Source organism: Rhodoferax sp. RT5P35 (genome assembly GCF_056521385.1).
In genome coordinates this window covers 114,001-341,905 of sequence record NZ_JBWMAX010000003.1, presented here as the reverse complement: position 1 = coordinate 341,905, position 227,905 = coordinate 114,001, and the positions used below count along the sequence as shown (strand labels likewise).

Sequence of the window (227,905 nt, the reverse complement as noted above, 5' to 3'; positions counted from 1 at the left end):
TTGTGCACACGCAGCGCACGGCAATGAGGGTCTACGGCGGTGACCGCATGGCGCTTTTCAGCTTCAGCCTCAGCCCTAGGATGCCCCATGCTTTGTGCCACCAACCCCCATGGCGGGGAAAGTGATATTGCCAGCGCCCGCCCAGCCCCTGGCCCTGGCACGCCCGATGAGCTGGCGGGTTTGCTGTACCAAACCGCTGGCGGCTGCCAGCACGCGTTTGAGCTGCTGTACCGGCGCAGCCGAGGCCGCCTGTTCGGCGTGATTCTGCGCATCAACCAAGACCCTGGCGAGGCGGAAGAAGTGCTGCAGGAAACCTACCTCAAGGTGTGGCACCAATGCCGGTGGTTTGAGGCCAGCCGGGGGCATGCCAACGGCTGGCTGGCCAGCATTGCCCGCAACAGCGCCATCGACAGCCTGAAGCGGCGCGCCTGCCGACCCCAAAGGGCGGTGCTGGCGGCGGATGCGGACGACGGCGATTACGCCTGGTGCAATTCCCCTGACAACGGACCGCTGGAGTGCCTGGTGTTGCGCCGCCAATCTGCTGCCGTGCAACGCTGCCTACGTGCCTTGCCTGTGGGGCAGCGCAACAGCCTGGTGCTGGCCTATTACGGCGGCTTGCGGTTTGAGGACATTGCTGTCCAGTTGGGTTGCCCGCTGGGTACGGTGAAGACTTGGGTACGCCGCGCGCTGCAGAGTTTGCGCCGCACGCTGGATGCCGAGCAGTGAAGCTGTTGTATTTCTTGTTAAAAATTTTCAAATATAAAAGTGTCCTCTAGCGCAAGTGCTGTTTGTGCAGGTAGCTATCAAAGGCGTAGCAAATGTTCTGAGGCGGGTGAAGTATTTTGAGAAATAGTTCACGCATGTGAATCCAGGGTAAAGCCCGCTGCGTATCCATGAAGCCAATGGTTTTTCATTGGCACACCAATGGACATGACCCCCAGGAGATCACCATGCAATTCAAAACCGGCCCCGTTACTGCAGCCTGCCTGCTGCTCGCTTTAGGCAGCGCGGCATTTGCCTCCAGCCACCGAGAGGCACCGTTCATCACCACCAGCCCGAAGGTGGACGGTACCGACTTCTACATGTTTCGAAGTTACGAGGGTGTGGCCAGCAACGGCAGCGGTGGCCGCTCCGACTACGTGACCATGATCGCCAACTACCAGCCCCTGCAGGCTCCGTACGGCGGCCCCAATTACTTTGCGATGGACCCGAACGCGCTGTACGAGATACACATCGACAACGTAGGTGATGGCAAGGAACACCTCACCTTCCAGTTCAAGTTCAACAACAAACTCAATAGCGTGGCCTTGCCCATCGGTACGTCCAGCGTGGCGATTCCGCTGATCCAGGCCGGTGCCGTGGCCAACGTCAACGATGCCAACCTGAACGTCAACGAGACCTACACCGTGAACGTGGTGCGTGGCGACCGGCGCAAGGGCACGGTAGCGGCTGTTACCAAGGCCAGTGGCGGCGCCACCTTTGAAAAGCCAGTGGACTACATCGGCGTGAAGACGCTGGGCAATGCCGCAGCCTACGAAACCTATGCCCAAAAGCACATTTTCAACATCAAGGTGCCTGGCTGCCCTGCCGGTATGGACGATGGCAAGGTCTTCGTGGGCCAGCGCCAGGACGGCTTTGCAGTGAACTTGGGACCGGTGTTTGACTTGGTCAACGCCCCCACCGCTTTCCTGCTCGATCCGGCCAACAAGGATGCGGTCGGCATGGGCGGCCAGGCACCCGTGCAGAAAACCAATATCACCACCATCGCACTGGAAGTCAACAAAGGCTGTCTGACCGCGGGTGCCGAGCCCGTCATTGGCGGCTGGACTACGGCCAGCCTGCGCCAGGCGCGGTTGCTCAACGGCAAGCCACCGTCTGGCCATCAGACTAGCGAAAAGGCGGGCGGCGCCTGGGTGCAGGTCTCGCGTCTGGGCAATCCGCTGGTGAATGAGCTGGTGATTGGCCTGCCCGACAAAGATAAGTTCAATGCCTCTAAGCCCCAGGACGATGGCCAGTTCCTGACCTACGTGACCAACCCCACGCTGCCTGCGCTGCTGGGCGTGGTACTGGCCGGTAGCGCCACTGCCGTGGCACCCACCAACCTGCCACGTACCGATCTGGCCACCGTGTTCCTGACCGGCATCACCGGAGTGAACAAGCCTGCCACCGTCTCCCCGTCCGAAGAGCTGCGGCTGAACACCGCCATCTCCCCGGTACCGTTTGCCACGCAAAACCGCCTCGGTGTGGCCGGTGAAGTGCTGCGTGTGGGCGGTACGGCCAACCTGGCCCAAGCGGTCGATCTGGCCGGCTTCCCCAACGGCCGTCGCCCCAAAGACGACGTGGTGGACATCGCCCTGGTGGCCATGGTGGGCGGCCTGTGCGTCATCAACGGCGACAACAACAGCCTGGGCCTGAACGGTGTGCCCGGCGTGCCCAGCCTGACTTCGTCCTGCAAGGCCGCCAGCGTGCCACTGGGTGCCCAGTCGGCCAACATCCACGACGCAGTGGACCAGGCCACGGTGCCTTTCCTGACGCGCTTCCCCTACCTTAACACGCCAAATTCTGGCTCCAACTGACCAAAGGACAACACCATGTTGCACTTCAAATGGATAGCACCCGCCGCCGTGGCGATGGGTTTGCTCGTGGCCTGTGGAGGGGATGATGGCAGCCCATCGGCGCAATACGTGGCGGGCACCGGCGTGCCGGTGGGCGCGGTCACCAATGTGGACGACGTGATCGCCTTCGCCAAGGCCGAAATCGCCAACACCAACGACAGCCGTGACCCGGTGGTGCTGGGCGATGCCACCGTGCTGGCGACCAGCGACTCTGCCGAACCTGCGGATATCTAGCGCACCCCCAGGCTGCACCGGCTCTGCATCTCTCCCTCCCCCGCCGGGGGAGGGCCGAGGTGGGGGACGGGTGCTCTGCCTTGCTCCCTCTCCCGCTGGCGGGAGAGGGCTGGGGTAAGGGTTGGATATAAAAAAGCCCCCTTGCGCATACTTTGCCTACACTATTAGCTATTTATTCAATAGCATACCCATTCCACCCACCATGCGCATTCGTCTCTCCTTGTGGCTCTCCGGCCTGCTGCTGTGCAGCGCGGCCCACGCCACCACCGCGCTGCACCCCAGCCGGGGCGACGAGGTGATTGAACGCCTGCCCACCATCACCCGCGTGCGGCCCGCCGCTGTGACCCCCGCCATCGCCGACCCTGTTGCCGCGGCCACCCAGGCCCGCGCCCACATCGCCACCGCCCGCCAGACCGGCGACACCCGCTACTGGGGCCGCGCCCAGGCCGTGTTGGCCCCGTGGTGGGACAAGCCTGACGCGCCGGTGGATCTGGCGATATTGCAAGCCACCGTGCAGCAGGGCCGCCACGACTTCAAGGCCTCGCGCCTCGTCTTGCAAGCCGCCTTGCGCCGCGCCCCCAACCACGCCCAAGGCTGGCTGAACCTGGCCGCGCTGGAGCGGCTGTCGGGCCAGTACGCCGCCTCCCTGCAGGCCTGTGAGGCCGTGGCTCGCGCAGGGCAAAACCTTTACGCCCTGGCTTGCCAGCTGGAAAACCAGTCCCTGCAAGGCCAGACTGCCGCCGCCCGCAAAGGCTTCACCCAACTGCTGGCCGCCACCCAAGACCCGGCGCAGATTAGCTGGCTACAGTCTCTGCTGGCCGAAAGCGAAGAGCGCGCAGGCCAGGATGCCGCCGCACGCACCGCCTACCAACGCAGCCTGCAAGCCGAGCCCGACCTCTACACCAGCATTGCATTGAGCGACCTGCTGCTGCGCACCGGCCAAACCGCCCAGGCCCTGGTCGTGCTGCAGCCGCTGCCGCCCACCGATGCCGTGCTGCTGCGCCAGGCCACCGCCATGCGCCGCCTGAACAACCCCGACTGGAAAACCCTGCGCGCCACCTTGCGCGAGTGGAACGCCGAACTGGCCCGCCGCGGCGACGACCTGACCCTGCATGGCCGTGAGCAAGCCCTGGTGGCCCTGTGGCTGGACGACGACGCGCCCGCTGCCCTGCAAATCGCCCGCCGCAACCTCGACCTGCAGCGCGAACCCATCGACTGGTGGGTGGCTTTGCAAAGCGCCCGCCAGGCTAAAGACATTTTGGTCCTGCAGCAATTGCAAAAAGACATGCAACAGACCGGCATAGTCGATGCGCGGAGCCGTCCATGAGCCGCCTGTTGGCCATTCTGTGTGCGGCTTTCTTGTGCGCCCCGGCCTGGGCCCACAAAGGCAGCGATGCTTACCTGGACGTGCGCCAGCAGGGCAGTGCACTCACCCTGCAGCTCTCTGTGGCACTGAAGGACCTGGACCTGCTCATCCCGGTCGATGCCAATGCCGATGGCCTGGTCACCTGGGCCGAAGTCCAGGCCGCCACCCCCGCCGCGCTGGCCCTGCTGCAAAGCCACACCGGGCTGGACAGCGGCAATACCGGCTGCACGCTGCACTGGACCTATGACGGCCTGGAGGCCCGCAGCGACGGTGCCTACCTGCGCGCCACCAGCCCGGCGGCCTGCCCACCCGGCACCGCCCTGGGCCTGCGCTACACCCTGTTCAAATTAGAGGACAGCAACCACCGCCTGATCGTCACCGGCCACATCGACGACCGCGACCTGCTGGCCACCGCCGCGCCCCAGCAAGCCGTGCCGCTGGTGCTGCGCCAGGCCGTGGCCGCCCCGCCGCGGGGCATTGCCGCCACGGTGTGGGACTACTTGCAACTGGGCATGCACCACCTGCTGCAGGGCTACGACCACATGGCCTTTCTGCTGGCGTTGGTGCTGCCGCTGCAACTGCGCCTGGGCCGCGCGGCAGGACGGGTAGAAGGCCGCAGCCCCTGGTGGTCGCTGCTGCGCACCATCACCGCCTTCACCGTGGGCCATTCCATCACCCTGGCGCTGGCCACCTTCGGCTGGACCGAGGCCTCGCCCAAATGGGTCGAGCCCGCCATCGCCGCGTCCATTGCCTTCACCGCGCTGCTCAACATCTACCCTGTACGGCTGTTGCGTCCCGAACGCCTGGCCCTGGTCTTCGGCCTGGTCCACGGCTACGGCTTCGCCGGCCTGCTGATCGAAGCCGCCGCCCCCGCCGGCCTGCTGCCCTGGGCGCTGGCCGGGTTCAATCTGGGCGTGGAAGCCGGGCAGCTGACCGCTGTGACCGCCTGGGTCTTGCTGTCGCAAGTGGTGGTGCGCCAGCCCTGGTATGGCCAGGTGGTGGTGCGCGGCGGCTCGTGGCTGCTGGTGGCGCTGGCGGGGTACTGGTTTTGGCTGCGGGTGGTGTAAGCGCCTGTGGTTGATGGCCGATAGCCGATAGCCGATAGCTGCTACCAGACCATCAGCGAAGTTTCGCTGGTGATTTCCGCGTAAAACAGGCGAACCCCTATCTGGTAGGTACGGCCTGCACTCAGGCGCATTTTGAGCAGGGCGTTGCGGTCTGCGCCGCTGTCGTCATCGCCGCCCATCTGTACATTGCCGTTGGGCGTCACCTCAAACAGCACCACCACGGTATCGGAGTCGCCAAACGTGCCGATGCGGTAGGTGCGGGTGCGCGGCGGCTGGAAGCTGAACACCCTTGTTTGCCCGGCTTGCAGGTCCAATTTGAGCGACATGGCCACCTGGAGCTGGGGGATGTTGGTGACGGCCGCTGCGGGGTAGGAGGTTTGCATCCAGGTTTTGTCAAAAACCGACAATCCACCGACCGGCTTGAGCCCGTTGCGGTAGCCGGCCGGTTCCTGGATCAGCCCTGCGCAAAACTGGTACTCCATCACCGAATCGGGGTCCCACTTGGTGCCTTTGACCGTGGTGGCATCGATTTTGTCCAGTATGTTGTGGTTGATGGCATCGTCCAGCCAAAAGTTGGGCCCACCCCGGAAATAGCTGCGCACCGCCGCTTCGTTCCAAACGATGCCCGAGAACGGGTTTTGGTGCTCGTGCTCCAGCCCCAGCGTGTGGCCGATTTCATGCAGCGCGGTGTCACCGCCGTAGGGGGTGGTCAGCGGCCAGCCAAAATTCATGGTGCGCTCCATCGGGTCGTGCATATTGCCCACATCGCGGCCCACATACGACCAAGACCCGTCTGTGGGCTCAAAGCCGATGCGCACCTGCGCGTCTTCAGGCCGTGCCACGCGCAGAAAAGAGATGGCAATGTGCAAGTCAAACCATTTGCCAAAGGCCGCATCTACCGCGGCCCTGTCGGCTGCCGAGCCTTGCCAGGCGGCGGGAGCGGCATCGCCCGCTTGGAAGCAGTAGTAGGTCAACTGCGTCCCGGCGGACCATTTTTTGTCGGAGTCCATGATGGCACCCGCACGGCCAGCCGAAACATCGGGTGCGAATACGCGGGGCCGTTGCTTTGGCTGTGCGCAGTAACGCAGTCCAGCGGTAGCAGGAACAGGGGTTGCGGTTGCGGTTGCGGTGGCGGTGGCGGTGGCGGGCATACAAACCTTTCAGGTGACGGGTCACAAAGGGAGGGCAGGCTGCGCTGTAGGTGGGGCTTTTAGCGCCTGCTGACTCTAGGTCGCAATGTGTGATTGCACATCCTTACTTTGGTGGATATGCCGAAACCTGGGTCGCCATGTTTTTATATGAAATAGGCCGTTGGCGTAGTTTCTATCTGCGCAATACGCTATTTATTTAATAGCAATTATGGCTAGCAGTCCGCAGCGTAAATTAGTAACCCAGGTTATCATTTACCCCCATGCCCGAAAGCTTTGCCCCGTTTGAATCGGCCATCCAGGCCATTGCCACCCAAATCCCGGGGGCGCAGCCGCGCGAGGCAATTTTGACGCGGCTGCTGCTGCACGTCGGCACCCGCCTGGGCGAGGTGGTCGATGCCACGCTGCGCGAACTGGGGCTGAACTACACCACCTGGACCGCGCTGGTGGTGCTGTACAGCCATCCGGGCCACCGCATGCTGCCGTCGGAGCTGAGCACCTTTATCCACACCTCGCGCACCCACTGTTCGCGCATTGCCGACGACCTGGCCAAGAAAGGCTGGGTGGAGCGCGTGGCCAGCGAGGTGGACCGGCGCGAGGTCTACATGCAGCTGACCGACGCGGGCCAGGCCCTGGTCGAAACGGTACAGCCCCAGCGCCGCCAGCAGTACCGCGCGCTGTGGGCCGGGTTTAGCGCCGAAGAGATGGACCAGTTCGACCTGCTGCTGCGCAAGCTGCTGCGCTTTGTGGACGGCTGACAGCAGGCCCTTTTTTTAAGCATATGGTGACGTAGGTCACTATCACCCAAGTCACCATTTCGTTGCCCAGCGGACATATCCATGGCCTCCACCGACACCGAAGCTCCGTCCGACTCTGCCCAACACCGCAAGCTGGTCACCGTGGCGATCATGCTGGCCACCATCATGCAGACGCTGGACAGCACCATCGCCAACGTGGCGCTGCCGCACATGGCGGGCGCGCTGTCGGCATCGCAGGACCAGGCATCCTGGGTGCTCACCTCGTATATCGTGGCGGCGGCCATCACCACGCCGCTGACCGGCTGGCTGACCGAGCGCTTTGGCCGCAAACGGATTTTTTTGATTTCCGTGGTGGGCTTTACCGTGGCATCGGCTTTGTGCGGCCTGTCCCAATCGCTCACCGAAATCGTGCTGGCGCGGCTGCTGCAAGGGGTGTTTGGTGCGGCGCTGGTGCCCTTGTCCCAAGCCACCATGCTGGACACCAACCCCAAGGAAAAGCACGCCCAGGCCATGGCCATCTGGGGTATGGGCGTGATGCTGGGCCCCATCCTCGGCCCCACGCTGGGCGGCTGGCTGACCGACAACTTCAGCTGGCGCTGGGTGTTTTTTGTGAATATTCCGGTGGGTATCGTGTCGTTCATCGGCATCCAGCTGTACATCCGCGAAACCGTGGTGCAGACCAGGCTGCGCTTCGATGTCTACGGCTGCGTGGCCCTGAGCCTGGCGATTGGCCTGCTGCAGATGTTGCTGGACCGGGGCGAGCTGCTGGATTGGTTCAGCTCGCTAGAGATCCAGCTGGAGGCGGCGGGCGCGCTGGTCAGCTTCGCCTTCTTCATCGTGCTCACGGCCACTGCAAAGGAGGTGTCATTCTTCAATGTGCAGTTGCTCAAAGACCGCAACTTTGTCACCGGCCTGGCGCTGTACTTCATGGTCGGGCTGCTGCTGTACGCCACCCGCGCCCTGCTGCCGCCGATGCTGCAAACGCTGATGGGGTACCCGGTGGTGACGGCGGGGCTGGTGATTGGGCCCAGCGGCATCGGCACCATGCTGTCCATGATGCTGGCCGGGCGCTACGCCGCGCGGGTGGATGCGCGCCGCCTGATCGGCCTGGGTTTTGCGCTGACCGCGTTCTCGCTATGGCAAATGGCGGGCTTCAGCTTTGACACCCAGCCCAGCGACATGGTCTGGTCGGGCTTCATCCAGGGCCTGGGCCTGGGCTTTGTATCGGTGCCGTTGACCACCATGGCGTTTTCGACGCTCAACCCGCTGTACCGGCCCGACGGCACCTCTATCTACAGCCTGTCGCGCAACATCGGCAGCAGCATCGGCATCTCGGTAATGCAGACCCTGCTGACCCGCAATACCGCCTTGTTCCATGCGCAAATGGTCGAGCACGTGAACCTGGCCAGCCCCGCCGTGCAGGCCGGCCTGCCCGCCGTCTACAACCTGGCCACCCCGCAGGGCCTGGCCGCGCTGAACAACGAGGTGACGCGCCAGGCGAGCTTTCTGGCCTACATCAATGATTTCAAAATCATGATGGCCGTGACGCTAATTGCCATGCCCTTGCTGCTGCTGATGCGCCGGCAGCGCCAAGTGCTGGCACCGCCAGTCGAAGCGCATGCGATGGAAGCGTAATCGTCTCGCAGTTGTGTTCAACCTGGGTGCTGCGACAGCACCAGCGCTGTGTAGGGGCCAATGCGCAGTGGTGCGTGGGCGGGCAGGTCGTCGCGGGCTTCGGGCACTGCATCGAACGAGGCGGCGCCGTGTTGCTGGAAGTCGGGGCTGTAAAAGCGTGAATCGGTGTTCACCCGCACCCACCAGGTGCCAGCTTCGGGCAGGCCCAGCAGGTAGTCGTCACGCGCTTCGGCCGAGAAGTTCAGCACCACCACCACGTCATCGCCCGCGCCATGTTCACGCCAGCGGTGGAAGGCGATGACGTTCATCTCGTCGTTGGCGTGGAACACGTGGCAGCCCTGGCCGGTCAGGCCGCGCGTCAGCCCATCGCGGTTCAGGCGCACGCGTACCAGGTCGTGGTATAGGCGCACGATGCCGCTGAAGCTCTCGCTCTGGTGCCAGTCCAGCGGCACGTCGTCGCGGAACCATTCGCCCTGTAAAAACTCCTGGCCCTGGAACAGCATGGGGATGCCGGGCGAAGTGAACACCAAGGCCGCGGCCAGGGTGGAGCGCTTCTGCGCGTACCAGCCTTCGGTATCATCGGGGTTCACCTCCTGCGGCACGCGTGCCTTGCCGTTGGCCACCTCGTCGTGCGATTCGCTGTAGACCACACGCCGGAAGGCATCGTCGTTGTAGCGGTAAGCGATGGCGTCGCGCACCGCAGCCATGGAGCGGTCGGCATCGTTGGGCGTGATCACGCTTTGCCGCACGGGGTGCACAAAACACGCGTCCCACTGCGCATGAAAGCCGGCGCCGCCTTGGTCCACCTGGGCGGTCATGCCCTGGTGTTCACGCAGGTCTTCGGCGATGCTGATGGCGTGCGGGTGGCTGGCGCGGATGTCGTCGGTGATCCACTGCATCAGGCTCCAGGCATCGGGCAGGTCATCGTTGCCTTCGCCGCGGATGGTGCGCATGTACAGCGTCATGTCAAAGCGCAGGCCGTCCACGCGGTATTCGTTCAGCCACATCAGTGCGTTGTCACGGATGAACTGGCGCACCTCGCTGCGGCCGTAGTCGGGCCGGGTCTCGCCCCAGGGCGTGCTGGAGCGCTCGTCGTTGTAGAAGTAGATGCCGCCCTTGTCGTTTTCGCTCCAGCCGTCGAAGCGCCACAGGTCCAGGTCGCTGGGGCCGAAATGGTTGTAGACCACGTCGAGGATGACACCGATGCCCCGGCTGTGCGCTTCGCGTACAAAGGTCTTGAACGCGTCCGGGCCGCCGTAGGCACTCTCCACCGCAAACAGGTGTGCCGGGTTGTAGCCCCATGAAAAGTCGCCGGCGAACTCGGCCACCGGCATGACCTGCACCGCATTCACGCCCAGGCGCTGCAGGTGGTCCAGCTGCGCCGTGGCCGACACAAAGTTGCCCGGTGTACCGCTTTCCTCGGCATGGAAAGAGCCGATGTGCAACTCGTAAATGACCAGCGCATCGTGCGTGGCCAGCGTGAAGCTATCGCCTTGCCAGTCAAAGGCCGTGGCGTCGTACACCACCCCCGTGCCAACCGAATTGGTGACCTGTCTCGCCTGCGGATCGATGCGGTCCAGCGTGCTGCCGTCGGCCAAAGTCAGGCAAAACTTGTATTCCTCACCGGCCTGCAGCCCCGGCACATCCAGGGCCCAATGGCCGTTGTCTTCGGCCTGCATCGGGTGCGCGGTGTCAGACCAGCCGTTGAAGCCACCCTTTACGCTGACCTGCTGCGCGGCTGGCGCCCAGACGCGGAACGTCACCCCCCCGTCGTGCGGAACCGCGCCCATGCCAGGGGTGGGGGCGGATGTGGCGGAGGCGTCGGTGGTTGGGGGCATGGAGAACCTTTGTGTGGTGTGGGGTTTGGACGGCAATTGAGCCCACGCACATCATAGGAAAACCGCTGCGGTTTGGCATGTGGCGCTTGGCGCGTACGGGGGTAGGCGGGATCCTACGTCGCCGGACTTCGCCAACAGCCACGGGCAGCCGTTTCGCAGCCAGATGGCCTTGGCTGCGGGCACGTCTGGCATGCTGGCTGTGCGATGCCCGCGCCGGCAAGCGACCGTTATGGGCGGGCATGTCGCCAGCCCCGGTCTCTGATTCAAGAAGACGTTGTGCTCTGGGCCCGGCAGATGGCCAAATGCCCGTTCAGCGCACGCCCGGCGGCCAGGGTGACCTGCGTTACATCGGCCAGCAACAGACCTGCATCGCGCCCGGCCTGCACGGCTTCTGAACCATCGGGCGCGGCTACGCAACTCAGGCCGCCGTAGGCCAGGCCCGCTTCGCTGCCGCAGAAGTTGGCATACGCCACAAACACCTGGTTCTCGTAAGCCCGCGTGGGCACCAGGTGCTGGGCCACGAAGTCAAAGCCCTCCATATTTGCGGTGGGCACCACGATGAGGTCGGCACCTTGCAGGGCCAGGCGGCGGGTGTTTTCGGGGAATTCCACGTCATAGCAAATCAGCAGGCCGAGTTGCCAGCCGTGGAGCTTGAACAGCGGCTCGTCGCCAGGGCCGGGGCTGAACATGCCGCGGTCCAGGTCGCCAAAAAGATGGGTTTTGCGGTAGCGGGCAAGGGGCTGGCCCTGGGCATTGATGCACTGGGCGGTGTTGAAGATATGGCCAGCTTCGTCGTGTTCGGGATGGCCGAAGACGATGGCGATCTGGTGTTGCCGGGCGATGGCGGCCACGGCCTGGGCGCGGGGGCCGTCTGGGCGCTCGGCCAGCACGGCAGCAGCGGGGTTGCCGATGTTGTAGCCAGTCAAAAACATCTCGGGCGTGACCAGCAGATGCGCCCCGGCGGCGGCGGCCTGGGCGGCGAATGCGTCCAGCCGCGCCAGGTTGGCGGGTACGTCCAGCGGTAGCGATGGGCACTGCAGCAGCGCCAAACGTAGATTGTTCGGTAGGTCGCTCATTCCGGCAGCTCCATCGGGCCAATGTCTTTGAACACGTCGCCGGGGCCGGGGTTCTCGGCGTGTGTTTTGCCGCCGAAGTGGTGCAGGATGCCCCACACCGCGTTCAGCGAGGTCTGCACCGCGCCCTCCACCCAGGCGGGGGTCCAGGACACGTCGTCGCCCGCGATGAAGATGCCGCGCTCGCTGGCGGGTTTGTCGTCTTGCATGAAGTGGGCAAACATGCGCTGGTTGTAGCGGTAGTGGCCGGGCAATGCGCCTTTGAATGCGCCCAGGAAGTGCGGGTCGGCCTCCCACGAGACGGTGATCGGATCGCCAATGATGTGGCTGGCAATGTCTACCTTGGGGTAGATTTTTTTCAGAGCATCCAGGGCCAGCTTGACGCGTTTTTCAGGCGGCTGGGGCAGCATCTTCAGCGCGTCGCCCATCCATGCGTACGACAGGCAGATCACGCCCGGTTTGCCGGGGCCGTTGTCGAACAAATAGGTGCCGCGGGTGAGGCGGTCGGTCAGCGTCATGCTCAGGGTGTCGCGGCCGGTGACGGGGTCTTTGTCTTTCCAGAACGGGCGGTCCACCATGACGAAGGTTTTGCTGGACTGCATGTAGCGGGTGCGGTCCAGCGCCATCCACATTTTTTGCGAAAACAGCGATTCGTCACAGTCGATCTGGGTGGTCAGCAGCCAGCTTTGGCAGGTGGTGAGCACGGCCGCAAAACTGCGCGTGCCGCCCCAGCGGTCGGTCACGGCAATGCGGCCATCGTCTTGCCGCTGGATGGCCGCCACGCCCGCGCGCGGTGCGCCGCCGTGCAGGCTGGCAAGGGTGGTGCCTGCGGGCCAGTGCGTCATCTTGTCGGGTGCGTGCTGCCACAGGCCCAGCGGCACCTGGTCGGCGCCGCCGACGATCAGGCGCTGGGTGTCGTCGCAGTTGGTCATCACCACGCGCAATATTTCGAGCATGGAGTTGGGGAAGTCCGAATCCCAGCCACCCGTACCAAAACCCACCTGGCCAAACACTTCGCGGTGCTGGAAGGACAGCCCGGCAAAGGCCTTGGACGTAGCCACAAAGTCGTAGAAGGTGCGGTCGTCCCATAGCGGCACCAACTTGTTCCACAGCGCCTTGAGGGCGGGCACGTCGCGGCTGCGGATGGCGTTTTGCACCGCCTCGAACTGGGCACCGTCTTCCAGCGCGCGGGCCCAGGCATCGGCCACTTCTTTGAACATGGGCGGCAGGTCGGCCAGCTTTTCGGCGTAGTAGGTCTGGCCTTCCAGATCGACCACGGTGCTGCCGCTGGCCGGCGTCAGCGGGTTGGGGAAGGGCTGGCTCTGCAGACCCAGGGCGTTGACGTAGTGGTAGAACGCGGTGCTTGACACCGGGAAGCGCATGCCGCCCAGCTCGGCGATCACGCCCTGGCCGCCCTCGAACGGTTGCGAGCGCAGACGGCCACCCATTTTGGAGGCCTCGTACACCACGGGTTTGAAGCCCAGCTTCATCAGCTCATAGGCTGCCACCATGCCGGCCATGCCCGCGCCGACGATGGCCACCTCGGCCCCATGGTGCTGGGCGGGCAGGCTGCCCAGCCCGGCGGGGTGGGAAATCCAGTCGTCGAACGGGAACGGAAAATCGGGGCCGAAAATGGTGACGGGCGCTTTATCGGCGGCGGTGGGAGCGTGGTCTAGTGGCATGGAAACTTCGCAAGTGATCGGTATAGGTGTATATTTTGCTCAAAATATTGAGCGTTTGGGGAAATTATTCATGCTGGATGATCCGTTTGATGTGGGGAGCCGTTTGCGCCAGGTGCGCATGGTGGCGGGCTGGTCGCAGCGGCAGCTGGCCGAGCGGGCGGGCGTGCCGTCCAGCCAGATTTCGACCATCGAGCAGAACAAAAGCAGCCCCTCGGTGGCCTCGCTGCGCAAAATCCTGGGTGGTGTGCCGCTGACCATGGCGGAGTTTTTCGAGCCCGACCAGCCCCAGGCCGACGCCGTGTTCCACAGCCCGGCCGACCTGGTGGATTTGACATCCCGCCTGACCCGCCACGCCCCCGGTGCCACCGGCGACCGCACGCTGACGCTGCGCCAGGTGGGCAATGCCCGTGCCCACAACCTGCAAATCCTGCAAGAACGCTATGCCCCCGGGGCCGATACCGGCGTGGACATGCTGGAGCACGACGCGCACGAGGGCGGCATTGTGCTCAGCGGCGAGATCGAGCTGACCGTGGGCGAGCAGGTGCGGGTGCTGAAGGCGGGCGATGCCTATTTGTTCAACAGCAGCCTGCCGCACCGCTTTCGCAACATCGGCGAAAGCGTGGCCGAGATCGTCTCGGCCTGCACGCCGCCGTATTTGTAGTTTGCTATTGAAATAATAGCTACTAGTGCAGGTTCTATAAGCGCTAGAGGCCTAAAAAGCTTGAGGTTTTTCTGCGGGGCGAATATGCGTGGGTCCGGCGCTGCGTTCGATTTCGGCCTGCAGGCTTTTGCCCCAGCCCAGCGCAAACAAGGCCTCGCCGGTGACGAACATCGGGCCGACCAGCAGGCCCACCAGGTCGTCCACAAAAGCCGGTTTGCGGCCCTCAAAGTAGTGGCCGATGAACTGCAGCACCCAGCCCACCGCAAAGCTGCCGATGCCCCAGCCCAGCCAGTGGGCCACGCTGCCGCCCGCGACCTGGTGGGCTAGCGCGATCAGCACGCCGTTGGCCAGGCTGACGGCCCCGCCCAGCACGGCGTTGCCCCGGCTGAGGTACCACAGCGTGCTGAGTATCCAGAGCAGCCAGGCGGCGGTGAGTGGGCCGTCTCCCAGCTGCCAACGCGCCAGCAGCACGCCGATGCCGAATACGATCAGCGGTATGCCGACGCAGTGGGTGGCGATGTTGCGCCGGTCGCGGTGGTAGTGCGCGTACTGGACCATTAGCGTGGTGGCCGGGCGGAACAGGGATGCCATGGGGTCTCCTTCTTTGGGGGTGGCGGCCATGCTAGTGGCTGCGCGCTGTCCAAGGCTGTCAAGTGCAGCACACCTAGGGTTTACATGGCCTTGAACAGGTGGGCGTAGAGGCGGCTGACGACCAGCTTTTCGGGGCGGTTGCGCAGGGTGATCTGGAGCTTGCCGGTGTCGTCGCGCACCACGCTGGCGATGGCCTGGGCCCGCACCAAGGTGCCGCGGTGGATTTGCCAGAGACGCTGCGGGTCCAGTTGGGGCAGCAGCTCTTTGAGCGGGGTGCGGATCACGTATTCCTGCTCGGCGGTGAGCGCGCGCAGGTATTTGTCGGCGGCTTCAAAATACAGCACGGTGTCGATCGGCACCAGGTGGATGCGGCTGCCGATGCTGGCTTGCAGCAGCTGGAGCGGTGGGGAGACGGGGGCTGGAGCAGGCAGCAGCCCGCCGCACCGCTTTCGCCATATTGGCGACAGCGTGGTCGAGATCGTCTCGGCCTGCACGCCGCCGTATTTGTAGTTTGCTATTAATATAATAGCAATATGCGTAGGTCTAATAAGGGCTTTTGGCTTTTTTACCTTCAGCGGGTGAAATACTCTTCTTTGCCTGACACTTTGTCTTGGGCCAGCCTGGAAGTTTCATGTTGGTTGTAGCTACGTTGTAAAAACACGCACATCAACCAGGAAAGGACGAGAGTGCTCGTCAACAGCATCGAATACTTTAGTTCCACGGGCAAGGAGTTCAGCGCTGACTTGGCAATGGCGAAATGGATGACCTGAAGAAATATGCGGTGCATCACAAAGCTGGTCAAGGCGAACTTGCCAATCAGTGCCAAGGGTGAAATGAGCCGCTCGTGCCCTGTCCGTGCCAGTATGCCAGCGCATAAAAACACCCAGGCAAATTTGCCTGCCGGTCCCAGCGATTGCCTAAAAACCGTCCAGCACCACTCTGGCGGCGCAAACGTAGATGCATACACGCCAAGTTGAAGCAATAAAAGCAGGACAATGATGTACAGCCACGCCGACTCGTTTATGTGGCGGTAAATGCCGAGCCAGCAACCAATGCAGCCGTTCAGAACGAAGGGCAGGACCGGAAATCCGCCCAGTCCTTCCAGTAAAAAGAAGCGAACCGCCCAGCAGTCGGCGTAGGCCGAGGTGTCCACCATCCGCGTGGCAAAGGTTACTGCAATCAGTGCCACCAGGGTCGGCCAGGGGCTGTGACGGCACAGTTGGACCATGGCTGGAGCGCACAGCAAGACCAGCGCGGTCGGCAGCAGTACGCCAGAAATGGACCAGGGCGTTGCAAGGGTGATGAACCCGAGCCACCAGTCCAGGGTGAGTGCGAACGAAAGCTCGCCCAGCAGGGCCAGTTTGAAGAGCGCAAAAACGCTGTTGGAGACCAGCATCACAACCAAAATTCGGACACTCCTTCGGCGCAATAAGGGTCTGTGCAAGATGTCTGGATGGCGAGCCGAGAAAACCCAGCCGATACCGTAACCCGACAGCACAACGTACACCACCGTGGCCCATCCGTTGGGTAGCCAGAGGTCGCTCATCAGCCAGTGCGAACTTGCCACTCCCAGCAGCGAGATGGCATGGGTGTTGGCCATCAGTACAAACAGCGACCCCCGAAACACGTCCAGTGTCTTGGACCTCTTAACGGCCATACTTATTCTCGTTTGTGCATTTTTTGACCATTTACCGCTGCTTTTATGTCCCTTACAGGATGCTTTGAACTTGTGCAGCCGCTCCGGTTGGTCTACGAAGTGCCAAATGTTTAGCCGATGAAGTTTAAGTGGTTCTGCTCGGGTTGGGCTGGTATTGGTATTGTGCGATGTTGAACGGCTATGTGCGGAATGAAAAAAACGGGGATTTTGGCTGCGCGACAATACCCATTGATCTACTTTTCGATGCAAATATGCAACCCACTGCCCTCCAACTCGCTGCCGCCGTCCTTTTCGGGCTGGCGCTGCTGCACACTTTTGCGGCCAAGTGGTTTGAAACCCTGGCCCACCGGCACCCGCGCCACGCCGGGCTGTTCCATATCCTGGGCGAGGTCGAGGTGGTGTTTGGCCTGTGGGCCTTTGTGCTGATCGTGGTGATGGCCGTGCTGGGTACAGGGGCCGATGCGCTGGCCTATGCCGAGTCGCGCCAGTACACCGAGCCGCTGTTCGTGTTTGTGGTGATGGTGGTGGCCGCCTCGCGCCCCGTGCTGGAGCTGGTGCGGCAGTTGTTGGGTGGCCTGGCCCGCGTGCTGCCCCTGCCCACCCCGTTGGCCACGGCTTGGTTGGGCCTGGCCTTGGTGCCGCTGCTGGGCTCGTTGATCACCGAACCGGCAGCCATGACGCTGGCCGCGCTGATCCTGGCGCCGCTGGTGTTTCGCCCTGGCCTGCCCGAGTGGCTAAAGTACGCGGCCCTGGGCGTGCTGTTTGTCAATGTGTCGGTGGGCGGCACGTTAACCTCTTACGCCGCCCCACCGGTGCTGATGGTGGCATCGGTGTGGGGCTGGGACAGCGCCTTCATGGCCCGCACCTTTGGCTGGCGTGCGTGCATCGCGGTGTTGGTCAACGCGAGTGTGATGGTTTTTTTGCTGCGCGCGCATCTCAAGACCACGGCTGCCGCCAAGCCTATGGCGACCCGGCCGGTGCCGGTGTTGGTGAGTCTGATTCACCTGGCCTTTCTGGCTGGAGTGGTGGTGTTCGCCCACCATCCAGTGGTGTTTATTGGCCTGTTTTTGTTCTTCATCGGCTACACCCAGGCCTACGAGCGGCACCAAAGTCCGCTGATTTTGAAAGAGGGTTTGCTGGTGGGCTTCTTTCTGGCGGGTCTGGTGGTGCTGGGGGGCATGCAGCAATGGTGGCTGCAGCCTATCGTTTCCAGCCTGGGCCCTACAGCGCTGTTTTTTGGTGCGCTGGGCCTGACGGCGCTGACCGACAACGCGGCGCTAACGTATCTGGGTTCATTGATCGAGGGTATCAGCGACCCCGCCAAGTACATGCTGGTGGCCGGTGCGGTGGCCGGCGGCGGCTTGACTGTGATCGCCAATGCGCCGAATCCGGCAGGGGTGGCGCTGCTGCGCAAGGGATTCAACGGCGAGTCGATTGGCGCTTTGGGTTTGCTGGCCGGGGCAGCGCTGCCGACGGTAGTCGCCGGGGCGATGTTTTTGGTGTGAGCACGCGTGCGCATCAAGGTGGCGGTGTGGCTGCCTCGGACAAGGCTATGCCATTGACCGTCAAGCCTTGCGCAGAAAATTTGGCTGCGGTGGCTAGCTTCATGCCGGGTACACGGGCCATCAAATCAGCCCAGTTTTTGTACTTGCCATTCTCGCGTTCCAGCAAGATTTTGCGGGACATGCTGGGGCCAATACCCCGGATACTGTCCAGCGCTGCCACCTCGGCTTGGTTCACATCCACATCGGCCCAGGCCAGACGGGTACCCAGTGCAACCGCCACTAGACATATCTTTCGCAGCATAGGTGTACTTTCCGTGTAGTTACCGCACCATACATGCCATGCTACACGGCAGCCCAGTTAAGATCGACTTTTCATTGCAATCGTAGAAGGACCGTCTCATGAAGATTTTGGTGACAGGGGCTGCAGGCTTCATTGGCATGACGGCTTCGTTAAAGCTGTTGGCGCGCGGTGATGAGGTTGTAGGGCTGGACAATTTGAACGACTACTACGATGTCAACTTGAAGCACAACCGCCTCAAGCGGTTAACTGCCCACACGAATTTTCGGTTTGTGCCATTGGATGTAGGCGATCGCCCTGGGATGGCTGAACTGTTTGCTAATGAAAAGTTTGATCGGGTGATCCACTTGGCTGCCCAGGCAGGGGTCCGGTATTCTCTACAAAATCCCCATGCCTACATGGATAGCAATTTAATCGGTTTTGTGAATGTTTTGGAGGGTTGCCGCCATAGCAAGGTGCAACACCTGGTGTACGCATCCAGCTCCAGTGTGTATGGCGGCAACACCAAAATGCCGTTTTCGGAACATGACAGCGTAGACCACCCCGTGAGCCTGTACGCCGCCACCAAAAAAGCCAATGAGCTGATGGCACACACCTACAGCCATTTGTACAACTTGCCCACCACCGGCCTGCGTTTCTTTACGGTCTATGGCCCATGGGGACGGCCTGACATGGCCTTGTTCCTGTTCACCAAAGCCATCATGGAAGGCCGTCCGATTGACGTGTACAACTACGGCAATATGCAGCGTGACTTTACCTACGTAGACGATATCGTCGAGGGTGTCATCCGCGTGCTGGACCGGGTTGCCGCACCTGACCCCGCTTACGATGCCGCGCTAGCGGATCCAGCTACCAGCAATGCGCCGTACCGTGTTTTCAATATCGGTAACAACAACCCAGTGCCGTTGCTTGACTTCATTGCCTGCATCGAAGATGCCTTGGGTAAAAAAGCCGAAAAACGCCTACTGCCACTGCAGGATGGCGATGTACCTGCCACCTATGCCAATACCGACGCTTTGCGCGACTGGGTAGGTTTCGTGCCAGGTACCAGCATACAAACCGGGATTGGAAATTTTGTGGACTGGTACCGCGGCTATTACAAAGTCTGAGAGTACGTTTCGAGCCATTTTTCGACTATCTTGGTAGCCGGAAAATGCGTCAAGCCAAGCTTTTGATAAGCCTGCGTGCACCCAACTCACACAAGTCCAGCACCCGTTCAAAACCTAGCAAATTGCCATAGTACGGGTCTGGAACTTCCTCAGTGTCTGCTTCTGCATCGTCTAAAAACAGTCTAATTTTGTGAAGATACTGTGGCGGGCAAAGTCGCTGTAATTCGGCTAAGTTGCTTCGATCCATCGCCAAAATCCAATCGAAGCGTTGAAAGTCTTTGTCCTGTACGCGCCGCGAACGGCTCTTCTCAAGCACGTATCCGCGTTTTTCTAGTACCGTCTTGGCCCGCGGGTCAGGCTTCTCGCCAATGTGCTGTGCATGTGTACCTGCCGAATCGAAGCTAATCTGCTTTCCTACTCCGATCGTATCGGCCCAATGTGTGGCTACCACTTTGGCCATAGGCGACCGGCAAATATTACCCATACAAACCATCAGTACCTGGGTCATGTGTGAAATGTAAAAAAATGGTTTCAGAAGTACAAAAGGATGGCTCGCCGAACAGCACCATTTTAGAGGTCTAAGTGAACTGTAACTTCTTACTTGGCGGCAACTTTACGGCGACGCTGTGCCAAACTGAAACTTGCCAAGCCCAGGCCGATCTACGTCAAAGTACCTGACCAGGGAAATGCGCTAGTGAAAACGGTGCTCACTTTGCCCACCGCACCAGTAGTGCCGGGCTCGACTGAAATGTCATCGAAATCACCGGTGAGAAACGCAAGCTTGTAGAAAGAATTGCTATTGGTTGTGAAAAATTTTGAACCAGCTGCAGCCAACGTGAAACTGTCAAGATCAAAGTCGAAAACTGCTAAGTTCGACGTGATGCTGATTGTGAAAAAAATTCATTTTAATGTCATCTCTGTTGTTGGTTGTAAAAACAGATATTGGAATACCTATGGCATTTTTCGTGTCCTAGCCAGGGTCAATCCACAAAGCAATATTTTCTATTGCATCCAAAAACTGTATACATTTTTTAATAAGCAAAAGTTCAAAAATCTGTATGCATGCTGTAACTATCAAGAACATTCAACTGAGTTGGACAAATGACATTTTTGTCATCATATTTGAAAAAATCTGCAAAATTTGCATGCCTAGCGCAGGTAAAAACTAAACCTGTAAGACCCACACTAGGCGTTTTAGTTTTTTCAGTGTTAGCAGCAACTAACTTCTCTTCACTAAAACTGTTGGCTGCGTTACCAACTATGCTGCCTTAGGCAGCGGTAAAGTCAGCGGATACAGTGGCATAGAACGCGCCTATACCGGTTAAGCCGAGGTCTGATAAGAGAACCAAAGATAAGAGTAATTTTTCACAAGTACTCCTTGAAAAAATAAGAAGACAAAAATGAGGTAGACCTTAGGTGCAGCGTAGACAAGATGCGATAGGATAATTTCTTTATAAATCAATAACTTATGAGATTTGCAACTTGAACGAAATGTTGTTTTGTAAGAAATTCCGACACTTTGCCAATGCACCGGCCTGCGTAAAGACAGAGTGTCACAGACCAAAAAACTACTGATAAACAAGAATCGTAGCTATCTCTTGTAGATAAGGCGTGATCACTAGTCAGATCATGCAGGCTCATGCAACAATACACAAAATGTAACGACTGAGGTGGTGCAGACCATGAATCCGGCATTTAACTTCAATTACGAACGAGCTTTTGCAAGCAACATTTGTGGGCTCATCCGATGGGAACAAACGCTCCTACCTAGCGCTCGCACTGGACTTGCTGGATTGGCTGGATTGGCTGGAGATGCTGGAGATGCTGGAGATGCTGGAGCATACTTGCTAGCATTAGCATGGTTAGGGACCAGCAAATTTAATACTTCTGATTGTGAAGATTTTGATGCAACTAATCTAAATAGCCAGCATACAGCTTCGGTTCCGTTTATGGGGCAACTCAAATTACAAATTATTGCCAAATAATTTTCAATGTAAATCCTGAGATTAATTTGCTATTTCCCCCTAGTTGCTTACAAACAAAAAATGTAGACGATTATATACATAGACCAAAATTTTAATTTCTTACGCACCATATGGTATTCGCAATATCCCATAAAATAGGCATAGCTATATTGGCAGTCGTACCGTTAGAAATGCCAATTGTATTTCTTTACTTTGGTCTCATGGGACAAGCTTTGAAGACTACTTCAAAATAGAAAGGTATGTACAACAACAGTATGCTGGTTTCATAGCGAAACTTTCTTTTGCAATAGTCAGATGCAACTATTTGGTTTGTGCTGACTCCGCGCACTTTTAAGAAAATGTGGCTAATTACCAAAATAGCACGAAAATTTATCGCAAGTATTATAAAATATTTATAATAAAATCACTACTTTGAAAGATTTCACAGGGACATCAAAACGAAATAAATGCTTTGATGGTTACATCAGAAAATCAAAAAAATGTTATATTTATTTAACAATCAGCTAACTCTAAGGAAAATTTTGAAAAATACCTATAATTTTTTGATTAAGTTTGCGAAATTCTTGACATTTAGCATGATGTCTATGTTGATTGCATCCTGTTCAATTTTTGGTACGTCTTTGCCACCAGCCCCCACCAATGTAGCAACTGCAGACTACGACTATATTATAGGACCTGGTGATTCACTAAATATAATTGTTTGGCGAAATCCTGAATTGTCAATGTCAGTCCCTGTGCGTCCTGACGGAAAAATGACAACACCATTAGTTGATGAATTGATAGTACAGGGAAAAACCTCTATACAAGTCGCCCGTGATATCGAGGTACTGCTGGCAAAATTTGTACGGGATCCTGTAGTTACTGTAATCGTTACTAGTTTTGTGGGCCCCTACAGCGAACAAATTCGCGTAGTGGGTGAGGCTACCAAACCTCAAACATTACCATATAAAAGTAAAATGACAATTCTAGATGTCATGATTGCAGTTGGTGGATTGACAGATTTTGCTGATGGAAATAATGCGACTATATTACGCACTTCGGAGGGTGATAAGCGGTATTCTGTACGACTAAACGACTTAATAAAGCGGGGAGATTATTCTCGTAATGTGGAAATGAAACCTGGTGATATATTAATTATTCCTCAAGGTTGGTTTTGATTAAACTAAAAATGTAAGCGTGTAAAATCTAATGGACGAGTTAATAAGTCAATTACTGACATTCGCTAAAGGTTCGTGGAAACATCGCTGGTTGGGTGTACTTATTGCCTGGCTTGTTGGTGTGATTGGTGCGGGAGTTGTACTCAGGGTACCTGATAAGTATGAGGCATCCGCACGTATATACGTAGATACACAATCGATTTTAAAGCCATTAATGTCGGGCTTAGCCATTCAACCAAATGTGGATCAACAAGTAGGTATGCTGAGCCGGACCTTAATTACTCGCCCAAATGTTGAAAAATTGATTCGAATGGCTGATCTTGATTTAGGTAGTTTATCAAAAGGGTCTCAAGAAGGTTTAACTGAGCGGTTGATGAATACATTACAAATAAAAAGTACAGCACGCGATAACTTATACACGCTTTCTTTCCAAGACTCAAATCCCGAGAAAGCGAAGAAGGTAGTGCAATCGCTTGTTTCAATATTCGTTGAATCTAGCTTAGGAGACAGTCGAAAAGATACGGATGCCGCTAAGAAATTTATTTCTGAACAAATAAAAACTTATGAATCCAAACTCGAGTCTGCCGAAGCACGGTTGAAAGAATTTAAACTCAGAAATATAGATGTGCAAACCGCTAACGGGGGCACTGACATAGCTGGAAAGTTGAGCGAAATAAGTGCACAACTCAATCAAGCAAAATTAGATTTACGGGAAGCAGAAAATGCACGTGATGCATCTAAAACTCAACTATTAAATGAAAAATCACAAAATTCTAATATTGCATCGAAGAGTTTAATGCAAGAGTCAGCGCAATCATTTGCAACTCCCGAAATTGATTCACGCATTGATACTCAAAAAAGAAATCTTGACAGTTTATTGCAACGATTTACAGAGCAACATCCAGATGTAGTTGGGGCTCGCAGATTAGTTAAAGAACTTGAAGATCAGAAAAGAAAAGAAGTTCTTGAATTGAAAAAAACGGCAATGACAAACCCATTGTCTGTGAATAATAACTCTTTGGCCTCACAGGAACTGAGTCGTATGTTGGCAGCATCCGAAGTACAAGTTGCCTCTTTGCGTGCAAGAGTTTCAGAATATACATCGCGATATGAAAAGGCTCGTGAATTTATGAAAACTGCCCCACAAACTGAGGCCGAATTTGCCCAGTTAAATCGCGATTACACAATCAATAAGAAAAACTATGAAGATTTGGTAAGTAGACGCGAATCGGCGTCTCTTTCGGGGGATCTAGAGTCCGCAGCGGGTGTGGCCGACTTCCGTTTAATTGATCCTCCGAGAGTTTCACCAAAGCCAGTTGCACCCAACCGCTTGCTTCTGCTATTACTAGCTTTAGTCGTATCTCTGGGTGCAGGTGGATTTACTGCATTTGCAGCTAGCCAGTTAAGACCGGTATTTCATGATGCTCGCACATTGCGCAATTTAATTGATCTTCCGCTATTAGGAGTTGTTACACTGGTACTAAGTGATACTGCTAGACGAAAAGAACGGTCCGATGTTCACAGATTTTTTATCGCTCTGGGTGGATTAATTGTAGGATATATGATATTGATTTCTGGCCTAGCATTTATTTCTGGACAGGTAGGGTAACTAAATGAGTAGCTTAATCGAGCAAGCAACTCGTCGCCTTGAGCAACTTCGGCAGGCTGGAGTAGTTTTGAAATCAGAGGATAAAGACCAAATTAAAGTTGAGTTGTCATCTGAAGAAATTAATCCTAATAAAACAATTTTCTCGAGTCAATCGCTTGAAAAGCAAAAAACTTATTCCAGACGAGTTGATTTGGACTTAGATGCATTGGCTGCTGCAGGGATAGTGAGTCCGAATGCACCCCGCTCTCAAATAGCAGACCAATATCGGGTTATTAAACGGCCACTGATCAGCAATGCTATGGGTAAAAGCGCATCCGCTATTGAAAATGGCAATTTAATTATGGTGACAAGCGCTCTTGCAGGAGAAGGAAAAAGCTTTTCTGCAATTAATTTGGCAATGAGTATTGCTACTGAGCTAGATAACACTGTGATGCTTGTTGACGCTGATGTGGCTCGTCCATCCGTACTCCGAATGCTGGGTCTTCCAGCAAGTCCAGGATTGCTTGATTTATTAGTTGGCGATGTTGATGATTTATCAAGTGTTTTATTAAAAACAAATATTGATAAGTTAACACTTTTACCAAGCGGTACACCGCATTTACGTGCTACCGAATTGTTGGCAAGTGAGGCAATGACTCAATTAATTAGAAGTATTGCTAATAGATATTCTGATCGAATAATTATTTTCGATTCTCCACCTCTACTACTAACAACTGAATCTAGAGTTTTGGCGACCCACATGGGGCAAATTGTAATGGTTGTGCATGCTGAGAAAACTCTTCAAGCAGATGTTCAGCACGCCTTAGCTTCAATTGAAGCTTGTCCAGTCAAGATGATGGTTTTAAATCAAGCTAAAAGCGGTCTGCAGGGTGGATATGGGTATGGATACGGATACGGCTACAGTCAATAATTTTTACGTATATAAATGATATCTATCCATAAAATCCCCCGTATTTTTTTGGTGGGAAATGTATTTTATGCCGCAACATTATCTATCGCACAGGCTTTACCTGAGTCAGATTCAAAAAAAACCTTTTATATTTCCCCTCGCATCTCTGCCACAGAAACTTGGACTAATAATATAAGCTCTCAGGGAGCCAATTCAAGTTCAGGTTGGATTAGTGAGTTGAGTCCAGGTGTAAGTATAAGAAGTGCTTCTGGAAGGGTTAAAGGATATTTGGACTATTCACTGAACGAGATTCGTTATGGAGGAAACCAGCGTAAAAGTCTTACCCAAAATTCTCTAAATTCATCCGCTACAGTGGAGTTGATATCTGAACATGCATTTATTGATGTTAGTGGGATTATTTCTCAACAAACCATTTCTGCTTTTGGAGTTCAAACACCTTTAAGTGAAAGTTTGAGTGCTAATAAAGATGAGGTGTCAACTTTTAAAATTGCTCCTTTTTTCCGTGGAAAAATAATCAAAACAATTGACTATGAAGTTAGATACGATTTGACGACTACTAATGCAAAATCTTCTAAAAACTTTTCTTCAAATAATCAACTTACATCTATCCATCTGAACGATGTTGATTTCTATGGAAAATTATCTTGGAACATAGATGCACATCATCAACGCGTGTTACGCGAATCAGCAGCCGATGTTAATATTGATGGATTTAATTTTGGACTTAGTTATCCAATAACTTCCAATTTTTTATTATCAATAACTACAGGTCGTGAAACACAAAATTATTACTCTAACACAACTGAAAGTTCTTCGACTTATGGTTTAGGATTAAATTGGTCATTATCAGATATGACTAGATTTAAAGGCAGTCTAGAAAATAATTCTCTGGGAAAGATGCACAGTTTTGTTTTTGAGCATAGGACACCTAGGACAAATTGGCGACTAAGTGATATTAAAAGTGTTTCCTTATCAAATAGTAAGGTAAGTAATAGTTTGGGTAGCAATTATGATTTATTATATAGTCAGTACGCATTTATAAAAGATCCAAATGAGCGTGCACAGTTTGTTAATAGTTTTTTGCAGTCGAATGGTATAAGTAGAAATTCAATACCTGTAAACGGATTCTTGTCATCCGGAACATCCCTGCAGCGTGCACAAAATGTATCTTTTATAATTTTAGGCATAAGAGACACTTTAACATTTACGGCAACGCGTAGTTCGGGTGAATTATTAGGAGCAAATAGTTTTGCAACAGATGATTTTAGTCAATCAAATAACATTAAGCAAAATGGCTTAATTTTTTCTTACGCTCACAAATTGACGCAAGATTCTTCAATTAATTTAGACTTATCGCTTCAAAAAATACGCGGAAATATTGAGACGCAAGATTCAAAGCTAAGTTCTATTAGTGTAAGTGCATCAAAGAGAGTGGGCGTTAAAACTTATTTAACGTTGGGTAGTCGCCACACGGTATCTTCGAATATCAATATTCCTTATAAAGAAAATTCCGTAACCGGCAGTTTAACTGTGCAGTTTTAATATATGTATGAAGATTTTTATGGATTGACCACTAAGCCATTTCAGTTGAATCCTGACCCGTTATTTTATTTCGCTAGTAAACAACATAGAAGAGCAAAGGCTTATCTGGAATATGGAATTCTTCGTAACGAAGGGTTTATTGTTATTACTGGAGAAATAGGGGCTGGGAAGACAACTATTGTCAGAGGATTACTGGACAGCTTAGATATTGAAAAGGTGGTTGCGGGAAATCTCGTTAGTACCCAACTTGATGCAGAAGATACTCTAAGAATGGTTGGCGCCGCATTTGGAGTAAGAACAAAGGATAGTTCTAAAGCTGACTTATTAATGGCATTAGAGGCATTTCTAATAAGTCAGACGGCTTTAGGAAAACGTTGTTTATTAATTATTGATGAAGCTCAAAATCTTACTCCACGTGCAGTCGAAGAGTTACGAATGTTATCAAATTTCCAATTTGGAAAACAAGCTCTATTACAAAGTTTTTTAGTTGGGCAACCAGAGTTCCGAGATATTCTTCAGCATCCAGCTATGCAACAGCTAAGGCAGCGAGTAATTGCCGCATGTCATATCGGTCCTATGGATTTAGAGGAAACGCAGGGTTATATTGAGCATCGTCTAAAGTGTGCGGGATGGTCAGGACGTCCACATTTTAGTATTGCCGCTTTTGAAGCGATTTTTAATGTCAGTGGAGGTATTCCCAGGCGTATAAATTCTATTTGTGATAGATTATTACTGTTGGGATTTCTTGAAAATAAAGACAATCTCGAGGAAAATGATGTTAATGAAATTTCACGCGAAATAGTTGAAGAATCTGGTGGAGTTATTACTTCACTAAGAAAAAAAATTGAAAATGATGAAGAGTTGCTAGAAGTAGCTGAAGAAAAAAATTCTGAAATTAATGATAATTCAATTGAAAATATTGATTTAAATATTAAATCAGTTAGTATGCTGCAACTTAATGGGCGTATAGAGAGAATTGAAAAAAGTATGTTGCGCTTGGATAAAAGCAATTCCGAAGTATTGATTATATTAAAAAATATTCTTTTCCATATAAAAAATATTAAAGAAAAAATTAAAAATGAGTAATAAAGATTACGCTAATATTAAGCCCATAATATGTGTCGTTGGCGCTAGACCAAACTTTATGAAGATGGCTCCAATATTACGTGCCTTTTCTAGTTTAATACCTTCGCTTAAAGTATTACTTGTTCATACCGGTCAGCATTACGATGAAGAAATGAGTGATCGTCTTTTTAAAGATTTGCAACTACCAAGACCAGATATCAATCTTGAAGTAGGTTCTGCAACACATGCGGTTCAAACAGCGGAAGTCATGCGTCGTTTCGAACCCATATTAGACTCTACCCAACCTTCTTGTGTCATAGTCGTTGGTGATGTTAACTCAACACTTGCTTGTACTTTAGTGGCCGTAAAAAAAGGTATTCCTGTTGCTCATGTCGAAGCTGGTTTGCGTAGCTACGATAAAGCTATGCCGGAAGAAATAAATAGGATATTAACTGATCAAATCGCTGATCGGCTTTATATAACTGAGCGTTCTGCTGAAGACAATTTAAAAAAAGAAGGTATAACAGCTAGTAGGATTTGCTTTGTCGGCAATGTAATGATTGATTCATTAGTATATGCTGGAAAATATGCGCCAAGTATTTTGCAAACTTTATCGACTTCTAGTGTAAATTTATCAAATTTAGATGAATTTAAGTCTTATGGATTAATAACATTGCATCGGCCATCCAACGTTGATCAGATAGATGTTTTACGTGGACTCCTTGAGACATTAAATGATATAGCTGTTAAGTTGCCGTTAATATTCGCACTACACCCACGAACACGAAATAATATTGAAAAATATGGACTCTTTCATATAATTAATTTATCTAGAATAATTCTATTGCCTCCGCAAGGGTATTTGGAAATGGTTAGTTTGTTATCCAATGCCAAATTGATTTTGACAGATTCAGGTGGCTTACAAGAAGAGTCCACTGCTCTAGGTATTCCATGTCTCACTTTAAGGGAAAATACTGAACGTCCAATTACAGTAGAACAAGGAACCAATACGATAGTTGGAAGAGATAGAGAAAAAATAATTTCTTGTGTAAATGAAATTTTAGACGGAAATGGAAAGTCTGGATGTATTCCTGAATTTTGGGATGGACATGCAGCTGAACGAATAGTTTCTGACATCAGGAATTGGTTAAATATTGACGGTGTCGAAAATGCATGAAAAAGATATAATAAATGCTTTTACTGTTGATGTTGAAGATTATTTTCAAGTTTCAGCATTCGCACCATATATTAAAAGATCTGACTGGGACTTGAAGGAGTGCCGCATTGAAGGAAATATAAATAAAATAATTGAAATACTTGATCGTCACAATACCAAGGCTACTTTTTTTACATTAGGATGGATTGCTGAGCGATATCCATTATTAGTTAAAAGAATTGTGCAACAAGGGCATGAAATCGCTAGCCATGGTTATGGACATGAACGTGCCAGTGACTTATCAGAAGACAACTTCTTTGATGATGTGCAATCCTCTAAACATATTTTAGAAGACATATCCGGTGTAGAAGTTATTGGATATAGAGCACCTAGTTTTTCAATTGGGTCTAAAAATCTTTGGGCATATGATTGTCTATCTCGTGCTGGTTACAGATATAGCTCTAGTGTGTATCCTATTAAGCATGACCATTATGGTATGCCAGATTTCCCCAGATTTCCTGTTTCAGTACGCGATGGCTTGATTGAAATTCCGATAACTACACTACGACTATTCAATAAAAACTTTCCAGCCAGCGGAGGAGGATATTTTAGATTATTCCCTTATTTTTTGTCTAAACTGATGATCAATCAGTTGCATTATAGAGATGTTAGAGCCTCAATTTTTTATTTTCATCCATGGGAAATAGATGTGGGGCAGCCTCGTATTGATGATGCAGATTTGAAAACAAAATTCAGACACTATGTAAATATAAAATTAATGCAGAAGAAGATAGATTTATTATTATTTGATTTTAAATGGGGTAGGGTTGATAAGGTTTTTTCTGAAGTTATTTTAAATGGTGTTGAACGTGTCTAATGCTCTAAAGCCACTAAAAGCCCGACGTCTATTACCACATTCTATTGAAGAGAAGTTATGGGACGATTTTGTACTGTCTTCTCCTGATGCAACTTTTTTTCATCTTTCAAATTGGCAAAATATAATCAAAGGCATATTTGGTCATAATACTTACTTTTTATATGTCGAAATAGATGGACTAGTTAAAGGTGTTCTTCCTTTAGCCCATGTTAATAGCTTTTTTTTTGGTAACGCTTTAGTTGGATTACCATTTGCAGTTTACGGTGGCATTGTTGCTACCAGTGATGAAGTTCTTGAAGTACTTGAAAGAGCGGCTCAAGAATTGGCGATAAGTCTTGATGTTGATCATCTTGAATTACGTAACTTTGAAAAAAGACATGCTGATTGGCCAGCGCAAGATATTTACGTCACGTTCCGTAAAGTTATATTAGATACTGAGGAAGCTAATCTTTTGGATATTCCGCGCAAACAACGTGCGATGGTTCGGAAGGGCATAAAGAATGGGCTAGTGAGTGAAATAGATAACAGCGTGGATAGATTTTTTAACTTATATGCTAATAATATGCGCCGACATGGAACACCGGCTATGCCAAAAAAATATTTTGCGGCATTAAAAAAAGAGTTTGGTAAGAATTGTGAGATATTAACTATCCTCTCTCCTGCAGGCGCTCCGTTGAGTAGTGTCATAAGTTTTTACTTTCGCGATGAAGTTTTACCCTATTATGCTGGGGATGACTTATCGGCGAGGGATTTGGCAGCAAATGATTTTAAGTATTGGGAGTTATTGCGACTTGCATGCCAAAGAAAAATAAAGATATTCGATTACGGTCGCAGTAAGGTAAATACCGGTTCTTTTTCGTTCAAGAAAAACTGGGGATTCGAACCTAAGCCATTGAGTTATGAATATTGTTTATATAAAAAATTGTCTATACCTCAAAATAACCCATCTAATAAAAAATTCAAATTTTTTATTGCCGCTTGGAGGCTTTTGCCAATCGCAGTGGCTAATAAATTAGGCCCTCACATTGTTAAGAACTTAGGTTAATTTTTTGAGTAATATACTTTTTCTTGTACATAGATTGCCATATCCGCCTAATAAAGGGGATAAAGTTAGATCCTATAATTTATTAAAACACCTTTCAATAAATAACAGTGTATTTTTAGGGTCCTTTTTAGATGACCCAGATGATGAAGAATACATTTCCACAGTAAGTAATTATTGTAAAAGTATTTATGTCGCAAAAATCAACAAAAATATATCAAAATTTTATAGTTTATTTGGTTTTTTGAATAATTCTGCATTGACTTTAGGTTTTTATAAGCATAATGGTTTGCGAGCTTGGGTAAAAAATACTATTAAAGAAAATAATATTAAAACTATAGTTGTTTTCTCTTCTGCCATGGCTCAATATGTTGATAGTTTTTTAAGTTCAAAAGTTCTTATTGATTTTGTAGATGTTGATTCTGCTAAATGGGATGAATATTCGAAAAAAACTCGCTGGCCTTTATCGTGGTTGTATAAACGAGAGGCGCGGCTTCTTCTTGCATATGAGAAATTAATTGCCGGTCAAGCAAGTCATTCTTTTTTTGTTACAGAAAAAGAAAAAAATCTTTTTGCATTTCTCGCACCAGAGTGTGATCTGAAAATAAGTTCCCTTAATAATGGTGTGGATTCTGAATACTTTTCACCAAATGAAAAGATACCTTCACCTTTCGTATTAGATGAAAAAGGTAATAGTTCAGTATCAATAGTTTTTACAGGTGCAATGGATTATTGGCCCAATATTGATGCTGTAGTTTGGTTTTCTGAGACGGTGTTTCAACCTTTAGTGAGTAAATATCCATTACTTAATTTTTTTATAGTTGGAAGAAATCCTACACAGTTAGTTCTGAATTTGCAATCGAATAATATCCACGTTACGGGTACGGTTGCTGACGTTCGACCATATTTACAACATGCAGCAATAGTAATTGCTCCATTAAGAGTTGCGCGGGGAATTCAAAATAAGATATTGGAGGCCATGTCGATGGCACGTCCCGTAGTCGCATCTATTGCTTGCGTTGAGGCAATTGATGCTATTGATGGAGAAGAGATTATCTCAGCTGATAGTCCAGATGATTTTATTCAAAAAATAACCGTTTTTTTGAACGATTTAGAAAAATCTAAATCTGTAGGTCGTGCAGGTCGTGAAAATGTTTTGAACAAATATAGCTGGTCTTCTCATTTAAAAAAAATAGACTTTTATTTGAATGCTGATGAAAATATATGAATTCTGAACAAGATTGTAATCGACTGAAGATTTGGTATCAGGCTTTGATATTGCTTGGATCACTTATATTGCTTATATTATGCTTGTTTTACACAACATTTTTAGGCATGGTTTCCATTTGGGCGCGTTCTGAGACATTTACGCATGGATTTCTTGTTTTACCCATAGTATGTTGGTTAATTTGGAGAGAACGAAGTGAGCTTGCAATTAGGTTGCCCAAATCAAATTTGATATTTGTAGTGCCGCTTTTTTTTGCTTCGATGTTGTGGCTTCTTGGGGACTTGGTTTCAGTAAATTCAGTAACCCAGTTTGCAGTTGTACTAATGCTTGTACTTGTCACTTTTTTGGTCCTTGGAAGTTCTGTCGCATTTACTATTATATTTCCACTAAGTTTTTTATTTTTTTCAGTTCCTCTCGGTGAATTTCTCTTACCGCAGTTGATGAATTGGACTGCGAAATTCACTGTGCTGGCAATCCGATTTAGTGGTGTTCCTGTTTATCAGGAAGGATTGCAATTTGTCATATCTTCTGGCCGATGGTCAGTTGTTGAAGCATGTAGCGGAGTGCGTTATTTGATATCGTCATTTATGATCGGTACTCTTTTCGCTTACCTTAACTATCGAACTTTTAAAAAGAGATTTATATTCATATGCATTTCAATTGTTGTTCCGATTTTGGCAAATTGGATTCGTGCATATTTTATCGTTATGCTTGGTCATTTTTCAAACAATTCACTTGCAGTTGGATTTGATCATATTATTTACGGGTGGTTATTTTTTGGGCTGGTAATAATGCTCATGTTTTTTATTGGTGGGTATTGGTCTGAGCAAGATATTTTAAGAGATAAGCCTGGTATTAATAGTATTTCTTCTGTGGGTAATGGTTGTCGATATAAATATGTTATGGTATTAATTATTTCTACTTTTATTTTTTTGGGTACATACATTTGGAGGGGTTATGTAGAAGGTGATAAAAATTTTGGTAATGTAGTCATAACCTCGCCTGATGTTTTGAGTGCTTCTTGGACTAAAACATCTGAAAAATATTTAAATTGGAATCCTGAGTTTAATAAATTTTCTTCTAAATTAAATGAAGTATATTCAAAAAATGATATAAAAGTTGGGATTTTTATTGCTTACTATAGAAATCAGAGTTACGAAATGAAATTAATTAGTTCTGATAATTCCCTTGTTTCTTCTAAGAGTCCGGATTGGTTGTTAATTGATTCAGAACATCGCGATGTTAATGGGCTTCTTGATAAATTTTCTGTACAGACTTCAGATCTGCAAGGTACGGGTTTGCATGGTTACTCGAATAATGCACGCTTAAAAATATGGAAATTTTATTGGGTAGATAATTTATTTGTTGGAGAGGATTATCGTGCTAAGTTTTACGGTGCAATTCAGCGATTATTTGGCAAAGGAGATGATTCCGCTGCAATTTTTTTGTACACAGTTAATGATTTGAATGATCATGCCGATGTTGTGATGGAGAGGTTTTTGCAAGATAATTATATTGAAATCAATAAATTGCTTGAAAAAACTAAGGTGCTTAACTAGTTTTCAATTTTACTAAATTTCTCTAGAGGTTAATATGAATGTTGTGGCTGTAATTGGTTTGGGTTACGTTGGCCTTCCACTAGTTATTGAGTTTGGTAAACATTTTAAAACTATTGGTTTTGATATTTCTGTATCAAAAGTCGAGTCTTGTATGAACGGCATTGATCCTTCTCGGGAACTTTCGGATGAGGATATGCTTTCTGCGCCCTTGGCGATGTACACATCTGATCCATTAATGCTGGCTGATGCCGATATCATCGTCGTTGCTGTCCCTACGCCCGTTGATGATGCGCACATTCCAGATTTTCGTCCATTGATTGGTGCGAGTACTAGCGTTGGTCGCAATATGAAGGCCGGAGCAATTATTGTCTACGAGTCAACTGTTTACCCTGGTGCAACTGAAGAGGTATGCATTCCTGTTTTGGAGAAAGAGTCGGGGATGAAATGGAAGCAGGATTTTTTCATCGGTTATTCGCCTGAGCGTATTAATCCAGGTGATAAAGAACATACGCTTACTAAAATATTGAAAGTTGTATCAGGTGACACGCCTGATACCTTGGAAAAGGTCGCGCAGTTGTATGAAAAAATCATTGTTCCGGGTGTTCACCGTGCTTCTTCAATCAAGGCTGCCGAGGCTGCCAAAGTAATTGAAAACACACAAAGAGATTTGAATATTGCGTTGATGAACGAGCTGGCAATTATTTTTGACAAAATTGGTATTGATACTACTGAAGTGCTAGAGGCTGCTGGAACAAAATGGAATTTCTTGAAATTTAAACCTGGACTTGTTGGTGGGCACTGTATTGGTGTTGACCCTTATTATTTGACCCATAAGGCCGCTATGTTGGGTTACCAACCCGAGGTCATACTGGCTGGACGACGTATCAATGACAGTATGGGTAAGTTTATTGCGGAACAAACTATCAAGCATATGATTGCTTCGGGTAGTTATATTAAAGGCGCCCGTGTCAATATGTTGGGTCTTACCTTTAAAGAAAACTGTGGCGATCTGCGCAACTCTAAGGTGATTGACATCATTAAAGAGCTCAAATCATATGGTGTGGAAGTTTTTGTTACTGACCCGCAAGCGGAAGCCGAAGAAGCTATGCATGAATATGGTGTGCGCTTGCTGACATGGGATGAACTCCCTCGCGCTGATGCTATTGTTGCTGCTGTCGCGCATGATGAATATGCTGCGTTATCGGTGGAGGATTTTGGTAAAAAACTAGTGAAAGGTGGGGCCTTTATCGACGTTAAGTCTTCATTTGATCGTGCGGCGATTGAAGCTGCTGGTTACAAGCTGTGGAGACTCTAGTCGATAAACGGCCTTTAGTGGTGCATGTTGTGTACCGCTTTGATATGGGAGGGCTGGAGAATGGTGTGGTTAATATTATTAATAATATGGCTGCAGATAGGTATCGCCACGCGGTAATTTCATTGACAGATGTTACCGATTTTCGCAACCGGATACTGCGTGAAGACGTGTTGTTTTATGCTTTGAATAAGCAGCCTGGGCACGCACTTTGGCTATATCCCCAGCTCTTTCGGTTATTTAAGAAATTACGTCCAGCGATTGTTCACACCAGAAATCTTGCGGCCCTAGAGGTTTTGGTTCCTGCATGGGCGGCTGGTGTTTCTGTCCGCATCCACGGTGAGCATGGTCGTGATGTTGGTGACTTCGATGGAAATAGTAAGAAATATCAATGGTTGCGTAGGGTATATGCGCCATTTGTGAGCCACTATGTAGCGTTGTCGCGTGATTTAGCCGTGTATTTGACCGAGAAAGTGCACGTGACGCTCAGGCAGGTGACGCAAATTTATAACGGGGTCGACACGACGCGTTTCTCATCTGCGAAGATTGCGGGTCACGCGCAAATCCAGGATTGTCCATTCGTGGACGCGCATCTGTGGGTGGTAGGGACCGTAGGGCGTATGCAGATCGTCAAAGACCAGCTCACATTAACGCGCGCTTTTATACGCTTATTAGAAATAGCGCCGGACCTTAACTTGCACGTACGTCTTGTCATGGTGGGTGATGGACCGTTACGACAGCAGTGCCTAAAACTGCTGGAAACCGCCGGTATAGCCCATCTAGCGTGGTTGCCAGGCGAACGTAACGATGTACCTCACATCATGCGAGGGCTTGATTGCTTCGTATTGCCATCATTGGCCGAGGGTATTTCCAATACGATATTGGAGGCCATGGCCTGTGGTTTGCCAGTCATTGCAACTGATGTGGGTGGGAACGCCGATTTGGTAGTGCATGGCACTACAGGGCAGATCGTCCCTGCCGGCGATGTTGATGCAATGGCTTGCGGTTTGCTGAAGTTGGTGACTTCGCCAGAGTTAGCTCTGAAGATGGGACGCGCTGGTCGGCAACGTATCCTTGAGAAATTTAGCCTCAATGCGATGGTCGATACCTACCAAGGTCTGTACGATCGACTTTTAGGCATAGGCGAAAGTACTGTGCATCCATGTCCCACCAACAAATAACCAACAGATAAATACCATGTGTGGAATTGTCGGCATTTTTGATACCCGGAGCGGGCGCGATATTGACCGCGCTGTACTGCACCGCATGAACGAATCGCAACGCCATCGGGGGCCTGTGGAGGGTGGTTTGTACCTAGAGCCTGGCGTGGGTTTTGGGCACCGGCGTCTTTCCATCATTGACCTGGCGACTGGACAACAACCGTTGTTCAATGAAGACGGTTCTGTGGTGGTGGTATTCAACGGTGAAATTTACAACTACCAGCAGCTGATTCCTGAGCTGCAGGCCCTAGGGCATGTTTTCCACACGCGCAGTGACACCGAGGTGATCGTCCATGCGTGGGAAGCCTGGGGAAAGGACTGTGTGAAGCGGTTTCGCGGGATGTTTGCTTTCGCACTGTGGGACCGTAACCAGCAAACTTTTTTTATGGCGCGCGACCGCTTGGCCGTCAAACCCATGTACTACGCTGTGCTGGACGATGGCATGTTGGTGTTTGGTTCGGAGCTAAAGTCGCTCTTGGCCCATGGAAGCTTGAAGCGCGACATGGACCCGCTGGCGGTGGAAGAGTATTTTGCGCTGGGCTATGTGGCCGAGCCGCGTACCATTTTCCGTCAGGCCAAAAAGTTATCCCCGGCACATACCTTGACCATCCGCCGTGGCCAGCCGCTGTCGGAGCCCGAGCAGTACTGGGATGTGCGCTTTACGCTGGACAGCAAGATCGGTGTAGACGAGGCGTGCGCCCAACTGGATGAAAAGCTTAAGGAGTCGGTGCGGTTGCGCATGATTGCCGAAGTGCCGTTAGGTGCATTCTTGTCGGGTGGCGTGGACTCCAGCGCGGTCGTGGCCGAAATGGCCGAAATTTCGCCGGAGCCTGTGAATACTTGCTCCATCGCTTTTGACGACCCGGCTTTCAACGAGGCCGCGTTTGCACAAACCGTGGCCGACCGCTACCAGACCAACCACCACGTGGAGATGGTCAAGAGTGACGACTTCGACCTGATCGACACCCTGGCCCGTTTGTACGACGAGCCCTATGCCGACAGCTCGGCCATTCCCACCTATCGGGTGTGCGAGTTGGCGCGTAAGCATGTGACCGTGGCGTTATCAGGCGATGGTGGCGACGAAACCTTTGGCGGCTACCGGCGCTACCGCATGCATTTGATGGAAGAAAAGATGCGCTCGTCCATGCCTGCGGCGCTGCGCCAGCCTTTGTTCAAGACGCTGGGCCGCATCTACCCCAAGGCCGACTGGGCTCCGCGCATGTTCCGCGCCAAGACTACGTTCGAGGGCATGGCCCGCAATTCGGTGGAAGCTTATTTCCACTCGGTGTCGATTCTTCGTGGCCCCATGCGCGACCAGTTGTTCAGTCCACGTTTCAAGACCGAGCTGGCCGGATACAACGCCCAAGAGGTGTTCAATTACCACGCCAGCCAGGCCAATACCGACGACCCTTTGGCCCTGATCCAGTACCTGGATCTGAAGACCTACCTGGTTGGCGACATAAATACCAAGGTAGACCGCGCCAGCATGGCCCATTCGCTGGAAGTGCGCGAGCCCTTGATGGACCACGAGTTGGTCGAATGGATGGCGACTTTGCCGTCTTCGCTCAAGATCCAAGGCCAAGAGGGCAAATACCTGCTCAAGAAATCCATGGAGCCGCGTCTGCCGCACGATATTTTGTACCGCCCCAAAATGGGCTTCTCAGTGCCTTTGGCGCGCTGGTTCCGCGGCCCCTTGCGCCAGCGCGTGCGCGATGCGGTGCTGGGCTCGCGCCTCGCGGAAACCGGCTGGTTCAACCGCCAGTACCTGGAGCATCTGGTGGATGCGCATGATTCCGGTGCCCGCGATTACAGCGCCCCCTTGTGGACCCTGTTGATGTTCGAGGCATTTTTGCGCAACGTGATGCAGCCTGAAGTGCACATGCCCACACCTGCCGAGGCCATGCCTGTATGACGCGCATCCTGCATGTGCTCGACCATTCCATTCCCCTGCACAGTGGTTACACCTTTCGCACCCTGTCCATCTTGCGCGAACAGCGCAAGCTGGGCTGGGAGACCTTCCACCTCACCACCCCCAAGCACACCCACGGCGATGCGCTGGAAGAGGACGTAGACGGCTGGCATTTCTACCGTACGCCGGCCGTGGCAGGGCAGGGCAGCGCGCTACCCGGGCTGGATGAATGGGCACTGATGCGGCAGGTCGAGCGTCGGCTGCAAGAAGTGGCCGAACGGGTCCGCCCCGATATCCTGCACGCCCACTCCCCGGTGCTCAACGCCATGCCCGCCCTGCGTGTGGGCAAGCGCCTGGGCATACCCGTGGTGTACGAAGTGCGGGCGTTTTGGGAGGATGCGGCGGTAGACCTCGGCACCACGGCCGAGGGTAGCCTGCGCTATCGGCTCACGCGCCGCCTGGAAACCCGGGCCTTCAATCGGGCCAGCCATATCTTTACCATCTGCGAAGGCCTGCGCTCCGACATCGTGGCACGGGGCATCCCCGAAGCCAAGGTCACGGTGATTCCCAATGCGGTGGATGTCGATTCGTTCGATGTTGGCGGCGTGCCCGACATGGCGCTCAAGGGCCGCCTGGGCCTTTCCGACTGCAAGGTGGTCGGCTTCATTGGCTCCTTCTATGCCTACGAAGGACTGGATCTGCTGCTGGCCGCTATGCCCCAAATGTTGGCGACAGAACCCCAGGTGCGGCTGTTGTTGGTGGGCGGTGGCCCCCAGGACGCAGCCCTCAAAGCCCAGGCCCTGGCTTTGGGCATTCAGGACAAAGTAGTTTTCACCGGCCGCGTGCCGCACGCTGAAGTGCAGCGCTATTACGATCTGGTGGACGTGCTGGCCTACCCTCGCCACTCCATGCGCCTGACCGAGCTGGTCACTCCGCTCAAGCCCCTGGAAGCTATGGCGCAAGGCCGGGTGCTGGTGGCTTCCGATGTGGGTGGCCACAAGGAACTCATTCGCCATGGGGAAACTGGCATATTGTTCAAAGCGGGCAGTGCGCCTGCGCTGGCCCAGGCCGTTGTGGATTTATTGGCCACTCCCGAGCGCTGGCCGCTGTTGCGCGCGGCGGGCCGCCAGTTCGTCGAATCAGAGCGCAACTGGACGGCCAGTATCGAACACTACCGCAGTCCTTACGCTGCCCTCACCACCGCCCGCACCGGCAGCGTGGCCTGATGGCATTTGCGGGTATCCGGGTGGGCTTGGTCGGCCCCTTGCCACCGCCAGCAGGCGGCATGGCCAACCAGACGCGGCAATTGGCGGAACTTCTCCAGTCCGCCCAAGCCCAGGTCACCCTGGTACAAACCAATGCGCCCTACCGTCCTCTGTGGTCCGGGCGGGTGCCAGGCTTGCGGGCGGTGTTTCGTTTGCTGCCTTACCTTTGCGCGCTATGGCGTGCCGCAGGCCGCAGTGATGTGCTGCACATCATGGCCAACTCGGGCTGGTCCTGGCATTTGTTTGCCGCGCCCGCCATCTGGATAGCGCGCTTGCGCAGAGTGCCTGTGGTGGTGAACTACCGGGGCGGCGAGGCGGCGCAATTCCTGCAGGGCGCGCAGGCCGTGGTGCGCAGGTCTATGTCCGCTAGCGCCGGTTTACTGGTGCCATCGGCTTTTTTGCAGGAAGTGTTTGGCCGCTTCGGCATGCACGCGGCCATCGTGCCCAACATCATCGACCTGGCCCGCTTCCATCCGCGTGGCGGTAAAGCCGCCCAGTCAGCACACATCGTGGTAGCGCGCAATCTGGAGCCGCTGTACGACAACAGCACCGCCATCCGTGCCTTCCAGACGGTGCAGGCGCAATGGCCCCAGGCACGGCTCACCATCGCTGGCAGCGGCCCGCAAGAAGCCGTGTTGCGCCAACTGGTCACCGACCTGGGTTTGCAGGCTTGCGTGCATTTCACCGGACGGCTGGACCGCGATGCCATGGCCGCGCTGTACCGCCAGGCAGACATCATGCTCAACCCCAGTCTGGCCGACAACATGCCCAACTCATTGCTGGAATCCATGGCCAGCGGCGTGCCCGTGGTTAGTACCGATGTGGGAGGTGTACCCTACATGGTGCAAGACGGCGTAACCGCATTGCTGGTGCCACCGGCCAAGCCAGAGGCCATGGCCGCAGCCTGCCTGCGGCTGCTGAACGATGCGGGCCTGTGGACCCGCCTGCAGCAGGCGGGCCTGGCCGAGGTGCAGCGCTACACCTGGGGTCAAGTCGCTCCACTGCTGGTGGCGCACTACCGCCAAGCAATTCAAACAAAATAGCCCTCTAGCGCATATTTCGCCTACACAAGCAGCTATACATTTTGTAGTATTGATATGTACACATCCCTGGTCTCCGGTTTGCTATTTCCGCTGCACGAGCGGCTCAAGAGCCACAGCACGGTGGCCACGCGCCGCCATATGGAAACCGCGCAGTGGTGGCCCCCGGCGCAGATTGCGGCCTACCAGTTGCAGCAGTTGCGCGCCTTGCTGGTGGACGTGGGCCAGCACGTGCCGTACTACCGCGACCTGTTCGCCCGCACCGGCTTCAACCCCGCGCAGGTGCAATCGGTGGCCGACCTGGCCCGCCTGCCGTTCCTCACCAAATCGGTCATCAAAACCCACACCGAGGCGCTGCGCCACGCCCACGCCCAGGGCCTGGCCCGCTTCAATACCGGTGGCTCCTCGGGGGAACCGCTGGTGTTTTTTATCGGCAAAAAGCGCGTCAGCCACGATGTGGCTGCCAAGTGGCGGGCCACCCGCTGGTGGGGCGTGGACATTGGCGACCCGGAAATCGTAGTTTGGGGTTCACCCATTGAGCTGGGCGGGCAAGACCGCATCAAGCACCTGCGCGACCAGATGCTGCGCACCCAGTTGCTGCCCGCGTTCGAGATGTCCGAGGCCAAGCTGGACGGCTTCATCGCCACCATCCGCAGCACCCGCCCGAAAATGCTGTTTGGCTACCCCTCGGCACTGACGCACATCGCCCAGCATGCGCAAAAGCGTGGCGTGGTAATGGACGACCTAGGCATCAAGGTGGCCTTTGTCACCTCCGAGCGCCTCTACGACAACCAGCGCGCCACCATCGGCACAACGTTTGGCTGCCCAGTGGCCAATGGCTACGGCGGGCGCGACGCGGGCTTCATTGCCCACGAATGCCCAGCAGGCAGCATGCACATCACCGCCGACGACCTGGTGGTGGAAATCGTCAATGAAGCCGGGGAGGTGCAGCCGCCCGGTGTGGCGGGCGAAATCGTCGTCACCCACCTGGCGACTAACGACTTCCCGTTTATCCGCTACCGCACTGGCGACATCGGCGTGCAAGGCAGCGCGCCCTGCAGCTGTGGCCGCGGCCTGCCGGTGTTGAAGGAGATCCAGGGCCGCAGTACCGACTTTGTGATCGCCGCCGACGGCACCGTAATGCACGGCTTGTCGCTGATCTACATCTTGCGCGACCTGGCCGGGGTGCAGTCTTTCAAGGTGGTGCAAGAGTCCCGCGAAAAAACCCGTGTGCTGCTGGTGGCGGGGCCAGAATTCCAGCCGCCCATGGTGGGCCAGATCATCAGTGGATTCCAGCGCCGCCTGGGTGCCAGCGTCGAGGTACAGGTAGAACTTGTGGAATCCATCGCCGCGGAGAAGTCGGGTAAATTCCGCTACATCATCAGCCATGCCATTTAACCTGTGTAGTCCTCACCATGCGTGACATTCTGATCATTGCGATCGTCCTTGCCGGTGCGGTGGCTGCATTGCGCCACGCTTGGATCGGCGTGATTTTGTGGACCTGGCTGAGCATCATGAATCCGCACCGTTACTCCTACGGTATTGCGTACGACGCACCTTTGGCTGCGATTGCTTTTGGTGCTACCGTTTTAGGCCTGCTGGCATCGAAAGACCGTACTTCGCCTTTTAAAAGCGGGGCAGTGGCAGTGATGGTGATGTTTATGGTGTGGATGTCACTGTCTGCGGGTTTTGGAATTGACCCCGCAGAGGACTATTGGCAGTGGAACAAGGTCATGAAAGTAGACCTCATGATCCTGGTCGCTTTAATGCTGCTGCACACCAAGAAGCACATCTTGGCCTTGACCTGGGTATCGGCGGGATCGCTGGCCTTGCTGGGCGCGAAAGGCGGGTTATTTACCTTGATGACAGGCGGAAACTACCGGGTCTGGGGTCCACCTGGATCGTTTATCGAGGACAACAATGAGTTTGCGCTGTCCTTGGTGATGGCTATTCCACTGCTTCGTTTTTTGCAGCTACAGCTCACCAACCGCTGGGGCCGCCATGCCATGAGTGCCACCATGCTGCTGTGTGCAGTGGCATCCCTGGGGAGTTATTCGCGGGGTGCATTGCTGGCGATCAGTGCCATGACGTTCTTTTTGTGGTGGAACGGCAAGAACAAACTTGTGGTGGGCATGGTGCTGCTGTTGGCGGTGCCCCTTTTGGTGGCATTCATGCCGGATGCATGGATGGGGCGCATGTCCAGCATTGGTGAGTACCAGGAAGACGAGTCTTCCATGGGGCGTATTTCCGCTTGGTGGAATGCCTGGAACATCGCTTTCCACTACCCTTTGGGGGTGGGGTTCGATGCCGCCCGGCCCGAGCTGTTTGCCAAATATTCACCTTATCCCGAAATGGTGCATGCCGCGCACAGTATTTACTTTCAGGTGCTGGGCAACCATGGCTTTATCGGTTTGTTTCTGTTTTTATCGATCTGGTTTATCACCTGGCGGTCTGCGGGCTGGTTGCGCGTTCAAGGGGCCAAAATTCCAGAGGCTGCATGGTGCGCCGATCTGGGGGCGATGTGCCAAGTTTGCCTGTTGGGCTATGCCGTAGGCGGTACGTTCTTGAGCTTGGCCTATTTCGATTTGCCTTACAACGTGATGGTGATGGTGGTTGCCACCCGCGTATGGGTGCAGACCAAGGGGTGGTTAAAAGAACCCGCCTATGTGCCTAGTTGGAAAAATATCCCCGGCTTGGCGCGTACCACCCCGTCGCCGGTAGCCATTCCGTTAAAACGCCATGTTTAAAACGCTATTGAAGCCACTGTCTCCGGCGGGTGCACGGGGCCGCCTGTCGGTCTTGATCTTCCACCGCGTACTGCCCCAGCCCGACCCCATCTTCCCAGGCGAGGTGGATGCCCACACCTTCTATGCCATTTGCCAGTGGATGAAATCCTGGTGCAATGTGTTGCCACTCGACCTGGCCGCCCGGCAACTGCAGGACCGCACCTTGCCCGAGCGTGCCGTGGCCATCACCTTCGACGACGGCTACGCCGACAACCGCACCCAGGCCCAGCCCATCCTGGCGCGCCACGGCCTACCCGCTACCTTTTTCATTGCCACCGACTTTCTGGACGGTGGCCGCATGTGGAACGATACCGTGATCGAATCGGTACGCGGGTGCCGTGCGGCCCAGTTGGACCTGCGCAGCATCGCCAAGCCCGGTGGCAACGGGGGCAGCAGCGGTGACCTGGGCTTGCACACCATCGCCAGCCCCGCAGACAAACGCAGCGCCATCTCGGCCATCATCGGCCAGATCAAATACTTGCCCGTGGCCCAGCGCCACACCCTGACCGTGCAGATTGCCGACTGCGCCGAGGTGCAGCCGCCCACCGACCTGATGATGAGCTCGCAGCAGGTGCGCGAAATGCGCCAGGCGGGCATGCAGATCGGTGCCCACACCCGAACCCATCCCATCCTGGCCACACTCAGCGCCGATGCCGCACGGGCCGAGATCGCCGAGAGCCGTTTGCGCCTGGAGCAACTGCTGGGCGAGCGGGTAGGCCTGTTCGCCTACCCCAACGGCAAACCCGGCACCGACTACTCGCCCGAGAGCGTGCAGATCGTGCGCGACCTGGGCTTTGACGCGGCCGTGTCTACCACCTGGGGCGCGGCACGTTCTACCACCGACCCCTTCCAGATTCCCCGCTTTACCCCTTGGGACCGTAGCAAACTGCGCTTCGGTGCACGTTTTGCCGACAACCTATGGCGTACCTGAGCCTCTTATTTCCATGCGCACCTTCTACCCACGTTTGCGGCAAATCGTAGACACCAATTACGGCACCCTGCGCGGTGTGTTGCGGGTGCTGCTCGGCCAAGTCGAGTATGTACTGGGCCGCACCGAGCCCTACCTGCACCCCCGCTTGCAAGACACACACCGGCTGGTTTTCGTCTGTCTGGGCAACATCAACCGCAGTGCATTTTCAGAAGCCGTGGCGCGCGGGCAGGGGGTGCATACGTGTTCGATTGGCCTGTCCACCACCACCGGCCACCCGGCTTTCCATAAAGCCATTGCCACGGCCCAGCCCTTGGGTTTGGATCTGACATCCCACACTGCCACCGATCTGAGCGACTACCAGTTTCGCCCCACAGACCTGCTCTTGGTCATGGAAATACGCCATGCACACAAGCTGCGGGCCGCTGGTTACCCTGCTGCCTCCATCGCCTTGCTCGGCCACTGGGCCGCACCGCACCGCATCCATCTGCATGACCCGCATGTACTGTCCGATGCCTACTTTCGTACTTGCTTCGGCTTGCTCCAGTCGGCTGTCCATGGCCTGGTGGCCGACCTGCGTGCAGCCGGTAGCCCCTGTATCCGGTGATGCAGGTTTATCTGACATTCGACATCGAGGTCTGGTGCAACGGCTGGGACGACCTGGACCGGGTGTTTCCGGCCAGCTTTGAGCGCTATGTGTATGGCCGCTCAAGCCACGGCGACTATGCTTTGCCCAAAACCCTCGAGCTACTGAACCAGCATGGCTTGCAAGGCGTGTTCTTCGTTGAGCCCCTGTTTGCTACCCGCTTTGGCCAGCAGCACTTGGACACCATCGTCGGCCTGATCCGCCATGCCGGGCACGACGTGCAACTGCACCTACACCCCGAATGGACCGACGAAGCCCTGGAGCCGCTGATTCCTGACTGCGCCACCAAACGCCAGCATCTCAGCTATTACACGCTGGACGAGCAAACCGCCCTCATCGCCCATGGGAAAAAAATGCTGGAAGCTGCCGGCAGCGGCCCCATCAGCGCTTTTCGTTCGGGCAGCTTTGCCGCCAACCCGGACACCTTTGAGGCGCTGCGCCGCAACCACATCTTGCTGGACAGCAGCCTGAACCGTTGCCACGCTGTCAGTGCGCCAGATGTATTGCAGGGCCGTGGTCTGGAGACGGCTTTTGAGGTTTGCGGCGTCACGACCTATCCGGTCACGGTATTCCAGGACGGCTTTGGTGCCGAACGGCCCGCCCAGGTAGGGGCCTGTAGTTTTGCCGAAATGCGCGATGCCCTGTGGAGTGCGCAGCGTGCTGGCGCCGCGCATTTCGTCGTGGTGTCGCATAACTTTGAAATGCTGAAGCCGGGAGTGTCGCAGCCCGACTGGGTGGTGGTCCGGCGCTTTGCGCAGCTGTGCGCATTTTTGGGGCAGCACCGCGATAGTTTTGCGGTGGGCGTGTTGGAGCCCACCCATGCAGCGTTGGCTCCGATGGCGTTTCCGCCCCAGGCTCACCGGCTCTCCACCGGCCGAAGGTATCTGGAACAAGCTTTGCGGCGCTTAGTGTGAACCAGTCAGCCATGGGCAAAACTTTTTCCATCTATCTTGACCTGGTGCGTTTTGTGGCGGCCTGCCTGGTGTACGTACACCATTCAAATCGGCGTTTGTTGGTGAATGAAATCTTGCCTGCCAGCGAATACGGTCACAGTCTGGTGATAGTTTTCTTTGTGCTGTCCGGGTTTGTAATCGCGTTTATCACCGACACCAAAGAGAGGCATTGGGCGGCCTACGCGGCTAGCCGTATTTCGCGTATCTATTCAGTGGCACTGCCCGCGGTGTTTCTAACGATCGTGTTGGATATGGCGGGTCGCCATCTTTACCCCGACATGTATAACTCTCCTTTTGACCATTTCTTTTTACGAACGGTGGGAAGTCTGTTGTTGTTAAATGAAACCTGGTTCGTGGCTATTACCAGTTTCTCAAACGTGCCGTATTGGTCTATTTGCTATGAAATGTGGTACTACGTGGGTTTCGCTTTCCTAATGTTTTTACCACGGCGGACAGGGGTGTTTGCCCTAGCTATGCTGGCTCTTATGTTGGGGCCGAAGGTTGTGTTGTTAGGGCCTGTTTGGATGATGGGCGTGCTGCTGTACCGCTGGAAACGACCGCAGCATCTCTCTCAAGTGCAGGGCTGGTTGCTGGTCATTGGCTCGTGGGTAGGTGTTGTTGCTTTTCATCAAGCGGATGTAACTGAGATGATGGCGACACACTTGAAGGCAATCATTGGTGAGCGTTGGTACACCGAATTGAACTTTTCCAAGTTTTTTCTCAGCGACTATTTGCTGGGCACCTTGGTTTTCCTGAATTTTGCCGGTATGCGCCGGGTCAGTGACACCCTGGCACCGCTGCTGCTGCGTTTGGAGCGCCCCATTCGCTGGCTGGCAGGTTACACCCTCTCGCTCTACCTGTTGCACCAGCCCTTGTTTTTGTTTTGGGCTGCCGTGCTACGCGGTGACCCGAACGGCTATACCTATTGGGCGATGACAACCGCCTTGGTCGCAGTGTCGGTCTGGGCCGTTGGCTGGCTCACCGAAAACAAGCGCCACGTTCTCAAGCGCTGGCTGGAGCAGCGTTTTATCTGCGTACAAGCGCACTACTTTCCATCGCATGCTGCAAAAATCTGACATCCACCCGCCCTGCATTGTCCTCGGGCTGGAAACCCAGATCGGCCTGGGCCTGGTGCGCGAACTGGGCCGTGCAGGCGTGTCGGTGGTGGGGATTGCCGTGGAGCCGGATGCTATCGGCCTGTCGTCCCGCTACCTGACCCGCAAGCTGGTGATTCCGCAGCCGCGCAGCCCGGAGCTGGTGGCAGCCATCGTCGCCCTGGGGGAAGAGTTGGGGCCGTGCTGTCTGATGGCTGTATCCGAGGCGAATCTGGGCTGGCTGGCCCAGCACCAGGGCGAATTTGGCAAAGTGCGACCCATCGTACCCAGCTCTGCTACTTTAGCCATGGTGCTGGACAAACAGCGCACCCTGCAAGCCGCCCGTGAGGTGGGTGTGGCTGTACCAGAGACGGCAGAACCTGCGTCCATGGCCGAGGCCGAGGCCCTGGCAGCGCACTTTCCTTTCCCGGCGGTGCTGAAATGGAAAGACCCCAACGCTGTGGCCCGCAAGCTGGGCCCCGCCGGACTGGTGCTGCACAAGGCCGAGTACGTCTACACCCCGGCTGAGTTTCTGGCCGCGGCCGCCCGTTACCAGCCGATTGGCGAATGGCCGATGGTGCAGGCCTATTGCCCCGGCACGGGCCTGGGCCAGTTTTTCTACATGCACCAAGGCCAGGCGCTGCGCCGCTTCCAGCATCTGCGCATCGCCGAGTGGCCACCGGAAGGGGGCTTCTCCAGTGTCTGCGATGCCGTGCCACTGGAGCAGCATCGGGCGCTGCAAGAACAGTCCATTGCCCTGCTGCGCCACATCGGCTGGGAGGGCGTGGCCATGGTCGAATACCGCTGGGATGCCACCACCGACCGCGCGGTGCTGATGGAAATCAACGGCCGCTACTGGGGCAGCTACCCGCTGGCGGTGCAGTGCGGCGTGGGCTTTGGGGTGCTGTCGTACGCCCTGGAGAGTGGCTTGGCGGCGCCCGATCTGCCGCCTGTGCGCTGGGGCCAGCGTTGCCGCATGGTCAGCACCGAACTCAAACGCTTGGTGCGCATCTGCCTGCAACCTGGGCAAATTGTGGACCGTACTTTTGCGGTGCGCCCGGGCGCAGAAATTTGGCGCTTTCTGCGCGACTTCTTTCGGCCTGGTGTGGGCTATTACGTGTGGGATGCCAGCGACCCGCAGCCGTTTTATGCCGACGTCAAAAACCTGCTGCGCAAGGTGTGGAGACGTTAAGGTGAAGCAACTTTCAGGGCACGGGGCTTTGCACCCGTGCCGGTCAACGTCCGCGCCGCGCCGACACCAGAATCCCGCCGACGATCAGCCCAAACGCCAGCCCGTGGTACAGGTGCGGCCACTCGCCTAAAAAAGCGGTGGACATCAGCGTGGCAAACAGCGGCGTCAGGTTGATGAACACCCCGGCCACGTTGGGCCCCACGCGCTGCATGCCAGCACCCCAGGCGCGGTAGGCCAGTACGGCCGGGCCCACAGCCACAAACACCAGGGCAGCGGCCAGCGTCCAGCCCCACTGGACAGACGCAGCATCCAGGCTCCATTCCACCGCCGTCATGCTGCCCGACCATAGCAGTCCGAAGGTGATTTGCGCCAGCAAGAACGCCGCCCAGTCGGCACGGATGGCGGGCGGGTCTTTGGGCTGGGTCAGCAGCCAGCTGTAAAAAGCAAACGCCACCGTGGCCAGCAGCATGAAGATATCGCCCGGCACCAGGCGCAGCGCCAGCAGTTGTCGCCACTCGCCCCGGCCCAGCACCAGCAGCACCCCGGCCAGCGACAGCAGCGCGCCCAGCACCTGCTGGCGCGATACGTGGGCCCCAAAAAACAGCGCACCCACCGCCAGCATGCACATCGGCAGGCTAGCCCCCACCAGGGTCACGTTGATCGGGCTGGAGGTCTGCAGGGCCATGTATTGCAAAGCGTTGTACAGGCCCACGCCCAGCAGCCCCAGCAGCGCAAACCGCCGCCAGTGCGACCACAGCCCGCTGCCGCGTTTGAATATCCAGCCGCCCAGCGGCAGCAGAATCGCAAACGCCAGCGTCCAGCGCAGAAAGTTCAGCGTGACCGGCGGCACCAGGGTGTGCACTACCCGCCCCACCACCGCATTGCCTGCCCACATCAGCGGCCCAAAGGCCAGCAGCAGGGCGGTACGAAAAGTAAGGCGTTCTTGCATGGCGCGCACTTTACCTGCGTAACCGTGGCAGTATCCAAGTGAACTATTTTTGTAACCACTCAGCCCCAACATTCAGCCAGAACGTCCGCCCGTCAGAAACACCGCAGAACTGGCTTTGCCAGGCTGCTGGTGTTGCCCCCTGCATGTCGTATCTGTTTTTCAAACAGATACGAGGGGGGTTGGCGAAAGACGCGCAGCGCTGCAGCCTGGGGGTGAGCTTAATTTCCAGGAGATTTCTTATGCGCAGCCAAGCCATCCAGATCCACCAGCACGGTGGCCCCGAGGTGCTGACCCTCACCGAGGTCGATGTGGGCGAGCCCGGACCGGGCCAGATCCGCATCCGCCACCACGCCATCGGCCTGAACTTCATCGACGTATACCAGCGCAGCGGCCTGTACCCGCAGAACCTGCCGGTGCAGCTGGGTATGGAAGCGGCCGGGGTGGTCGAGGCGGTGGGCGAGGGCGTAACCCATCTGCAGGTAGGCGACCGCGCCGCCTATGCCAGCAACCCGCCCGGCAGCTACTGCGAGCGCCGCGTGATGCCCGCCACCTGCGTCTGCAAGCTGCCCGATGCCATCAGCTTCGAGACCGGCGCGGCCATGATGCTCAAGGGCCTGACAGCGCAGTACCTGCTGAAGAAAACCCTGCCCCAGGGCGGCTTGCTGCCCGGCGACTTTGTGCTGTTCCACGCCGCCGCCGGGGGCGTGGGCCTGATCGCCAGCCAGTGGGCCAAGGCGCTGGGCCTGCAACTCATCGGCACTGCGGGTTCTGAAGAAAAATGTGCCTTGGCGCTGGCCAATGGTGCGGCATACGCTATCAATTACGCAGCAGAAGACTTCGTCGCGCGGGTCAAGCAGATCACCGGCGGCCAAGGGGTCAAGGTGGTCTACGACTCGGTGGGCAAAGACACTTTTGAGAAGTCGCTGGACTGCCTGCGCCCGTTTGGCCTGCTGGCATCGTTTGGCAACGCGTCCGGCCCGGTGGCACCGTTTGCCCCCGGCATCCTCGGCCCCAAGGGTTCGCTGTACCTGACCCGCGCCACCCTGTTCAGCCACATCACCACCCGGGAGAGCACCCAGGCCATGGCCGACGACCTGTTTGCCGTGGTGGCCAGCGGCCAGGTGCAGATCCACATCGGCCAACGCTACGCCCTGGCCGATGTGCAACAGGCCCACCGCGACCTGGAAGCCCGCAAAACCACCGGCTGCACCATCCTCACGCTATGAGTGTGCCGTCTTGGCTGGCCCGATTGCAGGCAGACGCTAATCAGCCGCCGCTGCGGCCCCGTGCGCCGCTGTGGGCGGGCACGGTGCAGGTTGGTTCGGTAGAGCCGGAATTTATACGGAAAATAGAGCTACAGCGCATACCTTACCTGCACCGAGTGCTCTTGAAAATAGAGCAAAACGGCGTCGCAGGTTGGCAGCTGCAGGGCGACGCTACCAACAGCCTGGCGCACCTGGCCCAGATCCTGCGCGACGCGGGCCTGGCCGCCGCCTGGCGCGATGAGCAACTGGCCGTGCCCGGTGCCGACGGCCAGGTCGTCGCCACCGTGGAGCGCGCCGTGGTGCGTGCCCTGGGCATCACCACCCGCGCCGTGCACCTGGTGGGGGCCGCGCCCGATGGCCGCGTCTGGGTACAGCAGCGTGCCCTCAACAAGCCGAACGACCCCGGCCTGTGGGACACATTGGTGGGCGGCATGGTGTCGGCCGCCGACAACCCGGACACGGCCTTGGAGCGCGAAACCTGGGAAGAAGCTGGCCTGCGCCTGCCCACGCTGCACGCCCTGCGCCTGCGCGGTCAGTTGACCACCCGCCGCCCCAGCACCGACAGCGGCGGCGCAGGCTACGTGGTAGAGCACATCCACTGGTACGACTGCGTTCTGCCCGAAGGCCTGGAGCCGCAGAACCAGGATGGTGAGGTGCAAGGCTTTGCTCTGCTGGCCCGGGCGGAATTGGCTCAGCAGCTGGGGCAGGGCGCGTTTACCGATGACGCGGCGCTGATATTGGCGGACTACCTGGGGCTGGGTTGTTAGTTGCAAATAAAATAGGTCTCTACCGCACACTCAACCTGCGCCTGCAGCTACATAAAAAGTAGCAATCAGGCTTCCATACCCATGCAACGACCGCGCTTTCTTCCCGACAACTTCACCCTGGCCCTGCTGGCCACCGTCACCCTGGCCAGCCTGTGGCCTGCGCAGGGCGTTACGGCGCAGTTTTTTGAGGGGCTGACCACGGCGGCGATTGCGCTGCTGTTCTTTTTGCACGGGGCGAAACTGTCGCGGGCGGCGGTGGTAGCGGGCCTGGGCCACTGGCGGCTGCACCTGCTGGTGCTGGCTTGCACGTTTGTGTTGTTTCCCATTTTGGGCCTGGTGCTAAAGCCGCTGTTTTCTGCGGTGCTCACCCCTGATCTGGCGGTGGGCATGCTGTTTTTATGCACTTTGCCCGCGACGGTGCAGTCGGCCATTGCGTTCACCGCCATGGCGCGCGGCAATGTGTCGGCGGCCGTGTGCAGCGCCTCGGCCTCCAGCCTGATCGGGGTGTTCATCACGCCGCTGCTGGTGGGCTGGCTGGTGGTGCCGGGTGGGGTGTCGGGCTCGGGCGAGTTGGAGGCGGTGGGCCGCATCATGCTGCAGCTGATGCTGCCGTTTGCCGCCGGGCAACTGTTGCAGCCCTGGATTGGCGGCTTTGTAAAAAAGCACGCCGCTGGGCTGAAGTTTGTGGACCAGGGCTCCATCCTGCTGGTGGTCTACACCGCGTTCAGCGCGGCCGTGATCGAAGGGCTGTGGAAGCAGGTGCCGCTGCCGATTCTGCTGGGCCTGGTAGCCGCCTGCTGCCTGTTGCTGGCCCTGGCGCTGACCATGACCACCTGGGGCAGCCGTTTGTTCGGATTTTCCAAGGAGGACGAGGTCACCATCGTCTTCTGCGGCTCCAAAAAGAGCCTGGCCAGCGGCGTGCCCATGGCCAAGGTGCTGTTTGCCGCGCACACCGTGGGCGTGATGCTGCTGCCCTTGATGATCTTCCACCAGATCCAGTTGATGGTCTGCGCCGTGCTGGCGCAGCGTTACGCCAAAAGACCACTTTAAGCGCCCCATGAGAAACCCTTTAGACACCCTCCGCCCCGATGTTCGGGCCATGCAATCCTACGTGGTGCAGGATGCCACCGGCATGGTCAAGCTGGACGCGATGGAGAACCCGCACCGGCTGTCGCCCGCCCTGCAGGCCGAGCTTGGCCAACGCCTGGGCGAAGTCGCGCTGAACCGCTACCCCGATGGCCGGGTAGATTTTTTGCGCCAAGTGCTGGCCGCCCACAACGGCCTGCCCGCAGGCTACGGCCTGATTTTGGGCAACGGCTCGGACGAAATCATCAACCTGCTGGCCATCGCCTGCAACCGCCCCGGTGCCACTGTGCTGGCTCCGGTGCCGGGCTTTGTGATGTATGGCATGGCCGCGCAGCTGCTGGGCCTGAACTTCGTGGGCGTGCCGCTGACTGCCGACTTCGAGCTGGACACGCCCGCCATGCTGGCCGCCATAGCCCAGCACCAGCCCGCCATCGTCTACCTGGCCTACCCGAATAACCCCACGGCGAATCTGTGGGATGACGCGGCCATTGAGCAGATCATCCAAGCCGCCCCCGGCCTGGTGGTGATCGACGAGGCCTACCAGCCGTTTTCCAGCAAAACCTACCTGGACAGATTGACGCGCCACCCCCACGTGCTGCTGATGCGCACGCTGAGCAAGTTTGGCCTGGCCGGTGTGCGCCTGGGCTATTTGATCGGCCCGCAGGCGTTGGTGGCCGAGATCGACAAGGTGCGCCCGCCTTACAACGTCAGTGTGCTGAACTGCGAGTGTGCGCTGTTCGCCTTGGCGCATTTAGAGGTGTTTGCGGCTCAGGCCCAGGAGATACTTACGCAGCGTGCTATTGTTTCCGTAGCGTTGGGGGTTTTGCCGGGCGTGAAAGTCTGGCCCAGTGACGCGAATATGCTGCTGGTGCGGGTGCCTGATGCCGCCAAAACCTTCGACGGCATGAAGGCCCAGGGCGTGCTGGTCAAGAACGTTTCTAAAATGCATTCCTTGCTGGCAAATTGCGTACGTATCACCATCGGTACTGCCGAAGAGAACGAACGCATGCTGGCCGCCTTCCAAAACTCCATATGACTACCCCCACCGCTCCTGTTCTGCAACGCACCGCCGAAGTCAGCCGCAACACGGCCGAAACCAAAATCACCGTCAAGCTCAACCTGGACGGCACGGGCAAGTCCACGTTGCACACCGGCATCGGCTTTTTCGACCACATGCTGGACCAGATCGCCCGCCACGGCCTGATCGACCTGGACATCCATTGCCTGGGCGACCTGCACATCGACGGTCACCACACCGTGGAAGACGTGGGCATCACCTTAGGCCAGGCGGTGCATAAGGCGGTGGGCGACAAAAAAGGCATTCGCCGCTACGGCCATGCCTACGTGCCGCTGGACGAGGCGCTGAGCCGCGTGGTGATCGACTTTTCGGGCCGTCCCGGCCTGGAAATGCACGTGCCCTTCACCAGCGGCATGATCGGCGGCTTCGACAGCCAGCTGACCTACGAATTTTTCCAGGGCTTTGCCAACCATGCGTTTGTGACCCTGCACATCGACAACCTGAAGGGCGTGAACGCCCACCACCAGGCCGAAACCGTGTTCAAAGCCTTTGCCCGCGCCCTGCGCTCGGCGCTGGAGCTGGACCCGCGCTCGGTGGGCATGATCCCATCGACCAAAGGCAGTTTGTAAGTAAAATCAGCTTTTAGCGTATATTCCTCCTGCACAAGCAGCAATCAAATTGATAGCAAATAAAACGGTCGCCGTGGTGGACTACGGCATGGGCAATCTGTTCTCGGTATCCCAAGCCGTGATGCACGTGGCGGCTGCCAGCGGCTATACCGTGGTGGTCACCTCCCGCCCCGAAGACGTGTTCGCCGCCGAGCGCGTGGTGCTGCCCGGCCAGGGTGCGATGCGCGACTGCATGCGCGAGTTGCATGACTCGGGCCTCAAAGAAGCTGTGCTGGATGCCGCCCGCAACAAGCCGCTGATGGGCGTGTGCGTGGGCATGCAGATGCTGCTGGACCACAGCGAAGAGCAAGACACCCCCGGCCTGGGCCTGATCCCCGGCACCGTACGCCGCTTCGATCTGGCAGGCCGGCTGCAGGCCGACGGCAGCCGCTTCAAGGTGCCGCAAATGGGCTGGAACCAGGTGCGCCAGCAAATCCACGGCGGCCAGCGCCACCCGGTGTGGGGCGAGGTGCCCGACAACAGCTACTTCTACTTCGTGCACAGCTTTTACGCCGATCCGTCGGATGCACGCCACAGCGCGGGCTTGACGGAGTACGGCGCAGCGTTTAGCGCGGCCATTGCACGCGATAATATTTTTGCGACACAATTCCACCCAGAGAAGAGCGCCGAACACGGTTTATCCCTGTACCGCAACTTCCTCCACTGGTCCCCTTGATTCCACTTTCGGAATATTTTTTTTACCAACCCGCTGTTCACGGCACCATGCTTCTCATTCCTGCGATAGATCTGAAAGACGGCCACTGCGTACGCCTCAAACAAGGCGACATGGACCAATCCACCACCTTCGGCGAAGATCCCGCCGCCATGGCCCGCAGCTGGGTGGACAAGGGTGCGCGGCGGCTGCATCTGGTGGACCTGAACGGCGCGTTTGCGGGCAAGCCCAAGAACGAAATGGCCATTCGCAAGATCCTCAAAGAGGTGGGCGGCGAGATCGACGTGCAGCTGGGCGGCGGCATCCGCGACCTGGACACCATCGAGCGCTATCTGGATGCGGGCCTGCGCTACGTCATCATCGGTACTGCAGCGGTCAAGAACCCCGGCTTTTTGCAGGATGCTTGCACCGCCTTTGGCGGCCACATCATCGTCGGCCTGGATGCCAAGGACGGCAAGGTCGCCACCGATGGCTGGAGCAAGCTCACCGGCCACGAAGTGGTCGATCTGGCCAAGAAGTTCCAGGACTACGGCGTGGAATCCTTTATCTACACCGACATCGGCCGCGACGGCATGCTGTCGGGCATCAACATCGAAGCCACCGTCAAGCTGGCCCAGGCCCTGCACACTCCCGTCATCGCCTCGGGCGGCCTGAGCAACATCGCCGACATCGAGCGCCTGCTGGATGTGGAAGACGAAGGCATTGAAGGCGTGATCTGCGGCCGTGCCATCTACACCGGTGACCTTGATTTCACCTCGGCCCAGGAACGCGCCGACAACTACGGCGATGTCTGAGTTGCAGGCCCGCCCCGAACTCTTCCAGAACCAACCCTGCCTGCGCCTGAGCCACCCCTGTGGCGATTCGGTGCTGGTCGCGTTGCACGGCGCGCACATCCTGTCGTGGACCAGCGGCGGGCAAGAGCGCCTGTACCTCAGTCCCAAAGCCGTTTTTGACGGCCACACCGCACTGCGCGGTGGCGTGCCGCTGTGCTTTCCGCAGTTCAACCTGCGCGGCAGCCTGCCCAAGCACGGTTTTGCCCGCACGTCTGCGTGGACGCAAGTGCCTGCTGTCGAGGGACAGGATGCGCTGGAACTGCAGCTCTGCAGCAGCCCGGCCACGCTGGCCCTCTGGCCGCACGCCTTCACCGCCACGCTGCGCGTCGAGATGGCACCTGGCACGCTGCAGTTTGCCTTTACCGTCGACAACACCGGCCCCGAGCTGCTGGACTTTGCGCTGGCGCTGCACACCTATTTCCGCGTCCACGACCTGCCCGCGCTGCAACTGCAGGGCCTGGCCGCCCAGCCCTACTGGGACGACGTGGCCCAAACGAATCGGCTGGAGCCAGGCACGGTAAGCTTTGAAGGCGAAGTCGATCGCGTCTACCAGGCCGCGCCCGAGCCGCTCACCCTGGTCGATGGCGAAGTGCAACTGCGCATAGTGCAAAGCGACACCCTGGCCGACACCGTGGTCTGGAACCCCGGTGCCGCCAAATGCGCCGCCATGGCCGACATGCCCGATGCGGGCTACCAGCAGATGGTCTGCGTCGAGGCCGCGCAGGTCAACACGCCCATTACCCTGGCGCCCGGCGCGCAGTGGACCGGCTGGCAGCGCATCAGCGTTCTTTAATTTTTGGAAACCCCCATGCTGGCCAAACGCATCATCCCCTGCCTGGACGTGACCGGCGGCCGGGTTGTCAAAGGCATCAACTTTGTCGAACTGCGCGACGCGGGCGACCCGGTGGAAATCGCCGCCCGCTACAACGACCAGGGCGCGGACGAACTCACCTTTCTGGACATCACCGCCACCAGCGATGGCCGCGACCTGATCCTGCACATCATCGAAGCTGTGGCTTCGCAGGTCTTCATCCCGCTCACCGTAGGCGGGGGCGTGCGTACCGTGGAAGACGTGCGGCGCTTACTCAATTCGGGGGCCGACAAGGTCAGCTTCAACTCTGCCGCCATCAGCAACCCGGAGGTGATCGAAGCTGCATCCGCCAAGTACGGTGCGCAGGCCATCGTGGTGGCCATCGATGCCAAGCGCCGCAGCGCGGAAGATGCGCAACGCTTAACGCCTGCGGGCGTGCCCGTTGGCCCCGGCTGGGACGTGTACAGCCACGGTGGCCGCAAGAACACCGGCCTGGATGCCGTCGCCTGGGCCACCGAGATGGCGCGGCGCGGCGCGGGTGAAATCCTGCTCACCAGCATGGACCGCGATGGCACCAAGTCCGGGTTTGATTTGGCCCTGACCCGTGCCGTGGCCGATGCCATCAGCGTCCCTGTCATCGCCTCTGGCGGTGTCGGCAACCTCGACCACCTGGCCGACGGCGTAAGCCTGGGCGGTGCCGACGCGGTGCTTGCCGCCAGCATCTTCCACTATGGCGAATACACCGTGGCCCAGGCCAAGGCACGCATGGCCGAGCGCGGCATTCCGGTGCGGATTTCTTAAGCCAAATAGGCCTTTGGCGCAGGTTTCATCTGCGCTAGCAGCTATTTTTTCAATAGCAAATTGCGGGGCGGTGCTACCGAGGCCCGCGCAACCAGTGCACAGGCCATCAGCGTCTTGGACGGGCCGTTTTGGCCGTCGAACAAGGTATCCACGCCCCAGCGGCCCATCGCGTAATGCGGCAGCGCCATGGTGGTCAGTGCCGGCCGCAGGTGCGGCGCGATGAGCTGCAGATCGTCAAACCCCACCACCGACACGTCTTCCGGAATCCGCAAGCCCAGGCTCTGCAGCGCGGCATAGGCCCCCATGGCCGTCTGGTCGTTGAAGCAAAACAGCGCGGTGGGTGCGGGGGTTTGGGCCATCAGGTGCAGCGCGCCGTCAAAACCGCCTTGCTGGTGGCAGGGCCGCTGGATGACGGCCTCGCCGCGTGGGGCGATCTGGGCCTCTTTGAGTGCGCGGTGGTAGCCCGCCAGTCGGCCTGCGGTAGCCGGAATGGGGTCAATGTTGTTGATGAACCCAATGTGGCGGTGGCCGTGTTGCACCAGATGCTGCACTGCGGTGTAGCCGCCCAGCTCTTCGTCGGGCACCACACAACGGGTGCTGGGGTCGGTGCTGAAGCAGTTCACCAGCGTTACCGGCAGGCGCGGGCCCAACACCGGCGGCAGCACAATTTCCTGGTGGTACATCATGGCGAAGATGATGCCTTCTACCTGGTGCTGCACCAGCGCGGCCACGGCCTCGGACTGCAATTGGTCTTGCCGGTTGGTGTTGACCAGCGTCAGGATGCGCCCGCCCGCCCAGGCGGCATCTTGCGCGCCGCGCACGATGTCCACGGCAAACGGGGTGCTGGCGATCTCATCCGTGACCAGCCCGAGCAGGCTGGAGCGGCCCAGCCGCAGGCTTTGCGCCACCGCGTTGGGCCGGTAGCCCAGCGCGCGGATGGCGGCCCAGATGCGCTCGCTGGTGTCCTTGGAGATTTCTTTGTCGGCTCGGCCATTGAGCACGAACGACACCGCCGTTTGCGACACCCCCGCCGCCTTGGCCACATCGCGCATGGTGGGCGCTTGCATGCGCTGGCTGCGGGTGGACGGGGGCGTGGGCATAAAAGTGGGTCACCTGTTCAGCCCAGAATCAGGCGAAGCCATTTTAAAGGCCCCATGGGGACAGGAATCAGGCGTGCATGGCTTGGGCCATGCGCAGCCGCGGCTCGGGCGCGGTGCGGGTGTAAGCCTGGTCCTGGGCATCGAAGGCATAGAGCTTATCGGGCGGGAAGTGCAGACCCACGGTGTCGCCGATCACCGCGTTGGCCGTGCCTTCTTCTTTGGCTAGCAGAATCTCGCCGGTGGCCAGCTGTACCTGCACATAGCTGCTTTCGCCCAGGTATTCGGCGTAGACCACGCGGCCTTGCACGCTGCGCTCGGCGCTGTCGGCATCGGTCAAGCGGGTGTGTTCGGGGCGGATACCGATGCCCATGTTGGCGTCTGTCGTATTGCGCGCGCCGGGGCTGACCATGGCCTGGACGGTGCGGCCCCCCGGCACGGTGATCTGGCTGGTGGTGTTGTCCACGCTTTGGCGCACGCCGGGTAGAAAGTTCATGTTGGGCGAGCCGATGAAGCCGGCCACAAAGCGGTTGCGCGGGCGGTGGTACAACTCCAGCGGAGAGCCAATCTGGGCAATGGTGCCGTATGTGTCGGTGGCGGCACCGCTGTTGAGCAGCACAATTTTGTCGGCCAGCGTCATGGCTTCGACCTGGTCGTGGGTGACGTAAACCATGCTGGCGCTGCCAAAGTCGCGGTGCAGCCGGGCGATTTCCATGCGGGTGGCCACGCGCAGCGCGGCATCCAGGTTGGACAAAGGTTCGTCAAACAAAAACACCCGCGGCTCGCGCACGATGGCCCGGCCAATCGCCACCCGCTGGCGCTGTCCGCCCGAGAGCTGCTTGGGTTGGCGGTCCAGCATCTCTTCGAGCTGCAAGATTTTAGCGGCGGCCAGCACCTTCTTTTTAATGTCTGCCTTGCTGTGCTTGGCCAGCTTGAGCGAGAAGCCCATGTTCTCGGCCACCGTCATGTGCGGGTACAGGGCGTAGCTTTGGAACACCATGGCCACGCCCCGGTCGGACGGCGGCACGTCGTTAACCAGCTGGTCCTGGATGCGGAGCTCGCCGCTGCTGATGTCTTCCAGCCCGGCCACCATGCGCAGCAGGGTGGACTTGCCGCAGCCGCTGGGGCCGACGAAGACGCAGAACTCGGCCTCACCGATCTGCAGGTTGACGTTGTTGATCACCGCACGCTGGCTACCCGCGTACACCTTGCTGATGTTCTTGAAACTGATTTCGGACATGCTGGTCTCCGGTTTTAGGTTGTTTGGCGGTCTAGGTGGATGGAACCCATCTCCCAGGCCTGTAGCGTGGCATCGGCATGGCCATCGACCGACAGGCTGCCGTGCACGCTCTCGGGCAGCGTGGGGTAGATGCGGGTGGTCAGGCACAGGCGCTCGTTGGCGTACACCTCCAGCACGCTGTGGTCTAGCAGCACGCGCAGGCGCAGCGGCTCGCCAGCGTCCAGGCACAGGTGGCCGACCACGTTCTGGTGGCTGACTTGCTGCGACAGCGCGCTGCGTGCCCGCACCACCGTCAGGCGATGCGCATCCGGCCAGTATTCGATGCGGGTGGCCTCGCTGCCATCGGGCGCGGCCAGCACGGTCAGCGCCACCTTGTGGTGGTCGTGCAGGGTGAAGCTGGCTTCGATGTCCAGGCAGCGACCGGTGAAGCGGAGCAGTTCGCCACGGGTGGCCCCGGTGGCGGTGGTGGGCACCGATGCGCCGCGCAACGCGTGCAGGGCGGCTGCCGGGCGCATCTGCAGGCGCTGCTGCGCGTCTAGCGAGAGTTCACGCGGGACGGTGAGGGCACCGCTCCAGCCATCGGCATCGACCAACAGCTGCTCGCGCTGCTCGTTGATCCAGGCCCATTGCAGGGTGCGGCCATCGGGGGTTTGCATGGCCAGGTGGGCGAATGCGCCGCTGTCACTGTCTAGCACGCCATCCGACTCGGCAACAAAGCGCTCGTCTTCAAACCGGCCCACAAAGTAGTGCGCCCCCAGGTTGGGCCACACCGATACCGTCAGCACCCATTGGCCGTCCAGCAGGAAAAAATTGGGGCATTCCCAAACTACCCCCAGCGTGGGCAAGGGCGATGTGAACAGCGGGTGGCGGTAGGTCCAATCCACTCCGTCCGCGCTGCGGTACAGCAGGCACTGGCCGCGCGCGTGGTCGGCAGAGGCGCCCACCACCATGTACCACCAGCCGCCGTGCTGGAACACATACGGGTCGCGGAAGTCCTGCGGGTGCACGCCTTCGGGCCTGTCGCGGATGGTGCGTGCGGGCTGCTTGGTCCAGCGGACCATGTCGCTGCTGGTGGCCACGCACTGCACCTGGCGCTCCAGGGTGTAGCCGGTGTAGTACAGCGTGGGCTGGCCGTCGACCAGGGCGAAGCTGCCCGAGAAGCAGCCATCGGCATCGTCCCCGGGCGTGGGCACCAGGGCGATGGGCTCGTCGCGCCACTGCACCAGGTCGGCACTGCTGGCGTGGCCCCACTGGATGCGGTCCCACCGGGGGGCATCCGGGTTGTACTGGTAGAACACGTGGTAGCGGCCCTGGTAGAAGCCGACTCCGTTGGGGTCGTTGATCCAGCCGCTGGGGGCGGTGAAGTGGTAGCTAGGTCGGTGCGGGTCGTGTGACATGTTCGATATGGAAATGGTGTGGTTCAAAAAATTACCCCTTGACGCCGCTACCAGCGACGCTCTGGATGAACCAGCGTTGAAAGACCGCGAACACCGTCAGCACCGGCAGCGTGACCATGGCCGCATAGGCCATGATTTGCCCCCAGGCCGGGGTGCGGTTGAAAAACTCTTGGATGCCGGGCATGACGGGGCGCACATCGGCGCTTTGCACCACCATGATCGGCCACAGGTACTGGTTCCACATACCCAGGAACTGCAGAATCGCCACCGTGGCAATCACCGGTTTGGACAGCGGCAGAATGATCTTGGTGAACACCTGGAAGGCCGTGGCCCCGTCCATGCGGGCGGCCTCGTCCAGCTCGCGCGGCAAGTCGCGGAAGAACTGGTAGAACAAAAAGATCGAGAACGGGCTGGCCACAAACGGCAATATCTGCACCAGATGCGTGTTGAACAGCGTGTCGGTGATGTGGATGCCGCCGCTGAAGCTGATGCCCGGCAGCGCGCTCACCAGCATCAGCAGCGGGATGGCAATCGCCTCGAACGGGATGATCAGGATCGCCACCACCAGCATCAGCACCATGCCGCGCCCGCGCCACTGCAGCCGGGCCAGCGCAAAGGCCGCCATGCCGTTGACTGCCACGCTCAAGACCACGGTGATGCCGGTGACCAGGATGGAATTGACCACGTAGCGCTGGAAGTTGCCCCGGTCTAGCACGTAGCGCACGTTGTCCAGCGTCAGCTCGCCCACCGGCAAAAACGCCCGCCACGAGCGCAGGTCGGCAAAGATTGCGTCGCTGCTTTTCAGGCTGGACACCAGCATGAAGGCAATCGGCAGCACGAACACCAGGGCCACCAGGGTCAGCAACGCGTAGTTGCCCAGCATCTTGGTATGGCGCTGCATGCGTTTGCTGGTGTGCATCATTTGTCACTCCCGGTAATCAGGCGGCGTTGCAAGAACGCAACCAGCAAAATAATGGCGAAGAAGACCACGGTGATGGTGCTGCCGTAGGCAATGTCTTGCTCACGAAAGCCGGTGCGCACCACGCTGTACATCACGGTGACGGTCGAATCCTCGGGGCCGCCCTGGGTCATCACATCGATCTGGGTAAACAGCGCAAACGCCTGCATGGTGGTGGCCGTAAGGATGAACACCGTGGTGTTGCGCAGGCCGGGCAGGGTGATGTGGCGGAACTTGTTCCACACCTTGGCACCGTCCAGGCTGGCGGCCTCGTACAGGTCGGGCGAGATGCTTTGCAGGCCCGCCAAAAAGATCACCATCTGGAACCCCATGGCCTGCCAGGCACTCATGATGACAATCGCCACCATGGCTACCGCCGGGTCCCCCAACCAGTCGATCGGTTGGATGAGGCCAAACGACAGGTTGCCCAGCAGCTGGTTCACCAGGCCAAACTGGCGGTCGTATAAAAACGTCCAGACGATGCTGATCACCACCATCGAAATCACCACCGGGCTGAAAAATATGGTGCGGTACAGCGTCATGCCCGGCAGCTTTTGGTTGATCAGCAGGGCGCAGCCCAACGCCGCGCCGCACTGCAGCGGCACCACCAGCAGCACGAAGAACGCGATGTTGAACAGGCCCCGCCAAAACAGCGGGTCTTTGGCGACCAGGGTGTAGCGGGTGCCGCCCAGGTTCCAGGCCGACACCTCACGGTAGTCCTCGTAGCCCAGGTAGGCCGGGTTGCCCCGGACCACGCTGCGCAGGCGCGGGTATTGCGGCTGGCCTTGCGCGTCCAGCACCGGCTGGCCGGTGGCGGTTTTTTCTGCCTGGATCGGCACCACGGTGACGCTGAGCAGGCGGTCGTAATTGCGCAGCCCGACAAACTCGGTCGGGTTGGGCGACAGCAGGCGCTGGTTGGTAAAACTGAACACGATGGCCAGTACAAACGGCAGCACCACGAACAGCAGCAGCGCGACCAGTGCCGGGGCCGACATCAACCAGGCCGTGCGCGACTCTAGCTTGTGCACGCGGCGCAGGCTGGGGCGCGCCGCCGGGGTTCCCGCCGCAGCGGGCAGGGGAAGGGCGGTGGACATGGCGGTGTTGCCTTAGGGCTTGAAGCCGTAGCCCTTGTTGTCCGCGATGTTGCGGCCAATGGCATCGGCGGCGTTGTCCAGCGTGGTTTGCACATTGGCCCCGGTGGCGATGTCGCGCAGGGCTTTTTCAAACGTGCTGGTCAGGAACGGGTAGCCGGGCGTGGACGGGCGGGTCAACGCGTATTTCTGCGCAAAGTCGTAGTAAAAGCGCAGCTTGCCACCTTCGCGGTAGTCGGTGGTCAGGGCCGCCGCACGCTTGGAGGCGGGCAGCAGCGAGGTGGCCTGTGCCAGCTTGGCCACGTTGGCAGGCTGTAGCATGAAGTTGATGAAGGCGGCAGCGCCCTCGGGGTTGGGGCAACTGGTGCTGATGCCGTACTGCCAGGATGCCGCGCCGATCTTGGGGCCAGTACCGAAGTCGGGCACCGGCATCACCACTGCATCGTCACCCCATTTCTTGAAAATATCGTCATGCCCCCAACTGCCCACAAAGTCCAGCGGCACCCGGCCCTGGAGGAAGGATTTGTCGTCGGCGGGCTTCTTGTTGACGTAGCCCTTTTTGAACAGGTCCTGGAACCAGTTGCCGAACGCTACGGCAGGCTTGCCGTTGAGCACGCCCTCGGCAGTGGTCATGCTCTTGCGGTCGATCAGGTCGCCGCCAAAGCTTTGCAGCCAGGGAGAAAAGCCATACGTCCACCACTCGCCGTCATAGCTGTTGTGGATGTCGATCACGTATTCAAACTCGGGCAGCTTCTTCAGCTTGGCCAGGGCGTCGTTGGTCTCGGCCAGGCTCCAGGGCTGGGCAATGGTGGCAATCCGCACACCTGCTTTGGCCAATGCCGACTTGCGGGCATACAGGGCCAGTGCCACGTCGTACTGGCCCACTGAATACAACACCCCCTTGTAGCTGCCCTTGCCGCCTTCCAGCAAATCGGCCTGGATGTCTTTGTCCAGCAGTTTGTCCAGCGGGCGCACATAGCCGGACCAGGCAAAGTTGGCCACGGTGGGCTGGTCCATGTCGATCAGGCAGGGCAGCTTTTTGGCCACGGCGGCGGCGGTGACCGACTGGGTGAACGAGCCCTTGGGCAGGTTCTCGTAGACCACTTTGTACTTTGGCTGCGACTTGTTGAAGTCTTCGATCATGGCCCGGGTCAAGGTCACCTCCAGGTCGCCACTCTCGTGCCGCCACATCGAGATGTCGATGGGGGCGGCCATGGCGGTGGAGCCCAAGGCGGACAGCAGCAATGCCGGGGTGAAGTACAGAATTTTTGTCATAGTTAACTTTTACGTATTAGTCATTAAGACTGAGACTGGCTGGGCGTTTTTTTGGGCAAACGGGGTGTACCAACTAACGGCGAGAGCGTGCTGTAGAAAGTTATTAAATCGTATTAGGTGGTGGCCAGATTATTGAATTGGTCAAATGCACTGTCAATTTAGTACTTACCCGCAGGTCAGTGGGCATGGAGCCCGGGTTCGTGGGGGTGCGCACTGGCTGCTGCCTGGCTAAAAATTTATACAAAAAGTGCCTCTAGCGCAGGTTATATAAACGCAAGCAGCTATTTTTTATATAGCAAATTGACCCTGTGCCCCAAGTTGGGGATGGATTGCACCGTGGTGAGGCGATTCCCCCTGCATGCTTCCTGGGTTCACCCGCAAATCGCGCCTATCCCTGCCCAAATTTCTGGCATGGATACTGCTTAGCACAGGTGTCCACAGGTAAAGCTGCCTGTGGAGTGAAAGACTCCCTCCGCTAATGAAGGCGGAACCCCCCACGCGACCGGCTCTGTAGGGCCGATCGCCAGGTAGTTCCAACCCACGCCCGTGGTTTCGCGGAGGGTGTGTTGCACTGGTTCGTCCACGGTTCGTGCCGTGGACCGGTGCGATATGCCTGTACCTGCGACCGTCTCGGGTTATTTGCAGGATACGCACGATGAAAATAGTTTTAGTTGGCCACGGCATGGTGGGTCACAAGTTCTTGGAGACCTTGGCCGAGACCGGCATGACCGATGTCGAGGTCACGGTGCTCTGCGAGGAGCCCCGCCCAGCCTACGACCGCGTCCACCTTTCCGAATTCTTCAGCGGCAAAACCGCAGACGACCTGTCCCTGGTCGAGCCCGGCTTTTTCGAGCGCACCGGATTCCAATTGCGTTTGGCTGCCCGCGCTGCCTCGGTTGACCGTATCGCCAAAACCGTGACCACGCTGGACGGTGATGTGCTGGCCTACGACAAGCTGGTGCTGGCCACTGGCTCCAACCCCTTTGTGCCACCGTTGCCCGGGCGCGACCGCGAACACATCCACGTCTACCGCACCATCGAAGACCTGGAGGCCATGACGGCATCCGGTAAAAAATCGAAAACCGGTGTGGTGGTGGGCGGCGGCTTGCTGGGCCTGGAATGCGCCAAAGCCCTGTGCGACATGGGTCTGGAAGCCCACGTAGTCGAATTTGCCCCCCGCCTGATGACCGTGCAGGTAGACGAAGGCGGTGGCCGCGTGCTGCGCGCCAAGATCGAAGAACTGGGCCTGCACGTACACACCGGCCGCAACACCCAGGAAATCACCGACGGTGCCACCGCCCGCCACCGCATGGTGTTTGCCGACGGCACCCATCTGGAGACCGACATGATCGTGTTCTCTGCCGGTATCCGACCGCGTGACGACCTGGCCCGCCAATGCGCTCTGGCTATCGGTCCACGTGGTGGCGTGGTGATCGACAACGCCTGCCGCACCAGTGACCACAACGTCTACGCCATCGGCGAATGCGCCGCGTGGAACGAGCAGGTATTTGGCCTGGTGGCTCCCGGCTACGACATGGCCCGCGTGGTGGCCCGCCAGATTGCCGGCGAAGCCACTGCCGCCTTTACCGGTGCCGACATGAGCACCAAGCTCAAGCTGATGGGCGTGGACGTGGCCAGCATTGGCGATGCCCAGGGCCGCACCCCCAAGAGCCGCAGCTGCCAGTACGTGGACGAGCTGCGCCAAATCTACAAGAAGATCGTCATCAGCGAAGACGGCAAGAAGCTGCTGGGCGCGGTGCTGATCGGCGACGCCACCGAGTACGGCACGCTGCTGCAAATGGCGCTGAACGGCATCACCCTGCCGACCGACCCCGAATTCTTGATCTTCCCGTCCAGCGACGGCAAGGCCAAGCCCGGCCTGGGGGTGGAGGCGCTGCCCGACGCGGCGCAAATCTGCTCGTGCAACAACGTTAGCAAGGGGGCGATCTGCGCCGCCGTGGGCGAGGGCGCTTGCACCGTGGCCGAAATCAAGGCCTGCACCAAGGCCGGTGCCACCTGCGGCGGCTGCGTGCCGCTAGTCACCCAGGTGATGAAGTTCGAGATGGGCCGCCTGGGCATGGCCGTCAACAACCACATCTGTGAGCACTTTGCGTACTCGCGCCAAGAGATCTACCACTTGGTGCGTGTGGGCAACATCAAGAGCTTCGACGAGTTGATGGCCAAGCACGGCACCGGCCTGGGCTGCGACATCTGCAAGCCGGTGGCCGCCAGTGTGCTGGCCTCCATCTGGAACGAGTTTGTGCTCAAGAAAGACCTGGCCGGTTTGCAGGACAGCAACGACTACTACCTGGGCAACATCCAGAAAGACGGCACCTACTCGGTGGTGCCGCGCATGCCGGGTGGCGAGGTCACGCCGGACGGCCTGATCGCCGTCGGCCAGGTGGCCAAGAAGTACGGCCTGTACACCAAGATCACCGGTGGCCAGCGGGTCGATTTGTTCGGCGCGCGCGTCGAGCAGCTGCCCCCCATCTGGGAAGAGTTGATCGACGCAGGCTTCGAATCGGGCCATGCCTACGGCAAGTCGCTGCGCACGGTGAAGAGCTGCGTAGGCTCCACCTGGTGCCGCTACGGCGTGGGCGACAGCGTGGGCCTGGCCGTGGAGCTGGAGCACCGCTACAAGGGCTTGCGCAGCCCGCACAAGATCAAGTTTGGCGTGTCGGGTTGCACCCGTGAATGTGCCGAAGCCCAGGGCAAGGACATCGGCATCATCGCCACCGAGAAGGGCTGGAACCTCTACATCTGCGGTAACGGCGGCATGAAGCCGCGCCACGCCGAGCTGTTTGGCTCTGACATGTCCAAGGAAGACATGGTGCGCATGATCGACCGCGTGCTGATGTTCTACGTACGCACCGCCGACCGCCTGCAGCGCACGAGTACCTGGCGCGAAAACCTCGAAGGGGGCCTGGACTACCTGAAGGACGTGCTCATCCACGACAGCCTGGGCCTGTGCGCCGAGCTGGAAGCGCAGATGCAGCACGTGGTCAACACCTACCAGTGCGAGTGGAAAACCGCTGTGTCCGACCCCGAAACCCGCAAGCGTTTCCGCAGCTTCGTCAACAGCGACAAGAAAGACGAGCATGTGATCTTCGTGGAAGAGCGCGGCCAGATCCGGCCCGCCAGCGCAGAAGAGCGCGTGTCTGCTGTTGCTATGGCTGTTGAAACCGCATAAGGATACTGTGATGACCACTACCCCAACCTGGACCGACATCTGCGCGGTCGACGACATCCTGCCCAGCACCGGTGTGTGCGCCCTGGTGGACAACCGGCACGTGGCGGTGTTCCGCCTGAACACTGTCGATGGAAGCGACCAGTTCTTCGCCATCGACAACGTGGACCCGAAATCGGGGGCCAGCGTCTTGTCGCGCGGCCTGATGGGCAACCTGGGTGAGCGCGTCGTCGTCGCCTCGCCGCTGTACAAAAACCACTTCGACCTGCGCACCGGCGAATGTGTGGAAACGCCCGAGCAGTCGGTGCGGGCGCACGGTGTGCGCGTGGATGCGGGGCGTGTCAGCGTAGCGTTGGCCTAGAGGTATGCCCGCAGCCCTGTCGGTCTCCAACCTCGTGCTGCGCGCCAAGCAGCTGGAGATCGACGCGGTGCGCCAACTGGCCAGCCGGGCCGAGCTGGTGGATGCGATTGGCCAGTTGATCCAGGGCCTGCAGCGCGAGCGCGGAGCGTCCAGCATTTACCTGGCATCCAAGGCGCAGCGCTTTGCCGATATGCGCCGCAAAATCGTGGGTGAGGTGGAGCCACTGGAAGCGCAGTTGCGTGCAGTGTTTGCCGAGCATCTGGAGCCTGCCCAGGGGGCGACCGCCAAGGCGCTGTCTCTGATGGCCTGGGCTCTGCTGGGCCTGGACGCGCTGGCGGCGCTGCGCAGCCAGATTGAGCGCCAGGCCATGGGCGCCCACGATGCGGTGGCGGCTTTCAGCCATTTGATTGCCGGGTTGGTCGAGCTGGTTTTCCACGTAGCCGATGGAGCTGGGCTGCCCAGCGTGTCGCGCCTGCTGGTGGCCTTGCTGCACCTGGTGCAGGCCCAGGAAGAGGCGGGGCAGGAGCGGGCGGTGGGCGCGCTGATGTATGCATCGGGCCTGGATAACTTGGGCAATGCGGCGCAGCAACAGCGCGTCGTGCATTTGATAGACGCGCAGGAGCGCAGCCTGCGGGTGTTTGCCGAATTCGCCGAACCGGCGCTGCGGGCACTCTGGGAGCAGCAGCAACTGGCCCCCGGTGTTGCGCAACTGGAACGTCTGCGTCGCACGCTGTGCATTGCCAAGCCCGGTGCGGCCCTGGACAGCAAGCTCAGCGAGCCGTGGTTCGAGGTGTGCACCGAGCGCATCAATGCCCTGTGGCAGTTGCAGGTAGCGCTGGTCAAACGTCTGCGCGCGGACTGCGCGGCCCGCATTCTCGAGGCCCAGCAGGACCTGCAAGACTCCAAAGGCCTGCTGCGCAGCCTGCGCGACAACCCGCCGCAGCGCACGCATGCGGTAGACCGGTTTTTTGATACCGGCACCCCACCGAGCGCTACGCCCGAACCGGCGGGCAGCCTTGCCAGCGAATCCACCGCGCTGCGCGACCTGCTACAAACGCAATCCTCCCGCATGGCCAGCATGGAAGCCGAACTGGATGCCGCCCGCCGCGCCCTGCACGAGCGCAAGGTGATCGAGCGGGCCAAGGGCCTGCTGATGGCCCGGCTGGGCATGGACGAGGAAGCCGCCTTTCGGATGCTGCAAAAAACCTCCATGGACCAAAACCGCCGTCTGCTGGAAGTGGCCGAAGCCACGCTGTCGCTACCGAACCTGGCTTTTGCGACGGCAGCACCGCGCTAGATTTTGCTCTACTTTATGTAGCTGCTTGTGCAGGCACTGTATGCGCTAGAAGCTGATTTCTTATAAATTCCAGGAAATCCCCCACCCCGACCCTCCCCCGGAAGGGGAGGAAGAAAGAAGGGACGCAACAAACACCCCGCCCCCTGACCCCTGCCCGCCCCAAGGCAAGCGCAGCGATGCCCTTTCGTGAACTGCGCAGGACTGGCTCCGCCAGACTGCTGCAGTTGCCCCCTGCAAGGGGGTGGGCGGAAAGCGCTTGTGCTGGAGCCTGGGGGTGTTCTAGTCACTCCACGTTCTGCACCTGCTCCCGCATCTGCTCGATCAGCACCTTCATGTCCACCGAGATGCGGGTCAGCTCCAGCGCGGCGGATTTGCTGCCCATGGTGTTGGCTTCGCGGTGCAGTTCCTGGATCAAGAAGTCCAGCCGCTTGCCGACTTCGCCGCCTTTTTTGAGGATGCGCTCCATCTCGTCCAGATGCGAATGCAGGCGGGTCAGCTCCTCGGCCACGTCGATGCGGATGGCGAAGGCGGTGGCCTCGGTCAGCGCGCGGTCCTGGGCGGCTTCGGGCAGGGTAGCGCCCTCGGCCAGGGCCATGGCTTCTTTCCAGCGCTCGATAAAGCGCTGGCGCTGCTGCTCCACCAACTGGGGCACCAGGGGCAGGGCTTTCTCGGCCAGGGCGCGCAATTGCTGCAGGTGCCCCACCAGCATGGTCGTCAGGCGTTCGCCTTCGCGCTGGCGGGCGGCCACCAGGGATTGCAGCACCGTGTCGGCCAGTGGCAGCACATCGTCGGCCCAGTCATTGGTGGGGGCTTGCTCGTTGGATGCCATGCGCAGGATGTCGGCCACGCCCAGCGGCGCGGCCTGGGGCAACCAGGCCTTGATGGAGTCTTGCAGCGAGTTGACGCGCTGCAGCAACTGGGGCGACGGCGCGGCCAGGCTGCCGGAGGTGGTGGTTTCAATGGCGGCGCGCACTTCCACCTTGCCACGCTTGAGCTGCGCCATGACGCGTTCGCGCAGCGCGGGTTCATGGCTGCGCAACTCGTCAGGCAGGCGAAAGCTCAGGTCCAGAAAGCGGCTGTTGACCGAGCGGATTTCGATCCCCAGGCGGCGTGCCGCCGTGCTCTTGGACTCTGTTTTAGACTCGGATTCAGGGGTGGCGGTGGCGCTGCTGTGCTGGGCACTGGCGTAGCCGGTCATGCTGTAAACTGGCATTGAGAAGGTACATATCGTTGCAATGGCCTGAGAATAACTGGCTTCTGCCGCTTCCTCGCTCCCCCTCCCTATTTATGTCCAAAAACAAACCGGCCACGCTCCCGCCCGGCACCGCTATCGGGGACTACCACATCGTGCGGCGGCTCTCGTCGGGCGGGTTCGGGGTGGTGTACCTGGCGGTGGGGGCCGATGGCGGCCAGGTGGCGATCAAGGAATACCTGCCCAGCAGCCTGGCCACCCGCGAAGTCGGCGAGCTGCTGCCGCAGGTGCAGCCCGAAAAGCTGTCGCTGTACCGGTTGGGGCTGAAGAGCTTTTTTGAAGAAGGGCGCTCGCTGGCGCAAATTTCGCACCCCTCGGTGGTCAGCGTGCTCAACTTCTTCCGCGAGAACGAAACCGTCTACATGGTGATGAACTACCTGGAGGGCGCGACCCTGCAGGACTTCATCATCACCTCGCGCGACCAGCGCAAGCAAAAGGTGTTCCGCGAGTCCACCATCCGCAGCCTGTTTGACGAAATTTTGCGTGGCTTGCGCATCGTGCACCAGCACAAGATGCTGCATTTGGACATCAAACCCGCCAACATCTTCATCACCGACGACAACAAGGCGGTGCTGATCGACTTCGGCGCGGCCCGCGAAGTGCTGAACAAGGAAGGCAACTTCATCCGCCCCATGTACACCCCCGGCTTTGCCGCCCCGGAGATGTACCGGCGCGATGCGTCCATGGGCCCCTGGACCGACATCTATGCCATCGGTGCTTGCATCTACGCCTGTATGCAGGGTTTTCCGCCCAACGAAGCGCCGCAGCGGCTGGAAAAGGACCGTATCGGTCTGGCGCTGTCGCGGCTGCGCGGCATTTATTCGGACAACCTGATCGAGGTGGTCGAATGGTGCATGTCGATCGACCCGCTGTCGCGCCCACAGTCGGTGTTTGCGCTGCAAAAAGAGCTCAGCCGCGAAGGCGAGCGCCGCTACACCAAGCTCACCGTGGCCGAGAAGCTGCGCCTGCAGTTCGACACCCTGGTGTCTGACACCAAGAAAAACGTCCGCGAAGCTACCGGGATCGGGGCTGCGCCCAAGTGAAGTTTTCCGTATTCCAGGTCAGCCGCAAGGGTGGCCGTGAAAAAAATGAAGACCGCATGGGCTACTGCTACACCAGCGGCTCAGGCCTGTTCCTGCTGGCCGACGGCATGGGCGGCCACCCGGAGGGCGAAGTTGCGGCCCAGATAGCGCTGCAAAGCCTGTCCACCCTGTACCAGAAACAGGCCCGCCCCTTGCTGCCGCATGCGGCCGGATTTCTCAGCAGTGCGCTGCTGTCGGCCCACGACCAGATCCTGCGCTACGCCGCCAAACACGGCATGCTCGACACCCCCCGCACCACCCTGGTCGCCGCCGTGGTGCAAGGCAACAGTGCCACCTGGGCGCACTGCGGCGACTCGCGCCTGTACGTGGTACGCGACGGCCTGCTGCTGGCCCGCACCCGCGACCATTCCTACGCCGAGCAGCACCGTGCCGAAGGCGGTCCGCAGCTGCCCCATACGACAAACCGCAACGTGCTCTACACCTGTCTGGGCTCACCGGTCAAACCCCAGTTTGATGTGACCGGCCCCATCGCGCTCCACCAGGGCGACAAAATCATGCTCTGCTCGGACGGCCTGTGGGACAGCCTGGACGATGCCACCATCGTGCACGGCCTGGCCAGTGCCCCGGTGTCGCAGGCCGTGCCCGACCTGGTCGAACAGGCGCTGCGCACGGCGGGTGCCCGCAGCGACAACGTCACTGTGCTGGCCATCGAATGGGAAACCCCGGACATGTTCGAGTCCACCCGGGGCATCTCCACCGACACCATCCAGGAGGGCGTGTTCGCCTCGTCCATCCAGCCCCAGGGGCCAGACAGCCTGATTGACGATCTGGACGATGCAGCCATCGAGCGGTCCATCGCTGAAATTAACGAAGCCATCCGTAGAGCTGCTGCAAAACGCGCTTGAATGTGGCTCACCCCCAGGCTGCAGTGCTTCGCATCTTTCGCCAACCCCCTTGCAGGGGGCAACACCAGCAGCCTGGCAAAGCCAGCTCTGCGGTGTTTCTGGAATGATGCTGCTCTCACCTTTGCGTTGAAGTCATTTATTTAACCTGGGTCAGCTTCTATGCTGGCTCTACCCAGAATCCACACCATGACCGAATTCATCCGTAGCGGCGGTCGTGCCGCCCAGCAACTTCGCCCGGTGCGCATCACCCGGGGCTACACCATGCACGCCGAAGGCTCGGTGCTGATCGAGTTTGGCAACACCAAAGTGCTGTGCACCGCCTCGGTGGAAGAAAAAGTACCCGGCCACAAGAAGGGCAGTGGCGAGGGCTGGGTCACCGCTGAATACGGCATGCTGCCGCGCGCCACCCACACCCGCAGCGACCGCGAGGCTGCGCGTGGCAAGCAGAGTGGCCGCACCCAGGAAATCCAACGCCTGATTGGGCGATCCCTGCGGGCCGTGTTCGACCTGAAGAAGCTCGGCGAGCGCACTATCCACCTCGATTGCGACGTGCTGCAGGCCGACGGCGGTACCCGCACCGCCGCCATCACCGGTGCGTTTGTGGCCGCGCAGGATGCCGTCAACGTGTTGCTCAAGGCGGACAAGATCGCCACCACGCCCATCCTCCAGCCCGTGGCCGCCATTTCGGTGGGCATTGTGCAGGGTACGCCGCTGCTGGACTTGGAATACACCGAAGACTCCGCCTGCGATACCGACATGAACGTGGTGATGACCGGCGCCGGCCATTTCGTGGAAGTGCAAGGCACGGCCGAGGGTGTGGCCTTCACCCGCGCCGAGATGGACGCGCTGCTGGCATTGGCCGAAAAAGGTATCGTCGAGCTGATGGACCTGCAGCAGCAGGCACTATCGAAATGAGGCACACCCCCAGGCTGTAGCGCTGCGCGTCTTTCGCCAACCCCCTTGCAGGGGGCAATACCAGCAGCCCGGCAAAGCCGGTTCTGCGGTATTTCTGGCAAGAGCCGTAGCGTCCTTTAACCCCCAGGTTGGGTAAAAATTTTGCTACTTAATTGAGAGCTGCCTACCCCTATAAAATATACGCTAGAGCCCCATTTGTTATGAAAATCGTACTCGCATCCAATAACGCGGGCAAGCTGTTCGAGCTGCAAGCCCTGTTCGCCCCGCTGGGCATGGAACTGGTGGCGCAGGGCGCTTTAGGCATCCCGGAAGCGGATGAACCCTTCCACACCTTCGTCGAAAACGCCCTGGCCAAGGCCCGGCACGCCAGCGCCCACAGCGGCTTGCCTGCCGTGGCCGACGACGCGGGCCTGTGCGTAGATGCTTTCGGCGGCCTGCCGGGCGTGCAGACCGCCTACTACGCCACCCAGTTCGGCTACCCCAAGAGCGACGACAACAACGTGCGGGCGCTGCTGGAGCAGATGGCGCACATAGACAACCGCCGTGCCGCGCTGGTCAGCACCCTGGTGGCCGTGCGCAGCCCGCAAGACCCCGAACCGCTGATCGCCGTGGGCCGGGCCGTGGGCGAAATCACCCGCGCGCCGCAGGGCGAGCACGGCTTTGGCTTTGACCCGGTGATGTTTCTCCCGCAGTTAGGCAAGACCTTTGCCGAGCTGACGGCCGAGGTGAAGAACGCCCACAGCCACCGCGGCCAGTCGTCCCGCGCCATGCTGGCCCTGATGCGCGAGCGTTGGCTGCCATGAAAGACCTGCAACACCACATGCGCCCCGGCCTGCTGCAACTGGCTGCGCTGCCGCCGTTGTCGCTGTACGTGCACCTGCCCTGGTGCCTGAAGAAATGTCCGTACTGCGACTTCAACTCGCATGAATTGCGGGCCGATGGCGCGCAGACCCTGCATCCCGCTGCGAGTCTTTCAGCTCCCACACCCACCAGCGAAGTGCCCGAGCAGCGCTACATCGACGCGCTGATGGCCGACCTGGAGGCCGCGCTGCCGCTGGTCTGGGGCCGCACGGTGCATAGCATCTTCATTGGCGGCGGCACGCCCAGCCTGTTTTCACCGCAGGCTATCGACCGCCTGATCGGCGACATCCGCGCCCGTCTGAAGCTGGAGCCGGACTGCGAAATCACGCTGGAGGCCAACCCCGGCACCTTCGAGAAGAACCGTTTCCGCGCCTACCGCAGTGCCGGGGTGACGCGCTTGTCCGTCGGGGTGCAGAGCTTCAACGACGACCACCTGAAAGCCCTGGGCCGGGTGCACGACAGCGCCCAGGCCATCGCGGCGGTGGAGGAAGCGGCCCAGTCGTTTGACACCTTCAACCTCGACATCATGTACGCGCTGCCCGGTCAAACGCTACAAAATCTAGAGCTGGATATGCAGACAGCGCTTGCGCTAGGGCCTAAACACATCAGTATTTACCAGCTGACCATCGAGCCCAACACCTATTTCGCCAAGTTTCCGCCCGTGGTGCCCGAGGAGGACCTGGGCTACGACATGCTGGACAAGATCACCGAGATGACCCTGGCTGCGGGCATGGACCGCTACGAAGTCTCGGCCTACGCGCTACCGGGCCACGCCTGCGTGCACAACCAGAATTACTGGCAGTTTGGCGACTACCTGGGCATTGGCGCAGGCGCGCACAGCAAGCTCAGCTTTGCCCACCGCATCATCCGCCAGGTACGGTACCGGGAGCCGAATCTGTACATGGTCAACGCCCTGGCAGGCAAGGCGGTGGCGCAGGACGACGACGTTGCGCGTGCCGAGCTGCCGTTTGAGTACATGCTCAACGCCCTGCGCTTGCGCGACGGCTTTGAGCTACCGAAGTTCACCGAGCGCACCGGCCTGCCGCTGACCAGTATCCAGAAAGGCCTGGCCGAGGGCGAGCGCAAAGGCCTGCTGGAGCGCGATGGCGTGCGGGTGCGGCCCACGGTGCGGGGCTTTGACTTTTTGAGCGATTTGCAAGCGCTGTTTCTGGCCGAAACCCCGGCTCCACGCTGATCTTTGGGGGCGCTGCAATGCTGCGGCGTAAAGCAATGTGAACAGGCGGTAAAACCCGGCGCGCGCGCTCTGTGGCGCACCGCGGCAGGCACACAATGGAATCGACTGGTCACGCCAGCTCGTTCCCATTCCCCCTGTTCACACTCCCCAAAAAATGACAAGCATGACCGCCTCCCCCGCGCAGTCGAAGTTTGGCACGGTGCTCCGTGTCACCAGCGGCAACTTCATGGAGATGTTCGACTTCTTCCTGTTCGGCTTTTACGCCACCTACATCGCCAAAACCTTCTTTCCCGCGGCCGACGAGTTTGCGTCGCTGATGTTCACTTTCATGACCTTTGGCGCTGGCTTTCTGATGCGTCCGCTGGGGGCGATTTTTCTGGGGGCGTATGTGGACAGGGTAGGGCGGCGGCAGGGGCTGATCGTGACCTTGGCCCTGATGGCCACTGGCACCATATTGATCGCCTGCGTACCCGGCTATGCCAGCATTGGCTACCTGGCTCCCGCGCTGGTGCTGATCGGCCGCTTGCTGCAGGGCTTCTCGGCCGGGGTGGAGCTGGGCGGTGTGTCGGTGTACCTGGCCGAAATGGCTACGCCGGGGCGCAAAGGTTTTTATGTGAGCTGGCAGTCGGCCAGCCAGCAGGTGGCCATCATCGTGGCGGCGGCGCTGGGCTACATGCTGAACATCTGGCTCACGCCGCTGGAAATCGGTGCCTGGGGCTGGCGCGTGCCCTTCTTCATCGGCTGCATGATCGTCCCGGTGCTGTTCATGCTGCGCCGCTCGCTGCAGGAAACCGAAGAATTCATGCAGCGCAAGCACCGGCCCGACACCCGGGCGATCTTCCGCTCGATGCTGGACAACTGGGGCCTGGTAGTGGCCGGGATGATGCTGGTGTCCATGACCACGGTGTCGTTTTACCTGATCACGGTCTACACCCCCACGTTTGGCAAAAGCGTGCTGCACCTGAGCACCACCGACGCGCTGGTCGTCACGCTGTGCGTGGGTATCTCTAACTTCATCTGGCTGCCGTTGATGGGCGCGCTGTCGGACCGCATTGGCCGCCGTCCGCTGCTGTTGTTCTTTACCGTGTTGACCATCCTCAGCGCCTATCCGGCCATGACCTGGCTGACCAACGCCCCCAGCTTCGAGAAGATGCTGACCGTAGAGCTATGGCTGTCCTTTTTGTACGCCAGCTATAACGGTGCGATGGTGGTGGCGCTCACCGAGGTGATGCCGGTGGAGGTGCGCACGGTGGGCTTTTCGTTGGCCTACAGCCTGGCCACAGCGATTTTTGGCGGCTTCACCCCCGCGATTGCCACTGGCCTGATTGAGGCCAGCGGCAACAAGGCGGCTCCGGCATTGTGGATGACGTTTGCGGCGCTGTGCGGGCTGGTCGCCACGCTGGTGCTGTACCGCAAGCAGGCCGTGGGGGCCCGCAAAGCCTCTATGGCAGCATAAGCCGAAGTTCAGGGTTGCTGGTTTTCCAGCCGCTGTTGTTCCAACAACTGCTGTACTTCTTGCTCCGACAACGTGGCGTCGGCGCTGGTGTTGGGCTGCCACACCAGCGGCGGCCACAGCAGTACGGCTCCCAGCACACCGGCTTGCACCAGCAAATAGGGTAGCAAGGCCTGGCCAAGGCTGCGGGTAGACAGCTTGCGCGGCAGCACGCTGCCCACCATCAAAATCGCGTAGCCAAAGGGCGGCAGCAAAAATCCCAATTGCAGCACCAGCAAGGCCAGTACGGCCACCCAGGTGGCGTTGGGCTCCAGTACCAGCAGCGGTGGCATGGCGATGGGGATCAGCACAAAAATAATCTCCAGGGCGTCCAGAATAAATGCGCTCAGCAGCAGGATTGCCAGCACCACGGCCAAGGCCATGCCACCCCCAGGCAGGCCTTGTAAGAACTGGCTAATCCACGCATCCGTGCCCCAGGCGCGCAGCACCAGTGTGTAGGTGCTGGCGGCGACCAGCAGGGCAAATAGCGCGCCGGTGGTGGCCAGGGTGTCGCGCAGAATGGCGCGGCCTACCGCCAGGGTCAGGCTGCGGCTCGCCAGGCCGAACACCCCTAGCGCCAGGCAGCCGGTAGCGGCCCCTTCTACGGCATACAGCCGCCCCAACGTGACGGAGCCCAACAGCGCCAGAATGCTGGCCACGCTGCCGATGGCAATTGCCCAGTCGCTGCGGCTGGGGGCGGGCGCGGCAGGCAGGGGTTGTGGCACCGCGCCCCGGTTGCGCCACCACGCCACCAGCATGAACAGCAGCAGCATGGCCGCCGCTGGCGGCAGCGCACCGTGGAAGATGTCTTGGGTATTGAGGATGCGCACCGCCTGGCCGGTGGCGTTGACCGCTTCGGTGTGGGCCCGCATCATGGCGTCGCCCAGCAAGATCAGCACCAATGATGGCGGCACCACCACGCCCAGGGTGCTGGCGGCGCACACCAGGGCGGCGCTGCGCTCGGGGGCTACGCCTTGGGCATCCAGCCGCTGTGCCATGGCGCGCGACAGCATCACGACGCTGGAGCCGACGGTGCCGTTCATCGGAGCCAGCAGCGCGCCCAAACCCATGCCAGCGAGGTACGGCGCGGCGGCGGTGCGGCGCAGCAGGTGCTGGGCCACGCGCAGCAAAATATCCATCAGCGGCAGGTGGTTCAGCATGGCACCCACCAGTACGTACAGCGGCAGCGCTTGCAGCAGATCGTGCTCCAGCAGCCCCAACAGGCGCAGGGGCAGGACGGAGAACAGCGGCAATGCCAAAGTGCCCAAGGCCAGCCCAGCCGCGGCAAACAGCATGGCCGTGCCGACCAGCACCAGCCACGCTGGCAGACCGCTGGTGGCCATGGCCACGGCGGTGGCCAGCAGCATCCAGAGTCCGGTGGCACCCATCAGCGTGGGCAGTCTGCGGGGCGGAGCAGGTCCACCACGGCCTGCAGCAGTGTCAACAGAGCGAGCAGCAGCACACTGAGCTTGAGCAGGCAGTAGCCGGGGTTGGACGTATCGGGAAAGCGCTCCCACTGCTGCAGCGACTGCCACACCATGGGCACGGCGGCATACACGATGAAGCCCGCCCAGGGGATGACGACGGCCAGGGTGGTGCCACGCAGCAGCCAGCGGCGCAGCCGCGGCGGGTAGTGGCGGGCCAGTACGTTGGGTGTCAGGTGCCTGTGGGTGCGTGTGGCGTAGGCCATGGCGATGCTGACGTAAAGGCCAAACACCAGTTGGGCCAGGTCATTGGCCTGGCTGGAGTAGGCGTGCAGGCCGTCGCGCAAGGGCCATTGGGCGCAGAGCAACAGGGCCAGGGGAATGGCCAGCAGGCTGGCGGCTGCGGTGCAGCGTGCCAGGCCACGGTCCAGCCAGTGGAACAGCGACAAGGCCGTTAGCTCTTGGCCCGCCGCAGCGTGCTGATGCGGTAGGCGATGCTGTCGATGTCCAGCGGGTCTTCGGCGCACAGCAGGTACTTTTCCAGGTCTTCCACGGCCTGGGCGCTGTTGCCCAGGGCGGCATGGGCCAGGCCGCGGTCGCGGTAGTCGCTCCAGGCATCGGGCTGCAGCACCAGCAGGCGGTTTAGCACCGGCAGCAGGCGCAACCAGTCGCTTTGCGAGGTGTGGATGTCTTTCAGGTTGCGCAGCATGCGGGCCACGATGTCGCGAGGTGGCGTGGCCTGCAGGTACAGGCCCAGCGGCACTTCAAAATCGTCGGACAGCGCATTGCGCCGGGTGTAGGGTTCCAACCGCTCCGACAGCTCTTCGCGGCTCAGCGACTGGCCGGTGAACGGGTCCATCACCACCTGGCCCTTGGGCAGGTTGATCTTGACCATGAAATGTCCCGGAAACGCCACGCCCCGCACCACCAGGCCAATGCCCTGGGCCAGCTCCATCCACACCACGGCCAGCGATATCGGGATGCCCCGGCGCGTGCGCAGCACGGCGTTGAGGTAGCTGTTGTCGGGGTCGTAGTAGTCGTTGACGTTGCCGCCAAAGTTCAGGTCGCGGTAGAAGAACTGGTTCAGGGCGCGCAGGCGCTGCAGCGGCACCGAATCGCGCGGCAGGCGACGCTTGAGGCGGGCCAGCAACTGGTCCACATCGCCCAGCACCTGTTCCATGTCCAGCTCGGGGTATTCGTCTTGCGCCAGACTGGTCACCGCTTCCAACAGCGGGAAGTGCTCATCGCTCTGGACCAGCGACGCAAAATATTCAAGCGGTGTGGGGGCTTGGTAAGGGATGTGCATGGTCTAGTTTCTAGTGGAGCGCCAGCGCAGCGTCAAGCTTAAATGCCGCCGGGGTGTATCACTTTACGCAACTTCATTCCCGCCGCCCATAATGCTACAAAATAAATAGCTGCTGACGCAAGCAGAACCAGCGCCAGATAGCTAACCCGTTCCAATTTTGCGCCCGCAAAGTGGGTCCAGGGCACGGCACTGTCGGCCCAGATCAAAAATACCGCCAGCAGGGCGCTGGCGGCCAGCACCTGCAGGATGAATTTCCACCAGCCGGGCACGGGCAGGTAGCTGCCGCGCCGCCGCAGGCCGATCAGCAGCCAGGTGGCATTGATCAGTGCGCCCAAGCCCACCGACAGCGTCAGCGCCGCATGCTGGAACAAGGGCACCAGGACCAGATTCAGCAATTGGGTGATGACCAGCACCGCCACGGCGATGCGCGCCGGGGTCTTCATGTTGTGGCTGGCGTAAAAGCCGGGGGCCAGCACCTTGATGGCGACCACGCCCAGCAGGCCCACGCCCCAGCCCATCAAGGCCAGCGCGGTCTGGTTCACGTCGCGCTCGGTGAATGCACCGTAGTGGAAGATCACCGCCACCAGTGGGGTGGCAAAAGTCAGCAGGGCCACCGAGCAGGGCACAGCCAGCAGTACCACCAGGCGCAGGCCCCAGTCGAGCATGGCGGAATACTGTTTGGGGTCGTTGGCGGCCTTGGCTCCCGCCAGTTGCGGCATCAGCACCACGCCCAGAGCCACGCCCAGCATGGCGGTGGGGAATTCCATCAGCCGGTCGGCCCCGCTGAGCCAGCTCACGCTGCCGGGGGCCAGGCGCGAGGCGATCTGGGTATTGATGAACAGCGAAATCTGCGCTACCCCCACCCCCAGCAGCGCCGGTACCATCAGTTTTGCTACTTTTCTAGTAGCGCCATCGGCCCACGCAGTGCGCACCAGCGACCAGGTCAGCCCTATGTTAGGAAACAGGCCCAGACGCTTTAACGCCGGAATCTGTACCGCCAGTTGCAAGATGCCACCCAGCATCACGCCGATGATCTGCGCATAAATGGGCTCGATGCCGTGGTTGCGGAACCAGGGCGTAGCCCACAGGGTGGCGGCGATCATGGCAATGTTCAGCAGCACCGGCGTGGCGGCGGGTACGGCAAAAACGCGCCAGGTGTTCAAAATACCCGAGGCCATGGACACCAGAGAAATGAACAGAATGTAGGGAAACATCCAGCGCGTCATGGTGGTGGCTGCGGCATAGGCCTGCGGTTCTTGCTGCATGCCCCCGGCCATGGCCCAGACCAGCAGTGGCGTGCCCAGCACGCCCAGTACGCAGGTCAGCATCAGCACCCAGGTCAGCAGGGTGGCCACGCGGTCGATCAGCAGCTTGGTGGCTTCCAGACCGTGTTGGGCCTTGCTGGCGGCCAGCACCGGCACAAAGGCCTGGCTGAACGCGCCTTCGCCAAACAGGCGGCGAAACAGGTTGGGAATGCGGAACGCCACGTAGAACGCGTCGGTCATGGCGTTGGCGCCAAAGGTGGCGGCAAACAACTGGTCACGGACCAGACCCGCCACGCGGGAAGCCAGGGTCAGCAGGGAAATGGTGGAAGCAGATTTGAAGAGACTCACCCGTTCAGTGTAGCCCGGCTGGGGGTGTGTAAGCGCCCAACTGCTATACTCATGGGCTTTGCTGGCATCATCCTCTAACAATCTCAAGGAAAATTATTATGGCAACCAAACCAAAGAAAAAGAATCCACGCCTTGCGTCGGGCCGTAAGCGCGTCCGCCAGGACGTCAAGATCAACGCTGCAAACACCTCGCTGCGTTCCAAATACCGTACCGCTGTCAAGAACGTTGAAAAAGCTGTTCTGACCGGCGACAAGGCCAAGGCCACCGAACTGTTTGCCAAGATGCAAGCGGTGGTGGACACGGTTGCCGACAAGGGCATCTTCCACAAGAACAAGGCAGCTCGCGATAAGAGCCGTCTGAGCACCAAGGTGAAGGCACTCGTGGCCGCACCTGTTGCTGCTTAATTAGCCGCTTAAATTTTTTAAGCAAACCGCCCGGACGGTGTCACCACTGCCCGCCGTTTTGTAGGGTGCGCTGCCAGCAAAAATGAATAACCACCTTCGGGTGGTTTTTTCATTTCTGGGGCTCAGTTAGCCAGGCGGTCCTGCTTGGGTGGACTTTGGAACCGGCTGCGGTAGGCCCGCGAAAAGTACGACGGTGACTCAAAACCGCAGGCCACGCTGACCTCGATGATGCGCATCTCGGTTTGCTGCAGCAGCTGGCGCGCCCGGTCCAGCCGCAGGCCCAGGTAGAAGTGCGAGGGCGTGTCTTTCAGGTAGGTGGCAAACAGCCGCTCCAGTTGCCGCCGGGTCACGCCTATGCTGTCGGCCAGCGCGTCGGGCGACAGCGGGTCTTCCATGTTGCGCTCCATTTCGCCCACCACCTGGATGGTTTTTTTGTTGTGAATGCCGTAACGCGCGGCAATCTGCATGCGCTGGTGGTCCGACGGGTTGCGGATGCGGCCCAGCACAAACTGCTCCGACACCTCGGTGGCCAGCGCGTGGCCATGCTTTCGGGCAATCAGTGCCAGCAGCATGTCGATAGAAGCGGTGCCGCCCGCGCTGGTGATGCGCTGGCCATCGATCTCAAATAGCTCCTGCGTCACCATCGCTGCCAGCGCCGGGTAGCGCTCCACAAACGCCGATATCGCCTCCCAGTGCAGGGTCAGCTTCTGGCACGACAGCAGCCCTGCCTCGGCCAGCACAAAGCTGCCAGTGTCGATGGCGCCCAGCACCGTGCCCGCCCGGTCCAGCCGCCGCAGCCAGCTGCCCAGCGCCGGCGTGTAGTGCTCCAGCGGGTTGAAGCCGCCCACGATGAACAGGGTGGGGGCGCTGGCGACCGTGTCCAGCGAGCCTTCGGCATTGAGTGACATGCCGTTGCTGGCCGTTACCGGGCCGCCGTCCACGCTCAGGATGTGCCAGCGGTACAGGTCCTTGCGGAAACGGTTCGCCACCCGCAGCGGTTCGACCGCCGAGACAAAGCCCAGCATCGAAAACGCGGGCAGCAGCAGAAAGTACAGATCTTCGGGGTCAGACATGGGCTGAGGTTGTAGCAGATGGGAAAACCCGCGTGGTCGCTGCTGGTCAATGACTGGTCGCAATGCGTCGTTTTTTGAGCGCACCCCCCGGTAAATTTCATCCATCGCAAGGCGATGCGCGCTGTTTGCGGTATTCATTCCAAGGAAACATGATGAAAAAATGGCTTCAAGGTGCAGGCTTGTTGGCTGCGGCGATATGCGTTTTACCAGTGGTGGCCCAGGATGCTGAAAGCTGCAAGAAAGTGCGCTTTGTAGACATCGGCTGGAGCGACATCACCGCTACAACTGCGCTGGCCACCACGGTGTTTGAAGGCCTGGGCTACACCCCCAGCACCACCATCGCCTCGGTGCCTATCTCTTTTGCGGGTCTGAAAAGCAAGCAGATCGACGTGTCGTTGGGCTACTGGAGCCCCATGCAGGACGGCATGGTCGATCCGCTGGTCAAGGCCAAAAACCTGGTCGTACTGCCCACGCCCAACCTCAGCGGTGCCAAGGCCACCCTGGCCGTGCCCGCCTATGTGGCCGAGGCGGGGCTGAAGAGCTTTGCCGACATTGCCAAGTTCCAAAAAGAGCTGGACGGCAAGATTTTCGGCATCGAAGCCGGTAGCAGCGCCAACGCCAAGGTGCAGCAGATGATCGACAAGAACGCGCTGGGCCTGGGCGGCTTCAAGCTGGTGCAGTCCAGCGAAGCCGGCATGCTGGCCGAGGTGCAGCGGGCCATTCGGCAGAAGAAGATGGTGGTGTTCCTGGGCTGGGAGCCGCACCCGATGAACATCCAGATGAAGCTGAACTACCTGACCGGCGGCGATGCCTACTTTGGCCCCAACTTTGGCGAGGCCTCGGTCAAGACCCTGGTGGCCACCGACTACCTGGAGCGCTGCCCGAACGCAGGCAAGCTGGTGTCCAACCTGGTTTTCAGCACCGACGTGGAAAACCGCCTGATGGTGCCCATCATGGCCAAGGTGCTGCCCGCCACCGCTGCCAAAGACTTCTTGAAGCAAAACCCCGAGCTGCTGACCCAATGGCTAGCGGGTGTCAAAACCTATGATGGCAAAGACGGCCTGCCCGCCGTGCGCACGTCCCTCGGTCTGTAAAGAAAGCCGCACATGAACCACGATGTCATCCTGACCTGTGCCGTGACCGGCGCGGGCGACACCGTTGGCCGCCACCCGGCCATCCCCGTCACCCCCAAGCAGATTGCCGAAGCCGCTGTAGAGGCCGCCAAAGCCGGGGCCACCGTGGTGCACTGCCATGTGCGCGACCCGGCCACCGGAAAGGGCAGCCGCGACCCGGCGCTGTACCGCGAACTGGTGGACCGCATCCGCTCCAGCGGCGTGGACATGGTGCTGAACCTGACAGCCGGCATGGGCGGCGACCTGGAGATTGGCGCGGGCGAAAACCCCATGCAGTTTGGCCCCGGCACCGATCTGGTCGGCGGGCTGGCCCGGCTGATCCACATCGAAGAGCTGCTGCCCGAAATCTGCACGCTGGACTGCGGCACGCTGAATTTTGGCGATGGCGACACCATCTACGTCTCCACCCCCGCCCAGTTGCGCGCTGGGGCCAAGCGCATTCTGGAACTGGGCGTGAAAGCCGAGCTGGAGGTGTTCGACACCGGCCACCTGTGGTTTGCCAAGCAGATGCTGAAAGAAGGTCTGCTGGGCGATGCACCGTTGTTCCAGGTCTGCCTGGGCATCCCCTGGGGCGCGCCCGCCGACACCACCACCATGAAAGCCATGGCCGACAACATGCCGCCGGGTGCCACTTGGGCGGGCTTTGGCATTGGCCGCATGCAAATGCCCATGGTGGCGCAGGCCGTGCTGCTGGGCGGCAATGTGCGCGTGGGCCTGGAAGACAACCTTTGGCTGGACAAGGGCGTGCCCGCCAGCAACGGGTCGCTGGTGGAGCGGGCCAACAGCATCATCAGCATGATGGGCGCGCGCACGCTCACCCCGGAAGAAGGCCGCAAGAAGCTGGGCCTCAAAAAGCGTGGCTGACGTAGCCAACGACCACCGCATCTGCTTCATCGGCGACTCGATGACGCAGGGCACCAGCGACCCCACCTGCCTGGGCTGGCCCGGGCGTGTCAGCGCGGCGGCCTGGGCTACAGGCTATGCCGTGACCGCCCACAACCTGGGCATCCGTGGCGACACCAGCCAGGGCGTTGCGGCGCGCTGGCAGGCCGAGTCGGCGCTGCGCTTGCAGGCGGAATGCCATAAGTACCTGGTGTTTTCATTCGGTGCCAACGACATGACCCCGCAGGGCGACGGGCTGCGGGTGGCGGTGGCGCAGAGCGTGGAGTGCTTTACCCGCGTCGTCGCCGAGGCCCAGGCGCGGCACCCCACCGTGGTGCTGGGCCCGTTCCCGGTGGGCGAGTCCGCCCAGGATGCCCGCATTCTGGACCTGTGCCCGATGTACGCCGAACGGGCCCAGGCCCTGGGCGTGCCGTATCTGCCTGTGGCCCGTTTATTGACCGACAGCGCACTTTGGCGGACCGACGTGGCTGCCAGCGACGGCTGCCATCCGGGGGCGGCGGGTTACCAACTGGTGGCCGGCCGGGTGCTGGCCTGGCCCGCCTGGTGGTTTTCCAACCCAACCATTTCTTAAATTTTCACCATGACCATCACTACCACCATCAAAACCTTCGCCGCCCTGGGCGTAGGCGTTATCGGCAGCGGCTGGGTCGCGCGCGCGCTGGCCCACGGGCTGAATGTCGTTGCCTGGGATCCGGCTGCAGGGGCCGAACAGCAACTGCGCGCCAATGTCGCCAATGCCTGGCCCGCGCTGGAGCGGCAAGGCCTGGCCGCAGGGGCCTCCATGGAGCGCCTGCGCTTTGTGGCCACCATCGCCGAATGCGTGCAGCACGCCGACTTCATCCAGGAAAGCGCCCCCGAGCGGCAAGACCTCAAGCTGTCGCTGCACGCGCAGATCAGCGCGGCGGCCCGACCCGATGCCGTCATCGCTTCGTCCACCTCGGGCCTGCTGCCCACCGACTTTTACGCCAGCGCCACCCACCCCGGGCGCTGCGTGGTCGGTCACCCGTTCAACCCGGTGTACCTGCTGCCCCTGGTAGAAGTAGTGGGTGGCGAGAGAACCTCCGCCGAAGCCATTGCCGCCGCTATCAAAATCTATAGCGCACTCGGCATGCGGCCCCTGCACGTGCGCAAGGAAATCCCCGGATTCATCGCCGACCGCCTGCTGGAAGCCGTGTGGCGCGAGGCCCTGCACCTGGTTAACGACGGCGTGGCCACCACCGGCGAGATTGACGATGCCATCCGCTACGGCGCAGGCATCCGCTGGTCCTTCATGGGCACGTTTTTGACCTACACCCTGGCAGGCGGTGATGCGGGCATGCGGCACTTCATGGCGCAGTTTGGCCCGGCCCTGGAGCTGCCCTGGACCAAGCTGGTCGCCCCCAAACTCACCGATGCGCTGATTGACAGCGTGGTGGACGGCACCACCGCCCAGCTCGGCACCCACAGCATCAAGCAACTGGAGCGATACCGCGACGATGCCATCCAGAGCGTGATGGCCGCAGTAGAGGCCGCCAAAGCCCGCCATGGCGTCTGACCCCCTGTACATCACCGTCGTGCCGCTCGAATGGGTGGACTACAACGGCCATCTGCGCGATGCCTATTACGGGCTGATCTGCAGCTACGCCACCGACGCGCTGATGGACCAGATCGGCCTGGACGCCGCGGGCCGCGCACGCACCCACGGCAGCCTGTTCACACTGGAAAGCCACATCCACTACCTGCACGAGGTGAAACTGGGGGCGCAAGTGCAGGTGCAGTTCCACTTGCTGGGCCATGATGCCAAGCGGCTGCATATTTTTCTGGAACTGGTGCTGCCAGGCAGGGCGGAGCCGGTGGCGGTGTGCGAGCAGATGCTGCTGCATGTGGACATACGCGGCCCTCGGTCTGCAGCCTTTCCCACCGACGTGCTGGTCCAGGTGCAGCGCATGGCGGCGGCACACCGCACGCTGCCCGTGCCTGCCTTGGTTGGCAAAGTGATGCAACTCCCGTTAACGCGGTCAAGTTAGACATACGCTACGATGGTGGATATACTGTATTTATGAACAGTATTTTTACGCCGCCATCGCCGGTGCTAGTTTCGGATTCACCGCTGTGGGGGATGCTGCTGGCGAACCGGGTGAGTGCAGGATTTCCGTCCCCTGCGGAAGACTTGGGAGCCCAGCGGATGGACCTGACCCAGATGCTGGTAGTGCATGCGCAAGCTACCTACTTTTTACGGGCTAGCGGCCAGTCGATGGTGGGGGTGGGTATTTTTGACAGCGACATCCTGCTGGTGGACCGGGCCATTCAACCCCGCCACAAGCACATCGTGGTGGCCATTGTGGATGGCGACTTCACCGTCAAAACCCTGCACCAGCAGGCTGGGCGTACTTGGCTGCAGGCCGCCAACCCCATCTACCCCGACATCGTGCCCTGCGACGGCCAGACCATCGAGGTCTGGGGCGTGGTGACCAGCAGCATCAAGCAGTTTGCGGTCTAGCCATGTACGCCCTGGTGGACGGTAATAATTTTTTTGTCTCGTGCGAACGGGTTTTCCGTCCTGATTTGCGTGGCCGCCCGGTGGTGGTCCTGAGCAATAACGACGGCTGTGCCATTGCCCGCAGCAACGAAGCCAAGGTGCTGGGTATCAAGATGGGGGCTCCGTGGTTCAAGATCCGGCATATGGTGGATACGCAGGGGCTGGTGGCCTTGTCAGCCAATTTCGCGCTGTACGGTGACCTGAGCGACCGCATGATGAGTCTGGCCGCCGGGCTGGGGCCGGAACAGGAGATTTACTCCATCGATGAATCGTTTATCGATCTGACAGGGGTGCGTGGCAACTTGGTGGCGCGGGCACACGCGATCCGCGCCCGTATTCTGCAATGGGTGGGTATTCCCTGCGGCATCGGCATGGGGACTACCAAAACCCTGGCCAAGCTGGCCAACCACGTGGCCAAAACGGCCGAACGCACACCTGGCAGCTATCCAGCCCACCTGGCGCAAGTGTGCAACCTGGCTGCCTTGGCACCTGTGGATCTGGCGGCTGTGCTGGGCGCAACGGCAGTGCAGGACGTGTGGGGTGTGGGGCGACGTATGGGTGCACAGTTTGAAAAAATGGGCATCATTACCGCCTTGCAACTGGCCCGACTAGACCCCGCCATGGTGCGCGCCCGCTGGTCGGTGGTTTTGGAGTCCACCGTGCGCGAACTGCAGGGAACGCCGTGCTATGGCCTGGACTCTGCGCCTGCGCGTAGCCAGCAAGTTGCCTACACGCGGTCGTTTGGGCAACCGGTATCCAGCCTGGTGGAGTTGCAAGAGGCGGTGACCGAATTTGCCAGCCGGGCCGCTGAAAAATTGCGCACCCAGCACAGCCTGGCTAGCCAGATGCTGGTCTACATCCGTACTAGCCCATTTCGCCAGGAGCCGCAATACAGCCGTTCCGCCGCCGTGCCCTTGCACCGGCCCAGCGCTGACACCACGGTGCTAGTGGGGGCGGCATTGGCGGGTTTGCAGTCCATCTACCGGCCCGGTTTCCAGCTAGCCAAGGCCGGGGTGATGCTGTTAGATCTGCAAGCTGACACGCAGCAGCAGGGCGAACTGGTGATGCAGGCCGGGGCCTTGGCCGCTGACCGCACCCGCCTCATGGCCACCCTGGACGGGCTGAACCGGCGTTATGGCCGTGGCACGGTGCTGCTGGCCAGTGCCGGCTTGGCAGGGCCACAACGGACCTGGACCATGAAACAAGAACTGCGCTCGCCGGGCTATACGACGTGCTGGGCAGATTTGCCGGTGGCAAAAGCCTGATCTCTAAGCCCTTGCTGCAGGCAGTGCCGTGCGGGCGGCAGCCCTATTTGCTGCGGCGCAGCATGCTAGCATCGTCCTCCCCTCCCACTCTGACGCCGGGCACCGCATGCGCAAGACTTCTCTGGACAAAAGCAAGATCAAGTTTCTCTTACTGGAAGGCGTGCATCCTTCGGCGCTGGAGGTGTTGCGCAGTGCGGGCTACACCCAGATCGAAAGCCTGCCCGGCGCTCTGCCCGAGGACCAGCTGAAAGAGAAGATCGCCGACGCGCATTTCATCGGCATCCGCTCGCGCACCCAGCTCACCAAAGAGGTGTTTGCCCATGCACACAAGCTGGTGGCCGTGGGCTGCTTTTGCATTGGCACCAACCAGGTCGACCTGGAAGCCGCCCGGGAGCGCGGCATTGCCGTGTTCAACGCGCCGTTTTCCAATACCCGCTCGGTGGCCGAGCTGGTGCTGGCCGAGGCGATTTTGTTGTTGCGCGGCATACCTGAGAAAAGTGCGGTGGCGCACCGCGGCGGCTGGCTCAAGTCGGCCGAAAATTCGTACGAGATCCGGGGCAAGACCCTGGGCATCGTGGGCTACGGCTCCATCGGCACGCAGTTGTCGGTGCTGGCCGAAGCCATGGGCATGCAGGTCTGCTTTTATGACGTGGTGACCAAGCTGCCGCTGGGCAATGCACGCCAGGTCGGCAAACTGCACGATTTACTGGGCCAAAGCGACATCGTCACCCTGCATGTGCCCGAAACCGCCTCCACCCAGTGGATGATCGGCGCTGCCGAGATCGCCGCCATGAAGCAGGGCGGCATTTTAATCAATGCCGCGCGCGGCACGGTGGTGGATATTGACGCGCTGGCCGCTGCCCTGCGGGCCAAAAAGCTGCTGGGTGCCGCCATCGACGTGTTCCCTGAAGAGCCGCGCAGCAACAAAGACGAGTTCCAGTCGCCCCTGCGCGGCCTGGACAACGTAATCCTGACCCCCCACGTGGGCGGCTCCACCATCGAAGCGCAGGCCAATATCGGCCTGGAAGTGGCGGAGAAGTTGGTCAAGTACAGCGATAACGGCACCTCCACCTCGTCGGTCAACTTCCCCGAGGTGGCCCTCAGCAGCCATTCTGGCAAGCACCGCCTGCTGCACATCCACCACAACGTGCCGGGCGTGCTGTCGGCGGTGAACCAGGTGTTTACCGACAACCGCATCAACATCGCCGCGCAGTTTTTGCAGACCAACGAGAAGATTGGCTATGTGGTGATTGATATTGACGCGGAATCCAGTGATTTGGCTTTGGAAAAGCTGGCAGCGGTGCCCGGCACCATCCGCAGCCGCGTTTTGTTCTGATTTAACTGTCGTTTCCCGACAACCCGCCGTCGGCGGGGTAAAAGTCCGCTGCCCTAAAATCGCTATCCGACTGTCATCCCAGGCCCATGGGCGCTGTGCCCACCCCAGGTTATTTTCCCCCCATGAATGCACCCACCGCGTTGTCCACCCTGCTGGCGCAGGCCCCTGAAGCCGTGCGCCTGCGCGAAATTCCGTACAACTACACCTCGTTTTCCGACCGCGAAATCGTCATCCGCTTGCTGGGCACGCGTGCCTGGGATGTCCTGAACGGCCTGCGCCAGGAGCGCCGCACCGGCCGATCCGCCCGCATGCTGTACGAAGTGCTGGGCGATATCTGGGTAGTGCAACGCAACCCCTATCTGCAAGACGACCTGCTGGACAACCCCAAGCGTCGCAAGCAACTGGTCGATGCCCTGCACCACCGCCTCGACGAGGTGGGCAAGCGCCGCAATCCGGATGCCAATAGCGAGCGCGATGCCCTGGTGGGCGAGTTGCTGGTGGCTGCCACGGCGGCGGTGGACCAGTTCGGCAAAACCTTCGTCCAGGTGGCCGACCTGCGCCGCAAGACCGCGCGTGTGCTGGGCAAGCTCACCGCCAAGGACAACATCAAGTTCGACGGCCTGAGCCGCGTGAGCCACGTCACCGATGCCACCGACTGGCGCGTCGAATACCCGTTCGTGGTGCTGACCCCCGACACCGAGGCGGAAATGGCCGGGCTGGTCAAGGGCTGTATCGAACTCGGCCTGACCATCATTCCGCGCGGCGGCGGCACCGGCTACACCGGTGGCGCGATTCCGCTGACCTGGAACAGCGCAGTCATCAACACCGAGAAATTGGAGGCCATGACCGAGGTGGAGATGCGCATGCTGCCCGGCGTGGACCATCCCGTGGCCACCATCTTCAGCGAAGCCGGTGTGGTGACCCAGCGGGTGGCCGATGCGGCCGAGCGCGGTGGTTACGTGTTTGCGGTCGATCCCACGTCGGCCGAGGCTTCGTGCATCGGCGGCAACATCGCCATGAATGCCGGTGGCAAGAAGGCCGTGCTCTGGGGTACGGCGCTGGACAACCTGGCCTCGTGGCGCATGGTCACGCCCGACGCGCAGTGGCTGGAAGTCACCCGGCTGAACCACAACCTGGGCAAGATCCACGACGTGGAAACGGCCAGCTTCGAGCTGCAGTATTTCGAGGCCGACGGCAAAACCAAGATTCGCACCGAGCGCCTGGACATCCCGGGCCGCACCTTCCGCAAAGAAGGCCTGGGCAAGGACGTGACCGACAAGTTCTTGAGCGGCCTGCCCGGCATCCAGAAAGAGGGCTGCGACGGCCTGATCACCAGCGGCCGCTGGGTGGTGCACCGCATGCCCGCGCACACCCGCACCGTGTGCCTGGAGTTCTTTGGCGATGCCAAGAACGCCGTGCCCAGCATCGTCGAGATCAAGGACTTCATGTTCGCTGAAGCCAAGCGCACCGGTGTGTTGCTGGCCGGGCTGGAGCATCTGGACGACCGTTACCTGAAGGCCGTGGGCTACACCACCAAGTCCAAGCGCGGCGGCCTGCCCAAGATGGCCTTGTTTGGCGACATTGCGGGCGACAACGCCGACGACGTGGCCCGTGCCACCAGCGAAGTGGTGCGCATCGCCAACTCAAGAGCGGGCGAAGGCTTCATCGCCATCAGCCCTGAGGCACGCAAGAAATTCTGGCTGGACCGCAAGAAAACCGCGGCCATCAGCCGCCACACCAACGCCTTCAAGATCAACGAAGACGTGGTGATTCCGCTGCCGCGCATGGCCGAGTACACCGACGGCATCGAGCGTATCAACATCGAACTCAGCCTGCAAAACAAGCTGGAGCTGTGTGATGCACTGCAAGAGTTCTTCAGCCGCGGCAATCTACCGCTGGGCAAGGGCGACGAAGACGGCGATGTGCCGTCGCCCGAGCTGCTAGAGGAGCGGGTTACCCAAGCCCAGGCCCTGGTGGCCGAGACCCGCGCCTTGTGGCAGGGCTGGCTGGACGGGGTGGAGGCACTGTTTCCGCAGCTGCAAGACCACACGCTGCGTGCCAGCTGGAAGACGCAAATTCGCGTGGGTTTGCAAAACATCTTCACCGGCGCGGCCTTCAAGGGCATCCTGATTGAAACCACGGCCATCCACAAAAAGGTCTTGAAGGGCCGGGTCTGGGTGGCTCTGCACATGCATGCTGGGGACGGCAATGTGCATACCAACCTGCCGGTCAACAGCGACAACTACGAGATGCTGCAAACCGCGCACGGTGCCGTCAAACGCATCATGGCGCTGGCCAGATCCCTGGACGGCGTGATCTCGGGCGAGCACGGCATCGGCATCACCAAGCTGGAGTTTCTGAGCGACGCCGAGATGCAGCCGTTCACCGACTACAAGCAGCGCATCGACCCCGAAGGCCGCTTTAACAAAGGCAAGTTGCTACGAAATTCGCAGCTGCATGCGCAGGCGGGACATGCGCTAGAGGCTGATTTGACTAATGCCTACACCCCCAGCTTCGGGCTGATGGGCCACGAGTCGCTGATCATGCAGCAGAGCGACATTGGCGCGATTGCCGACAGCATGAAGGATTGCCTGCGCTGCGGCAAATGCAAACCCGTGTGCGCCACCCACGTGCCGCGCGCCAACCTGCTGTACAGCCCGCGCAACAAGATTCTGGCCACCTCCTTGCTGGTCGAAGCCTTCTTGTACGAAGAGCAGACTCGCCGCGGCGTGAGCATCAAGCACTGGGAGCAATTTGAAGACGTGGCCGACCACTGCACCGTGTGCCACAAGTGCCTAACCCCTTGCCCGGTGAAGATCGACTTTGGCGACGTGACCATGAATATGCGCAACCTGTTGCGCAAGATGGGCAAAAAGACCTTCCGCCCCGGCAACGCCGCCGCCATGTTTTTCCTGAACGCCACCAACCCCGAAACCATCAAGCTGGCACGCGCCGCGATGGTCGGCGTGGGCTTCAAGGCCCAGCGCCTGGCCAACGACCTGCTGCGCAGCTTCGCCAAGAAGCAGACCGCCGCACCGCGCGCCACGGTGGGCACCGCGCCCATCAAGGAGCAGGTCATCCACTTCATCAACAAGAAGATGCCGGGCAACCTGCCCAAGAAGACCGCGCGCGCCCTGCTGGATATCGAAGACAGCGACTACGTGCCCATCATCCGCAACCCGGTGGCCACCACCAGCGAGTCGGAAGCGGTGTTTTACTTCCCCGGCTGCGGTTCTGAGCGCCTGTTCAGCCAGGTGGGCCTGGCCACCCAGGCCATGCTGTGGCATGCGGGCGTGCAAACCGTGTTGCCCCCCGGCTACCTGTGCTGCGGCTACCCGCAAAAGGGCAGCGGCCAATTTGACAAGGCCAACAAGATCATCACCGACAATCGTGTGCTGTTTCACCGCGTGGCCAACACGCTGAACTACCTGGACATCAAGACCGTGGTGGTGAGCTGCGGCACCTGCTATGACCAGCTGCAGGGCTACCAGTTCGACAAGATCTTCCCCGGCTGCCGCATCATCGACATCCACGAATACCTGTTGGAAAAAGGCATCACGCTCAACAACGGCGGCTCCTACCTCTACCACGACCCCTGCCACACGCCCATGAAGCTGCAGGAGCCGATGAAAACGGTCAAGGCGCTGCTGGGCGACCAGGTGCTGGAGAGCAAGCGCTGCTGCGGCGAGTCGGGCACCTTGGGTGTGACCCGGCCCGATATTTCCACACAAATCCGCTTCCGCAAGGAAGAAGAGCTGCGCAACGACGAAACCAAGCTGCGCGCCATGGGCACCCTGACCGAAAAGGACAACGTGAAAATCCTCACCAGCTGCCCCAGCTGCCTGCAGGGCCTGAGCCGCTACGGCAACGACCTGCAAAACGGCCTGTTGGAGGCCGACTACATCGTGGTCGAAATGGCCAACCAGATCCTGGGCAAGGACTGGCTGCCGACTTACGTGGCGCAAGCCAACCACGGCGGCATTGAGCGGGTTTTGGTCTGATGGCCGGCCTCAAGGCGGGCGCGCCTACCCCCAAAGACATCACCGTCCACGGCCTGTCGCGGGCGCTGGAAGTCACGTTTTCCGACGGCGCGGTGTTCCGCATCCCGTTCGAGCTGATGCGCGTGTACTCGCCGTCGGCCGAAGTGCAGGGCCACGGTCCGGGCCAGGAAACCCTGCAAACCGGCAAGCGCGAAGTCACGTTGAACGGCCTGGAGCCGGTGGGCAACTACGGCGTGCAGCCCGCGTTCTCGGATGGCCACAGCACCGGCATCTTCACCTGGGAGTACCTGTATTTTCTGGGCAGAGAGCAAGATAAGCTGTGGGCCGACTACGAAGCCCGCCTGGCCTCAGCCGGTGCCAGCCGGGATACGCCCATGCCCGGCAAAGTGGCCAAAGGATGCGGTAGCCACTAAAATCAGTTTGCTATAAAATATATAGCAGTTGACGCATATGCAACATGCGCTAGAGGCCGATTTTCTTTAAATTCCCTGTGCGGTGCAGGGTTGTCGCTGTGCTGTGCCACCTTTCTGATTTAGTATACAAACATGAGCACTACCCACTTTGGTTTCCAGTCGGTTGACGAGAGCGACAAGGCCCGCCATGTGCGCGGCGTGTTCGATTCTGTCGCCTCCAAATACGACCTGATGAACGACCTGATGTCGGCCGGCCTGCACCGCACCTGGAAGGCCTACACCGTCCTGGTGGCTGACATCCGCGAAGGCCACCAGGTGCTGGATATCGCAGGCGGCACCGGCGACCTGGCGATAGCGTTTGCCAAAAAGGTCGGCGCGACCGGCCGGGTGGTGCATACCGATATCAACGAGGCCATGCTGCGCACCGGCCGCGACCGCCTGCTGGATGCGGGCGTGGTGCTACCCACCATGGTCTGCGATGCCGAAAAACTGCCTTTCCCCGATGCCAGCTTTGACCGCGTCAGCGTGGCCTTTGGCTTGCGCAACATGACCCATAAAGACGTGGCCCTGGCCGAGATGTGCCGCGTGCTCAAGCCTGGCGGCAAGCTGCTGGTCTTGGAGTTTTCCAAGGTGGCCCAACCTCTGGAGAAGGTGTACGACTGGTATTCCTTCAAGGTATTGCCGCAACTGGGCAAGCTGGTGGCGGGCGACGATGCCAGCTACCGCTACCTGGCCGAATCCATCCGCATGCACCCCGGCCAGAAAGAACTCAAGGCCATGATGCAGGCCGCGGGCTTTGGCCACGTCGACTACCACAACCTTACCGGAGGCATGGTGGCCTTGCATGTGGGGATCAAGTGTTGAGCGTAGTCCGGTCTAATCTATAACAATAAATGGAGCTAGTATGAAAGTTTGGGCATTGGTTTTGGCCGCCACGATGGTCTTGGCCGCAGGTTTCGATGCCGAAGCTGCGCGTTTGGGTGGCGGCCGCTCGATGGGGCGGCAGTCCAGCAATGTGACGCAGCGCCAGGCAGCCCCTGCGCCCGTAGCACCCACGCAAAACGCCACCAACGTGGCCCGTCCGGCTCCCGCCGCAGTACCTGCGCCCGCAGTTGCTCCCAAGCGCCCATGGGGTGCCATGCTGGGGGGCTTGGCGGCAGGTGTCGGCCTGGCCTGGCTGGCGCATTCCATGGGCCTGGGCGCAGAAATGGGCCAGTTCCTGATGATTGGTCTGGTCGTGCTGGCGGGCATGCTGCTGTGGGGCTTTATCCGCTCGCGCAAGGCTGCCAGCAGCGCTTCGCCGGGCAGTCCGTTTGCCTTTCAGGGCGCGGCTGCGCCCAGCGCTGCCCCGGCGTATTTGCCCGAAAACGTAGGAAACGATGCCTCGGCACGGCCGTTTGAGCGCAGCAGCCATATGGCGCCTGCGGAGTCCGGCGGTTCCATGATTGGTTCGGCGCTGGCCGGTCCGCAAGGTTGGGGTGCGCCCGCTGGCTTTGATTCCGAAGGTTTTTTGCGCGCCGCCAAAAACAATTTCATTACCCTGCAATCGGCCTGGGACCGCTCCGATATTTCGTCCCTGCGCGCCATGATGACCGACACCATGTTGGGCGAAATCCAAGCCCAACTGACCGACCGCGAAACCCATACCGGTGGCCACACCAACAAAACCGACGTGGTGATGCTGGATGCCCAACTACTGGGTATCGAAGACCTGGGTAACGATTACATGGCCAGCGTCGAGTTCTCCGGCATGATCCGCGAAGAGCCGTCGGCCGGCCCCAGCCCGTTCCGCGAAGTCTGGAATATGACCAAACCGAAAAGCGGCGCCAGCGGTTGGCTGGTGGCGGGCGTACAAGCCCTGCAATAGCGATTGGTCAAGGGCGCTTGCGTTCTGGAGACAAGCAACTATCCCGGATAATGGGGGACTATGGCAACACAGTCCCCCTTTTCTTTGCTCGAAAACCTCTTCACCCGCGCCAGCGCCACGCTGCAGCCGCCCCCCTGGGTGGTGGACGAGGTGCAAAACCGCATCGTTCTGCTGCTCAACCACGTGTTGCAGCAAGAGCCCGAAGCCACCGCGCGCCTGGCCCGTCAAAAGGGCCGCGTGGTGCTGATGCAGTGGCGCAGCTTCCACATGGCTCTGGTGGCAACGCCTGCGGGCTTGCTGGACCGTGCCACGCCCGGCATGCGCGCCGACCTCACGCTTACCATTTCTGAGACCTCACCTTTGGCTTTGGCCCAGCAGGCGCTGAGCGCGGGCAAGCCTGGTGTGCGCATCGAAGGGGATGTGCAACTGGCGGCCGAGGTCAATTGGCTGGTAGACCATGTGCGCTGGGATCTGGAAGAAGACCTGTCGCGCGTCGTGGGCGACACCACGGCCCACACCGTGGGTAATGTGGTGCGCAGCGCCGCCAGCACCTTGCGCCAATTCATCGCCAAGCGCCCTGGTGCCGATAAGACCGATAAGGCCGCTGCATGAGCCGGATTTTTCGGGGGGCGTACATTGTCTGGATCGTGTTACGTTACGGTCTGGACGAGCTGGTACTGACCAGTTTCAAGAAGCCTTGGCTGCTACTGCTGGCCCGCGTGCTGTCGATTGGCCGCAACCTGGAGGCTCCGCGCGGCCAGCGCCTGCGCGAGGCGCTGGAGCGCTTGGGCCCCATCTTCGTCAAGTTTGGCCAGGTGTTGTCCACCCGCCGCGACCTGCTGCCGCCGGATATTTCGGACGAGTTGGCGCGGCTGCAAGACCGGGTACCGCCGTTTGCGTCGTCCATTGCCGTGGCGACCATCGAGCGGGCTTTTCGCAAGCCTCTGGCTGCCATTTTTGAAAGCTTTGACCACACGCCGGTGGCCAGCGCGTCCATTGCCCAAGTGCACTTCGCGGTACTGAAAGACCGCAACGGCAGGTTGCGCGACGTGGCGGTGAAGGTTTTGCGCCCCAATATGCTGCCCGCGATCGAAAAAGACCTGGGCCTGATGCGCATGATGGCGGGCTGGGTGAATGGCTTCTCGGACGATGGCAAGCGCCTCAAACCGCTGGAAGTGGTGGCCGAGTTTGATAAATACCTGCACGACGAGCTGGACTTGGTGCGCGAGGCCTCCAGTGCCGCCCAGTTGCGCCGCAATATGGAAGGCCTGGACCTGGTACTGATCCCCGAGATGTTCTGGGACCTGTGCGCCACCGAAGCCATTGTGATGGAGCGCATGGTGGGCATTCCCATCAGCCACACCGAGCGGCTGCGGGCAGCGGGCGTGGATTTCCAGAAGCTGGCCCGCGACGGCGTAACCATCTTCTTCACCCAGGTGTTTCGCGACGGCTTTTTCCATGCCGACATGCACCCGGGCAATATCCAGGTGTCGGTGGAGCCCGCCACCTTTGGCCGCTACATCTCGCTGGACTTCGGCATCGTCGGCACACTGACCGAGTTCGACAAAGAATATCTGGCGCAAAACTTCACCGCCTTTTTCCGCCGTGACTACAAACGCGTGGCCGAGCTGCACATCGAGTCTGGCTGGGTGCCCGCCACCACCCGCGTCGACGAGCTGGAAGCCGCCATCCGCGCAGTGTGCGAGCCGTACTTTGACCGGCCTTTGAAGGAAATCTCGCTGGGCATGGTGCTGATGCGCCTGTTCCAGACCTCGCGCCGCTTCCAGGTCGAAATCCAGCCGCAACTGGTACTGCTGCAAAAAACCCTGCTCAACATCGAAGGCCTGGGCCGAGACCTCGACCCAGAGCTGGACCTGTGGAACACCGCCAAGCCCTTCCTGGAAAAGTGGATGCTGGAGCAGATCGGCCCCAAAGCCTTTATCGAGCAACTAAAAAACGAAGCCCCGCGTTACGCCAAATTGTTGCCTGAGCTGCCGCGCCTGCTGGTGGACTTTTTGAAGCGAGGGGGCGGGGCCGATCGGGGTGGCGACCAGCGCAAGCTGATGGAAGAGTTGCTGGCCGAGCACAAACGCACCAACCGCCTGCTGCACGGCCTGGTTTACGGAGCCATTGGTTTTGGCCTGGGCCTGCTGGCCATGCGCATGTTGCTCGTATCCCCATTCCTGTTCTAGCCCGGGCAGGGTTTTCAGCTGCGCAAACTATAATCAAAAGCTTTGCAACTGCAAAACCACCCAACTCCCGGCTGAAGACACGACGCGTGCCCCAGAGATACCGTGGAACCGGCTTTGCCGGGCCACTGGTATTGCCCCCTGCAAGGGGGGTGGCGCAGCGCAGCGCAGCCTGGGGGTGTTCCAATAATTTCTACGTTATGCCTATCTACGCTTACAAATGCGAGTCCTGCGGGCACGCATTCGACGTATTGCAAAAAATGTCCGACGCGGTGCTGACCGATTGCCCTAGCTGCCACGCGGCAGCATTGCAAAAACAGGTCACCGCGGCCGGATTCCAGCTCAAGGGCTCTGGCTGGTACGTCACCGATTTTCGCAATGGCAGTGGCGGTGCGGCGGTGGCCCCGACCCCCAAGGCTGAAGACGGCAAGCCTGCCACCGATGCCCCGGCGGCCAAACCCGCTGAAACGGCAGCAGCCCCGGCGGCTGCGCCTGCACCCGCCCCGGCTCCGGCCCCCGCGCCGTCCGGCGGCAGCACCCCGGCGGCCTGACATCCATGATGGCTTCTATCCGCAAGTGGCTGTTGTCGGGCCTGCTGGTCATCGTGCCGCTGGCCATCACCGTCTGGGTATTGCAATGGGTGCTGGGCACGCTGGACCAAACCCTGCTGATCCTGCCCGACAGTTGGCAGCCCGACAAACTGCTGGGTTTCCATATTCCCGGCTTTGGCGTGCTGCTGGCCCTGGGCACACTGCTGGTGGTGGGGGCGGTAGCGAGCAACTTTGTGGGCAAGAAGCTGGTCGGCTGGTGGGACAACTTGCTGCACCGCATTCCTATCGTGCGCTCGATTTATTCGGGTGTGAAACAGGTGTCGGACACGCTATTTTCAGAAAGCGGCAACGCTTTTCGCAAAGCCGTGCTGATCCAGTGGCCACGCGACGGTGCCTGGACCATTGCCTTTGTGACCGGCGTGCCCGGCGGTGATGCGGCCAATTACCTGCAAGGCGAGTACCTCAGCATCTACGTGCCCACCACGCCTAACCCTACCGGCGGCTACTTCATCATGCTCAAGGCCAGCGACTGCATCGAGCTGAAAATGAGCGTGGACGAGGCTTTGAAATACATCGTCTCGATGGGCGTAGTCGTGCCCCACGGCGTGGCTCCGTCCGCACCCAAACCGATCCAGGCCCCCAAGGCCTCTTAAAACCAGCCAGTAACGCGGGCCATGGTGGCCCCGTCTTTCCTGCAACCCATGCGCCCCAAGAGGCGCGAGAAAAAAAAGCCATGCAATCTCAAATGCGCACCACCTACTGCGGTCTTGTGACCGAAGCCCTGCTGGGCCAAACCGTCACCCTGTGCGGCTGGGTGAACCGCCGCCGTGACCACGGTGGCGTGATTTTTGTCGATCTGCGCGACCGCGAAGGCTATGTGCAAATTGTCTGCGACCCGGACCGCGCCGAGATGTTTGCCGTCTCCGAATCGTTGCGCAACGAGTTTTGCGTGCAGATCAAGGGCCTGGTGCGCGCGCGCCCCGACGGCACGGTCAACGAGAACCTGAAAAGCGGCAAGATCGAGATACTGTGCCACGAGCTGGTGGTGCTGAACCCATCTGTTACCCCGCCGTTCCAGATCGACGACGAAAACCTCAGCGAGACCACCCGCCTCACGCACCGCGTGCTGGACCTGCGCCGTCCGTACATGCAAAACAACCTGATGCTGCGCTACCGCGTATCTATGGAAGTGCGCAAGTTCCTCGACGCGCACGGTTTCATCGACATCGAAACCCCGATGCTGGGCAAGTCAACCCCCGAAGGCGCGCGCGACTACCTGGTGCCTAGCCGTGTGCACGAAGGCATGTTCTTCGCGTTGCCGCAAAGCCCGCAGCTGTTCAAGCAGCTGCTGATGGTGGCCGGTTACGACCGGTATTACCAGATCACCAAGTGCTTCCGCGACGAAGACTTGCGCGCCGACCGCCAGCCTGAATTTACCCAGATCGATATCGAAACCTCGTTCCTCACCGAACAGGAAATCCGCGACATGTTCCAGGAGATGATCCTGACCGTGTTCAAGAACACTTTGGGCGTGGACCTGGGCGAGTTCCCGGTAATGACCTTCCAGGAAGCCGCCCACCGCTATGGCTCCGACAAGCCCGACCTGCGCGTCAAGCTCGAATTCACCGAGCTCACCGACGTGATGGCCGACGTGGACTTCAAGGTGTTCTCGGGTGCGGCCACCATGAAGAATGGCCGCGTGGTCGGCCTGCGCGTGCCCGGTGGCTCAGCCGAGGGCGGTGGCATCAGCCGCAGCGAAATCGATGCCTACACCGAGTTCGTCAAGATCTACGGTGCCAAGGGCCTGGCCTATATCCGTGTCAACGACCTGGCCAAGGGCCCAGGGACGCAGGCCCTTCGGTGGCCGGGCCTGCAAAGCCCGATCGTCAAGAACATCCACGACAAGGCCCTGGCAGAAGTGCTGGCCCGCACCGGCGCGCAAGACGGCGACCTGATTTTCTTTGGTGCCGACAAGGCCAAGATCGTCAACGATGCCATCGGTGCCCTGCGCATCAAGATCGGTTTGAGCGAGTTCGGCAAAAAAAATGGCCTGTTCGAAAAGGGTTGGAAACCGCTGTGGGTGGTGGACTTCCCGATGTTCGAATTCGACGAAGATGCGCAGCGCTACACCGCCACGCACCACCCCTTCACCGCCCCCAAAGACGGCCACGAGGACTGGATGGTCACGGCCCCTGAGAAATGCATCTCCAAGGGCTATGACATGGTGCTGAACGGTTGGGAGATGGGCGGTGGCTCGGTCCGTATCCACCGCGCCGATGTGCAGCAAAAGGTGTTTGATGCCCTGAAGATCACGCCTGAGGAAGCCCAAGACAAATTCGGCTTCCTGCTGGACGCACTGCAATACGGCGCGCCTCCGCACGGCGGCCTGGCATTTGGCCTGGACCGTGTGGTCACGCTGATGACCGGTGCCGAGTCCATCCGCGACGTGATCGCCTTCCCCAAAACCCAGCGCGCCCAGGACTTGCTGACGCAAGCGCCCAGTACGGTGGACGAGAAGCAACTGCGCGAACTGCACATCCGCCTGCGCGCTCCTGCGGCGTAACTGCACACCCGCAGGCTGGCGGAGCCAGCCGTGCGGTGTTTTCCGATAGGGGCTGTGCGCGTATCAGATGCGCGCGGACTCCGTGCTGGCCATGGCTGGTGTCACCGGACCGCACCCTACCTGCGCGAGGTAGCCATCCAGCTTTGCGATATTGTGGGTGCTTACGATGGCACCAATGTAGCCATCCGGACGCACCAATACCCAATCGCCGATAACGGGGGCGTAGGCATCACGAAAGTGGTGTCCCTCGTCCAACATACCACCGCCTCGGCCAAAGGTATGGATTCGCAGGCCTGGGCGTTCTTGCACCGTGCTGTGCGGTGCCTCGTAGCCGAGCAACGTCCAATGTGCTCCTTTGAACAGGTCGAACAGCCGTGTCGGCCGGCCATCGGCATTCCGGACCGGCGCATCGGGGGCACGATCACCGGCCAGCAGGCCGCCAGCGCGTTGCGGTTGCTCCAGCGCCAGCGAAGACTCTGGATAACCGATATCGAGTTGGTGTACCGCGCGGCCGCGCCCCATCTCACCCCGTTTTGCCGCGTCGAGCAGCTTGGTTGCCAGACCGAGCATCTCAGCCGCAACCGGTCGGCGTTCCTCTTCATAGCTGTCGAGTAGCGTGTCGGGCGCTCCGCTGGCCACTGCTGCCAGTTTCCAGCCCAGGTTGTAGGCATCCTGTACGCTGGTATTGAGACCCTGGCCGCCGGTCGGCGGATGGATGTGGGCGGCATCCCCTATCAGGAACACGCGGCCGACGCGGTAACGGTCCGCCAGCCGGGCATTCATGTTGTACGCCGATGCCCAGGACACGGATTGGATATGGATGTCACCGCGACCTGTTCGTTGGGCCACCAAGGCCGCTAGCCCCTCAGCGGAAAGGTCGGTATCGCCTTCGAGCGGAATGGGGCCTTGTATCTGGAACAGTTCGGTACCGGCGAGCGGGCAGAACGAGATCTGCCGCGCCATATCACCGTCGCTGAAGCGGTGCCAGACATCGCGCGCCAGGCCCGTCAGCACCACGTCGGCCACCACGGCACGCACGCCCAGGGTCTTGCCCGGAAAGCCTATACCGAGGGCATGGCGCACCATGCTGCGCCCCCCATCAGCACCCACCAGCCAGCGCACGCGCAGTAGCGTCTCTTCGCCAGTCTTATCGACAAGACGCGCCGTGACGCCATCCATATCTTGTTCGAAGCCGATCATTTCGCGGCCAAATTCCACCCCATGGCCCAGTCCGCGCAGACGCTCGCGCATCACGCCTTCGGTCAGAAACTGCGGCAGCATCAGCGGTTGGCTGTAAGGCTCGGCCGGAGTGGGGTTTGCATGCTCCATCACTTCCGAGTCGGCAAAACTGCCGTCGTCGCGGTAGTGCCGTTCGGGTGGATAGGCACCACCGGCTGCGGCGATCTGGTCGAGCATCCCGAGATCTTCGAATATTTCCTGGGTTCGCGGCTGGATGCCTTTGCCCCGTGAACCGTGGAAAGCGGTGTCCATTTTCTCGATCAGGCGGAAGGAAATACCTCTACGCGCCAAGTCTATCGCTAGCGTCAACCCGGCCGCACCCGTGCCGCAAATCAGCACGTCGGTTTCAAATTGCTTTTCCATTTCTACTCCTATATGTGTAATATGCACATATGTTAGATTGGGTAAAAATGAACGTCAAGAACAAAGTGCAAAATACACACATAAATCCCCAGCTTCGCGATCTGCATGGGGCTTTGTTGGAGATCGTGGGTGTCATGAACCGACCCCAGCGTGACGAGGCGATGGTTCGGGAGGCGGGCATATCCCTCGACCGCGCGCTGTTTCCGTTGCTGGTTTTGGTGGAGCGCTTAGGCCCCATCGGCGTTGTGGAGCTGGCAGATCGGGTAGGGCGCGACTACACCACGGTCAGTCGGCAGGTTGCGAAGCTGGAAAGCCTCGGCTTGGTCGACCGCCAGGCCAGCGCCAGCGACCGCCGCATCCGCGCGGCTGTCATTACCGAAAACGGTAAAGCCATGACGGACCGCGTCGATGCTGCACGGGACAGGATGGGCCAGGCGATCTTCGCCACGTGGGACGCGCGGGATGTGGTGGATCTGGTGCGGCTCATGCGCAAGTTTGCCAACGACATCCAAGGGGACGCGCTGACTGCCCCAGAGTGACACGGATGAACGACATGCGGGCGCACCAGGCTGAGTCCTTTTCTGTGGTCTCCGTCTAGTGTTTCATAAGCTTCCCCAAAAGGCTGACAACTATCAGCCTTTTTTACGTCTGGATGGCGGGCAGCGTGCTTGCCATCGACTACCCTTGCCGCTCTCAAACGGGAGTCCGAGTGCGTATCCACAACATCTTCATCGCCTGCTGCCTGCTCGCAGCCGCCAGCCTGGCCCAAGCCGCCCAGATCACCCGTGTCTCGCCCCAGGGCGAGGTGGCCCGCATCCGCCAGGTGGTGGTGCAGTTTGATGGCAGCGCCGTCAACTTTGGCGACCCCAAGGCTCCGGCTCCGGCCACCTTGCAGTGCAACGACGCGCAGGCCAGCCAAGGATCAGGCCGTTGGACCAGCGACCGCGAATGGGCGTTCGAATTTGCCAACGACCTGCCGCCCGGCGTACGTTGCACGCTGCAGCCAGTTTTAGGCATCAAATCGGCACCTAGCGCATATTCCAAAAGCGCTAGCAGCTATAAATTCAATAGTGGTGGCCCGTTTGTGCAAAACATCCGTCCGTACGACGGTGGCGACCAGATCGACGAAGAGCAGTTCTTCACCCTCATGCTCAACGGCGCGGCCACGCTGGCCAGCGTGCAGGCCAATCTGTGGTGCGCGGTAGACGGCCTGGGCGAGCGCGTGGCCGTGCGCCTGCTGGACGGCAAGGACCGGGCCGAGCTGCTCAAAGCCCAGGGGCTGGACAAGGCCGCCGCCAAGGAGCCGCTGCGCTACCTCACCCTAGCCTGCAACCGCCGCCTGCCACCCAGTGCCACCGTGCAACTGGTCTACGGCAAAGGCGTGGCCACCCCCAGCGGCGTGCCCAATACGGTGGAAAAGCGCTTCGACTACACCGTGCGCGCGCCGTTTGCCGCCAACTTCAGCTGCGAGCGCGAAAACGCCCAAAGCGCCTGCCTGCCGATCCGCCCCATGCGCCTGGCCTTCAACGCGCCCGTGGCCCGCAAGCTGCTGGAAGGCATCAAGCTAAGCTCTGGCAAAGACACCCTCGCACCCACGTTTGACGCGGAAGACAGCGATAGCGAGGCCGTGGTCAGCAGCATCACTTTCAAAAGTCCGTTTGCCGAGCAGGCCAAGTACACGCTAACCCTGCCCGCAGGCTTCAAAGATGCCTCGGGCCGCAGCCTGGCCAATGCCAACAGTTTCCCGATGCAGGTGGGCACCGGGGCCATGCCGCCGCTGGCTAAGTTTGCCGCGTCGCCGTTTGGCATCGTGGAGCGCTTCGCCGAGCCCAACGGCGTGGCGCTGCTGCCGGTGACGCTGCGCAATGTGGAGGCCAAGCTGCAAGTGCAAGCCTTGAATGCTGAAAAGGGGAGCGCAGGCAAGGTAAGCACCCTGCAGCCCCGCAGCGACGCGGACATCATTGCCTGGTACGCCAAGGTGCAGCAGTTCGACAGCTACAACGTCAGCCGCAAGCTGGCCGCCGCCCAGGTCAAAGGCCCGCTGCCCAAGGTGCTGCCCGACGAAGGCAAGCAGTACGTGCAAAGCCGCATGCTGTCCCTGCTGCAAGGCCAGCCGGGGGTGAAGACGCTGGACCTGCCCCAGCCTGCGAGCGGCGACCCGCGCCCCTTCGAGGTGGTGGGCATCCCGCTGACCCCCGGCTTCCACGTGGTCGAAATCGCTTCGCAAAAGCTGGGTGCCTCGCTGCTGGACGAACGCCATGGCGGCAAACGCACCATGTTCGTCCGCACCTCGGCCCTGGTCACCAACCTGGGCGTGCACTTCAAGCTGGGCCGCGAGAACGCGCTGGCCTGGGTCACCACGCTGGACAAGGGCCTGCCCGTGGCCAACGCCCAGGTGCAGGTGTCGGATTGCCGGGGTAACGCCTTGGGCCACGCCACCACCAACGCCCAGGGCATCGCCTACCTGGACGGCATCAACCCCGAAGCTCCGAATTGTCAGGACGAGGGCCACTACAGCCAGGCTTATTTCGTCAGCGCCCGCAGCACGCAGGCGGGCGTGGAAGACATGGCCTTCACCTGGAGCGACTGGAACCGCGGCATCGAGCCCTGGCGCTTCAACCTGCCCACCAGCCGCAGCGCAGAGCCGGATGAGCGCGCCCACACCGTGTTCGACCGCATGCTGCTGCGCGCAGGCGAAACCGTGTCCATGAAGCACCTGCTGCGCACCGAGACCCGCAAAGGCTTTGGCCTGGCCGACACGCAGCCCGACACCCTGGTCATCACCCACGTTGGCAGCGGCCAGCAGACCAGCCAGCCCCTGGTCTGGCGCAAAACCGCCACCGGCGGGCAGAGCGCCGAAAGCACCTGGTCCATCCCACCCGCCGCCAAGCTGGGCGTGTACAGCGTGGAACTGAAGGGGCCGGGCGACGACAAGACCTTCAGCACCGGCCAGTTCCGCGTCGAAGAATTCCGTCTTCCGGTGTTGGAGGGCCGCGTCACCCCCAGCGACAAAAAACCGCTGGTCCACGCCACCAGCGTGCCGGTGGATGTGCAAATCAACTACGTGGCCGGGGGAGGCGCGGCCAACCTGCCGGTGCGCGTGTCGGCCTTGGTGCGCGGCAAATACCTGAGTTACAGCGACTTCGAAACCTTCAGCTTCGCCGCGCCACGCGGCAAGCGCGAGGCCGCCGGGGAGGGCGATGAGGAAGAAGCCACCGCCAGCGAAGACAGCCGCGTAGTGGCCGACAAGTTGCCGCTCACGCTCGACAAAAACGGCGCGGGCAAGACCACCATCGACAAGCTCACGCCCAGCCCGCAGCCGCAGGACTTGCTGCTCGAAGCCACGTATTCCGACCCCAACGGCGAGGTGCAAACCATCCGCAGCACCCAAACCTTGTGGCCCGCCGCCGTCATCGCAGGCATCAAGACCGAAGGCTGGGTGTCCACCAGCCAAAAGCTCAAGTTTCAAGCCCTGGCACTCGATTTGACCGGCAAACCGCAGGCCGACGTGGCGCTGGAAGTGCGCGCCACCGCCCGCATCGTCACCACCAGCCGCAAGCGCATGGTCGGCGGCTTCTACACCTACGACAACAAGACCAGTACCAAAGACCTGGGCGCAGTGTGCAGCGGCAAGAGCGACAGCCGCGGCCTGCTGCTGTGCGAAGCCGCGCTGAACGAGGCAGGCGAGGTGGAGCTGGTCGTCACCGCCAAAGACAGTGCGGGCAACCGCATCCAGGCCGCTGCGTCCGTGTATGTGACCAAGCAGGGCGAGCTCTGGTTTGGTGGCGAGAACCACGACCGCATGGACCTGCTGCCCGAGAAAAAGAGCTACCAGCCCGGCGAGACCGCCCAGTTCCAGGTGCGCATGCCGTTTCGCTTCGCCACCGCCCTGGTGGCCGTGGAGCGCGAGGGCATCATCCAGACCCAGGTGGTGCAGCTCAACGGGCAAGACCCGACGGTGCGGGTGCAGATCAAGGAAGGCTGGGGCCCCAACGTGTATGTGAGTGTGCTGGCCCTGCGCGGCCGCCTGCGCGAGGTGCCCTGGTACAGCTTCTTCACCTGGGGCTACAAGGCTCCGCGCGAATGGTGGACCAGCTTCTGGTACGAGGGTCGTGAATACGTGGCACCGACCTCGCTGGTGGACCTGAGCAAACCGGCATTCCGCCTGGGCGTGGCCGAAATCCGCGTGGGCACCCAAGCCCACCAGCTGGCCGTGAGCGTCAAGGCCGACAAGGAAAGCTACCCCGTGCGCGGCCAGGCCAAAGTGACGATCAACGTCAAACTGCCCAACGGCCAGCCCGCCGCCCACGCCGAAGTGGCGCTGGCTGCCGTCGACCAGGCGCTGCTGGAGCTGATGCCCAACAGCAGCTGGAACCTGCTCGACGCCATGCTGCAGCGCCGCGCCTGGGGCGTGGAGACGTCGACCGCGCAGATGGAAATTATTGGCCGCCGCCACTATGGCCGCAAAGCCGTGGCCGCAGGCGGCGGCGGGGGCCACAGCGGCACCCGCGAACTGCTGGAAACGCTACTGCTGTGGAACCCCAAAGTGCAGCTGGATGCCAACGGCCAGGCCACCGTGACCGTGCCGCTGAACGACGCGCTCACCACCTTCAAGATCGTCGCCGTGGCCGATGCCTCCACAGGTTTGTTTGGCACCGGCTCCACCAGCATCCGCGCCACGCAAGACCTGCAAATCATCAGCGGCCTGCCGCCCCTGGTGCGCGAAGACGACCAGTTCCGCGCCCAGATCACCCTGCGCAACACCACGCAAAAGGCCATGAAGATATTGGTTGCACCGCGCGCCACGCTATTGAATTTAGAGCAACAAACCGTGGATTTACCGGCGGGAGAGGCCAAAGAGGTTGCATGGAGCGTCACCGCTCCGGCACAACTCGCGCAAACCCGCGCCGAGGCCATCCTCTGGGAAATAGAAGCCAAAGACACCCTGGGCGGCGCGCGCGATGCCCTGAAGATCCGCCAGCGCATCATCCCCGCCGTGCCCCTGACGGTGCAGCAGGCCACCCTGGTGCAGGTGGATGGCACCTTCACGTTGCCGGTTGCGCCACCGGCAGATGCGCTGCCGGGCCGGGGCGGTTTGCGCCTGGCCTTGCAGCCCACCTTGGCCGAGGGCCTGCCAGGCGTGCGCGACTGGTTTGCCAACTACCCGTTTGCCTGCCTGGAGCAAAAAACCAGCAAAGCTATCGGCCTGCGCGATGCCAAGCTGTGGAACACCGTGGTCGCCCAGATCCCCAGCTACCTCGACAGCGACGGCCTAGCCAGCTACTTCCCGCCACGCGATGGCGAGGCGAATCGGGGCAGCGACACGCTCACCGCCTACCTGCTAGCCGCCTCGGACGAGGCGGGCGGTATCAACCTCGCCTTCGCCTTGAGCGACGAAGTTCGTGCGCCCATGGAGCGCGGCTTGATCGCGTTTGTCGAAGGCAAGATCCAGCGCGAATTCTGGAGTCCACGCAAGGATCTCGATGTGCGCAAATTGGCCGCCATCGAAGCCCTCTCGCGCTACGGCAAGGCCCAGGCCCGCATGCTGGGCAGCATCACCGTCGCCCCGAACCAGTGGCCCACCCACGCGGTGATCGACTGGCTCAACATCTTGAAGCGCGTGACCGACATCCCGAAGCGCGACGAGCGCCTGGCCGAGGCCCAGCAAATCCTGCGCGCCCGCCTCAGCTTCCAGGGCACCAAAATGGTCTTTAGCACCGAGCAAGACGACTACTGGTGGTGGCTGATGCACAACGGCGACGACAACACCGCCCGCCTGATCCTGGCCGTGCTGACCGACCCCGCCTGGAAGCCCGACATGGGCCGTTTAGCCAACGGCTTCATCAGTCGCCAGCAGCATGGCGCCTGGAGCACCACCACCGCCAACCTCTGGGGTGGCCTGGCGCTGGAAAAATTCAGCGCCCAGTTTGAAGCCACCCCCGTGGCCGGTGTCACCAAAGCCGCCCTGGGTGCCGCCACGGCCAGCGTGGACTGGAGCAAGGTAGACAGGGTGCCAGCCACCGATACGCCGCACCAGACCACCGCCTTCGGTGCGCCTGCGTCCCCCGGCAACCTGCGCAACAACCGCATGTTCCTGCCCTGGAGCAAGGACACTTTGAGCGTCACCCAGCAAGGTAGCGGCAAGCCTTGGCTCACACTGCAGTCGGTGGCCGCCATTGACCTGAAAGCCCCGTTCAATGCGGGCTACCAGATCAAGAAAACTATTCAACCGGTGGAGCAGGCAGTGAAGGGCCAGTACAGCCGCGGCGACGTGCTGCGCATCACCCTGGAAGTCAACGCCAGCGCCGACATGACCTGGGTTGCCATCACCGACCCCGTGCCCGGCGGTGCCACCATCCTCGGCAGCGGCCTGGGCCGCGACTCCGAAATAGCGACCCAGGGCGAAAAGCGCAGCGGCAGCGGCTGGCCCGCTTTTGAGGAACGCAGCTTCGAGTCCTTCCGTAGCTACTACGAGTATTTGCCCAAAGGCGTGGTCAAGATGGAATACACCATCCGGCTGAACAACGTAGGCGACTTTGCGCTGCCGCCTTCAAGAGTAGAGGCGATGTACGCGCCAGAGATGTTTGGCGAGTGGCCGAATGCGCGGGTGAAGGTGGTGGGGGTGGCTGGGGCGAAGTGAGGCCTGTTTGCCACAAGCTCCGCTTCGATCGATAATCCTTACTAATTTGAATATCGAAAGGAATCCATGTCCTACGCCACCCTCACCTCCAAAGGCCAGACCACCATCCCCAAGGATGTGCGCGACTCGCTGCAACTGCAGCCGCAAGACCAGCTCAGCTTCACCGTCATGCCCGACGGCAGCGTCATTTTGCGGGCCAAGAAGCGCAGCCTGGCGCAGTTGCAGGGGATTGCGGGCTACACCGGCCCGGTGATTCCGGTCGCGCAGATGCAACCGTGATCGGGCTGGACACCAACGTCATCGCCCGCATCGTGCTGGCCGATGATCCCGCACAAACCCGGCAGGCGCTGGCAGTGTTGGAGCAGGCGCAAGCAGCAGGCGAGGCCGTGGTGCTGGCTTTGCCCACGCTGCTGGAGCTGGAATGGGTGCTGCGCGCGGTGGCCAAGCTGCCCAAAGAAAATGTGCTGCGCGTATTCAAGAACCTGTTGGAAACCCAGGGCTTGCAGATTGACCATGAGGAAGTTTTGGAACAAGCCCTGTACGTCTTCGAAGCCCATAGTGCCGACTTCGGCGAATGCCTGTTCGCCGCCCAGTACCAACGCATGGGTTGCCGCACGATGCTGACGTTTGACAAAAAGGCGGAGCGCTTGGAGGGCGTGGAGTGGCTGGGTGCGGTATGAAGCAGCGTTTGGTTTATCGGTTTTCAATTGCTGCTATTTTAATAGCTGCTAGCGCAGGCGCCACCTACGCTACACCCACTTTTGACTCCATAAATTCCAGCTACCACCCCTCCGACACGCAGGTGCTCGACCGCCATGGCGAGCTGCTGCAACGCCTGCGCACTGATGCCTCTGTGCGGCGCGGCCAGTGGGTGGCGCTGGCGGATGTGTCACCCGCCTTGCGCACGGCTCTGGTGCTGAGCGAAGACAAGCGGTTTTTTGAGCACAGCGGGGTGGATTGGCAGGCGGTATCCGCCGCGGCCTGGGCCAATCTGTGGAACCGCAAAACCCGGGGTGCATCCACCATCACCATGCAGTTGGCCGGGCTGCTGGATGCCGATTTGAAGCCGAGTACGGGCGGGCGCAGCGTGGTGCAGAAGATCGGCCAGACGGTGTCGGCCCAAGCATTGGAAGGCGGCTGGCGCAAGGACCAGATTCTGGAGGCCTACCTGAACCTGGTGCCGTTTCGCGGCGAGCTGGTGGGCATTGATGCGCTGAGCCGCACCCTGTTTGGCAAAGCCGCCCATGGGCTGGACGCGCGCGAGGCGGCGGTGGCCGTGGCCCTGGTGCGCGCACCCAACGCCAAACTGGCCCAGCTCACCCAGCGGGCCTGCGGCGTGCTGCAGGCGGTGGAGGCCAAAGCCGATTGCACCGGGCTGGACATGTTCACCACCGCCGCCCTGCAGCGCAAGGCGTTCGACACCAACGAGGGCATTGCGCCGCACCTGGCCCGGCTGCTGGCGAAAGGTCCCCGCACCGTCACTACCAGCCTGCGCGCCCCACTGCAGCGCTTTGCTGTGCAAACCCTGCAGCAGCAACTGCGCGAGTTGCAGGGTCGGCATGTGGAGGACGGGGCCATCGTGGTGCTGGACAACGCCACCGGCGAGGTGCTGGCCTGGGTGGGTTCATCCGGCACGCTGAGTGCGGCGGCCGAGGTGGACGGTGTGACCGCGCTGCGCCAGCCTGGCTCCACGCTCAAACCCTTTTTGTACGCCGAGGCCATTGCCGAGCGCCGCATCACCGCCGCGTCGCTGCTGGAAGATGCCAGCACGCACATTCCCACCGCGGGCGGCCTGTACATCCCGCAAAACTACGACCACCAGTTCAAGGGCTGGGTGTCGGCCCGTACGGCCCTGGGCGCGTCGCTCAACGTACCGGCGGTGCGCACGCTGGTGATGGTGTCGCCCGATGCCTTTCACGACCAGTTGGTGGCGCTGGGCTTGCCGCTGAAGGAATCCGGCGGCTACTACGGCTACAGCCTGGCGCTGGGCAGTGCCGAGGTGTCGCTGCTCCATTTAACCAATGCCTACCGGGCGCTGGCCAATGGCGGGCGGGCCAGTGCGACCACGTTTACGCCAAACCCAAAACCCCACCCAACATCACAATCGCGCCCCGCGCTGGACCCACGCGCCGCCTTCATAATTACGGACATCCTGTCCGACCCCCTGGCCCGCGCCCGCACCTTCGGCAGCGACAGCATTCTGGCCACCCGCTTTTGGACGGCGGTCAAAACCGGCACCAGCAAAGACATGCGCGACAACTGGGCCGTGGGCTACTCGCAGGCCTACACGGTGGGCGTGTGGGTGGGCAATGCCAGCGGCGCGCCGATGTGGGACGTGAGCGGTACCACAGGAGCCGCACCCATCTGGGCCGCCATGATGCACTTCCTGCATGCCCGCCAGCCCAGCCGTGCGCCTGCGCCGCCCCCTGGCGTAGTGCAGCAGGCTATAGCTTTCGGTGGCACCGAGGCGGCCCGTAGCGAATGGTTTGTGCAGGGCACGCAGCAAAACCAGTTTGCTATGCATTCCGTAGCTACTTGCGTAGGTAATACATGCGCTAGCGGCCTAAAAAGCTTGGAAGATCGCCCGGCCCGCATCACCAGCCCCGCCACCGGCACCATCTTCGCGCTGGACCCCGACATCCCGCCGAACCGCCAGCGCGTGGATTTGCAGGCTATTGGTGCAGGCCTGCGCTGGTGGATCGACGGCAAGGCCTTCGCCCAAGGCCCCTCGGCCCAATGGCTGCCCTGGCCCGGCCGCCACGTGGTGCAGATCCGCAATGCGCAGGGCGCGGTGCTGGACAGCGTGCGGCTGGAAGTGCGCGGGGCGGGGCTGCGGTAACTTGAAATAAAAAAAGTGTTCGCCATGGAATTCAATGCCCTGTACCCCGAATTTTTGGTCAGCGATGTGGCGCAGTCGCTGCGGTTTTACTGCGACACGCTGGGCTTCAAAGTCGAATACGACCGACCCGAAGAGAAGTTTGCTTTTCTGAGTTTGGGCAGTGCGCAACTCATGCTGTTGCAGGACAACGCCAGTACGCATTCCAAGACCGGGGATTTGGACTATCCCCGGGGCAGGGGTGTCAATTTCTCCATCCGCGTGCCCCTTTTGGCACCGATCGAGGCCGCGCTGGCAGGCATGGGCCATCCACTGCGTATCCCGGTGCGGGACAGCTGGCATCGCGACGGGAATCGGTTCCATGGCGAGAAACAACTGTGGGTGATGGACCCGGATGGGTATCTGTTGCGGTTTTTCCAGTCCCTGGGCATCTCGGCCGAGTGAACGTCAGTCTGGCTGCGTGCTGCCCTGGAACTGGCTGGGCGACTGCCCGACCGCGGCTTTGAACATGGCCGCAAACGCGCTGTCGCTGGCATAGCCGCAGGCCACTGCCACTTGGCCCACGGGCACGCCGCGTGCCAACAGGGGCAGGGCGTGGGCCAGTACCGCCTGCTGCCGCCACTGTAAATACGTGGTGCCCAGCTGCTCGCGGAACAGCCGGGCCACCGTGCGTTCGCTGGCCCCGAAGTCTGCGGCCCAGGCTGCCAGCGTGGCCTGGCGGGCCGGGTCGCGCAGCACGGCATCGCACAGGGCACGCAGGCGCTTGTCGTGCGGCAGGCTGACGCGCAGGGTGTGGGTGTGGGCCAGGCCAATTTCTTCCAGGATCAGCAGCATCAGCGCGTCTTCGCGAGGGCTGGGCTGGGTGTCTTCCAGCGCGTGGATCAGGGCGCGCAGCAGTGGGCCGACGACCAGCATGCGGCAGCCCGCCCAGCCCGGTGGCGTGGCCGAAATATCCATGTAGACGGTGCGCAGGTGGGCGCGCTCCAGCACGGTGACGGCGTGCGGCATGTTGGCCGGAATCCACACCGCCCGTGACGGCGGCACGATGAAGCTGTTGTGCTGGCCTGCGTCGTTGGCCGTGACCTGCATCAGCCCGCTGTCACAGTAGGCCAGTTGCGCCCAGGCGTGCTGGTGCGGCTCGAAGTGCGTGTCCACCGGCAGGGTGCGGGCGCGGCTGCGCAGCGGGCGTTGCGGCGAGGGGGCGAAGCCGTTGACGTCGTCCAAATCAAGCGGTGTGATGGCGGGTTTGCGGGGCATGGCAGTGTTTGTCTGAAATTCGCTGTTATGTGTCTTTATGCAGTATTCCAGAAATTTACGGCCGCATCTACGATAGCCGCATGACTACTGCCAGCACCCCATTTCCCCCAGCTTCGCCATCCCCCAGCCTGCGCCAGGAGGCCGGTGTGATCGGCCTGGTGGGCGGGGCACACATGATCAGCCATTTCAGCCAGTTGCTGTTGGCCCCGCTGTTCCCCTGGCTGAAGGACGACTTCCACGCCAGCTATGCCGAGCTGGGGCTGCTGATGAGCATCTTTTTTGTGGTGTCGTGCGGGGTGCAGATGGCCTCGGGGTTTGTGGTGGACAGGTTTGGTCCCCGGCCTATTTTGTTTGCTGGGCTGGCGCTGCTGGGGCTGGCGGCGTTTGGGTTTTCCATCAGCACCAGCTACGCGATGCTGGCGGCTTTCTCGGTGCTGGCGGGTATTGGCAACGGCGTGTTCCACCCGGTGGACTACACCTTGTTGAACCGCAAGATCAGCGCGCCGCGCCTGGGCCATGCCTACAGCGTGCACGGCATTACCGGCAGCCTGGGCTGGGCACTGGCGCCGGCCATGCTGGTGCCGCTGACACTGGCGTTTGGCTGGCGCACTGCGCTGGCATGCGCGGGCAGTTTGGCCTTTGCGGTGCTGGCGGTGCTGTGGATCTACCGGGACTGGCTGGCCTTGCCGGTGCTGCCCGCGGGCAAGCCTGGTACGCCCCAGATGGAGGGCGGCAGCATGGGTTTCCTGCGCATTCCGGCGGTGTGGATGTGCTTTGGATTCTTCTTTTTTTACGCCATGGCCCTGAGCGTGGTGCAGGCCTTTGCCCCCGAGGCGGCACGTCAGTTGCACAACGTGCCGCTGGACTTGGTGGCGCTGTGCCTGTCGGTCTACATGCTGTGCAGCGCGGGCGGCATGGTGTTGGGTGGATTTTTGGCGGCAGACCCTGCGCGCTGCGAGCGGGTGATTGGCGTGGGCTTTGGCTTTGCCGCGTCGATTGCGCTGGTACTGGGTTTTGCCAACATGCCCGCGTGGAGCGTGCCAGTGCTGTTTGGGCTGATGGGTTTTGCCGCCGGCACGGGCGGGCCATCTCGCGACCTGATCGTCAAGCGCGCGGCACCGGCCAATGCCACCGGGCGGGTCTATGGCGTGGTGTATTCGGGGCTGGATATCGGCCAGGCGATTTCGCCGCTGCTGTTTGGCAGCCTGATGGACCACGGGCAGTTTGCCGGCGTGTTCATCGGCCTGGCCCTGGTGCAGGGCGTGCTGATCGCCAGCGCCTTCAATGTGCGCAAGGTGCGGCGCACGGTTTTGGTAGCGGCTTAAAATTTTATTAGAGCGCGTCGGCCTGTGCTTCGGGGGCGGCCTGCTGAAAAGCGGGTAGCGCCCGGCAGGCCGCGCCGATGCGGCGCACCTGGGGGTAGGCGTCTAGCGGCACCTGGAAACGTTCGGCGTTGTAGAGCTGTGGTACCAGGCAGCAGTCGGCCAGTGTGGGCGTATCACCATGGCAGAACGTGCCGGTGCGCGGGTCTTGCAGCATCGCCTCCAAGGCTTGGAAGCCCAGCCCCACCCAGTGGGTGTACCAGGCGGATTTGGCCTGCGTATCCAATCCTAGCGGGCCTTCCAGGTACTGCAGCACGCGCAGGTTGTTCAGCGGGTGCATCTCGCAGGCGATGAGCTGGGCCATGGCGCGCACCCGGGCACGGTCCGCGGCATCGGCGGGCAGCAGGGGCGGGGCAGGGTGCTGCTCGTCCAGGTACTCGATCATGGGCAGAGACTGGGTCAGCGTGACATCGCCGTCAACCAATACCGGCACCAGTTCGGCCGGGTTCAGCGCGGCAAACGCGGCCCCGTGCTGCTCACCGCCACCGCGCAGCAGATGCACTGGTACCGACTGGTAGGCCAGGCCCTTGAGCGCCAGCGCAATCCGCACCCGGTAGGCGGCCGAGCTGCGAAAGTAGGTGTGCAGCACCAGCATGGCTACATCGCCACTGCAGGCAGTACCGTGCCCCGGCATTCGCCAAAGCCGATGCGCCGAAAGCCCGCGCGCTCGCAATAAGCCCGCAGGATGACCGTATCAAAGTCTTCCAGGTAGCTGCGGGTTTCGCCGTTCGACAAGGCAATGGGCTGCTTGCCGCCTGCGCTCAACTCCATCAGCGAGCCGCCCTGCTCAGGGGCCGGGCCGGACAGCGTGCCGGTGCCGAACAGATCGCCCGTGCGCAGGTTGCAGCCGTTCACCGTGTGGTGCGCCACCAGCTGCGCCATGGTCCAGTACGCATCGCGGTAGTTGGACCGCGACAGCCGGTCGCCCGCATGGCCCGCGGCCTGCATCTGCGCTGTCTGCAGCCACACCTCTAGTTCAATATTGATAGCGCCCTGCGTAGAGTTTGTCTGCGCTTGAAGGTAATTTAATGCTTGAATATCGGTGTGGGCACGCTGCCAGGGTTCGCGGAACGGCTCCAACGCTTCCATCGTCACCACCCAGGGCGAGAGTGTGCTGGCGAAGTTTTTGGACAGGAACGGCCCTAGTGGCTGGTATTCCCAGGCCTGCACGTCGCGCGCGCTCCAGTCGTTGAACAGGGCCACGCCAAACACATGCGCCTCGGCGTTCTCCATGCGGATGGGCTGGCCCAGCGGGTTGGGGCGGCCCATGACCAGGCCCAGCTCCAGCTCGTAGTCCAGTTTGCGGCTGGGGCCCAGGGTGGGCGCGGCCTGGTCGGGGGCCTTGGTCTGGCCGTAGGGCCGGTGGAAAGCCGTGCCGCTGGGCACGATGCTGGAGGCCCGGCCGTGGTAGCCGATGGGAACCCATTTGTAGTTGGGCAGCAGCGGGTTGTCAGGCCGCAACTGCTTGCCGATGGTGGTGGCGTGGTGGATGCTGGTGTAGAAGTCGGTGTAGTCACCGATCTCGCAGGGCAGGCCCATTTCGACCTGTGCCTGGTCGTGCAGGGCGGACTGGAACGTGGCTTGCTGGGGGCTGCCGACCGCCAGGCCGTCCACCAGGGCCTGGCGCAGGCTGCGGCGTGCATCCGAGGGCTGCGCCATCAGCCGCTGCATGTCGCTGTGGGCGATCAGCCCGGCGGCGCGCAGGTCCAGCACCTGGTCGCCAATGGCCACGCCAATGCGCCAGTCGCCGTGCTGCCGGAAGCGGCCAAACGGCAGGTTCTGGATCGGGAAGTCAGTGGCAGTGTCATTGGCGGAGGTGACCCAACTTTGCAAATCGGCATCCATCATGCTGCCGACTCCCGGTGGTGCAAAAAGGCCGCATGCCGTGGGGCGCGTTTGGTTTGGGACCATTCCTCCAGCATGTCCCACTTCACGGCATCCAGGCGGGCCAGCATGGCGGTCTCTTCGGGGTCGGGGCAGGCCAGTTCCAGCCGGTGGCCATTGGGATCGAAGAAATAGATGGAGTGGAAGGCACCGTGGTCGGTGATGCCCAGCACATCCACGCCGTTGGACTCCAAATGGGCTTTGAATGCCAGCAGTTCAGCGCGGTCTTTGACGCGGAACGCAATGTGCTGCACCCAGGCGGGGGTGTTGGGGTCGCGCCCCATGGGCGGCTGGGTGGGCAGCTCGAAGAACGCCAGCACATTGCCCTGGCCCGCGTCCAGAAACACGTGCATGTAGGGGTCGGGGGCCTTCGTGCTGGGCACAAAGTCTTCGGCGATGGCCAGCACAAAGTCCATGTGCAGCATTTTTTGGTACCACAGCACGGTGGTCCGGGCATCAATGCAGCGGTAGGCAACGTGGTGGATGCGGTCGATTTTCATAAAAATCCTTAATCAGTTGAGGACAGAGCTAAAGATCTGTCCCGCAAGCTCACACAACTTCCAGCGCCCCACGGGTGATCTGGTCGCGTTCCAGGGATTCAAACAGCGCCTTGAAATTGCCCTCGCCAAAGCCTTCGTCGCCCTTGCGCTGGATGAATTCGAAGAACACCGGGCCGAGCTGGGTTTGCGAGAAGATTTGCAACAGCAGGCGGGGCACGCCACCGTCGGTTGATCCATCCATCAAAATGCCGCGCGTTTGCAGCTCTGTCACCGGCTGGCCGTGGCCGGGCAGGCGGCCATCGAGCATTTCGTAGTAGCTGTCGCTGGGCGCGGTCATCAGCGGCACACCGGCCAGGGCCAGGCGGTCCACCGTGGCTAGCAGGTCGTCGCAAATCAGCGCAATGTGCTGGATGCCTTCGCCGCTGAACTTCATCAAAAACTCTTCGATCTGCCCGCCACCCTTGCGTGCCTCTTCGTTCAAGGGGATGCGGATCTTGCCGTCGGGGGCGGTCAGCGCTTTAGAGGTCAGGCCGGTGTATTCGCCCTGGATGTCGAAGAAGCGGATCTCGCGGAAGTTGAATATCCGCTCGTAAAAGTGCGCCCAAAAGGCCATGCGGCCCCGGTAGACGTTGTGCGTCAGGTGGTCGATCAGCTGCAGGCCATGGCCCACCGGGTGGCGGTCTACGCCGGGGAGGAAGTCAAAGTCGATGTCGTAGATGGATTTGCCGTCTTCAAACCGGTCGATCAGGTAGAGCGGTGCGCCGCCAATACCCTTGATGGCGGGCAGGTTCAGCTCCATCGGGCCGGGGTGCAGCTCGATGGGCTGGGCGCCCAGCTCCAGCGCGCGGCGGTAGGCGAGGTGCGAGTCCTTCACCCGAAACGCCATGCCGCAGGCGCTGGGCCCGTGCTCGGCGGCGAAGAAACCGGCCACGCTTTTGGGTTCGCGGTTGACGATGAAGTTGATGGCCCCCTGGCGGTACAGCACCACGTCTTTGGAGCGGTGCTTGGCCACCAGGGTGAAGCCCATGCGCTCGAACACCGGCTCCAATACGCCGGGGGTGGGCGACGCGAACTCCACAAATTCAAAGCCCATCAGGCCCATTGGGTTGTCGAATAAAGCTGCCATGCTGTGTATCCTCGTGCTGTGAGGCCCATCATCCGGCAGGCAGCGCGCAGTTTTCAATCAACTTACAGCGTCCACTATGCGAACAACACAGGATTTCAGCGTCAAGGCCAGAACCCACGCAACGCTGGGGGAGCCCGCGCCATGATGGCCCTGCGGGGGCTGGCTTATCTGCTGCTGCTGCAGGCCGCCGGGGAGGGGCTGGCGCACTTCTTTCGGTTGCCGTTTCCCGGGCCGGTGGTGGGGCTGGTGTTGCTGCTTCCAGCGCTGGGCCTGGCCTGGGTGCGCGAGCCGGTGGCGGCTGCTGCGGAGCTGCTGCTGGCGCATCTGTCGCTGCTGTTCATCCCGGTCGGCGTGGGGGTGATCACCCACATGGCGCTGGTGTCGCAGTACGGCGTGCAGTTGCTGGTGGTGATTGTGCTGTCTACCTGGATTGGCCTGGCGGTGACGGCGCTGGTGCTGCGGGCCTTGCTGCGGGCCGACCCGGTGAAGGAAGAAGCCCATGGCTGATTTCGTCCAGCTCTGGGTGTTTTTGTCGGCTACGCCGCTGTTTGGCCTGACCGCCACGCTGTTGACCTATGCCGCCGCGCAGGCTGTGTATGACCGGTGCGGGCGTGCGCCCTGGGCCAATCCGGTGCTGTGGTCGGTGGTGGTGCTGGGCTGCGTGCTGCTGGCTACCCGCACGCCGTATCCGTCGTACTTTGCGGGCGCGCAGTTTGTGCATGTGCTGCTGGGCCCAGCCGTGGTGGCGCTGGCCTGGCCGCTATGGCTGCGCCGCGCGGAGTTGCGCAGGCGCGGCGTGGCCTTGACGGTGGCCGCGTTGGCCGGGGGCACGGCGGCAGCGGGCAGCGCGGTGGCCATCGCCTGGGCGCTGGGTATGCCAGGAGACGTGGTGCGTTCGCTGGCGCCTAAATCTGTGACCGCAGCGGTGGCGATGGGTATTGCCGAGCGCATCGGCGGCGTGCCCGCGCTGTCGGCGGTGTTTGCGGTGCTGACCGGCTTGGTGGGGGCCTTGTCGGGCAAGTACCTGTTCAACCTGCTGAAAATCGATGCCTGGGCGGTACGCGGCTTTGCGCTGGGCACCGCCGCCCACGGCATCGGCGCGGCGCGGGCACTGCAAGTGCACCCGGATGCCGGTGCCTACGCAGGCATCGCCCTGGGCATGCAGGCAGTGCTGTCATCGCTGCTGATGCCGCTGCTGTTTCGCTGGTGGGGCTGAGCGAAGTGGTGGGGGCGGAGTTACAAAACAATGGCTTTGTGTTGCACGTATTCGCCCAGCCCTTCGGCGCCGAACTCGCGGCCGATGCCGCTGTGCTTGTAACCCCCGAAAGGTGCGCGGAAGTCGGGTGCCGCAGCGTTGATTTCGAAGCTGCCGGTGCGAATGCGGCGGGCCACGGTCAAGCCTAGCGCGACATCGGCTGTCCACACCTGGCCGCTCAGGCCGAAGTCCGAGTCGTTGGCGATGCGGATCGCATCTTCCAGGCCGTCGTACGGAATCACGCACAAGACGGGGCCGAAGATTTCTTCGCGGGCGATCCGCATGCTGTTGTTCACATGGCTGAAGATGGTGGGGCGCACGTAGTTGCCGGTGGCCAGGCCCTCGGGTGTACCGGGCCCACCAAACACCACGGTCGCCCCCTCGCGGATACCCAGATCAATGTATGCGGCAACACGGTCCCGTTGCGCCTTGGAGACCAGCGGGCCGATGAAGGTCGTGGGCTCGCTTGGGTTACCCACTTTCAATTGCGAAGCCGCAGCGACCAGTGCCGACACGATTTCATCCTGCCGGGCGCGCGGCACCAGCAGCCGGGTCTTGCCCACGCAGGATTCACCGTTGTTGGCAAAGGCCGCTAGCACCATGTTCATGGCATGGGCCTGGATGTCGGCATCGTCCAGGACGATGGCCGCAGACTTGCCGCCCAGCTCCAGGCTGACACGTTTGAGCTGCGCGCCAGCGACAGCGGCGATGCGTCTGCCCGCAGCGGTGGAGCCGGTGAAGGCCACTTTGTCGATGCCGGGGTGGCTCACCAGGTATTCGCTGACATCCTTGTCCGCGGCCACAATACTCAAGACACCGGCGGGTAGGCCCGCTTCGTTAAAAAGTTCACCGAGGAACTGGCCATCCAGGGCGGTCTCAAGAGCCAGCTTCAGCACCACGGTGCAACCGGCCAACAGCGCGGGGAACAGTTTGGCCAGCGCCGACTGGTGTGGTGCATTCCACGGAATGATGGTGGCCACTACCCCGACCGGCTCGCGACGCCAAACGGTCTGGCTGCTTCCGTTGCCGCTGAGGCGCGTTTCCCAGCCATAGCCAGCCGCGGCTTGCAGATAGGCCGCGTTTTGCGCGGCGATGCCGCCATGGAGCAGGCGGGTGAACCACAGTGGTGAACCGTTTTCCAGCGCAGTAAGCTGGGCGAACTCTTCGGCCCGGGCGGCGTGTAGTTCGGCGAAACGCGCCAGCACCGCCTGGCGGGCAAGTGGCGCCATGTTGGGCCAGACACCGCTGTCGAAGGCGTTACGTGCTGCTGCCACTGCGCTGTCGATGTCGGCCCGGCTTGCCGTGGCAACTTGGCCAATGGGCGTGCCGTCATGGGGTGACACCAGGTCCAGCATGGAGCCGCCGCTGGATGCGAGGCGCTGGCCGCCGATAAAGAGTTTGTCGAAGACGTTCATTTCAGTTCCTTCTGCCTGGAAAACAGGCGTGGTGTGGGGGTGAATGGACTTTAGGAGTTGCCCATTGATCTGACTAGACTGATAATTCGGCATGGCTTGGTAAGCCATACAACACAATCGGAGCGCAGTTGAAGAGAAATAGCCTGCTTGAACTGAACGGCGTGGTGGCGGTGGCCACCCACCTGAGCTTTCGCAAAGCGGCGGCCGAACTGGGCGTTTCTCCGTCCGCGCTGAGCCAATCGGTTGCCGGGCTGGAAGAACAGATGGGCTTGCGCCTGTTTCACCGCACCACCCGCAGCGTGGCCCTGACCCAGGCCGGTCAGGATTTTTTGGACCGGGTGCGCCCTGCGCTGCAGCAACTCTCGGCGGCAATGGATGCGACCAATGCTTTCCGCGAAAAGCCCACCGGTACGCTGCGCATCAATTTATCCGAAGGTGCAGCCCGTTTGATCCTCGTGCCTACCATTGGCGAGTTCCTGCGGCGTTATCCGGACATGGCGGTAGAACTGGTCACCGAAGGGCGGCTGGTAGACATCGTCAAAGCCGGGTTCGACGCGGGCATCCGTTTCACTGAGAACGTGCCACAGGACATGATTGCGGTGGCCTGCAGCCCACCGCTGCGGCATGCGGTGGTGGCATCACCGAAGTATTTTGCGACGCGCACAAAGCCAGTCCATCCTGAAGATTTGAAATCCCACAACTGCATCCGCGCCAGGATGGCCAGTGGTGCGGTGTACCATTGGGAGTTTGCGCGCAACGGCGAAGCCTTCGAGGTGGATGTGCCCGGCGCATTGACGCTGGACAACCAAACCTTGATCGTACGCGCGGCGGTCAACGGGCTAGGTATTGGTTACGTGGCCGACTGGGCCGTGATGCCGCAGCTTGCAGCCGGTAGGCTGGTGCGTGTCTTGGAAGATTGGACACCGCCATCGCCAGGCCTGAGCCTGTACTACTCGGGTCGGCGGCATGTACCCGCAGGTCTTCGGGCATTTGTGAACCTGCTGCAGGAATCTGGCTTTCGCAGTGCAGACCCGGCATCACGCCAAACCTAGGCTGTTTTTTTCTGCTTTTTGAGTGGTCGGGGTGAGAGGATTCGAACCTTCGGTCTCTACGTCAAAAACGAAAAATTTGCGCTACAAAAGTTTAGGGAGAAAGTCTCCTATCCTAATAAAATCAATAGCCTAGCATAAGTGTCTGGAAATTTTCTTTCATTTTCCGTCGCTTTCTTATGCTTTCATCCAAGCTGATTTATGACAGTTTTGGCACAGTTTTTCGAACGCACGTAAAGAACTGGAAGTTCATGTCGGGTGAACTGAGTCGGAATAAAAGTTGGATCAATACAGTACATCGTATTCACCGGATCTCCTTCTGTGAGCGTATACCACGAACTTGGTCAGTTCAAAATGGTGGCCAAAGATGAAGTCGCCCAAGTGTTCAGCGTCTGAACCAAGACCATCGACAACTACATCAAGTAGGGGTTGTTACCTCACCCTGCGCAGACCGTTTGAGACGAACGGCATACACAACTGCCCGGCGAACCTCATCCTGTGGCTGCATTCGGAACCCGGCGGATGTGCACAAGCGGGAAATATTTACGCCACCTTAAGGCCAAGTTAATCAGGCCCTGGCAATACTGCGACCCATCTTTCCTTTTTGAATGTCCCCATGCGTCCCTTACTTGCGCCGGATTCCCTGGACGCACCTGTTTCCCTGCGCCACCGCCCGGTTTGGATTGCGCACTCTCCCATCTTGGACACGCCACGCGCCTGGCAGGAACCCGTCTGGGTGTCGTTGGCGATTCTGGTCTGGCTGGCGGCCACGGCCTGGGCGCGGCCCCTGATGCTGCCCGACGAGGGGCGCTATGTGGGGGTTGCCTGGGAGATGCTGGCATCGGGCCATTGGCTGACCCCCACGCTGGACGGCTTGCCCTTCTTCCACAAGCCGCCGCTGTTTTACTGGATCACCGCCGCGTCTATGTCGGTGTTCGGTGCCAACCCCTGGGCGGCCCGGGCGGCACCGCTGCTGGGGGCCTGGCTGGGCGCGGTCGCGTTGTATCTGTTTACCCGTCGCTGGGTAGGGCCGGTGGCCGCAGGCCGGGTGGCCGTGGCGATAGCGGTACAGCCGCTGTTTTTGATTGGCGGGCAGTTTGCCAATATGGATATGCTGGTGGCGGGCTGCATCACGGCCACCATCCTGGCGGCGGCGGATGTGGTGCTGCGTATGGAGCAGCAGCTGCCCTTTAAACGGTCGCTGGCCGCGGCCTACGCCCTGGCGGGCTTGGGGGTGCTGGCCAAGGGCCTAATCGGTGCCGCGATTCCCGGCCTGGTGATGGTGGTCTGGCTGGTGGCCACGCAGCGCTGGCGCAGGGTGTTGGCGCTGCTGTGGCTGCCGGGCTTGGGGCTGTTTTTGGCGGTGGCCGCACCGTGGTGTGTGGCCATGCAGCAGCAGTTTGCGGATTTCTTCCACTACTTTTTTGTGGTGCAGCATTTCCAGCGCTTTGTGGGCAGCGGTTTCAACAACGTCCAGCCGTTCTGGTTTTACCCAGCGGTGCTGCTGCTGTTCAGCCTGCCCTGGGCACCGCTGCTGTACCGGCTGGCTATCAGGGGCTATGGGGACCGGACGCCGCACGATCCGGTGCGCAGCCTGATGGGGGTCTGGTTGGTCACGGTGGTGGTGTTTTTCTCGCTGCCGCAGTCCAAGCTGCTGGGCTATGTGCTGCCGGCCGTGCCGCCCCTGGCCTACCTGCTGGCCGACAGTCTGACCACCTCGCAGCCCCTATCGCGCCGCATGCAAAACGCCTGGTGGGCCAGCAGCGCCATGGCGGCGGCGCTGGGTTTGGGCGCTATTGCCTGGCTGGCGGTGGTTCCGACCAAAAGCACGGCCGAAATCGCGGTAGCGTTGCAAAGCCACCGCGCGCCCGGCGAGCCGGTGCTGATGCTCCAGCACTATTTTTACGATGTGCCGTTCTATGCGCGCTTGCACGACCCGGTCATGGTGGTCGATGACTGGCAGGACCCGGAAATCCGCACCGAGGACAGCTGGCGCAAAGAGCTGGTGGACGCAGGCCAGTTCACCCCGTCCAAGGCAGCTGCTGCGCTGGTGGACGCCAGCCAACTGCGCGCGGCCCTGTGCCAGGCCCCGGTGAGCTGGGTCATCGGCCCGGCCCATGCCCTGGATACCTATGTGCAACCCCCGCAAGCGCAAGCGGTGCTGACTGAGCGCGGCACTACGCTGTGGCGGGTGGACGCGGTGTGTCCCGCTGCACCCTGACGCGCATGCCTTGCCCGTTGTCGCCCGGGCCAAACTCCACCACCAGACCGTGCAGGGCAGCAACCCGCTGCACGATGGACACCCCCAGGCCACTGCCGATTTCGGTTTGCCCCTGAGGCCGGTGAAAGCGGGTGCCCAGGCTGGCCAACTGTTCGGTGTTGAGCGGCGTGCCGTCGTTCTCCACCGCCAGGGCGTGCGGCGTGAAGCGCAGCGTCACCAGCGTGCCCTGGGGGGCGTAGCGCACGGCGTTGTCCAGCAGGTTGCGCAGCAGCACGGTCAGTAGGTCGGCATCGCCCTGCATCGGCAAGGCGGGCTGGCCTTCAGGAGGCCATTCGCAGGCCAGTTCGATGTGGCGGCGTTCGGCCAGCGGCAGGCAGTCGCCCATGGCCTGCGCTACCAGCGGCGGCCAGTCCACCGGGGTGGGGGGGAGTGCGGCGCTGCCCGAGCCCAGGCGGGCTTCCACCCGAGACAGGGCCAGCATTTGCGTTACCAGGCGGTCGGTACGGTCCAGGCCGGTGCTGAACTGGGCTTCGGCTTGCGCCCGCTCGGCCCCGCTGTGCGCGCGGCGGACCACGTCCCACTGGGCCCGCAACACCGCCAGTGGCGTGCGCATTTCGTGCGCGGCATCGGCGGTGAAGCGGCGTTCGCGTTCCTGGCTGTCGTCGATGCGGGTGAACAGGCCGTTCATCGCCACCAGCAGCGGCTGCAGCTCTGCCGGTGCCCGCAGCGGGGATAGGGGTTGCAAATCTTGCGCATTGCGGCCTTGCAGCTCAGCTGCCAGCGTGCGGATGGGCAGCAGCGCCTGCCGCACCGTCAAGGCCATGGCCAGCAGCAGAAACGGCAGCATTAGCAGCCAGGGCATGATCTGGCCGGTAGTGAGGCTGGCGACCAATTCTTGGCGTTCATGCACGCCTTGGCCGGCGGCTACCAGCCATTCGCCGTTGGACGAGGGCAGGTAATACACCCGCCAGGCGGTGCCAAACAGCTGCGTATCCACAAAGCCTGCCGGACCGGGTCGGCGCTGCAGGTGCATGCCTTCGCGGTCGGTTAAAACCAGTTGGCCCTGGGCGTTCCAGACCGCCACGGCCAGTTCGCGTGCATCGTTGTCCAAGGGGTCATGGGCTGCGAGCGGGATCGGCGCAGGCAGCGGGCCTGCGTATTGGCGGTTAAACACCGCCTGCACCTGGCGGGCCAGGCGGACCAGCTCGCCGTCGTAGAGTTCGTTGACTTCGTGCCGGGCACGGCTTACCGACACCCACAGGGTCACGGCCCACACCAGCGGTGCGCACACCAGCAAATACAGCAGCAAACGGCGTTGCAGGCTCATGGCCCGGTCTCGCCCGAACCCAGTGCATAGCCCACGCCGCGCAGTGTGCGCACAATGGCCGGATCGATCTTGCGGCGCAGGTGGTGGATGTGCACCTCCAGCGTATTGCTTTCGGGCTCCGCGCCGCTCCAGTCGTACAGTTTTTCTTGCAGGTGGGCTTTGGACAGCACACGTTGCGGGTGTTTCAGCAGGGCCTCCAGCAGGGCCAGTTCACGGCCTGTCAGCTCAACGGTTTCGCCCTTCCAGCGCACTTGCTTGCTGGCCGGGTCGTATTCGAGCGCGCCGTGCTGCCACACCGACTGGGCCCGGCCCGAGGTGCGGCGCATCACCGCCCGCAGGCGCGCCGCCAGCTCGTCGATGGAGATAGGCTTGACGAGGTAGTCGTCGGCCCCGCCATCCAGGCCGGTGATGCTGTGCGCCGCGCCGTCGCGGGCCGTCAGGATCAGCATGGGCACGGCCACACCCGCGTTGCGCCAACGCGCCAACCAGACCAGACCATCCCCGCCGGGCAGGCCCAGGTCCAGCACCACGGCATCAAAGTTCGTGGCCGCCAGGGCCGCATCGGCCTGCGCACCATCGCCAAACCAGTCCACCACATGCCCAAGTTGGCGCAAGCCAGTGGCCAGGGCATCGCCCAGTAAAAGGTCGTCTTCCACAATCAATACGCGCACGCAAACCCCTAAAGCACCCCAAGGGTGCCGTCACCATTATCCGGTGCGCACCACGCCGCGGGTTTCTACCGCGCCTTTGCGGAAGTCGTCCGGCGTCACCCCATCAAGCGGCGGAACATGCTGATAAAGGCCGAGGCGCTGGCGTAGCCCAGGTCCAGCGCCACCGTTTCCACGGTTTGCCCTGCATCCAGCAGCAGCATGGCCTTGACCACCCGCAGGCGCTGGCACCATTGCCCTTCAGGATAAAATTTTGGATCTATAGAGGGATGAGGACACCCACGCAAGTCACGCGCCAGGGGGAGACTTATTCAGCGTTGCCTTAAGCCATATCCCTGCTGGGATTTCCGTCGGGTTTCCGGCTTCAATCACCCGCCCCCAACGCTCCCCCACACGCAAACCCACTCGCCCAAGCCCACTGAAAGTTATACCCCCCCAGCCACCCGGTCACGTCCACCACCTCGCCAATAAAAAACAGCCCTGACTGCTTCGACTCCATGGTCTGGGACGACAAATCCCGCGTGTCCACGCCCCCGGCGGTGACCTCGGCTTTTTTGTAGCCTTCCGAGCCGTTGGGTACCAGTTCCCAGCGGGCGAGCTTTTCGGCCAGTTGGGCCAGGGCTTTGTCTGTGGCATCGCAGATGGGCTTTTGCCAGGCCGGGTCTTGGCCTGCCCAGGCATCGGCGAGGCGTGAGGGGACGAGCTGGGCGAGTTCGTTTGCAATCAGCTTGCGCGATGTAGCTTTGGCGCGGGACAGGGCGGGGGGCAGATCGACATCGGGGGCCAGGTTCAGGCGGATGGGCGTGCCCTCGCGCCAGTAGCTGGATATTTGCAGCACGGCCGGGCCGCTCAGGCCCCGGTGGGTGAACAACAGGTCTTCTAGGAAGGCGGTTTTGGCTTTTTTGGTGCCGACTTCGATCTGCACCGGCAGGGCCAGGCCGGACAGGTGGGCGTAGGGGGCCCAGGCGGCGCTGTCGAAGGTCAGCGGCACCAGGGCGGGGCGGGGGGTGACCATGCGCAGGCCGAACTGTTGGGCGATGCGGAACCCAAAGTCGGTCGCGCCGATCTTGGGGATGGACAGGCCGCCGGTCGCCACTACGATCTGCGGCGTGGTGATAGTGCCATGGCTGCTATCAATGGTGTAGCTGCCTGCCAAGGTAATATCTGCGCTAGAGGCAGAAAAGGCTATATTTTTAACCGTGCACGGCTGCCAGCGGGTCACATTGCCGGTGGCGCACTCGGCCAGCAGCATGGTGATGAGGTCTTCGGCGCTGCGGTCGCAAAAGAGCTGGCCTTTGTGCTTTTCGTGGAAGGCGATGCCGTGCCTTGTCATCAGCGCGGTGAAGTCTTTGGGCGTGTAGCGGCTGAGGGCGCTGCGGCAGAAGTGCGGGTTGTCGCTGAGGAAGTTGGCGGGGGTTACGTCCCGGTTGGTGAAGTTGGCGCGGCCACCGCCGGAGATGCGGATTTTCTCGGCCACTTTTTCGCTGTGGTCGATCACCAGCACCTTCAAACCGCGTTGCCCGGCGATACCGGCGCAGAACAAACCGGCGGCACCTGCGCCGATAATCACGGCATCAAAATTATGCATTAAATCGGCCTCTAGCGCATGCAGATGCTAGGCAAGCAGCTATTAAAATCATTGTGAAGCTCCCAGCGCCTTGGCACGCGCTTGGGTGTAGGCGAGGGCTTGCGCATCCGGCGTGGTTTGCGTGGGCCAGCCCTGCAGATGGTTTTGCACCAGCGTGCCCAGGGCGGTGATCCAGTCAGGTTCACCGTTCAGGCAGGGGATGTAGTGGAACTCTTTGCCGCCCGCGTTCAGAAAAGCGGCTTTGCCCTCCATGGCGATTTCTTCCAGGGTTTCCAGGCAGTCGCTGGTGAAGCCGGGGCAGACGGCATCCACGCGTTTGACTCCGGCTTTGCCCATGGCAATCAGGCTGGGCTCGGTGTAGGGCTCCAGCCATTTGGCGCGGCCCAGGCGGGACTGGAAGGTGAGCTTGTACTGCTCTTTGCTCAGGTCGAGCGCGTTGGCTAGCAGGCGGGCGGTTTTTTGGCATTCGCAGTGGTAGGGGTCGCCCAGCTGCAAGGTGCGCGCGGGCACGCCGTGGAAGCTCATCACCAGCTGGTCGGGCCGACCGTGCTGCTGCCAGTGGCTGCGGATGCGGCGGGCCAGGGCGGCAATGTAGCCCGCGTCGTCATGGTAGCGGTTGATGAAGCGCAGCTCGGGGATGTTGCGGGTGTGGGCGGCCCAGTCGTACACCGCGTCGAACACGCTGGCGGTGCTGGTGGCCGAATACTGGGGGTAGGCGGGCACGATGAGCACGCGGGTCACGCCATTGGCTTTGAATTTGTCCAGCTGCTCGGCGATGGACGGACTGCCGTAGCGCATGGCGTAGTCCACCTGCACCCGGTGGCCGCGCTCGCCCAGCCAGCCTTGCAGCAACGTGGCCTGCTGTGCCGTGCCGGTGCGCAGCGGGGAGCCCTGCGGGGTCCAGATGCTGGCATATTTGGCGGCCGATTGCTTAGGCCGCGTGCGCAAAATGATGCCGTGCAGGATCACCTTCCAGATGACCTTGGGGATCTCAATCACGCGGTGGTCGCTGAGGAACTGCCTCAGATAAGGCCGCACTGCCGCTGCGGTGGCCGCGTCGGGCGTGCCCAGATTGCAGTACAGCACGCCGGTGCGGGCGATCTGTGCATGGTTGAAAGGGGGTTCTGGGCGGAAGGGGGATGCGAATAGGGACATGGCGGTATTCTCATGCACCTATGCTGAACACTTCCCACATCCAAGCCATATCCCTCGACCTGGACGACACCCTGTGGCCCGTTTGGCCCACCATTGAGCGGGCCGAAGCCACGCTGCTGCAGTGGCTGGCCGACCACGCCCCGGCCACGGCAGCGCGGTATCCGAGCACTCTGGCGCTGCGCGCGGTGCGTGAAGAATTGGAGACCCAGCGGCCCGATCTGCGGCACGACTTGAGCGCGCTACGCCTTGAATCCATCCGCCTGGCACTCAAGCTGGCGGGCGACAACCCGGCGCTGGCAGACGACGCCTTCGAGGTATTTTTTGCCGCCCGCCAGTGCGTGGACTTTTACCCCGATGCCCTGCCTGCGCTGGCCCGGCTGGCGGCGCGCTATCCCCTGGTGGCTTTGAGCAACGGCAACGCTGACGTGCACCGCGTCGGTATCGGCCATCTGTTCCACGCCGCAGTGAGCGCCCACGCATTCGGCGTACCCAAGCCCGACCCGCGTATCTTCCACGCTGCCGCCAGTGCCGCCCAGGTGGCCCCGCACGCTGTGCTGCATGTGGGTGACGACCCGCTGATGGACGTGGTGGGTGCTGTCAATGCAGGCATGCAGACGGTGTGGGTGAACCGCGCCAGCCACACCTGGGACCACCCCATCCAGCCGCACTTGCACGTGGTGGAGCTGGGGGCGCTGTGCCTGGCGCTGGGAATCTGAAAATTTAGATAAAAAGTGACTCCAGCGCATATTTAACTTGCGCTGTATGCTATTAAATAAATAGCACTTGCGCGCCCAGCCATGCGGCGCGTGTTCCTACACACAGGGCATGGTTTGGCCGACGTACAAGCCCCGCCCCTCGCAGGAAGATGGAAACACCTACCGAGCCGCCTAGCAAAGTACACAGGCGGATCGGATTCCATTCCATTTCCTGAAGGAGCATTGTTATGTCGAACGAAATCAACCTCAACCCCGGCTTGCTGGGTGGCCTGGCAGTCCCGATGGCGGTGCCGGCAGAGGGCGTCAGCGATGCCGAGCTGCCCATGCACAACGACGACGTGGTCGCCACGCTAAACGATCTTATTGAAACCTGCTACGACGGGGAATATGGTTTCAAGGCCTGTACCGAGCGCACCCATACGGCTAACCTGAAAGCCGTATTTGCAGCGCGGATGCACGAATGTGCCAGCGCAGCAGCCGAGCTGGCGAGCGAGGTGGTGCGCCTGGGCGGCAAACCCGAAGACAGCGGTACCGTTAGCGGCACGGTGCACCGTGGCTGGGTCGCCATGCGGGAGATGTTGACCAGTGACGATGGCAACGACTTGGCGGTGCTGGACGAGTGCGAGCGCGGCGAGGACATCGCCCTGGGCCGCTACCGCAAGGCCGTCAAAGAGGCGTTGCCGTTAGACATTCGCACCATCGTCGAGCGCCAGATGCAGGGCGTGCAAAAGAACCATGACACTATCAGGTCGCTGCGCGACGACCACAAGCCCCAGCGTTAAATAGCGTTGATACCGCTGATCCCACTCCGCACCGCGCCCTCCAGCGTCGCGGGGTACGGCCCGTGCACATAGTCGCCGCAGGCCATCAAGCCGGGGGCGATGTGCTGAGCGGGCCGCTGTAAGCCGGGCGTGCAGGCAAAGGTGGCGCGTTTTTCCACCACCGTGCGCATCGGCTGCAGGTCGGGCAAGCCAAGTTGAATACGGCCCTGGGCGATGACAGCATCCTGCAGCGTTTGCCGGTCGCCCTGGCTTGCACTGACCACAAACGCCAGCAGGCCTGCGGAGCCGCCAAGCTGGCCCCGGTCAAATACAAACTGGGCAGGGCCACCGCGCAGCGACAGCATGGGCTGGACAAGCCGTGCATCGCAGGTGGCGTACACCGTGGCGATGGACTCGAATTGAAGCGCGTGGGTGTGCTGTAGCCAGGTACCTGCCGACACGCCACTGCCCTCCACCAGCCGGACCGCCTCCCACGGGGGGCAGGCCAACAGCACCTGGTCGAACACAACACCGTCCACCCTCCATTGCGCGCCCTCCGGCTGTATGGTCTGCACGCGGTGGCCTAACGTGACGGTGGCCCCGTGTTGCTCCAGCCAGCGCAAGGCGGGGGTGGGGAAGAGGGTGCCCAGATCGACGCTGGGCAACAGTAAATTGGAACCACCGGGCGCGCCGAACAGCGAATCCTGGACCACCCGCAAAAATACCTGGCCGCTGGAGCGGTCGGCCGGTGTATTGAGCGCCGCCACGCACAGGGGGTCGATCAGTTCGTTCACCACACGCGCTGTGAGTGCGGTGCACAGGTCGGCGACGGATTGTGGGGGGCGGCACTGGAAGCGCGCCAGTTGCCAACCGACTGCCGTGCGGAGCAAAGCCGCCTTATCGCGCCAGCCCCAGCCACGGGCTTGCAGGATGCCGACAAAGGCGTCTAAGGGCGCGGGCAGGCGGGGCAAACGCAGGCCCTGGCCGTCGGGGAACAGCAGGGTCAGCGGCAGGCGCACCAGGGCCTGGTCCACATCCACGCCCACCGTACGCATCAGCCGCAGCGTGTCGGTGTACGCCCCAATCAGGATGTGCTGGCCGTTGTCGAGTTCGGTGCCCAATAGGGCTCTAGCCCTTCCACCCACTGCACGGGATGCTTCAAAAACAGTAGCGTGGTGCCCGGCCTGGGTGGCGGTGACGGCGGCTGCCAGTCCGGCCCAGCCTGCGCCAACCACCGCTATTTTCATAACCTATTGAGCGCCTGCACACGCCAAGCCAGCCAGAGCTTGCGCAGCGGCGTGAGGCTGACGCGCTGGTGCAGCACCTGAAAGTTGTCGGCCTCTATCTCGCGCAGCAAGGTGCGGTAGATGCTGGCCATCATCAGCCCTGGCTTTTGGGCACGGCGGTCGGCGGCGGGCAGCATCGCGAAGGCTTCTTCGTACAAGGCGTGGGCACGCTGGGCCTGGAAGCGCATCAGGGCGGTGAAGCGGTCGGAATAGGTGCGCTTCAAAATTTCGTGGGCTTTCACGTCGAACTGCTGCAGCTCGTTGACTGGCAGGTAGATGCGGCCCATCAACGCGTCTTCGCCCACGTCGCGGATGATGTTGGTGAGCTGAAAAGCCAGGCCCAGGGTGTGGGCGTACTGGGTGGTGGCCGGGTCGGTCTGGCCAAAGATGCGGGCCGATACTTCGCCCACCACGCCCGCCACCAGGTGGCAGTAGCGCTGCAGGCCGGGGAAGTCCAGGTAACGGGTTTGCTCCAGGTCCATGTTGCAGCCTTCGATGATGGCCTGCAGGTGGCGCTGCTCGATCTGGTAGTCGGCGGCCAGCGGCACCAGGGCTTTCATCACCGGGTGGGTAGGCTGGCCTGCATACGCGTTGGCGACTTCGCTTTGCCACCAGGCCAGCTTGGTGCGGGCCACACCGGCGTCGGCGGTTTCGTCCACCACGTCGTCCACCTCTCGGCAGAAGGCATAGAAGGCGGTGATCGCGGCCCGGCGCGGCTTGGGCAGGAACAGAAAGGCGTAGTAGAAGCTGCTGCCAGAAGAAGCGGCTTTGTTTTGGACGTATTGCTCGGGAGTCATGAAAAAAGGCTCACCCCCAGGCTATAGCGCGAGCGCTTTGCGCCAACCCCCTTGCAGGGGGTAACACCAGCAGCCTGGCAATGCCAGTTCTGCGGTGTTTTTGGGCGGCGCTCGTTATGCCTGCAAAAGGGGTTGGATGGTTGCGTAGTAGTTTGTGCATTGTTACATCCACAGCGCGCGCCACAGCATCACTGGGATATCGCGTTTGCCGACCGTGGGGCGGGTGTGGCGGGTGGCAAAGCCCAGGGCTTCGATCTTGTCCAGAATGCGCAGGCCGCCTTGCACCACCAGGCGCAGCTCCCAGCCCGCGCGGCCCGGTACGCGGTGCACCAGCGGGGCGCCGCGCTGCATGAGCGCGCGGGCCCAGGCCACGTTTTCCACCATCAACTGGGTCAGTGCCGGGCTTTGGGGTTGCTGGTCCAACGCGGCGGGGTCCACGCCGTGGTGTAGGCAGCGGTCTTGCGGCAGGTAGAAGCGGCCCCGGGGAAGGTCGAGGCTGATGTCTTGCCAAAAATTGATGAGCTGCAAGGCGCTGCAGATCGCGTCGCTTTGCTGCAGCGCCTGCGCATTTTTTACGCCATACAGGTGTAGCAGCAGGCGGCCCACGGGGGCGGCAGAGCGCTGGCAATAGTCCAGCAGCTCGGCGCGGTCGGCATACCCGGTTTGATCCCTGGTTTTGACGACATCCTGGGTGAACGCGCTGAGCAGGTCGGCAAGCAGCGGCGGGGGCAGCTTCCATTGCGCGATGGCCGCCTGCAACGGGCCAAATACCCGGGGCCAGCGGGTGGATGTGGGCTGTTGGAGGGCGGCTGCGGCCAGGTCCGCACGGTAGACAGCTAGGTCGTCCAGCCGCTGCTGGGCAGAGGCCGTGCCCTCATCGGCGATGTCGTCCGCCGTGCGCGCAAACCAGTAGATGGCAGCGATGGGTGGACGCAGCCGGGCCGGACACAAGACCGACGCCACCGGAAAATTTTCATAGTGGTTGACAGTTTGTGGGGTAGCATTTTGGGTCGGTGGGGCGAGTACATTCACGCGGGGATTGTCGCTTGACAAGCCTAACCCGTTCTTCTAAATTACTAACCCGCTAGTCAGTAACCATGGCTGTGGCCTTTTCGCCGTTTTCACGACTTTTGCAGTGCCCCGGTGTGGGTCGTTGGGTCCGCCATGCGGACACTGCGCCAGTCCTATTTTCTTAGGCTTGCTATGTCACATTATTTCTTTTTGCCGCCCAGCGTGCGTCCCCTGTTTCGTGCCAGCGTGTGCTGTGTCGGGATGGTCGCCGTGTTGGCGGCATGTTCCAAGCCAGAGCCTGCGCCCGAGCCCATCCGTGCTGTCAAGGTGCTAACGGTCGCCCCCAGCGGCCTGCAGGCATCCCAGGAGTTTGCCGGTGAAGTGCAGGCGCAGACCGAGTCGGCGCTGGGTTTTCGGGTGGCGGGCAAGATCATCCAGCGCCAGGCCGAGCTGGGCCAGCGCGTCAAGGTGGGCCAGGTGCTGGCCCAACTCGATCCGCAAGACTACAAGCTGGCCGCCGACGCGGCCCGTGCGCAACTAGCCTCGGCGGCTACCAACCGCGATCTGGCCGATGCTGACTACAAGCGCTATAAAGAACTGAAAGAGCAGAACTTCATCAGCAGTGCCCAGCTGGAGCAGCGCGACAGCGCCCTCAAGTCGGCCCAGGCCCAGGTGCAGCAGGCGCAGGCGCAACTCGCGTCCCAGGGAAACCAGGCGACGTATACGCGGCTGGTGTCGGATGTGGCCGGCGTGGTGACCGCCATTGCCGCCGAACCTGGCCAGGTCGTGGCGGCAGGGACACCGGTGGTGCGGGTGGCCCGAGACGGGGCGCGGGACGTGGTGTTTGTGGTGCCCGAAGACCGGGTGGCAGCTGTCACGCTGGGGTCGGACGTGGAAGTGCGGGTCTGGGCCAGCACCACCAAACTGCAAGGCAAGGTGCGCGAGGTAGCCGCCAGCGCCGACCCAGTGACGCGGACCTTCCAGGTGAAGGTAGCGATTGACCCCGCGATGGCCCCCAAGCTGGGAACCACGGTCTATGTAGTGCCGCAGTCCTTAAGTCTGGCGGGCCTGCCAGTCATCAAGCTGCCCACCAGCGCGCTCAAGCAAGAGGCGAACGGGGCTACCGCTGTATGGGTGGTGGATCCGGGCAGCATGACCGTGAAGTCGCAGCCGGTGGTGATTGCCACGGCCGATGGCAATGACGCGGTGGTTGCCAGCGGTTTGCAGCCGGGCATGCTGGTGGTGTCCGCAGGCGTGCATGTGTTGTCACCCGGGCAAAAAGTGAGTTTTTACAGGCCAAAAACGACCCCTGCGCAGACAAAATCTACGCCGAATGCTATAGATACAGTAGCGCCTCCCGCCGCCAAGCCCGCGTCTGTGGCCCAGTGAGCTTGAGATGATGCAACCCCATACCCCTGACCAGCCCAAGCCGGGCTTTAATCTTTCCCAATGGGCGCTGGAGCATCCGGCGCTGACCCGCTACCTGATGGTGGTGCTGATGGTGATGGGCTTCGCCGCCTACTTCCAGCTCGGGCAGGACGAAGACCCTCCGTTCACGTTCCGCGCCATGGTGCTGCGCACCTATTGGCCGGGCGCTACGGCCCAGCAAGTGGCCGAGCAGGTGACGGACAAACTGGAGCGTACGCTGCAAGAGGTGCCGTATGCGGACAAGATCCGCAGCTACTCCAAGCCCGGCGAGTCGCAGATCATTTTCCAGATCAAGGACTCCAGCAAAAGCAGCGATGTGGCCAACCTTTGGTACGTTGTGCGCAAGAAAATCGGCGATATCGCCTACACCCTGCCGTCGGGCGTGCAAGGGCCGTTTTTCAACGACGATTTCGGCGATGTGTATGGTGTGATTTACGCGCTGGAGTCAGACGGCTTCAGCAACGCCGAGCTGAAGGTGTTTGCCGACGACGTGCGCCAGCAGTTGCTGCGGGTGCCCGACGTGGCCAAGGTAGAACTTTTTGGCGTGCAGGACGAGGCCGTCTATATCGAGCTTTCGCAGAAGCGCTTGTCCCAGATGGGCTTGGACATCAACCAGGTGCTGGCGCAAATCGGCCAGCAAAACGCGGTGGAGAGCGGCGGAACGGTGCAGACACCGCTGGACGTGGTGCAGGTGCGGGTAGCAGGGCAGTTTGAAGCGGTGGAGCAGTTGGCGGCCATGCCTTTGAAGAGTTCGGCTACCGCCGCCGGGGGCGGGCAGCTGCGCCTGGGCGATATCTCCACCATCACCCGGGGTTACGTCGATCCACCCACCGTCAAAGTACGCCACCAGGGCAAGGAGGTGATTGCGGTGGGGGTGTCGATGGCCAAGGGGGGCGACATCATCGCGCTCGGCAAGGCGATGGATGCCTTGTCTGTGCGCATCGGTAAAAGTCTGCCGGCCGGCGTCAAGCTGGTGCAGGTGCAAGACCAGCCCAAGTCGGTCACCACGTCGGTCAATGAATTTGTCCACGTGCTGATCGAGGCGGTGGTGATTGTGCTGGTGGTGAGTTTTGTCAGCCTGGGCCTGCACAAGCGCCCCGGTAAAAATCCATTTTGGCGTAGCTACACGCTGGACATGCGGCCCGGTCTGGTGGTGGGCATCACGATTCCGCTGGTGCTGGGCGTGACCTTTTTGGGCATGTGGTACTGGGGCATCGGATTGCACAAGATTTCGCTGGGCTCGTTGATCATTGCCTTGGGCCTGCTGGTGGACGATGCCATCATCGCCGTGGAAATGATGGTGCGCAAAATGGAAGAGGGCTACGACAAGGTGCGTGCTGCCACTTTCGCCTACGAAATCACCGCCATGCCGATGCTGACCGGTACGCTGATCACGGCCGCGGGCTTTCTGCCCATCGGTATCGCCAAGTCGATCACCGGCGAATACACGTTTGCGATTTTTGCCGTGACGGTGCTGGCCCTGCTGCTGAGCTGGATTGTGTCGGTGTACTTTGTGCCCTACCTGGGGGTGCTGCTGCTGAAAGCGCCGCCGCATGCCAAGGTGCTGCAGGAGAGCGGGCATGGCGGGCAGGCCGAGAAGGCCGAGAAGTCCGATATGGCGGCCCACGGGCATGAAACCTTCAACACGCCGTTTTACAACCGCTTCCGCCGCCTGGTGGGCTGGTGCGTGCTGCACCGCTGGACCACGATCGCCATCACTTTGTTGATTTTTGCGCTGGGCATTGTGGGCATGGGCAAGGTGCAGCAGCAGTTCTTCCCCGACTCCAGTCGACCTGAAATCATGGTGGACATCTGGTTCCCGGAGGGTACGTCGTTCCAGGCCAACGAGGCCACTGCCAAGCGGGTAGAGGCCCGTTTGATGCAGGAGTCCGCTGTGAGTAGCGTCACGGCCTGGGTGGGGTCGGGGGTTCCCCGGTTCTATTTGCCGCTGGACCAGGTATTTCCCCAGACCAATGTGACCCAGTTCATCGTGGTGTCCAAGGATTTGAAGCAGCGGGAGACTTTGCGGGTCAGGCTGCCGGCATTGCTGGCCAGTGAATTTCCCGAGGTGCGTGGTCGCGTCAAGCTGTTGCCCAATGGGCCACCGGTGGCGTACCCCGTGCAGTTCCGGGTGGTGGGAAGCGACCCGGCCATGCTGCGTTTGCGGGCCGATGAGGTGAAAGCCGTGATGCGCCAGAGCCCCAATACCCGGGGTGTGAACGACAACTGGAACGAGTCGGTGAAGGTCATGCGGTTGGAAGTAGACCAGGCCAAAGCCCGCGCACTGGGCGTCACCAGCCAGTCGATTGCGCAGGCTGCCAAGGTGATTTTGAACGGCACCACCGTCGGTCAGTTCCGGGAGAACGACAAGCTGATCAACATTGTGTTGCGCCAGCCGCTGGATGAACGCAGCCAGATTACCGACATTGCCAACGCTTACCTGCCTACGTCCACCGGCCGTTCGATTCCGCTGCTGCAAATCGCCAAGCCGGTGTTTGACTGGGAGCCCGGCGTCATGTGGCGTGAAAACCGCGACTACGCCATCACGGTGCAGAGCGATATTACCGAGGGTCTGCAAGGCGCTACCGTCACCAATGAGCTGTTGCCCACCCTAAAGGCGCTGGAAGCCCAGTGGGCTGCCAAGGGGCTGGGTGCCTACAGCATCCAGGTCGCTGGTGCGGTGGAAGAAAGCAGCAAAGGATCGGAGTCCATCGCTGCGGGCATCCCCATCATGTTGTTCCTCACCTTCACCTTGCTGATGCTGCAACTGCAAAGTTTCAGCCGGGCTATGCTGGTGTTTTTGACCGGCCCGTTGGGCATAGCCGGGGTTGCGGGAGCGTTGATCTTGCTGGGCCGCCCGTTTGGCTTTGTGGCGCTGTTGGGTGTAATTGCACTGATGGGCATGATTCAGCGCAATTCGGTGATCCTGATTGACCAGATCGAGCACGAACGCGCCCGGGGCGTGCCCACCTGGGACGCGATCGTGGAGTCGGCCGTGGGGCGTTTGCGCCCGATTGTGCTAACGGCGGCAGCGGCGGTGCTGGCCATGATCCCGTTGTCGCGCTCGGTGTTCTGGGGGCCGATGGCCGTGGCCATCATGGGCGGCCTGATCGTGGCTACGGTGCTGACCCTGCTGGCCTTGCCCGCCATGTACGCCGCCTGGTTCCGGGTCCGGCGCGACTCGCATTGAGGCCCAGGTTAGCCCGTACGAAATCGGGTCTGCGGGCACGCTAAAATAGCGGGCTGACCGATTTCACACAAACGGTCTTGGGGTCACCCCAAGACCGTTTGTTAGTTCTGAATCTGCGCGGGTGGCGAAATTGGTAGACGCACCAGGTTTAGGTCCTGACGTCCGCAAGGATGTGGGGGTTCGAGTCCCCCCCCGCGCACCACACTTTTTTATACGAGACCGAGACCAAGATGGCAGTTACTGTTGAAACCCTTGAAAAGCTGGAACGCAAAATTACGCTGTCCCTGCCTGTGGATGTGATCCAGAACGAAGTGGCTACCCGTCTCAAGAAGATGGCCCGCACCGTCAAGATGGACGGCTTCCGCCCAGGCAAAGTGCCCATGAACGTGGTTGCCCAGCGCTACGGCTATTCGGTCCACTACGAAGTCATGAACGACAAGGTGGGCGAGGCTTTTGCCGTGGCCGCCAACGAAGCCAAGCTGCGTGTCGCCGGCCAGCCTCGCATCAGCGAAAATGAATCCTCGCCCGAAGGCCAAATGGCTTTTGACGCGATTTTCGAAGTTTTCCCCGATGTCAAGATCGGTGACCTGGGCACTGCCGAAGTCGAAAAAATCACCGCTGCGGTGGACGACGGCGCAATAGACAAGACGGTCGAAATCCTGCGCAAGCAACGCCGTACCTTCGCCCAGCGCGCGCTCGAAGCTGCTGCCGAAGACGGTGACCGCGTGACGGTGGACTTCGAAGGCAAGATCGACGGCGAAACCTTCGAAGGCGGCAAGGCCGAAGCCTTCCAGTTCCTGGTTGGCGAAGGCCAGATGCTGAAAGAATTCGAAGATGCCGTGCGTGGCATGAAGTCCGGCGAAAGCCGCACCTTCCCGCTGGCATTCCCGGCCGACTACCACGGCAAAGACGTGGCTGGCAAGCAAGCTGACTTCATGGTCACCGTGAAGAAGATCGAAGCCGCCCACCTGCCCGCCGTGGACGAGGCCCTGGCCAAGTCGCTCGGCATTGCCGACGCTACGGTCGAAGGCCTGCGTGCCGACATCCGCAAAAACCTGGAGCGTGAAGTCAAGTTCCGCGTGCTGGCTCGCAACAAGCAGGCCGCCATGGACGCTTTGGTGTCCAAGTCGGAACTTGATTTGCCCAACTCCAGCGTGCAAACCGAACTGAACCGCCTGGTCGAAGGTGCACGTGCTGATTTGAAGCAGCGTGGCATCAAGGATGCGGACAAGGCTCCGATTCCCGACGACATTTTCCGCCCACAGGCCGAGCGCCGCGTGCGCCTGGGTCTGGTCGTGGCCGAGTTGGTGCGCAGCAATGCACTGCAAGCCACCACCGAGCAAATCAAGGCCCACATTGAAGAGTTGGCTGCCAGCTACGAAAAGCCCACCGACGTGGTTCGCTGGTATTACAGCGACAACCAGCGCCTGGCCGAAGTCGAAGCCATCGTGATCGAAAGCAATGTCACCGAATTCGTTCTGGGCAAAGCCCAAGTGGTAGAAAAAGCGGTTGCCTTTGACGAACTGATGGGTCAAAACTGAAGGTTTTGTATTTTTAAAACAATGGGGTTGGTGTGTGGATTGAACTCCCGCGTACCAGCCCCATTTGTTTTGTTTAAAGTAACACAGGACTTACGCAAGTTCCCTCTGTAAGCCCGCAGGGCGGTACTGGGGCGCCGCGTAAGTCCTATAACATCTGTTCAAACTTCGGAGTCACCCCATGTACAGAAACCAAGCTGACAGCATCCCGTTCGGCGCTTACGATTCATTGCAAACCGAGGCCCTGGGACTGGTGCCCATGGTGATTGAGCAGTCCGGTCGTGGCGAGCGCTCTTATGACATCTACTCGCGTCTGCTGAAAGAGCGCGTGATTTTCCTGGTGGGCCCGGTAGAAGACTACATGGCCAATCTGGTGGTGGCCCAGTTGCTCTTCCTGGAAAGCGAAAACCCGGACAAAGACATTTCGCTCTACATCAATTCGCCCGGTGGCTCCGTCAGCGCAGGTTTGGCAATTTTCGACACCATGAACTTCATCAAACCCGATGTGTCCACGCTGTGCACGGGTATGTCGGCCAGCATGGGCTCTTTCTTGTTGGCCGCCGGTGCGAAAGGTAAGCGTTTTGCTCTGCCCAACTCCAGCGTCATGATCCACCAGCCCTCGGGTGGCGCGCGCGGCATGGCCAGCGACATTGAGATTTCGGCCCGGGAAATTCTGAAGACGCGTGAGCAGCTCAACAAGATCTACGCCGAGCGCACCGGCCAATCCGTAGAGAAAATTGCGCGTGACATGGAGCGCGACTACTGGTTGTCCGCCAATGAAGCGAAAGAATACGGCTTGGTAGACCAGGTCATCTCCAAACGTTCCTAAACCTGAAAATAGACGGGTTAACACCCCATAACGGCGTTTTCTGCAACAGAAAGCGCCGTTTTTATTTGGTTATCATTCAGTAACGACTGAAAAGGCATTCCTCCCATGGCCGAGAAAAAAGGCTCCTCCAGCGAAAAAACCCTGTACTGCTCCTTCTGCGGCAAAAGCCAGCACGAAGTGAAAAAGCTGATTGCAGGGCCTTCGGTGTTTATTTGCGATGAATGCATTGACCTGTGCAATGACATCATCCGTGACGAGCTGCCCGCTGGGACCGAAGCCCGCGATGCCGGTGCTGCGCTGCCCACCCCGGTAGACATCAAGAATAATTTAGACAATTACGTCATTGGCCAAGAGGTCGCCAAGCGCACCCTGGCGGTGGCCGTGTACAACCACTACAAGCGCCTGCGCCACAAGGAAACCGCCAAAAAGGACGAGATCGAGCTGACTAAAAGCAACATCCTCTTGATTGGCCCTACCGGTTCCGGCAAAACTCTGCTGGCCCAGACCCTGGCCCGTATGCTGGACGTGCCCTTTGTGATGGCCGATGCCACCACCCTGACCGAAGCCGGTTACGTGGGGGAAGACGTGGAGAATATCGTCGCCAAGCTGCTGCAAAGCTGCAACTACGAAGTCGAGCGGGCCCAGCGCGGCATTGTCTATATCGATGAGATCGACAAAATCTCACGCAAGTCAGACAACCCCTCCATCACCCGCGACGTGTCGGGCGAGGGCGTGCAGCAGGCCTTGCTCAAGCTGATCGAAGGCACCATGGCCAGCGTGCCGCCCCAGGGCGGGCGCAAGCACCCGAACCAGGACTTCTTGCAGGTTGATACCACCAACATCCTCTTCATTTTGGGTGGCGCGTTCTCGGGGCTGGAAAAAGTTATCGGCAACCGCACCGAATCGTCGGGCATCGGCTTTGGCGCTGCCGTCAAAAGCAAGGCGCAGCGCAGCCTGACCGAGGTGTTCCGCGATGTCGAACCCGAAGATCTGATCAAGTTTGGCCTGATTCCCGAGCTGGTGGGCCGCATGCCGGTGGTCGCCACCCTGGCCGAGCTCAGCGAAGATGCGTTGGTGCAGATTCTGACCGAGCCGAAGAACGCCCTGGTCAAGCAGTACAGCAAGCTGCTGGCCATGGAAGGTGTGGACCTGGAAATCCGTCCGTCGGCCCTCAAAGCCATCGCCAAAAAGGCGCTGGCCCGCAAGACTGGCGCGCGCGGCTTGCGCTCGATACTGGAGCTGTCCTTGATCGACACCATGTTCGATCTGCCCACCAACCACAATGTGGATAAAGTGGTGGTGGACGAGTCGACAATTGACGAAAACAAGCCGCCACTGCTGGTGTACCGCGAAGCCGCCAAGAAGGCCTGACAGGAGTCAACTTAGCCCCGCTGCAAAATAAGGAGCGGGGCAGGTTGAAAATTACCGCTCGAAGTCCATATTCAACAGGTTACTCAAAGGATCTTCATGTCCGGACACACTCCACTACCTGCCGAACCCCTCGACCTGCCCCTGCTGCCTCTGCGCGATGTGGTGGTCTTCCCCCATATGGTGATTCCCCTGTTCGTGGGGCGGCCCAAGAGCATCAAGGCGCTGGAAGCCGCGATGGAGTCTGACCGCCGCATCATGCTGGTGGCCCAAAAGGCCGCAGCCAAGGACGAGCCTTCGGTGTCCGACATGTTCGATGTCGGCTGCATCTCCACGATTTTGCAGATGCTGAAGCTGCCGGACGGCACGGTCAAGGTGCTGGTCGAAGGCCAGCAACGCGCCCGCGTCAACCACATCGACGACGGTGAATCGCATTTCACGGCCAACACCACACCGGTAGTAGCGGCTGCGCCGGTGCAGAAGACCACCGAAATCGAAGCCCTGCGCCGCGCCGTGATGCAGCAGTTTGACCAGTACGTCAAACTCAACAAGAAGATACCGCCCGAGATCCTGACTTCGATCTCCAGCATTGACGACCCCGGTCGTCTGGCCGACACCATTGCCGCCCATTTGCCGCTCAAGCTCGACAGCAAGCAGGTGGTGCTGGACTTGTCCGACGTGCGCGAGCGCCTGGAGAACCTGTATGGCCAGCTAGAGCGCGAAGTAGACATCCTGAATGTCGACAAAAAAATCCGTGGCCGCGTCAAGCGCCAGATGGAGAAAAACCAGCGCGACTTTTACTTGAACGAGCAGGTCAAGGCGATTCAGAAAGAGCTGGGTGAAGGCGAAGAGGGCGCAGACATCGACGAGATTGAGAAAAAGATCAAACTCGCCAAGATGTCGAAAGAAGCCCTGAAAAAGGCCGAGAGCGAACTCAAAAAGCTCAAGCTTATGTCGCCCATGTCTGCCGAAGCCACGGTGGTGCGCAACTACATCGACGTGCTCACCGGTTTGCCGTGGAGCAAGAAAACCAAGATCAAGCACGACCTGCGCAATGCCGAAGGCGTGCTCAACGAGGACCATTTTGGGCTGGACAAGGTTAAGGACCGCATTCTGGAATATCTGGCGGTGCAGCAGCGCGTGGACAAAGTCAAGGCACCCATTTTGTGCCTGGTGGGTCCTCCAGGCGTGGGTAAAACCTCGCTGGGCCAGTCGATTGCCAAGGCCACCGGGCGCAAGTACGTGCGCATGGCCCTGGGCGGTATGCGCGACGAGGCCGAGATTCGCGGCCACCGCCGTACCTACATCGGTGCGTTGCCGGGCAAGGTGCTGCAAAGCTTGAGCAAGATAGGCACCCGCAATCCGCTGTTTTTGTTGGATGAAATCGACAAACTCGGCACGGATTTCCGCGGCGACCCGTCAAGTGCGCTGCTGGAAGTGCTAGACCCCGAGCAAAACCACACCTTTGGTGACCACTACGTGGAAGTGGACTTCGATCTGAGTGACGTGATGTTTGTCGCCACCTCGAACTCGATGAACATTCCTTCGGCCCTGCTGGACCGTATGGAAGTGATCCGTCTGTCGGGCTACACCGAAGACGAAAAGACCAACATCGCTGTCAAATACCTGTTGCCCAAGCAGTTGAAGAACAACGGCCTGGCCGAGTCCGAACTGCTGGTGAGCTTTGAGGCGGTGCGCGACATCGTGCGTTACTACACCCGTGAAGCCGGTGTGCGCTCGCTGGAACGCGAACTCTCCAAGATTTGCCGCAAGGTGGTCAAGGGTTTGCTGCTCAAAGAAATGGTGCCGCAGGTGAAGGTCACGGCCGACAACCTGAATGACTATTTGGGCGTGCAAAAGTACAGCTATGGCCGTGCCGAGCAGCAAAACCAGATCGGCCAGGTGGTGGGTTTGGCCTGGACCGAGGTCGGTGGCGATTTGCTCACCATCGAGGCAGCCATCATGCCTGGCAAGGGCGTGATCACCCGCACCGGTTCGCTGGGCGACGTGATGAAAGAGTCGGTAGAAGCGGCCCGTACCGTGGTGCGCAGCCGTTCCAAGCGCCTGGGCATCAAGGACGAAGTGTTCGAGAAAAAGGACATTCACATCCACGTGCCCGATGGCGCCACGCCCAAGGACGGTCCCAGCGCGGGTGCGGCCATGACCACGGCCTTTGTATCGGCCCTGACCGGCATTCCGGTGCGCGGCGATGTGGCCATGACGGGCGAAATCACCCTGCGCGGTGAAGTCACGGCGATTGGTGGACTGAAAGAAAAGCTGCTGGCCGCTTTGCGCGGCGGCATCAAGACGGTGCTGATTCCCGAAGAAAATGCCAAAGACTTGCAGGATATTCCTGAGAATGTCAAAAACGGCTTGGAAATTATTCCGGTGAAATGGATCGACCAGGTGCTGGAAGTGGCCTTGGAGCGCATGCCCCAGCCGTTGCCGGACGAAGAGCCGGTGGTAGCGGCCCCTGTGGCGCTGGATGCTGCGGTGGCCGCACCTGCAGTCGCGGTCAAGCACTGATCCGCTGGCTCAAACGGAAGGCCGATGGGGCGTTGGCTCCATCGGCCTTCGGTCGTTTTAGGCCCGGTTTTGCAATTTCAGAGATAATCGGGGTTTACCCACGCCACGTGGGTGCAATTTGCTATTGTTTGAATAGCCACAACCCTTCCGGATTTGATGAGCGATACCCCCCTGGATTCTTTCTCGCAGCTGCAGCTTGCAGAACCCCTGTCACGTGCTGTGGCCGACATGGGCTACACGGCAATGACACCCATCCAGGCGCAAGCCATTCCGGTGGTGTTGCAAGGGCGTGACGTGATGGGCGCTGCCCAGACCGGCACCGGCAAAACAGCGGCTTTCTCGCTGCCCTTGCTGCAACGCATGCTCAAGCATGAAAACGCCTCTACCTCGCCCGCCCGCCATCCGGTGCGCGCCCTGGTGCTGCTACCCACGCGCGAGCTGGCCGACCAGGTGGCCCAGGCCGTCAAGTCGTATGCCAAGCACACCAACCTGCGCAGTGCCGTGGTGTTTGGCGGCATGGACATGAAGCCACAGACGCTGGAGCTGAAAAAAGGTGTGGAGATCCTGGTCGCCACACCAGGCCGCCTGCTGGACCATATCGAAGCCAAGAACGCGGTGCTGAACCAGGTGGAGTACGTGGTGCTGGACGAAGCCGACCGCATGCTCGACATCGGCTTTTTGCCCGACCTGCAGCGCATCCTGAGCTACCTGCCCAAGCAGCGCACCACCTTGCTGTTTTCGGCCACGTTCTCGCCCGAAATCAAGCGCTTGGCCAGCAGCTATCTGCAAGACCCGGTCACCATCGAAGTGGCCCGCTCCAACGCCACCGCCTCCACGGTGGAGCAGCATTTCTACAGCGTCAACGCCGACGACAAGCGCCGTGCCCTGCACCAGGTGCTCAAGTCGCGTGGTATGAAGCAGGCCTTTGTGTTTGTAAACAGCAAGCTGGGCTGCGCCCGCTTGGCCCGTTCGCTGGAAAAAGAAGGCCTGAAAACCACCGCCTTGCATGGCGACAAAAGCCAGGACGAGCGTTTAAAGGCCCTTGACTCCTTCAAAAAAGGCGAAGTAGACCTGCTGGTGTGTACCGATGTGGCCGCCCGCGGTCTAGACATCAAGGACGTACCTGCGGTGTTCAATTTCGACGTGCCCTTCAATGCCGAAGACTATGTGCACCGCATTGGCCGCACCGGCCGCGCCGGCGCATCTGGCTTGGCGGTGAGCTTTGTGGCGGGCAGCGATGCGCGCCTGGTAGCCGATATCGAAAAGCTGATCAAGACCAAGATCGAACTCGAACCCATGGAGTTCGAAGAAGACACCCCCAAGATCCGCGAGCAAGGCCGTATCAACGACGGTCGCCGCGCCTGGGGTGGTGACGATCCACGCGATGTGATCGACGCGCCGCGCCCGGCTCCTCGCGCCCCGCAGCAGCGCCACAGCGCGCCGCGCGACCCATTCTTTGACAAACCCTACGAAGCACCTGCGGCTGCCGTGGCACCCAACTGGGAAGCTGCGGCCAAACATGCCACGGTGCGCGGGATCTCGGCCAACATCAAACCCAAGCGCAAAGTTGCGGCCTTGTTCAAGGCCGTCGCCCAGCCTGTAGCGGCCTAATTTCCGGGGCGCTGCGCCTGTTCGCAGCGCACCTGGATAAGTTCGTTGGCCGCCGGGCTGGCCCCGACCTTCAGCGCACTGAGCGCACCGCCCCACACACAGCCGGTGTCCAGCGACAGCACGTCGCTGCGGCCCAACCAGCCCAGCGTGGACCAATGGCCAAAGGCGACGGCCATGGTGGCGGTTTGTCTGCCTGGCACGTCAAACCACGGCAGGTAACCCTCGGGGCGGATGCCCGCGCCTTCCTTGCTATCAAATTCCATCACCCCGTCTGCGGTGCAAAAGCGCAGCCGGGTGAGTGCGTTCACGATCACCCGAAGCCGGTCTGCGCCTTGCAAAGTCTCGCTCCACTGCGATGGGGTATTCCCGTACATCTGGCCTAGAAATGCCGCCAAGTGGGAGCCGCGTAGCACCGTCTCCACTTCGCCTGCCAAGGCCATGGTCTGCGCCGCGCTCCAACTGGGCAGCACACCAGCGTGCACCATCAAAATGTCCTGGCCCTCCAGCGTCTCGCGCATGGCCAGGCGCTGTTGGCGTAGCCAGTCGAGCAGCGCGGCGCGGTCTGGAGCCTGCAGGATGCCTTCTAGCGTGTCCAGGCGGTGCGTGGGGCGTATGCCCTGGGCGGCAGCCAGCAAATGCAGGTCGTGGTTGCCCAGCAGGCAGCGGGCGGCATCGCCATAGGCCATCAGGCGGCGCAGCACCGCCAGAGAAGACGGTCCCCGGTTCACCAAATCGCCCAGCAGATAAATCGTGTCGCGGCTAGGCGAGAAGTCCAACCGGTCCAAAAGCCGTTGCAGCGGGCCATCGCAGCCCTGCAAATCGCCAATCAAGTAAAGTGCCATGTGTTTATTTTCACCTCTGGTCCATGGATTTATTGCTGATTTTGCTGTTGACCTTGCTCAACGGTGTGTTTTCGATGTCGGAGCTGGCGCTGGCTTCCAGCCGCAAGGCGCGGCTGACGGCCATGGCCGAATCGGGGGACAAGGGGGCCAAAGCGGCGCTGGCGCTGCTGGACAATCCCACCCAATTCTTGTCTTCGGTGCAGGTGGGCATCACCTCGATCGGTATGGTCAACGGCATTTTGGGCGAAGCCGCGTTCAGCGACGGTGTTTCGGCCTGGCTGCAGCATTGGGGCGTGGCGCATGGCGCAGCCGATGTGTCGGCCACAGTGATTGTGGTCACGGCCATCACCTTCATCACCATCGTATTTGGCGAGCTGGTGCCCAAACGCATCGGCCAGCTGTACCCTGAGCTGGTGGCGCGCCACGTGTCGCGCCCCATGACCTATGTGGCCTCTGGTGCCAAACCCTTTGTGCGCCTGCTGTCGTTCAGCACCCATGCCGTGCTGAAGCTGCTGCGCATCGACAATGCGGCGGGCCGGGCTGTCACCGAAGAAGAAATTGTGGCCAGCCTGGAGGAGGGCGTGGACGCAGGCGTGATCGAGGAGCACGAGCACCAGATGGTGCAAAACGTCTTCCGCCTGGACGAACGGCCCCTGACCTCGCTGATGGTGCCACGTACCGACGTGGAATGGATGGATGCCTCGCATACCGTGGCGCAGTGCCTGCAAGAGGCCAGCAGCAGCGCTGCCAAGGGCTCGCACTCCTGGTACCCCGTGTGCCGGGGCTCGTTGGACGATGTGGTGGGTGTGATCAGCGTGGGCCGCCTGCTGGAGTTGGGGGCCGATCTGCCCGGCCCGGTGGAGCCGCACGCGCTGCCCGCCGCGTTTTTGCCCGAAACCTTGAGCGGCATGGAGCTGCTGGAGCAGTTTCGCGCCAAATCGGGCCGCATGGTGTTTGTGGTGGATGAATACGGCGTGGTGCAGGGCCTGATGACTCCGCGCGACCTGCTGGAGGCCATCACCGGCGAGCTGCAGCCCGGTGCGCAGGCCGATGCCTGGGCCACCCAGCGCGAAGACGGCTCCTGGCTGCTGGACGGGCTGATGCCGGTCAACGAGCTCAAGTCGCGCCTGGACATCAAAGACCTGCCCGAAGAAGACCGAGGCCGCTACAACACCGTGGCGGGGCTGCTGATGTCGGTGTCGGGCCGCATGCTGGCCACGGCCGAGCGCATCGAGTGCGCAGGGTGGGTGTTTGAAGTGGTGGACCTGGACGGCAAGCGCATCGACAAGGTGCTGGCCACCGCCTTAGCTACCGCAGACTAGGTTTTTGCCTGGCGCAGCCGGGACAGTTGCTCGTCTTCCAGTTGGCGGCGTTTTTGCTGCTGCTTGAGCAGTTCTTCGGCGCGAATGGCTTCGACTTCTTCGGCCGTCAGTGCCTTGTCAAACGTCAATTCCATGCCGCCTGCGCTGGCGGGTTCGCCCCGGGCGCTTTTCAGCTTCATGTTCAGGCGCAGTTCGTTGGCGGAGTCGGCGTTGCGCAGGGCTTCTTCGTAGGAAATCTGGCCCTCGTTGTACAGCTCGAACAGCGCCCAGTCGAAGGTGCGCATGCCGAGTTCGCGCGACTTCTCCATCAAGGCTTTGAGGTCGGCAAACTGGCCTTTGAAGATGCGGTCGGCCACCAGCGGCGTGTTGAGCAAAATCTCTACCGCGGCGCGGCGGCCCTTGCCGTCTTCGGTGCGCACCAGCCGCTGCGACACGATGCCACGCAGGTTGGCCGACAAATCCATCAGCAGTTGGTTGCGTCGCTCTTCGGGGAAAAAGTTGATGATGCGGTCCAGCGCCTGGTTGGCGCTGTTAGCGTGCAGCGTGGCCAGGCACAGGTGGCCGGTTTCGGCAAAGGCAATAGCGTGCTCCATGGTCTGCGGGTCGCGGATTTCGCCGATCAAAATCACGTCCGGGGCCTGGCGCAAGGTGTTTTTCAGCGCGTGGTGCCAGGAATGCGTGTCCACCCCCACCTCGCGGTGGCTGACCAGCGACATTTTGGAGGTGTGCACGTACTCCACCGGGTCTTCCACGGTGATGATGTGGCCGCCCGAGCTGCTGTTGCGGTGGTCGATCATGGCCGCCAGGGACGTGGATTTGCCCGAGCCCGTGCCGCCCACCACCAGCACCAGCCCGCGCTTGTGCATGATGACTTCCTTCAGCACCTCGGGCAGGGCCAGGGTGGCAAAGCTGGGGATCTCGGCGGCAATGGTGCGGATCACCATGCTGACGTTTTGCTGCTGCACAAACACGTTCACCCGAAACCGCGCCACGCCCGGCAGCGCCATGGCGAAGTTGCATTCCATCTCCTTGGCGAACTCGGCGTTTTGCCGCGCATTCATCATCGCCTGGGCCAGCATGCGGGTCACGTCGCCGCTGAGCTTTTGGGCGGACAGCGGTTTCATCTCGCCGTGCGCCTTCATGCTGGGGGCAAAGTCGGTGGCGATAAACAGGTCCGAGCCACCCGCCTGGTGCATCGCCGCCAGCAGCTTGTGCATGTAGCTGCGGGCCTGGTCTTCGGTGAGTGCGGACATGGTAGATCTTGATTTGCTATTATTTATATAGCTACTAGTGCAGATGGAATATGCGCTAGAGGCCTATTTCTTATAAATTTATGCTACGACGACAGCCGCGCCGTTGCCGCGCATGCCGATGGCACCAATCTCGAATACCGACTCGCCCAGGCCGCGCAAGGTCTGTGCGGTGGCCGCTGCTACGGCTGCGTCCACCACCACCACCATGCCGATGCCGTTATTGAAGGTGCGGTTCATCTCAAAGTCGTCGATACCGGCGGTCTTTTGCAGCCAGGCAAACAGCTCTGTCTGCGGCCAGCTGCCCTTGACCAGGTGCGCCGCCGTGCCCTCGGGCAACACCCGGGGAATGTTCTCCAGCAGGCCGCCGCCGGTGATGTGGGCCAGGGCTTTGATGCCGCCGGGCGAGGCGGCATCTTCCGAATGCGGGTGCTCGGCCAGCGCGGCCAGCACGTTCTTCACATACAGGCGGGTCGGCTCCATCAGGGCCTGTTTGAAGGATTTGCCGTCCAGCGTGGCGGGGGCCGCATCACCAGCGCGCTCTATGCACTTGCGCACCAGGCTGAAGCCGTTGGAATGCACGCCGCTGCTGGCCAGGCCTAGCACTACGTCACCGGGCTGAATGTCGCGGCCCGTCAGAATCTTGGACTTTTCGACAGCACCGACGGCAAAACCTGCCAGGTCGTACTCACCCGCGGGGTACATGCCGGGCATTTCCGCGGTTTCGCCGCCGATCAGCGCGCAGCCGCTCAGTTCGCATCCCTTGGCGATGCCGCCCACCACCGCCGCAGCGGTGTCTACGTCCAGCTTGCCGCAGGCAAAGTAGTCCAGAAAAAACAGCGGCTCGGCACCTTGTACCAGCACGTCGTTGACGCTCATGGCCACCAGGTCGATACCCACGGTGTCGTGCATGTTCCACTCAAACGCCAGGCGCAGCTTGGTGCCCACGCCGTCGGTTCCGCTGACCAGCACCGGCTCTTTGTAGCGCTTGGGCACTTCAAACAGCGCGCCAAAGCCGCCAATCCCGGCCAGCACGCCTTCGCGCATGGTTTTTTTAGCCAAGGGTTTGATGCGCTCGACCAGCGCGTCGCCTGCGTCGATATCGACCCCCGCGTCTTTGTAGGAGAGGGGGGCGGTGTGGGAAGAGGTCATGGTCGGGGCGTTCACGCGGGGTAAATGATGGGGTGAAGGGCAGTAAAACAGCCCAGATATCAGGGTCAGCGGGATTTACCTGCGTAGCCCTCTACAATTTGCACGGATTTTAAGGGCTGGCTGTGTGCCGCTCCATCCGCCCGAATCCCTGTTTCCATCCCTCTCTGACCCTTACATCCTCCACCCGATGCAATTTACCTCTACCCAAAGGCGGGCCCTGGCCTGGTTCTCGATTGCCGCCGTGGCCGTGCTTGCCCTGTGGCTGCTGGGGCCGGTGCTGACTCCGTTTGCTGTTGCGGCCGTGCTGGCCTACATGCTCACACCGCTGGTGGACCGGCTCGACAGCCTGTGTCGGGGTCGTGTGCCGCGTGTACTGGCGGTGGCTGTGGTGGAGCTGTTGTTCATCGTGGTGCTGTTAGCGATTGCGTTGCTGATCGTGCCCATCCTGTTCAAAGAAGCACCGCTGATGCGCGAGCAGTTGCCGCTACTGCTGGACAGCCTGACCGGCTGGCTCAAGCCGCTGCTGGCCCAACTGGGGGTCAAGGTGGCGCTGGACCCGGTGAGCATCAAAGCCTTTGTGTTCAAGTACCTCAATGCCAACTTCGAGGTGGCATTTGGCTCCTTGCTGTCGTCGGTCCAGCTCGGGGGCAGCCTGGCCATGGCGGTACTGGGCAATCTGGTGCTGATACCCGTGGCGTTATTTTATTTGCTGATGGACTGGGACCGCTTCATCGCCCAACTGGTGTCGCTGGTGCCCACCCGCGTGCGCCCGGGTTTTGACAGCTTTGTGGACGAGGCCGATGAAGTGCTGGGCCAGTACCTGCGCGGCCAGCTGTTGGTGATGCTGATCATGGCGGCCTTCTATGCCATCGGCCTGTCGCTGTTTGGGCTGGACCTGGGTTTGCCGATTGGCCTGTTCACCGGGTTGGCCATGTTTGTGCCCTACCTGGGCTTTGGCGTGGGCCTGGTGCTGGCAGCGCTGGCCGGGTTGCTGCAATTTGCGTCCATCAAGGCGCTGGTGATGGTGGCCGTGGTGTTTGGCATAGGCCAGTTCATCGAAAGCCTGTTTCTCACGCCGCGGCTGGTGGGCGAGCGCATTGGCTTGCACCCGCTGGCGGTGATTTTTGCCCTGCTGGCGTTTGGCCAGGTGTTTGGCTTTGTCGGCATTCTGGTGGCCTTGCCCGCCAGCGCCGTGCTGCTGGTCGCCATACGCGGCGTGCGCGACAGCTATATGGCCAGTCGGCTTTACCAAGGCTAGGCAGAGATAGGCATGCAGCAACTGGTATTGGACATCGGTCTGGGCACCAGCCCAACGCTGGCCAACTTTTTTGGCGGCCCCAACGCGGCTGCCTTGCAGCATGTGCACCAGTCTGTGGTCGGTACCGGTCGCCCGTTGCAAACCTACCTGTGGGGCGGCCCCGCCACCGGTAAAACCCATATGCTGCGCGCCGTGCGCGAGGCCTACCGGGTGCAGGCCGCACGCGTGGGCTGGATGGACCCCAGCGTCTACGAGCCCCCGGAATTCGACGACACCTGGGCCGCAGTGCTGTTAGACGACGTGCACCTGTACAACCCGGCGCAGCAGCACATGGCGTTCAAATGGTTTGTCAACGCACAAACCTGCAGTTGCTGGGTGCTGGGTGCTGGCGACGTTCCCCCGGCCGATCTGCAGTTGCGCGAAGATCTGCGCACCCGCCTGGGCGGCGGCAACGTGTTTGCCTTGCAATTGCTGAGCGAGGCCGAGCTGCGCACCGTGCTGGGCCAGGAGGCGCAGGCCCGTGGCGTGACTTTGAGCGCCGAGGTGGTGGACTACCTGCTGCGCCGCTTTAGCCGCGACCTGGGCAGCCTGATGCAATTGCTGGAGCACCTGGACCGCTACGCTCTGCAAACCCAGCGCGCCATCACCATCCCTTTGGTTAAATCCATGCTGGAGACGATTTGAAAGTGACCCCCATGAAGCTGGCCCTGTTCGACCTGGACCATACCTTGCTGCCTTTGGATTCTGACTACGCCTGGGGCGAGTTCACCACCGCCATCGGCTGGACCGACCCGCAGGTGTTCAAGCAGCGCAACGACTATTTCTACGCCCACTACAAGGACGGTACGCTGGACATCGTGGAATACGTTTTGTTTGCTACCGAGGCTGCGCGCCAGCAAGGTGCTGCAAAATCCATAGCTGCTCACGCAGACTTTATGCGCACGGTGATCATTCCGGCCATACAACCCGTGGCGCGCGATTTGTTGAAACAACACCAGGATGCGGGCGACCAGGTCATCATCGTCACCGCCACCAACGCCTTCGTCACCCGCCCGATTGCCGATGCCCTGGGCGTAGCTGAACTCATCGCGGTAGACCTGCAGCAGGGTGCCGACGGCTGGATCACCGGCCAGATCCAGGGTGTGCCCTCGTTCCGTGAAGGCAAGATCACCCGCGTTCAAGACTGGCTGGCCGCACGCGATTTGGGCTGGCAAGATGTTGAAGCCACCTTCTACTCCGACTCCATCAACGACCTGGCCCTGCTGGAAAGAGTCCAGCACCCCGTTGCCACCAATCCCGACGAGCGTTTGCGCGCCATCGCCACCCAGCGTGGATGGCGCATACTGGACTTGTTTACAAAGCAACCATGATCAAGACATTCATCGACAAAATTCTCGGCAAAAAGCCTGCCGCCGCCAAAAAGCCCAAGTTTGGCAAACGCGTCGAAATCCCTGTATCCGAGCACGGCATCGACCCCAACTTGGTGGACGAGCGCGCTTTGAACGTGGTCAGCACCCTGCAGCAAGCGGGTTTTGAGGCCTACATCGTGGGCGGTGCGGTGCGCGACCTGCTGGTCGGCCTGCGCCCCAAAGACTTCGACGTGGCCACCAACGCCACGCCCGAGCAGGTCAAAGGCCTGTTCCGCCGCGCCTTCATCATCGGACGGCGCTTTCGCATCGTGCACGTGGTGTATGGCCGGGGCCGCGAGAACGAAGTCATCGAAGTCTCCACCTTCCGTGCCTACATGGACAACGCCGCCGCCGAGCAGGTGGCGGGCAACGAGCGCACCAGCAAGAGCGAGCTGGCCAATATGAAGCACGCGGTGGATTCCAGTGGCCGCGTCCTGCGCGACAACGTCTGGGGCCCGCAGGAAGAAGACGCGGTCCGCCGCGACTTCACCATCAACGCCATGTACTACGATCCCAAAAGCCAGATTGTGGTGGACTACCACGGTGGCCTGAAGGACAGCAAAAACCACACCATCCGCATGATCGGCGACCCCGCCACGCGCTACCGCGAAGACCCGGTGCGCATCATCCGTGCCGTGCGTTTCGCCGCCAAATTGGGCCCGCTGGGCTTTACGCTGGAGCCCAAAACCGCCGCTCCGCTGGTGAATTCGCAAAAGTTGCTGGCCGACGTGCCGCAAAGCCGCTTGTTCGACGAAATGCTCAAGTTGCTGCAAACCGGCCACGCCGTGGCCACCATCGCCCAACTGCGCAAGCTGGGCATGGCTACCGGCATCTACCCGCTGCTGGATGTGGTGGTGGAGCGCGCCGACCAGCCGTTTGTGCTGGCCGCACTGCAAGACACCGACCGCCGTGTCGGCGAGGGCAAACCGGTCGCGCCCAGCTTCTTGCTAGCCTGCGTGCTGTGGGCCGATGTGCGCGACAGCTGGGCTGCCCGTTCAGGCCATCAGCCCTCGTTTGCGGCGCTGCAAGACGCAGTGGAAGACGTGTTCAACGCCCGCATCGGCGACGTGTCTGGCCGGGGCCGCCTGGCCGGGGACATGCGCGAAACCTGGCTGATGCAACCCCGCTTCGAGAAGCGCGCCGGCAGCGGCCCTTACGGCATGATTGACCAGCCGCGCTTCCGGGCTGCTTTCGATTTCATGCGGTTGCGCGCCGATGCCGGGGAAGTCGAGCAAATCATTGCCGACTGGTGGCAAGAATTCACCACCGGCAGCGACGACCAGCGCGAAGACCTGCTGGCCCAAGCCCGCGAAGAGCAGGCCCGCCGTCAAAAGCCGGTGCGCGTGCCGCGTGTTGTGCCCGTGGCCGGCGCCGCTGCATCCGCAGACGCTGCACCGCAGACCGATCCCGATGCCATACCCAAAAAGCGCCGTCGCCGCCGCAAGCCCAGTGCCGGTGGAGCTGCCGCGCCAGGCTCTGATGCCTGAGTTGCAAGTGACCGCCTACATCGCACTGGGTGCCAACCTGGGCGATGCCGCTGGCACCGTGCGCACCGCCATGGAAAGTATCCACGGCTTGCCGCACACCCAAGTGGTGCGCCGCTCTGCGTTGTACCTGACCACGCCAGTGGATTCGGACGGACCAGACTATGTCAATGCTGTTGTAGAGGTTTTGACTGGCTTGTGTGCGCCCCATCTGCTGGAGCAGCTACAAATTTTAGAGCGTTCAGCTGGCCGCAACCGCCCCTACCGCAATGCACCGCGCACTTTGGATTTGGACCTGGTGTTGTTTGGCAGTGGCCAGATTGACAGCCCGGCGCTGGTAGTGCCACATCCTCGGATGTGGCAGCGGGCCTTTGTGCTGCGTCCCTTGGCCGAGATTGCACCGCATTTGGTCAGCCCCAAACAGCTCAGAGCTGTGCGGGAGCAGGTGATTGAGAAGTTATAAGCCAAATTGCCTGATTAGCTACCTGCCTCAGACCGACTTGCAATTTGGGCTGGATGCGTAAATACTGTAGTTATCAACAGTTACTCGCGAGGTGCCCCATGCCTATGAACCGCATCCAGTTCCAGCCCGGCCTGTCCATGCACGACTTCCAAAGCCAATACGGCAGTGAAGCACAGTGCGAAAGCGCTGTGTTCGCCTCGCGTTGGCCCAAGGGCTGGCGCTGTGCGCATTGCGGGTGTTCCCGCTCGTTTCAAACCCGTAACGGCACAGGTCGCCAACTGTGGGAGTGCTTGATCTGCGGCTACCAGTCCTCCAGCATCGTCGGTACAGTGTTTGAGCACACCAAGCTGCCTCTGACCATCTGGTTCCTGGCCATGTACCTGTTGACGCAGAGCAAGAACTCCATCAGCGCTTTGGAGCTCATGCGCCAGCTTGGCGTGACGTACAAGACCGCCTGGCTAGTCAAACACAAGCTACTGGAGACAATGCGTCTGCGAGAGGAACCACGCCGTCTGGATGGGCGCGTGGAGATCGATGATGCGTATCTGGGCGGTGAGCGCTCGGGCAGCATCAACGGTGGCCGGGGTGCCTTGAACAAATCGGCCTTTGTGGCAGCGGTGCAAACCGACATGGACGGCAAACCACGCTTCATGCGCTTGACACCCATCGTGGCCTTCACGAAGGAGGCTCTCATCGCCTGGGCTGCCAAGAGTTTGAGTAGTACCGCGCATGTGGTCTCTGACGGCTTGCATTGTTTCAAGCAGGTCACGCAGGTGGCCGCCTCCCATGAACGCCATGTGACGGGCAGCGGCAGGCAGTCTGCCAAACGGCCCGAGTTTCGCTGGGTCAACACGATGTTGGGGAATCTGAAAACATCCCTGGCAGGGACCTACCATTCTTTTGACCATACCAAGTACGCGCATCGCTATTTGGCCGAGTTCGCTTACCGTTTTAACCGCCGGTTTGATTTACCGGCGATGTTGCCGCGCTTGCTGCGCGCGGCTGTCACCACCAAGCCGCTTCCTCTGTGCGATCTTCAGTGGTCTGAGGCAGGTAGCTAATCAGGCCAAATTGGCTTCTAGCGCAGACGGTACCTGCGCTGACAGCTACATAAGTTGTAGCGAGCGGCTCAATACGCTTTCTTGTCGTTCAAAACTACCAGTACGGTTTTGACGATGATCCACAGATCAAAGCCCAGCGACCAGTTGCGCAGGTATTCCAGGTCGTATTCGATGCGCTTTTCCATCTTGTCGATGGTGTCGGTTTCGCCCCGGTAGCCGCTCACCTGCGCCCAACCGGTAATGCCTGGCTTCACCTTGTGCCGCACCATGTAGCCTTTGACCAGCTTGCGGTAGGTCTCGTTGTGCGCCACAGCGTGCGGGCGCGGCCCCACAATGCTCATGCGGCCTTGTAACACGTTGAAAAACTGCGGCAGTTCATCCAGCGAGGTCTTGCGCAAAATGTTGCCCAAGGGGGTGATGCGGCTGTCGTTTTTGGTGGCCTGCTTCACCACTGCGCCGTTATCTTCGGTGGTCATGGAGCGAAACTTGTAGACCAAGATCTCTTTGCCATCCAGACCGTAGCGCCGCTGTTTGAAGATGATGGGGCCGGGCGAAGTAAGTTTTACGGCCAGACCCAGCGCCAAAAAGATCGGCGATCCCAGCAGCAAGATGAGCATTGAAATCAGCACGTCTGAGACCCGTTTGACCATGCCGTTCATACCGTTAAACGGGGTTTCGCAGACGGCCATCACCGGCATGGGGCCCACATTGCTCAAGCGGCCTTGGATGAGGTCGGTCATGAAAATATCAGGCACAAAATAAATCGACGCGGTAGTGTCTTTCAGGTCATCCAGCACGCCCAAAATACGTGGCTGCGATGCCATGGGTAGTGCCAAATAAATAGCTTCGACATCGTTTTCTTTCATGTAATTTGCCAAATCACCCATTCGGCCGAGTAAGGGCACCTTGCCCAATTCGTTCAAACGCTCCGAGCTGCGGTCATCAAAAAAACCGAGCACCTGGGTATTCAGATAAGGATTAGATTGGAATTCGCGCAATAAGCGCAATCCCACCTCATTGACACCGGTAATCACTACCCGACGTTGCAGGCCGCTTTTGCGGATGGCTTTAGGCAATGCCCAGCGTAAAAAAAAGTGGCTGCTTATTTGCACAAACGGGGTCAGCACGGCCCAAGCAATCAGCACCGGTCGGGTAAAGCTTTTCATGTAACCCGTAGCAATACCAAATCCCCCCAAGATCACCAGGAAAACCAGCCAGTTGGTGAACAACTTGCGGACCATGCGCCGTGGTATCTCATGAAAGCCAATGTTGCCCGGAAATGACAGTGAAAAGGCAATCACCCCCAGGATCATGTAGCGCGCTGAAAACGGATGTTCATACCAAGCCAGACATGCGGCTAAGGTAACCATGGTAACCACAGGATCTATAAAAGCTTCAAACGCACCGGTTAGCGTAAAGCTTGGGCGGATAAAGTTTTTCTGTTTGTCAAGAGCGTTTATCATGAGTAACTGGATGTGTGATCATATTTTTGGCTTAAAAATACACTTAAATGTACCAACGAATGCTGCTCGGGTGAATTGAAAGATGTATCTGGAGTGTCGATATTCTTTACATAGTAAGAAAGTTACATCTTCACACGAAGTTGTTTTGCAAAATATGTTGCAATGCAACATGCTGTTTTTATTGGAAATGTAGAATGCGCATCAGGGTTTTCCATAGGTTCGGCATAAATTTTGCTACCTCATTTCTGTCCTTATCAATCCAGGGGGGGTTTATGAAAAAATACATTCACTTTTTTGCCGCGACTGTGTTGGGCCTCGGGTCGATTTCTGCTGCATGTGCTACAAATTTGCAGTCCCAAGCGCTGTTGGCACCGACTGCGCAGGCGCAACTGGGCACCAGCAAAGACACTGCGGCGATGGATGCCTTGGTGCAGTCATTGCAAAACTCGGGATTGGTGAAAATGGGTTTTTCACCGGTGTCGCTGGGCCGCGCTGGCGATTCGTCCGACGTTTCTTTGGTCAAAACCGGTACGGAGTTATCAGCCCAGGATGATGTAGGCCAGGGCGATGCCCGTATGTGGCTGGCTGGATTAATGCTTGTCGGCTTGATCGCCATTCGCCGCATCCGCAGTTGAAACGTTTGGTGCTGACTGTCTGGTCTGCGCCTGTTTGCTTCCCCTTGAAGACACAGATTTTTCGTTTCACGTAAGCCGCTATCGCGGCTGATTCCATTGCGATTTGCCGCTTGGCGGCCCCAAATGGCAACCGCCAATGCACTCTGTTTGCCTTCTAGCAAGGCGGGGGTGTGCACGGTTAAACTCCGTGCAGTCATCTTTCTGTCATATTTCTGACGCAATCCCCCCCCTATCAGGAGTTCGCCATGCTGTTTGGCAAGCTATTGCCGCGTGAAGGCAATTTTTTCGAAATGTTCAACCAGCATGCGGATCGCATCGTCGAAGCAGCGCGGGCTTTTTCGCAGTTGGTGGCGAACTACAACGATCCGTACCTGCGCGAGCAGTACAACCGTGACGTAGACAACGCCGAGAGCGCGGCCGACCGCGTGACGCACGATGTCAACAAGCTCTTACACAAGACCTTCATCACGCCCATCGACCGTGAGCAGATCCATAAGCTGATCAACACCATGGACGACGTGGCCGATCTGATCCAGGATTCAGCCGAGACCATGGCCTTGTACGACGTACGCCATATGACGGAAGAAATCACCCGCCTGACTGATTTGAGCGTGAAGTGTTGCGAGCGTCTGAAAGATGCGGTGTACATGCTGGGCAAGATTGCCGAGCCTGCTACCGCCGAGGCGGCTTTGAAGACTTGCGAAGAAATCGACCGTCTTGAGTCGGATGCCGACCGGGTGATGCGCTCTGCCATGAGCAAGCTGTTCCGAGAAGAGCCGGATGTGCGCGAAGTCATCAAGCTTAAAGCGATCTACGAACTGTTGGAAACCATTACCGACAAATGCGAAGACGTGGCCAATGTGATCGAGGGCATCGTCCTCGAAAACTCCTGAGCCGGGGCGTTTCATGGCAACGGTGCAGATAAGTTTGTGGGTGGTGGTGGTTCTGGTGGTGTTGGCTCTGCTGTTCGATTTTATGAACGGGTTCCACGATGCGGCGAATTCCATCGCCACGGTGGTGTCCACGGGCGTGCTCAAGCCAGGGCAGGCCGTGGTATTTGCCGCGTTCTTCAATTTTGTGGCGATTTTCATCTTTCACCTGAGCGTGGCCGCCACGGTGGGTAAGGGAATTGCCGATCCGGGTGTGATCGATGTGCACGTGGTGTTCGGTGCCTTGATCGGGGCGATTTTCTGGAATTTCGTGACCTGGTTCTACGGCATTCCCAGCAGTTCGTCGCACGCGCTGATTGGCGGCATCGTGGGCGCGGTGATGGGCAAGGCGGGTTCCAGCGCACTGGTGTCCAGCGGCATTCTCAAAACCGTGGCGTTTATTTTTATCTCCCCCGTGCTGGGCTTCTTGCTGGGTTCGCTGATGATGGTGGCGGTTGCCTGGATTTGGCGACGCGCCACGCCGTCCAAGGTAGACCGCTGGTTCCGCCGCCTGCAATTGGTGTCCGCGGGTGCCTACAGCCTGGGCCATGGCGGTAACGATGCCCAAAAGACCATCGGCATCATCTGGATGCTGCTGATTGCCACCGGCTATTCGGCTTCTACCGATGCGTCTCCGCCTACCTGGGCTATTGTGAGCTGTTACACCGCGATTGCAGCGGGCACCATGTTTGGTGGCTGGCGGATCGTGAAGACCATGGGGCAAAAAATTACCAAGCTCAAACCGGTGGGTGGTTTTTGTGCTGAAACGGGTGGGGCGTTGACCTTGTTCCTGGCGACCGCCCTGGGCGTACCTGTATCCACAACGCACACGATTACGGGCGCGATTGTGGGTGTGGGGTCTACCCAGCGGGCCAGCGCGGTGCGCTGGGGCGTGGCCGGCACGATTGTGTGGGCCTGGATTTTCACCATCCCCGCTAGTGCCTTTGTGGCTGCTATTGCCTATTGGCTCAGCTTGCAAATTTTTTAAATCACTGGCTCAGTTTTTGGCCTAGCTCGATCTGGTATTCGAAGTAACGTTGGAAGCTGAAGGCCAGGCTGGCCATCAAGGTGCCGGTGCCTACCAGCAAAGCACACACCAGTGCACCTACGGTGATCCAGTTGGTTTGGCCGGGCAGGGCATCGGTAGCGTTGCGGGGGTTGAATTTGGCGTTCCATTTTTCGGGTGCCATCAGGCCGTAGACGATGGCGGTCAGCGCGCTGGCGGCCATGCTAAAGCCCAGCAGTGGAATCAATACCCAGCTCCAGTGGTCGTCCAGCCCGGCGACTTGCACTCGCTGCACACCGTACAGCCCCAGTGCGCTAGGAATCCAATATAGCCAGCCCCACAGGTCACCCAGGCCGTGCAGGTAGAAACGGTGCAGGCCGAGCGGACCGCCTAAAAATGCTAGCCAGGCAGCCAAAGTTTTGTTTTTCATAGAGCCCGATTATTCAGGCGAATTGCTGTCTGCCGCGCCCAGGGCTTTTTCCATCATCACCACGTCCAGCCAGCGGCCAAACTTCCAGCCGCAGGCGCGCAGCACGCCCACGTGGGTAAAATCCAAGGATTTATGCACGCCGATTGAGCCTGCATTGGCCGAATCACCAATCACGGCAATCAGCTTGCGCACGCCCACACGTTCGGCCTGGGCCGCCAATTCGGTCAGCAGCAGCCGTCCCCATCCTTTGCCGCTGATGTCGGGAACCAGGTACACCGAGTCTTCGGCAGAGAAGCGGTAGGCCGGACGCGGCTTGAACCAGTTGCAGTAGGCAAAGCCCAGCACCTGGTCTGCATCCGTCAGGACCAGGTAGGGCAGGCCTTTGGCCAACACGTCGGCGCGGCGGGTGGCCATGTCTTCGGCACTGGGCGGGGTGGTCTCAAAAGTGCCTGTGCCGTGCAGCACGTGGTGGGTGTAAATGGCGGTGATGGCGGCGATATCTTCGTCACGTGCAGGGCGGATGGTGGGCATGGGTAAAGCGAAGTTGGGTCGCGGTATAATAGAAGGCTTTTCAGCGTGTCACTGGCTAGGTGGTCAGTTGCGTGTCTCAACGCTGGGATTAAACGCCATGTAAGCGCCAGGCGCACGCTTGGTACTTGTGGCAATCGGCTGGAACCCTTTCCAGCTACCCCGAAGGATAAATCATGGTCGTTATTCGACTCGCCCGTGGCGGTGCAAAAGCACGCCCGTTTTTCAATATCGTTGTGGCCGATAAACGCAACCGCCGTGACGGTCGTTTCATTGAGCGCGTGGGTTTTTACAACCCCAGCGCCACTGCCAATGAAGAAAGCATCCGCATCGTGCAAGACCGCCTGACCTACTGGCGTAGCGTGGGTGCCCAGGCTTCCCCTACGGTGGAACGTCTGATCGCCCAAGCTGCCAAGGCTGCCGCTCCTACTGCCTAAATGAAATAGTGGGCGACGGTACTTTTGGTACTTTTGCCTGCAGCGCACGCCATGATGCCCTCACTCGATACCGCAGAATTACCAGCGGATGCCATTGAAGTAGGGCGCATTGGCGATGCATGGGGAGTCAAAGGCTGGTTCAAGGTCGTCTCCCACAGCGCCGCACCCGAGGCGCTTTTTTCTTCCAAACGCTGGTACCTGCAGCCTACCGAGCGGGGTGCCAAGCCCTTCGACGGTACCCGGCTGCTGCGCGTGCTGGAAGCCAAAGAACATTCGGGTGGTGTCGTGGCCCAATCCACTGAGGTGGTGGGGCGCGATGCTGCCGAGGCATTGCGCGGTTCGCGCATTTTCGTGGCCCGTACCAGCTTTCCCAGCGTTTCCACTGATGAATACTACTGGGTCGATTTGATCGGCCTGGACGTGGTCAACCGCGAAGGCGTGGCACTGGGGCAGGTCAAAGAATTGCTGTCTACCGGCGCGCAAACCGTGCTGGTCATCGCTTACCAGGAAGCGGACGAAGCTGGTGTCGTGCAAGCTCTGGAGCGCATGGTGCCGTTTGTTGCTGTGTACGTGGACAAGGTCGATTTATCTGGCCGCCTCATCACCGTAGACTGGCAGCCCGACTACTGAAGCGTCAGGCGTTGTGCATGCGGTTCGACATCATCAGTCTTTTCCCCGAGTTGTTTGCGCCGTTTTTGACCAGCGGCGTGACGCGCCGTGCGTTCGAGTCGGGCCTGGTTGAGCTGCATCTGTGGAACCCGCGTGATTTCGCCGACGGCAACTACCGCCGGGTAGACGACCGGCCTTTTGGCGGCGGCCCGGGCATGGTCATGCTGGCCGAGCCGTTGGCGCGCTGCTTGGCCGCCATCCAGGCCGCCCGCGCCGATGCGGCACCCGTCGTTTTGTTTTCCCCCTTGGGGCCCGCGCTCACGCACGCCACCGTGGAAACCTGGTCGGCCAGCACAGGCGCGGTGCTGGTGTGCGGACGCTACGAAGGCATAGACCAGCGCTTTATCGACCGTTATGTGACCCACCAGATCAGCCTGGGTGATTTCGTGCTGTCGGGCGGCGAAATCGCGGCCCTGGCCTTGCTGGACGCGGTGGCGCGTTTGCAGCCCGGCGTGCTGAACGACGCGGGCAGCCACCAATTTGACAGCTTCAACCCCGCACTCGACGGCCTGCTGGATTGTCCGCACTACACCCGCCCCGAAACCTGGGAGGGCCACGCCGTGCCAGCAGCTCTGCTATCAGGCCACCACGTGCAGATTGAACGCTGGCGGCGCGACCAACGCCTGCAACTCACCGCACAGCGCCGCCCCGATCTGCTGCAAGCCGCCCGCAACGCGGGCCGCCTGGGCCGCGACGACGAGCGCTTCTTGAGGAGTCTGCCGCCGGTTTGAAAAGACTGTACTGCGTGAAATGCTACACTCGAAGGCTTTTCGATCCTATACCCGGCCGCTTTCCATTCTGGTAGGCATTAGCTAATTTTGGCGCGGGCATGATCACTAGAGGAAAACCATGAACTTAATCGAAATCCTGGAACAGGAAGAAATCGCCCGTCTGGCCAAAGTGATCCCGTCGTTCGCCCCAGGCGACACCGTGATCGTCAGCGTCAACGTGGTTGAAGGTGCCCGCAAGCGCGTGCAGGCCTATGAAGGTGTCGTGATTGCCAAGCGCAACCGTGGCCTCAACAGCGGCTTTACCGTGCGCAAGATCTCCAGCGGCGAAGGCGTGGAGCGTACGTTCCAAACCTACAGCCCGTTGATCGCTGGCATCGAAGTCAAGCGCCGTGGTGATGTGCGCCGCGCCAAGCTGTACTACCTGCGTGACCGCAGCGGCAAGTCGGCACGTATCAAGGAAAAGTTGCCTAACCGCATCAAGGTCGCAGCTGCCAAGGCCGCCGCTACTGCAGTGTAATCTGCACGGTTCCTTGAAAAAGCCGCCATATGCGTCAAGCTGTGGCGGTTTTTTTATGGGCTTTTGAATTTTTGAGATGTCGCAATTACCGTTGACTCCTTTGGCGAAGCTGCCCCACTTCGACCCGCGCCAGGTACCTGTATTGGGCCATGACGCGCACCTACCTGCAGTCGCTGCGGCGCAACTGCTGCCCGAGGCCCTTCGCCAACGCTTTCAGAACCCGCCGGTGTGGCAGCCCGAGGTGCGCTCCGAGCCGCGCTTTACCGACCGCGCCCCCCGCCACGCTGCCGTGCTGATTCCCATCGTGCAGCACAGTCTGGCGCACGGCGGGCCGACCATCCTGCTGACCGAGCGCACTGCACACATGTCGTCGCACGCCGGGCAGATTGCTTTTCCCGGTGGCAAGGTGGATGCCACCGACGTGGATGCCAGTGCCACCGCCCTGCGCGAGGCCTGGGAAGAGGTGGGCCTGGCACCTGGGTATGTGCAGGTGATAGGGGAGTTGCCCGCCTACGTGACTGGCACGGCCTTCATCGTCACACCTGTGGTGGCGCTGGTGCAGCCCGGTTTCACGCTGGTACACCAGCCCGAAGAAGTGGCCGATGCCTTCGAGGTGCCGCTGGCTTTCCTGATGGACCCGGCGCACCACCGCCGCCATGCGTTCGAGTGGGAAGGCGTGCAGCGTGAGTGGTTTTCGATGCCCTACACCGATGCCCAGGGTGAGCGTTTCATCTGGGGTGCCACTGCGGGCATGCTGCGAAATTTCTACCGATTCCTTGCCGCCTGAAAGCGCGCCACAGCCGACCGTTATCATCCTGCCATGAGCTTTTTTGCGATCATGTTTGCGCTCTTGCTAGAGCAGGTGCGCCCCGTAGCCCGAGACAACCCCATACACGGCCTGCTGCGCGCCTGGGTGCGGGCATCCAGCCGGAATTTTGACGCGGGCAAACCGCATCACGGTTGGGTCGTGTGGGCCTTGGCGGTGGTCTTGCCCAGCCTGGCTGCGTTGGGGCTGCACTGGTTGCTGGTGTGGGCCATTGGCTGGCCGGTGGCGGTGCTGTGGAACGTGGTTGTGCTGTACCTGACGCTGGGTTTTCGCCAGTTCAGCCACCATTTCACCGAGATCCGCGACGCGCTGGAGAGTGGCGATGAGCCGCTGGCGCGCGAGCTGCTTGCGCAGTGGCAGCAGGTGGATGCCACCGAGCTGCCGCGCAGTGAAATAGTCCGCCACGTGATCGAGTATTCGGTGCTGGCCGCGCACCGCCATGTGTTTGGCGTGCTGGCCTGGTATTCGGTGCTGGCCGCGCTGGGTCTGGGGCCTGCGGGTGCGGTGTTTTACCGGCTGAGCGAATTTGTCTCGCGCTACTGGAAACACAAGGCCCGCGACCGGCACCAGCCCGCCAGTGCCTCATTGCAAAAAGCCGCCGCCAACGCCTGGACGGCTATCGACTGGCTGCCCGCCCGCGCCACCGCCCTGGGTTTTGCGGTGGTAGGCAGTTTTGAAGATGCCATCGACAGCTGGCGCAACTACGCCCAGCGCTTTCCCAACGACAACGACGGCGTGGTGCTGGCCGCCACCTCGGGTGCGCTGAACGTGCGCCTGGGCGGCGAGGCATTGAAGACCATGGAGGCCATCGGCTACAGCCAGGCAACCCCTTTGGAGCTGGGTGTAGACACCGAATCAACCCCGGGCCGCGACCCCGAACTGGCGCATCTGCGCAGTGTGGTGGGCCTGGTCTGGCGTGCTGTCGTGCTGTGGATGGGCATGCTGGCCCTGTTGACCCTGGCCAATCTGTTGGGCTGATTTTTAAAGAAAATAGAGCTCTAGCGCAGATGGTATCTACGCTATTAGCTATGAAAGTAGTAGCATTTTGACTTCTTCCCCCTTTTGGAGCCCAGTGGTCGCTGGCCTCGTGCCCTACGTCCCCGGCGAACAGCCCAAGGTCGCGAACCTGACCAAGCTCAACACCAACGAAAACCCGTATCCGCCGTCTCCCAAGGTGGTGGCCGCCCTGCAGGCCGCGGCCCAGCAGGGAATGCAGCTCTACCCCGATCCGGAATCCGTGGCTTTGCGCACCGAAATTGCCCGGCAGTACGGCCTGCAGATGGACCAGGTGTTTGTGGGCAACAGTTCGGACGAGGTGCTGGCGCATGCCTTCTTTGCCCTGTTCCAGCAGGGCGCGCCGTTAGTACTTCCCGATGTGGCCTACCCCTTCTACCAGGTGTACTGCGGGCTGTACGGCATCCCCATGCACGTGGTTCCCTTGGCCGATGGCTTGCGTGTCGATGTGGAGGCGCTGACGGCACCTGAAATGGCCGGTGTGGTGATTGCCAACCCGAACGCGCCTACCGGCATCGGCCTGCCGCTGGCGCAGATCGAGCGCCTGCTGCAAATGCACCCGCAGCATGCGGTGCTGGTGGACGAAGCGTACGTGGACTTTGGCGGCGAATCCGCCGTGGGCTTGATAGACCGTTACCCGAATCTGTTGGTGACGCAAACCCTGTCCAAATCGCGCTCGCTGGCGGGTTTGCGCGTCGGTCTGGCCTGCGGCCAGCGGCCTTTGATCGAGGCGCTGGAGCGGGTGAAGAACAGCTTCAATTCCTACCCGCTGGGCCGCCTGGCGCAGGCGGGTGCGCTGGCGGCTTTTGAAGACCAGGCCTACTTTGCCCAGACCTGTGCTGCCGTGGTCCACAGCCGCGAAGGCCTGGTGCTGCAGCTGGAAGACATGGGTTTTGAAGTGCTGCCGTCACAGGCCAACTTTGTGTTTGCCCGCCATCCGCAGCACGACGCGGCCGGGCTGGCGGCGCAACTGCGGGCGCGGGCGGTGCTTGTGCGGCACTTCAAGCAGGCCCGCGTTAACCAGTACCTGCGCATCAGTGCGGGCACGCCTGCGCAGTGCGATACCTTGCTGGAGGCGTTGGCGGCCATCCTTGGCTAAAACTTCGGCGCGTCCAGTTCTGCAAACAGGTCTTTATAGATTTTGTAGCGCCTATCGCTGATGCTGCCTGGGCTGGAGTCGGTTTTGACTGCTGCAATTACCCCGCAGCCCGGCTCGTGCAGATGGGTGCAGTTGTAGAACTTGCACTGCTCCACAAACGGTTTGATGTCGGGCATCAGCCCCGACAAATGCCGGGCATCGATGTGGTGCAGGCCAAACTCCTGGAAGCCCGGCGAGTCGATCAACGCGGTATTTGCGGCCTTGTCCACCCAGTACCAGGTGGTGCTGGTGGTGGTGTGCTTGCCGGTGTTCAGCGCCTGCGAGATTTCGCGGGTGGCGGCCAGCGCGCCGGGCACCAAGTGGTTGGTCAGCGTGCTCTTGCCTGCGCCCGACGGGCCCAGCACCAGCGTGGTTTTGCCCGCCAGTTCGGCCTTCAATGCATCCAGGCTGTCGCTGGAGCCCTTGAGCGACAGCGGCAGCATGCGGTAGCCCATGTCGCGGTAGGCGGCCAGCCAGCCCCAGGCGCGCTCGAAGGGCACGGTCAAATCCTGCTTGTTCAGTACGATCAGCGGGCGGATGCGCTCTGCCTCGGCGGCGATCAGGGCGCGGGACAGTTGGGTTTCCGAGAACTCGGGCTCGGCGGCGATCAGGATCAGCACCTGGTCCAGGTTGGCGGCAAACGACTTGGTGCGGATCTCGTCCTGGCGGTAGAACAGGTTGCGGCGCGGTTGCAGTTTTTCGATGGTGCCGTCCTCGCCCTGGCCCTCGGCTCCGGGCAACCAATGCACCGTATCGCCCACCACGGCGGTGCTTTTTTTGCCGCGGGGGTGGCAGATCAGGCGGGTGCCGTCGGGGCGCTCCACCATGCAGTGGCGGCCATAGGTGGCGACCACCAGGCCAGGTAATAGTGACGGTTTGGGGGTGGGGCGGCCGCTCAAACCGGTGCTTTCGTCACCAGCAAGCCATTCACAAGCGCAGCGCAGTCGAAGTCGCTGACCGACAAGCCACCCACGTCATGGGTGTTGAAGCGCACCACGCAGCGGTTGTAGCTGACCTGCAAATCCGGGTGATGGTCTTGCGTGTGGGCCACAAACGCCACCGCATTCATAAAAGCGATGGTCTCGAAGTACTTGGCAAAGCGGAAGGTTTTGGTGATGGCCACCGAGGCCCCGTCGCCGTCTAATTGCCAGCCGTCCACGTGGGCCAGCTTTGCTACGATTTGTGTAGCTGTCAGTGCAGAGCGCTTCTGCGTGGACCAGTCTTTTTTCTTGAAATCGGATGTCATGCCGTTACTCCTTGTGCCGCACCGTGGGCCATGCGCGCTAGCCGCTCGGAGGCGGGTGGGTGCGAATAGTAGAACTTCACGAACACCGGGTCGGGCGTGAGGGTGGAGGCGTTGTCTTCGTACATCTTTAGCAGGGCGCTTGATAAGTCCTGGCCGCTGGTCTGCTGCACCGCGTAGGCATCGGCCTGAAATTCGTGCTTGCGTGACACCTGGGCCGATAGCGGTGCGATGAAGAAGGTCACCACCGGTGTGACCAGCATGAACAGCAGCAGCGCCAGCGCGTCGTTGGGTGCCCCCGACATATTCGGAATCACGCTCAGGCCGGTGTAGAACCACACCTGGGTCGACAGCCAGCCCAGCAGCGCAAAGCCCAGCAGGCTGAAGGCAAACATGGTCACGATGCGCTGGATGATGTGCTTGTGCTTGAAATGGCCGAGTTCATGGGCCAGCACCGCATCCACTTCAGCCGGGGCCAGTTTGCTCAGCAAGGTGTCGTAAAACACCACGCGCTTGGCGGCGCCGAAGCCGGTGAAGTAGGCGTTGGCGTGTGCGCTGCGCTTGCTGCCGTCCATTACAAACAAGCCCTTGGCCGCGAAGCCGCAGCGCTGCATCAGGGCGGTGACGCGGGCTTTCAAAGCAACGTCCTCCAGCGGCTTGAATTTGTTGAACAGCGGTGCAATGAAGCTGGGGTAGACCATCAACAGCAACAGGTTGATGCCCATCCAGGCGCTCCAGGCCCACAGCCACCACATCGGCCCGGCGGTGCCCATGAGCCACAGGATCAAGGCGGCAATCGGCAGGCCGATCGCGGCGCCCACCACGCTGGACTTGACCAGGTCGCCCAGCCACAGTGTGAAGGTGGTCTTGTTGAAACCAAAGCGCTCTTCGATCACAAAGGTTTGGTACACCGACAGGGGCATGTCGATGAGTCCGCTGATCAGCACAAAGCCGACCAGCACTGCCAACTGCTGCAGCATGCCGCCGCCCAGCCAGGCCAGCAGGCTTTGGTTCAGCAGATTTAGGCCGCCCAGCAGCGTCCAGCCCATCAACACCGCCGTGCCTAGCGATAGCTCCAGCAGACCGAAGCGGGCCTTAGTGATGGTGTAGTCGGCGGCTTTTTGATGGGCTTCCAGGGTGATGCTGCTGGCGAAGGCGGCGGGCACGGTGTGGCGGTGCTGGGCCACGTGGCGTATCTGGCGCGAGGCCAGCCACATCTTGACGATGATGCCGACCAACAGCACGGTGGCAAAGCCCAAACTCAGGGCTAAAGAGGGAGAAAACACGATGGGATCTTGCATACCCGCAAGTTTAGGCCATCGGTGACAATGTGGCCCATGGCTGAAATCAACACCCCATCCTCTGTATTGCTGGCCAAATCGGACCAAAACCTGGTCTGGCTGGACTGTGAAATGACCGGCCTGGACCCGGAAGTCGAACGCTTGATCGAAATCGCCGTGGTCGTCACCGGACCTAACCTGGAGCCCCGGATCGAAGGCCCGGTACTGGTTATCCACCAGGCGGATGCGCTGCTGGACAAAATGGATGCCTGGAACAAGGGCACGCACGGCCGCAGCGGCCTGATCGACAAGGTCAAGGCCGCCACGCTCACAGAAGCCGAGGCTGAGCTGCAAATCATCGCCTTCTTAGCCCAGTACATCCCCAAAGGCACCTCACCCATGTGTGGCAACAGCATTGGCCAGGACCGCCGCTTTCTGGCCAAATACATGCCCAAGCTGGAAGCGTTTTGCCACTACCGCAACCTGGACGTGAGCACGCTGAAAGAGCTGGCCAAGCGCTGGCGACCCGAGGTGGCGGCTGCGTTTAAAAAGCAGCAAGCCCACACCGCGCTGGCCGATGTGCATGAATCGATTGAAGAACTTGTGCACTACCGCACACACTTTTTGAAGATGACCGCCGATTAAATTAGGTGGAAACCCGAATCCGGGCTATAATCCGAGGCTGCACTAGAAATTATCTAGTGCACTTTGCACATCTCCCTTCACACATCTGGCGCACAAAGTTGCGCCAACTGGTACCAGGTTTCAATACCTTCTAAAGTACTGGCCCCGTTTGATGGTTGATGTTTTTTAACCATTAATGGGGCGCACTGCAGCCTTTGCGGTGTCTCCGTGTGAGTAATTAAATGAACGACTCTTTTGATGTCGCGGGTGATTTTTCGCCTGCCGCTAACTTTTCTTCCACCAACGACACCTTCGTGACCGAGACTTTGCTGTCCGTCGAAGGCGCTGACGTGGCTGTTGCCGCTGAAGTGGATGCGGCTCCCGCACTGCCCAACGGCTTTGTGACCCTGGGCCTGGCTCCTGAGCTGGTGCAAGCCGTGGCCGACCTGGGCTACACCCAGCCTACCGCTGTGCAAATGCAAACCATCCCCATGGCCATGCAAGGTGAGTCCGCTCGCTTTGTCGACCTGATGGTGTCCAGCCAGACCGGTAGCGGCAAAACCGCCGCTTTCTTGCTGCCCGTGCTGCACACCTTGCTGCGCCAGCAAGCCGAAGCCGAAGCTGCTGAGCGCGCTGAATACGAAGCTGCTGTGGCTGAAGCCGCCGCCAATGGCGAACCCGCTCCCAAGCGCGCCAAGCGCAAAGACCCCACCAATGCACGCAACTTCAAGGCCGCCACCCCCGGCGCCCTGATTCTGTGCCCCACCCGCGAACTGGCCCAGCAAGTGGCCCACGACGCGATTGGCCTGGTGGCCCATTGCCGTGGCCTGCGCGTGGCCAACGTGGTCGGCGGCATGCCTTACCAGTTGCAAATCGCCAAGCTGCAAAACGCCAACCTGGTGGTTGCCACCCCCGGCCGTTTGCTCGACTTGCAGCGTTCGCAGCAAATCAAGCTGGACCAGGTGCAATTTCTGGTGGTGGACGAAGCCGACCGTATGCTCGACCTGGGCTTCTCGGACGACCTCGCCGATGTGAACCAGATGACCATTGGCCGCAAGCAAACCATGATGTTCAGCGCCACCTTCGCGCCGCGCATCCAGCAACTGGCCCAGCGCGTGATGCGCGAACCCCAGCGCGTGACCATCGACAGCCCGCAAGAAAAACACCAGAACATCAAGCAAATCTTGTTCTGGGCCGACAACGCCCAGCACAAGCGCAAGCTGCTCGACCACTGGCTGCGTGACACCTCGATTGCCCAGGCTATCGTATTTGCCAGCACCCAGATCGAGTGCGATGGCTTGGCTGCCGACCTGCAACAAGAAGGCTTCAGCGCCGTCGCGTTGCACGGTGCACTGAGCCAAGGTTTGCGTAACCGCCGTCTGATGGCCCTGCGCCAAGGCCAGGTGCAAATCCTGGTGGCAACCGATGTGGCTGCCCGTGGTATTGACGTGCCTAGCATCAGCCACGTGTTCAACTTTGGCTTGCCCATGAAGGCCGAAGACTACACCCACCGCATTGGCCGCACCGGCCGTGCCGGTCGCGACGGTATCGCCGTCACGTTCGCTGAAATGCGCGACCGTCGCAAGATTTTCGACATCGAAAGCTACAGCCACCAGCAGTTCAAGTCGGAAGTGATTCCCGGTATGGAGCCACAACAGCGCCAGCCCGATTCGCGTCCTCCCCGCGCCGGTTTCGGTGGTGGCAGCCGTGATGGCGCACCCCGTGGCCGCAGCTTCGGTCCTTCGCCGCGTGGTAACGATCGTGGCGGTGACCGCGGCGGCTTCGGTGGCGGTGGCAATGGTGGCGGCTTCGGCGGCGACCGTGGTGGAGATCGTGGTGGTCAACGCGATGGTGGTGGCTATGGTGGTGCCAGCGGTTTCAACGACCGCAACAGCCGTCCTCCAGCCCGTACCGGTGGCGGCTTCCAGGGTAACAGCGGTGGCTTTAGTGGCGACCGTGGTGCTCCACGCGGTGACTTCGCTCCCCGTGGCGACCGTGCTGACTTCGCCCCCCGTGGTGATTTCGCTCCCCGTGCCGACTTTGCCCCCCGTGGCGACCGTGCCGAGCGTGGTGACTTCAACGCACCCCGTCCCGCCTTCTCCAAGCCTGCGTTCAGCAAGCCCGGTGTTGGTGCTGGCAATGGCGGCAAGGTGTTTGTGCCCCGCGACACAAAGAAGCGTTTGGCTCCCAAGCCCGCACGTTAATTCTTAAGGTTTTGACCTTGTAGAAAAACCAGGCCCTGCGGTCTGGTTTTTTTTCGTCCAAAGCATACGGGCGCTTTATTTGCACCGTGGTGAGCCGCCACAATACCGGCATGAACGCTACCCCCGTGCCCCCGATTTCATCCCCCGCCGACTACACCCAACTGTTCACACTGGCCCCGGTGTCCCTGTGGCTGGAGGACTTCAGCGCACTGAAACGTCTGTTTGACCGCTGGCGTGCCGAGGGCATTACCGATCTGCGGGCCCATGTGGCGCTACATCCTGAATGCCTGGCCGAATGCGCTGCATCCTTGCAGGTGTTAGAGGTCAACCAGCGCACGCTGGAGCTGTTTGGGGCCAGCAGCCAGGCGCATTTGCTGGAAAATTTGCCGCAGGTGTTTCGCGGTGACATGCTGGACCACCTGGCGCAGCAGATGATTCCCATGTGGGACGGGCAACTGGGCTTTGCGGTGCAAACCGTGAATTACACGCTGGACGGGCGGCGGTTGGACGTGAAAGTGCAGGCCCGCGTTCTGCAAGGCCACGAAGACCTCTGGGACCGCGTGATGGTCTCGCTGCAAGACATCACCCAGGAGCTGCAAACCTCTCACCTGCTTGCATCCAGCGAACAGCATGCGCGCAACATGTTCGACTACTCCCCGGTTTCCCTGTGGGTTGAGGACTTCAGCGCCGTGAAGCGGCTGATCGAAGACGTTCGCCTGCGCGGGATCGAAGACTTTCGCACCTTCATCAATGTGCACCCCGAGTTTGTGTCACGCTGTATGCAGGAAATCCGCGTCATCGACGTGAACCAGCAAACCCTCACCATGTTTGGGGCGCAAGACAAAGCCGAGCTGCTGGCCCGCCTGGGAGAGGTGTTCCGGGGTGAAATGCGCGACTCGTTTGCCGAGCAGCTTTGCGAACTGTGGCAGGGCAAGACCACCTTGATGCGCGAGGTGGTCAATTACCGGCTCAGCGGCGACCTGCTCAACATCCACATGCAGTTTGCCGTGCTGCCCGGGCACCTGGCCGACTGGGATCTGGTGCTGGTGTCGCTGGTGGACATCACTGCGCGCAAAAAGGCCGAAGCCTACCTCGAATACCTGGGCAAGCACGACTCGCTGACGCAGCTGCGTAACCGCGCTTTCTACATGGATGAGCTGAATCGCCTGTCGCGCAAAGGCCCCTGGCCGCTTAGCGTGCTGGTGATGGATCTGAACGGCCTCAAGTACATCAACGACGAATACGGCCACGCGGCGGGCGATGCACTGCTGCGGCGGGCGGGCGAAGTTTTCAGCAAGGTGGCGGTTCCCCAGGCCTGCGCGGCCCGCACCGGTGGCGACGAATTCGCCATGCTGTTGCCCGGTACCGACGAGCGTGGCGCGAAGGCCACCATCGACCGCATCCACTCGATTCTGGAGCTCAACAACCAGTTCTACACTGGCCACAAGCTCAGCATCGCCATCGGCATGGCCACCTGCACTTCCAGCGATCAGCTGGAAGCTACGCTGATCCGGGCCGACCGCGCCATGTACGTCGAAAAAACCCGCTACTACCAAGAGCAGCACATCGAGCGGCGCACCCACAGCGGCTGAACACCGATGGGCACCACGCTGGTAGACGCGGTCCGCGCGTTCGCACCCCCGCTGCCTTTGACGGTGGCGTTCAGTGGCGGGGCCGACTCCACTGCCTTGCTGTTGGCCTGTGCCGAGCGCTGGCCGGGCCAGGTGCAGGCCGTGCACATCCACCACGGGCTGCAGGCCGCTGCCGATGATTTTGCGCGCCATTGCGAAGCTTTTTGCCGTCGGCTGCAGGTGCCGCTGCAGGTGGTGCAGATCTATGCCCAGCCGGCGCCCGGCGAAAGCCCGGAAGATGCGGCCCGCAAGGCCCGTTATAAGGCTTTTAAGGCGCTAGCCCAGGTGGAATCTGCGCAAGCAGCTATCAAAAACATAGTATTGGCCCAGCATGCCGACGACCAGGTCGAAACCCTGCTGCTGGCCCTGAGCCGGGGCGCAGGTCTGCCAGGACTGGCCTGCATGCCTGCAAGCTGGGTGCGCGATGGCATCCACTACCACCGCCCGCTGCTAGGCGTGCGGGCCGACCATATCCGCGACTGGCTGGCGCAGCGCGGCGTGGCCTACGTGACCGATCCAACCAACGCCGACCAGCGCTTCACCCGCAACCGCATCCGAGCCCAGTTGCTGCCGGTGCTGGAGGCTGCGTTTCCGCAGTTCCGCGACACCTTTGCCCGCAGCGCCGCCCACGCCGCGCAGGCGCAAACTGTGCTGGCCGAGGTGGCCGTGCTCGACTTGGCTGTGGTCGGCAATCCGCCTATGATTGCCGCGTTGCAAACCCTGTCGTACGCCCGCCAGGCCAATGTACTGCGGCACTGGCTCACCGGCTGCCACCGCACCACGCCCAGCACAGCGCAACTGCACGAGCTGCAGCACCAGATCGCCGCCTGCACCACACGCGGACACACCATCCACATTAAAGTGGGGGCGGGCTTTGCTGTGCGCCGGGGCCTATGGCTGGATTGGTACAATCCCAAAGCTTTGGGTGCCCTGTCTGCGGTGCCTTCAAGGCCCTTGTAATTCATGCTTCTTTTTTTGCCTTTGGCATCCACTTCTAGCGTCTTCTACATTCCATGGCATTGATCGTTCACAAATACGGCGGCACGTCGATGGGCTCCACTGAGCGCATCCGCCTTGTCGCCAAGCGCGTTGCCAAATGGGCGCGCGCGGGCCACCAAATGGTGGTCGTTCCCAGCGCCATGAGCGGCGAAACCAACCGCCTGCTGGGTCTGGCCAAAGAGCTGGCACCCGCCAAAGCCACCGAAGCCTACCAGCGCGAACTCGACATGTTGGCCTCCACCGGCGAACAGGTCTCGGTGGCCTTGCTGGCGATTGCGCTGCAAGGCGAGGGCATGGAGTCGGTCAGCTACGCCGGTTGGCAAGTGCCGATTCTGACCAACAGCGCTCACACCAAAGCCCGCATCGAGTCGATTGACGACCACAAAGTGCGTGTCGATCTGGCCGCGGGCAAGGTCGTCATCGTCACCGGCTTCCAGGGTGTGGACGAGGCGGGCAACATCACCACGCTGGGTCGGGGCGGCAGTGACACCTCCGCCGTGGCCGTGGCTGCAGCCATGAAGGCTGCCGAGTGCCTGATCTACACCGATGTGGACGGCATCTACACCACCGACCCGCGTGTGGTGCCCGAAGCGCGCCGCCTGAAAACCGTGGGCTTCGAAGAAATGCTGGAGATGGCCTCCATGGGCTCCAAGGTGCTGCAGATCCGCTCGGTCGAGTTTGCCGGCAAATACAAGGTACCGCTGCGCGTCTTGTCCAGCTTCACCCCCTGGGACATTGACATCGAGATTGAAGCCAAATCTGGCACCCTGATTACTTTTGAAGAAGACGAAAATATGGAACAAGCCATTGTCTCGGGCATCGCGTTTAACCGCGACGAAGCCAAAGTCTCCGTGCTGGGCGTGCCCGACACCCCCGGTATCGCCTACCAAATTCTGGGTGCCGTGGCGGATGCCAACATCGAAGTCGATGTGATCATCCAAAACGTCAGCAAAGACGGCAAGACCGACTTCAGCTTTACCGTGCACCGCAACGACTTCGCCAAGACGGTCGACTTGCTGAAAGAAAAAGTGCTGCCCAAGCTGGGTGCCACTGAAATCATTGGCGACGCCAAAATCTGCAAGGTCAGCATCGTCGGCATCGGCATGCGCAGCCATGTGGGCGTGGCCTGCAAGATGTTCCGCTGCTTGTCGGAAGAAGGCATCAACATCCAGATGATTTCCACCAGCGAAATCAAAACCTCGGTGGTGATCGACGAGAAGTACATGGAACTGGCCGTGCGTGCGCTGCACAAAGCTTTTGAACTCGACCAGCCCGTAGCCTAAAAACAGCTGAAAGTCGTGCGATAATATTGGTTTTGGAGACGTGACCGAGTGGCCGAAGGTGCTCCCCTGCTAAGGGAGTATGGGACTTAAAATTCCATCGAGGGTTCGAATCCCTCCGTCTCCTCCATAACTAATGACAAAGGCCGCTAAGGAGCAATCCCTAGCGGCCTTTTTCATTGGTAAATCACTGCCTGACACTACAGGGAGCGACAGTAAGCGGCATTGACTGGCAGACCAAACCGGGGGTACAAACGGGGGTGCAAGTGGCAAAACTGGGGGGAAAGGGGCATTTTGTACCCCCACTCTCCAATGAAAACGCCTTGTACCCCCACCCCTAATAGGAAGTTGTACCCCCATGCTGACCGATGCCCAATGCAGAAACGCAGTTTGCCCGCCTGACAAGAAACAGGCGCGGCTCAGTGATGCCGGGGGCATGTACTTGCAGATAAGTCCGGCAGGCTCCAAACGCTGGTTTCTGAAATACCGCACCGCAGGGGTAGAGAAGCAACTAGCCCTAGGCAGCTACCCCGATGTAAGCCTGACGGCAGCACGTAAAGCCCGCGATGCCGCCAAACTCCAAAAGTCCGAAGGGCGCGACCCGGTGCAGGTCCGCAAGATCGAAAAGCTGAAAGCCTTGATTCCAGAAGGCGACACCTTCAAGGCCACCGCGTTGGAGTGGTACGCCAACAAGCGCGACAGTTGGAGCATCCACTACGCCACCCGTGAAAAGCGCAATTTGGAAAAAGACCTGTTTCCCTACCTTGCCGCCCGGCGCATGGGTGACATTGAACCGATTGAGCTGCTGGCGACTATCCGGCGCATAGAAGAGCGGGGCGCTCTGAGCGTGGCCCACCGGGTACTAACCACCGCCGGGCAAATATGGCGTTATGCGGTGGCCACGGGCCGGGCTGGGCGGGATGTGAGCGCAGACCTAAAGGGGGCGCTAAAGCCATTCCACGGTAAACACTTTGCGGCCATTACCGAGCCGATAAAGCTGGGTGGGCTGATTCGGGCAATACGCGGCTACCAAGGCGGGCAGATTGTGCGGGTGGCGCTGCAACTGTCCCCCATGCTGCTACAGCGCCCAAGTGAGCTACGGGCGGCAGCGTGGGCAGAGTTTGACCTAGACGCGGCTCTGTGGACCATTCCAGCCGCCCGCATGAAACGCAGCGTGGAGGGCAAACGCAATGGTGACCCGCATCTAGTACCACTACCCGTGCAGGCAGTGGAGCTATTGCGAAAGCTGCATCCGCTGACCGGGCACGGCGCTTTACTGTTCCCCGGCGAACGCAGCCACGACCGCCCCATATCTGACAACACATTACGGGCAGCATTGCAGACGCTGGGGTATGGCGGCGACGTGCAGAGCGTTCACGGTTTCAGGGCCACGGCACGCACCCTGCTGGCCGAGAACCTGGACGTCGACCCACTGGTGATAGAGGCCCAACTGGCCCACGCCGTGAAGGATGCCAACGGGCGGGCCTACAACCGCACCCAGTACCTGAAGCACCGCGCCACCATGATGCAGCAATGGGCCGACTACCTGGACAAGCTGGCCACGGGCGCGGATGTGATCCAGCTTAAGGCCGCATGACGCGGCGCATTGTTCGGGTCGGGGTAGTCCTGCTTGTGTCGACCGCTTCAGGCTGTGCCAGCCACTACAGCCCGGAGTTGGTCATTGATCCTTATGGGTTCTTTTCGGGAATATGGCACGGCATCCTTTTCCCGCTTTCTTGCCTTACAAACCTTATTTCGTGGACGCTGGGGCTGATTGGAATTAGCGTTTTCGATTCGATACAAATCTTAGGACGGCCCAACACCGGATTCTGGTACTACGTCGGCTTTGCAATCGGGCTTACATCGTGGTCGACGGCAAGCGCATAAAGGCGATGATGGCAAAGATTTTTCTTTTGAGTTTGATGGTTTTCAACATCACGGCCTGCACGCCAGCAGAAGGTAATTTCACGCTTTATCGAAATAGCGTAATTGACTCCAACATGCGTATTCACGTAGCTAGTTTTGATGCCGCTGACGGCGCAAAGTACAACAATGAAAACTGCAATGTTGCCGGTGAACTTTTCAAGAATCAACCTGGCGTCACGGTCCGGTACTGGTGCGAGAAAGGCAATTACGCAAAGTAGCCGTTGGGGGCACTGTAGCCAGCACAGAGCCGTATAGAGACAGTTTTAAGCCACGCCTAGCCACGGACTAATTACCCGTGGTGAAAACCGGGACTCCCTGACCCGGCGGCGCTGGTTTTCTTTTCAGGTGCGAGACAGGGAAACGTGATGGACGAGGTGAAAGACCTTTCAGGCTGGCAGTACATTGAGGCCTGGACAATTGATGAGGCCGCCATGATATGGGCCGGAATAGACCCACTTGATTACTTGGGCCGTGATTGGCTGACGTTATTGAAGGGCTGGTATTCAGTGGCGCGGTATAAAAAAGTGCTCTTGCATCAAAGGGCTATTGCGGAGGCGGTGTGCAGTGGAAGCTTGTCGTTTATCGAGGCCCTAGAGGACGATAACCATTACAACAACCCCGAGGGCACTAAAGTGTTTTTCCCCGATTTGCCAGCGGCAACGCGAATCCTTACGCGACATACCCGTATAAAACAGGCAGCGTTTTTGCAGTGGGCAAAAAGCAAAGGGATACTTTCCGCCCGGCAGGAGCTGCAGCGGATGCCGAAAAACGAGCCTCAAAGGGCAACACTCACAATTACCGACGCCATCGAACTGTCCGTAATCCCCACGGCTTCAATACTGGCCATATCTGGCCCCGACTTTCGGGACGTAAATCATCCATGCCACGCTCCAGAGTTAAAGGCAGGTGTCGAAGTTTGGGAGAGCACTGTGGCAACTTGGGTCAATACCAAAGGGATAACTCCCAAGGCTGCCCTAAGGAGGGCTTTAAACGAGTGCGAAGCCTATAGTGAATTTGCAAAGGAACGTATTGAACGTATTAGTACGGCGGCAAACTGGAGTCCAAAAGGCGGAGTGCCAAAGACCCCCGGTTGAACCTACCTACCCTTGTGGGCGAACCTACCCACCCCCTGCAACCCGCATAGCTATTAGCTTTGCGGGTTTTTGTTTTTTTGACGGACCTTGAAAACGATGGGGAACCTACCCATCCATGATGCATTCCGGGTGGGTGGGTTTTCGCAACTTGCCCACCTATTCAAGGGCATTGTGAGCCGCGACATTCACTCCACTTACAGCAATCACTCTGCATGAACCGCCAAAGGGCGATAGAGGTAAACAATGTCAATTCTCAGAATGCCAGCCGTCAAGGCTGAAACCGGGCACAAGTCTCACGCCTCGATTTACACCGCCATCAAGACTGGGCTGTTCACCAAGCCCGTGCCCATTGGTGAGCGCTCTGTGGGCTGGCCTGACTACGAGGTCAAGGCCATTAATTCGGCGCGTATCGCAGGCCAGACCGAGACGCAGATTAGAGAGCTGGTGAACCGCTTGCACGCCAAGCGCATGGACCTGGTGGCCGCATGAATATTCTTTCTTGCCGGGCATTGCGGCGCTGTGCTACATTCGCTTTCGGTGCTCAAAACACCACAAAACAAGCGGGCAACCTCTCCGACAACGAGGTTTTTTCACGTCCAGAATTTAAGGTTTTGGGTGTGGGGATCGCCTATCCGCAAGGACGGTGGCACAACTTGTTTTGTGTTTTGAACCCCCACACCCATTCTGAGTGTCTCAAAAGCGCAAGGAATGGTTTTCAGTCTCGACAAGGAGCCGAAACCATGACCACGGTCAACACCACCACCACGCCCAAAACGGGCAACCCTTCCCCACTTACCCGTCAGCAAGCCATTGAAAACGCCTTGAGCATGGCGTTATTCCATATTCGCCATGGTGACGGCCTCAAAGGCATCCAAGCAGCCACGGTGAAGGCCACACGGGCCGCATCCATGCTCAAACAAGCCTGCGCCGAGTCTGTCACCACCTTGACTGTGGGGGCTTAAACCATGGTCGCTATTCACAAGCCTACGGGCAACAACGCCACAGCCACGCCCGAAACAGTCAGCGAGCAACTGGAATACCTCACGGCCAAACTGGCCCAGCTTTCCGCCTTGATGGCGCACGCCTATGGCGAGTCAGGCGAGGCGTTTCGCAACCTGAACGACGACCTACAGGACACCTATCTTTGGCATTGCGCCGACGTGGCGCTGGATTGTCACCAAGCCATTGGCAACGTCCATACCCAGTATCTGGCCGATTGCAAGGCCGCCCGCAAGAACGGCGGTGCAGCATGAGCACGCCTGCACTAGATTTTGACGCAGCACGCCGCGCCGTTTGTATGGATGCAACCTATGAGATTGAAGCGCTGGCGGCTGCGCTGCCCGGCCTTGTGCCAAAGGAAGTAGAGGGCGCGTATCTCGTTGTACGAGGCATCGCCGCACGCCTGGTGCACCTGTCCGGCGTGGTTATGGCTGGACTTGGTGACGATGCCGCAGAGACGACGGACCTGCAATACAGTGTTTCCGGCAGTATTGCATGAACGCCGCTATAACTTCAATAGCTGCCTGCGCAGGCAGTACGTGCGCTACAGCCCCAAAAGGCTTTAACCCCTGCACCCCCGAAATGCACGCGCTGCACCATGCCGCGCAAGCCCGCCTGCTGCTGGCGGCAGCGGAAATGCACCGCATGGACGGCCAGCTCAGCACCGACGGCCTAGACGACACATTCAACCTGCTGACCATGGCGCTGCACGAGGTGGAAACCCTGCGCAGTTGGTATCTGTTTGACCTGGCCCAAGCCAGCCACCCCACTACCGAAGGCCACCACCATGCATAAATTGCCTGTTACCCCATTCGGCACAGCCCCCACCGCCATGACAGAAAAAGCCTTTGCCACCCTGCAAGCCCAGTTCGCACTGTGCGGCCAGACCTTGAACCGCCTACCCGGCAGCAAGGCCATGTACGCCACCCGCTGGGGCATGGTGCGCCACTTGGCTACCGAGGAAGAAGCCCGCCTGTTTTTGGCCCGCATCGAAGGGAGACGCCATGAGTAACCCGTCCGAACACTTTAGGCTGGCGATGGCGGCGGCAGGGCTGGAACCCCCGGACACCATCCACGGCGACGGCGTGATCCACCGCTTCAACCCCACGGGCGCGGGCCACAGTAAAAACGGCTGGTACGTGCTGCACGAGGACGGCGTGGCGGCGGGTTCGTTCGGCTGCTGGCGGCAAGGTTTGCAGTCCACCTGGTGCGCCAAGTCGGACAACGCCATGACCGATGCAGAGCGGGACGCGCACCGACAGCGCATCAAAGCCATGAAGGCACAACGCGATGAAGCAGAGGCTGCACGCCATAAGGATGAAGCCGAGAAGGCCGCTGTTCGCTGGCAGGCGGCATCAACAATTTGTGCGCACCCATACCTAACCTTTAAGGGCATTGAGGCCTATGGCATCCGGCAGGACGGCGAGACACTGCTGGTTCCCTTGCGCGATACGGCAGGCAAGCTGCACAGCCTGCAGACGATTACCCCGGATGGCGAAAAGCGTTTCAAAGGCCGCATGAGGGGCTGTTATCACGCCATTGGCTGCAAGCCCGGTGACCTACTGGTGATTGCCGAGGGCTACGCCACGGGCGCAAGCATCCATGGGGCGACGGGCTGGCCGGTGGCGGTGGCTTTCAATGCGGGCAACGTGGGGCCGGTGGCGCTGGCGCTGCACAAGGCCTACCCGGCTTTGGCCTTGGTGATCGCGGCGGATGACGACTGGCGCACCGATGGCAATCCGGGCATGACGGCAGCGAAGCAAGCGGCGCTGGCCGTGGGCGGCTTTGTCGTGGCCCCCCAGTTCCCGGCAGACCGACCGGACAAGGCGACCGACTTTAACGACCTGGCCGCGCTGGCCGGACTAGACACCGTGCGCGCCTGCTTTTCTGAAATCGAGGTGCTGACATGCTGACATTGCTAAATCCAGAGGTATCAGAGGTATCAGGGGTGCAAGCCAGTATCCATGCGGGTTTGGCTGATACCCCGGCTGATTTTTCAGAGGTATCAGGGGTATCAGGCGAGGTATCAGGCGGGGTATCCATCACCATCGCAGGCTTGGTGCCTGGAGAAAAAGACCGCCCGAAGTTCGTGGTGTTCGACGACTGGCATGAAGAAGGTGCGGCTAAATACCGTCCTGGCGTTTGGAGTTTTGGCATCAAGCACGGCAAGGGCGAAGCGCCACCGACGCTAACCCAGCAATGGATATGCAGCCCCTTGCACGTTGACGCCGTGACCACTGACCCCCACGCGGGCAACTATGGACGCCTGCTGCGCATCAAGAGCACCCTGGGCAAGTGGACTACGTGGGCCATGCCGATGATGATGCTGCGCGGCGACTGTTCCGACTTGCGCGGCGAGCTGCTGGGCATGGGGGTGGAGATTGATCCGCACGGGCGCTACCGGCTGGGCGAGTACCTGCAAGACAAGGCACCCAAGCGCCGGATCGAATGTGCGCTGCAGACCGGCTGGGCGGGCACCGATTACAAGGCGTTTGTTTTGCCCGATGCCGTGATCGGCCCTAGAGCGGCGAGCGTGGCCTACCAGTCGGGCGAGCGCGGCAGCGATGAATACGCCACGGCGGGAACGCTGGCAGGCTGGCAGGCGGGTATTGCGGCCATGGCTGCGGGTAATCCGCTGCTGGTGCTGGGTATCTGTGCGGCGTTTGCCGGGCCGGTGCTGGCGCGCTGCGGGCAGGAAAGCGGCGGCATCCACTTCATTGGCGACAGCTCCACCGGCAAGACCACCATCATCGAAGCGGCCTGCAGCGTGTGGGGCAGTGCGGGATTCCGGCGCAGCTGGCGCACCACGGGCAACGGCCTGGAAGGCGCGGCGGCGCTGTTCAACGACTCCCTGTTGGCGCTGGACGAAATCAGCGAGTGTGATCCGCGCCAAGTGGGTGAGGTGGTGTACATGCTGGGCAATGGCCGGGGCAAGCAGCGGGCCAGCCGCACGGGTTCGGCACGGTCGATCACACGATGGCGAAGCAGCGTTCTCTCTACGGGCGAGCGCTCCATTGCCACCACGATGGCCGAGGGCGGGCACCGTATCAAGGCGGGCCAGTCGGTGCGGCTGCTGGACGTGCCCGCTCTGCGTGCCTATGGCGCATGGGACAACCTGCACCAGTCGGGCAGCGGGACGGCGTTTTCTGACGCTATCAAGCGCGCCGCGGTGACCGACTACGGTCACGCCGGACGCGCCTTTCTGGAAAAGCTGACGCGTGACCATGAGGGCAGTTTTAGCGAAGCCTTGGACGCCATTAAGGCATTACCCGAACTGCAAGCGCCTGGCGATGAAGGGCAAGCCAAACGGGCGGCGGCGCGCTTTGCCGTGCTGGCGCTGGCCGGTGAGCTGGCGACGGATTACGGCGTGACCGGCTGGGAGACCGGCGAAGCCATCAAGGCTTCAGCGGTGGGCTTTGCCGCCTGGCAGTCTTTGCGCGGCGCGGGCCGGGGCAATGCAGAGCGCGACCAGATCACGGAACGCATCGTCAGCTTCATTGAACGCCACGGGGACAGCCGTTTCTCGGATGCCGACAGCGACGACGACCAGCGGGCCGCGATGGTGCGGGATCGGGCGGGCTGGTGGCGCACGGGCGACGGTGGGCGCATGTACTTGTTCAACGCCGATGGCTTGCGCGAAGCACTCAAGGGCTTTGACTTTGCGCGGGCGCTGGATGCGCTGCAACACGCCGGGGCTATTGAAGCGCCGGGGGCGGATGGCAAGCGGGCAAAGTTCATGCGTATCCGTGGGGAGGGGATGAAGCTGTACACCGTGCGGCCTGATCGCATCGAAGGCGGTGCGTGATGGCACTGAAAAACCTGATGGAGCGCCTGCATTGCCGGGCGGCTGATACCCCTGATACCTCTGAAAAAAACATGGGGTATCAGCGCAAAGCCAACACCCATGCGGGTTGCACCCCTGATACCCCTGATACCCCGTGTTTTGGTGATACCCCGGAAAATTTACAGATTGGGCCGTTCGATGAAGCAGCAAACGACCCACCACCCGAACCACCGGCAGACCCGAACGCCTGGCGCGAACTGGCAGCTGCCTACCACGCCCACCATTTCCATTGCGCTGTTTGCATCGCGGCAGGGCGTGGGGCGGTGTACGGCATGCGCTGTGGGGTTGGCGTAGCGCTTTGGAATAGATACCAAAGCACTTGAAAAAAGTGAGATACGCACGGCCACCACCAGCCCCTCGACGGCACAAACAAGCGTGCGATGCGGCTTTGAGGGCCTTGAAGGACTACCGGGTTAAACAAACTATTTCGTTTTCTGTGGGAGAAAAATTTATGGGCACAGGCGGCACACGGTGCGGGGCAGGGCGGCCAAGTTATCGGCTCAAGGCAGAGCAAACGCTCAAGATTGATATTCGGCTATGGCGCAAGGGCGGCTACCTGCTGGATGGGCTGGCTTTCACTTGGCAATGGTCGCGTGGTGGTGAAGTCGCGGGCAGTATCGGTGCGAAAGTCAGTAGCGACTCGATTCGGCTGGTCTACTCGACGCAGGGCGCAGACGCATCACAGACTATTTGGACGACCTCTACGCCGTGCCGATATGGTGGCGCTCAAACGTGGTTCCAATGCCCCTGCTGCGGGGGCCGCGCTGCTGTGCTGTTCATGCGCTCGGGGCGGTTTGCTTGCCGTAAGTGTCAGAAAATCAGCTACACCTCGCAGTCAGGCTCAGAAACCAGCCGGGGTTATGCCACTTACCACCGGCTCCATGCACTGATCGAGGCCGGTAAACCGAAGTGGCAACGCTGGGCGACATTCCAGCGGCTTGAAGATCGCTTTGCCCGCGCGGATGAACGGGCAAACCAATCGCTGCTGAAAGTGATAGGGCGGCTTCAAGCTGGCCGATATTGAGCAATGACTGACGACCCACCAGCACCTCGAAGGCAGCGGCTAGCGGAGATGCGGCCTCGCGCGCGCATTTGCATGGCTTGGATGTGCCACACCACCTCGAAGGAAGCGGCAGGCGGTTGGTGTGGCTCTTCCACGGCTATACGGCTTACGCAAACTTACGCACTGTCGCCATGAAAATCACTTGTATTCAGATTCAGGAAGCCTTTGGCCGGGCGGTGTATGGCGAGTCCGTCCGGGCCATTGCGGGCGGCATGGGGGTAACTGAAGGCTGCCTGCGCTTTCATTTTCGCAAGGGGCCATCCCCTAGGCAGGTTCGGCAACTGGCGTTTGACCTATGCCGCATCAAACAGGTCCGGGCAAGCCTTACGCCTGCTGAGAACAAAGCGGTTGACCGGCTGGCGGCAAAAGCACGGGCGACCGCTTGACCGTCACGTTTGTTACCCGGTAATGCTTCCGTGGGTTCGTGAAACAGCGGTTAGCGGGCGAGTTGGTACGAAATGCCCCGGTACGAGGCTGGAGCGCTGATTCAGAAAAACAGGTGCGCAGGGTCAGTGCGCAAAGTCGGTACGCAGCGCAGGGCGGCCCGCGGGCTGGCCACCGTGGTGCAGATAGCCAACAAACCAATTGTTTTTTAAGTGCCCGAATCTGTGAATTGATTGGCCCCTGAGAATTGACTGGAAGGGGGGTATCAATGAGGTCGTGGGGGTACAGACGGGGGTACAAAGTGCCATTGCAAAAAGTGAAACCCAGTATTCATGCGGGTTTCAAGGCATCTTTCGAGCGCCTCCGTCGAAAGCCCTGCAACTGCAAAGTTGCAGGGCTTTTTTGTTGGATTTTTTCCGCAATACCCCAGCGCCAGACCCAAATTCACAAATCGGCGACAGTCCCACCATGAACGTTGTTGTCTGGTTAAAAAAGGATTTGCGAAGTCGTGACCACGCGCCGCTGGCGGCGGCTGCGGCCTTGCCGGGCGCGGCGTTGGCGGTGTTTGTCATCGAGCCTGAGTGGCTGGCCAGTCCCGAGTGCGATGCCCAGCATGTGGCTTTCACTCTGGCCTGCCTGGCCGAGCTGCGTTTGGCATTGGCAGCGCGCGGCTTGCCGCTGCTGGTGCGGGTGGGGCCGGTATTGCAGGTGTTTGCCGCGTTGCAGCGCAACCATGGCTTCCAGCACCTTGTAAGCCATGAAGAAACGGGCTCGGGCTGGACTTACGCCCGCGACCTGGCGGTGGCCGACTGGTGCCGTGCCCACGGCGTGCAGTGGCAGGAATTTGCCCACACCGGGGTCATCCGCCGTTTGCGTTCGCGCAACGGCTGGGCGGCACGCTGGCAGCAGCGCATGGCGGCACCTATGGTTGCGATGCCTGCGGGCTGGGCCGGTGCGCGGGTGGCGATGGCGGATCTTCCTTCGTTGGCCCAGTTGGGTTGCAAGCCCCATGGCCGCCAGGTGCAAGCGGCAGGCGAGGAGGCTGCGCACGCGACTTTGTACAGCTTCTTGCACCAGCGCGGTGGGGGCTACCGGCAGTCGCTGTCCAGCCCCTTGACGGCCGAAGAGGGCTGCAGCCGACTCAGCCCGCACCTGGCCTTTGGCACGCTTTCGGTGCGGCAGGTGTACCAGGCGACCGAGGCGCGGATTGCGCAGATCAAAGCTGAGGGCGACCCCGACGCGCGGCACTGGGTGGCGGCTTTGCGTGGATTTTCCGGACGGCTGCACTGGCACTGCCACTTCATGCAAAAGCTGGAAGATGCGCCGCGCATCGAGTTCCAGAACTTCGCCCGCGTGTGCGATGGCCTGCGCGAAAACGACTTTGACGCGGACCGTTTTGGTGCCTGGTGCGCGGGCCAGACCGGCTACCCCATGGTCGATGCCTGCATGCGCAGCCTGCGCGCCACCGGCTGGCTGAACTTTCGCATGCGCGCCATGTTGGTGTCGTTTGCGTCTTACCACTTGTGGCTGCACTGGCGGGCCACGGGCGTGTTTTTGGCACAGCAGTTTCTGGACTTTGAGCCCGGCATCCACTGGAGCCAGATGCAGATGCAAAGCGGCACCACCGGCATCAATACCTTGCGCATCTATTCGCCCACCAAACAGGCGCAAGACCACGACCCCGCAGGCGTATTCGTCCGCCGCTGGGTGCCCGAGCTGGCGCAGGTGCCCCTGGCACTGCTGGCCACACCCTGGCGCATGGGTGCGGCACAGCAGCGTACCGTGGGCTGTGTGCTGGGCCAGCACTACCCCACACCCATCGTGGACGATGCAGTGGCCGTCAAGGCGGCCAAAGAGCGGCTGTATGGCTTGCGCGGCACGGCAGCATCACGCGCTGAAGCCGATACGATCCAGGACCAGCACGGCTCGCGCAAAGCCGGATTGCCGCGCACGGGCATGGCCCGCACCAAGTCGCCACGCGTGCCGCAGGCTTCGCCGCAGCTGGATTTGTTTGCGGATTGAGTACTTTTTGCTATTTAATTTATAGCTTGCAGTGCAATATTTGTATGGACTAGAGGCCTAAATCAGGCCAAAATTTACGCAAGACCCCCTGTGTGCCCATAGAGCGACTCAGCGGGTGCGGCGTAAGTCTTATCGGCGTTACTTCACCAGTGGCCGCACGGTGGTAAACCCGCCATCCACCGCAATCACCTGCCCCGTAATACGCGCCGCGCCATCGCTTAGCAACCAGGCCATGGCATCGGCCACTTGCACCGCTGTCTGCACCCCACCCAGCGGGTACTGCTTGCCTGCGCCTTCGCGCATCGCGTCCATGCGCAGCATGCCTGCGGTCATGGGGGTGTCGGTCATGCCGGGAGCCACTACGTTGACGCGCAGGCCTAGCGGGGCGTATGTGGCTGCTGCGCTGCGGGCCAGGGCTTCGATGCCGCCTTTGGCGGCGGCGATGGCTTCGTGGTTGGCCACGCCGATGCGCGAGACCACGCTGGATGCCAGCACTGCCGCGCCTTGCAGCTTGGCCACGCGCAGGGCCTCTACCCAGGCTTGCAGCATGAAGAAGGCGCTGTCCAGGTTGATGCGCATCACTTCGCGGTACTGCGCCGCCGTGCTGCGGTGCAGGGGCGCAATCAAGGTGCTGCCGACGCAGTGGGCCAGCAGCGTGGGCGGGCCGCCGAGCTGGGCGATGCAGGCGGCGATGGCCTCTGCTGTGCCCTCAAACGTGGTGGTGTCGGCGGCGATATGGGCATCGGCTGCCAGGTCAGCCAGTGCGGCGGCATCGCGGCCTACGGCGGCTACGCGGTGGCCTGCCTGGCGTAACTGGGCGACGACTTCACGGCCTATGCCACCGCGTGCGCCGGTCACCAGGGCGATCTGAGGAGATGTCGTTGTCATGGGGTTCACTTTCTGGGGAGAGGTCAAATAGCGGACCGGCAGACAGGCCTGCCAGTCCGGGGAGGTCGTGCAACTCGGAGACACCGCGCGTCGTGCGGGTCCACCACTGCGAGAACGACGTGCAGGGGCGGGCGACTTCAGCAAACAGCATGGGCGCGGGCTGGACCTGGGCGACGGCGCTCAGGTCCATGTGCGGGTCGGCTACGGTGCGTACCGACCGCGCACCGCGCAGCGCCTGTTGCAGCGTGGCGGTGTCGGCGTGCCAGCGGGCGATGGTGAGCTCGGCCATGCGGGCTTCTACAAAGCGCCAGCGCTTATCGCTCCAGGGCCAGACGCTATGGAATTCTTCAAGATAGATGCCGATGCACAGCGTATTGGCGGGCAGTTCCGGCGGCAGGCGCAGCGCCCAGGGATGCACCAGCCACACGTCGCGGTCAGCGACCAGCGCGGCATCCGGCGCGGTGGCGTTGGGCGGGGTGGGGGACACGGCGGGCTCGTCCACGCCTTCGGCTGCGGGCCGCCCGGCCAAAGCTTTTGGGCTGCGGGCGATGGCATCCAGCGCGGCGTAGGACGTGTCGATCACGCTGTCGGGGCTGTGCCAGTCGGGCGGGGCGTATTTGGCGACGTTTTCGGCGTTGAACAGGTAGGGCTTGGTGCTGCCGGTGCCGGCCACCCATTGCCAGCTCAGGTGGTTGCTGGCCAGATCACCGTCGAGCAGGTGGGCGATCATCCAGTCGGCCCCGGCGCGCCAATGCACTTTGCGGATGTGCACCACGTAGCTGGCCAGCCACATGCGGGCGTGGTTGTGCAGGTAGCCGGTGGCGTAGAGCGTGCGCACGGCGGTGTCGATGGCGGGGATGCCGGTGCGTGCCTGGCGGATGTCGGCGGGTAACTCGGGTGCATAGGCGATCTTGGGCAGCAGCCCCTCGTGCAGCGACTGCAAGATGCCATTGCCCAGGTGCTGCCACACGTGGCGAAAATATTCGCGCCAGCCCAGTTCGAAGACAAACTTGTGCCCTACGTCCAACCGGTGCCGCGCCGTCACGCCCGCTAGCACCTCGGGCAGGGTGACGAGCCCATGCGTGATGTACGGCGACAGGCCGGTGACGGCACCTTCGATGGCGTTGCGGCTGCGCGCGTAGTCGGCGGGGCGCACGGCGGTAATGTGGGCCTGGGCAGCGGCCAGGGTGGGCTCGAAGCTCATGCGCTGGCCCCCACCGCACCGCTGCGAATGGCGGCGGCGCGCTCGGCCACGGCCTGCTTTTGTGCGTCGCTCAGGCGGGCCAGGTTGCGCACTTGCAGCGCCATGCGCGGGTTGGCGGTGAGCATCTTTTCGTGCCGGGCCAAAAAGTCCCAGTACAGCGTGGTGAAGGGGCAGGCGCGGTCGCCTTCGCGCTGGGCGGGGTCGTAGCGGCAGCCCGCGCAATGCTGCTTGCTGCCCATGCGCTCGATGTACTTGCCCGTGGCGATGTAGGGTTTGCTGGCCATCAGGCCACCGTCGGCGTACATGGCCATGCCCAGGGTGTTAGGCAGTTCCACCCATTCCACCGCGTCCACGTAGACCGATAAATACCAGGCGTGCACCTGCTGCGGCTGCACGCCCAGCAGCAGGGCGAACAGGCCGGTGACCATCAGGCGCTGGATGTGGTGGCTGTAGCCGTGGGCCAGGGTTTGTTCGATGGCATCGCGCAGACAGGCCATGTCGGTCTGGCCGGTCCAGTACCAGGCGGGCAGGGGCTCCTGGGCGTTGAGTGCGTTGCGGTCGGCGTAGCCGGGCATTTGCGTCCAGTAGATGCCGCGCACGTATTCGCGCCAGCCCAGAATCTGGCGGATGAAGCCTTCCACACAGGCCAGCGGCGCGGCACCCACCTGGTAGGCGGCCTCGGCGGCGGCCACCACCTCGCGGGGGTTGAGCAGCTTGAGGTTCAGCGCCGCCGCCAGGTGCGAGTGGTACAGCCAGGCCTCGCCCGGCCACAGGGCATCCTGGTAGCGGCCAAACAGCGGCAGGCGCTCGGCGATGAACGCATCCAATGATTGCAAAGCCTGCGCGCGGGTGACGGGCCAGGCAAAGCTGTCCAAGGTGCCGGGGTGGCTGGCAAAGCGGGTGTTGACCAGGTCTATCACCGCTTGCGTGGTGGCATCGGGCGCGAAGGTGGTGCGGGCGGGCACGCTGCCGGGGCCGGTTTTGCCAAAGGCTTCTCGGTTCTCGGCATCGAAGTTCCACTGGCCACCGGCGGGCTGGTCGCCCTCCATCAGCACGCCGTGGCGGCGGCGCATTTCGCGGTAGAAATACTCCATGCGCAGCGACTTGCGGTCTTTGGCGTGCTCGGCAAACTGGCGCACCGTCGCAAAAAAGTGGCGGTCTTCGCGCACGTCCAGCGGCACACCTGTCTGCTTGGCCACGGCCTGGATCGATTGGTACACACGAAAATCGCCTGCACCGCTTATCACGCATGCGCTAGGAGCTAGCTTTTTTATAGCAAACTCTAATTCGGCTGCCAGGCTGCCCCGGTTGTCGGCCTGGTCTAGCCGGGTGTAGTGCAAGGGGTGGCCTGCGTCCTGCAGGCCTTTGGCAAACTGGCGCATGGCCGCTAAAAACAGGGCGATGCGCTGCTTGCTGGACCAGATGTGGGTGGATTCTTCGGCCACTTCGGCCATCCACACCGCATCTTGCGTGGCATCAAAACCGTCAAAGGCGCTGGACGCCAGGTCGAGCTGGTCGCCCAGCACAATGACCAAGTTTCTAAGCATTTTTGTTCTTTCTGCAGGCATCCGAGCAGTACTTCACCTCGGCCCAGTTTTTGGCCCAGCTTTTACGCCACACCATATCGCGCCCACAAGCCGCGCAGGGCTTGGCGGGCAGCGACTGTTTGTTGCCCTTGAAGCTTTGGAGCTTCATCCCTTCTTGGCCCAGGCGCTGCACCAGCCTTTGGCAGCGACCACTTTGCCTGCGAAGAGCGGGCAGGCACCGGCAGCGTCTGCCGGTTTGCCTTGGTACAGCGCGCAGCTACCGCACATCTGGGCTGCGGCGTGGTTGGGGTACTTTTTGGCATCCACCTTGGTGGTGTCGGCGGCGTAGCCCAGAGCTGCTGCCTGGGGGTCTTTTTCATCGACCTTGGCCTGGGCGTGTACGCTGGTGCTGAGGGTGGAAAGGGCTGCACTGGTGGCCGCAAGGGACATCAGGAAAACGCGTCGTGGGTGGGTCATTTTGGGTATCTCCTGCCGATGGTCCTGAAGGGGACTACCGGCGGACTGCCTCCGTCAAAAGCAACGGTGGCCGGAGCATACGCAACACCTGCGTGCGCCGCTTTGATCAAAATCAATACGCAGCGGTTTAGTCTGATACTACTCAGTCACGTTCTCAGCCATCTTGTGAGCTTCGGTGTGCCCAGCCGGTGGTGTGCTTCTCAATGAAGCTGAACAGCTCGTACATCACCATGGCCATGGCCCCCACGACCATCAGCCCGGCAAAGGCCAGGCCCATCTGCATGCTGGACCCAGCCGAGATCAGCAGGTAGCCAATGCCCTCGTTGGCGGCGGTCATTTCCGACACGGTGGTGCCCACAAACGCCAGGGTGATGGCCACCTTGAGCGAACCAAAAAAGTAGGGCATGGAGCGCGGCAGACCCACCTTGGTGAGCACGTCCCAGCGTCTGGCCCCCAGCACGCGCAGCACGTCTTCCAGCTCGGGCTCCAGCGTGGCCAGGCCGGTGGCGATGTTGACCATGATGGGGAAGAAGCTGATCAGGAAGGCCGTGAGGATGGCCGGGCCGGTGCCAATGCCAAACCACACCACCAAAATCGGCACAAACGCGGCCTTGGGCAGGGCATTGAAAGCCGTCATCAGCGGGTAGATGGCGGCATAGGCCAGCCGCGAGCTGCCCACCACAAAGCCCAGCAGCACGCCCACCACCATCGCCAGCCCAAAGCCCGCCATCGTCACCCAGTAGGTGCGCCAGGCGTGGGCGGCGATAGGGCCTTTGAATTCGACCAACTGCGTCCAGATGCGCCAGGGGCTGGGGAAGATGAATTCGGACACGTTGAAGGCGCTGCAAATACCCTGCCATAGCAACACGATGGCCACCAGCAGCACCCAGGGCGACCAGCGTTCCAGGGTTTTGGGGTTCATGGCGTGGCCTTTCGGAAGTTGCCGATGTGGCCGCGCAGGGCGTGCACTATGTCGCTGAATTCTGGGGTGTAGGTCAGCTCCAGGTCCCGCGGGCGGGGCAGGGTAATGTGCTGTTTGTGCATGAAGCGGCCCGGGCTCTTGCCCATCACGTACACCGTATCGGCCAGAAACACGCTCTCGCGCAGGTCGTGCGTGACCAAGATCACGTTGAAGCGCTGCTCGGTCCACAGGTCGCGCAGGATGCACCACAGCTCTTCGCGGGTGAAGGCATCCAGCGCACCAAAGGGCTCGTCGAGCAGCAGCATCTTGGGCTCGTGGATCAGGGCGCGGCAAATGCTGGCGCGCTGCTGCATGCCGCCCGAAAGCTGCCAGGGGAATTTGTCTTCATAGCCGCCCAGCCCGACCTTCTGCAGCAACTGCCGGGCGCGCTCCACGTATTCCTTGCGCTTAGTCTTGAAATGGCTGCGGTAGGGCTCCACGATTTCCAGCGGCAGCAGCACGTTGTCTACCGTGGTGCGCCAGGGCAGCAGCGATGGCGCCTGGAAGGCCATGCCGGATATTTTGAGCGGCCCGGTCACCGGCTGGCCGTCGATGCGGATGCTGCCCCGTGACGGCATCTTCAGCCCGGTGGCCAGTTTCATGAAGGTGGACTTGCCGCAGCCCGACGGCCCGACGATGGCGATGAATTCGCCCTGCTGCACCTGCAGGTCGATCGCCTCTACCGCAAACTGGTTTTGCGCCAGCAATGTGTCGTTGTAGGCCAGCCAGACATCCGAAAAGTCTACAAAAGGTGGTGTGTTCACAAATTTATAAGAAATAGTCCGCTAGCGCATATTCGGTCTACGCTAGTAGCTATAAAAAACATAGTATTCACTTTTTGACTGGCAACACGTTCAATTCGGCCGCACTGGGCAAAAAGCTGCCGTTCCACACTGCGTCGGGGTTGACCCGCGTTTTGGTGGCAAATGCGTCCGATACCTGCGAGGCCATCAGTGAAAGGCGCGGTGGCGTGGTCTGGCCAAAGCCCTCGGCGCGGGCGTTGGGGGTGTTGATGGCGGTGTCGATAGCCATGTTCAGGCGGCGCAGCTCCAGGGCGGTGTTGATGATGCCGTCGCGGGCCTTGACGTCTTCGATGGCGGCGGCAGGCCGGGCGATGACTTCTTTCATGCCCTTGGCGAAAGCCTGCAAGAAGGCTTTGACAGCGGCCGGGTTCTCCTTGATGAGCTTGGGCGAGGCGATGATGGCGTTGCCGTACAGCTTCACGCCAAACTGCGGGTAGGGCAGCACCAGCACGTCGGCGGCCGGGGTGCCGCGCGCTTCCAGGTTCAACAGCGAGGTGAAGGTGAAGCCGGTGATGGCATCCACGTCGCCGCGCACCAGCATGGTTTCGCGCAGCGGCGGGTCCATGCTGGTCCACTGCACGCCGGTGATGCCGTTGGCCTTGGCAAAGATGGGAAAGGCGCGGCGGCCCGCGTCGAACACCGGGGCACCAAGCTTTTTGCCGCTGAGGTCGGCGGGGGTTTTGATGCCGGATTTCTTCAGCACCATCACCGAGGCCGGGGTGTCGGCGTAGACCACCATCACCGCCACCGGTTTGTTGGGCGCGTCGGGGTTGTTGGCGTGGAATTCCATCAGCGCGGCCAAATCTGCAAAGCCCATGTCGTAGGCTCCCGATGCCACCCGCGTGACCGCGCCGCCCGAGCCGTTGCCCGCATCGATGGCCACGTCCAGCTTGGCATCCTTGAAATAGCCGCGGGCCGCCGGGGTAAGAAACAGCGCTGCCGGGCCTTCAAAACGCCAATCGAGCTGGAACTTGATGGGGGTTGTCTGTGCGAAGGCGGGGGCAGCCAGCAGCAGGGCGGCGCTGGCGATAGTGGTGTGCAGAAAGCTGCGCTTTTTCATCGGGACTCCAAAGGGGTATTTAGACGTTACAGCAATTACGGTGCCACCAAAACAAAAAAGCGCACTGTAGAAGTGCGCTTTTGGGGGAGGCGGCGTTGCTTATTTGCGGAAAGTTACCGCGTTGGCCACGGCCAAAGCCGTCATGTTGACGACCCGGCGCACGGTGGCGGACGGGGTCAGGATGTGCGCCGAAGCGGCAGCGCCCAGCAGAATGGGGCCGACCGTCACGCCGTTGCCGCCAGTGACCTTGAGCACGTTGAACAAGATGTTGGCGGCATCTAGGTTGGGGCAGACCAGCAGGTTGGCTTCGCCGTGCAAACTGGTTTCCGCATCCAGCAGCGCGGCTTCGCGCATGGGCTGCGACAGGGCCGCATCGCCTTGCAGCTCGCCATCGGATTCGATGTCCGGAGCCATCGCCTTGAACAGTTCGTGGGCGGCGCGCATTTTGCGGGCCGAGGGGCGGTCGGACGAGCCGTAATTGGAATGCGATAAAAACGCCACCTTGGGCGGCAGGCCAAAGCGTGCCACTTCGTCGGCAGCCATCATGGCGATGCTGGCAAGCTGCTCGGCGGTGGGGTCTTCGTTGACAAATGCATCGGTGATGAACAGGGTGTGCTTTTCCAGCATCAGCGCGTTCAGGGCCGCAAAACCAGAGGCACCTTTCTTCAGGCCGATTATGTCGTTGATATGCTGTAAATGCCCTTCGTAGCGGCCCAGCAGGCCACACAGCATGGCATCGGCATCGCCCAGGCGCACCATCAGTGCGGCAATGGTGGTGTTGGAGCGGCGCACGGCGGCTTTGGCCACATCTTGCGACACGCCGCGGCGGCCCATCAGGCGGTGGTAGGTTTCCCAGTACTGGCGGAAGCGGGCGTCGTCCTCGGGATTCACCACTTCTACATCGGTACCCACGCGAATGCGCAGACCGGCTTTGAGAATGCGCGCCTCGATGACGGCGGGGCGGCCAATCAAGATGGGGTGGGCCAGGTTTTCGTCTACCGCGAGCTGGGCGGCGCGCAGCACGCGCTCGTCTTCCCCTTCGGCATAGGCCACGCGCTTGGCGTTGGCGGGAACGGCCTTGGCGGCGCTGAACACCGGGCGCATGAACATGCCGGTTTGGTAAACAAAGCGCATCAGGCTTTGGCGGTAGGCCTCGTAGTCCTTGATCGGGCGGGTGGCTACGCCGGATTCTTCGGCGGCCTTGGCCACAGCGGGGGCGATGCGCAGAATCAGGCGCGAGTCAAACGGCGTGGGGATCAGGTATTCGCTGCCAAACACCAGTTCTTTGCCCGAGTAGGCTGCCGCTACTTCTTCGCTGATGTCGGCCTTGGCCAGGTCGGCGATCTGGCGCACGCAGGCCAGCTTCATGGCTTCGGTGATCTTGGTCGCACCGCAGTCGAGTGCACCGCGGAAGATGTACGGGAAGCACAGCACGTTGTTGACCTGGTTCGGGTAGTCCGAGCGGCCGGTGGCAATGATGCAATCGGGGCGCACGGCCTTGGCCAGCTCAGGGCGGATTTCAGGCTCGGGGTTGGCCAGCGCCAGGATGATGGGTTGGGCGGCCATGGTCTTGACCATCTCGGCGGTCAGTACACCCGCGGCGGAGCAACCCAAAAACACGTCGGCGTTGTTCACAGCGTCGGCCAATGTGCGGGCCGAGGTGTCTTGGGCATAGCGCTCTTTGGACGCGTCAAAACCGCCGGGGCGGCCCTGGTAGATGATGCCCTTGGAGTCGCAGGCGAAGATGTTCTTGCGCTGCACGCCCAGGCCGACCATCACGTCAAGGCAGGCGATGGCTGCGGCTCCGGCACCGGATACGGCGACCTTCACATCTTCGATCTTCTTGCCCACCAGCTCCAGGCCGTTGAGCAGCGCGGCCGACGAGATGATGGCCGTGCCGTGCTGGTCGTCGTGGAACACCGGGATGTTCATCCGCTCGCGCAGCTTTTGCTCGATGTAGAAGCACTCGGGGGCTTTGATGTCTTCCAGGTTCACACCGCCCAGCGTGGGTTCCATGGCGGCAATGATGTCCACCAGCTTGTCGGGGTCGTTTTCGGCCAACTCGATGTCGAACACGTCGATACCGGCGAATTTCTTGAACAAACAGCCCTTGCCTTCCATCACCGGCTTGGAGGCCAGCGGGCCGATATTGCCCAGGCCCAGCACCGCCGTGCCGTTGGTGATCACGCCGACCAGGTTGCCGCGCGAGGTGTATTCCGCTGCCAGGGACGGGTCGCGCTGGATGTCCAGGCAGGGGTAGGCTACGCCAGGCGAGTAGGCCAGCGACAGGTCGCGCTGGTTGGACAGCGGCTTGGTCGCGTTGACTGAGATTTTTCCTTTGGTGGGAGTGCAGTGGTATTCGCGGGCTGCGTCGCGCAGCGCCATTTCTGCCGGGGAAATGTCTTTGGCCATTTTGCTCAGTGTCCTGGTTGAAATTTTTGGATGCGTAAGCCTACCGCAAGCCATGGCGGGTAGTCCCCGTGGAGACTACCTATGTCGATGCAAAAGGCGGATGACGTTATGCCAGCAGGTCGGCCAGGGTGCGCGCAATCACCTTGGTGGCGCGGCGCAGGTCTTCCAGGCTCAGGCGCTCGTCGGCGCGCTTGGCGTGGGATTCCAGCACGGTGCGGGGGCCCGCGCCGTAGATCACGCCGGGGATGCCTGCAGCGGCGTATAGCCGCACGTCGGTGTAGAGGGGCGTGCCCATGGCTGGAATAGTCTCGCCAAACACGGCCAGGCCGTGCTTCTGGATGGCATCGACCAGCGGCTGGTTGCCGGTCAAGGGCTGCATGGAGTGGGCCAGCAGCAGGCGTTTGATGTCTACTGTGATGCCGGGCTGGCTGGCGGCGGCATCGGCGATCACCTGGCGGATATTGGCTTCCACTTCGACCGGGTTTTCTTCAGGGACCATGCGGCGATCGAGCTTGAACGTGACCTTGCCGGGAACCACGTTGGTATTGGTGCCGCCGGTAATCGTGCCCACGTTCAGGTAGGGGTGGGTGATTCCTTCCACGCCCGAGGTGACTCCTTTATACAGCGTGTTTTGCGCGTACAGGGCGTTCAGAATCTGTACCGCACCGTGCAGCGCGTCTACGCCGCTCTCGGGTATGGCGGCGTGGGCTGTTCTGCCGTGCACGGTGACTTCCATCTGCAGGCAGCCGTTGTGCGCGGTGACCACCTGGTAGGAGAAGCCTGCGGCGATCATCAGGTCGGGCTGCACGATCTTGTTTTTGAGCAGCCAGCCGGGGCCGAGTTCGCCGCCGAATTCTTCGTCGTAGGTGAAGTGCAGCTCCACAGCGCCTTTGAGCGGCAGGCCCAGGGATTCGAGCGCCCGCACGGCAAAGGTGAAGCTGGCGAAGTCGCCCTTGCTCACCGCCGTGGCACGGCCAAAGATGTTGCCGTCGGCGATGTCACCGCCGTAGGGCGCGTGCGTCCAGCCATCGCCGGGCGGGACCACGTCGCCGTGGGCGTTCAAGGCGATGGTTTTGCCTGGGCCATATTGGCGGCGCACCACCAGGTTGGTGATGGATTCCATGCCGGCGGCGCTGACCTCGGCGGCGGGCACGGGGTGCTTTTCTACGGCCAGGCCCATGGCTTCCAGAAGAGTCGCGGTGCGGTCGGCGTGGGGGGCGTTGTTGCCTGGCGGGGTGTCGGTGGGGACGCGAATGAGCTCTTGCAAAAAGGCGACTTCTTCGTCGAAATGCTGGTCGATCCAGGCATCAAGCGGGGCGTAATCTGTCATGGGGTGCTTAGTCGGGAGAGAGGTTGTTCAAAAGATGGGAGAAAGCATCTACGGCCAGTTGCATGTCGTCGGCCGTGCTGCTCTCTAGCGGGTTGTGACTGATACCGGCATTTTGGCCGCGCACAAACAGCATGGCCTGGGGCATCACCTCGTGCAGCTTCATGGCATCGTGGCCTGCGCCGCTGGGCATGCGGTGCAGGGGCACACCCAGGGCATCGACCGCGGCTTCCCAGCGCTGCTGCCACGCGGGTGCGCTGGGCGCGGCGGCGGCACGCATGGTCTCTTCCAGGGTGTAGCGCAGGCCGCGGCGGTCGCAGATGGACTGCAGTTGGGCGATGACATCGTTGGCCAGGGCATCGCGCTGGGTATTGTTCGGGGCGCGCAGGTCCAGGCTGAAGTTGCACTGGCCGGGCACCACGTTGATGGAGCCATTGGGCACCTGCAGCATGCCGACGGTGCCGACCGAGTCACCGTCTTGCCCGGCGCGTTGCTCCACGTACAGCGTCAGCTCGGCCACAGCGGTGGCGGCATCGCGGCGCCGATTCATGGGCGTGGTGCCCGCGTGGCAGGCCACACCCAGCACCTCGCCGGTGTAGCGCACACTGCCGTTGATGGAGGTGACGAGCCCTAAGGGAATGTCCAGTTCGTTGAGCACCGGGCCTTGCTCAATGTGGACTTCGACAAAGCCCAGGTAGTCTTCGGGCGTGCGCTGCAGCGCAGGGATGTCGTTAACTTGCAAACCGGCGTGGGCCATGGCAGTGCGCATGCTGGTGCCGTCCACATCGGTCTGGTCCAGCCAGTCGGGGTTGAAGTGGCCGATCAACGCGCCCGAGCCCAAAAAGGTAGCCTTGTAGCGTTGGCCTTCTTCTTCGGCAAAACCCACGACTTCAAAGTGGAACGGCAGGCGTTTGCCTTGTTGGGCCAGGGCTTGCACGCAGGCCATGGGCACAAAAATACCCAAGCGGCCATCGTATTTGCCGCCGTTGCGCACGGTGTCGTAGTGGCTGCCGGTGAGCAGGGTTTTGGCATCGGGCGCATCATTCGACGTGGTGGCCAGGTAGCGGCCCACCACGTTGCCCACGGCATCGATCTGTACGGTATCAAAACCGCAGTCGCGCATACCCTGGGCGATCTGGGCGGCACAGGCGCGGTGCGCGTCGGTCAGGTAGGTCACGGTGAGCTGGCCGCGCTCAGCGTAGCCAGGGTCGGTGTGCACGCTCAATGCTTCTTGCCAGTCCCACACCAAGTTGCCTTGCGTGGGGTGGCTGTCGAATGCGTCGTTCAGGCGGATTTCGACAATACGGTGGATGTTGCGCAGGGCCTCGGCGTGCTCAAAGTCCGCCGGGTTGCGCAGGCGGCGCACAAAGGTGTCGATGATTTCCTGCTTGCGCAGTCCCGTGCCGCGCGGCCCGCGCACCGCCAGGATGAATGGGAAGCCGAACCTCTGGCCGTAGTCGGCGTTGAGTTGCTGCAACCGGGCCAGCTCTTGCGGCGTGCAGCGCGTCAGGCCGGCCTGGTTTTGCTCGTGGCTGGACTCAGTGGTGAGAGGCTCGGCGGCCTTGCCCGCCAGCTCGGGGTGGGCGCGGATCAGGTCCAGCTGGGCTTGCGTACCCGCCTCAGCCAGCACCTGCACCATGGCGTACTTGAATGCAGCCAGCGAGGCAAATGGTCGCGCGGCCAGGGCTTTTTCTGCGATCCAGGGAGAGTGTTCGTACAGGCCGGGCAGCTGCTGCAGTACCTCGTGCTGGGGGGCGGTGTTGAGGAAGGCGAGCGTCAGGGGCATGGGTTAACCAGGAGTCAGGGCTTGTAAGGGTGGACTTTTTGCCAGTGTTCGGCGATGTCGATGCGGCGACAGATCCACACGCGCTCATGGCTTTGCACGTAGTCCAGAAACTTCTGCAGCGCGCCAAAGCGGCCGGGCTTGCCCAGCACCCGGCAGTGCATGCCGATGCTCATCATTTTGGGGGCCTCTTCACCTTCGGCGTACAGCACGTCAAAGCTGTCTTTCAAGTACTGCAGAAAATGGTCGCCGGTGTTGAAGCCCTGTACCTGCACGCAGCGCATGTCGTTGGTGTCCAGTGAGTAGGGGATGACCAGCCGCGGCTCTACCGTGCCATCGGTTTTGGTAGTGGGCATCCAGAACGGCAGGTCGTCGCCGTAGTAGTCGCTGTCGTAGGCAAAGCCGCCCTGGTCGGCGAGCAGGCGGCGGGTGTTGGGGCTGTCGCGGCCGGTGTACCAACCTTGGGGCCAGAGACCGCCGGTCATCTTGCGGATGATTTCGGCACCTACGGCCATGTGCTCGCGCTCGGTGGCTTCGGGCAGGTTTTGGTAGTGGATCCAGCGCCAGCCGTGGCAGGCGATCTCATGGCCCAAATCAATGAAGGCTTGTGTGAGTTCGGGATGCCGCTCCAGGGCCATGGACACGCCGAAGATGGTCAGTGGCAGGCCGCGCTTTTCGAACTCGCGCAGGATGCGCCAGGAGCCCGCCCGCGAGCCGTATTCGTACATCGACTCGATGGTCATGTGCCGGTCGGGGAAGGGCTGGGCGGTGATCAGCTCGGACAAAAAAGTCTCGGATGCCGCGTCGCCGTGCAACACATTGTTTTCACCGCCTTCTTCGTAGTTAAGTACGAACTGCACCGCAATTTTTGCTTTGTCAGGCCATTGGGCGTGGGGTACGTGGCGGCCATAGCCGACCAGGTCGCGGGGGTAGGCTTCTGGGGTGGGGGCGGATGTCTCGGTCATGACAGCTTCAAAGCACAACTCAGGCCAATGCCATGGCGATGTCGTTGCTGGGGATCTTGCGGTCAAAGGTGAGGTTGGCTTCGACGTTGTGCAGGTGTTCGTCCATCAGGCGCACGGCCAGTGCTTCGTCTTTGGCGGCTAGCGCTTTGATGAGCGCGTCGTGGTCGTCACTGGCGTGGTCGGTGGGGTTGTCTGTCTGGTACATCAGGGTGATGAGTGAGCAGCGCGACAATAGTTCCACCATCATCTGCACCAGCACATCGTTGTCCAGCAACTCGGCCATGCGGATGTGGAAGTTGCCTTGCACCTCGGTGCGGTTGGTCAGGTCTTTGTCTTTGAGCGCGGCTTTTTCAACCGTGGCTTGTTCTTTCAAGGCCTTGATTTTGCTTGGGGTGATGTCGCGTACCAGAGCGCGCACCATTTCAGCTTCCAGCATGCGGCGCACGGCAAAAACCTGGCGGGCTTCGGCCACCGACGGCGCGGCCACAAAGGCTCCGCGCGCAGGCTCCAGGCGGATCAGGCGGTTTTGTGAGAGCTGGAACAGGGCTTGCCGGACCAGCGTGCGCGATACACCAAAATGGTCAGCCAGCTTTTGTTCCGCCAGCTTGGTACCGGGGTGCAGCCTATGCTCAACAATCGCCTTGGTCAACGCTTCAACGATCGTATTGGTATTGGTCGTGGTGGATTCCATACCACGATAATAGCGCAGTATTTGTACTGTATACAAATTTGTTTGGTTACAAAGTATTTGATTAAGTGAGGACACGTATGGGATTGAGCACACACGTTTTGGATACGATGCATGGCAGTCCGGCAGCCGGTATGGCGGTAGAGCTTTACACAACGCAGGGGGAGGGCACCACCCTGGTCAAGCGTTTTGTGACCAATGCCGATGGCCGCAGTGACGGCCTTTTGCTGGATACCGCCAGCCTGCACGTCGGCACTTACCGGCTCACGTTTGACGTGGCGGGGTATTTCAAAGCCCGTGGCGTGGTGCTGCCTGAGCCGAATTTTTTGAACCGGGTGAATCTGGACTTTGGTATTGCCAATACCCAGCAGCACTACCACGTACCGCTCTTGGTCAGCCCCTGGAGCTATTCCACTTACCGGGGTAGCTAAATTTATAACAAATAGGCCGCTAGCGTATATTTTGTATGCACTAGTAGCTATATTTTTTATAGCATTTTCGGAATTTGCCTAAAGTTGGCCTTCGGTCAGCGTATCGAGCTGGAACTGCCCGCTTTTGTCCCACAGCCAGGTGTCGGTGTAGGTGACGCGGCCCAGGCGCGAGGGGGGTGGAAAGGGAGCTGCGGCGCGTACGGTGCGTTCGATTTCTGTGACCACCTCGGGCGCATGTTTGGGGGCGCGCATCCAGTGCAGGCCGGTGACCGCACCCTGGCGGTCGAGGTGCACCTCCAATACCCCGATGGCGTACAGGTTGGGCTGCAGTTTGCCCTGGTAGATACGCTCGGCATTGCGGTCGTAGAGGTGGCGGGCGGCATCACGGCGGTAGTCGCGCGGTGTGGTGGCGGTGGAGATTTTTGGGGGCACTGCGGGCGTGGGGGCCGGTGCTCCCGGCTTGGAACTGGCTGCGGGCACGGTAGGGGTTGCCGACGGCCCAGCAGGGGGTGGAGGCGCAGTACCGCATCCGGCCAGCAAAGTGGCGATGGCGGTGGAGAGCCCCGCCAGCGCCCAGCGCAAGGGGTGGCGTGCAGAACGGGTTGGTTGCATCATTTCAATCGATTTGTTTGGCTTGCCAGGGTGCGTGCCATGCATACTTCGCAGGTGACTTCTACAGACGTTTTACTCCAGCTTTTACTCCAGCACCTACAGCATGCACCCGCCGTGCTGGTCACGGTGCAGTCTACCCAAGGCTCGGTGCCGCGCGGGCCGGGCACCTGGATGGCCGTGCTGGCCGACCAGTTGGTGGGCACCATCGGCGGCGGCAACCTTGAATTCCAGGCCATGGCCGAGGCGCGTGCCCGCCTGAAAGGTACCTTAGGTGCGGAGGTTATCCGCTATCCGCTAGGCCCCAGTTTGGGGCAGTGCTGTGGGGGCGTGGTGCATTTGCGGTTTGAGGTGCTCACGGCCGCCGATATAGGCCGCCTGCGCGCCGACCTGGCTTCCAAACACCCGCCCGTCGCCTTGTTTGGTGGTGGCCATGTAGGCCATGCGCTGGTGCAGGTGCTGGCGCGTCTGCCATTTGCCCTGACCTGGATCGACAGCCGCGATGGCATCTTCCCCGCCGGTCTGCCCGCTTCCGTGCGTTGCGAACATTCCGACCCGGTGCAGCACGCGGTGCAGGACATCGTCCCCGGCAGCCAGGTGCTCATCATGAGCTTTAGCCACGCCGAAGACCTGGACATTGTCTCCGCCTGCCTGCAGCGCCAGCGCAGCCGGGGTGATCTGCCATTTTTGGGGCTGATTGGCAGCCAGACCAAGTGGGCCAGCTTTCGCCAGCGGCTGGCAGCAAGGGGCTTCAGCGCTGCCGAACTGGCCCACGTCACCTGCCCGATTGGCGTGCCCGGCATTCCCGGCAAAGAGCCCGAGGTGATTGCCATTGCGGTAGCGGCACAGTTGTTGCAAAGGTTTACTCCATAGAATGAGCCGGTCGCAGCGGTGCAAAGCCACTTCCCGGGTTTTTGTGCGTGACTTTTTAGTGCCTACAGCGCCCGCAGTGGTGGGCATCGCAATACTGTTAGGACTGGACGCAGCGCCCCCTGAAGCCCTCTGGGCGATAGGGGGGCTTGCGTCCAGTCCTGGCCGTCAAAGGTGAGTGACACATGGAAAGCTATTACCTCGACTGGGCCAACCTGCTGCTGCGCTGGGTCCACGTCATTACCGCCATCGCCTGGGTTGGTTCGTCGTTTTACTTTGTCTTTTTGGACAGCAGCCTGACTCCGCCGGTCGATGAGGATCTCAAAAAGCAGGGCGTGAGTGGCGAGCTGTGGGCCGTACACGGCGGGGGCTTCTACCACCCGGTCAAGTTTGCCGGTGCGCCGCCGCAGTTACCCAAGCACCTGCACTGGTTTTACTGGGAAAGCTACTCCACCTGGCTGACCGGGTTTTCGCTGTTCACCGTCACCTACCTGTGGAACGCCAGCACCTACCTGGTCGACAAGTCGCTGATGAACTGGTCCAGCGGCGCAGCGGTGAGCGTGGCGTTGGCGTTTCTGGTCGTGTTCTGGATGGCCTACGACTGCATCTGCCAGATTTTTGGTAAGCGCAAGGGCGGCGATGCCATCGTGGGTGCGCTGGTGGCGGTGCTGGTGTGCGCGGCGGCGTGGCTGGCCTGCCACTGGTTTGCCGGGCGCGCGGCCTTTTTGCTGGTGGGCGCGATGATCGCCACCACCATGAGCGCCAACGTGTTCTTCTGGATCATCCCGGGCCAGCGCACCGTGGTGGCGGCCATCAAGGCAGGCCAGCCGATCGACCCCATCCACGGCCAGCGCGGCAAGCAGCGCAGCGTGCACAACACCTATTTCACGTTGCCGGTGCTGTTTGCCATGCTGAGCAACCACTACAGCTTTACCTATACGCACCCGCAGAACTGGCTGGTGCTGGTGCTGATGATGCTGGCGGGCGCGGCAATTCGGCAGTTTTTTGTATTGCGCCACGGCTACCTGCTGGGCCGCAACCGGCATCCCATCGGCTACGCGCTGGTGGGCCTGGCGGTGATCGCGGGCGTGATTGTCTGGATGAAACCTCTGCCTGCTCCTACTTCTGTAGCATATAGTGCAGGCGGTGTAAGCTCTAGACCTACTATTTCTTATGAAAAAGTGCAGGCAGTCATTGCCCAGCGCTGCTATACATGCCACGGCCCGCAAGTGCAAATGAAGAATGTGCGACTGGACTCGCCCGCCAACCTGAAGCTGCACGCGCAGATGGTCTACCAGCAGGCCGTGGTCACCAAAATCATGCCGATGAACAACGCTACCGGTATCACCGATGCCGAGCGCGCGCTGATCGGGCAGTGGTTTGAGGGCGGTGCACCGGTGGAATGATTGCCGTACAAACCGCTGTGTTCAGGTATTGGCGTGCATTAGGATGGGTGGGATAGGAGAACCCGTGGCCCGCATCGAACCCACCCATTTCGTCTTCCAGCCTGTGCAACTGGTGCGGCCCTGCGAGACCGTGGCCTACCGCATTACCGAGGCAATCCGCGCCGGGGACGTGCGCATTGGCGAAAGATTGCCATCTGAACAAAGGCTTTCCGAGCAGCTCGGCGTGAGCCGTCCCACGCTCAGAGAGGCCATCAAACTACTGGTGCAGGCCGGCATCGTCCAGGTGGTGACCGGCTCTGCGGGCGGCCTCTTCGTGATCAGTGAAACGGTGCCGCCGGGCCTGAGCGGCTTACCGCTGCCCGAGCCGCAGATCGAAGACATCGACAGCGCCATGGAGGCCCGCAGGCTGTTTGAGCCGCACGTGGCGCGCATGGCGGCGCTCTACGCCACCGAGGCCGACTTCGAGCGCATGCGCGGTGCCGTCGAGCTGAGCCAGAAAACCAGTGACATGCCGCGCAAAGCCCTTGCAGCGGACGCGGTGGTGCAGCGCATGACAGTGGCCAGCACGCGCTTCAACATCGCCGTGGCGCGGGCCACGCAGAACAGTATCATCGTGCAGATGATGGAGGTGATGATGCGGCGCATGGAACTGGTGCGCATGCTGGCGGTGCGCGCGCTGCCCGATATTTCCATGTCCACCCGCACCCTGGAGAACTCGCTTGCGGCCATCGAAAGCGGCGACCCGGTGCAGATTGACCGGGCTACGGCCGAGCGCATCGAGGTGCTCGAGACAGCCTGGCAACGGGTCAGCGGCAAGGCACCGCGCCGCCGCAAACTCGACCTTGAAAAAGACGTGCAAAACGGCGTAAAAAATGGCGTAAAAAATGGCGTGCAAGGCGGCGCTTCGTGTGCGCTCGACAAGCCCGTGCAGCAGGAAAAAACCGCCCGTATTTGATGCATGGGAGCGCCGACTTGGTGCGACTACCCAGGGCGAGTCTGCCCTGTTTTGGCCCATTCGAAGTTTCCTTGACAGCGCAAATGCGCAGCTCAATAATTGCGTTTAACAAGGGTATAAAAATATACCGAATTGCAATTTTTTGCCAAAGCGAGCCCCAGAATGTGCGCCATGGAAGCCGACGAATTTGAGTTGTATGACCTGCGGGTCGAGGTCGTGGTGGCCGACGACCGCAAGATCCAATGCAACGCGAAACCCGGCGACTGGTTTGAGGTGCGCGGCGAGGTGCTGCACTTCCCGCCGGGCCAGGGCTTTTCGATGTATTCGCTGGCGGCGCTGCTGCCGCTGCTGCCAGCCAAGCAGCGCGCCACACACCCCAGCGACTGGATGGGCACCGACGCCGAAGTCGCCTGCCCCGATCCGCACTGCCCCACGCGCTTTCGCATCACCCGGCTCGGCAAGCGGGTGTTCCGGCATGCCGACACCACCGCTGTGCCGTTGACTTCCGCAACATGACCGACATCTCCCCCATGCCCCCCGTCGAAACCCTTGAGCTCGCACCCGGCTACCGGATCCCGCGCATCGTGCGCGGCGGCTGGCAGCTTGCCGGCGACCACGGCGAGGTCGACCGCGAACGCGCGCTGGCCGACATGGCGGCCTTCGTTGATACCGGCCTCAACACAGTCGACGGTGCCGACATCTACACCGGTGTCGAAGCCATGTACGGCGAATTCAACGCGCGGCGCGCAGCGCTTGGTCTACCCCGTTTGCAGGTGCACACCAAGTTCGTGCCCGACTATGGGGACCTGGCGAACGTGGACGCCGCCTATGTGCGCCGCATCGTCGAGCGCTCGCTCAAGCGGCTGAACGCCGAGCGCCTCGACCTGGTGCAGTTCCACTGGTGGGACTACAAAGTGCCGGGTTGTGTGGAAGCGGCGCAGGCGCTCGCCGCGTTGCAAAAGGAAGGCCTGATCGCCCACCTCGGCGGCACCAACTTCGACACGCCGAGCACCGCAGCGCTGATCGATGCCGGTGTGACGCTGGTCAGCATGCAGGTGCAGTATTCGCTGCTCGACCGCCGCCCTGCGGCCCTGCTGGCGCCGCTGGGCGCGCAGCGCGGCCTGCAGCTGCTGTGCTACGGCACGCTGGCCGGTGGCTTCCTCACCGAGCGCTGGCTGGGCCAGGCTGAGCCAGTGGAGGCGCAGTCGAACCGGTCATTGGTGAAGTACAAGCTCATCATCGAAGAGTTCGGCGGCTGGGCCGCGTTCCAGAGCCTGCTGCGCGCGCTGAAGTCCATCGCCGACCGGCACGGCGTGCAGCTGTCCACCGTGGCGATCCGCTGGGTGCTCGACCAACCGGCTGTGGCCGCGGCCATCGTCGGTGCGCGCTACGGCAACCGCATCGCAGGCACGCTCGAAGTCTTCCGCCTGCGCCTGGACGCGGCCGACCACGCGCTCCTCGATCCCATCCTAGCGGCCTGCCCCGGCCCGGCCGGCGACACCTACAGCCTGGAGCGCGACAAGACCGGCCCGCACGGCCGGATCATGAAGTACGACCTGAATAAAACCTGATTCGCAAGACCTGATTCCCTTCTTCTTTTTTCGCCACCTGCCCACCACTGGAGTCCTTCACCATGCGCTTTCCCCAGTCCACTATCGCCCTGGCGCTTGTCGCCGCTCTCACCGCTGCCACCGCCACTACCGCGTCAGCGCAGTCGCCCTCGTGCACCCACACCGTGGGCATGGTCGTCTCGTTGACCGGTGCCGCCGGGCGCTACGGCCAGGCGGCGAGCAAGTCGGTCGAACTCGCCTTCGCTGAACTCAACAAGGCGGCGGGCGCGCAAGGCATTGCCGGTTGCAAGCTTGGCTTCGATGTGCGCGACGCGCAGAGCCAGGGCTCGGTGGGCGTGGACCAGGCGCGCCAGCTGGTCGACCTGAAAAAAGTGCCAGCCATCATCGGCGGCATCATCAGCTCGGTGAGCATCCCGATCGTGACTTCGGTCACCGGGCCGGCCGGTGTGGTGCAGATATCGCCTGCGTCGTCGTCGCCATCGCTCACCAAGCTAGCCGCCGAGGGCAAGACTGGCGGCTGGTTTTTCCGCACCATCACCAGCGATGCGCTACAGGGCACGGCCGCCGCCAAATACGCGCTCGACCAGGGTATGAAGTCGCTGACCATCATCCACGTCAACAACGATTTCGGCGTGAACATGGTGTCCGAATTCCGCCGCGCCTATGAAGCGCTGGGCGGCAAGATCATCGACGTGACGCCCTACAACCCTGAGCAGTCTTCGTACAACGCTGAAGTCACCAAGGCGCTGAAGACCGACCCGCCAGCGCTGTACTTCATTGGCTACCCCGGCGACGGCACCACCATCGTGCGCACCTGGATCCAACAGGGCGGACCGCAGAAGTTTCTGCTCAACGACGGCATGAACGCGGCCGACTTCATCAAGGGCGTAGGCCCGCAGTTCCTGGCCAATGCCTACGGTACCTCGTCGGGCTCGACCTCCACGCCGTCCACCACCTTCTTTGCCAGCGCCTACCCTGCGATGAGTGGCGGCTTCGATGCGGGCGCGCCCGCCGCCGATCGCGCCTTCGACGCTGGTGCCATCCTCGGCCTGGCCATCGCGCAGGCCGGCAAGTTCGAGGCGGCGGCCATCCGCGATGCGGTACGCAAGGTCACCGCGCCCGGCGGTGAAGTGGTTTATGCCGGCCCTGCAGGTTTTGCCCGGGCCATGCAGCTCATCCGCGAGAAGAAGCCGGTGCGCTACGTCGGCGTGATCGGCCCGGTGGAGTTTGACAAAAACGGCGACATCGCCGGTCCGTTCCGCACCTGGAAGATCGCCAATGGCGAAGTCACCACCGTGGGCCAGATGTCCGCAGAGGACGTGCAGGCCGTGCAAGCCAAGCTGCCGAAATGAGCGTGCCGTCTTTGTCCACCATAAAGCCCGAGCGCAGTCTGCTCGCGCCCGGTCTCGAAATATCCCGCATCGTCACCGGCCTGTGGCAGGTGGCCGACATGGAGCGCGGCGGCACGCTGCTCGATCCACAGCGTGGTGCGCAGGCCATGGCCGACTACGTGCGCGCCGGCTTCGATACCTTCGACATGGCCGACCACTACGGTTCGGCCGAGGTCATCACCGGCACTTTGCTGGCATCAAGCGACCGGCCCGCCGTGCGCGCCTTCACCAAGTGGTGCCCGCCCCCGGGCCCGATGACGGCGGACGTGGTGCGCGAAGGCGTGCTGCGCGCCATCGACCGGCTGCAGGTGCCGTGCATCGACCTGCTGCAGTTCCACTGGTGGACCTTCGACGACCCGCGCTACATCGACGCGATGGTTGAACTCGCCCGGCTGCGCCAGGAAGGCCTGATCTCCCACCTCGGCCTGGCCAATTTCGACAGCGCACACCTGCGGGTGCTGCTGTGCGAGGGTATTCCGATTGCCAGCAACCAGGTCTGCATGTCCCTGCTCGACCGGCGCGGCACCGAGGCGATGGCCAGCCTGTGCCTGGCGCGCGGGGTGAAACTGCTGACCTACGGCGTGCTTGGCGGTGGCTTCCTCAGCGAGAAGTGGCTCGGTGCCGCAGAGCCGCTAGAGGTCAACGACTGGAGCAAGATGAAGTACCGCCGCTTCATTGACGCCGTGGGCGGCTGGGCCGCGCTGCAGGCGGTGCTGCGGGCCGCGCAGGCCATCGGCCAGAAGCACGGCGTGTCGATCTCCAACGTGGCCACGCGCTGGGTGCTGGAGCAGCCTGCGGTGGCAGCGGTAATCCTGGGTGCGCGCCTGGGCGAGCGCGAGCACCGGGCCGACAATCTGAAGCTGTTCGACTTCGCGCTCGACGAAGATGACCACGTGATGCTGAGCGCGGCCTTCGCCGCCACGCGGCGCCTGCCCGGCGACTGCGGCGACGAATACCGCCGCCCGCCCTTCCTCACCGCCTCGGGCGACCTGAGCCACCACCTCGAAGCGCTCACGCCGCTGTGGCCGCGCCAGCGCGTGCCTGGCCATGTGAACCGCTGGACCATCGACAGCGGCAGCGTCTGGGAGCCGCTGGCCGGCTATGCCCGCGCCGTGCGCGTGGGCGACCGCATCCTCGTTTCGGGCACCACCGCCACCCATGGCAGCGGCCAGCTCGTGGGCCGTGGCGACGCCGCGGTGCAGGCCACCTACATCCTCGACAAGATCGAGGCCAGCATCAAGGCCCTGGGCGGGCGGCTGCAGGACGTGGTGCGCACCCGCATCTACCTCACCGATGCCAGCGACTGGGAGGCCGTGAGCCAGGTCCACGGCCAGTACTTCGGTGGCATACGCCCGGCCAACACTATGCTGGCCGTGGCTGCGCTGATCGGCGACGGTTACCGCGTCGAGATCGAAGCCGAAGCCATCACCGATTCGGTCTAGCATGGAACACCCCCAGTCTTCGCGCACTGCGTGTCGCTTCGCCAACCCCCTTGCAGGGGGCACATCCTGCGGCCCGGAGGAGCCGGTTCCGCGGATGTTCCCGAATGGCCTGCTCCACTGCCACCGGTATGTTGGTTCTTTGCATGCCTCGCAGAAGGCGCACAGTGCAATGGGAAACTGACATGGCGAACGCTAACGATCTCCTGGTTGTCGACCAGCTCTGCAAGAACTTCGGCGGTCACCAGGCGGTGAACAAGCTGTCGTTTCACCTCAAGGCTGGCAGCATCGGCGGGCTGATCGGCCCGAACGGTGCTGGCAAGACCACGCTGTTCAACTGCCTTGCCGGCTACATGTTGCCGGCTTCCGGCCAGGTGACACTCGACGGTGTGGCCATCGGTGGTCGGCCCGCCTGCGACGTGTTCCAGGCGGGGCTGGCGCGCACCTTCCAGATACCGCGCCCGTTTCCCGAGATGACGGTTCTCGACAACGTGATGGTGGCACCCACCGGCCAGCTCGGCGAACGCTTTTGGGCCAACTGGCTGCAACCCGCCAAGGTGGCGGCGCAGGAGCGCGAAACCCGCGCTGCGGCCCGCCACTGGCTCGACTTCGTGGGCTTGGCCCGGCTGGAAGACCAGCCGGCGCACATCCTCTCGGGCGGCCAGCGCAAGCTGCTGGAGCTGGCGCGGGTGATGGTGTCCAAGCCGAAACTCATCCTGCTGGACGAGCCGGGTGCCGGCGTGAACCCGGCCCTGCTCGACCAGATCGTCGACAAGGTGGCCGCGCTGAACAAGCAGGGTGCCACCTTCTTCATCATCGAGCACAACATGGACCTGGTGGCCACGCTGTGCGATCCGGTGATGGTGATGGCGCAGGGTGAACTGCTCACCTCCGGCCATGCTGCCACCGTGCTCAACGACCCGCGCGTGGTCGAAGCCTACCTGGGGACCGCGGCATGAGCGCCGCGCCGGGCCGCCCCAAGCAAGCTCGCACCGCAGTGCGAAGCACGAAGGTATCTCAATGAGCCCAGACAGCACCACCCCCGCATTGCAGATCGAAGCCCTGCAGGCCGGCTACGAACCCGGTCTGCTGATCGTGCGCGGCGCCTCGCTCACGGTGCAAACGAACGAGATCTTCGCGATCCTCGGGCCGAACGGCGCGGGCAAATCGTCGCTGGTGAAGGCGGTGGCCGGGCTGGTGCCGATCAGCGGCGGGCGCAACCTGCTGGCCGGCCGCGACATCACCAAGACGCCGGCGCATCAGATGGTGTTTAACGGCCTGGCCTTCGTGCCGCAGACCGAGAACGTGTTCACCAACCTGAGCGTGGCCGAGAACCTGGAGCTGGCCGCTGCGGTGATGAAGGCCGACCGGCGCGAACGGCTGGACCCGGCCTACGCCATGTTTCCCGACCTGCACCGCCAACGCAAGCTGCCTGCCGGGCAACTCTCGGGTGGGCAGCGGCAGATGTTGGCGGTGGCGCGCGCGCTGATCGCCCGGCCCAGCCTGCTGATCCTGGACGAGCCCTCCGCCGGCCTGAGCCCCAAGCTGGTGGACCAGGTGTTCACCAAGCTGCGCGAGGTGCGCGACAGCGGTGTCACCGTGCTGTTGGTGGAGCAGAACGTGAAGGCTGCGCTGGCCCTGGCCGACCGCGCTGCGGTGCTGGTCGAAGGCCAGGAGCGCATCGTCGCCACCTCGGCCGAGCTGTTGGGCGACGCACGCATCGCCGAACTCTATCTGGGTCGGCATACCGGCCGACAAGGCGGTTCACAAACCAGCCACCCCGCGCCGAAGGAAACCACCTAATGCTGCAGATCATCGCGGACGGGCTGATCATCGGCTCCGTCATTTCCCTGGGCGCCATCGGCCTGAGCATGACGCTGTCCATCGTGCGCTTCTCCAACTTCAGCCACGGCGAGCTGCTCGGGTGGGGTGCCTACCTGGCGCTGATGGCTTCCACCGGCCTCACCACGCTGAGCGCAGGCCTGGCCGCGCCGATCGGGCCGTTCTCGTTCGGCTGGGGCCTCTTGATTTCGCTTCTCGTCTCGGCCGGGCTCACCGCGCTTTTGGCGCTCGGGCTCGACACGCTGCTGTTCAAGCGGCTGCGCAAGCAGGGTGCAATCACGCTGGTGATCGCCAGCTTCGGCGCGGCGCTGGCGCTGCGCAACCTGCTGCTGTTCTGGCAGGGCGGCGTGCCGCAGTACTACACGCAAAACCTGCAGATCGCGATTCCGCTCGTGCCGCGCAGCGTCTGGGGTGGCCTGCGCGTCACACCCGACCAAATCTTCGTGCTCACGCTCACATTGCTGACCGTGACCGGGCTGCACCTGTTTCTGAGCCGCAGCACGCTGGGCCGCTCGATGCGCGCCACCGCCATCAACTCCGGCCTGGCGAGGGTTACCGGCATCGACCCCGAACGCGTGCTGCGCGCCACCTGGCTCATCGGCGGCGTGCTGGCGGCGGTGGCCGGGGTGTTTGCCGGCATCACGGTGCAGCTGCGCCCCACCATGGGCGTGGAGCTGCTGCTGCCGTTGTTCGCGGCGGTGATCCTCGGCGGCATCGGCTCGATCTGGGGCGCGGTGCTGGGCGGGCTGATCGTCGGCCTGGCCGAGAGCGCCTCGGTCGGCCTGGTCGGCGCCGAATACCGCGCGGCGGCAGCTTTCGCGGTGCTGATCGCCATCCTGATGGTGCGGCCCAACGGGCTGTTCGGGGAGAAACGGTAATGGGAGATTTTTCCGGCTGGCTGTCCTACGGCAGCTTCTTCCTGGTGTTTGCCAGCGCCTATGCCATCATCGTGCTCGGGCTCAACCTGCAGTGGGGCTACACCGGTTTGTTCAACGTCGGGGTGGCCGGCTTCGTGGCCGTCGGCGCCTACACCTCGGCGCTGCTGACCACGCCCGAGACGGGCGGCCGCATCGGTGGCCTGGGCTGGCCGGTGGCGCTGGGCATGCTGGCCGCCATGGGGGTAAGCGGCCTGGTCGGCCTGGTGGTGGGCGCACTGGCATTGCGGCTGCGGCAAGACTATCTGGCTATCACCACCTTCGGAATCGCCGTCACCATCCAGCTCGTGGCCAACAACGCCAAAGGCCTGACCGGCGGGCCGTTCGGCGTGCAGTTTATCCCCAAGCCGATGCAGGCCTGGCTCGGCACCGGCCTGCCGTGGACGCTGGCCTACCTCGGCATGACGCTGCTGCTGCTGGCCGTGGTCTACATCGCGCTGGAGAAGCTGGTGCAAAGCCCCTGGGGCCGGGTGCTGCGCGCCATCCGCGAAGACGAGGACGCGGCCTCATCCCTGGGCAAGCGCGCCTTCGCCGTGCGGCTGCAGAGCTTCGTGATCGGCAGCATGCTGATGGGCCTGGGCGGCGCGGTCTATGCACACTTCGTCGGCTTCATCGCCCCTGAAGATTTCCTGCCGATCCTCACCTTCCAACTCTGGGCCATGCTGATTGTCGGTGGCTCGGGCAACAACCGTGGCGCCATCGTTGGCGCGTTTCTGGTGTGGGGCTTCTGGACGGCGGCTGGGGGCCTGTTGCGCGGTCTGGTGTCGCAGGCCGACCAGGCCCGCGCCGCGCCGTTGCAGGTGGTGCTGATCGGCGTGCTCATCGCGCTGATGCTGGTGATGCGGCCCCGGGGGCTGATGGGCGAGGCGATAACGGTTTCCAAGCCTCCGAAGATTTGAATCCGCCTGTGCGCGTGGAGGGGGGCGACCGTATGCATTGCCTGCTGAAAGCCAAGCTTTAGCGCCGCCCCGAGGCCGTCACTCGGGTACCGGCGTGAAATGCAGGTGCATGAGTTGCCAATCGTCCGGCGTTTTGCGCCACAGCTCGCTGAAAAACACGCTGCTGTGAGGTGCGTCGTCAATTAACGTCTGGCTTTGGCCTGAAACCACAGCAAATTCACCGTGGTATTGCAAGGACAGGCTGGCATCCTGCTTGTAGGCGGTTTCGGGGAACCACAGTTCGGCCTGCACTGCGCGCGAGATACCGTGCAGCTGCTCCCATTTGGATTGCACGCCGCTGGCATGCACGACGCAAAACGAGTCGGCTTGGACCGTGGCCATAAAGTCGGTGTCACCAGCGAAAAATGCGGCATACCAGTTTTCGCGGGTGTTCAGTAAATTGAGGTTGTCCATAGCTTTTTTGGAGTGGGTTGCGGTTGGCGCGGAGCAGGCCGGGCCAGCAGAATGCGAAACGGCACCAGGGCCGCAATTGGCTGATTATCCCGTGCTCTGCAAGCGCTTTGGAGATGGCCTGCTGAAAGCCTGTGAAAGGTCTTTGCACCATCTCCGTCCAGCCGATGTGCCCGCCCTGCTAACATTCTTGGATGTTAATGAAAACACCTGATGCTATGAATGCTGTTGCGCTGGCCGATGCCCGCGACGGTGAGGGCACGCCCGTCTCTGTCAAGATCCGTGAACGGCTGCAGTCCGCACGTAAACGTTTTAACGCCAATGACAATATTTCCGAGTTCATCCAGCCCGGTGAACTGGAGCTGCTGCTCGACGAAGTGACCGACAAAATGCAGGGCGTGCTTAGCAGCATGGTGATCGACACCGACCGCGACCACAACACCAACAACACCGCCCGCCGCGTGGCCAAGATGTACCTCAAGGAGGTGTTTCAGGGCCGCTATGTGGCCCCCCCCAACATCACCGAATTCCCCAACGCCGAGCATCTGAACGAGCTGATGATCGTCGGCCCCATCACGGTACGCAGCGCCTGCTCTCACCACCTGTGCCCGGTGATTGGCAAGATATGGATCGGCGTTTTGCCCAACGAGCATACCAACGTGATTGGTCTTTCGAAATACGCGCGCCTGGCCGAATGGATCATGGGCCGCCCGCAGATCCAGGAAGAGGCTGTGGTGCAACTGGCCGACCTGATCCAGGAAAAAACCCAGCCAGACGGTCTGGCCATCGTCATGGAGGCCAGCCACTACTGCATGGGCTGGCGTGGCGTGAAAGACATGGACAGCAAGATGATCAACTCGGTAATGCGCGGTGCTTTCTTGAAAGACCCGAACCTGCGCCGCGAATTTTTGGCCCTCATTCCTAGAAAAGGCTAACGCCATGCTTGTACGTTTGCTCTACGCCAGCCGTGCCCTGGACACCAGTCCTGGCGCCATCGAGGCGATCCTGGCCCAGTCGCGCCAATACAACCCGGCCTGCGGCATCACTGGCATTCTGTGCTACGGCGGCGGTATCTTTTTGCAGGCCATCGAAGGCGGGCGCATGCCGGTCAATGAGCTGTATGGCCACATCCAGCGCGATGCGCGGCACAAAGACGTGGCCTTGCTGCATTTTGAAGAAATTTCCGAGCGCCGTTTTGGTGGATGGACCATGGGCCAAGTCAACATCCTCAAACTCAACCAGTCGATTTTGCTGAAGTACGCCGAAAAGCCCGAGCTAGACCCGTACGCGGTGTCGGGCAAGGTGTCGCTGGCCTTGCTGGAAGAGTTGATGGCCACCGCCTCTATCGTCGGGCGCGTCTAACCGTCCCCACCGATCCACTTAACCCGCAAGCCTTGACCGACTTGCGGGTTTTTGCCTTTTCGCATGTCCCCTTTTGCCCTGTGTCTGGTGTTGCTGGCGGGCCTGATTCACGCCAGCTGGAATATTGCCGCCAAAAAAGCCAGCGGCGATGCACGCTTTGCCGTGTTTTCGGGTTTGGTGTCCATGCTGGTGTGGGCACCAGTCGGCATCTGGCTGGGGTTGGAAGAGGTACCCGGCTGGACTGCAAGCCAGTGGGCCATGCTAGCCCTCAGCGCCTGCGTGCACGCCCTGTATTTTGTGGTGCTGCTGCGCGGCTACCGCAAGGCCGACCTGACCGTGGTCTACCCGCTGGCGCGCGGACTGGGGCCGCTGATTTCGTCGATGGCGGCGGTGTTTCTACTGGGTGAACGCCTCACCGTCTGGGGGGCTCTGGGCCTGATTGGCGTGGTGCTGGGTGTATTCTTGATCGCAGGGGGTCCCAGCCTGTGGAGGGCTCCACGGGACCCTGTCAATGCAGCCCGGTTGCGCGCAGGCCTGCGTTACGGCGCACTCACGGGGCTGTGTATTGCCTGCTACACCGTGGCCGATGGCTATTCGGTGAAAGTGCTGCTGATTTCCCCCTTCATGTTTGACTACGCCAGCAACGTGCTGCGCATAGGCCTGATGGGCCCTACCGTTTTGCGCGACCTGCCCGCGGCCCGGGTGCTGTGGCAACAGCAATGGCGCTACGCGTTAGTGGTGGGCATCCTGAGCCCCGTCTCTTACGTGCTGGTGCTGTATGCCGTGCAAACCGCACCTTTGTCCCACGTGGCTCCGGCGCGCGAAGTGTCGATGCTGTTTGCGGCACTGCTGGGCGGGCATTTGCTGGGCGAGGGACAGCGGGGCACCCGGCTGCTGGGCGCGGGCTGCATTGCGCTGGGCGTGGTCGCACTGGCCCTGGGTTAGAAATGGCTGATACCGAACTCCTGGGCTGCGATTTCTCCAGCAGCCCCAACAACCGCAAAAATATCGTGCTGGCGTGGGGCCGGGTTGTCAAAGGGCGCGTAGCTTTGCAGCGCCTGGAGCGTCTGTCCTCACTGGCGGCATTTGCCGATGTATTGGCCGAACCACGGCCCTGGGTGGGTGGCTTCGATCTGCCGTTTGGCTTGCCACGTGAACTGGTGGAAAGCCTGGGTTGGCCGCTGGATTGGGCTGCCTGCATCCACCACTTTGCCAGTCTGGAGCGGGCGCAGATCCGCAGCCAGTTTGCCGCGTTTTGCGATGCCCGGCCGGTGGGTGGTAAATTTGCCCACCGCGCCTGCGACGCGTTTGCGGGCTCCAGTCCGTCCATGAAATGGGTCAATCCGCCCGTGGCCTACATGCTGCATGCGGGCGTGCCTTTGCTGCTGGATGCCGGGGTGGACTTCCCGGGCTTGCACCCAGGTGATCCACAGCGCGTTGCCCTGGAAGCCTACCCCGGTCTGTTGGCGCGCGAGGTACTGGACGGCTGGACTCCCAAGGCCCAAGGGACTGGTCGGCGCAGTTACAAGAGCGACGACAAGGCCAAGCAAACCCCACAGCGGCTGGCCGCACGGTCCGATCTGGTCCACGCGCTGGAAGCGGGCCAGGGTGCGCACGGGCCGTTACGGCTAGGCATGCCTTTGCAATTGACGGCACCGCAGCGGGCCATGCTGATAGCCGATGCCACTGGCGATGCACTGGATGCGGTACTGTGCATGCTGCAAGCGGCATGGGCCGGGCAGCAGCATGCAGCAGGCCTGCCGCGTTATGGGCTGCCCCGCCATTTCGACCCATTAGAGGGTTGGATCATCACTGTGTAATGCCGCCAACGTGCCGCCAACGTGGTGCCTAAAAGTGCGCTGTATAGTTGTTAACGAATACTTACGGTTTATTTCAGTGTTTTAAATATTGCGTACAATTTATGTATTCTTTTTTTTGTAGATGTGGATGCTTTTTGCTAGGCTTGCTGCTGTGCAATGCCGTATGGGCCGCAGATGAGCGCCCGGACTGCAGCAGGCCGCTGACATTGGGCTTGCATGTGCATGGTCTGTTGTACTCCGCTAACCTGGATCAGGGCATTGACAAAGACTTTGCCGATGCCCTGATCCAACGCAGCGGTTGCAGCATCCAGACTAGCGTGTTGCCGCGCGCACGCATTTGGCAGTTGATCGAGTCGGGTGCGCTGGACTTCAGCCTGTCCGGCATCGCCACCGAGGAGCGCAACACCTATGCCGCCTTTGCCTGGTATTTTTCCAACAAGTACTACCTGCTGGTGAATAAAAGCACCAAAGTGCAAAAACTGTCCGACTTTGAGGCCCAGTCTGCGATGAGGCTGGGGGCCATTCGCAGTTTCCGTTACAGCACCAATGCCAACCGCATGCTCGACAAGCTGGCCCAGGCAGGCCGGGTCAGCTACGCCTCAGGTCTGGATCCACTGTACGAAGTGTTGATTTTGGGGCGCATCCAGGGCATGGTGATCGAGCCTTTCGATATTGGCGATGTCGAGGCCAAACGGATCAAGGATACGACCCAGATCATCGAGTTCAACGACCCTCCGGTACCGCACGGGCTCATCATTTCCAAAAAGTCTATCTCTCCGGCTGAGATCACCAAGTGGGTGGCACTGGTGCAGTCCATGCGCAACGACGGTACCGTGCTGCGGATCTTTGAAAAGTATTTCCCGCCCGCGCTGGCCCGCGAAATGGTGGTGTTTTGAAGCTGGAGCGCCCCGACAACTGGCTCCACCACCTTGGCGGTGCGCTGCTGGTGCTGGTTCTGTCGCTGGGAACGACCTGGTGGTTGTGGCAGTTTGAAACCCGCAACGCAGAGATCGACCAGCGTGCACGCATGGATGCCCGCGTGCAGGTCTTTGCCAGCCGAGTGGAACAACGCATGCGCGCCCAGGAGCAGGTGCTGCGGGGCGTACAGGGGCTGTTTTCTGCGGGTGTACCGGTGGGGCGTGAGGCTTTTGCCCGCTATGTCGATGCCCTCCAGCTTGGTGCTGAAATGGCGGGGATGATGGGTTTGGGGTGGTCTCCATTGCTGAATGCCGTACAGATAAAAGAGCTGGAGGCTACGATGCGTTCACAAGGTTATTTGACTTATGAAACTACGCCCCCAGGCCACCGCTCACAGTACGCCCCCTTGGTGCAGCTAGAGTCTTCTGTAGAGTCCGACAAACGCATGCTGGGCCAAGACCTGATGGCCAACGCGGACTACCGCGCTGCGTTGGAGCGTGCCCGCGATTCCGGGGCCAGCGCCATTACCGCCAAACTTGCGCGACCCTTGGAGGGTGCAGCCGATGCCCACGTCGGTTTTGTGATGTTTTTGCCGGTCTACCATGTGGGTGCACCCACTGCGACGGTGGAAGAACGGCGGGCCAACCTGCTGGGATGGGTGGTGGCACCGTGCCGCATGGATGCGTGGATGGCGGGCCTGCCCGGTCTGGACACCCGAGCAGGCGGGGTGCGGATTTTTGATGGTATTGAACTCAGTGACCGGTCGCAGCTGTTCGACTCCACGCCTACTCTCGTGCCTAAGGTGCTAGCATCGACGGACACCCTGGAGTACCTGCAGGTGGCGGGACGCACCTGGACCCTGGCCATGGCAGAGCAAACCGATGTATCCGATTCACCGGCCCACAACAAAGCGCAGATGATTGCCCGCAACGGGGTGTTTTTAAGCTGCGTACTGGCCTTGCTGGCCTGGGTGCTGCTGAGTGACCGGACGCGCACCGTCATCATGGCCACCCAGATGACCACCGAACTACGCGAAACCAAAGAGCACTTTGAGCTTATCTTTGACAGCAGCCCCGACGGTATGGTGATCACCCAGCAAGCCGACGGCCTGGTGGTGGACATCAATAGAGGCTTTACGGCCATGACCGGCTACGAGCGAGGCGATGTGGTCAGCATCTCGATAGGGGCTCTGCCGATCTGGAAGTCTGCTGAAGACCGACGCCGCTACCGCAAGGAACTGGCTGAGCACCAATTTTGCGAAAACCTGGAGGTGGCGCTGGTTACCAAGACTGGTCAAACCATCGTCGGGATTTTGTCGGCGCAGCCCGCTACCTTCAAGGGAGTGGCCTGTTTTGTGGGCGTGGTGCGCGACATCACGGGCCGCAAAGCCATTGAAGACCGCATGGCCCACATGGCACAGCACGACAGCTTGACCGGCCTGCCCAACCGCGCGCTGTTTGACGACCGGCTCAAACAGGCCATTGTCCATGCCACTCGCAACCGAGGTCGACTGGCTTTGCTGTATGTGGATCTGGACCATTTCAAACCGGTGAACGACACCCTGGGCCACGCGGTGGGTGACGTACTGCTCAAAGCGGTGGCACAGCGCATGCACGACAGCGTTCGCGCCTCCGACACCGTGGCCCGCATTGGGGGGGATGAGTTTGTCGTGTTGCTGCCCACCGTGCACGATGCTGCCGATGCACTCGCTGTAGCCGAAAAAATCCGCCATGCGTTAAACCAAAGTTTTGAGGTGGTTGTGGGCAAGATGGTGCACATTTCTTCCAGCACCGGGGTGGCCCTTTACCCCAACCACGGCCGGGATGAAATTGAACTGTCTAAGAATGCCGACATGGCGATGTACCGGTCCAAACAGCAGGGCCGTAACCAGGTACTGCTGTTTGCTCCAGTGGAGCCCGTAGACCCCACCGCAGCAGCGATTTAGTTACGTGACTCGGCGGGCGAAATCACAGTTTCGTCAAGCTTGCGGGCCAGTTCCGAGACCGCCAAGGCAGCGGGGCAGCCAGGAGTGTTGACCATCAACAATTGGCGGCGCATCACCGCTTCGCGCACCGAATTATCGGCCGGAATGTCGCCCACATGGATCAAGCGGATCGAGCGGCCAGTGCCGTTGGTCACAAAGCGGTCCAGCACTTGCTGCAGCTGGGTGGTGATGGCGCGGCCATCGCCAGGGCGGGAAGTTTGGTTGATCACCATGCGCACATGCTGGCGTTTTTGCTGGGTGGCCAGCACCTTGATGGCGGCGTAGGCATCGGTCAGCGAGGTGGGTTCGGGCGTGGCTACCACCAGTACCTCGGAGGCCATCGAGACCGCAAACAGCACCACATCCGAAATGCCTGCGCCAGTGTCCAGCAGTAACACGTCAAAGCGCGGAGTCAGGGTGCGCACTACCTGCAAAAATTCGTCTCGCACCTCGGGTGTGAGGCGCGAATATTCGACCATGCCCGAGCCCGCTAACAGCACCGAGAATCCGCCAGGCGCCTTGATAATCGCTTCGTCCAGAGTGGATTTGCCGGTAAACACGTCGTGCAGGGTGACCTTGGGGTGCAGGTTCAAAACCACATCCAGGTTGGCAAGGCCGAGGTCGGCATCCAGTACCAATACGCGGTGACCCCGTTTGGCTAGTGCGGCGGCCAAATTGGCAGAGACAAAGGTTTTGCCTACGCCGCCTTTACCACTGGTGATGGCCAAAACCTTGGCACCACCACTGATGGTGGAGTAGAGGGGGAGGGAATTCAGAATGTTGCTCATCACGGCTTACCTTTGTCCGGTGCTGCCATTCGCGGCACCAGACGACATATCAATCCAAGCCGGTTCTGCGGCAGACAAATGACCAAACAACAAGTTTTTCTCTTCGGCGCTGACATGGCTCTCGGGTTGCGGCTCCAGACACAGGCGGTTACGCCCGGAGGTCTTGGCCAAATACAGTTGTTGGTCAGCACGGTCGGTCCACAGATCGGTGGTGGAGCGAATCCACTGCAACGCAAATGCGCCGCCGATGCTGATGGTGACCTGCAGTTCAACCCCGGGTGCCACCAGGATGCGGGTATTTTCAATACTGACGCGGATACGCTCGGCCACCGTGTTGCCAAAAGACGGCTGGCAAGACGGTAGGACCACCACAAACTCTTCGCCGCCGTAGCGCGCCAGCGTGTCCATGGGGCGCACGCAGGCTTGCAGTGCCTTCGCCACCACCCGCAGTACCTCGTCGCCCGCTGAATGGCCGTGGGTATCGTTGACGCTTTTGAAATGGTCAATGTCGATCATCAGCAACAACGCTTCCTCGCCGGAGCGGGCTACACGGTCTACCTCGGCCTCTAGAACGGTGTTGAAGTGGCGGCGGTTCGACAGGCCCGTGAGCGGGTCTTTGAGCGATAAATCGCACAAGCCATCTACCAGGGATTGCATATAGGCGACGGGATCCTGCGTGTCCACCGAAGGCAGGTTTTGCTGCAGCAAAGCGCAAGCCGACTCCAGGCGCAAATCGCGCAGATCAATGGTGGGGTGATTTGTCGATGAGGACACGTTTCTTTGGCCAAAAGTTACAGAAAGTTTAACAGTATCTGGTGGTGGACCCGGCCGGAACGTGGCTTGCTCTGTGGTACCAATCGGCATATTTAACTGCCTTTTGCACCGGGTCAGATCGCAAAGTCTTCCAGCCCGTGCTGCAGGGCCAGCAGCGCGTCATGGTCGGTGCGGTGCAGGCGGACTCCATCGTGCGGCAACTCTCCGGCGCGGCGCAGCACGTTTTCTACTGGCAGCTTCATTCCACTGAGGTGCAAGACGACGTGGTTCAGCGCCAGGGCTTTGCGCAGCTTGCCAAAGGTTTCTACCCCGGTGGCGTCAATGCGGTTGATGGGCTGGGCAAACAGACAGACCTGGCGCACTCCAGGGTGTAGCGCCAAATGCTCCATGACGGCGCGCTCCAGGCTGCTGGCCGAGGCAAAGTCCAGCTCGGCATCCATGCGCAACGCGTAAAGGTGCGGTGCCAGCGGCGGCAGGTTCCACAGATGGCGGTCGCGCAGGCTGCCGTCAGGGTGCAGGCCGATCTCGATGATGCGCGGGTGCAACCGGTGGTACAGAAAGTGTGACAAGGCCATCATCAAACCGGCCAGCACGCCCCAGTACAGCTTGGGTGCGGTGGCCAGGGTCAGCACAAAGGTGGTGGCGCAGGTCAGTGCCTCCACCGGGGCGGCGCGCCAGATGCGGCGCAACTCGGCCGGTTGCACCAGGCTGGCCACCGCAGCCACCACCACCGCCGCCAATACCGCCTGCGGCACGTGGTACAGCGCAGGCGTCAACCACAGCAGCACCAGCAGGACCAACAGCACAGAGAAAATCGTCGCCCAGCCGGTCTTGGCACCGGCGTACAGGTTGATGGCCGAGCGCGAGAACGACGAGCTGGTCGGAAACGCCCCGCACAGGCCCGATGCCACCTTGGCCATGCCCTGGCCGATCAGGTCCTGGTTTTCGTTCCAGCGGGTGCCGCCGCGCTGGTTGTCCACCTTGGCGCTTGACGCGGTCTCCAGAAAGCTGATTAGCGTCAATACCAGCACCGGCAGGGCCAGGTCGCCCAGTTGCCCCAGAGAAATCAGGCCGGGCAGGTGCAGCGCAGGCAGACCGGCGGGCAGGGCACCCACCACCGCGCCGCCACCTGTGGCAAAGCCCAGCCAGGAACTCAACAGCGCACTGGCCACGACCAATACCATCAGCGCCGGAAACTTGGGCCGCCAGCGCTTGCCCAGCACCAGCACGGCAAGCGCACCCAGCCCGAATGCAGTGGCCTGCCAGTCGATCTGTGGCTGGTGCAGCAAGCTGCCCAGCGGCCCTTTGAGCCCCACTAGGGCAGGCAGTTGCGACAACACAATCAGCACCGCTGCCGCCTGGGTAAAGCCGGTCAGTACCGGCGCGCTGACCAGGTTCAACAGCCAGCCAAAGCGCCCCAGCCCCAACACGATCTGCAGCAGCCCCGACAGCAGCGCTAGCCACACTGCCAGCGTGACCCATTGCGCGCTACCGGGCTCGGCCATCCCCAGCATGGCCGTGCCCACCAGCAAGGCGCTCAGCGCGGTCGGTCCCACTGACAGGCGGGTGGACGCGCTCCACAGCACCGCCACCAGCGCGGGCAGCAGCGAGGCGTAGATGCCGGTGACCAGCGGCATGCCTGCCAGCGCGGCGTAGGCCACGCCTTGGGGAATCACCATCATGCCCACCGTCAGCCCGGCCCAGAGTTCGCCCACCATGGTGCTGCGGTCGGGACGCGGCCAGTTGAGAAAAGGAAACCATCGCTGGAGGTTAACCAAATTTATAAGGTTTTTAGGCATCTAGCGCATATTCCTATTGCACAGGTAGCTATGAAAATAGGAGTATATGTCCAGGCCGTCTACGGGAGGCCGCAGACGCTGCAGGCTGGGTCGCGTGGGATGCGGATTTCGTTCCAAGCCATGCTGCGCGCATCCAGCATCTGCAAGCGCCCGGCCAGCGAGGTGCCTGCACCGCTGAGCAGCTTGATGGCCTCCGCCGCTTGCATGGCCCCGATGATGCCGACCAGCGGCGCCAGCACGCCCATCACGGCACAGCGGGTTTCCTCGAAATCCTCGCTGGGCGGGAACACACAGGCGTAGCAGGGCGATGCCGTATCGCGCGCGTCGAACACGCTGATCTGTCCGTCCATGCGGATGGCTGCGCCCGACACCAGCGGCTTGCGGTGGCGCACGCAGGCCATGTTGACGGCGTGGCGGGTGACGAAGTTATCGCAGCAGTCCAGCACCACGTCGGCCTGGGCTACCAGCGTGTCCAGCAGCGCGGCATCGGCCCGGGCGTGGACGGCGGTGATCTGCACCTCGGGGTTGATGGCCTGCATAGCGGTGCGCGCTGAATCCACCTTGGGCTGGCCGACGCGCTCCAGGCTGTGGGCGATTTGCCGCTGCAGGTTGGTCAAATCCACCGTATCGTGGTCTACCAGGGTGATGTGGCCAATGCCCGCCGTGGCCAGGTACAGCGCCACCGGCGAGCCTAATCCACCTGCACCGATTACTAACGCGTGGGCATTTAAAAGCCGCTCTTGCCCTTCAATACCCATGTCGTCCAGCAGGATGTGGCGCGAATAGCGCAGCAGTTGGTCGTCGTTCATCTTGGCATTGTGGCAATGAAAAGCCCCGCAGTGGCGGGGCTTTCGCAGGACGGCAGGAGCTGACTACTGTTCTTTTTTCTCTTCTTTGCGCTCGACCATGGTCTTGCTGACGATGACCGGCTTACCCTTGAACTGGTTGATCGCCTGGATCAGCTGAAAGTCTTTTTCGCTACCAAACTCCGGTGGCGGCTTACGCTCGGCAACCGGTTTCAGGGCTTCGGCTTCCAGCAATTTGCGGGCTTCGTCGCGGGCCTTTTCACGGGCTTCGTCTTTTTTCTCTTCGCCCTGGCCGCTATTCAGGTGCTTTTCCAGGTCGGCTTCGCGCATGCGCAGGGCACCGAAGGGGTTGCCGTCTTCGGTGTCATCGACCATCACGTCGGGCACGATGCCCTTGGCCTGGATGGATTTGCCGCTGGGCGTGTAGTAGCGCGCGGTGGTCAGCTTCAGACCGGTATCGGGGCCGAGCGGACGCACGGTTTGGACCGAGCCCTTGCCAAAGGTCTGGCTGCCCATGATGGTGCCGCGTTTGTAGTCTTGCAGGGCACCGGCGACGATCTCGCTGGCCGAGGCCGAGCCTTCATTGACCAGCACGATCAGCGGCACGGTTTTCAGGGCGGCGGGCAGCTTGGCCAGGGCATCGGCGCCGCGGCGCTGGTAGAACTCGGGCGATGCCTTGTAGGTGAACTTGCTGTCGGCCAACTGGCCATTGGTGGACACCACGGTCACGTTCTCGGGCAAGAAGGCGGCAGACACAGCCACGGCGGCATCCAGCAGGCCGCCCGGGTCGTTGCGCAGGTCCAGCACCAAGCCTTTGAGCTTGGGTTCTTGCTTGTAGATGTCGGTGATTTTGGTGGCAAAGTCTTCCACCGTGCGGTCCTGGAACTGGCTCAGGCGGACCCAGGCGTAGCCGGGCTCGATAACTTTGGCGCGGACCGACTGGGTGCGGATCTCTTCGCGGGTGATGGTGACCGGGAAACTGCGGTTTTCGTCCTTGCGGAAAATCGTCAGGCTGACCTTGGTGTTAGGTTCACCACGCATCTTTTTCACCGCATCGTTGAGCGGCAGGCCTTTGACAGCCGTGTCGTCGATCTTGGTGATCAGATCGTTGGGCTTGAGGCCTGCGCGGAAGGCCGGAGAACCTTCGATGGGCGATACCACCTTGACCAGTCCGTCTTCCTGGGTGATCTCGATACCCACGCCCACAAAGCGGCCGGTGGTACCTTCGCGGAATTCCTTGAACGACTTTTTATCGAAGTACTGGGAATGTGGATCCAGGCTGGCCACCATGCCTGCAATCGCGTCACTGATGAGCTTTTTCTCGTCTACCGGCTCCACGTAGTCGGTTTTGACCATACCAAACACCGCCGCAAGTTGTTGCAATTCTTCCAGCGGCAGCGGTGCCATGGCCCCACGGGCCACGGTTTGTAGCGAAACCGTGGTGAGGGCTCCGGCAATGGCACCGGCGGCAATCCAACCGGTAATTTTGAGTTTTTGGCCCATAAGCTTCTTTCAGTTCGCTGTCAATATACACGTTGGTATCCACTTGCATGGATACGTTCCGTGTAAACCTTTTAATCGGCTTAATTACTTACACCCCCAGGCTACAGCGCAAGCGCTTTTCGCCAACCCGCTTGCAGGGGGCAACACCAGCAGCCTGGCAAAGCCAGTTCTGCGGTGTTCTTGATAGGCCCCGTTATGGCTGGATGGTGTTGTGCGCAGTTATGCCTATTTTTTCTGGCCTTGGGCGGCAACGGCGGCGGCTGCAGCGGCGGCGGCTTCGGCATCGCCCAGGTAGTAGTGGCGGATGGGTTTCAGGTTTTCGTCCAGCTCGTACACCAGCGGAATGCCGTTGGGGATGTTCAGGCCGACGATGTCGTCGTCGGAGATGTTGTCCAGGTATTTGATCAGCGCGCGGATCGAGTTGCCGTGGGCGGCCAGCACGACGCGTTTACCGGCCTTGATGGCGGGCGCCATAGCTTCGTTCCAGAACGGCAGCACGCGGTCCACGGTGTCTTTCAGGCATTCGGTCAGCGGCACCTGGTCGGCGGTTTGCTTGGCGTAGCGCGGGTCGCTGCGTTCGCAACGCGGGTCGGTGGCTTCCAATGCCGGTGGCGGCGTGTCGTAGCTGCGACGCCAGACCAGCACCTGGTCGTCGCCGTATTGCTTGGCAGTTTCGGCTTTGTTCAGGCCTTGCAGCGCGCCGTAGTGGCGCTCGTTCAGGCGCCAGCTGTGCACCACCGGCAGGTAGGTACGGTCCATCTGGTCCAGGCAGTGCCACAGGGTGTGGGTGGCACGCTTGAGCACGCTGGTGTAGGCCACGTCGAATTCATAGTTGTCGGCCTTGAGCAGGCGGCCCGCGTTTTGCGCCTGGGCAATGCCGGTGTCGGTCAGCGGCACATCGGTCCAGCCGGTGAAGCGGTTTTCAAGATTCCAGGTGGATTCGCCGTGGCGGATCAGAACGATTTTGTACATACAGCGACTTGTCTCGGTAAGTGAAAGGGGCCAAAAACGGTGCTTCCCGCAAGGGGCAGCATGCCATTCTAAAATCGCCGGTTCGGGGTAGTCCCGCTAAACCACAAATAAAAGGTGCAAAGTGAAGTTTTTCATAGACAACTGGATGCTGATTGCGATAGCGCTGGCGGCGGGTGCGGGCTTGCTGTGGCCTGTGATTTCCAACAGCGCGGGCGCAGGTGCCCTGACGGCCAACGGTGCGGTGATGCGCATCAACCGCGAAAAAGCCGTGGTGGTGGACGTGCGCGAGGCGGATGAGTTTGCCGCAGGCCACATTGCCGCTGCCAAAAACCTGCCGGTTGGCCAGTTGGAAGATAAGCTGGCCGCTGCGGTCAAAAACAAAACGCTGCCTTTGATTTTGGTATGCGCCACTGGCGCGCGTGCCAATAAAGCTTTGGCTACCGCCAAAAAGCTGGGCTACGAGCAGGCTGAAGTGCTCAGCGGTGGCTTGAAGGCCTGGAGCGACGCCAATCTGCCGCTTGAGAAATCCTGAACCACCACCAGATACCGACCATGCAAGCCGTCAAGATGTATACCACCGCCGTATGCCCCTACTGCATCCGCGCCAAGCAAATTCTGAAAAGCAAGGGCGTCGACCAGATCGACGAGATTCGCGTAGACCAGCTCCCCGAGGCCCGTGCGGCCATGATGGAACTCACCGGTCGCCGCACCGTGCCGCAAATCTTCATTGGCGACACCCATGTGGGGGGCTGTGACGATCTGGTGGCGCTGGACGGGCGGGGCGGTTTGCTGCCCTTGCTGAACGCTGCTTGAACCCACGACTTGAACGACTTTTGAATCGGCAATAATCCGTTTGCTTTTTTCGCCCGCCGGTGTTTTTCGACGGGCTTTGTTTTGATGTCTACCGAAAGAATTCCATGTCCGAGCAACAAGATCCCGTTTTCCAAATCCAGCGTGTGTACCTGAAAGAGGCTTCGCTGGAGCAGCCTAATTCCCCTGGCATTCTGTTGGACCCAACCCAGCCCACCGTGGAAATCCAGCTGGGCGTAGATGCCAACCCGGTCGCAGATGGCATTTTTGAAGTGGCTGTGACGGCCACCGTGCAGACCAAGATTGGCGAAAAGACCGTGTTTTTGGTGGAAGCCAAGCAAGCCGGTATTTTTGAAATCCGCAACATGTCGCAAGAGCAGATGGGCCCGATCATCGGCATCGCCTGCCCGCAAATCGTCTACCCTTACCTGCGCAGCAATGTGGCCGACATCGTTCAACGTGCCGGTTTCCCGCAGGTGCACCTGGCCGAAATCAACTTCCAGGCCATGTACGAGCAGCAACAAGCCAACGCCGCTGCGGCCGCCGCTGAAGCGCCTACTGCAACTCTGCAGTAAAAACATGAAAATCGCGGTTCTGGGCGCGGGGGCCTGGGGCACCGCGCTGGCCATCAGCGCCAGCCTTCACC

215 protein-coding genes and 2 tRNA genes (1 of these 217 cut by a window edge) are annotated in these 227,905 nt (G+C 60.7%); 150 read left to right on the top strand and 67 right to left on the bottom strand.

Going from position 1 to position 227,905, the window contains the following annotated elements; genetic code table 11:
• The first annotated feature begins 87 nt into the window (after positions 1–87).
• The 5 genes from AC097L_RS05955 (at position 88) to AC097L_RS05935 (ending at position 5,282) form a co-directional block, all read left to right on the top strand.
• The gene (locus AC097L_RS05955; RefSeq protein WP_479585345.1) at positions 88–726 is read left to right on the top strand and encodes an RNA polymerase sigma factor; all 639 of its coding nucleotides are present in this window, start codon (positions 88–90) and stop codon (positions 724–726) included.
• Between the two features lie 224 nt (positions 727–950).
• Positions 951–2,576: a DUF4331 domain-containing protein gene (locus AC097L_RS05950; RefSeq protein WP_479585344.1), complete on the top strand. Its 1,626-nt coding sequence runs from the start codon at positions 951–953 to the stop codon at positions 2,574–2,576.
• Between the two features lie 15 nt (positions 2,577–2,591).
• The gene (locus tag AC097L_RS05945; protein ID WP_479585343.1) at positions 2,592–2,849 is read left to right on the top strand and encodes a hypothetical protein; all 258 of its coding nucleotides are present in this window, start codon (positions 2,592–2,594) and stop codon (positions 2,847–2,849) included.
• A 202-nt stretch (positions 2,850–3,051) separates the two neighbouring features.
• Entirely contained in the window at positions 3,052–4,176 is a 1,125-nt protein-coding gene (locus AC097L_RS05940; RefSeq protein WP_479585342.1) for a hypothetical protein, read from the top strand.
• Entirely contained in the window at positions 4,173–5,282 is a 1,110-nt protein-coding gene (locus AC097L_RS05935; RefSeq protein WP_479585341.1) for a HupE/UreJ family protein, read from the top strand. The genes AC097L_RS05940 and AC097L_RS05935 overlap by 4 nt, the downstream gene beginning before the upstream one ends.
• 41 nt (positions 5,283–5,323) lie before the next feature.
• Here the strand turns inward: AC097L_RS05935 and AC097L_RS05930 are convergent, their stop codons facing one another.
• Positions 5,324–6,292, bottom strand: coding sequence for a M12 family metallopeptidase (locus tag AC097L_RS05930; RefSeq protein WP_479585340.1), 969 nt, complete (start codon positions 6,290–6,292; stop codon positions 5,324–5,326).
• Positions 6,293–6,693: 401 nt separating this feature from the next.
• On the opposite strand from AC097L_RS05930, the gene AC097L_RS05925 reads away from it, so the two are divergent.
• Positions 6,694–7,188, top strand: a complete 495-nt coding sequence (locus tag AC097L_RS05925; protein WP_479585339.1) for a MarR family transcriptional regulator — start codon at positions 6,694–6,696, stop codon at positions 7,186–7,188.
• An 81-nt stretch (positions 7,189–7,269) separates the two neighbouring features.
• Positions 7,270–8,823, top strand: a complete 1,554-nt coding sequence (locus tag AC097L_RS05920; protein WP_479585338.1) for a DHA2 family efflux MFS transporter permease subunit — start codon at positions 7,270–7,272, stop codon at positions 8,821–8,823.
• Between the two features lie 17 nt (positions 8,824–8,840).
• Here the strand turns inward: AC097L_RS05920 and AC097L_RS05915 are convergent, their stop codons facing one another.
• The 3 genes from AC097L_RS05915 to AC097L_RS05905 form a co-directional block, all read right to left on the bottom strand.
• On the bottom strand, positions 8,841–10,661 hold the full coding sequence (locus tag AC097L_RS05915; protein ID WP_479585337.1) for an alpha-amylase family glycosyl hydrolase: 1,821 nt from the start codon (positions 10,659–10,661) through the stop codon (positions 8,841–8,843).
• A 263-nt stretch (positions 10,662–10,924) separates the two neighbouring features.
• Positions 10,925–11,737, bottom strand: coding sequence for a carbon-nitrogen hydrolase family protein (locus AC097L_RS05910; protein WP_479585336.1), 813 nt, complete (start codon positions 11,735–11,737; stop codon positions 10,925–10,927).
• A complete protein-coding gene (locus AC097L_RS05905; RefSeq protein ID WP_479585335.1) occupies positions 11,734–13,416 on the bottom strand; it encodes a flavin monoamine oxidase family protein in 1,683 nt (560 codons plus the stop codon). The genes AC097L_RS05910 and AC097L_RS05905 overlap by 4 nt, the downstream gene beginning before the upstream one ends.
• Positions 13,417–13,486: 70 nt before the next feature.
• Here AC097L_RS05905 and AC097L_RS05900 point away from each other — a divergent pair, with 70 nt between their 5' ends.
• A complete protein-coding gene (locus tag AC097L_RS05900) occupies positions 13,487–14,077 on the top strand; it encodes a cupin domain-containing protein (protein ID WP_479585334.1) in 591 nt (196 codons plus the stop codon).
• 51 nt (positions 14,078–14,128) lie between these two features.
• On the opposite strand, the gene AC097L_RS05895 is transcribed toward AC097L_RS05900, so the two are convergent.
• The 3 genes from AC097L_RS05895 to AC097L_RS05885 all read right to left on the bottom strand — a co-directional run bounded on the left by AC097L_RS05895 (position 14,129) and on the right by AC097L_RS05885 (position 16,268).
• Positions 14,129–14,668 carry an Mpo1 family 2-hydroxy fatty acid dioxygenase gene (locus AC097L_RS05895; RefSeq protein ID WP_479585333.1) on the bottom strand — a complete coding sequence of 180 codons (540 nt, stop codon included), beginning with the start codon at positions 14,666–14,668 and terminating at the stop codon, positions 14,129–14,131.
• 80 nt (positions 14,669–14,748) lie between these two features.
• Positions 14,749–15,162 carry a LytTR family DNA-binding domain-containing protein gene (locus AC097L_RS05890; RefSeq protein ID WP_479585332.1) on the bottom strand — a complete coding sequence of 138 codons (414 nt, stop codon included), beginning with the start codon at positions 15,160–15,162 and terminating at the stop codon, positions 14,749–14,751.
• A 77-nt stretch (positions 15,163–15,239) separates the two neighbouring features.
• Complete coding sequence (locus tag AC097L_RS05885) at positions 15,240–16,268, bottom strand: DUF418 domain-containing protein (protein ID WP_479585331.1); 1,029 nt, start codon at positions 16,266–16,268, stop codon at positions 15,240–15,242.
• A 308-nt stretch (positions 16,269–16,576) separates the two neighbouring features.
• On the opposite strand from AC097L_RS05885, the gene AC097L_RS05880 reads away from it, so the two are divergent.
• Positions 16,577–17,830, top strand: a complete 1,254-nt coding sequence (locus tag AC097L_RS05880; RefSeq protein ID WP_479585330.1) for a putative Na+/H+ antiporter — start codon at positions 16,577–16,579, stop codon at positions 17,828–17,830.
• 13 nt (positions 17,831–17,843) lie between these two features.
• On the opposite strand, the gene AC097L_RS05875 is transcribed toward AC097L_RS05880, so the two are convergent.
• The gene (locus tag AC097L_RS05875; protein ID WP_479585329.1) at positions 17,844–18,131 is read right to left on the bottom strand and encodes a ComEA family DNA-binding protein; all 288 of its coding nucleotides are present in this window, start codon (positions 18,129–18,131) and stop codon (positions 17,844–17,846) included.
• A gap of 98 nt (positions 18,132–18,229) precedes the next feature.
• Here AC097L_RS05875 and AC097L_RS05870 point away from each other — a divergent pair, with 98 nt between their 5' ends.
• Complete coding sequence (locus tag AC097L_RS05870) at positions 18,230–19,237, top strand: NAD-dependent epimerase (RefSeq protein ID WP_479585328.1); 1,008 nt, start codon at positions 18,230–18,232, stop codon at positions 19,235–19,237.
• A 49-nt stretch (positions 19,238–19,286) separates the two neighbouring features.
• Here AC097L_RS05870 and AC097L_RS05865 read toward each other — a convergent pair whose 3' ends face one another.
• On the bottom strand, positions 19,287–19,745 hold the full coding sequence (locus AC097L_RS05865) for a low molecular weight protein-tyrosine-phosphatase (protein WP_479585327.1): 459 nt from the start codon (positions 19,743–19,745) through the stop codon (positions 19,287–19,289).
• A gap of 1,174 nt (positions 19,746–20,919) precedes the next feature.
• On the opposite strand from AC097L_RS05865, the gene AC097L_RS05860 reads away from it, so the two are divergent.
• The 23 genes from AC097L_RS05860 (at position 20,920) to AC097L_RS05750 (ending at position 47,712) form a co-directional block, all read left to right on the top strand.
• Positions 20,920–21,222 carry a hypothetical protein gene (locus AC097L_RS05860; protein WP_479585326.1) on the top strand — a complete coding sequence of 101 codons (303 nt, stop codon included), beginning with the start codon at positions 20,920–20,922 and terminating at the stop codon, positions 21,220–21,222.
• A 575-nt stretch (positions 21,223–21,797) separates the two neighbouring features.
• Positions 21,798–22,379 carry an XrtA/PEP-CTERM system exopolysaccharide export protein gene (locus AC097L_RS05855; protein ID WP_479585475.1) on the top strand — a complete coding sequence of 194 codons (582 nt, stop codon included), beginning with the start codon at positions 21,798–21,800 and terminating at the stop codon, positions 22,377–22,379.
• 31 nt (positions 22,380–22,410) lie between these two features.
• Positions 22,411–23,988: an XrtA system polysaccharide chain length determinant gene (locus tag AC097L_RS05850; protein ID WP_479585325.1), complete on the top strand. Its 1,578-nt coding sequence runs from the start codon at positions 22,411–22,413 to the stop codon at positions 23,986–23,988.
• Between the two features lie 4 nt (positions 23,989–23,992).
• Complete coding sequence (locus tag AC097L_RS05845) at positions 23,993–24,898, top strand: XrtA-associated tyrosine autokinase (RefSeq protein ID WP_479585324.1); 906 nt, start codon at positions 23,993–23,995, stop codon at positions 24,896–24,898.
• Between the two features lie 15 nt (positions 24,899–24,913).
• Complete coding sequence (locus AC097L_RS05840) at positions 24,914–26,440, top strand: TIGR03016 family PEP-CTERM system-associated outer membrane protein (RefSeq protein ID WP_479585323.1); 1,527 nt, start codon at positions 24,914–24,916, stop codon at positions 26,438–26,440.
• A gap of 3 nt (positions 26,441–26,443) precedes the next feature.
• Complete coding sequence (locus AC097L_RS05835; RefSeq protein ID WP_479585322.1) at positions 26,444–27,526, top strand: XrtA/PEP-CTERM system-associated ATPase; 1,083 nt, start codon at positions 26,444–26,446, stop codon at positions 27,524–27,526.
• A complete protein-coding gene (gene wecB, locus AC097L_RS05830; protein WP_479585321.1) occupies positions 27,519–28,682 on the top strand; it encodes a non-hydrolyzing UDP-N-acetylglucosamine 2-epimerase in 1,164 nt (387 codons plus the stop codon). Before AC097L_RS05835 ends, wecB begins: the two co-directional genes overlap by 8 nt.
• A complete protein-coding gene (locus tag AC097L_RS05825; protein WP_479585320.1) occupies positions 28,675–29,538 on the top strand; it encodes an XrtA system polysaccharide deacetylase in 864 nt (287 codons plus the stop codon). The genes wecB and AC097L_RS05825 overlap by 8 nt, the downstream gene beginning before the upstream one ends.
• A complete protein-coding gene (locus AC097L_RS05820; protein ID WP_479585319.1) occupies positions 29,531–30,583 on the top strand; it encodes a FemAB family XrtA/PEP-CTERM system-associated protein in 1,053 nt (350 codons plus the stop codon). Before AC097L_RS05825 ends, AC097L_RS05820 begins: the two co-directional genes overlap by 8 nt.
• A gap of 4 nt (positions 30,584–30,587) precedes the next feature.
• Positions 30,588–31,808, top strand: coding sequence for a TIGR03087 family PEP-CTERM/XrtA system glycosyltransferase (locus AC097L_RS05815; RefSeq protein ID WP_479585318.1), 1,221 nt, complete (start codon positions 30,588–30,590; stop codon positions 31,806–31,808).
• A complete protein-coding gene (xrtA, locus tag AC097L_RS05810; protein WP_479585317.1) occupies positions 31,805–33,367 on the top strand; it encodes an exosortase A in 1,563 nt (520 codons plus the stop codon). The genes AC097L_RS05815 and xrtA overlap by 4 nt, the downstream gene beginning before the upstream one ends.
• 34 nt (positions 33,368–33,401) lie before the next feature.
• A complete protein-coding gene (locus AC097L_RS05805) occupies positions 33,402–34,682 on the top strand; it encodes a nucleotide sugar dehydrogenase (RefSeq protein WP_479585316.1) in 1,281 nt (426 codons plus the stop codon).
• A complete protein-coding gene (locus tag AC097L_RS05800) occupies positions 34,670–35,860 on the top strand; it encodes a TIGR03088 family PEP-CTERM/XrtA system glycosyltransferase (RefSeq protein WP_479585315.1) in 1,191 nt (396 codons plus the stop codon). Before AC097L_RS05805 ends, AC097L_RS05800 begins: the two co-directional genes overlap by 13 nt.
• 16 nt (positions 35,861–35,876) lie before the next feature.
• Positions 35,877–37,811, top strand: coding sequence for an XrtA/PEP-CTERM system amidotransferase (locus tag AC097L_RS05795; protein WP_479585314.1), 1,935 nt, complete (start codon positions 35,877–35,879; stop codon positions 37,809–37,811).
• A complete protein-coding gene (locus tag AC097L_RS05790) occupies positions 37,808–39,034 on the top strand; it encodes a TIGR04063 family PEP-CTERM/XrtA system glycosyltransferase (protein WP_479585313.1) in 1,227 nt (408 codons plus the stop codon). Before AC097L_RS05795 ends, AC097L_RS05790 begins: the two co-directional genes overlap by 4 nt.
• The gene (locus AC097L_RS05785) at positions 39,034–40,116 is read left to right on the top strand and encodes a glycosyltransferase family 4 protein (RefSeq protein ID WP_479585312.1); all 1,083 of its coding nucleotides are present in this window, start codon (positions 39,034–39,036) and stop codon (positions 40,114–40,116) included. Before AC097L_RS05790 ends, AC097L_RS05785 begins: the two co-directional genes overlap by 1 nt.
• Before the next feature lie 54 nt (positions 40,117–40,170).
• On the top strand, positions 40,171–41,511 hold the full coding sequence (locus AC097L_RS05780) for a phenylacetate--CoA ligase family protein (protein ID WP_479585311.1): 1,341 nt from the start codon (positions 40,171–40,173) through the stop codon (positions 41,509–41,511).
• 17 nt (positions 41,512–41,528) lie between these two features.
• Positions 41,529–42,860, top strand: a complete 1,332-nt coding sequence (locus tag AC097L_RS05775; RefSeq protein WP_479585310.1) for a putative O-glycosylation ligase, exosortase A system-associated — start codon at positions 41,529–41,531, stop codon at positions 42,858–42,860.
• Positions 42,853–43,830 carry a polysaccharide deacetylase family protein gene (locus AC097L_RS05770; RefSeq protein ID WP_479585309.1) on the top strand — a complete coding sequence of 326 codons (978 nt, stop codon included), beginning with the start codon at positions 42,853–42,855 and terminating at the stop codon, positions 43,828–43,830. The genes AC097L_RS05775 and AC097L_RS05770 overlap by 8 nt, the downstream gene beginning before the upstream one ends.
• 13 nt (positions 43,831–43,843) lie before the next feature.
• Complete coding sequence (locus AC097L_RS05765) at positions 43,844–44,434, top strand: arsenate-mycothiol transferase ArsC (RefSeq protein WP_479585308.1); 591 nt, start codon at positions 43,844–43,846, stop codon at positions 44,432–44,434.
• Complete coding sequence (locus tag AC097L_RS05760) at positions 44,434–45,387, top strand: polysaccharide deacetylase family protein (RefSeq protein ID WP_479585307.1); 954 nt, start codon at positions 44,434–44,436, stop codon at positions 45,385–45,387. Before AC097L_RS05765 ends, AC097L_RS05760 begins: the two co-directional genes overlap by 1 nt.
• A gap of 11 nt (positions 45,388–45,398) precedes the next feature.
• Positions 45,399–46,502, top strand: coding sequence for an acyltransferase family protein (locus AC097L_RS05755; RefSeq protein ID WP_479585306.1), 1,104 nt, complete (start codon positions 45,399–45,401; stop codon positions 46,500–46,502).
• Positions 46,486–47,712, top strand: coding sequence for a carboxylate--amine ligase (locus AC097L_RS05750; RefSeq protein ID WP_479585305.1), 1,227 nt, complete (start codon positions 46,486–46,488; stop codon positions 47,710–47,712). The genes AC097L_RS05755 and AC097L_RS05750 overlap by 17 nt, the downstream gene beginning before the upstream one ends.
• A gap of 43 nt (positions 47,713–47,755) precedes the next feature.
• Here AC097L_RS05750 and AC097L_RS05745 read toward each other — a convergent pair whose 3' ends face one another.
• Positions 47,756–48,661, bottom strand: a complete 906-nt coding sequence (locus tag AC097L_RS05745) for a DMT family transporter (RefSeq protein WP_479585304.1) — start codon at positions 48,659–48,661, stop codon at positions 47,756–47,758.
• 239 nt (positions 48,662–48,900) lie between these two features.
• Between AC097L_RS05745 and AC097L_RS05740 the strand changes: the two genes are divergently transcribed.
• From AC097L_RS05740 to hisF, 9 genes are all read left to right on the top strand, one after another.
• On the top strand, positions 48,901–49,887 hold the full coding sequence (locus AC097L_RS05740) for a quinone oxidoreductase family protein (RefSeq protein ID WP_479585303.1): 987 nt from the start codon (positions 48,901–48,903) through the stop codon (positions 49,885–49,887).
• 161 nt (positions 49,888–50,048) lie between these two features.
• The gene (locus tag AC097L_RS05735) at positions 50,049–50,693 is read left to right on the top strand and encodes an NUDIX hydrolase (protein WP_479585302.1); all 645 of its coding nucleotides are present in this window, start codon (positions 50,049–50,051) and stop codon (positions 50,691–50,693) included.
• Between the two features lie 81 nt (positions 50,694–50,774).
• A complete protein-coding gene (locus AC097L_RS05730; RefSeq protein ID WP_479585301.1) occupies positions 50,775–51,743 on the top strand; it encodes a bile acid:sodium symporter family protein in 969 nt (322 codons plus the stop codon).
• A 7-nt stretch (positions 51,744–51,750) separates the two neighbouring features.
• Complete coding sequence (gene hisC / locus AC097L_RS05725) at positions 51,751–52,815, top strand: histidinol-phosphate transaminase (protein ID WP_479585300.1); 1,065 nt, start codon at positions 51,751–51,753, stop codon at positions 52,813–52,815.
• Positions 52,812–53,426, top strand: a complete 615-nt coding sequence (gene hisB / locus AC097L_RS05720) for an imidazoleglycerol-phosphate dehydratase HisB (RefSeq protein WP_479585299.1) — start codon at positions 52,812–52,814, stop codon at positions 53,424–53,426. The genes hisC (AC097L_RS05725) and hisB overlap by 4 nt, the downstream gene beginning before the upstream one ends.
• 52 nt (positions 53,427–53,478) lie before the next feature.
• Positions 53,479–54,141 carry an imidazole glycerol phosphate synthase subunit HisH gene (hisH, locus tag AC097L_RS05715; RefSeq protein ID WP_479585474.1) on the top strand — a complete coding sequence of 221 codons (663 nt, stop codon included), beginning with the start codon at positions 53,479–53,481 and terminating at the stop codon, positions 54,139–54,141.
• A 47-nt stretch (positions 54,142–54,188) separates the two neighbouring features.
• The gene (gene hisA / locus AC097L_RS05710; protein WP_315191474.1) at positions 54,189–54,932 is read left to right on the top strand and encodes a 1-(5-phosphoribosyl)-5-[(5-phosphoribosylamino)methylideneamino]imidazole-4-carboxamide isomerase; all 744 of its coding nucleotides are present in this window, start codon (positions 54,189–54,191) and stop codon (positions 54,930–54,932) included.
• Positions 54,925–55,764 carry a D-hexose-6-phosphate mutarotase gene (locus AC097L_RS05705; protein WP_479585298.1) on the top strand — a complete coding sequence of 280 codons (840 nt, stop codon included), beginning with the start codon at positions 54,925–54,927 and terminating at the stop codon, positions 55,762–55,764. Before hisA ends, AC097L_RS05705 begins: the two co-directional genes overlap by 8 nt.
• Before the next feature lie 15 nt (positions 55,765–55,779).
• Positions 55,780–56,583 carry an imidazole glycerol phosphate synthase subunit HisF gene (hisF, locus tag AC097L_RS05700; RefSeq protein ID WP_479585297.1) on the top strand — a complete coding sequence of 268 codons (804 nt, stop codon included), beginning with the start codon at positions 55,780–55,782 and terminating at the stop codon, positions 56,581–56,583.
• 41 nt (positions 56,584–56,624) lie between these two features.
• Here the strand turns inward: hisF and AC097L_RS05695 are convergent, their stop codons facing one another.
• From AC097L_RS05695 to AC097L_RS05670, 6 genes are all read right to left on the bottom strand, one after another.
• Positions 56,625–57,683 (bottom strand): LacI family DNA-binding transcriptional regulator, encoded by a 1,059-nt coding sequence (locus AC097L_RS05695; RefSeq protein ID WP_479585296.1) that lies wholly within the window; start codon positions 57,681–57,683, stop codon positions 56,625–56,627.
• Between the two features lie 67 nt (positions 57,684–57,750).
• Positions 57,751–58,920 (bottom strand): ABC transporter ATP-binding protein, encoded by a 1,170-nt coding sequence (locus tag AC097L_RS05690; protein WP_479585295.1) that lies wholly within the window; start codon positions 58,918–58,920, stop codon positions 57,751–57,753.
• 14 nt (positions 58,921–58,934) lie between these two features.
• Positions 58,935–60,344, bottom strand: coding sequence for a glycoside hydrolase family 32 protein (locus AC097L_RS05685; protein WP_479585294.1), 1,410 nt, complete (start codon positions 60,342–60,344; stop codon positions 58,935–58,937).
• Between the two features lie 4 nt (positions 60,345–60,348).
• Complete coding sequence (locus AC097L_RS05680; protein ID WP_479585293.1) at positions 60,349–61,239, bottom strand: carbohydrate ABC transporter permease; 891 nt, start codon at positions 61,237–61,239, stop codon at positions 60,349–60,351.
• Positions 61,236–62,369, bottom strand: a complete 1,134-nt coding sequence (locus AC097L_RS05675) for a carbohydrate ABC transporter permease (RefSeq protein WP_479585292.1) — start codon at positions 62,367–62,369, stop codon at positions 61,236–61,238. The genes AC097L_RS05680 and AC097L_RS05675 overlap by 4 nt, the downstream gene beginning before the upstream one ends.
• A 12-nt stretch (positions 62,370–62,381) precedes the next feature.
• Entirely contained in the window at positions 62,382–63,641 is a 1,260-nt protein-coding gene (locus tag AC097L_RS05670) for an extracellular solute-binding protein (protein ID WP_479585291.1), read from the bottom strand.
• A 655-nt stretch (positions 63,642–64,296) separates the two neighbouring features.
• Between AC097L_RS05670 and nirB the strand changes: the two genes are divergently transcribed.
• From nirB to AC097L_RS05655, 3 genes are read left to right on the top strand one after another with little or no spacing between them, the layout of a single operon-like run.
• Positions 64,297–66,831, top strand: a complete 2,535-nt coding sequence (gene nirB, locus AC097L_RS05665) for a nitrite reductase large subunit NirB (protein WP_479585290.1) — start codon at positions 64,297–64,299, stop codon at positions 66,829–66,831.
• A gap of 10 nt (positions 66,832–66,841) precedes the next feature.
• On the top strand, positions 66,842–67,189 hold the full coding sequence (gene nirD / locus AC097L_RS05660; protein WP_479585289.1) for a nitrite reductase small subunit NirD: 348 nt from the start codon (positions 66,842–66,844) through the stop codon (positions 67,187–67,189).
• Positions 67,190–67,193: 4 nt separating this feature from the next.
• The gene (locus AC097L_RS05655) at positions 67,194–68,486 is read left to right on the top strand and encodes a nitrate- and nitrite sensing domain-containing protein (RefSeq protein ID WP_479585288.1); all 1,293 of its coding nucleotides are present in this window, start codon (positions 67,194–67,196) and stop codon (positions 68,484–68,486) included.
• Between the two features lie 283 nt (positions 68,487–68,769).
• Here AC097L_RS05655 and AC097L_RS05650 read toward each other — a convergent pair whose 3' ends face one another.
• On the bottom strand, positions 68,770–69,699 hold the full coding sequence (locus AC097L_RS05650; protein ID WP_479585287.1) for a YicC/YloC family endoribonuclease: 930 nt from the start codon (positions 69,697–69,699) through the stop codon (positions 68,770–68,772).
• Between the two features lie 74 nt (positions 69,700–69,773).
• Here AC097L_RS05650 and AC097L_RS05645 point away from each other — a divergent pair, with 74 nt between their 5' ends.
• From AC097L_RS05645 to tcuC, 6 genes are all read left to right on the top strand, one after another.
• On the top strand, positions 69,774–70,781 hold the full coding sequence (locus tag AC097L_RS05645; RefSeq protein WP_479585286.1) for a serine/threonine protein kinase: 1,008 nt from the start codon (positions 69,774–69,776) through the stop codon (positions 70,779–70,781).
• Complete coding sequence (locus AC097L_RS05640) at positions 70,778–71,686, top strand: PP2C family protein-serine/threonine phosphatase (protein WP_479585285.1); 909 nt, start codon at positions 70,778–70,780, stop codon at positions 71,684–71,686. The genes AC097L_RS05645 and AC097L_RS05640 overlap by 4 nt, the downstream gene beginning before the upstream one ends.
• Before the next feature lie 186 nt (positions 71,687–71,872).
• Positions 71,873–72,601, top strand: a complete 729-nt coding sequence (gene rph, locus AC097L_RS05635) for a ribonuclease PH (RefSeq protein ID WP_479585284.1) — start codon at positions 71,873–71,875, stop codon at positions 72,599–72,601.
• A 200-nt stretch (positions 72,602–72,801) separates the two neighbouring features.
• Complete coding sequence (gene rdgB / locus AC097L_RS05630; RefSeq protein ID WP_479585283.1) at positions 72,802–73,404, top strand: RdgB/HAM1 family non-canonical purine NTP pyrophosphatase; 603 nt, start codon at positions 72,802–72,804, stop codon at positions 73,402–73,404.
• Positions 73,401–74,657 carry a radical SAM family heme chaperone HemW gene (hemW, locus tag AC097L_RS05625; protein WP_479585282.1) on the top strand — a complete coding sequence of 419 codons (1,257 nt, stop codon included), beginning with the start codon at positions 73,401–73,403 and terminating at the stop codon, positions 74,655–74,657. Before rdgB ends, hemW begins: the two co-directional genes overlap by 4 nt.
• Before the next feature lie 154 nt (positions 74,658–74,811).
• Positions 74,812–76,113: a tricarballylate/proton symporter TcuC gene (gene tcuC / locus AC097L_RS05620; protein WP_479585281.1), complete on the top strand. Its 1,302-nt coding sequence runs from the start codon at positions 74,812–74,814 to the stop codon at positions 76,111–76,113.
• Between the two features lie 8 nt (positions 76,114–76,121).
• Here the strand turns inward: tcuC and AC097L_RS05615 are convergent, their stop codons facing one another.
• The 4 genes from AC097L_RS05615 to murJ are packed head-to-tail and all read right to left on the bottom strand — an operon-like array spanning position 76,122 to position 80,492.
• Positions 76,122–77,537, bottom strand: a complete 1,416-nt coding sequence (locus AC097L_RS05615; RefSeq protein ID WP_479585280.1) for a TRAP transporter large permease subunit — start codon at positions 77,535–77,537, stop codon at positions 76,122–76,124.
• Positions 77,537–78,022 carry a TRAP transporter small permease subunit gene (locus tag AC097L_RS05610; RefSeq protein ID WP_479585279.1) on the bottom strand — a complete coding sequence of 162 codons (486 nt, stop codon included), beginning with the start codon at positions 78,020–78,022 and terminating at the stop codon, positions 77,537–77,539. The genes AC097L_RS05615 and AC097L_RS05610 overlap by 1 nt, the downstream gene beginning before the upstream one ends.
• A gap of 5 nt (positions 78,023–78,027) precedes the next feature.
• Positions 78,028–78,879 carry a SirB1 family protein gene (locus AC097L_RS05605; RefSeq protein WP_479585278.1) on the bottom strand — a complete coding sequence of 284 codons (852 nt, stop codon included), beginning with the start codon at positions 78,877–78,879 and terminating at the stop codon, positions 78,028–78,030.
• A gap of 38 nt (positions 78,880–78,917) precedes the next feature.
• A complete protein-coding gene (gene murJ, locus AC097L_RS05600; RefSeq protein ID WP_479585277.1) occupies positions 78,918–80,492 on the bottom strand; it encodes a murein biosynthesis integral membrane protein MurJ in 1,575 nt (524 codons plus the stop codon).
• Between the two features lie 95 nt (positions 80,493–80,587).
• On the opposite strand from murJ, the gene rpsT reads away from it, so the two are divergent.
• The gene (gene rpsT, locus AC097L_RS05595; protein WP_295957209.1) at positions 80,588–80,896 is read left to right on the top strand and encodes a 30S ribosomal protein S20; all 309 of its coding nucleotides are present in this window, start codon (positions 80,588–80,590) and stop codon (positions 80,894–80,896) included.
• A gap of 122 nt (positions 80,897–81,018) precedes the next feature.
• On the opposite strand, the gene AC097L_RS05590 is transcribed toward rpsT, so the two are convergent.
• Entirely contained in the window at positions 81,019–81,969 is a 951-nt protein-coding gene (locus tag AC097L_RS05590; protein WP_479585276.1) for a GlxA family transcriptional regulator, read from the bottom strand.
• Positions 81,970–82,121: 152 nt separating this feature from the next.
• Between AC097L_RS05590 and choX the strand changes: the two genes are divergently transcribed.
• The 17 genes from choX to aspS all read left to right on the top strand — a co-directional run bounded on the left by choX (position 82,122) and on the right by aspS (position 100,708).
• The gene (choX, locus tag AC097L_RS05585; protein WP_479585275.1) at positions 82,122–83,063 is read left to right on the top strand and encodes a choline ABC transporter substrate-binding protein; all 942 of its coding nucleotides are present in this window, start codon (positions 82,122–82,124) and stop codon (positions 83,061–83,063) included.
• Between the two features lie 12 nt (positions 83,064–83,075).
• Positions 83,076–83,966, top strand: a complete 891-nt coding sequence (cdhC, locus tag AC097L_RS05580) for a 3-dehydrocarnitine:acetyl-CoA trimethylamine transferase CdhC (protein WP_479585274.1) — start codon at positions 83,076–83,078, stop codon at positions 83,964–83,966.
• Positions 83,959–84,576, top strand: coding sequence for a GDSL-type esterase/lipase family protein (locus AC097L_RS05575; protein ID WP_479585273.1), 618 nt, complete (start codon positions 83,959–83,961; stop codon positions 84,574–84,576). The genes cdhC and AC097L_RS05575 overlap by 8 nt, the downstream gene beginning before the upstream one ends.
• Before the next feature lie 9 nt (positions 84,577–84,585).
• Positions 84,586–85,539, top strand: coding sequence for an L-carnitine dehydrogenase (locus AC097L_RS05570; RefSeq protein WP_479585272.1), 954 nt, complete (start codon positions 84,586–84,588; stop codon positions 85,537–85,539).
• Entirely contained in the window at positions 85,529–86,011 is a 483-nt protein-coding gene (locus AC097L_RS05565) for a thioesterase family protein (RefSeq protein ID WP_479585271.1), read from the top strand. Before AC097L_RS05570 ends, AC097L_RS05565 begins: the two co-directional genes overlap by 11 nt.
• 32 nt (positions 86,012–86,043) lie before the next feature.
• On the top strand, positions 86,044–86,484 hold the full coding sequence (locus tag AC097L_RS05560; RefSeq protein WP_479585270.1) for a LexA family protein: 441 nt from the start codon (positions 86,044–86,046) through the stop codon (positions 86,482–86,484).
• 2 nt (positions 86,485–86,486) lie between these two features.
• A complete protein-coding gene (locus AC097L_RS05555; RefSeq protein WP_479585269.1) occupies positions 86,487–87,788 on the top strand; it encodes a Y-family DNA polymerase in 1,302 nt (433 codons plus the stop codon).
• Positions 87,789–87,894: 106 nt separating this feature from the next.
• Positions 87,895–89,124, top strand: coding sequence for a phosphoglycerate dehydrogenase (serA, locus tag AC097L_RS05550; RefSeq protein ID WP_479585268.1), 1,230 nt, complete (start codon positions 87,895–87,897; stop codon positions 89,122–89,124).
• 122 nt (positions 89,125–89,246) lie between these two features.
• The gene (locus AC097L_RS05545) at positions 89,247–93,125 is read left to right on the top strand and encodes a DUF3683 domain-containing protein (RefSeq protein ID WP_479585267.1); all 3,879 of its coding nucleotides are present in this window, start codon (positions 89,247–89,249) and stop codon (positions 93,123–93,125) included.
• Positions 93,125–93,538 (top strand): gamma-butyrobetaine hydroxylase family protein, encoded by a 414-nt coding sequence (locus AC097L_RS05540; RefSeq protein ID WP_479585266.1) that lies wholly within the window; start codon positions 93,125–93,127, stop codon positions 93,536–93,538. Before AC097L_RS05545 ends, AC097L_RS05540 begins: the two co-directional genes overlap by 1 nt.
• 132 nt (positions 93,539–93,670) lie before the next feature.
• Positions 93,671–94,402: a bifunctional demethylmenaquinone methyltransferase/2-methoxy-6-polyprenyl-1,4-benzoquinol methylase UbiE gene (gene ubiE, locus AC097L_RS05535; RefSeq protein WP_479585265.1), complete on the top strand. Its 732-nt coding sequence runs from the start codon at positions 93,671–93,673 to the stop codon at positions 94,400–94,402.
• Positions 94,403–94,442: 40 nt separating this feature from the next.
• Positions 94,443–95,405, top strand: a complete 963-nt coding sequence (locus AC097L_RS05530) for a Tim44 domain-containing protein (RefSeq protein ID WP_479585264.1) — start codon at positions 94,443–94,445, stop codon at positions 95,403–95,405.
• A 60-nt stretch (positions 95,406–95,465) separates the two neighbouring features.
• Positions 95,466–96,017: an SCP2 sterol-binding domain-containing protein gene (locus AC097L_RS05525; RefSeq protein ID WP_479585263.1), complete on the top strand. Its 552-nt coding sequence runs from the start codon at positions 95,466–95,468 to the stop codon at positions 96,015–96,017.
• Positions 96,014–97,597, top strand: a complete 1,584-nt coding sequence (ubiB, locus tag AC097L_RS05520) for a ubiquinone biosynthesis regulatory protein kinase UbiB (protein ID WP_479585262.1) — start codon at positions 96,014–96,016, stop codon at positions 97,595–97,597. The genes AC097L_RS05525 and ubiB overlap by 4 nt, the downstream gene beginning before the upstream one ends.
• A 197-nt stretch (positions 97,598–97,794) precedes the next feature.
• Positions 97,795–98,145 (top strand): FmdB family zinc ribbon protein, encoded by a 351-nt coding sequence (locus tag AC097L_RS05515; RefSeq protein ID WP_479585261.1) that lies wholly within the window; start codon positions 97,795–97,797, stop codon positions 98,143–98,145.
• Positions 98,146–98,153: 8 nt separating this feature from the next.
• The gene (locus AC097L_RS05510; RefSeq protein WP_479585473.1) at positions 98,154–98,798 is read left to right on the top strand and encodes a DUF502 domain-containing protein; all 645 of its coding nucleotides are present in this window, start codon (positions 98,154–98,156) and stop codon (positions 98,796–98,798) included.
• 80 nt (positions 98,799–98,878) lie between these two features.
• Positions 98,879–100,708: an aspartate--tRNA ligase gene (aspS, locus tag AC097L_RS05505; RefSeq protein WP_479585259.1), complete on the top strand. Its 1,830-nt coding sequence runs from the start codon at positions 98,879–98,881 to the stop codon at positions 100,706–100,708.
• 63 nt (positions 100,709–100,771) lie between these two features.
• On the opposite strand, the gene AC097L_RS05500 is transcribed toward aspS, so the two are convergent.
• Positions 100,772–102,310: an FAD-dependent oxidoreductase gene (locus AC097L_RS05500; RefSeq protein WP_479585256.1), complete on the bottom strand. Its 1,539-nt coding sequence runs from the start codon at positions 102,308–102,310 to the stop codon at positions 100,772–100,774.
• Positions 102,311–102,357: 47 nt separating this feature from the next.
• On the opposite strand from AC097L_RS05500, the gene AC097L_RS05495 reads away from it, so the two are divergent.
• The 6 genes from AC097L_RS05495 (at position 102,358) to AC097L_RS05470 (ending at position 112,230) form a co-directional block, all read left to right on the top strand.
• Positions 102,358–102,849 carry a MarR family winged helix-turn-helix transcriptional regulator gene (locus AC097L_RS05495; protein WP_479585252.1) on the top strand — a complete coding sequence of 164 codons (492 nt, stop codon included), beginning with the start codon at positions 102,358–102,360 and terminating at the stop codon, positions 102,847–102,849.
• A 170-nt stretch (positions 102,850–103,019) separates the two neighbouring features.
• On the top strand, positions 103,020–108,950 hold the full coding sequence (locus AC097L_RS05490) for an alpha-2-macroglobulin family protein (protein ID WP_479585249.1): 5,931 nt from the start codon (positions 103,020–103,022) through the stop codon (positions 108,948–108,950).
• Between the two features lie 66 nt (positions 108,951–109,016).
• A complete protein-coding gene (locus tag AC097L_RS05485) occupies positions 109,017–109,229 on the top strand; it encodes an AbrB/MazE/SpoVT family DNA-binding domain-containing protein (protein WP_479585246.1) in 213 nt (70 codons plus the stop codon).
• Positions 109,226–109,630 carry a PIN domain-containing protein gene (locus AC097L_RS05480; RefSeq protein ID WP_479585243.1) on the top strand — a complete coding sequence of 135 codons (405 nt, stop codon included), beginning with the start codon at positions 109,226–109,228 and terminating at the stop codon, positions 109,628–109,630. The genes AC097L_RS05485 and AC097L_RS05480 overlap by 4 nt, the downstream gene beginning before the upstream one ends.
• Positions 109,627–111,789 carry a penicillin-binding protein 1C gene (gene pbpC / locus AC097L_RS05475; protein WP_479585239.1) on the top strand — a complete coding sequence of 721 codons (2,163 nt, stop codon included), beginning with the start codon at positions 109,627–109,629 and terminating at the stop codon, positions 111,787–111,789. Before AC097L_RS05480 ends, pbpC begins: the two co-directional genes overlap by 4 nt.
• A 24-nt stretch (positions 111,790–111,813) precedes the next feature.
• Complete coding sequence (locus AC097L_RS05470) at positions 111,814–112,230, top strand: bleomycin resistance protein (protein WP_479585236.1); 417 nt, start codon at positions 111,814–111,816, stop codon at positions 112,228–112,230.
• 3 nt (positions 112,231–112,233) lie between these two features.
• Here AC097L_RS05470 and AC097L_RS05465 read toward each other — a convergent pair whose 3' ends face one another.
• Positions 112,234–113,043: an AraC family transcriptional regulator gene (locus AC097L_RS05465; protein ID WP_479585232.1), complete on the bottom strand. Its 810-nt coding sequence runs from the start codon at positions 113,041–113,043 to the stop codon at positions 112,234–112,236.
• A gap of 80 nt (positions 113,044–113,123) precedes the next feature.
• On the opposite strand from AC097L_RS05465, the gene AC097L_RS05460 reads away from it, so the two are divergent.
• The gene (locus tag AC097L_RS05460; protein ID WP_479585229.1) at positions 113,124–114,368 is read left to right on the top strand and encodes an MFS transporter; all 1,245 of its coding nucleotides are present in this window, start codon (positions 113,124–113,126) and stop codon (positions 114,366–114,368) included.
• Between the two features lie 7 nt (positions 114,369–114,375).
• Here the strand turns inward: AC097L_RS05460 and maiA are convergent, their stop codons facing one another.
• The 4 genes from maiA to hppD are packed head-to-tail and all read right to left on the bottom strand — an operon-like array spanning position 114,376 to position 117,935.
• A complete protein-coding gene (maiA, locus tag AC097L_RS05455) occupies positions 114,376–115,020 on the bottom strand; it encodes a maleylacetoacetate isomerase (RefSeq protein WP_479585225.1) in 645 nt (214 codons plus the stop codon).
• A gap of 2 nt (positions 115,021–115,022) precedes the next feature.
• Complete coding sequence (fahA, locus tag AC097L_RS05450; RefSeq protein ID WP_479585222.1) at positions 115,023–116,273, bottom strand: fumarylacetoacetase; 1,251 nt, start codon at positions 116,271–116,273, stop codon at positions 115,023–115,025.
• On the bottom strand, positions 116,270–116,809 hold the full coding sequence (locus AC097L_RS05445) for a VOC family protein (protein WP_479585219.1): 540 nt from the start codon (positions 116,807–116,809) through the stop codon (positions 116,270–116,272). Before AC097L_RS05445 ends, fahA begins: the two co-directional genes overlap by 4 nt.
• 49 nt (positions 116,810–116,858) lie before the next feature.
• The gene (gene hppD, locus AC097L_RS05440) at positions 116,859–117,935 is read right to left on the bottom strand and encodes a 4-hydroxyphenylpyruvate dioxygenase (protein WP_479585216.1); all 1,077 of its coding nucleotides are present in this window, start codon (positions 117,933–117,935) and stop codon (positions 116,859–116,861) included.
• 141 nt (positions 117,936–118,076) lie between these two features.
• On the opposite strand from hppD, the gene AC097L_RS05435 reads away from it, so the two are divergent.
• Positions 118,077–118,442 (top strand): CidA/LrgA family protein, encoded by a 366-nt coding sequence (locus tag AC097L_RS05435; protein WP_479585213.1) that lies wholly within the window; start codon positions 118,077–118,079, stop codon positions 118,440–118,442.
• Complete coding sequence (locus AC097L_RS05430) at positions 118,435–119,151, top strand: LrgB family protein (protein ID WP_479585211.1); 717 nt, start codon at positions 118,435–118,437, stop codon at positions 119,149–119,151. The genes AC097L_RS05435 and AC097L_RS05430 overlap by 8 nt, the downstream gene beginning before the upstream one ends.
• A 20-nt stretch (positions 119,152–119,171) precedes the next feature.
• Here AC097L_RS05430 and AC097L_RS05425 read toward each other — a convergent pair whose 3' ends face one another.
• The gene (locus tag AC097L_RS05425) at positions 119,172–120,605 is read right to left on the bottom strand and encodes an aldehyde dehydrogenase (RefSeq protein WP_479585209.1); all 1,434 of its coding nucleotides are present in this window, start codon (positions 120,603–120,605) and stop codon (positions 119,172–119,174) included.
• Between the two features lie 128 nt (positions 120,606–120,733).
• Between AC097L_RS05425 and AC097L_RS05420 the strand changes: the two genes are divergently transcribed.
• Both AC097L_RS05420 and AC097L_RS05415 read left to right on the top strand, forming a co-directional pair.
• Entirely contained in the window at positions 120,734–121,657 is a 924-nt protein-coding gene (locus tag AC097L_RS05420; RefSeq protein ID WP_479585207.1) for a LysR family transcriptional regulator, read from the top strand.
• A gap of 613 nt (positions 121,658–122,270) precedes the next feature.
• Positions 122,271–123,875, top strand: a complete 1,605-nt coding sequence (locus tag AC097L_RS05415; RefSeq protein WP_479585203.1) for a glycosyltransferase family 39 protein — start codon at positions 122,271–122,273, stop codon at positions 123,873–123,875.
• Here AC097L_RS05415 and AC097L_RS05410 read toward each other — a convergent pair.
• The 5 genes from AC097L_RS05410 to hemH form a co-directional block, all read right to left on the bottom strand.
• Complete coding sequence (locus tag AC097L_RS05410; protein WP_479585201.1) at positions 123,832–125,202, bottom strand: ATP-binding protein; 1,371 nt, start codon at positions 125,200–125,202, stop codon at positions 123,832–123,834. The two genes, AC097L_RS05415 and AC097L_RS05410, sit on opposite strands and share 44 nt — an antisense overlap.
• Positions 125,199–125,873 carry a response regulator gene (locus AC097L_RS05405; RefSeq protein WP_479585198.1) on the bottom strand — a complete coding sequence of 225 codons (675 nt, stop codon included), beginning with the start codon at positions 125,871–125,873 and terminating at the stop codon, positions 125,199–125,201. The genes AC097L_RS05410 and AC097L_RS05405 overlap by 4 nt, the downstream gene beginning before the upstream one ends.
• 95 nt (positions 125,874–125,968) lie before the next feature.
• Positions 125,969–126,073, bottom strand: coding sequence for a helix-turn-helix domain-containing protein (locus AC097L_RS05400; protein WP_479585195.1), 105 nt, complete (start codon positions 126,071–126,073; stop codon positions 125,969–125,971).
• A 161-nt stretch (positions 126,074–126,234) separates the two neighbouring features.
• Positions 126,235–127,458, bottom strand: coding sequence for a BaiN/RdsA family NAD(P)/FAD-dependent oxidoreductase (locus AC097L_RS05395; RefSeq protein WP_479585190.1), 1,224 nt, complete (start codon positions 127,456–127,458; stop codon positions 126,235–126,237).
• 48 nt (positions 127,459–127,506) lie between these two features.
• A complete protein-coding gene (gene hemH, locus AC097L_RS05390; RefSeq protein ID WP_479585186.1) occupies positions 127,507–128,613 on the bottom strand; it encodes a ferrochelatase in 1,107 nt (368 codons plus the stop codon).
• A 20-nt stretch (positions 128,614–128,633) separates the two neighbouring features.
• On the opposite strand from hemH, the gene AC097L_RS05385 reads away from it, so the two are divergent.
• Both AC097L_RS05385 and AC097L_RS05380 read left to right on the top strand, forming a co-directional pair.
• On the top strand, positions 128,634–129,329 hold the full coding sequence (locus tag AC097L_RS05385) for an HAD family hydrolase (RefSeq protein ID WP_479585182.1): 696 nt from the start codon (positions 128,634–128,636) through the stop codon (positions 129,327–129,329).
• Positions 129,330–129,556: 227 nt separating this feature from the next.
• Positions 129,557–130,111, top strand: a complete 555-nt coding sequence (locus AC097L_RS05380) for a PA2169 family four-helix-bundle protein (RefSeq protein ID WP_479585179.1) — start codon at positions 129,557–129,559, stop codon at positions 130,109–130,111.
• Here the strand turns inward: AC097L_RS05380 and hpnE are convergent.
• The 3 genes from hpnE to hpnC all read right to left on the bottom strand — a co-directional run bounded on the left by hpnE (position 130,108) and on the right by hpnC (position 133,205).
• Entirely contained in the window at positions 130,108–131,337 is a 1,230-nt protein-coding gene (hpnE, locus tag AC097L_RS05375) for a hydroxysqualene dehydroxylase HpnE (RefSeq protein ID WP_479585177.1), read from the bottom strand. The two genes, AC097L_RS05380 and hpnE, sit on opposite strands and share 4 nt — an antisense overlap.
• Complete coding sequence (hpnD, locus tag AC097L_RS05370) at positions 131,334–132,173, bottom strand: presqualene diphosphate synthase HpnD (protein ID WP_479585175.1); 840 nt, start codon at positions 132,171–132,173, stop codon at positions 131,334–131,336. Before hpnD ends, hpnE begins: the two co-directional genes overlap by 4 nt.
• Before the next feature lie 162 nt (positions 132,174–132,335).
• A complete protein-coding gene (gene hpnC / locus AC097L_RS05365; protein ID WP_479585171.1) occupies positions 132,336–133,205 on the bottom strand; it encodes a squalene synthase HpnC in 870 nt (289 codons plus the stop codon).
• A gap of 240 nt (positions 133,206–133,445) precedes the next feature.
• Here hpnC and AC097L_RS05360 point away from each other — a divergent pair, with 240 nt between their 5' ends.
• From AC097L_RS05360 to AC097L_RS05325, 8 genes are all read left to right on the top strand, one after another.
• Complete coding sequence (locus tag AC097L_RS05360) at positions 133,446–134,573, top strand: efflux RND transporter periplasmic adaptor subunit (RefSeq protein ID WP_479585472.1); 1,128 nt, start codon at positions 133,446–133,448, stop codon at positions 134,571–134,573.
• Positions 134,574–134,580: 7 nt separating this feature from the next.
• Entirely contained in the window at positions 134,581–137,802 is a 3,222-nt protein-coding gene (locus AC097L_RS05355) for an efflux RND transporter permease subunit (protein ID WP_479585168.1), read from the top strand.
• A gap of 115 nt (positions 137,803–137,917) precedes the next feature.
• A tRNA-Leu gene (locus AC097L_RS05350) sits at positions 137,918–138,004 on the top strand.
• A 28-nt stretch (positions 138,005–138,032) separates the two neighbouring features.
• Entirely contained in the window at positions 138,033–139,343 is a 1,311-nt protein-coding gene (tig, locus tag AC097L_RS05345; protein ID WP_479585165.1) for a trigger factor, read from the top strand.
• 178 nt (positions 139,344–139,521) lie between these two features.
• On the top strand, positions 139,522–140,169 hold the full coding sequence (gene clpP, locus AC097L_RS05340) for an ATP-dependent Clp endopeptidase proteolytic subunit ClpP (protein ID WP_479585161.1): 648 nt from the start codon (positions 139,522–139,524) through the stop codon (positions 140,167–140,169).
• Between the two features lie 105 nt (positions 140,170–140,274).
• Positions 140,275–141,540 (top strand): ATP-dependent Clp protease ATP-binding subunit ClpX, encoded by a 1,266-nt coding sequence (gene clpX, locus AC097L_RS05335; RefSeq protein WP_315189983.1) that lies wholly within the window; start codon positions 140,275–140,277, stop codon positions 141,538–141,540.
• A gap of 96 nt (positions 141,541–141,636) precedes the next feature.
• Positions 141,637–144,063, top strand: coding sequence for an endopeptidase La (gene lon, locus AC097L_RS05330; protein ID WP_479585157.1), 2,427 nt, complete (start codon positions 141,637–141,639; stop codon positions 144,061–144,063).
• A 156-nt stretch (positions 144,064–144,219) separates the two neighbouring features.
• Positions 144,220–145,674 carry a DEAD/DEAH box helicase gene (locus tag AC097L_RS05325; protein WP_479585152.1) on the top strand — a complete coding sequence of 485 codons (1,455 nt, stop codon included), beginning with the start codon at positions 144,220–144,222 and terminating at the stop codon, positions 145,672–145,674.
• Here AC097L_RS05325 and AC097L_RS05320 read toward each other — a convergent pair.
• Positions 145,671–146,516: a symmetrical bis(5'-nucleosyl)-tetraphosphatase gene (locus AC097L_RS05320; RefSeq protein WP_479585148.1), complete on the bottom strand. Its 846-nt coding sequence runs from the start codon at positions 146,514–146,516 to the stop codon at positions 145,671–145,673. The two genes, AC097L_RS05325 and AC097L_RS05320, sit on opposite strands and share 4 nt — an antisense overlap.
• A gap of 23 nt (positions 146,517–146,539) precedes the next feature.
• Between AC097L_RS05320 and AC097L_RS05315 the strand changes: the two genes are divergently transcribed.
• Positions 146,540–147,838 carry a hemolysin family protein gene (locus AC097L_RS05315; protein ID WP_479585143.1) on the top strand — a complete coding sequence of 433 codons (1,299 nt, stop codon included), beginning with the start codon at positions 146,540–146,542 and terminating at the stop codon, positions 147,836–147,838.
• Here the strand turns inward: AC097L_RS05315 and AC097L_RS05310 are convergent.
• Positions 147,835–149,091, bottom strand: coding sequence for a PilT/PilU family type 4a pilus ATPase (locus tag AC097L_RS05310; protein WP_479585140.1), 1,257 nt, complete (start codon positions 149,089–149,091; stop codon positions 147,835–147,837). The genes AC097L_RS05315 and AC097L_RS05310 overlap by 4 nt on opposite strands.
• 78 nt (positions 149,092–149,169) lie before the next feature.
• On the bottom strand, positions 149,170–150,240 hold the full coding sequence (purM, locus tag AC097L_RS05305; RefSeq protein ID WP_479585138.1) for a phosphoribosylformylglycinamidine cyclo-ligase: 1,071 nt from the start codon (positions 150,238–150,240) through the stop codon (positions 149,170–149,172).
• A gap of 187 nt (positions 150,241–150,427) precedes the next feature.
• Between purM and AC097L_RS05300 the strand changes: the two genes are divergently transcribed.
• The 6 genes from AC097L_RS05300 (at position 150,428) to AC097L_RS05275 (ending at position 155,915) form a co-directional block, all read left to right on the top strand.
• Positions 150,428–151,498: an AI-2E family transporter gene (locus AC097L_RS05300; RefSeq protein ID WP_479585133.1), complete on the top strand. Its 1,071-nt coding sequence runs from the start codon at positions 150,428–150,430 to the stop codon at positions 151,496–151,498.
• A 12-nt stretch (positions 151,499–151,510) separates the two neighbouring features.
• Positions 151,511–152,182 carry a DnaA regulatory inactivator Hda gene (gene hda / locus AC097L_RS05295; protein ID WP_479585130.1) on the top strand — a complete coding sequence of 224 codons (672 nt, stop codon included), beginning with the start codon at positions 151,511–151,513 and terminating at the stop codon, positions 152,180–152,182.
• A gap of 11 nt (positions 152,183–152,193) precedes the next feature.
• Positions 152,194–152,868: a histidinol-phosphatase gene (locus AC097L_RS05290; RefSeq protein ID WP_479585471.1), complete on the top strand. Its 675-nt coding sequence runs from the start codon at positions 152,194–152,196 to the stop codon at positions 152,866–152,868.
• A complete protein-coding gene (pcnB, locus tag AC097L_RS05285) occupies positions 152,865–154,394 on the top strand; it encodes a polynucleotide adenylyltransferase PcnB (protein WP_479585128.1) in 1,530 nt (509 codons plus the stop codon). Before AC097L_RS05290 ends, pcnB begins: the two co-directional genes overlap by 4 nt.
• Complete coding sequence (gene folK, locus AC097L_RS05280) at positions 154,387–154,854, top strand: 2-amino-4-hydroxy-6-hydroxymethyldihydropteridine diphosphokinase (RefSeq protein WP_479585126.1); 468 nt, start codon at positions 154,387–154,389, stop codon at positions 154,852–154,854. The genes pcnB and folK overlap by 8 nt, the downstream gene beginning before the upstream one ends.
• A 98-nt stretch (positions 154,855–154,952) precedes the next feature.
• The gene (locus AC097L_RS05275; RefSeq protein ID WP_479585124.1) at positions 154,953–155,915 is read left to right on the top strand and encodes an IS1595 family transposase; all 963 of its coding nucleotides are present in this window, start codon (positions 154,953–154,955) and stop codon (positions 155,913–155,915) included.
• 68 nt (positions 155,916–155,983) lie between these two features.
• Here the strand turns inward: AC097L_RS05275 and AC097L_RS05270 are convergent, their stop codons facing one another.
• Complete coding sequence (locus AC097L_RS05270; RefSeq protein WP_479585123.1) at positions 155,984–157,378, bottom strand: undecaprenyl-phosphate glucose phosphotransferase; 1,395 nt, start codon at positions 157,376–157,378, stop codon at positions 155,984–155,986.
• Between the two features lie 194 nt (positions 157,379–157,572).
• On the opposite strand from AC097L_RS05270, the gene AC097L_RS05265 reads away from it, so the two are divergent.
• The 3 genes from AC097L_RS05265 to AC097L_RS05255 all read left to right on the top strand — a co-directional run bounded on the left by AC097L_RS05265 (position 157,573) and on the right by AC097L_RS05255 (position 159,930).
• The gene (locus tag AC097L_RS05265; protein WP_479585122.1) at positions 157,573–158,013 is read left to right on the top strand and encodes a hypothetical protein; all 441 of its coding nucleotides are present in this window, start codon (positions 157,573–157,575) and stop codon (positions 158,011–158,013) included.
• Between the two features lie 245 nt (positions 158,014–158,258).
• Entirely contained in the window at positions 158,259–158,906 is a 648-nt protein-coding gene (locus AC097L_RS05260) for a DUF47 domain-containing protein (RefSeq protein ID WP_295953565.1), read from the top strand.
• A 13-nt stretch (positions 158,907–158,919) separates the two neighbouring features.
• On the top strand, positions 158,920–159,930 hold the full coding sequence (locus AC097L_RS05255; protein ID WP_479585121.1) for an inorganic phosphate transporter: 1,011 nt from the start codon (positions 158,920–158,922) through the stop codon (positions 159,928–159,930).
• A 1-nt stretch (position 159,931) separates the two neighbouring features.
• On the opposite strand, the gene AC097L_RS05250 is transcribed toward AC097L_RS05255, so the two are convergent.
• Both AC097L_RS05250 and AC097L_RS05245 read right to left on the bottom strand, forming a co-directional pair.
• Complete coding sequence (locus tag AC097L_RS05250; protein WP_479585120.1) at positions 159,932–160,378, bottom strand: TM2 domain-containing protein; 447 nt, start codon at positions 160,376–160,378, stop codon at positions 159,932–159,934.
• Positions 160,379–160,387: 9 nt separating this feature from the next.
• Positions 160,388–160,909 carry an N-acetyltransferase family protein gene (locus AC097L_RS05245; protein WP_479585119.1) on the bottom strand — a complete coding sequence of 174 codons (522 nt, stop codon included), beginning with the start codon at positions 160,907–160,909 and terminating at the stop codon, positions 160,388–160,390.
• Between the two features lie 173 nt (positions 160,910–161,082).
• On the opposite strand from AC097L_RS05245, the gene rpsP reads away from it, so the two are divergent.
• The 7 genes from rpsP to hisC (AC097L_RS05210) all read left to right on the top strand — a co-directional run bounded on the left by rpsP (position 161,083) and on the right by hisC (AC097L_RS05210) (position 166,199).
• Positions 161,083–161,343, top strand: a complete 261-nt coding sequence (rpsP, locus tag AC097L_RS05240) for a 30S ribosomal protein S16 (RefSeq protein ID WP_295953552.1) — start codon at positions 161,083–161,085, stop codon at positions 161,341–161,343.
• A 51-nt stretch (positions 161,344–161,394) separates the two neighbouring features.
• Positions 161,395–161,973 carry a ribosome maturation factor RimM gene (gene rimM, locus AC097L_RS05235; protein WP_479585118.1) on the top strand — a complete coding sequence of 193 codons (579 nt, stop codon included), beginning with the start codon at positions 161,395–161,397 and terminating at the stop codon, positions 161,971–161,973.
• 17 nt (positions 161,974–161,990) lie between these two features.
• A complete protein-coding gene (trmD, locus tag AC097L_RS05230; RefSeq protein WP_479585116.1) occupies positions 161,991–162,743 on the top strand; it encodes a tRNA (guanosine(37)-N1)-methyltransferase TrmD in 753 nt (250 codons plus the stop codon).
• 118 nt (positions 162,744–162,861) lie between these two features.
• Positions 162,862–163,260: a 50S ribosomal protein L19 gene (rplS, locus tag AC097L_RS05225; RefSeq protein ID WP_479585115.1), complete on the top strand. Its 399-nt coding sequence runs from the start codon at positions 162,862–162,864 to the stop codon at positions 163,258–163,260.
• A gap of 76 nt (positions 163,261–163,336) precedes the next feature.
• On the top strand, positions 163,337–164,047 hold the full coding sequence (locus tag AC097L_RS05220) for a CoA pyrophosphatase (protein WP_479585113.1): 711 nt from the start codon (positions 163,337–163,339) through the stop codon (positions 164,045–164,047).
• 33 nt (positions 164,048–164,080) lie between these two features.
• A complete protein-coding gene (locus tag AC097L_RS05215; protein ID WP_479585112.1) occupies positions 164,081–165,064 on the top strand; it encodes a CobD/CbiB family protein in 984 nt (327 codons plus the stop codon).
• 67 nt (positions 165,065–165,131) lie between these two features.
• A complete protein-coding gene (gene hisC, locus AC097L_RS05210) occupies positions 165,132–166,199 on the top strand; it encodes a histidinol-phosphate transaminase (protein ID WP_479585111.1) in 1,068 nt (355 codons plus the stop codon).
• Here the strand turns inward: hisC (AC097L_RS05210) and rsgA are convergent.
• The 3 genes from rsgA to AC097L_RS05195 all read right to left on the bottom strand — a co-directional run bounded on the left by rsgA (position 166,196) and on the right by AC097L_RS05195 (position 168,782).
• The gene (gene rsgA, locus AC097L_RS05205) at positions 166,196–167,065 is read right to left on the bottom strand and encodes a ribosome small subunit-dependent GTPase A (protein WP_479585470.1); all 870 of its coding nucleotides are present in this window, start codon (positions 167,063–167,065) and stop codon (positions 166,196–166,198) included. The genes hisC (AC097L_RS05210) and rsgA overlap by 4 nt on opposite strands.
• A gap of 68 nt (positions 167,066–167,133) precedes the next feature.
• A complete protein-coding gene (locus AC097L_RS05200) occupies positions 167,134–167,484 on the bottom strand; it encodes a 4a-hydroxytetrahydrobiopterin dehydratase (protein WP_479585110.1) in 351 nt (116 codons plus the stop codon).
• Positions 167,481–168,782, bottom strand: coding sequence for a M48 family metallopeptidase (locus tag AC097L_RS05195; RefSeq protein ID WP_479585109.1), 1,302 nt, complete (start codon positions 168,780–168,782; stop codon positions 167,481–167,483). The genes AC097L_RS05200 and AC097L_RS05195 overlap by 4 nt, the downstream gene beginning before the upstream one ends.
• Before the next feature lie 36 nt (positions 168,783–168,818).
• On the opposite strand from AC097L_RS05195, the gene orn reads away from it, so the two are divergent.
• The 21 genes from orn to AC097L_RS05090 all read left to right on the top strand — a co-directional run bounded on the left by orn (position 168,819) and on the right by AC097L_RS05090 (position 186,831).
• Entirely contained in the window at positions 168,819–169,406 is a 588-nt protein-coding gene (orn, locus tag AC097L_RS05190) for an oligoribonuclease (RefSeq protein WP_479585108.1), read from the top strand.
• A 221-nt stretch (positions 169,407–169,627) separates the two neighbouring features.
• Positions 169,628–171,589: a DEAD/DEAH box helicase gene (locus AC097L_RS05185; protein WP_479585107.1), complete on the top strand. Its 1,962-nt coding sequence runs from the start codon at positions 169,628–169,630 to the stop codon at positions 171,587–171,589.
• A gap of 110 nt (positions 171,590–171,699) precedes the next feature.
• Positions 171,700–173,181 carry a sensor domain-containing diguanylate cyclase gene (locus tag AC097L_RS05180; RefSeq protein ID WP_479585106.1) on the top strand — a complete coding sequence of 494 codons (1,482 nt, stop codon included), beginning with the start codon at positions 171,700–171,702 and terminating at the stop codon, positions 173,179–173,181.
• 6 nt (positions 173,182–173,187) lie between these two features.
• Positions 173,188–174,180: a tRNA lysidine(34) synthetase TilS gene (gene tilS, locus AC097L_RS05175; RefSeq protein ID WP_479585105.1), complete on the top strand. Its 993-nt coding sequence runs from the start codon at positions 173,188–173,190 to the stop codon at positions 174,178–174,180.
• Between the two features lie 53 nt (positions 174,181–174,233).
• On the top strand, positions 174,234–175,502 hold the full coding sequence (locus AC097L_RS05170) for an aspartate kinase (protein WP_479585104.1): 1,269 nt from the start codon (positions 174,234–174,236) through the stop codon (positions 175,500–175,502).
• 34 nt (positions 175,503–175,536) lie between these two features.
• Positions 175,537–175,629 (top strand) — tRNA-Ser (locus AC097L_RS05165).
• A 228-nt stretch (positions 175,630–175,857) separates the two neighbouring features.
• Complete coding sequence (locus AC097L_RS05160; RefSeq protein ID WP_479585103.1) at positions 175,858–177,096, top strand: tyrosine-type recombinase/integrase; 1,239 nt, start codon at positions 175,858–175,860, stop codon at positions 177,094–177,096.
• Between the two features lie 268 nt (positions 177,097–177,364).
• A complete protein-coding gene (locus AC097L_RS05155) occupies positions 177,365–177,643 on the top strand; it encodes a hypothetical protein (protein ID WP_479585102.1) in 279 nt (92 codons plus the stop codon).
• Between the two features lie 147 nt (positions 177,644–177,790).
• Positions 177,791–178,519 carry a hypothetical protein gene (locus AC097L_RS05150; protein ID WP_479585101.1) on the top strand — a complete coding sequence of 243 codons (729 nt, stop codon included), beginning with the start codon at positions 177,791–177,793 and terminating at the stop codon, positions 178,517–178,519.
• 243 nt (positions 178,520–178,762) lie between these two features.
• Positions 178,763–179,008, top strand: coding sequence for a helix-turn-helix transcriptional regulator (locus AC097L_RS05145; RefSeq protein WP_479585099.1), 246 nt, complete (start codon positions 178,763–178,765; stop codon positions 179,006–179,008).
• Positions 179,005–179,481, top strand: a complete 477-nt coding sequence (locus AC097L_RS05140) for a hypothetical protein (RefSeq protein ID WP_479585097.1) — start codon at positions 179,005–179,007, stop codon at positions 179,479–179,481. Before AC097L_RS05145 ends, AC097L_RS05140 begins: the two co-directional genes overlap by 4 nt.
• 3 nt (positions 179,482–179,484) lie before the next feature.
• The gene (locus tag AC097L_RS05135) at positions 179,485–179,772 is read left to right on the top strand and encodes a hypothetical protein (RefSeq protein WP_479585096.1); all 288 of its coding nucleotides are present in this window, start codon (positions 179,485–179,487) and stop codon (positions 179,770–179,772) included.
• Complete coding sequence (locus AC097L_RS05130; protein WP_479585095.1) at positions 179,769–180,017, top strand: hypothetical protein; 249 nt, start codon at positions 179,769–179,771, stop codon at positions 180,015–180,017. The genes AC097L_RS05135 and AC097L_RS05130 overlap by 4 nt, the downstream gene beginning before the upstream one ends.
• An 83-nt stretch (positions 180,018–180,100) precedes the next feature.
• Positions 180,101–180,313: a hypothetical protein gene (locus AC097L_RS05125; RefSeq protein WP_479585094.1), complete on the top strand. Its 213-nt coding sequence runs from the start codon at positions 180,101–180,103 to the stop codon at positions 180,311–180,313.
• Complete coding sequence (locus tag AC097L_RS05120) at positions 180,306–180,530, top strand: hypothetical protein (RefSeq protein ID WP_479585093.1); 225 nt, start codon at positions 180,306–180,308, stop codon at positions 180,528–180,530. Before AC097L_RS05125 ends, AC097L_RS05120 begins: the two co-directional genes overlap by 8 nt.
• Positions 180,523–181,431, top strand: a complete 909-nt coding sequence (locus tag AC097L_RS05115; protein WP_479585092.1) for a toprim domain-containing protein — start codon at positions 180,523–180,525, stop codon at positions 181,429–181,431. The genes AC097L_RS05120 and AC097L_RS05115 overlap by 8 nt, the downstream gene beginning before the upstream one ends.
• Positions 181,432–181,577: 146 nt before the next feature.
• Complete coding sequence (locus AC097L_RS05110) at positions 181,578–183,323, top strand: DUF927 domain-containing protein (RefSeq protein ID WP_479585091.1); 1,746 nt, start codon at positions 181,578–181,580, stop codon at positions 183,321–183,323.
• Positions 183,323–183,685, top strand: a complete 363-nt coding sequence (locus AC097L_RS05105; RefSeq protein ID WP_479585090.1) for a hypothetical protein — start codon at positions 183,323–183,325, stop codon at positions 183,683–183,685. The genes AC097L_RS05110 and AC097L_RS05105 overlap by 1 nt, the downstream gene beginning before the upstream one ends.
• 74 nt (positions 183,686–183,759) lie before the next feature.
• Positions 183,760–184,386 (top strand): hypothetical protein, encoded by a 627-nt coding sequence (locus AC097L_RS05100; RefSeq protein ID WP_479585089.1) that lies wholly within the window; start codon positions 183,760–183,762, stop codon positions 184,384–184,386.
• A gap of 170 nt (positions 184,387–184,556) precedes the next feature.
• On the top strand, positions 184,557–184,811 hold the full coding sequence (locus AC097L_RS05095; RefSeq protein ID WP_479585088.1) for a hypothetical protein: 255 nt from the start codon (positions 184,557–184,559) through the stop codon (positions 184,809–184,811).
• A 466-nt stretch (positions 184,812–185,277) separates the two neighbouring features.
• On the top strand, positions 185,278–186,831 hold the full coding sequence (locus AC097L_RS05090; protein WP_479585087.1) for a cryptochrome/deoxyribodipyrimidine photo-lyase family protein: 1,554 nt from the start codon (positions 185,278–185,280) through the stop codon (positions 186,829–186,831).
• A 138-nt stretch (positions 186,832–186,969) separates the two neighbouring features.
• On the opposite strand, the gene AC097L_RS05085 is transcribed toward AC097L_RS05090, so the two are convergent.
• The 13 genes from AC097L_RS05085 to AC097L_RS05025 form a co-directional block, all read right to left on the bottom strand.
• Entirely contained in the window at positions 186,970–187,719 is a 750-nt protein-coding gene (locus AC097L_RS05085) for an SDR family NAD(P)-dependent oxidoreductase (RefSeq protein ID WP_479585086.1), read from the bottom strand.
• The gene (locus AC097L_RS05080) at positions 187,658–188,923 is read right to left on the bottom strand and encodes an FAD-binding domain-containing protein (RefSeq protein ID WP_479585085.1); all 1,266 of its coding nucleotides are present in this window, start codon (positions 188,921–188,923) and stop codon (positions 187,658–187,660) included. The genes AC097L_RS05085 and AC097L_RS05080 overlap by 62 nt, the downstream gene beginning before the upstream one ends.
• A complete protein-coding gene (locus tag AC097L_RS05075; protein WP_479585084.1) occupies positions 188,920–190,470 on the bottom strand; it encodes a cryptochrome/photolyase family protein in 1,551 nt (516 codons plus the stop codon). The genes AC097L_RS05080 and AC097L_RS05075 overlap by 4 nt, the downstream gene beginning before the upstream one ends.
• Positions 190,463–190,618 (bottom strand): DUF2256 domain-containing protein, encoded by a 156-nt coding sequence (locus AC097L_RS05070; protein ID WP_479585083.1) that lies wholly within the window; start codon positions 190,616–190,618, stop codon positions 190,463–190,465. Before AC097L_RS05070 ends, AC097L_RS05075 begins: the two co-directional genes overlap by 8 nt.
• Complete coding sequence (locus tag AC097L_RS05065) at positions 190,615–190,926, bottom strand: high-potential iron-sulfur protein (RefSeq protein ID WP_479585082.1); 312 nt, start codon at positions 190,924–190,926, stop codon at positions 190,615–190,617. Before AC097L_RS05065 ends, AC097L_RS05070 begins: the two co-directional genes overlap by 4 nt.
• A gap of 154 nt (positions 190,927–191,080) precedes the next feature.
• Positions 191,081–191,848 carry an ABC transporter permease gene (locus AC097L_RS05060; RefSeq protein WP_479585081.1) on the bottom strand — a complete coding sequence of 256 codons (768 nt, stop codon included), beginning with the start codon at positions 191,846–191,848 and terminating at the stop codon, positions 191,081–191,083.
• Entirely contained in the window at positions 191,845–192,651 is an 807-nt protein-coding gene (locus tag AC097L_RS05055; RefSeq protein WP_479585080.1) for an ABC transporter ATP-binding protein, read from the bottom strand. The genes AC097L_RS05060 and AC097L_RS05055 overlap by 4 nt, the downstream gene beginning before the upstream one ends.
• Before the next feature lie 67 nt (positions 192,652–192,718).
• The gene (locus AC097L_RS05050) at positions 192,719–193,750 is read right to left on the bottom strand and encodes an ABC transporter substrate-binding protein (RefSeq protein WP_479585079.1); all 1,032 of its coding nucleotides are present in this window, start codon (positions 193,748–193,750) and stop codon (positions 192,719–192,721) included.
• Positions 193,751–193,849: 99 nt separating this feature from the next.
• A complete protein-coding gene (locus AC097L_RS05045) occupies positions 193,850–196,162 on the bottom strand; it encodes an NADP-dependent malic enzyme (protein WP_479585078.1) in 2,313 nt (770 codons plus the stop codon).
• 106 nt (positions 196,163–196,268) lie between these two features.
• The gene (locus AC097L_RS05040) at positions 196,269–197,492 is read right to left on the bottom strand and encodes a M20 family metallopeptidase (RefSeq protein WP_479585077.1); all 1,224 of its coding nucleotides are present in this window, start codon (positions 197,490–197,492) and stop codon (positions 196,269–196,271) included.
• A 7-nt stretch (positions 197,493–197,499) separates the two neighbouring features.
• On the bottom strand, positions 197,500–199,275 hold the full coding sequence (gene uraD, locus AC097L_RS05035; protein WP_479585076.1) for a 2-oxo-4-hydroxy-4-carboxy-5-ureidoimidazoline decarboxylase: 1,776 nt from the start codon (positions 199,273–199,275) through the stop codon (positions 197,500–197,502).
• Positions 199,276–199,289: 14 nt separating this feature from the next.
• Positions 199,290–200,237 carry an allantoinase PuuE gene (gene puuE / locus AC097L_RS05030; protein ID WP_479585075.1) on the bottom strand — a complete coding sequence of 316 codons (948 nt, stop codon included), beginning with the start codon at positions 200,235–200,237 and terminating at the stop codon, positions 199,290–199,292.
• Positions 200,238–200,256: 19 nt separating this feature from the next.
• On the bottom strand, positions 200,257–200,928 hold the full coding sequence (locus AC097L_RS05025; RefSeq protein ID WP_479585074.1) for a GntR family transcriptional regulator: 672 nt from the start codon (positions 200,926–200,928) through the stop codon (positions 200,257–200,259).
• A gap of 77 nt (positions 200,929–201,005) precedes the next feature.
• Between AC097L_RS05025 and uraH the strand changes: the two genes are divergently transcribed.
• The gene (gene uraH / locus AC097L_RS05020; RefSeq protein ID WP_479585073.1) at positions 201,006–201,356 is read left to right on the top strand and encodes a hydroxyisourate hydrolase; all 351 of its coding nucleotides are present in this window, start codon (positions 201,006–201,008) and stop codon (positions 201,354–201,356) included.
• Between the two features lie 78 nt (positions 201,357–201,434).
• On the opposite strand, the gene AC097L_RS05015 is transcribed toward uraH, so the two are convergent.
• On the bottom strand, positions 201,435–201,968 hold the full coding sequence (locus tag AC097L_RS05015; RefSeq protein ID WP_479585469.1) for a hypothetical protein: 534 nt from the start codon (positions 201,966–201,968) through the stop codon (positions 201,435–201,437).
• Between the two features lie 54 nt (positions 201,969–202,022).
• Between AC097L_RS05015 and xdhC the strand changes: the two genes are divergently transcribed.
• The 11 genes from xdhC (at position 202,023) to AC097L_RS04960 (ending at position 213,273) form a co-directional block, all read left to right on the top strand.
• Complete coding sequence (gene xdhC / locus AC097L_RS05010) at positions 202,023–202,838, top strand: xanthine dehydrogenase accessory protein XdhC (RefSeq protein ID WP_479585072.1); 816 nt, start codon at positions 202,023–202,025, stop codon at positions 202,836–202,838.
• Positions 202,839–203,020: 182 nt separating this feature from the next.
• Positions 203,021–204,241, top strand: a complete 1,221-nt coding sequence (locus AC097L_RS05005) for a urate hydroxylase PuuD (RefSeq protein WP_479585071.1) — start codon at positions 203,021–203,023, stop codon at positions 204,239–204,241.
• A gap of 64 nt (positions 204,242–204,305) precedes the next feature.
• A complete protein-coding gene (locus AC097L_RS05000; RefSeq protein WP_479585070.1) occupies positions 204,306–205,196 on the top strand; it encodes a FadR/GntR family transcriptional regulator in 891 nt (296 codons plus the stop codon).
• 171 nt (positions 205,197–205,367) lie between these two features.
• Positions 205,368–205,712 carry a TIGR04076 family protein gene (locus tag AC097L_RS04995; protein ID WP_479585069.1) on the top strand — a complete coding sequence of 115 codons (345 nt, stop codon included), beginning with the start codon at positions 205,368–205,370 and terminating at the stop codon, positions 205,710–205,712.
• Positions 205,709–206,767, top strand: a complete 1,059-nt coding sequence (locus tag AC097L_RS04990) for an aldo/keto reductase (RefSeq protein WP_479585068.1) — start codon at positions 205,709–205,711, stop codon at positions 206,765–206,767. The genes AC097L_RS04995 and AC097L_RS04990 overlap by 4 nt, the downstream gene beginning before the upstream one ends.
• Positions 206,768–206,829: 62 nt before the next feature.
• Entirely contained in the window at positions 206,830–208,119 is a 1,290-nt protein-coding gene (locus AC097L_RS04985; protein ID WP_479585067.1) for an ABC transporter substrate-binding protein, read from the top strand.
• Entirely contained in the window at positions 208,116–209,600 is a 1,485-nt protein-coding gene (locus AC097L_RS04980; RefSeq protein WP_479585066.1) for an aldo/keto reductase, read from the top strand. The genes AC097L_RS04985 and AC097L_RS04980 overlap by 4 nt, the downstream gene beginning before the upstream one ends.
• 182 nt (positions 209,601–209,782) lie before the next feature.
• The gene (locus AC097L_RS04975) at positions 209,783–210,556 is read left to right on the top strand and encodes an ABC transporter ATP-binding protein (RefSeq protein ID WP_479585065.1); all 774 of its coding nucleotides are present in this window, start codon (positions 209,783–209,785) and stop codon (positions 210,554–210,556) included.
• 61 nt (positions 210,557–210,617) lie between these two features.
• The gene (locus AC097L_RS04970) at positions 210,618–211,400 is read left to right on the top strand and encodes an ABC transporter ATP-binding protein (RefSeq protein WP_479585064.1); all 783 of its coding nucleotides are present in this window, start codon (positions 210,618–210,620) and stop codon (positions 211,398–211,400) included.
• Positions 211,400–212,317 carry a branched-chain amino acid ABC transporter permease gene (locus AC097L_RS04965; RefSeq protein WP_479585063.1) on the top strand — a complete coding sequence of 306 codons (918 nt, stop codon included), beginning with the start codon at positions 211,400–211,402 and terminating at the stop codon, positions 212,315–212,317. The genes AC097L_RS04970 and AC097L_RS04965 overlap by 1 nt, the downstream gene beginning before the upstream one ends.
• On the top strand, positions 212,317–213,273 hold the full coding sequence (locus tag AC097L_RS04960; protein ID WP_479585062.1) for a branched-chain amino acid ABC transporter permease: 957 nt from the start codon (positions 212,317–212,319) through the stop codon (positions 213,271–213,273). Before AC097L_RS04965 ends, AC097L_RS04960 begins: the two co-directional genes overlap by 1 nt.
• A 78-nt stretch (positions 213,274–213,351) precedes the next feature.
• On the opposite strand, the gene AC097L_RS04955 is transcribed toward AC097L_RS04960, so the two are convergent.
• On the bottom strand, positions 213,352–213,726 hold the full coding sequence (locus tag AC097L_RS04955; RefSeq protein ID WP_479585061.1) for a nuclear transport factor 2 family protein: 375 nt from the start codon (positions 213,724–213,726) through the stop codon (positions 213,352–213,354).
• 191 nt (positions 213,727–213,917) lie between these two features.
• Between AC097L_RS04955 and folE the strand changes: the two genes are divergently transcribed.
• From folE to AC097L_RS04925, 6 genes are all read left to right on the top strand, one after another.
• The gene (gene folE, locus AC097L_RS04950; protein WP_479585060.1) at positions 213,918–214,658 is read left to right on the top strand and encodes a GTP cyclohydrolase I; all 741 of its coding nucleotides are present in this window, start codon (positions 213,918–213,920) and stop codon (positions 214,656–214,658) included.
• 4 nt (positions 214,659–214,662) lie between these two features.
• Positions 214,663–215,085, top strand: coding sequence for a BLUF domain-containing protein (locus tag AC097L_RS04945; protein ID WP_295953465.1), 423 nt, complete (start codon positions 214,663–214,665; stop codon positions 215,083–215,085).
• Between the two features lie 63 nt (positions 215,086–215,148).
• The gene (locus AC097L_RS04940; RefSeq protein ID WP_479585059.1) at positions 215,149–216,030 is read left to right on the top strand and encodes an EamA family transporter; all 882 of its coding nucleotides are present in this window, start codon (positions 215,149–215,151) and stop codon (positions 216,028–216,030) included.
• A 2-nt stretch (positions 216,031–216,032) separates the two neighbouring features.
• The gene (locus tag AC097L_RS04935) at positions 216,033–216,905 is read left to right on the top strand and encodes a DUF429 domain-containing protein (RefSeq protein ID WP_479585058.1); all 873 of its coding nucleotides are present in this window, start codon (positions 216,033–216,035) and stop codon (positions 216,903–216,905) included.
• A gap of 101 nt (positions 216,906–217,006) precedes the next feature.
• Complete coding sequence (locus AC097L_RS04930) at positions 217,007–217,801, top strand: substrate-binding periplasmic protein (protein ID WP_479585057.1); 795 nt, start codon at positions 217,007–217,009, stop codon at positions 217,799–217,801.
• On the top strand, positions 217,798–219,768 hold the full coding sequence (locus tag AC097L_RS04925) for a sensor domain-containing diguanylate cyclase (RefSeq protein WP_479585056.1): 1,971 nt from the start codon (positions 217,798–217,800) through the stop codon (positions 219,766–219,768). The genes AC097L_RS04930 and AC097L_RS04925 overlap by 4 nt, the downstream gene beginning before the upstream one ends.
• On the opposite strand, the gene AC097L_RS04920 is transcribed toward AC097L_RS04925, so the two are convergent.
• The 6 genes from AC097L_RS04920 to gpmA all read right to left on the bottom strand — a co-directional run bounded on the left by AC097L_RS04920 (position 219,765) and on the right by gpmA (position 226,449).
• Positions 219,765–220,595 carry a MinD/ParA family protein gene (locus AC097L_RS04920; RefSeq protein ID WP_479585468.1) on the bottom strand — a complete coding sequence of 277 codons (831 nt, stop codon included), beginning with the start codon at positions 220,593–220,595 and terminating at the stop codon, positions 219,765–219,767. The two genes, AC097L_RS04925 and AC097L_RS04920, sit on opposite strands and share 4 nt — an antisense overlap.
• A gap of 6 nt (positions 220,596–220,601) precedes the next feature.
• Positions 220,602–221,369, bottom strand: coding sequence for a GGDEF domain-containing protein (locus AC097L_RS04915; RefSeq protein WP_479585055.1), 768 nt, complete (start codon positions 221,367–221,369; stop codon positions 220,602–220,604).
• A gap of 113 nt (positions 221,370–221,482) precedes the next feature.
• Positions 221,483–223,168: a SulP family inorganic anion transporter gene (locus AC097L_RS04910; protein WP_479585054.1), complete on the bottom strand. Its 1,686-nt coding sequence runs from the start codon at positions 223,166–223,168 to the stop codon at positions 221,483–221,485.
• Between the two features lie 59 nt (positions 223,169–223,227).
• Positions 223,228–223,977 (bottom strand): HesA/MoeB/ThiF family protein, encoded by a 750-nt coding sequence (locus AC097L_RS04905; protein ID WP_479585053.1) that lies wholly within the window; start codon positions 223,975–223,977, stop codon positions 223,228–223,230.
• 63 nt (positions 223,978–224,040) lie between these two features.
• The gene (locus AC097L_RS04900; RefSeq protein ID WP_479585052.1) at positions 224,041–225,477 is read right to left on the bottom strand and encodes a S41 family peptidase; all 1,437 of its coding nucleotides are present in this window, start codon (positions 225,475–225,477) and stop codon (positions 224,041–224,043) included.
• A gap of 225 nt (positions 225,478–225,702) precedes the next feature.
• The gene (gene gpmA / locus AC097L_RS04895; RefSeq protein WP_479585051.1) at positions 225,703–226,449 is read right to left on the bottom strand and encodes a 2,3-diphosphoglycerate-dependent phosphoglycerate mutase; all 747 of its coding nucleotides are present in this window, start codon (positions 226,447–226,449) and stop codon (positions 225,703–225,705) included.
• A gap of 121 nt (positions 226,450–226,570) precedes the next feature.
• Here gpmA and AC097L_RS04890 point away from each other — a divergent pair, with 121 nt between their 5' ends.
• From AC097L_RS04890 to AC097L_RS04875, 4 genes are all read left to right on the top strand, one after another.
• Entirely contained in the window at positions 226,571–226,981 is a 411-nt protein-coding gene (locus AC097L_RS04890) for a rhodanese-like domain-containing protein (RefSeq protein WP_479585050.1), read from the top strand.
• 20 nt (positions 226,982–227,001) lie between these two features.
• Complete coding sequence (gene grxC / locus AC097L_RS04885) at positions 227,002–227,262, top strand: glutaredoxin 3 (protein WP_479585049.1); 261 nt, start codon at positions 227,002–227,004, stop codon at positions 227,260–227,262.
• 104 nt (positions 227,263–227,366) lie between these two features.
• Positions 227,367–227,834, top strand: a complete 468-nt coding sequence (gene secB / locus AC097L_RS04880; protein ID WP_479585048.1) for a protein-export chaperone SecB — start codon at positions 227,367–227,369, stop codon at positions 227,832–227,834.
• Positions 227,835–227,838: 4 nt separating this feature from the next.
• Positions 227,839–227,905: the 5' end (the start) of an NAD(P)H-dependent glycerol-3-phosphate dehydrogenase gene (locus AC097L_RS04875; protein ID WP_479585047.1), read on the top strand. The gene runs 968 nt beyond the window's last position; only the first 67 of its 1,035 coding nucleotides appear in the window; its start codon is at positions 227,839–227,841; the stop codon falls past the right edge of the window.

Coding starts and splice junctions, on each gene's coding strand:
- AC097L_RS05895 (WP_479585333.1), bottom strand. CDS start 14,668: ATGGCATCCCTGTTCCGCCCGGCCACCACGCTAATGGTCCAGTACGCG.
- clpP (WP_479585161.1), top strand. CDS start 139,522: ATGTACAGAAACCAAGCTGACAGCATCCCGTTCGGCGCTTACGATTCA.
- aspS (WP_479585259.1), top strand. CDS start 98,879: ATGCAATCTCAAATGCGCACCACCTACTGCGGTCTTGTGACCGAAGCC.
- fahA (WP_479585222.1), bottom strand. CDS start 116,273: ATGATGGATGCCGATTTGCAAAGTTGGGTCACCTCCGCCAATGACACT.
- AC097L_RS05290 (WP_479585471.1), top strand. CDS start 152,194: ATGAAGCTGGCCCTGTTCGACCTGGACCATACCTTGCTGCCTTTGGAT.
- hisF (WP_479585297.1), top strand. CDS start 55,780: ATGCTGGCCAAACGCATCATCCCCTGCCTGGACGTGACCGGCGGCCGG.
- AC097L_RS05860 (WP_479585326.1), top strand. CDS start 20,920: ATGAATCCGGCATTTAACTTCAATTACGAACGAGCTTTTGCAAGCAAC.
- AC097L_RS05555 (WP_479585269.1), top strand. CDS start 86,487: ATGTACGCCCTGGTGGACGGTAATAATTTTTTTGTCTCGTGCGAACGG.
- AC097L_RS05025 (WP_479585074.1), bottom strand. CDS start 200,928: ATGGAATCCACCACGACCAATACCAATACGATCGTTGAAGCGTTGACC.
- AC097L_RS05095 (WP_479585088.1), top strand. CDS start 184,557: ATGAAAATCACTTGTATTCAGATTCAGGAAGCCTTTGGCCGGGCGGTG.
- AC097L_RS05220 (WP_479585113.1), top strand. CDS start 163,337: ATGTCGCAATTACCGTTGACTCCTTTGGCGAAGCTGCCCCACTTCGAC.
- AC097L_RS05360 (WP_479585472.1), top strand. CDS start 133,446: ATGGTCGCCGTGTTGGCGGCATGTTCCAAGCCAGAGCCTGCGCCCGAG.
- AC097L_RS05090 (WP_479585087.1), top strand. CDS start 185,278: ATGAACGTTGTTGTCTGGTTAAAAAAGGATTTGCGAAGTCGTGACCAC.
- uraD (WP_479585076.1), bottom strand. CDS start 199,275: ATGCCCCTGACGCTCGCCTTCCTCAACACCGCCCCCCAGCACGAGGTA.
- AC097L_RS05540 (WP_479585266.1), top strand. CDS start 93,125: ATGGCCGGCCTCAAGGCGGGCGCGCCTACCCCCAAAGACATCACCGTC.
- AC097L_RS05560 (WP_479585270.1), top strand. CDS start 86,044: ATGAACAGTATTTTTACGCCGCCATCGCCGGTGCTAGTTTCGGATTCA.
- AC097L_RS05905 (WP_479585335.1), bottom strand. CDS start 13,416: ATGCCACTAGACCACGCTCCCACCGCCGCCGATAAAGCGCCCGTCACC.
- AC097L_RS05845 (WP_479585324.1), top strand. CDS start 23,993: ATGAGTAGCTTAATCGAGCAAGCAACTCGTCGCCTTGAGCAACTTCGG.
- AC097L_RS05500 (WP_479585256.1), bottom strand. CDS start 102,310: ATGGAAAAGCAATTTGAAACCGACGTGCTGATTTGCGGCACGGGTGCG.
- AC097L_RS05495 (WP_479585252.1), top strand. CDS start 102,358: ATGAACGTCAAGAACAAAGTGCAAAATACACACATAAATCCCCAGCTT.
- AC097L_RS04935 (WP_479585058.1), top strand. CDS start 216,033: ATGGCTGATACCGAACTCCTGGGCTGCGATTTCTCCAGCAGCCCCAAC.
- hisA (WP_315191474.1), top strand. CDS start 54,189: ATGCTTCTCATTCCTGCGATAGATCTGAAAGACGGCCACTGCGTACGC.
- rdgB (WP_479585283.1), top strand. CDS start 72,802: ATGAAAATCGTACTCGCATCCAATAACGCGGGCAAGCTGTTCGAGCTG.
- nirD (WP_479585289.1), top strand. CDS start 66,842: ATGACCACTACCCCAACCTGGACCGACATCTGCGCGGTCGACGACATC.
- AC097L_RS05410 (WP_479585201.1), bottom strand. CDS start 125,202: ATGAGCCTGCAACGCCGTTTGCTGCTGTATTTGCTGGTGTGCGCACCG.
- AC097L_RS05415 (WP_479585203.1), top strand. CDS start 122,271: ATGCGTCCCTTACTTGCGCCGGATTCCCTGGACGCACCTGTTTCCCTG.
- AC097L_RS04900 (WP_479585052.1), bottom strand. CDS start 225,477: ATGGGCCAAAAACTCAAAATTACCGGTTGGATTGCCGCCGGTGCCATT.
- AC097L_RS05745 (WP_479585304.1), bottom strand. CDS start 48,661: ATGCAAGAACGCCTTACTTTTCGTACCGCCCTGCTGCTGGCCTTTGGG.
- AC097L_RS05940 (WP_479585342.1), top strand. CDS start 3,052: ATGCGCATTCGTCTCTCCTTGTGGCTCTCCGGCCTGCTGCTGTGCAGC.
- purM (WP_479585138.1), bottom strand. CDS start 150,240: ATGACCTCTTCCCACACCGCCCCCCTCTCCTACAAAGACGCGGGGGTC.
- choX (WP_479585275.1), top strand. CDS start 82,122: ATGAAAAAATGGCTTCAAGGTGCAGGCTTGTTGGCTGCGGCGATATGC.
- AC097L_RS04945 (WP_295953465.1), top strand. CDS start 214,663: ATGCTTGTACGTTTGCTCTACGCCAGCCGTGCCCTGGACACCAGTCCT.
- maiA (WP_479585225.1), bottom strand. CDS start 115,020: ATGCTGGTGCTGCACACCTACTTTCGCAGCTCGGCCGCCTACCGGGTG.
- AC097L_RS05355 (WP_479585168.1), top strand. CDS start 134,581: ATGATGCAACCCCATACCCCTGACCAGCCCAAGCCGGGCTTTAATCTT.
- AC097L_RS04995 (WP_479585069.1), top strand. CDS start 205,368: ATGGAAGCCGACGAATTTGAGTTGTATGACCTGCGGGTCGAGGTCGTG.
- AC097L_RS05380 (WP_479585179.1), top strand. CDS start 129,557: ATGTCGAACGAAATCAACCTCAACCCCGGCTTGCTGGGTGGCCTGGCA.
- AC097L_RS05875 (WP_479585329.1), bottom strand. CDS start 18,131: ATGCTGCGAAAGATATGTCTAGTGGCGGTTGCACTGGGTACCCGTCTG.
- tcuC (WP_479585281.1), top strand. CDS start 74,812: ATGACAAGCATGACCGCCTCCCCCGCGCAGTCGAAGTTTGGCACGGTG.
- AC097L_RS05140 (WP_479585097.1), top strand. CDS start 179,005: ATGAATATTCTTTCTTGCCGGGCATTGCGGCGCTGTGCTACATTCGCT.
- hisB (WP_479585299.1), top strand. CDS start 52,812: ATGACTACCCCCACCGCTCCTGTTCTGCAACGCACCGCCGAAGTCAGC.
- AC097L_RS04965 (WP_479585063.1), top strand. CDS start 211,400: ATGCTGCAGATCATCGCGGACGGGCTGATCATCGGCTCCGTCATTTCC.
- rpsP (WP_295953552.1), top strand. CDS start 161,083: ATGGTCGTTATTCGACTCGCCCGTGGCGGTGCAAAAGCACGCCCGTTT.
- wecB (WP_479585321.1), top strand. CDS start 27,519: ATGAGTAATAAAGATTACGCTAATATTAAGCCCATAATATGTGTCGTT.
- AC097L_RS05510 (WP_479585473.1), top strand. CDS start 98,154: ATGGCTTCTATCCGCAAGTGGCTGTTGTCGGGCCTGCTGGTCATCGTG.
- puuE (WP_479585075.1), bottom strand. CDS start 200,237: ATGACCGAGACATCCGCCCCCACCCCAGAAGCCTACCCCCGCGACCTG.
- AC097L_RS04955 (WP_479585061.1), bottom strand. CDS start 213,726: ATGGACAACCTCAATTTACTGAACACCCGCGAAAACTGGTATGCCGCA.
- AC097L_RS05885 (WP_479585331.1), bottom strand. CDS start 16,268: ATGGCCAACACCCATGCCATCTCGCTGCTGGGAGTGGCAAGTTCGCAC.
- AC097L_RS04985 (WP_479585067.1), top strand. CDS start 206,830: ATGCGCTTTCCCCAGTCCACTATCGCCCTGGCGCTTGTCGCCGCTCTC.
- AC097L_RS05930 (WP_479585340.1), bottom strand. CDS start 6,292: ATGGACTCCGACAAAAAATGGTCCGCCGGGACGCAGTTGACCTACTAC.
- AC097L_RS05545 (WP_479585267.1), top strand. CDS start 89,247: ATGAATGCACCCACCGCGTTGTCCACCCTGCTGGCGCAGGCCCCTGAA.
- AC097L_RS05275 (WP_479585124.1), top strand. CDS start 154,953: ATGCCTATGAACCGCATCCAGTTCCAGCCCGGCCTGTCCATGCACGAC.
- AC097L_RS05920 (WP_479585338.1), top strand. CDS start 7,270: ATGGCCTCCACCGACACCGAAGCTCCGTCCGACTCTGCCCAACACCGC.
- AC097L_RS05755 (WP_479585306.1), top strand. CDS start 45,399: ATGGGCAAAACTTTTTCCATCTATCTTGACCTGGTGCGTTTTGTGGCG.
- tig (WP_479585165.1), top strand. CDS start 138,033: ATGGCAGTTACTGTTGAAACCCTTGAAAAGCTGGAACGCAAAATTACG.
- AC097L_RS05250 (WP_479585120.1), bottom strand. CDS start 160,378: ATGAAAAACAAAACTTTGGCTGCCTGGCTAGCATTTTTAGGCGGTCCG.
- AC097L_RS05760 (WP_479585307.1), top strand. CDS start 44,434: ATGCAGGTTTATCTGACATTCGACATCGAGGTCTGGTGCAACGGCTGG.
- AC097L_RS04970 (WP_479585064.1), top strand. CDS start 210,618: ATGAGCCCAGACAGCACCACCCCCGCATTGCAGATCGAAGCCCTGCAG.
- AC097L_RS05785 (WP_479585312.1), top strand. CDS start 39,034: ATGGCATTTGCGGGTATCCGGGTGGGCTTGGTCGGCCCCTTGCCACCG.
- hpnE (WP_479585177.1), bottom strand. CDS start 131,337: ATGAAAATAGCGGTGGTTGGCGCAGGCTGGGCCGGACTGGCAGCCGCC.
- AC097L_RS05145 (WP_479585099.1), top strand. CDS start 178,763: ATGTCAATTCTCAGAATGCCAGCCGTCAAGGCTGAAACCGGGCACAAG.
- AC097L_RS05570 (WP_479585272.1), top strand. CDS start 84,586: ATGACCATCACTACCACCATCAAAACCTTCGCCGCCCTGGGCGTAGGC.
- AC097L_RS05650 (WP_479585287.1), bottom strand. CDS start 69,699: ATGCCAGTTTACAGCATGACCGGCTACGCCAGTGCCCAGCACAGCAGC.
- AC097L_RS05515 (WP_479585261.1), top strand. CDS start 97,795: ATGCCTATCTACGCTTACAAATGCGAGTCCTGCGGGCACGCATTCGAC.
- AC097L_RS05765 (WP_479585308.1), top strand. CDS start 43,844: ATGCGCACCTTCTACCCACGTTTGCGGCAAATCGTAGACACCAATTAC.
- AC097L_RS05470 (WP_479585236.1), top strand. CDS start 111,814: ATGGAATTCAATGCCCTGTACCCCGAATTTTTGGTCAGCGATGTGGCG.
- AC097L_RS05430 (WP_479585211.1), top strand. CDS start 118,435: ATGGCTGATTTCGTCCAGCTCTGGGTGTTTTTGTCGGCTACGCCGCTG.
- secB (WP_479585048.1), top strand. CDS start 227,367: ATGTCCGAGCAACAAGATCCCGTTTTCCAAATCCAGCGTGTGTACCTG.
- pcnB (WP_479585128.1), top strand. CDS start 152,865: ATGATCAAGACATTCATCGACAAAATTCTCGGCAAAAAGCCTGCCGCC.
- AC097L_RS05840 (WP_479585323.1), top strand. CDS start 24,914: ATGATATCTATCCATAAAATCCCCCGTATTTTTTTGGTGGGAAATGTA.
- AC097L_RS05170 (WP_479585104.1), top strand. CDS start 174,234: ATGGCATTGATCGTTCACAAATACGGCGGCACGTCGATGGGCTCCACT.
- AC097L_RS05135 (WP_479585096.1), top strand. CDS start 179,485: ATGGTCGCTATTCACAAGCCTACGGGCAACAACGCCACAGCCACGCCC.
- folE (WP_479585060.1), top strand. CDS start 213,918: ATGTTAATGAAAACACCTGATGCTATGAATGCTGTTGCGCTGGCCGAT.
- AC097L_RS05425 (WP_479585209.1), bottom strand. CDS start 120,605: ATGAACGTCTTCGACAAACTCTTTATCGGCGGCCAGCGCCTCGCATCC.
- AC097L_RS05070 (WP_479585083.1), bottom strand. CDS start 190,618: ATGAAGCTCCAAAGCTTCAAGGGCAACAAACAGTCGCTGCCCGCCAAG.
- pbpC (WP_479585239.1), top strand. CDS start 109,627: ATGAAGCAGCGTTTGGTTTATCGGTTTTCAATTGCTGCTATTTTAATA.
- AC097L_RS04930 (WP_479585057.1), top strand. CDS start 217,007: ATGTATTCTTTTTTTTGTAGATGTGGATGCTTTTTGCTAGGCTTGCTG.
- AC097L_RS05615 (WP_479585280.1), bottom strand. CDS start 77,537: ATGGGTGCCACCGGACTCTGGATGCTGCTGGCCACCGCCGTGGCCATG.
- AC097L_RS05740 (WP_479585303.1), top strand. CDS start 48,901: ATGCGCAGCCAAGCCATCCAGATCCACCAGCACGGTGGCCCCGAGGTG.
- gpmA (WP_479585051.1), bottom strand. CDS start 226,449: ATGTACAAAATCGTTCTGATCCGCCACGGCGAATCCACCTGGAATCTT.
- AC097L_RS05730 (WP_479585301.1), top strand. CDS start 50,775: ATGCAACGACCGCGCTTTCTTCCCGACAACTTCACCCTGGCCCTGCTG.
- tilS (WP_479585105.1), top strand. CDS start 173,188: ATGGGCACCACGCTGGTAGACGCGGTCCGCGCGTTCGCACCCCCGCTG.
- AC097L_RS05950 (WP_479585344.1), top strand. CDS start 951: ATGCAATTCAAAACCGGCCCCGTTACTGCAGCCTGCCTGCTGCTCGCT.
- AC097L_RS05315 (WP_479585143.1), top strand. CDS start 146,540: ATGGATTTATTGCTGATTTTGCTGTTGACCTTGCTCAACGGTGTGTTT.
- AC097L_RS05215 (WP_479585112.1), top strand. CDS start 164,081: ATGAGCTTTTTTGCGATCATGTTTGCGCTCTTGCTAGAGCAGGTGCGC.
- AC097L_RS05690 (WP_479585295.1), bottom strand. CDS start 58,920: ATGTCCGAAATCAGTTTCAAGAACATCAGCAAGGTGTACGCGGGTAGC.
- AC097L_RS05770 (WP_479585309.1), top strand. CDS start 42,853: ATGTTTAAAACGCTATTGAAGCCACTGTCTCCGGCGGGTGCACGGGGC.
- AC097L_RS05460 (WP_479585229.1), top strand. CDS start 113,124: ATGACTACTGCCAGCACCCCATTTCCCCCAGCTTCGCCATCCCCCAGC.
- cdhC (WP_479585274.1), top strand. CDS start 83,076: ATGAACCACGATGTCATCCTGACCTGTGCCGTGACCGGCGCGGGCGAC.
- trmD (WP_479585116.1), top strand. CDS start 161,991: ATGCGGTTCGACATCATCAGTCTTTTCCCCGAGTTGTTTGCGCCGTTT.
- AC097L_RS05670 (WP_479585291.1), bottom strand. CDS start 63,641: ATGACAAAAATTCTGTACTTCACCCCGGCATTGCTGCTGTCCGCCTTG.
- AC097L_RS05645 (WP_479585286.1), top strand. CDS start 69,774: ATGTCCAAAAACAAACCGGCCACGCTCCCGCCCGGCACCGCTATCGGG.
- AC097L_RS05185 (WP_479585107.1), top strand. CDS start 169,628: ATGAACGACTCTTTTGATGTCGCGGGTGATTTTTCGCCTGCCGCTAAC.
- rplS (WP_479585115.1), top strand. CDS start 162,862: ATGAACTTAATCGAAATCCTGGAACAGGAAGAAATCGCCCGTCTGGCC.
- AC097L_RS05255 (WP_479585121.1), top strand. CDS start 158,920: ATGGCAACGGTGCAGATAAGTTTGTGGGTGGTGGTGGTTCTGGTGGTG.
- hemW (WP_479585282.1), top strand. CDS start 73,401: ATGAAAGACCTGCAACACCACATGCGCCCCGGCCTGCTGCAACTGGCT.
- AC097L_RS05835 (WP_479585322.1), top strand. CDS start 26,444: ATGTATGAAGATTTTTATGGATTGACCACTAAGCCATTTCAGTTGAAT.
- AC097L_RS05195 (WP_479585109.1), bottom strand. CDS start 168,782: ATGCAAGATCCCATCGTGTTTTCTCCCTCTTTAGCCCTGAGTTTGGGC.
- rimM (WP_479585118.1), top strand. CDS start 161,395: ATGATGCCCTCACTCGATACCGCAGAATTACCAGCGGATGCCATTGAA.
- AC097L_RS05780 (WP_479585311.1), top strand. CDS start 40,171: ATGTACACATCCCTGGTCTCCGGTTTGCTATTTCCGCTGCACGAGCGG.
- AC097L_RS05485 (WP_479585246.1), top strand. CDS start 109,017: ATGTCCTACGCCACCCTCACCTCCAAAGGCCAGACCACCATCCCCAAG.
- ubiE (WP_479585265.1), top strand. CDS start 93,671: ATGAGCACTACCCACTTTGGTTTCCAGTCGGTTGACGAGAGCGACAAG.
- AC097L_RS04975 (WP_479585065.1), top strand. CDS start 209,783: ATGGCGAACGCTAACGATCTCCTGGTTGTCGACCAGCTCTGCAAGAAC.
- AC097L_RS05870 (WP_479585328.1), top strand. CDS start 18,230: ATGAAGATTTTGGTGACAGGGGCTGCAGGCTTCATTGGCATGACGGCT.
- AC097L_RS05270 (WP_479585123.1), bottom strand. CDS start 157,378: ATGATAAACGCTCTTGACAAACAGAAAAACTTTATCCGCCCAAGCTTT.
- AC097L_RS05075 (WP_479585084.1), bottom strand. CDS start 190,470: ATGCTTAGAAACTTGGTCATTGTGCTGGGCGACCAGCTCGACCTGGCG.
- orn (WP_479585108.1), top strand. CDS start 168,819: ATGGCTGAAATCAACACCCCATCCTCTGTATTGCTGGCCAAATCGGAC.
- AC097L_RS05040 (WP_479585077.1), bottom strand. CDS start 197,492: ATGACAGATTACGCCCCGCTTGATGCCTGGATCGACCAGCATTTCGAC.
- AC097L_RS05260 (WP_295953565.1), top strand. CDS start 158,259: ATGCTGTTTGGCAAGCTATTGCCGCGTGAAGGCAATTTTTTCGAAATG.
- AC097L_RS05125 (WP_479585094.1), top strand. CDS start 180,101: ATGCACGCGCTGCACCATGCCGCGCAAGCCCGCCTGCTGCTGGCGGCA.
- rph (WP_479585284.1), top strand. CDS start 71,873: ATGACCGAATTCATCCGTAGCGGCGGTCGTGCCGCCCAGCAACTTCGC.
- AC097L_RS05200 (WP_479585110.1), bottom strand. CDS start 167,484: ATGACATCCGATTTCAAGAAAAAAGACTGGTCCACGCAGAAGCGCTCT.
- AC097L_RS04920 (WP_479585468.1), bottom strand. CDS start 220,595: ATGAGCAACATTCTGAATTCCCTCCCCCTCTACTCCACCATCAGTGGT.
- rsgA (WP_479585470.1), bottom strand. CDS start 167,065: ATGGTGGAGCGCCCCGACGGCACCCGCCTGATCTGCCACCCCCGCGGC.
- serA (WP_479585268.1), top strand. CDS start 87,895: ATGCGCAAGACTTCTCTGGACAAAAGCAAGATCAAGTTTCTCTTACTG.
- AC097L_RS05805 (WP_479585316.1), top strand. CDS start 33,402: ATGAATGTTGTGGCTGTAATTGGTTTGGGTTACGTTGGCCTTCCACTA.
- AC097L_RS05915 (WP_479585337.1), bottom strand. CDS start 10,661: ATGCCCCCAACCACCGACGCCTCCGCCACATCCGCCCCCACCCCTGGC.
- AC097L_RS04990 (WP_479585068.1), top strand. CDS start 205,709: ATGACCGACATCTCCCCCATGCCCCCCGTCGAAACCCTTGAGCTCGCA.
- AC097L_RS05445 (WP_479585219.1), bottom strand. CDS start 116,809: ATGAAAATCGACCGCATCCACCACGTTGCCTACCGCTGCATTGATGCC.
- AC097L_RS05265 (WP_479585122.1), top strand. CDS start 157,573: ATGCGCATCAGGGTTTTCCATAGGTTCGGCATAAATTTTGCTACCTCA.
- AC097L_RS05065 (WP_479585082.1), bottom strand. CDS start 190,926: ATGACCCACCCACGACGCGTTTTCCTGATGTCCCTTGCGGCCACCAGT.
- AC097L_RS05300 (WP_479585133.1), top strand. CDS start 150,428: ATGCAATTTACCTCTACCCAAAGGCGGGCCCTGGCCTGGTTCTCGATT.
- AC097L_RS05080 (WP_479585085.1), bottom strand. CDS start 188,923: ATGAGCTTCGAGCCCACCCTGGCCGCTGCCCAGGCCCACATTACCGCC.
- AC097L_RS05655 (WP_479585288.1), top strand. CDS start 67,194: ATGCCCGCAGCCCTGTCGGTCTCCAACCTCGTGCTGCGCGCCAAGCAG.
- AC097L_RS05150 (WP_479585101.1), top strand. CDS start 177,791: ATGGACGAGGTGAAAGACCTTTCAGGCTGGCAGTACATTGAGGCCTGG.
- AC097L_RS04960 (WP_479585062.1), top strand. CDS start 212,317: ATGGGAGATTTTTCCGGCTGGCTGTCCTACGGCAGCTTCTTCCTGGTG.
- nirB (WP_479585290.1), top strand. CDS start 64,297: ATGAAAATAGTTTTAGTTGGCCACGGCATGGTGGGTCACAAGTTCTTG.
- AC097L_RS05865 (WP_479585327.1), bottom strand. CDS start 19,745: ATGACCCAGGTACTGATGGTTTGTATGGGTAATATTTGCCGGTCGCCT.
- AC097L_RS05880 (WP_479585330.1), top strand. CDS start 16,577: ATGCAACCCACTGCCCTCCAACTCGCTGCCGCCGTCCTTTTCGGGCTG.
- AC097L_RS05120 (WP_479585093.1), top strand. CDS start 180,306: ATGCATAAATTGCCTGTTACCCCATTCGGCACAGCCCCCACCGCCATG.
- AC097L_RS05775 (WP_479585310.1), top strand. CDS start 41,529: ATGCGTGACATTCTGATCATTGCGATCGTCCTTGCCGGTGCGGTGGCT.
- AC097L_RS05400 (WP_479585195.1), bottom strand. CDS start 126,073: ATGCTGCTGCTGGATGCAGGGCAAACCGTGGAAACGGTGGCGCTGGAC.
- AC097L_RS05680 (WP_479585293.1), bottom strand. CDS start 61,239: ATGATGCACACCAGCAAACGCATGCAGCGCCATACCAAGATGCTGGGC.
- AC097L_RS05525 (WP_479585263.1), top strand. CDS start 95,466: ATGGCAACACAGTCCCCCTTTTCTTTGCTCGAAAACCTCTTCACCCGC.
- AC097L_RS05675 (WP_479585292.1), bottom strand. CDS start 62,369: ATGTCCACCGCCCTTCCCCTGCCCGCTGCGGCGGGAACCCCGGCGGCG.
- AC097L_RS05385 (WP_479585182.1), top strand. CDS start 128,634: ATGCTGAACACTTCCCACATCCAAGCCATATCCCTCGACCTGGACGAC.
- hda (WP_479585130.1), top strand. CDS start 151,511: ATGCAGCAACTGGTATTGGACATCGGTCTGGGCACCAGCCCAACGCTG.
- clpX (WP_315189983.1), top strand. CDS start 140,275: ATGGCCGAGAAAAAAGGCTCCTCCAGCGAAAAAACCCTGTACTGCTCC.
- AC097L_RS05695 (WP_479585296.1), bottom strand. CDS start 57,683: ATGCCCACGCCCCCGTCCACCCGCAGCCAGCGCATGCAAGCGCCCACC.
- AC097L_RS05855 (WP_479585475.1), top strand. CDS start 21,798: ATGATGTCTATGTTGATTGCATCCTGTTCAATTTTTGGTACGTCTTTG.
- AC097L_RS05180 (WP_479585106.1), top strand. CDS start 171,700: ATGAACGCTACCCCCGTGCCCCCGATTTCATCCCCCGCCGACTACACC.
- AC097L_RS05045 (WP_479585078.1), bottom strand. CDS start 196,162: ATGGCCAAAGACATTTCCCCGGCAGAAATGGCGCTGCGCGACGCAGCC.
- AC097L_RS05015 (WP_479585469.1), bottom strand. CDS start 201,968: ATGCAACCAACCCGTTCTGCACGCCACCCCTTGCGCTGGGCGCTGGCG.
- AC097L_RS05825 (WP_479585320.1), top strand. CDS start 28,675: ATGCATGAAAAAGATATAATAAATGCTTTTACTGTTGATGTTGAAGAT.
- AC097L_RS05900 (WP_479585334.1), top strand. CDS start 13,487: ATGCTGGATGATCCGTTTGATGTGGGGAGCCGTTTGCGCCAGGTGCGC.
- AC097L_RS05850 (WP_479585325.1), top strand. CDS start 22,411: ATGGACGAGTTAATAAGTCAATTACTGACATTCGCTAAAGGTTCGTGG.
- hemH (WP_479585186.1), bottom strand. CDS start 128,613: ATGTCCCTATTCGCATCCCCCTTCCGCCCAGAACCCCCTTTCAACCAT.
- AC097L_RS05945 (WP_479585343.1), top strand. CDS start 2,592: ATGTTGCACTTCAAATGGATAGCACCCGCCGCCGTGGCGATGGGTTTG.
- AC097L_RS05955 (WP_479585345.1), top strand. CDS start 88: ATGCTTTGTGCCACCAACCCCCATGGCGGGGAAAGTGATATTGCCAGC.
- grxC (WP_479585049.1), top strand. CDS start 227,002: ATGCAAGCCGTCAAGATGTATACCACCGCCGTATGCCCCTACTGCATC.
- hpnD (WP_479585175.1), bottom strand. CDS start 132,173: ATGACTCCCGAGCAATACGTCCAAAACAAAGCCGCTTCTTCTGGCAGC.
- AC097L_RS05085 (WP_479585086.1), bottom strand. CDS start 187,719: ATGACAACGACATCTCCTCAGATCGCCCTGGTGACCGGCGCACGCGGT.
- AC097L_RS04940 (WP_479585059.1), top strand. CDS start 215,149: ATGTCCCCTTTTGCCCTGTGTCTGGTGTTGCTGGCGGGCCTGATTCAC.
- AC097L_RS05130 (WP_479585095.1), top strand. CDS start 179,769: ATGAGCACGCCTGCACTAGATTTTGACGCAGCACGCCGCGCCGTTTGT.
- AC097L_RS05750 (WP_479585305.1), top strand. CDS start 46,486: ATGCTGCAAAAATCTGACATCCACCCGCCCTGCATTGTCCTCGGGCTG.
- AC097L_RS05325 (WP_479585152.1), top strand. CDS start 144,220: ATGAGCGATACCCCCCTGGATTCTTTCTCGCAGCTGCAGCTTGCAGAA.
- AC097L_RS05910 (WP_479585336.1), bottom strand. CDS start 11,737: ATGAGCGACCTACCGAACAATCTACGTTTGGCGCTGCTGCAGTGCCCA.
- folK (WP_479585126.1), top strand. CDS start 154,387: ATGCCTGAGTTGCAAGTGACCGCCTACATCGCACTGGGTGCCAACCTG.
- uraH (WP_479585073.1), top strand. CDS start 201,006: ATGGGATTGAGCACACACGTTTTGGATACGATGCATGGCAGTCCGGCA.
- AC097L_RS05465 (WP_479585232.1), bottom strand. CDS start 113,043: ATGCCCCGCAAACCCGCCATCACACCGCTTGATTTGGACGACGTCAAC.
- AC097L_RS05105 (WP_479585090.1), top strand. CDS start 183,323: ATGGCACTGAAAAACCTGATGGAGCGCCTGCATTGCCGGGCGGCTGAT.
- AC097L_RS05795 (WP_479585314.1), top strand. CDS start 35,877: ATGTGTGGAATTGTCGGCATTTTTGATACCCGGAGCGGGCGCGATATT.
- AC097L_RS05115 (WP_479585092.1), top strand. CDS start 180,523: ATGAGTAACCCGTCCGAACACTTTAGGCTGGCGATGGCGGCGGCAGGG.
- AC097L_RS05310 (WP_479585140.1), bottom strand. CDS start 149,091: ATGTCCGCACTCACCGAAGACCAGGCCCGCAGCTACATGCACAAGCTG.
- AC097L_RS05790 (WP_479585313.1), top strand. CDS start 37,808: ATGACGCGCATCCTGCATGTGCTCGACCATTCCATTCCCCTGCACAGT.
- AC097L_RS05320 (WP_479585148.1), bottom strand. CDS start 146,516: ATGGCACTTTACTTGATTGGCGATTTGCAGGGCTGCGATGGCCCGCTG.
- hisC (WP_479585300.1), top strand. CDS start 51,751: ATGAGAAACCCTTTAGACACCCTCCGCCCCGATGTTCGGGCCATGCAA.
- AC097L_RS05590 (WP_479585276.1), bottom strand. CDS start 81,969: ATGTCTGACCCCGAAGATCTGTACTTTCTGCTGCTGCCCGCGTTTTCG.
- AC097L_RS04905 (WP_479585053.1), bottom strand. CDS start 223,977: ATGAACGACGACCAACTGCTGCGCTATTCGCGCCACATCCTGCTGGAC.
- AC097L_RS05935 (WP_479585341.1), top strand. CDS start 4,173: ATGAGCCGCCTGTTGGCCATTCTGTGTGCGGCTTTCTTGTGCGCCCCG.
- AC097L_RS05050 (WP_479585079.1), bottom strand. CDS start 193,750: ATGAAAAAGCGCAGCTTTCTGCACACCACTATCGCCAGCGCCGCCCTG.
- AC097L_RS05530 (WP_479585264.1), top strand. CDS start 94,443: ATGAAAGTTTGGGCATTGGTTTTGGCCGCCACGATGGTCTTGGCCGCA.
- AC097L_RS05395 (WP_479585190.1), bottom strand. CDS start 127,458: ATGCATAATTTTGATGCCGTGATTATCGGCGCAGGTGCCGCCGGTTTG.
- AC097L_RS05705 (WP_479585298.1), top strand. CDS start 54,925: ATGTCTGAGTTGCAGGCCCGCCCCGAACTCTTCCAGAACCAACCCTGC.
- AC097L_RS05060 (WP_479585081.1), bottom strand. CDS start 191,848: ATGAACCCCAAAACCCTGGAACGCTGGTCGCCCTGGGTGCTGCTGGTG.
- AC097L_RS05925 (WP_479585339.1), top strand. CDS start 6,694: ATGCCCGAAAGCTTTGCCCCGTTTGAATCGGCCATCCAGGCCATTGCC.
- AC097L_RS04980 (WP_479585066.1), top strand. CDS start 208,116: ATGAGCGTGCCGTCTTTGTCCACCATAAAGCCCGAGCGCAGTCTGCTC.
- ubiB (WP_479585262.1), top strand. CDS start 96,014: ATGAGCCGGATTTTTCGGGGGGCGTACATTGTCTGGATCGTGTTACGT.
- xrtA (WP_479585317.1), top strand. CDS start 31,805: ATGAATTCTGAACAAGATTGTAATCGACTGAAGATTTGGTATCAGGCT.
- AC097L_RS05565 (WP_479585271.1), top strand. CDS start 85,529: ATGGCGTCTGACCCCCTGTACATCACCGTCGTGCCGCTCGAATGGGTG.
- hppD (WP_479585216.1), bottom strand. CDS start 117,935: ATGGCAGCTTTATTCGACAACCCAATGGGCCTGATGGGCTTTGAATTT.
- lon (WP_479585157.1), top strand. CDS start 141,637: ATGTCCGGACACACTCCACTACCTGCCGAACCCCTCGACCTGCCCCTG.
- AC097L_RS05160 (WP_479585103.1), top strand. CDS start 175,858: ATGCTGACCGATGCCCAATGCAGAAACGCAGTTTGCCCGCCTGACAAG.
- AC097L_RS04910 (WP_479585054.1), bottom strand. CDS start 223,168: ATGCCTAAAAACCTTATAAATTTGGTTAACCTCCAGCGATGGTTTCCT.
- AC097L_RS05435 (WP_479585213.1), top strand. CDS start 118,077: ATGATGGCCCTGCGGGGGCTGGCTTATCTGCTGCTGCTGCAGGCCGCC.
- AC097L_RS05005 (WP_479585071.1), top strand. CDS start 203,021: ATGGAAAGCTATTACCTCGACTGGGCCAACCTGCTGCTGCGCTGGGTC.
- AC097L_RS05245 (WP_479585119.1), bottom strand. CDS start 160,909: ATGCCCACCATCCGCCCTGCACGTGACGAAGATATCGCCGCCATCACC.
- AC097L_RS05605 (WP_479585278.1), bottom strand. CDS start 78,879: ATGCACATCCCTTACCAAGCCCCCACACCGCTTGAATATTTTGCGTCG.